203 protein-coding genes and 2 pseudogenes (2 of these 205 running past the window's edge) are annotated in these 224,033 nt (G+C 68.5%); 115 read left to right on the top strand and 90 right to left on the bottom strand.

What is annotated here, in order from left to right:
• Positions 1–41 carry the end of a M48 family metallopeptidase gene (locus D1793_RS07630; protein ID WP_119021628.1) on the top strand. It extends 1,897 nt beyond the left edge of the window, so 41 of the gene's 1,938 nt are visible here — the last part of the coding sequence; its start codon lies off the left edge, out of view; its stop codon occupies positions 39–41.
• 99 nt (positions 42–140) lie between these two features.
• Positions 141–851 (top strand): hypothetical protein, encoded by a 711-nt coding sequence (locus D1793_RS07625; RefSeq protein WP_119021627.1) that lies wholly within the window; start codon positions 141–143, stop codon positions 849–851.
• Positions 852–950: 99 nt separating this feature from the next.
• Here D1793_RS07625 and D1793_RS07620 read toward each other — a convergent pair whose 3' ends face one another.
• Positions 951–1,157: a cold-shock protein gene (locus tag D1793_RS07620; protein WP_110069349.1), complete on the bottom strand. Its 207-nt coding sequence runs from the start codon at positions 1,155–1,157 to the stop codon at positions 951–953.
• Between the two features lie 278 nt (positions 1,158–1,435).
• Between D1793_RS07620 and D1793_RS07615 the strand changes: the two genes are divergently transcribed.
• The gene (locus tag D1793_RS07615; protein ID WP_119021626.1) at positions 1,436–2,080 is read left to right on the top strand and encodes a LysE family translocator; all 645 of its coding nucleotides are present in this window, start codon (positions 1,436–1,438) and stop codon (positions 2,078–2,080) included.
• 78 nt (positions 2,081–2,158) lie between these two features.
• Here D1793_RS07615 and D1793_RS07610 read toward each other — a convergent pair whose 3' ends face one another.
• Positions 2,159–4,144 (bottom strand): transglycosylase SLT domain-containing protein, encoded by a 1,986-nt coding sequence (locus D1793_RS07610; protein ID WP_119021625.1) that lies wholly within the window; start codon positions 4,142–4,144, stop codon positions 2,159–2,161.
• A 212-nt stretch (positions 4,145–4,356) separates the two neighbouring features.
• Here D1793_RS07610 and D1793_RS07605 point away from each other — a divergent pair, with 212 nt between their 5' ends.
• The 7 genes from D1793_RS07605 (at position 4,357) to sixA (ending at position 12,210) form a co-directional block, all read left to right on the top strand.
• Positions 4,357–4,866, top strand: coding sequence for a PaaI family thioesterase (locus D1793_RS07605; RefSeq protein WP_119021624.1), 510 nt, complete (start codon positions 4,357–4,359; stop codon positions 4,864–4,866).
• Positions 4,859–5,329 carry a PaaI family thioesterase gene (locus tag D1793_RS07600; RefSeq protein ID WP_119021623.1) on the top strand — a complete coding sequence of 157 codons (471 nt, stop codon included), beginning with the start codon at positions 4,859–4,861 and terminating at the stop codon, positions 5,327–5,329. The genes D1793_RS07605 and D1793_RS07600 overlap by 8 nt, the downstream gene beginning before the upstream one ends.
• Before the next feature lie 104 nt (positions 5,330–5,433).
• On the top strand, positions 5,434–7,338 hold the full coding sequence (gene htpG / locus D1793_RS07595) for a molecular chaperone HtpG (RefSeq protein WP_119021622.1): 1,905 nt from the start codon (positions 5,434–5,436) through the stop codon (positions 7,336–7,338).
• Between the two features lie 172 nt (positions 7,339–7,510).
• Positions 7,511–9,082 (top strand): Re/Si-specific NAD(P)(+) transhydrogenase subunit alpha, encoded by a 1,572-nt coding sequence (locus tag D1793_RS07590; protein ID WP_119021621.1) that lies wholly within the window; start codon positions 7,511–7,513, stop codon positions 9,080–9,082.
• Positions 9,083–9,097: 15 nt separating this feature from the next.
• The gene (locus D1793_RS07585) at positions 9,098–10,540 is read left to right on the top strand and encodes an NAD(P)(+) transhydrogenase (Re/Si-specific) subunit beta (protein WP_119021620.1); all 1,443 of its coding nucleotides are present in this window, start codon (positions 9,098–9,100) and stop codon (positions 10,538–10,540) included.
• A gap of 133 nt (positions 10,541–10,673) precedes the next feature.
• Positions 10,674–11,741, top strand: a complete 1,068-nt coding sequence (locus D1793_RS07580; RefSeq protein WP_119021619.1) for an NAD(P)H-dependent glycerol-3-phosphate dehydrogenase — start codon at positions 10,674–10,676, stop codon at positions 11,739–11,741.
• The gene (gene sixA / locus D1793_RS07575; protein ID WP_119021618.1) at positions 11,734–12,210 is read left to right on the top strand and encodes a phosphohistidine phosphatase SixA; all 477 of its coding nucleotides are present in this window, start codon (positions 11,734–11,736) and stop codon (positions 12,208–12,210) included. Before D1793_RS07580 ends, sixA begins: the two co-directional genes overlap by 8 nt.
• On the opposite strand, the gene D1793_RS07570 is transcribed toward sixA, so the two are convergent.
• A complete protein-coding gene (locus D1793_RS07570) occupies positions 12,207–13,154 on the bottom strand; it encodes an AEC family transporter (RefSeq protein ID WP_119021617.1) in 948 nt (315 codons plus the stop codon). The two genes, sixA and D1793_RS07570, sit on opposite strands and share 4 nt — an antisense overlap.
• 225 nt (positions 13,155–13,379) lie before the next feature.
• On the opposite strand from D1793_RS07570, the gene D1793_RS07565 reads away from it, so the two are divergent.
• From D1793_RS07565 to D1793_RS07555, 3 genes are read left to right on the top strand one after another with little or no spacing between them, the layout of a single operon-like run.
• Positions 13,380–14,189: an alpha/beta hydrolase gene (locus tag D1793_RS07565; RefSeq protein ID WP_119021616.1), complete on the top strand. Its 810-nt coding sequence runs from the start codon at positions 13,380–13,382 to the stop codon at positions 14,187–14,189.
• Complete coding sequence (locus D1793_RS07560) at positions 14,186–15,040, top strand: alpha/beta hydrolase (RefSeq protein WP_119021615.1); 855 nt, start codon at positions 14,186–14,188, stop codon at positions 15,038–15,040. The genes D1793_RS07565 and D1793_RS07560 overlap by 4 nt, the downstream gene beginning before the upstream one ends.
• Positions 15,041–15,071: 31 nt before the next feature.
• On the top strand, positions 15,072–16,166 hold the full coding sequence (locus D1793_RS07555) for a patatin-like phospholipase family protein (protein WP_119021614.1): 1,095 nt from the start codon (positions 15,072–15,074) through the stop codon (positions 16,164–16,166).
• 1 nt (position 16,167) lies between these two features.
• On the opposite strand, the gene D1793_RS07550 is transcribed toward D1793_RS07555, so the two are convergent.
• Entirely contained in the window at positions 16,168–16,740 is a 573-nt protein-coding gene (locus D1793_RS07550; protein WP_119021613.1) for a Smr/MutS family protein, read from the bottom strand.
• Between the two features lie 125 nt (positions 16,741–16,865).
• Between D1793_RS07550 and prmB the strand changes: the two genes are divergently transcribed.
• The 5 genes from prmB (at position 16,866) to phaC (ending at position 21,960) form a co-directional block, all read left to right on the top strand.
• Positions 16,866–17,813, top strand: a complete 948-nt coding sequence (prmB, locus tag D1793_RS07545; protein WP_119021612.1) for a 50S ribosomal protein L3 N(5)-glutamine methyltransferase — start codon at positions 16,866–16,868, stop codon at positions 17,811–17,813.
• Between the two features lie 28 nt (positions 17,814–17,841).
• Positions 17,842–18,927: a chorismate synthase gene (gene aroC / locus D1793_RS07540; RefSeq protein ID WP_119021611.1), complete on the top strand. Its 1,086-nt coding sequence runs from the start codon at positions 17,842–17,844 to the stop codon at positions 18,925–18,927.
• A 67-nt stretch (positions 18,928–18,994) separates the two neighbouring features.
• Positions 18,995–19,435, top strand: coding sequence for a DUF6489 family protein (locus tag D1793_RS07535; RefSeq protein ID WP_119021610.1), 441 nt, complete (start codon positions 18,995–18,997; stop codon positions 19,433–19,435).
• A 120-nt stretch (positions 19,436–19,555) separates the two neighbouring features.
• The gene (locus D1793_RS07530; RefSeq protein ID WP_119021609.1) at positions 19,556–19,984 is read left to right on the top strand and encodes a phasin family protein; all 429 of its coding nucleotides are present in this window, start codon (positions 19,556–19,558) and stop codon (positions 19,982–19,984) included.
• Positions 19,985–20,121: 137 nt separating this feature from the next.
• Entirely contained in the window at positions 20,122–21,960 is a 1,839-nt protein-coding gene (phaC, locus tag D1793_RS07525; RefSeq protein WP_119021608.1) for a class I poly(R)-hydroxyalkanoic acid synthase, read from the top strand.
• Between the two features lie 122 nt (positions 21,961–22,082).
• On the opposite strand, the gene lnt is transcribed toward phaC, so the two are convergent.
• From lnt to miaB, 5 genes are all read right to left on the bottom strand, one after another.
• Positions 22,083–23,555: an apolipoprotein N-acyltransferase gene (lnt, locus tag D1793_RS07520; protein ID WP_119021607.1), complete on the bottom strand. Its 1,473-nt coding sequence runs from the start codon at positions 23,553–23,555 to the stop codon at positions 22,083–22,085.
• A 52-nt stretch (positions 23,556–23,607) separates the two neighbouring features.
• Positions 23,608–24,477: a transporter associated domain-containing protein gene (locus D1793_RS07515; protein WP_110069370.1), complete on the bottom strand. Its 870-nt coding sequence runs from the start codon at positions 24,475–24,477 to the stop codon at positions 23,608–23,610.
• Positions 24,474–24,986 (bottom strand): rRNA maturation RNase YbeY, encoded by a 513-nt coding sequence (gene ybeY, locus D1793_RS07510; RefSeq protein WP_110069371.1) that lies wholly within the window; start codon positions 24,984–24,986, stop codon positions 24,474–24,476. The genes D1793_RS07515 and ybeY overlap by 4 nt, the downstream gene beginning before the upstream one ends.
• Entirely contained in the window at positions 24,983–26,068 is a 1,086-nt protein-coding gene (locus tag D1793_RS07505; RefSeq protein WP_110069372.1) for a PhoH family protein, read from the bottom strand. Before D1793_RS07505 ends, ybeY begins: the two co-directional genes overlap by 4 nt.
• Before the next feature lie 79 nt (positions 26,069–26,147).
• Positions 26,148–27,491: a tRNA (N6-isopentenyl adenosine(37)-C2)-methylthiotransferase MiaB gene (miaB, locus tag D1793_RS07500; RefSeq protein ID WP_110069373.1), complete on the bottom strand. Its 1,344-nt coding sequence runs from the start codon at positions 27,489–27,491 to the stop codon at positions 26,148–26,150.
• Positions 27,492–27,711: 220 nt separating this feature from the next.
• On the opposite strand from miaB, the gene D1793_RS07495 reads away from it, so the two are divergent.
• The 3 genes from D1793_RS07495 (at position 27,712) to D1793_RS07485 (ending at position 29,547) form a co-directional block, all read left to right on the top strand.
• Positions 27,712–28,041 (top strand): DUF1820 family protein, encoded by a 330-nt coding sequence (locus tag D1793_RS07495; RefSeq protein WP_119021606.1) that lies wholly within the window; start codon positions 27,712–27,714, stop codon positions 28,039–28,041.
• Between the two features lie 230 nt (positions 28,042–28,271).
• On the top strand, positions 28,272–28,898 hold the full coding sequence (locus D1793_RS07490) for a TIGR04211 family SH3 domain-containing protein (protein ID WP_119021605.1): 627 nt from the start codon (positions 28,272–28,274) through the stop codon (positions 28,896–28,898).
• 10 nt (positions 28,899–28,908) lie between these two features.
• Positions 28,909–29,547, top strand: coding sequence for a thiopurine S-methyltransferase (locus D1793_RS07485; protein WP_119021604.1), 639 nt, complete (start codon positions 28,909–28,911; stop codon positions 29,545–29,547).
• Between the two features lie 67 nt (positions 29,548–29,614).
• On the opposite strand, the gene D1793_RS07480 is transcribed toward D1793_RS07485, so the two are convergent.
• A complete protein-coding gene (locus D1793_RS07480) occupies positions 29,615–30,220 on the bottom strand; it encodes a YajG family lipoprotein (protein ID WP_119021603.1) in 606 nt (201 codons plus the stop codon).
• A gap of 177 nt (positions 30,221–30,397) precedes the next feature.
• Between D1793_RS07480 and D1793_RS07475 the strand changes: the two genes are divergently transcribed.
• Positions 30,398–30,826 carry a GNAT family N-acetyltransferase gene (locus tag D1793_RS07475; RefSeq protein ID WP_119021602.1) on the top strand — a complete coding sequence of 143 codons (429 nt, stop codon included), beginning with the start codon at positions 30,398–30,400 and terminating at the stop codon, positions 30,824–30,826.
• A 22-nt stretch (positions 30,827–30,848) separates the two neighbouring features.
• Here the strand turns inward: D1793_RS07475 and msrQ are convergent, their stop codons facing one another.
• The 6 genes from msrQ to cysP all read right to left on the bottom strand — a co-directional run bounded on the left by msrQ (position 30,849) and on the right by cysP (position 36,534).
• On the bottom strand, positions 30,849–31,469 hold the full coding sequence (msrQ, locus tag D1793_RS07470) for a protein-methionine-sulfoxide reductase heme-binding subunit MsrQ (protein WP_119021601.1): 621 nt from the start codon (positions 31,467–31,469) through the stop codon (positions 30,849–30,851).
• Entirely contained in the window at positions 31,469–32,488 is a 1,020-nt protein-coding gene (gene msrP, locus D1793_RS07465; protein WP_119021600.1) for a protein-methionine-sulfoxide reductase catalytic subunit MsrP, read from the bottom strand. Before msrP ends, msrQ begins: the two co-directional genes overlap by 1 nt.
• A 206-nt stretch (positions 32,489–32,694) precedes the next feature.
• Positions 32,695–33,804, bottom strand: coding sequence for a TOBE-like domain-containing protein (locus D1793_RS07460; RefSeq protein WP_119021599.1), 1,110 nt, complete (start codon positions 33,802–33,804; stop codon positions 32,695–32,697).
• Positions 33,801–34,628 (bottom strand): sulfate ABC transporter permease subunit CysW, encoded by an 828-nt coding sequence (gene cysW, locus D1793_RS07455; RefSeq protein ID WP_119021598.1) that lies wholly within the window; start codon positions 34,626–34,628, stop codon positions 33,801–33,803. Before cysW ends, D1793_RS07460 begins: the two co-directional genes overlap by 4 nt.
• Positions 34,628–35,491: a sulfate ABC transporter permease subunit CysT gene (gene cysT / locus D1793_RS07450; protein ID WP_110069380.1), complete on the bottom strand. Its 864-nt coding sequence runs from the start codon at positions 35,489–35,491 to the stop codon at positions 34,628–34,630. Before cysT ends, cysW begins: the two co-directional genes overlap by 1 nt.
• Positions 35,492–35,523: 32 nt before the next feature.
• Entirely contained in the window at positions 35,524–36,534 is a 1,011-nt protein-coding gene (gene cysP, locus D1793_RS07445) for a thiosulfate ABC transporter substrate-binding protein CysP (protein ID WP_110069381.1), read from the bottom strand.
• Between the two features lie 183 nt (positions 36,535–36,717).
• On the opposite strand from cysP, the gene rpe reads away from it, so the two are divergent.
• The 7 genes and pseudogenes from rpe (at position 36,718) to trpC (ending at position 42,966) form a co-directional block, all read left to right on the top strand.
• Entirely contained in the window at positions 36,718–37,419 is a 702-nt protein-coding gene (rpe, locus tag D1793_RS07440) for a ribulose-phosphate 3-epimerase (protein WP_110069382.1), read from the top strand.
• Positions 37,420–37,423: 4 nt separating this feature from the next.
• A pseudogene (locus D1793_RS19830) lies at positions 37,424–37,663 on the top strand (GIY-YIG nuclease family protein); the annotation flags it as partial.
• Positions 37,664–37,735: 72 nt separating this feature from the next.
• Entirely contained in the window at positions 37,736–38,659 is a 924-nt protein-coding gene (gene gph / locus D1793_RS07435; RefSeq protein WP_240407822.1) for a phosphoglycolate phosphatase, read from the top strand.
• 272 nt (positions 38,660–38,931) lie between these two features.
• Entirely contained in the window at positions 38,932–40,428 is a 1,497-nt protein-coding gene (gene trpE, locus D1793_RS07430; RefSeq protein WP_119023617.1) for an anthranilate synthase component I, read from the top strand.
• A 16-nt stretch (positions 40,429–40,444) separates the two neighbouring features.
• On the top strand, positions 40,445–41,053 hold the full coding sequence (locus D1793_RS07425; protein ID WP_110069384.1) for an aminodeoxychorismate/anthranilate synthase component II: 609 nt from the start codon (positions 40,445–40,447) through the stop codon (positions 41,051–41,053).
• A gap of 16 nt (positions 41,054–41,069) precedes the next feature.
• Positions 41,070–42,095, top strand: a complete 1,026-nt coding sequence (gene trpD / locus D1793_RS07420) for an anthranilate phosphoribosyltransferase (RefSeq protein WP_110069411.1) — start codon at positions 41,070–41,072, stop codon at positions 42,093–42,095.
• 61 nt (positions 42,096–42,156) lie between these two features.
• On the top strand, positions 42,157–42,966 hold the full coding sequence (gene trpC / locus D1793_RS07415; RefSeq protein WP_119021596.1) for an indole-3-glycerol phosphate synthase TrpC: 810 nt from the start codon (positions 42,157–42,159) through the stop codon (positions 42,964–42,966).
• Between the two features lie 124 nt (positions 42,967–43,090).
• Here trpC and D1793_RS07410 read toward each other — a convergent pair whose 3' ends face one another.
• The 4 genes from D1793_RS07410 to D1793_RS07395 all read right to left on the bottom strand — a co-directional run bounded on the left by D1793_RS07410 (position 43,091) and on the right by D1793_RS07395 (position 49,289).
• On the bottom strand, positions 43,091–43,663 hold the full coding sequence (locus tag D1793_RS07410; protein WP_119021595.1) for a phosphoribosyl-AMP cyclohydrolase: 573 nt from the start codon (positions 43,661–43,663) through the stop codon (positions 43,091–43,093).
• A gap of 265 nt (positions 43,664–43,928) precedes the next feature.
• Positions 43,929–44,546: a c-type cytochrome gene (locus tag D1793_RS07405; RefSeq protein WP_119021594.1), complete on the bottom strand. Its 618-nt coding sequence runs from the start codon at positions 44,544–44,546 to the stop codon at positions 43,929–43,931.
• 5 nt (positions 44,547–44,551) lie between these two features.
• Complete coding sequence (locus D1793_RS07400; protein WP_119021593.1) at positions 44,552–45,805, bottom strand: PQQ-dependent sugar dehydrogenase; 1,254 nt, start codon at positions 45,803–45,805, stop codon at positions 44,552–44,554.
• A 214-nt stretch (positions 45,806–46,019) separates the two neighbouring features.
• Positions 46,020–49,289: an FAD-binding and (Fe-S)-binding domain-containing protein gene (locus tag D1793_RS07395; protein WP_119021592.1), complete on the bottom strand. Its 3,270-nt coding sequence runs from the start codon at positions 49,287–49,289 to the stop codon at positions 46,020–46,022.
• 184 nt (positions 49,290–49,473) lie between these two features.
• On the opposite strand from D1793_RS07395, the gene serS reads away from it, so the two are divergent.
• Positions 49,474–50,757 carry a serine--tRNA ligase gene (gene serS, locus D1793_RS07390; RefSeq protein WP_119021591.1) on the top strand — a complete coding sequence of 428 codons (1,284 nt, stop codon included), beginning with the start codon at positions 49,474–49,476 and terminating at the stop codon, positions 50,755–50,757.
• An 88-nt stretch (positions 50,758–50,845) separates the two neighbouring features.
• Here serS and D1793_RS07385 read toward each other — a convergent pair whose 3' ends face one another.
• Entirely contained in the window at positions 50,846–51,616 is a 771-nt protein-coding gene (locus D1793_RS07385) for an SIMPL domain-containing protein (RefSeq protein ID WP_119021590.1), read from the bottom strand.
• A 145-nt stretch (positions 51,617–51,761) separates the two neighbouring features.
• On the opposite strand from D1793_RS07385, the gene D1793_RS07380 reads away from it, so the two are divergent.
• Entirely contained in the window at positions 51,762–52,868 is a 1,107-nt protein-coding gene (locus D1793_RS07380; RefSeq protein WP_119021589.1) for an AI-2E family transporter, read from the top strand.
• Positions 52,869–52,926: 58 nt separating this feature from the next.
• Here the strand turns inward: D1793_RS07380 and trxA are convergent, their stop codons facing one another.
• Positions 52,927–53,250 carry a thioredoxin gene (gene trxA, locus D1793_RS07375; RefSeq protein ID WP_110069398.1) on the bottom strand — a complete coding sequence of 108 codons (324 nt, stop codon included), beginning with the start codon at positions 53,248–53,250 and terminating at the stop codon, positions 52,927–52,929.
• A gap of 232 nt (positions 53,251–53,482) precedes the next feature.
• Here trxA and cysB point away from each other — a divergent pair, with 232 nt between their 5' ends.
• On the top strand, positions 53,483–54,454 hold the full coding sequence (gene cysB / locus D1793_RS07370; protein WP_119021588.1) for an HTH-type transcriptional regulator CysB: 972 nt from the start codon (positions 53,483–53,485) through the stop codon (positions 54,452–54,454).
• A gap of 103 nt (positions 54,455–54,557) precedes the next feature.
• On the opposite strand, the gene D1793_RS07365 is transcribed toward cysB, so the two are convergent.
• Both D1793_RS07365 and pabB read right to left on the bottom strand, forming a co-directional pair.
• Positions 54,558–55,298, bottom strand: coding sequence for a phosphoadenylyl-sulfate reductase (locus tag D1793_RS07365; protein WP_119021587.1), 741 nt, complete (start codon positions 55,296–55,298; stop codon positions 54,558–54,560).
• A gap of 108 nt (positions 55,299–55,406) precedes the next feature.
• Entirely contained in the window at positions 55,407–56,783 is a 1,377-nt protein-coding gene (gene pabB, locus D1793_RS07360; RefSeq protein WP_119023616.1) for an aminodeoxychorismate synthase component I, read from the bottom strand.
• A gap of 226 nt (positions 56,784–57,009) precedes the next feature.
• Here pabB and D1793_RS07355 point away from each other — a divergent pair, with 226 nt between their 5' ends.
• The 5 genes from D1793_RS07355 (at position 57,010) to prpF (ending at position 63,889) form a co-directional block, all read left to right on the top strand.
• Complete coding sequence (locus tag D1793_RS07355) at positions 57,010–57,720, top strand: GntR family transcriptional regulator (protein ID WP_119021586.1); 711 nt, start codon at positions 57,010–57,012, stop codon at positions 57,718–57,720.
• Between the two features lie 59 nt (positions 57,721–57,779).
• Positions 57,780–58,670, top strand: coding sequence for a methylisocitrate lyase (prpB, locus tag D1793_RS07350; protein WP_119021585.1), 891 nt, complete (start codon positions 57,780–57,782; stop codon positions 58,668–58,670).
• A gap of 46 nt (positions 58,671–58,716) precedes the next feature.
• A complete protein-coding gene (gene prpC / locus D1793_RS07345) occupies positions 58,717–59,844 on the top strand; it encodes a 2-methylcitrate synthase (RefSeq protein ID WP_119021584.1) in 1,128 nt (375 codons plus the stop codon).
• A gap of 99 nt (positions 59,845–59,943) precedes the next feature.
• Positions 59,944–62,574, top strand: coding sequence for a Fe/S-dependent 2-methylisocitrate dehydratase AcnD (acnD, locus tag D1793_RS07340; protein ID WP_119021583.1), 2,631 nt, complete (start codon positions 59,944–59,946; stop codon positions 62,572–62,574).
• Between the two features lie 136 nt (positions 62,575–62,710).
• A complete protein-coding gene (gene prpF / locus D1793_RS07335; RefSeq protein WP_119021582.1) occupies positions 62,711–63,889 on the top strand; it encodes a 2-methylaconitate cis-trans isomerase PrpF in 1,179 nt (392 codons plus the stop codon).
• A gap of 472 nt (positions 63,890–64,361) precedes the next feature.
• Here prpF and D1793_RS07330 read toward each other — a convergent pair whose 3' ends face one another.
• Positions 64,362–64,979, bottom strand: coding sequence for a YigZ family protein (locus tag D1793_RS07330; RefSeq protein WP_119021581.1), 618 nt, complete (start codon positions 64,977–64,979; stop codon positions 64,362–64,364).
• Positions 64,979–65,464, bottom strand: a complete 486-nt coding sequence (gene lexA / locus D1793_RS07325) for a transcriptional repressor LexA (protein WP_119021580.1) — start codon at positions 65,462–65,464, stop codon at positions 64,979–64,981. The genes D1793_RS07330 and lexA overlap by 1 nt, the downstream gene beginning before the upstream one ends.
• A 216-nt stretch (positions 65,465–65,680) precedes the next feature.
• Between lexA and ccmA the strand changes: the two genes are divergently transcribed.
• From ccmA to D1793_RS07260, 13 genes are all read left to right on the top strand, one after another.
• Positions 65,681–66,328 carry a cytochrome c biogenesis heme-transporting ATPase CcmA gene (ccmA, locus tag D1793_RS07320; RefSeq protein WP_119021579.1) on the top strand — a complete coding sequence of 216 codons (648 nt, stop codon included), beginning with the start codon at positions 65,681–65,683 and terminating at the stop codon, positions 66,326–66,328.
• Positions 66,315–67,058 carry a heme exporter protein CcmB gene (gene ccmB, locus D1793_RS07315; protein ID WP_119021578.1) on the top strand — a complete coding sequence of 248 codons (744 nt, stop codon included), beginning with the start codon at positions 66,315–66,317 and terminating at the stop codon, positions 67,056–67,058. The genes ccmA and ccmB overlap by 14 nt, the downstream gene beginning before the upstream one ends.
• Before the next feature lie 14 nt (positions 67,059–67,072).
• A complete protein-coding gene (locus D1793_RS07310) occupies positions 67,073–67,813 on the top strand; it encodes a heme ABC transporter permease (RefSeq protein WP_119021577.1) in 741 nt (246 codons plus the stop codon).
• On the top strand, positions 67,813–68,052 hold the full coding sequence (gene ccmD, locus D1793_RS07305) for a heme exporter protein CcmD (protein WP_119021576.1): 240 nt from the start codon (positions 67,813–67,815) through the stop codon (positions 68,050–68,052). Before D1793_RS07310 ends, ccmD begins: the two co-directional genes overlap by 1 nt.
• A gap of 1 nt (position 68,053) precedes the next feature.
• On the top strand, positions 68,054–68,575 hold the full coding sequence (ccmE, locus tag D1793_RS07300) for a cytochrome c maturation protein CcmE (protein WP_119023615.1): 522 nt from the start codon (positions 68,054–68,056) through the stop codon (positions 68,573–68,575).
• A gap of 12 nt (positions 68,576–68,587) precedes the next feature.
• Entirely contained in the window at positions 68,588–70,606 is a 2,019-nt protein-coding gene (locus D1793_RS07295; protein ID WP_119021575.1) for a heme lyase CcmF/NrfE family subunit, read from the top strand.
• Positions 70,603–71,136 carry a DsbE family thiol:disulfide interchange protein gene (locus D1793_RS07290; protein ID WP_119021574.1) on the top strand — a complete coding sequence of 178 codons (534 nt, stop codon included), beginning with the start codon at positions 70,603–70,605 and terminating at the stop codon, positions 71,134–71,136. Before D1793_RS07295 ends, D1793_RS07290 begins: the two co-directional genes overlap by 4 nt.
• A complete protein-coding gene (locus D1793_RS07285) occupies positions 71,127–71,600 on the top strand; it encodes a cytochrome c-type biogenesis protein (RefSeq protein WP_119021573.1) in 474 nt (157 codons plus the stop codon). The genes D1793_RS07290 and D1793_RS07285 overlap by 10 nt, the downstream gene beginning before the upstream one ends.
• The gene (gene ccmI / locus D1793_RS07280) at positions 71,597–72,847 is read left to right on the top strand and encodes a c-type cytochrome biogenesis protein CcmI (protein ID WP_119021572.1); all 1,251 of its coding nucleotides are present in this window, start codon (positions 71,597–71,599) and stop codon (positions 72,845–72,847) included. The genes D1793_RS07285 and ccmI overlap by 4 nt, the downstream gene beginning before the upstream one ends.
• 19 nt (positions 72,848–72,866) lie before the next feature.
• Positions 72,867–76,352 (top strand): chromosome segregation protein SMC, encoded by a 3,486-nt coding sequence (gene smc, locus D1793_RS07275; RefSeq protein WP_119021571.1) that lies wholly within the window; start codon positions 72,867–72,869, stop codon positions 76,350–76,352.
• A gap of 226 nt (positions 76,353–76,578) precedes the next feature.
• Complete coding sequence (gene zipA, locus D1793_RS07270; RefSeq protein ID WP_119021570.1) at positions 76,579–78,288, top strand: cell division protein ZipA; 1,710 nt, start codon at positions 76,579–76,581, stop codon at positions 78,286–78,288.
• Positions 78,289–78,430: 142 nt separating this feature from the next.
• Positions 78,431–80,491 (top strand): NAD-dependent DNA ligase LigA, encoded by a 2,061-nt coding sequence (gene ligA / locus D1793_RS07265; RefSeq protein ID WP_119021569.1) that lies wholly within the window; start codon positions 78,431–78,433, stop codon positions 80,489–80,491.
• Entirely contained in the window at positions 80,488–80,757 is a 270-nt protein-coding gene (locus D1793_RS07260) for a YheU family protein (RefSeq protein WP_119021568.1), read from the top strand. The genes ligA and D1793_RS07260 overlap by 4 nt, the downstream gene beginning before the upstream one ends.
• Before the next feature lie 35 nt (positions 80,758–80,792).
• Here the strand turns inward: D1793_RS07260 and mnmC are convergent, their stop codons facing one another.
• Positions 80,793–82,808 (bottom strand): bifunctional tRNA (5-methylaminomethyl-2-thiouridine)(34)-methyltransferase MnmD/FAD-dependent 5-carboxymethylaminomethyl-2-thiouridine(34) oxidoreductase MnmC, encoded by a 2,016-nt coding sequence (gene mnmC, locus D1793_RS07255; RefSeq protein WP_119021567.1) that lies wholly within the window; start codon positions 82,806–82,808, stop codon positions 80,793–80,795.
• A 174-nt stretch (positions 82,809–82,982) separates the two neighbouring features.
• Positions 82,983–83,282 (bottom strand): YciI family protein, encoded by a 300-nt coding sequence (locus D1793_RS07250; RefSeq protein WP_110068852.1) that lies wholly within the window; start codon positions 83,280–83,282, stop codon positions 82,983–82,985.
• Positions 83,283–83,397: 115 nt separating this feature from the next.
• On the opposite strand from D1793_RS07250, the gene D1793_RS07245 reads away from it, so the two are divergent.
• Positions 83,398–84,300, top strand: coding sequence for a PHP domain-containing protein (locus D1793_RS07245; protein WP_119021566.1), 903 nt, complete (start codon positions 83,398–83,400; stop codon positions 84,298–84,300).
• A gap of 42 nt (positions 84,301–84,342) precedes the next feature.
• On the top strand, positions 84,343–84,966 hold the full coding sequence (locus tag D1793_RS07240) for an L-threonylcarbamoyladenylate synthase (RefSeq protein WP_119021565.1): 624 nt from the start codon (positions 84,343–84,345) through the stop codon (positions 84,964–84,966).
• 17 nt (positions 84,967–84,983) lie between these two features.
• On the opposite strand, the gene D1793_RS07235 is transcribed toward D1793_RS07240, so the two are convergent.
• Positions 84,984–85,913 carry an ion transporter gene (locus D1793_RS07235; protein ID WP_119021564.1) on the bottom strand — a complete coding sequence of 310 codons (930 nt, stop codon included), beginning with the start codon at positions 85,911–85,913 and terminating at the stop codon, positions 84,984–84,986.
• A gap of 37 nt (positions 85,914–85,950) precedes the next feature.
• A complete protein-coding gene (locus tag D1793_RS07230) occupies positions 85,951–86,814 on the bottom strand; it encodes a CYTH domain-containing protein (protein ID WP_119021563.1) in 864 nt (287 codons plus the stop codon).
• Between the two features lie 103 nt (positions 86,815–86,917).
• On the opposite strand from D1793_RS07230, the gene D1793_RS07225 reads away from it, so the two are divergent.
• The 6 genes from D1793_RS07225 (at position 86,918) to glrR (ending at position 94,943) form a co-directional block, all read left to right on the top strand.
• Entirely contained in the window at positions 86,918–87,598 is a 681-nt protein-coding gene (locus tag D1793_RS07225; protein ID WP_119021562.1) for a TIGR00153 family protein, read from the top strand.
• A gap of 81 nt (positions 87,599–87,679) precedes the next feature.
• Complete coding sequence (locus D1793_RS07220; protein WP_119021561.1) at positions 87,680–88,945, top strand: inorganic phosphate transporter; 1,266 nt, start codon at positions 87,680–87,682, stop codon at positions 88,943–88,945.
• 249 nt (positions 88,946–89,194) lie between these two features.
• A complete protein-coding gene (gene argA, locus D1793_RS07215) occupies positions 89,195–90,520 on the top strand; it encodes an amino-acid N-acetyltransferase (protein WP_119021560.1) in 1,326 nt (441 codons plus the stop codon).
• A 913-nt stretch (positions 90,521–91,433) separates the two neighbouring features.
• Positions 91,434–92,924: an ATP-binding protein gene (locus tag D1793_RS07210; protein WP_119021559.1), complete on the top strand. Its 1,491-nt coding sequence runs from the start codon at positions 91,434–91,436 to the stop codon at positions 92,922–92,924.
• A gap of 5 nt (positions 92,925–92,929) precedes the next feature.
• Positions 92,930–93,502: a hypothetical protein gene (locus D1793_RS07205; protein ID WP_119021558.1), complete on the top strand. Its 573-nt coding sequence runs from the start codon at positions 92,930–92,932 to the stop codon at positions 93,500–93,502.
• Positions 93,503–93,566: 64 nt separating this feature from the next.
• Positions 93,567–94,943, top strand: coding sequence for a two-component system response regulator GlrR (gene glrR, locus D1793_RS07200; RefSeq protein ID WP_119023614.1), 1,377 nt, complete (start codon positions 93,567–93,569; stop codon positions 94,941–94,943).
• A gap of 58 nt (positions 94,944–95,001) precedes the next feature.
• Here glrR and D1793_RS07195 read toward each other — a convergent pair whose 3' ends face one another.
• The 3 genes from D1793_RS07195 to D1793_RS07185 form a co-directional block, all read right to left on the bottom strand.
• Entirely contained in the window at positions 95,002–95,655 is a 654-nt protein-coding gene (locus tag D1793_RS07195; protein ID WP_119021557.1) for a peroxiredoxin, read from the bottom strand.
• A 148-nt stretch (positions 95,656–95,803) separates the two neighbouring features.
• Positions 95,804–97,186: an exodeoxyribonuclease VII large subunit gene (xseA, locus tag D1793_RS07190; protein WP_119021556.1), complete on the bottom strand. Its 1,383-nt coding sequence runs from the start codon at positions 97,184–97,186 to the stop codon at positions 95,804–95,806.
• Between the two features lie 161 nt (positions 97,187–97,347).
• On the bottom strand, positions 97,348–97,905 hold the full coding sequence (locus D1793_RS07185; protein ID WP_346426393.1) for a PRC-barrel domain-containing protein: 558 nt from the start codon (positions 97,903–97,905) through the stop codon (positions 97,348–97,350).
• Positions 97,906–98,147: 242 nt separating this feature from the next.
• Here D1793_RS07185 and guaB point away from each other — a divergent pair, with 242 nt between their 5' ends.
• The 7 genes from guaB to D1793_RS07160 all read left to right on the top strand — a co-directional run bounded on the left by guaB (position 98,148) and on the right by D1793_RS07160 (position 103,918).
• Positions 98,148–99,617 (top strand): IMP dehydrogenase, encoded by a 1,470-nt coding sequence (guaB, locus tag D1793_RS07180; protein WP_119021555.1) that lies wholly within the window; start codon positions 98,148–98,150, stop codon positions 99,615–99,617.
• A 93-nt stretch (positions 99,618–99,710) separates the two neighbouring features.
• Positions 99,711–101,288, top strand: coding sequence for a glutamine-hydrolyzing GMP synthase (gene guaA, locus D1793_RS07175; protein WP_119021554.1), 1,578 nt, complete (start codon positions 99,711–99,713; stop codon positions 101,286–101,288).
• Between the two features lie 90 nt (positions 101,289–101,378).
• Positions 101,379–101,681 (top strand): hypothetical protein, encoded by a 303-nt coding sequence (locus D1793_RS19405; protein ID WP_146209033.1) that lies wholly within the window; start codon positions 101,379–101,381, stop codon positions 101,679–101,681.
• Positions 101,681–101,959 carry a hypothetical protein gene (locus D1793_RS19400; RefSeq protein WP_162899932.1) on the top strand — a complete coding sequence of 93 codons (279 nt, stop codon included), beginning with the start codon at positions 101,681–101,683 and terminating at the stop codon, positions 101,957–101,959. The genes D1793_RS19405 and D1793_RS19400 overlap by 1 nt, the downstream gene beginning before the upstream one ends.
• Before the next feature lie 17 nt (positions 101,960–101,976).
• Positions 101,977–102,822 carry a CPBP family intramembrane glutamic endopeptidase gene (locus D1793_RS07170; protein WP_146209032.1) on the top strand — a complete coding sequence of 282 codons (846 nt, stop codon included), beginning with the start codon at positions 101,977–101,979 and terminating at the stop codon, positions 102,820–102,822.
• A gap of 107 nt (positions 102,823–102,929) precedes the next feature.
• The gene (locus D1793_RS07165) at positions 102,930–103,343 is read left to right on the top strand and encodes a VOC family protein (protein ID WP_119023612.1); all 414 of its coding nucleotides are present in this window, start codon (positions 102,930–102,932) and stop codon (positions 103,341–103,343) included.
• 98 nt (positions 103,344–103,441) lie between these two features.
• Positions 103,442–103,918, top strand: a complete 477-nt coding sequence (locus D1793_RS07160) for a phosphate-starvation-inducible PsiE family protein (RefSeq protein WP_205527641.1) — start codon at positions 103,442–103,444, stop codon at positions 103,916–103,918.
• Positions 103,919–103,941: 23 nt separating this feature from the next.
• Here the strand turns inward: D1793_RS07160 and D1793_RS07155 are convergent, their stop codons facing one another.
• The 3 genes from D1793_RS07155 to D1793_RS07145 form a co-directional block, all read right to left on the bottom strand.
• Positions 103,942–104,157, bottom strand: coding sequence for a TIGR02450 family Trp-rich protein (locus D1793_RS07155; protein WP_119021553.1), 216 nt, complete (start codon positions 104,155–104,157; stop codon positions 103,942–103,944).
• A gap of 35 nt (positions 104,158–104,192) precedes the next feature.
• Entirely contained in the window at positions 104,193–105,191 is a 999-nt protein-coding gene (locus tag D1793_RS07150) for an NADP-dependent oxidoreductase (protein WP_119021552.1), read from the bottom strand.
• Between the two features lie 92 nt (positions 105,192–105,283).
• Entirely contained in the window at positions 105,284–106,153 is an 870-nt protein-coding gene (locus D1793_RS07145; protein ID WP_119021551.1) for a LysR family transcriptional regulator ArgP, read from the bottom strand.
• A 132-nt stretch (positions 106,154–106,285) separates the two neighbouring features.
• Here D1793_RS07145 and D1793_RS07140 point away from each other — a divergent pair, with 132 nt between their 5' ends.
• Positions 106,286–106,903: a LysE family transporter gene (locus tag D1793_RS07140; protein ID WP_119021550.1), complete on the top strand. Its 618-nt coding sequence runs from the start codon at positions 106,286–106,288 to the stop codon at positions 106,901–106,903.
• A 15-nt stretch (positions 106,904–106,918) separates the two neighbouring features.
• On the opposite strand, the gene D1793_RS07135 is transcribed toward D1793_RS07140, so the two are convergent.
• The gene (locus tag D1793_RS07135) at positions 106,919–107,176 is read right to left on the bottom strand and encodes a hypothetical protein (protein WP_119021549.1); all 258 of its coding nucleotides are present in this window, start codon (positions 107,174–107,176) and stop codon (positions 106,919–106,921) included.
• 225 nt (positions 107,177–107,401) lie between these two features.
• Between D1793_RS07135 and D1793_RS19395 the strand changes: the two genes are divergently transcribed.
• The 4 genes from D1793_RS19395 to D1793_RS07120 all read left to right on the top strand — a co-directional run bounded on the left by D1793_RS19395 (position 107,402) and on the right by D1793_RS07120 (position 110,049).
• On the top strand, positions 107,402–107,566 hold the full coding sequence (locus tag D1793_RS19395) for a hypothetical protein (protein WP_162899859.1): 165 nt from the start codon (positions 107,402–107,404) through the stop codon (positions 107,564–107,566).
• A gap of 126 nt (positions 107,567–107,692) precedes the next feature.
• Positions 107,693–108,106, top strand: a complete 414-nt coding sequence (gene rnk, locus D1793_RS07130; RefSeq protein ID WP_119021548.1) for a nucleoside diphosphate kinase regulator — start codon at positions 107,693–107,695, stop codon at positions 108,104–108,106.
• A gap of 16 nt (positions 108,107–108,122) precedes the next feature.
• Positions 108,123–108,740 carry a LysE family translocator gene (locus tag D1793_RS07125; RefSeq protein ID WP_119021547.1) on the top strand — a complete coding sequence of 206 codons (618 nt, stop codon included), beginning with the start codon at positions 108,123–108,125 and terminating at the stop codon, positions 108,738–108,740.
• Positions 108,741–108,828: 88 nt separating this feature from the next.
• Positions 108,829–110,049 carry an EAL domain-containing response regulator gene (locus D1793_RS07120; protein ID WP_119021546.1) on the top strand — a complete coding sequence of 407 codons (1,221 nt, stop codon included), beginning with the start codon at positions 108,829–108,831 and terminating at the stop codon, positions 110,047–110,049.
• Here D1793_RS07120 and D1793_RS07115 read toward each other — a convergent pair.
• A complete protein-coding gene (locus D1793_RS07115) occupies positions 109,989–111,689 on the bottom strand; it encodes an acyl-CoA dehydrogenase family protein (RefSeq protein ID WP_119021545.1) in 1,701 nt (566 codons plus the stop codon). The genes D1793_RS07120 and D1793_RS07115 overlap by 61 nt on opposite strands.
• 115 nt (positions 111,690–111,804) lie before the next feature.
• On the opposite strand from D1793_RS07115, the gene D1793_RS07110 reads away from it, so the two are divergent.
• From D1793_RS07110 to D1793_RS07090, 5 genes are read left to right on the top strand one after another with little or no spacing between them, the layout of a single operon-like run.
• Entirely contained in the window at positions 111,805–112,350 is a 546-nt protein-coding gene (locus D1793_RS07110) for an NUDIX domain-containing protein (RefSeq protein ID WP_119021544.1), read from the top strand.
• Positions 112,347–113,273 (top strand): MoxR family ATPase, encoded by a 927-nt coding sequence (locus D1793_RS07105; protein ID WP_110068828.1) that lies wholly within the window; start codon positions 112,347–112,349, stop codon positions 113,271–113,273. Before D1793_RS07110 ends, D1793_RS07105 begins: the two co-directional genes overlap by 4 nt.
• A gap of 2 nt (positions 113,274–113,275) precedes the next feature.
• Entirely contained in the window at positions 113,276–114,202 is a 927-nt protein-coding gene (locus D1793_RS07100; protein ID WP_119021543.1) for a DUF58 domain-containing protein, read from the top strand.
• Positions 114,203–114,210: 8 nt separating this feature from the next.
• Positions 114,211–116,340 carry a DUF3488 and transglutaminase-like domain-containing protein gene (locus D1793_RS07095; RefSeq protein WP_162899930.1) on the top strand — a complete coding sequence of 710 codons (2,130 nt, stop codon included), beginning with the start codon at positions 114,211–114,213 and terminating at the stop codon, positions 116,338–116,340.
• A gap of 26 nt (positions 116,341–116,366) precedes the next feature.
• Positions 116,367–116,852, top strand: coding sequence for a glutathione peroxidase (locus tag D1793_RS07090; RefSeq protein WP_119023610.1), 486 nt, complete (start codon positions 116,367–116,369; stop codon positions 116,850–116,852).
• Between the two features lie 125 nt (positions 116,853–116,977).
• Here D1793_RS07090 and D1793_RS07085 read toward each other — a convergent pair whose 3' ends face one another.
• A complete protein-coding gene (locus tag D1793_RS07085) occupies positions 116,978–117,367 on the bottom strand; it encodes a hypothetical protein (RefSeq protein WP_110068824.1) in 390 nt (129 codons plus the stop codon).
• A gap of 168 nt (positions 117,368–117,535) precedes the next feature.
• On the opposite strand from D1793_RS07085, the gene fabV reads away from it, so the two are divergent.
• From fabV to D1793_RS07070, 3 genes are all read left to right on the top strand, one after another.
• Positions 117,536–118,741, top strand: coding sequence for an enoyl-ACP reductase FabV (gene fabV / locus D1793_RS07080; protein ID WP_119021541.1), 1,206 nt, complete (start codon positions 117,536–117,538; stop codon positions 118,739–118,741).
• A gap of 66 nt (positions 118,742–118,807) precedes the next feature.
• Positions 118,808–119,023, top strand: a complete 216-nt coding sequence (locus D1793_RS07075) for a hypothetical protein (RefSeq protein ID WP_119021540.1) — start codon at positions 118,808–118,810, stop codon at positions 119,021–119,023.
• A 95-nt stretch (positions 119,024–119,118) separates the two neighbouring features.
• Positions 119,119–120,123, top strand: coding sequence for a helix-turn-helix domain-containing protein (locus D1793_RS07070; protein ID WP_119021539.1), 1,005 nt, complete (start codon positions 119,119–119,121; stop codon positions 120,121–120,123).
• Between the two features lie 3 nt (positions 120,124–120,126).
• Here the strand turns inward: D1793_RS07070 and D1793_RS07065 are convergent, their stop codons facing one another.
• On the bottom strand, positions 120,127–120,753 hold the full coding sequence (locus tag D1793_RS07065) for a methyltransferase domain-containing protein (RefSeq protein WP_119021538.1): 627 nt from the start codon (positions 120,751–120,753) through the stop codon (positions 120,127–120,129).
• A 166-nt stretch (positions 120,754–120,919) separates the two neighbouring features.
• Between D1793_RS07065 and D1793_RS07060 the strand changes: the two genes are divergently transcribed.
• From D1793_RS07060 to D1793_RS07035, 6 genes are read left to right on the top strand one after another with little or no spacing between them, the layout of a single operon-like run.
• The gene (locus tag D1793_RS07060) at positions 120,920–122,134 is read left to right on the top strand and encodes an aspartate aminotransferase family protein (protein ID WP_110068819.1); all 1,215 of its coding nucleotides are present in this window, start codon (positions 120,920–120,922) and stop codon (positions 122,132–122,134) included.
• A 41-nt stretch (positions 122,135–122,175) separates the two neighbouring features.
• A complete protein-coding gene (locus D1793_RS07055) occupies positions 122,176–123,264 on the top strand; it encodes an arginine N-succinyltransferase (protein ID WP_119021537.1) in 1,089 nt (362 codons plus the stop codon).
• Complete coding sequence (gene astA / locus D1793_RS07050; protein WP_119021536.1) at positions 123,264–124,310, top strand: arginine N-succinyltransferase; 1,047 nt, start codon at positions 123,264–123,266, stop codon at positions 124,308–124,310. The genes D1793_RS07055 and astA overlap by 1 nt, the downstream gene beginning before the upstream one ends.
• Positions 124,310–125,779 (top strand): succinylglutamate-semialdehyde dehydrogenase, encoded by a 1,470-nt coding sequence (gene astD / locus D1793_RS07045; protein ID WP_119021535.1) that lies wholly within the window; start codon positions 124,310–124,312, stop codon positions 125,777–125,779. Before astA ends, astD begins: the two co-directional genes overlap by 1 nt.
• The gene (gene astB, locus D1793_RS07040; protein ID WP_119021534.1) at positions 125,776–127,149 is read left to right on the top strand and encodes an N-succinylarginine dihydrolase; all 1,374 of its coding nucleotides are present in this window, start codon (positions 125,776–125,778) and stop codon (positions 127,147–127,149) included. Before astD ends, astB begins: the two co-directional genes overlap by 4 nt.
• Before the next feature lie 4 nt (positions 127,150–127,153).
• Positions 127,154–127,645 carry a GNAT family N-acetyltransferase gene (locus D1793_RS07035; protein WP_346426392.1) on the top strand — a complete coding sequence of 164 codons (492 nt, stop codon included), beginning with the start codon at positions 127,154–127,156 and terminating at the stop codon, positions 127,643–127,645.
• A gap of 45 nt (positions 127,646–127,690) precedes the next feature.
• Here D1793_RS07035 and D1793_RS07030 read toward each other — a convergent pair whose 3' ends face one another.
• Both D1793_RS07030 and D1793_RS07025 read right to left on the bottom strand, forming a co-directional pair.
• Entirely contained in the window at positions 127,691–128,740 is a 1,050-nt protein-coding gene (locus tag D1793_RS07030; RefSeq protein ID WP_119021532.1) for an SPFH domain-containing protein, read from the bottom strand.
• A 6-nt stretch (positions 128,741–128,746) separates the two neighbouring features.
• Entirely contained in the window at positions 128,747–129,244 is a 498-nt protein-coding gene (locus D1793_RS07025; protein WP_119021531.1) for an NfeD family protein, read from the bottom strand.
• Positions 129,245–129,469: 225 nt separating this feature from the next.
• Here D1793_RS07025 and D1793_RS07020 point away from each other — a divergent pair, with 225 nt between their 5' ends.
• From D1793_RS07020 to D1793_RS07005, 4 genes are all read left to right on the top strand, one after another.
• Positions 129,470–129,973 carry a DUF305 domain-containing protein gene (locus tag D1793_RS07020; protein ID WP_119021530.1) on the top strand — a complete coding sequence of 168 codons (504 nt, stop codon included), beginning with the start codon at positions 129,470–129,472 and terminating at the stop codon, positions 129,971–129,973.
• 95 nt (positions 129,974–130,068) lie between these two features.
• Positions 130,069–131,091 carry a DUF21 domain-containing protein gene (locus D1793_RS07015; RefSeq protein ID WP_119021529.1) on the top strand — a complete coding sequence of 341 codons (1,023 nt, stop codon included), beginning with the start codon at positions 130,069–130,071 and terminating at the stop codon, positions 131,089–131,091.
• Between the two features lie 78 nt (positions 131,092–131,169).
• Complete coding sequence (locus D1793_RS07010; RefSeq protein WP_119021528.1) at positions 131,170–131,913, top strand: trimeric intracellular cation channel family protein; 744 nt, start codon at positions 131,170–131,172, stop codon at positions 131,911–131,913.
• Complete coding sequence (locus D1793_RS07005) at positions 131,910–132,965, top strand: DUF3541 domain-containing protein (protein ID WP_119021527.1); 1,056 nt, start codon at positions 131,910–131,912, stop codon at positions 132,963–132,965. Before D1793_RS07010 ends, D1793_RS07005 begins: the two co-directional genes overlap by 4 nt.
• On the opposite strand, the gene D1793_RS07000 is transcribed toward D1793_RS07005, so the two are convergent.
• The 6 genes from D1793_RS07000 to D1793_RS06975 form a co-directional block, all read right to left on the bottom strand.
• Positions 132,960–133,775 (bottom strand): PEP-CTERM/exosortase system-associated acyltransferase, encoded by an 816-nt coding sequence (locus D1793_RS07000; RefSeq protein WP_119021526.1) that lies wholly within the window; start codon positions 133,773–133,775, stop codon positions 132,960–132,962. The genes D1793_RS07005 and D1793_RS07000 overlap by 6 nt on opposite strands.
• Positions 133,776–133,833: 58 nt before the next feature.
• Complete coding sequence (locus tag D1793_RS06995; protein WP_119021525.1) at positions 133,834–136,656, bottom strand: EAL domain-containing protein; 2,823 nt, start codon at positions 136,654–136,656, stop codon at positions 133,834–133,836.
• Between the two features lie 17 nt (positions 136,657–136,673).
• Entirely contained in the window at positions 136,674–137,891 is a 1,218-nt protein-coding gene (locus D1793_RS06990) for a hypothetical protein (protein ID WP_162899929.1), read from the bottom strand.
• Positions 137,860–138,291, bottom strand: a complete 432-nt coding sequence (locus D1793_RS06985) for a hypothetical protein (protein ID WP_240407796.1) — start codon at positions 138,289–138,291, stop codon at positions 137,860–137,862. The genes D1793_RS06990 and D1793_RS06985 overlap by 32 nt, the downstream gene beginning before the upstream one ends.
• A 339-nt stretch (positions 138,292–138,630) precedes the next feature.
• Positions 138,631–140,115: a sodium:proton antiporter NhaD gene (gene nhaD, locus D1793_RS06980; protein ID WP_119021524.1), complete on the bottom strand. Its 1,485-nt coding sequence runs from the start codon at positions 140,113–140,115 to the stop codon at positions 138,631–138,633.
• Between the two features lie 191 nt (positions 140,116–140,306).
• On the bottom strand, positions 140,307–143,681 hold the full coding sequence (locus D1793_RS06975; RefSeq protein WP_119021523.1) for a hypothetical protein: 3,375 nt from the start codon (positions 143,679–143,681) through the stop codon (positions 140,307–140,309).
• Positions 143,682–143,879: 198 nt separating this feature from the next.
• On the opposite strand from D1793_RS06975, the gene D1793_RS06970 reads away from it, so the two are divergent.
• Positions 143,880–144,587, top strand: a complete 708-nt coding sequence (locus tag D1793_RS06970) for a DUF3581 family protein (protein ID WP_119021522.1) — start codon at positions 143,880–143,882, stop codon at positions 144,585–144,587.
• 45 nt (positions 144,588–144,632) lie between these two features.
• Positions 144,633–146,339 (top strand): formate--tetrahydrofolate ligase, encoded by a 1,707-nt coding sequence (locus tag D1793_RS06965; protein WP_119021521.1) that lies wholly within the window; start codon positions 144,633–144,635, stop codon positions 146,337–146,339.
• Between the two features lie 24 nt (positions 146,340–146,363).
• Here the strand turns inward: D1793_RS06965 and D1793_RS06960 are convergent, their stop codons facing one another.
• Together D1793_RS06960 and D1793_RS06955 are read right to left on the bottom strand one after the other, a co-directional pair.
• The gene (locus D1793_RS06960; RefSeq protein WP_119021520.1) at positions 146,364–147,260 is read right to left on the bottom strand and encodes a universal stress protein; all 897 of its coding nucleotides are present in this window, start codon (positions 147,258–147,260) and stop codon (positions 146,364–146,366) included.
• A gap of 98 nt (positions 147,261–147,358) precedes the next feature.
• On the bottom strand, positions 147,359–148,378 hold the full coding sequence (locus tag D1793_RS06955) for an acyltransferase family protein (RefSeq protein ID WP_119021519.1): 1,020 nt from the start codon (positions 148,376–148,378) through the stop codon (positions 147,359–147,361).
• 129 nt (positions 148,379–148,507) lie between these two features.
• Here D1793_RS06955 and D1793_RS06950 point away from each other — a divergent pair, with 129 nt between their 5' ends.
• The 3 genes from D1793_RS06950 to D1793_RS06940 all read left to right on the top strand — a co-directional run bounded on the left by D1793_RS06950 (position 148,508) and on the right by D1793_RS06940 (position 151,757).
• Positions 148,508–149,386: an alpha/beta hydrolase-fold protein gene (locus tag D1793_RS06950; RefSeq protein ID WP_119021518.1), complete on the top strand. Its 879-nt coding sequence runs from the start codon at positions 148,508–148,510 to the stop codon at positions 149,384–149,386.
• A 69-nt stretch (positions 149,387–149,455) separates the two neighbouring features.
• Positions 149,456–150,424: a magnesium transporter CorA family protein gene (locus D1793_RS06945; RefSeq protein ID WP_119021517.1), complete on the top strand. Its 969-nt coding sequence runs from the start codon at positions 149,456–149,458 to the stop codon at positions 150,422–150,424.
• A 100-nt stretch (positions 150,425–150,524) separates the two neighbouring features.
• The gene (locus tag D1793_RS06940; protein ID WP_119021516.1) at positions 150,525–151,757 is read left to right on the top strand and encodes a DUF3422 domain-containing protein; all 1,233 of its coding nucleotides are present in this window, start codon (positions 150,525–150,527) and stop codon (positions 151,755–151,757) included.
• 6 nt (positions 151,758–151,763) lie between these two features.
• Here the strand turns inward: D1793_RS06940 and D1793_RS06935 are convergent, their stop codons facing one another.
• The 5 genes from D1793_RS06935 to D1793_RS06915 form a co-directional block, all read right to left on the bottom strand.
• Entirely contained in the window at positions 151,764–152,948 is a 1,185-nt protein-coding gene (locus D1793_RS06935; RefSeq protein ID WP_119021515.1) for an MFS transporter, read from the bottom strand.
• A gap of 12 nt (positions 152,949–152,960) precedes the next feature.
• A complete protein-coding gene (locus tag D1793_RS06930) occupies positions 152,961–153,194 on the bottom strand; it encodes a DUF1289 domain-containing protein (RefSeq protein WP_119021514.1) in 234 nt (77 codons plus the stop codon).
• Positions 153,191–153,604 carry an alternative ribosome rescue aminoacyl-tRNA hydrolase ArfB gene (gene arfB, locus D1793_RS06925; protein WP_119021513.1) on the bottom strand — a complete coding sequence of 138 codons (414 nt, stop codon included), beginning with the start codon at positions 153,602–153,604 and terminating at the stop codon, positions 153,191–153,193. The genes D1793_RS06930 and arfB overlap by 4 nt, the downstream gene beginning before the upstream one ends.
• A 43-nt stretch (positions 153,605–153,647) precedes the next feature.
• Positions 153,648–153,863 carry a DUF3820 family protein gene (locus tag D1793_RS06920; RefSeq protein WP_110070228.1) on the bottom strand — a complete coding sequence of 72 codons (216 nt, stop codon included), beginning with the start codon at positions 153,861–153,863 and terminating at the stop codon, positions 153,648–153,650.
• A gap of 176 nt (positions 153,864–154,039) precedes the next feature.
• Entirely contained in the window at positions 154,040–154,246 is a 207-nt protein-coding gene (locus tag D1793_RS06915) for a cold-shock protein (protein WP_119021512.1), read from the bottom strand.
• Positions 154,247–154,614: 368 nt separating this feature from the next.
• On the opposite strand from D1793_RS06915, the gene D1793_RS06910 reads away from it, so the two are divergent.
• A complete protein-coding gene (locus tag D1793_RS06910; protein WP_119021511.1) occupies positions 154,615–155,379 on the top strand; it encodes a class I SAM-dependent methyltransferase in 765 nt (254 codons plus the stop codon).
• A gap of 115 nt (positions 155,380–155,494) precedes the next feature.
• Positions 155,495–156,226: an oxygen-insensitive NADPH nitroreductase gene (nfsA, locus tag D1793_RS06905; RefSeq protein WP_119021510.1), complete on the top strand. Its 732-nt coding sequence runs from the start codon at positions 155,495–155,497 to the stop codon at positions 156,224–156,226.
• 92 nt (positions 156,227–156,318) lie between these two features.
• Here nfsA and D1793_RS06900 read toward each other — a convergent pair whose 3' ends face one another.
• Positions 156,319–156,543 (bottom strand): hypothetical protein, encoded by a 225-nt coding sequence (locus tag D1793_RS06900; protein WP_110070703.1) that lies wholly within the window; start codon positions 156,541–156,543, stop codon positions 156,319–156,321.
• Between the two features lie 483 nt (positions 156,544–157,026).
• Between D1793_RS06900 and D1793_RS06895 the strand changes: the two genes are divergently transcribed.
• Entirely contained in the window at positions 157,027–157,602 is a 576-nt protein-coding gene (locus D1793_RS06895; RefSeq protein ID WP_119021509.1) for a nucleoside deaminase, read from the top strand.
• A gap of 20 nt (positions 157,603–157,622) precedes the next feature.
• On the opposite strand, the gene D1793_RS06890 is transcribed toward D1793_RS06895, so the two are convergent.
• The gene (locus D1793_RS06890) at positions 157,623–158,516 is read right to left on the bottom strand and encodes a dihydrodipicolinate synthase family protein (RefSeq protein WP_119021508.1); all 894 of its coding nucleotides are present in this window, start codon (positions 158,514–158,516) and stop codon (positions 157,623–157,625) included.
• 138 nt (positions 158,517–158,654) lie between these two features.
• Here D1793_RS06890 and D1793_RS06885 point away from each other — a divergent pair, with 138 nt between their 5' ends.
• Positions 158,655–159,014, top strand: coding sequence for a hypothetical protein (locus D1793_RS06885; RefSeq protein WP_119021507.1), 360 nt, complete (start codon positions 158,655–158,657; stop codon positions 159,012–159,014).
• A gap of 42 nt (positions 159,015–159,056) precedes the next feature.
• Here the strand turns inward: D1793_RS06885 and D1793_RS06880 are convergent, their stop codons facing one another.
• From D1793_RS06880 to D1793_RS06865, 4 genes are all read right to left on the bottom strand, one after another.
• Positions 159,057–160,058 carry an ion transporter gene (locus D1793_RS06880; protein WP_119021506.1) on the bottom strand — a complete coding sequence of 334 codons (1,002 nt, stop codon included), beginning with the start codon at positions 160,056–160,058 and terminating at the stop codon, positions 159,057–159,059.
• 127 nt (positions 160,059–160,185) lie between these two features.
• Positions 160,186–161,040, bottom strand: coding sequence for a CbiX/SirB N-terminal domain-containing protein (locus D1793_RS06875; protein ID WP_119021505.1), 855 nt, complete (start codon positions 161,038–161,040; stop codon positions 160,186–160,188).
• Positions 161,041–161,250: 210 nt separating this feature from the next.
• Positions 161,251–161,538: a coiled coil domain-containing protein gene (locus D1793_RS06870; RefSeq protein ID WP_110070698.1), complete on the bottom strand. Its 288-nt coding sequence runs from the start codon at positions 161,536–161,538 to the stop codon at positions 161,251–161,253.
• 147 nt (positions 161,539–161,685) lie between these two features.
• On the bottom strand, positions 161,686–162,363 hold the full coding sequence (locus tag D1793_RS06865) for a 5'-methylthioadenosine/S-adenosylhomocysteine nucleosidase (RefSeq protein ID WP_119021504.1): 678 nt from the start codon (positions 162,361–162,363) through the stop codon (positions 161,686–161,688).
• A gap of 115 nt (positions 162,364–162,478) precedes the next feature.
• On the opposite strand from D1793_RS06865, the gene D1793_RS06860 reads away from it, so the two are divergent.
• Together D1793_RS06860 and D1793_RS06855 are read left to right on the top strand one after the other, a co-directional pair.
• A complete protein-coding gene (locus D1793_RS06860; protein ID WP_119021503.1) occupies positions 162,479–162,877 on the top strand; it encodes a GFA family protein in 399 nt (132 codons plus the stop codon).
• A gap of 144 nt (positions 162,878–163,021) precedes the next feature.
• On the top strand, positions 163,022–164,233 hold the full coding sequence (locus tag D1793_RS06855; protein ID WP_205527669.1) for an MFS transporter: 1,212 nt from the start codon (positions 163,022–163,024) through the stop codon (positions 164,231–164,233).
• Here the strand turns inward: D1793_RS06855 and D1793_RS19825 are convergent.
• The 4 genes and pseudogenes from D1793_RS19825 to recC all read right to left on the bottom strand — a co-directional run.
• Positions 164,227–164,283, bottom strand: a pseudogene (locus tag D1793_RS19825) (hypothetical protein); the annotation flags it as partial. The gene D1793_RS06855 and the pseudogene D1793_RS19825 overlap by 7 nt on opposite strands.
• Before the next feature lie 86 nt (positions 164,284–164,369).
• Entirely contained in the window at positions 164,370–166,688 is a 2,319-nt protein-coding gene (recD, locus tag D1793_RS06845; protein WP_162899928.1) for an exodeoxyribonuclease V subunit alpha, read from the bottom strand.
• Between the two features lie 17 nt (positions 166,689–166,705).
• On the bottom strand, positions 166,706–170,488 hold the full coding sequence (gene recB, locus D1793_RS06840) for an exodeoxyribonuclease V subunit beta (protein WP_119021499.1): 3,783 nt from the start codon (positions 170,486–170,488) through the stop codon (positions 166,706–166,708).
• Entirely contained in the window at positions 170,485–174,141 is a 3,657-nt protein-coding gene (recC, locus tag D1793_RS06835) for an exodeoxyribonuclease V subunit gamma (RefSeq protein ID WP_119021498.1), read from the bottom strand. The genes recB and recC overlap by 4 nt, the downstream gene beginning before the upstream one ends.
• Before the next feature lie 272 nt (positions 174,142–174,413).
• On the opposite strand from recC, the gene D1793_RS06830 reads away from it, so the two are divergent.
• From D1793_RS06830 to D1793_RS06815, 4 genes are all read left to right on the top strand, one after another.
• Complete coding sequence (locus tag D1793_RS06830; protein WP_119021497.1) at positions 174,414–175,391, top strand: tripartite tricarboxylate transporter substrate binding protein; 978 nt, start codon at positions 174,414–174,416, stop codon at positions 175,389–175,391.
• Positions 175,392–175,461: 70 nt separating this feature from the next.
• The gene (locus D1793_RS06825) at positions 175,462–176,976 is read left to right on the top strand and encodes a tripartite tricarboxylate transporter permease (protein WP_119021496.1); all 1,515 of its coding nucleotides are present in this window, start codon (positions 175,462–175,464) and stop codon (positions 176,974–176,976) included.
• A complete protein-coding gene (locus D1793_RS06820) occupies positions 176,973–177,461 on the top strand; it encodes a hypothetical protein (RefSeq protein WP_119021495.1) in 489 nt (162 codons plus the stop codon). Before D1793_RS06825 ends, D1793_RS06820 begins: the two co-directional genes overlap by 4 nt.
• Before the next feature lie 159 nt (positions 177,462–177,620).
• A complete protein-coding gene (locus D1793_RS06815) occupies positions 177,621–178,274 on the top strand; it encodes a flavin reductase family protein (protein ID WP_119021494.1) in 654 nt (217 codons plus the stop codon).
• Positions 178,275–178,460: 186 nt separating this feature from the next.
• Here D1793_RS06815 and D1793_RS06810 read toward each other — a convergent pair whose 3' ends face one another.
• The 8 genes from D1793_RS06810 to D1793_RS06775 form a co-directional block, all read right to left on the bottom strand.
• Positions 178,461–179,450 carry a TAXI family TRAP transporter solute-binding subunit gene (locus D1793_RS06810; RefSeq protein WP_119021493.1) on the bottom strand — a complete coding sequence of 330 codons (990 nt, stop codon included), beginning with the start codon at positions 179,448–179,450 and terminating at the stop codon, positions 178,461–178,463.
• A 65-nt stretch (positions 179,451–179,515) separates the two neighbouring features.
• Positions 179,516–179,917 carry a carboxymuconolactone decarboxylase family protein gene (locus D1793_RS06805; RefSeq protein WP_119021492.1) on the bottom strand — a complete coding sequence of 134 codons (402 nt, stop codon included), beginning with the start codon at positions 179,915–179,917 and terminating at the stop codon, positions 179,516–179,518.
• Between the two features lie 38 nt (positions 179,918–179,955).
• The gene (locus D1793_RS06800; protein ID WP_119021491.1) at positions 179,956–180,903 is read right to left on the bottom strand and encodes a D-2-hydroxyacid dehydrogenase family protein; all 948 of its coding nucleotides are present in this window, start codon (positions 180,901–180,903) and stop codon (positions 179,956–179,958) included.
• Positions 180,903–182,864, bottom strand: a complete 1,962-nt coding sequence (locus tag D1793_RS06795) for a TRAP transporter fused permease subunit (protein ID WP_119021490.1) — start codon at positions 182,862–182,864, stop codon at positions 180,903–180,905. Before D1793_RS06795 ends, D1793_RS06800 begins: the two co-directional genes overlap by 1 nt.
• Before the next feature lie 97 nt (positions 182,865–182,961).
• Positions 182,962–183,948, bottom strand: a complete 987-nt coding sequence (locus D1793_RS06790; RefSeq protein ID WP_119021489.1) for a TAXI family TRAP transporter solute-binding subunit — start codon at positions 183,946–183,948, stop codon at positions 182,962–182,964.
• 288 nt (positions 183,949–184,236) lie between these two features.
• Positions 184,237–185,136 (bottom strand): LysR family transcriptional regulator, encoded by a 900-nt coding sequence (locus tag D1793_RS06785; RefSeq protein WP_119021488.1) that lies wholly within the window; start codon positions 185,134–185,136, stop codon positions 184,237–184,239.
• Positions 185,137–185,312: 176 nt separating this feature from the next.
• Complete coding sequence (locus D1793_RS06780; RefSeq protein ID WP_240407795.1) at positions 185,313–185,885, bottom strand: haloacid dehalogenase type II; 573 nt, start codon at positions 185,883–185,885, stop codon at positions 185,313–185,315.
• The gene (locus D1793_RS06775) at positions 185,882–186,640 is read right to left on the bottom strand and encodes an Asp/Glu racemase (protein ID WP_119021487.1); all 759 of its coding nucleotides are present in this window, start codon (positions 186,638–186,640) and stop codon (positions 185,882–185,884) included. The genes D1793_RS06780 and D1793_RS06775 overlap by 4 nt, the downstream gene beginning before the upstream one ends.
• A 207-nt stretch (positions 186,641–186,847) precedes the next feature.
• Here D1793_RS06775 and D1793_RS06770 point away from each other — a divergent pair, with 207 nt between their 5' ends.
• Positions 186,848–187,501, top strand: coding sequence for a GntR family transcriptional regulator (locus D1793_RS06770; RefSeq protein ID WP_119021486.1), 654 nt, complete (start codon positions 186,848–186,850; stop codon positions 187,499–187,501).
• A gap of 3 nt (positions 187,502–187,504) precedes the next feature.
• On the opposite strand, the gene D1793_RS06765 is transcribed toward D1793_RS06770, so the two are convergent.
• Positions 187,505–188,407, bottom strand: a complete 903-nt coding sequence (locus tag D1793_RS06765; RefSeq protein ID WP_119021485.1) for a LysR substrate-binding domain-containing protein — start codon at positions 188,405–188,407, stop codon at positions 187,505–187,507.
• A 159-nt stretch (positions 188,408–188,566) separates the two neighbouring features.
• Here D1793_RS06765 and D1793_RS06760 point away from each other — a divergent pair, with 159 nt between their 5' ends.
• From D1793_RS06760 to D1793_RS06750, 3 genes are read left to right on the top strand one after another with little or no spacing between them, the layout of a single operon-like run.
• Positions 188,567–189,772 carry a CoA transferase gene (locus D1793_RS06760; protein ID WP_119021484.1) on the top strand — a complete coding sequence of 402 codons (1,206 nt, stop codon included), beginning with the start codon at positions 188,567–188,569 and terminating at the stop codon, positions 189,770–189,772.
• Between the two features lie 27 nt (positions 189,773–189,799).
• Complete coding sequence (locus D1793_RS06755) at positions 189,800–190,726, top strand: hydroxymethylglutaryl-CoA lyase (protein ID WP_205527667.1); 927 nt, start codon at positions 189,800–189,802, stop codon at positions 190,724–190,726.
• A gap of 40 nt (positions 190,727–190,766) precedes the next feature.
• On the top strand, positions 190,767–192,743 hold the full coding sequence (locus D1793_RS06750) for an aconitate hydratase (RefSeq protein ID WP_119021482.1): 1,977 nt from the start codon (positions 190,767–190,769) through the stop codon (positions 192,741–192,743).
• Between the two features lie 6 nt (positions 192,744–192,749).
• Here D1793_RS06750 and D1793_RS06745 read toward each other — a convergent pair whose 3' ends face one another.
• From D1793_RS06745 to dctP, 6 genes are all read right to left on the bottom strand, one after another.
• Positions 192,750–193,349 carry a 2-hydroxychromene-2-carboxylate isomerase gene (locus D1793_RS06745; RefSeq protein ID WP_119021481.1) on the bottom strand — a complete coding sequence of 200 codons (600 nt, stop codon included), beginning with the start codon at positions 193,347–193,349 and terminating at the stop codon, positions 192,750–192,752.
• A 17-nt stretch (positions 193,350–193,366) separates the two neighbouring features.
• Positions 193,367–194,884 (bottom strand): malonyl-CoA synthase, encoded by a 1,518-nt coding sequence (locus D1793_RS06740; protein ID WP_119021480.1) that lies wholly within the window; start codon positions 194,882–194,884, stop codon positions 193,367–193,369.
• Positions 194,881–196,236 carry a malonyl-CoA decarboxylase gene (locus D1793_RS06735; protein ID WP_119021479.1) on the bottom strand — a complete coding sequence of 452 codons (1,356 nt, stop codon included), beginning with the start codon at positions 196,234–196,236 and terminating at the stop codon, positions 194,881–194,883. The genes D1793_RS06740 and D1793_RS06735 overlap by 4 nt, the downstream gene beginning before the upstream one ends.
• 13 nt (positions 196,237–196,249) lie before the next feature.
• Positions 196,250–197,584 (bottom strand): TRAP transporter large permease, encoded by a 1,335-nt coding sequence (locus D1793_RS06730; protein WP_119021478.1) that lies wholly within the window; start codon positions 197,582–197,584, stop codon positions 196,250–196,252.
• Positions 197,585–197,586: 2 nt separating this feature from the next.
• Positions 197,587–198,102: a TRAP transporter small permease subunit gene (locus D1793_RS06725; protein WP_119021477.1), complete on the bottom strand. Its 516-nt coding sequence runs from the start codon at positions 198,100–198,102 to the stop codon at positions 197,587–197,589.
• A 79-nt stretch (positions 198,103–198,181) separates the two neighbouring features.
• On the bottom strand, positions 198,182–199,177 hold the full coding sequence (dctP, locus tag D1793_RS06720; RefSeq protein WP_119021476.1) for a TRAP transporter substrate-binding protein DctP: 996 nt from the start codon (positions 199,175–199,177) through the stop codon (positions 198,182–198,184).
• A 202-nt stretch (positions 199,178–199,379) separates the two neighbouring features.
• On the opposite strand from dctP, the gene D1793_RS06715 reads away from it, so the two are divergent.
• From D1793_RS06715 to D1793_RS06700, 4 genes are all read left to right on the top strand, one after another.
• Positions 199,380–200,063, top strand: a complete 684-nt coding sequence (locus D1793_RS06715) for a GntR family transcriptional regulator (protein ID WP_119021475.1) — start codon at positions 199,380–199,382, stop codon at positions 200,061–200,063.
• Positions 200,064–200,181: 118 nt separating this feature from the next.
• Positions 200,182–201,165 carry a TRAP transporter substrate-binding protein gene (locus D1793_RS06710; protein ID WP_119021474.1) on the top strand — a complete coding sequence of 328 codons (984 nt, stop codon included), beginning with the start codon at positions 200,182–200,184 and terminating at the stop codon, positions 201,163–201,165.
• A gap of 15 nt (positions 201,166–201,180) precedes the next feature.
• A complete protein-coding gene (locus D1793_RS06705) occupies positions 201,181–201,741 on the top strand; it encodes a TRAP transporter small permease (protein WP_119021473.1) in 561 nt (186 codons plus the stop codon).
• Positions 201,738–203,006, top strand: a complete 1,269-nt coding sequence (locus D1793_RS06700) for a TRAP transporter large permease (RefSeq protein ID WP_119021472.1) — start codon at positions 201,738–201,740, stop codon at positions 203,004–203,006. The genes D1793_RS06705 and D1793_RS06700 overlap by 4 nt, the downstream gene beginning before the upstream one ends.
• Before the next feature lie 60 nt (positions 203,007–203,066).
• Here D1793_RS06700 and D1793_RS19820 read toward each other — a convergent pair whose 3' ends face one another.
• On the bottom strand, positions 203,067–203,195 hold the full coding sequence (locus D1793_RS19820) for a putative transporter small subunit (protein WP_240407794.1): 129 nt from the start codon (positions 203,193–203,195) through the stop codon (positions 203,067–203,069).
• A gap of 25 nt (positions 203,196–203,220) precedes the next feature.
• Entirely contained in the window at positions 203,221–204,921 is a 1,701-nt protein-coding gene (locus D1793_RS06695; protein WP_119021471.1) for a sodium:solute symporter family protein, read from the bottom strand.
• 680 nt (positions 204,922–205,601) lie between these two features.
• On the opposite strand from D1793_RS06695, the gene D1793_RS06690 reads away from it, so the two are divergent.
• Positions 205,602–207,074, top strand: a complete 1,473-nt coding sequence (locus D1793_RS06690; protein WP_119021470.1) for a protein adenylyltransferase SelO — start codon at positions 205,602–205,604, stop codon at positions 207,072–207,074.
• Between the two features lie 100 nt (positions 207,075–207,174).
• Here the strand turns inward: D1793_RS06690 and katG are convergent, their stop codons facing one another.
• Both katG and D1793_RS06680 read right to left on the bottom strand, forming a co-directional pair.
• Positions 207,175–209,343 (bottom strand): catalase/peroxidase HPI, encoded by a 2,169-nt coding sequence (katG, locus tag D1793_RS06685; RefSeq protein ID WP_119021469.1) that lies wholly within the window; start codon positions 209,341–209,343, stop codon positions 207,175–207,177.
• A 259-nt stretch (positions 209,344–209,602) separates the two neighbouring features.
• The gene (locus D1793_RS06680; protein WP_119021468.1) at positions 209,603–210,544 is read right to left on the bottom strand and encodes a LysR family transcriptional regulator; all 942 of its coding nucleotides are present in this window, start codon (positions 210,542–210,544) and stop codon (positions 209,603–209,605) included.
• A 218-nt stretch (positions 210,545–210,762) separates the two neighbouring features.
• Between D1793_RS06680 and D1793_RS06675 the strand changes: the two genes are divergently transcribed.
• Together D1793_RS06675 and D1793_RS06670 are read left to right on the top strand one after the other, a co-directional pair.
• On the top strand, positions 210,763–212,262 hold the full coding sequence (locus D1793_RS06675; protein WP_119021467.1) for a CoA-acylating methylmalonate-semialdehyde dehydrogenase: 1,500 nt from the start codon (positions 210,763–210,765) through the stop codon (positions 212,260–212,262).
• Between the two features lie 152 nt (positions 212,263–212,414).
• On the top strand, positions 212,415–213,002 hold the full coding sequence (locus tag D1793_RS06670) for a peroxidase-related enzyme (RefSeq protein ID WP_119021466.1): 588 nt from the start codon (positions 212,415–212,417) through the stop codon (positions 213,000–213,002).
• A gap of 138 nt (positions 213,003–213,140) precedes the next feature.
• Here the strand turns inward: D1793_RS06670 and vsr are convergent, their stop codons facing one another.
• The gene (vsr, locus tag D1793_RS06665; protein ID WP_119021465.1) at positions 213,141–213,602 is read right to left on the bottom strand and encodes a DNA mismatch endonuclease Vsr; all 462 of its coding nucleotides are present in this window, start codon (positions 213,600–213,602) and stop codon (positions 213,141–213,143) included.
• A 53-nt stretch (positions 213,603–213,655) separates the two neighbouring features.
• Here vsr and dcm point away from each other — a divergent pair, with 53 nt between their 5' ends.
• Complete coding sequence (gene dcm, locus D1793_RS06660; protein ID WP_205527640.1) at positions 213,656–215,326, top strand: DNA (cytosine-5-)-methyltransferase; 1,671 nt, start codon at positions 213,656–213,658, stop codon at positions 215,324–215,326.
• Positions 215,327–215,579: 253 nt separating this feature from the next.
• Here dcm and D1793_RS06655 read toward each other — a convergent pair whose 3' ends face one another.
• The 5 genes in view from D1793_RS06655 to D1793_RS06635 are tightly spaced (at most 38 nt apart) and all read right to left on the bottom strand, a layout consistent with a single transcriptional unit that may run on beyond the window.
• On the bottom strand, positions 215,580–217,364 hold the full coding sequence (locus tag D1793_RS06655; protein WP_119021463.1) for an AIPR family protein: 1,785 nt from the start codon (positions 217,362–217,364) through the stop codon (positions 215,580–215,582).
• A complete protein-coding gene (locus D1793_RS06650; protein ID WP_119021462.1) occupies positions 217,361–218,374 on the bottom strand; it encodes a PD-(D/E)XK motif protein in 1,014 nt (337 codons plus the stop codon). Before D1793_RS06650 ends, D1793_RS06655 begins: the two co-directional genes overlap by 4 nt.
• Complete coding sequence (locus D1793_RS06645) at positions 218,358–221,273, bottom strand: Z1 domain-containing protein (protein WP_119021461.1); 2,916 nt, start codon at positions 221,271–221,273, stop codon at positions 218,358–218,360. The genes D1793_RS06650 and D1793_RS06645 overlap by 17 nt, the downstream gene beginning before the upstream one ends.
• Positions 221,270–222,724, bottom strand: a complete 1,455-nt coding sequence (locus D1793_RS06640) for an ATP-binding protein (RefSeq protein ID WP_162899927.1) — start codon at positions 222,722–222,724, stop codon at positions 221,270–221,272. Before D1793_RS06640 ends, D1793_RS06645 begins: the two co-directional genes overlap by 4 nt.
• Positions 222,725–222,762: 38 nt before the next feature.
• A protein-coding gene (locus D1793_RS06635; protein ID WP_119021459.1) for a sigma-70 family RNA polymerase sigma factor crosses the window boundary here: on the bottom strand, positions 222,763–224,033 show its 3' portion. The gene runs 1,702 nt beyond the window's last position; only the last 1,271 of its 2,973 coding nucleotides appear in the window; its start codon lies beyond the right edge, outside the window — the gene reads right to left on this strand; it ends in the stop codon at positions 222,763–222,765.

The raw sequence follows: 224,033 nt of genomic DNA, 5'->3' as shown, positions 1-224,033 counted from the left end.
CCTGGACCCTGGGCTGCCCGCTCCCCCTGCGCGACGACTAGGTGGGTTTACACAACTGGGCCGGGGCGCGGCTTGCGGTAGGCCTGCCGCCTCTGGTGGAATATGTTTCTCTCAGATGTCAGACATGCAGGAGCAGGTAGATGCAGAAGAGACCCTGGAAACCCGCCCTGCTGGCGGCGCTGCTGGCGCTGGGGCTGGCCGGCTGTGGCAACGGCGACGAGACCCCGCCGGCCGCCGAGGAGCCCGCGGCCGAGCCCGCCGCCCAGGAAGAGAGCGCGGCGCCTGCCGAGGAGCCGGAGGCCCTCGAGGACGAGCTGCCCCCGGAGGAGCAGGCCGGCCTGGTGGATGACGCGGCCGAGGAGCCGGTGCCCGCCGAGGAGGCGCCGGACGAGGTGCCCGAAGAGATTCCCGAGGCCGAGACCCTGGGCGAGTCCCCGGCCAGCACCCTGGACGAGGGCGCGGCGCTGCCCGGGGAGACCACCCGGGACGAGATCGACGCCATGCTCGAGGAGACCGAGCGGCGCTTCGAGGAGGCGCAGCGGCGCATCGAGGAGCAGTTCGAGGAGGCCGAGGAGGAGGCCGCCGTGCCCGAGCCCATGGAGGGCGACGAGGGCTTCGATGCGGGAATGGACTTCGACTCGAGCCTGGACGACGAGGCGCTGGATACCGGCGGGCCGTCCCGCTCCGATATCGACGCCATCATCGAGGAGCAGGAGCGGCGCTTCGAGGAGGCCCAGCGTCGCCTCGAGGAGCAGTTCGATGCGGTGGAGCAGGAGCTTCCCGAATTCGAGCCGATGGAGGTCGAGGAGTACGAGTTCGAGCCCATGGAGTCGGAGTCGGAAGAGCGCTGAGCCGCCGTCCCCGAGCGCCGGCCACAAAAAAGGCCCACCGTGCGGTGGGCCTTCTCGTGACAGCGGCGGCGCCTTGGCGCCGCCGGCCGCGTCGCCGAATCAGTCGGCGAGGCGGATGTTGGAGGCCTGAAGGCCCTTCTTGCCCTGGGTGACCTCGAAGGTGACCTTCTGGCCGTCCTGCAGGGTCTTGAAGCCCTCAGCCTGAATCTCGGAGAAGTGAGCAAACAGGTCATCGCCGCCGTCGTCCGGGGAGATGAAGCCGTAGCCCTTGGTGTCGTTGAACCACTTGACAGTGCCAGTTGCCATTGTCGATTTCCTTAACATACTTTAATGGTCGTACCGGGCTCGCCGGAGCGAGTCCCGAGGTGCGTGGACGGGGCAAGCAAAGAAGTGCGCACTGGGTGGATCGAGGTGATCGAACGACAGCCGACGACTTGTTTCTTGCTGACCTACGCTGCGGTGCGGTGCCGAGGCTCCCTGACAGGCCGGTGTTTATCACGCCGTCCGTCAGCCGCAAATCCACTGTAGATCGAATCCCCTCGGGCAGCAAGCCCGCCACTCGACCCAAGGAAGGCCCCGCGCCCATGTTCATCGATGCCCAGTTCTGGCCCTTCCTGGTGGCCATTACCCTGCTCTCCATCAGCCCCGGGGTCGATACCCTGCTGGTGATCCGCAACACCGCCCGGGGCGGGGTGCGGGACGGCGTGCTGACCAGCCTGGCGATCTGCTGCGGGCTCTTCGTGCATGCCGCGGTCTCGGCGCTGGGGATCTCGCTGATCCTGCTGCAGTCGGCCTGGGCCTTCCAGCTGCTCAAGCTGGCCGGGGCCGCCTATCTGGTCTGGCTGGGCGTGCAGGGCCTGCTGGCGGCGCGGCGCGGCCAGGGGCTGCCGGTGGCGGGGGTCAGCGGCGAGCGCCGGCCCGTACCGATGTGGCGGCCGCTGCGCGAGGGACTGCTCTCCAACGTGCTCAACCCCAAGACGGTGGTCTTCTACATGGCCTTCCTGCCCCAGTTCATCGCCCCCGGCGACCCGGCGCTTGCCAAGTCGCTGTTCCTGGCCGGGGTGCACTTCGTGATCGCCAACCTGTGGCAGATCGGCGTGGCGGTGATGGTGGGCAGCGCCGGGCGCCTGCTGGGCAGCCGGCTCTTCTCCCGGGCCCTCAACGGGGTGACCGGGGTGGTGCTGATCGCCTTCGGCATCAAGCTGGCCCTGGAGCGCCCCCCGGCCTGAGCCATCGGGCATGACACCAACGACACCGCCCCGGCCATGGCCGGGGCGGTGTCGTTGTGGGCTCGCAGGGACGGGGGTTCAGTTCCTGGCCAGCAGCGAGCGGTCGTAGCGCACCGTCTTCTCGGTGGGGCTGAGCATGGAGACGCCCTGGCTCGAGCCGCCGTTGGCGAGGCTCTCGAAGATCGCCCGGTAGCTGAGCACCGCCTGCACGTAGAGGCGGGTCTCGCGGAAGGGGATGCTCTCCACGAAGAGGTCGAACTCCTCCGGGGCGTCGGCCAGCCAGCGGTCGACCCGGCCGGGGCCGGCGTTGTAGGCGGCCGCGGCGGCCAGGCGGTTGCCGCTGTAGCGGTTGAGCATGTCGCGGATGTAGGTGCTGCCCAGGCGGATGTTGAGCTCCGGGTCGAGCACCCCGTAGGCGCCGGGGTCGCTGATGCCGAGCTGGCGAGCCAGCTGGGTGGCGGTGCCGGGCATCACCTGCATCAGCCCGCGGGCGCCGGCCGGCGAGACCGCCTCGGGGTTGTAGGCGCTCTCGCGCCGGGCGATGCCCATCAGCAGGTAGGGGTCGACCCCCGTCATGCGGCCCCAGTGCAGGAAGTGCTCGCGGTAGGCCTCCGGGAAGCGCCAGTCCAGGGCGTCCCACATGCGTCCGGTGATGGTGGTCTGCACCAGCTTGGCATGCCAGCCACGGCGCTGGGCGTAGTCGGCCAGGGCGCGGGCCTCGCGCTCGCCGGCGCGCTCCACGGCCGCATACCATTCGCTGGCGGCCAGGCCGGGTTCGTCGATGCGCAGCAGTGCCTCGGTGCGCTGCACGGCCGGCCAGCGGGAGACCTGTTGCCGGTAGCTGTCGTCGAAGCCGTTGCGCTCCAGGTTGAGCGCATAGGGCTGGCCCAGGCGGTCGGCGGCGGCGAAACCGAAGAAGTTGCGCCCCTCGGCGGCCAGGGCATAGGCCTCCCGGGCCCGGGCGTCGTCGCCGAGCCGCTCGTGGGCGCGGGCCGCCCAGTAGTGCCAGCGGCTGTCGTCGCGGGTCTCGGGCGTCATGCGCGCCAGCCAGTCGAGCACGCCGCGCCAGTCCCGGTCGGAGAGGGCGGCGCGCACGCGCAGCTCCAGCAGGTCGGCGTCGCTGCGTCCGGCCAGCGCGCCGTCGACCCAGCCGCGATTGTGGCGGATGTCGCGCACCAGGGTGTAGAAGATCAGGTCGCGCTCGATGGCCTCATGGTGCTGGCGCTCGATGGGCAGGTGGGGGGCGATCTTGCGCCATGCCTCCAGAGCCGCCTCGGTGTCGGCGCGGGTGAAGCCGTGCATGGCGGCGGCGAACAGCGGGCCGGAGCCGCGGCACTCGGGGCCCAGGCAGGTCGGCACCCGGGTCACGGCGGCGAAGTCACCCGAGAGGCGCTCCTTGGCCTGGCGCGCCTCCTCCCAGCGGCTGCCGAGCTGGCGGCCCAGGAAGCTGGCCAGCCCCGTCTCGCCGGCCTGCCAGGCCAGCATCTTGCGCTCCCAGATCTGCTGCTCGCCGATCACGCCGCGGTCGCGCAGGGCCCTGAAGAGGTTGTTGCAGGCGTCCGGCTGGGAGCGGCCCACCATCCACAGGGAAAGCCCGCCTTCGGCGGCGGCCTGGGGGTCACTGCCGAGCAGGGCGGAATAGTAGTAGCACTGGCGGGCGGTGCCGGCCGGCTCGCCGTCGGCCACGGCCAGCAGGCTGCCGTAGCGGCCGGCATAGCCGTACTGGGCGATGGCCTGGCCGCGCAGCCACTCGCCCAGGGGAGAGTCGGCGTGGCGCTCGATGAAGTCGAGGACCTGCCCCGGCTCGGCCTGGGGCAGGCGTGTGCGCAGGCGGTGGTACTCCACGTAGCCGGCCAGCGGGTGGTCGGCAATGGCGCGCTGGTCGATGCGCTCCCACTGCTGGCTGCGCGCCGCTTCCAGGGCGTCGCGCATCGCGCGGTCATCGGCCTGTGCCAGCGGCAGCGAGAACGGCAGCGACAGTGCCAGGGCGCTCAGCAGGGTGCCGAGGCGCCGGATGCCGCTGCGCCGGGTGCCGTGTTGCGGGGCGGGGGGGCGTTGGCGCATGGCGAGGATCTCCGGGAGTTGACGTCCGATTGCTCCTATCGTGGCGCATTACGGGCCGCCTGGGTAGGGGAAAACGGTAACCGACGCGGGGGCTGCGTTGACGGGCGGCGCCTTGTGCCCAGCCGGCCCCGCGGGTAGTCTGGCATGATCGTTTCAAACGCTTGTTGGAATGTCTTGCGCCACCAACTTGTGTCACCAAGAGGAGCCCCGGTGTGACGCCCTGTGCCGACCGATCCCCCGAGGCCTGGCTTCGGGCCCTGACCCGCTTCGTGCGGGTGATTCCCCATACCCGCGAACTGGGCCTCGAGGTGCTTACGGCCGACGCCGAGGCCGTCCGCATGCGTCTGCCCTGGTGCGACGACCTGCTGGGCGATGCCTCCCGCGGGCTGGTCCATGGCGGGGTGCTGACCATGCTGCTGGACACCGCCTGCGGTAGCGCCGTGCTGCGCGGGCTGCCGGCGCCGGAGGTGTGTCCGACCCTGGACCTGCGGGTGGACCACTTCCGCCCGGCGGTGGCGGGCCTGGTGCTCCATGCCGAGGCGCGGGTGGTCGGGGTCACCGCCTCGGTGGTCTTCACCGAGGGAACCCTGTGGCAGGAGGAGGGCAAGCCGGTGACCCGGGGCATCGGCAACTTCGTGCGGCTGGGGCCGCGCAATACGCCGCCCGGCTTCGCCGAGGCGCTGTTTGCCGACGAGCATGACGAGGAGAGCCGCGATGCCTGAAGGGTTCGATGACGTGGCGTGGCTCGAGCGCACCCGCACCGAGGGCGATGTGGCGGCCTGGCTGGCGCTGATTCCCTATGCGCGCCGCATCGGGGTGTGCGCCGAGCCGGACCCCGGCGGCGAGGGGCTGCGCTTCCGGCTCGAGCCCGCTGCCGGCAACGTCGGCAACGTGCTGCTGCCGGCGCTGCATGGCGGGGTGGTGGCCGCCTTCATGGAGACCGCCGCGACCCTCGACCTGCTGCTGGCCGCCCGGGAGCCCCGCCTGCCGCGCATCGTCGACCTCTCCATCGACTACCTGCGCACCGCCCGGGTGGTGCCCACCTTCGCGCGCTGCTCGCTGCTGCGTGAGGGGCGCCGCCTGGCCAACGTCCGGGTCAGCGCCTGGCAGGAGGACGAAGCGCTGCCGGTGGCCACGGCGCGGCTGCACTTCGTGCTGGGGGAGCCGGCCAGCGGCGAGACATGAGTCGCGGCAAGGCTTGAAAAGCGCGCCTGGGGCCCCATATCGGCGACAGTGATTCACCCCGCGGCACCGCTCGCCGCAGAACCTGTCGACGAGGTCCAGGACACATGACCACTGCCACGCACGAAGAAACTCTTGGCTTCCAGACCGAGGTCAAGCAGCTGCTTCACCTGATGATCCACTCCCTCTACTCCAACCGGGAGATCTTCCTGCGCGAGCTGATCTCCAACGCCGCCGATGCCTGCGACAAGCTTCGCTACGCGGCGCTGGACAACGACGCCCTCTATGAAGGCGACAGCGAGCTGCGCATCGAGATCGAGCACGACGCCGAGGCGGGCACGGTGACCGTGCGTGACAACGGCATCGGCATGAGCCGCGAGGAGGTCATCGCGAACCTCGGCACCATCGCCCGCTCCGGCACCGCCGAGTTCCTCAAGCAGCTCTCCGGGGAGCAGCAGAAGGATGCGCGGCTGATCGGCCAGTTCGGCGTCGGCTTCTACTCCGGCTTCATCGTCGCCGACGAGGTCTCGGTGCGCACCCGCAAGGCGGGCAGCGACACGGCCGAGGGGGTCGAGTGGCGCTCGAAGGGCGAGGGCGAGTTCACCGTGGCCGACGTCGAGCGCGAGGCTCATGGCACCGAGATCGTGCTGCACCTCAAGGCCGATGCGAAGGAGTTCGCCGACGACTTCCGCCTGCAGAGCCTGGTGCGCAAGTACTCCGACCACATCGAGGTGCCGGTGCGCATGCCCAGGGTCGAGAAGGCCCAGGACGAGGAGGGCAAGGAGATCGAGGGCAGCGAGACGGTGACCTGGGAGACCGTCAACGAGGCCACCGCGCTCTGGTCGCGCCCCAAGGGGGAGATCTCCGACGAGGAGTACCAGGCCTTCTACAAGCACGTGGCCCACGACTTCAGCGATCCGCTCACCTGGAGCCACAACAAGGTGGAGGGCAAGCTGGAGTACACGAGCCTGCTCTACGTGCCCGGCCGCGCGCCCTTCGACCTCTATGAGCGCGACGGCGCCCGGGGCGTGAAGCTCTACGTCCAGCGCGTCTTCATCATGGACGACGCCGAGCAGTTCCTGCCCCTCTACCTGCGCTTCATCAAGGGGGTGCTGGACACTCGCGACCTGTCCCTGAACGTCTCGCGCGAGCTGCTGCAGCAGGACCCCAAGGTCGAGAAGATCAAGAGTGCGCTGACTAAGCGCGCCCTGGACATGCTCAAGAAGCTGGCCAAGGACGGCGAGGCCTATCAGCGCTTCTGGAACACCTTCGGCAGCGTGCTCAAGGAGGGCCCGGCGGAAGACTTCGCCAACCGCGAGAAGATCGCCGGCCTGCTGCGCTTCTCCACCACCCACACCGACAGCGCCACCCAGGACCAGTCCCTGGCCGACTACGTGTCGCGCATGCCGGAGGGGCAGCAGAAGATCTATTACATCGTCGCCGACGGCTTCAACGCGGCCAAGTCCAGCCCCCACCTGGAGATCTTCCGCAAGAAGGGCATCGAGGTGCTGCTGCTGCATGACCGCATCGACGAGTGGCTGATGAGCCATCTCCACGAGTTCGAGGGCAAGGGCTTCGTCGACGTGGCCAAGGGCGAGCTCGACCTCGGCGAGATCGAGGGTGAGGAGGAAAAGAAGGCCCAGGAGGAGACCGCCAAGGCCAAGGAGGAGCTGGTCAAGCGGGTCAAGGAGGCGCTGGGCGACCAGGTCCAGGCGGTCAAGGTGACCCACCGCCTGACCGACTCGCCGGCCTGCGTGGTGCTGCCCGAGCACGAGATGGGCTTCCAGATGCGTCGCATCATGGAGGCCGCCGGCCAGGCGCTGCCGGAGGTCAAGCCGATCCTCGAGCTCAACCCCGAGCATGCCCTGGTGGCGAAGCTGGAGGGGGGCGAGGGCGACGCCTTCACCGACCTGGCCCACGTGCTGCTGGATCAGGCGATCATCGCCGAGGGCGGGCACCTGGATGACCCGGCGGCCTACGTGAAGCGCCTCAACGCCCTGCTCACCGCCTGACCGACCCGGCCAGGCCGTGATTCGACGCCACCCTCCGGGGTGGCGTCGTCGTTTCGGGTGCGACACCTCGCCGCGCGTCGAAAGTGGCAACGGACGAGAGGGCCGCGGTGGCCTAGGCTGAGGGAGTCGGCGGCGGCCAGGGCCCCGCCAGGTCAGCGATGGAGAGAGCGACGTGAAGATAGGAGCACCCCGAGAGCGGGCCAGGGGCGAGGCGCGCGTGGCGCTGACGCCGGAGAGCGCCGCCCAGATCCGCAAACTGGGCCACGAGTGCCTGATCGAGGCCGGCGCCGGCGAGGCCGCCGGCTTCTCCGATGCCGCCTACCGCGAGGCGGGCGTCACCCTGGTCGAGGGGGCCGAGGCGCTGTGGCGCGAGGCCGAGGTGGTGATCAAGGTGCGCGAGCCGGACGAGGAGGAGGCCGGCTGGCTGAGGGAGGGGCAGACGCTGATCAGCTTCTTCTGGCCGGCCCAGAACGAGGCGCTGCTGGAGGCCTGCCGCGGCCGGGGAGCCACGGTGGTGGCCATGGACATGGTGCCGCGCATCTCCCGGGCCCAGAAGATGGATGCCCTCTCCTCCATGGCCAATATTGCCGGCTACCGGGCGGTGATCGAAGCGGGCAACCAGTTCGGGCGCTTCTTCACCGGCCAGGTGACCGCCGCCGGCAAGGTGCCTCCGGCCAGGGTGCTGGTGATCGGCGCCGGGGTGGCCGGGCTTGCCGCCATCGGCACCGCGGTCAGCCTGGGAGCGGTGGTGCGCGCCTTCGACGTGCGGCCCGAGGTGGCCGAGCAGATCGAGTCCATGGGCGCCGAGTTCCTGTTCCTCGACTTCGAGGAGAGCCAGGATGGCGCGGCCACCGGCGGCTATGCGGCGCCCTCGAGCCCGGAGTTTCGCGAGAAGCAGCTGGCGCTGTTCCGCGAGCAGGCGCCCGACATCGACATCGTCATCACCACGGCGCTGATCCCGGGCCGGCCGGCGCCCAAGCTGTGGCTCGAGGAGATGGTCGCGGCCATGAAGCCGGGCTCGGTGATCGTTGACCTGGCCGCGGAGAAGGGGGGCAACTGCGACCTGACGCGGCCCGATGAGCGCGTGGTGACCGACAACGGCGTGGTGGTGGTCGGCTACACCGACTTCCCCTCGCGGATGGCGACCCAGGCCTCGCTGCTCTTCTCCACCAATATTCGCCATATGCTCACCGACCTGACCCCCGGGAAGGAGGGGGCCATCGTCCATGACATGGAGGACGACGTGATCCGCGGCGCCACGGTGACCCACGCCGGCGAGATCACCTTCCCGCCGCCGCCGCCCAAGGTGAAGGCGATCGCCGCGGCCAAGCCCAAGCCCCGGGAGAAGGCACCCACGCCGGAGGAGAAGCGGGCCGCGGAGCTCGCCACCTTCCGTGAGCAGACCCGCCGCCAGGTGACCCTGCTGGGCGTGGGGGGCGCGCTGATGCTGCTGCTCGGCCAGATCGCCCCGGCCTCCTTCATGCAGCACTTCATCGTCTTCGTGCTGGCCTGCTTCGTCGGCTTCCAGGTGATCTGGAACGTCAGCCACTCGCTGCACACGCCGCTGATGGCGGTCACCAACGCCATCTCCGGGATCATCATCCTCGGCGCCATCCTGCAGATCGGTTCGGGCAGCGGCATCGTCATGCTGCTGGCGGCGATCTCGGTGCTGATCGCCACCATCAATATCGTCGGCGGCTTCCTGGTCACGCGCCGGATGCTGGCGATGTTCCAGAAGTCCTGATCCCGGAGAGTCGAGATGCTGAGTCAAGGATTCGTGTCCGCCGCGGCCATCGCGGCAAGCGTGCTCTTCATCCTCTCCCTGGGGGGGCTGAGCAATCAGGAGAAGGCCAAGCGGGCGGTCTGGTACGGCATCGCCGGGATGGCGGTGGCGGTGCTCTTCACCGCGCTGGGCCCCGGCATCGGTGCCCACTGGCTGATGCTGCCCCTGATCGCCATCGGTGCGGCGATCGGCTGGGTGGTGGCCAAGCGGGTCGCCATGACCGAGATGCCCCAGTTGGTGGCGGCCCTGCACAGCTTCGTCGGCCTGGCCGCGGTCTTCGTGGCCTGGAACGCCGACCTGGAGCGGCGCCGGGTGCTGGCCGCCCGCGCGCTCGATGCCACGCACCAGGAGTTCTCCGCCTTCGCCGCCCTGGTGGCCACCAAGGCTCCGGACGAACTGACCTTCCTCCAGCTGGAGGTGATCTTCGCCATCTTCATCGGGGCGGTGACCTTCACCGGCTCGGTGATCGCCTTCGGCAAGCTGGCCGGCAAGGTCGACGGCAAGGCGCGCCAGCTGCCCGGGGGGCACCTGCTCAATGCCGGGGCGGCGGTCGTCTGCCTGGTGCTGGCGATCGCCTACCTCAACGGCGCCGGCTTCTGGACCCTGCTGGCGCTGGCGGCGCTGGCGTTCTTCATCGGCTACCACCTGATCATGGGCATCGGCGGCGCCGACATGCCGGTGGTGGTGTCGATGCTCAACAGCTACTCGGGCTGGGCGGCGGCGGCGATCGGCTTCACCCTCTCCAACGACCTGCTGATCGTCACCGGGGCCCTGGTGGGCTCCAGCGGTGCCATCCTCTCCTACATCATGTGCAAGGCGATGAATCGCAACTTCATCAGCGTGATCCTGGGGGGCTTCGGCGGGGTCAAGGGCCCGGCGGCCGAGATCGAGGGCGAGCAGGTGGCCATCGACGCCGCCGGGGTGGCGGCGACCCTCAACAACGCCGACAGCGTGATCATCGTCCCGGGCTACGGCATGGCGGTGGCCCAGGCCCAGAACGCAGTGAGCGAGCTGGTGCGCAAGCTGCGCGCGGCGGGCAAGGAGGTGCGTTTCGCCATTCACCCGGTCGCCGGGCGGCTGCCGGGGCACATGAACGTGCTGCTGGCCGAGGCGCGGGTGCCCTACGATATCGTGATGGAGATGGACGAGATCAACGATGACTTCCCGCGCACCGACGTGGCGATCGTCATCGGCTCCAACGACATCGTCAACCCGGCGGCCCAGGAGGACCCCAACAGTCCGATCGCCGGCATGCCGGTGCTGGAGGTGTGGAAGGCCAAGGTGGTCTTCGTCAGCAAGCGCGGCCAGGGCACCGGCTACTCGGGCATCGAGAACCCGCTCTTCTACAAGGAGAACACCCGGATGTTCTACGGCGATGCCCGGGAGAGCATCGATTCGCTGCTCTCGCTGATCGACTAGGGGCGATGCGCGGCCACGCCGGCCGCAAGGATCGCCCGCAGGGCCCGAATCGGCTGCCGATTCGGGCCCCTTTTTCGCTACAATCCCCGTTTCATCCACCAACCCGATTTCAATCCAACAGGCGGGGCCGACCATGGCAGAGGAACAGATGAACGTGGCGGTGCTGGGGGGCGGCAGCTTCGGCACCGCCCTGGCCAGCATCGCCGCCGACAATGGCGCCAGGGTGCGCCAGTGGCTGCGTGACCCCGAGCTGGCCGAGCAGATCAACCGCGAGCATCGCAATGGCCGCTACCTGCCGGACTATGCCATCAACCCCGCGGTGGTCGCCTCCACGGACATGGCCGAGGTGCTCGACGGGGCCGGCCTGGTGCTGGTGGCGATCCCCTCCAAGGCCTTCCGGGAAGTGGTGCGCCAGGCGCGTCCCTGGCTTTCCCCGGCGCAGATCCTGGTCAGCACCACCAAGGGCATCCAGGAGGAGGGCTTCAAGCTGATGAGCCAGATCCTCGAGGAGGAGACCGGCTTCCCGCATATCGGGGTGATCTCGGGGCCCAACCTGGCCTCGGAGATCGCCCAGAAGCAGCTCACCGCCACGGTGATCGCAAGCGACGATCCCGAGACCCGCACCCGGGTGCAGACGGCACTCGGCTGCGACTACTTCCGGGTCTATGCCAGCAACGATCGCCATGGCGTCGAGCTGGGCGGGGCGTTGAAGAACATCTATGCCATCTCCGCCGGCATGGCCGCCGCGCTGGGCATGGGCGAGAACACCCGCAGTATGCTGATGACCCGGGCGCTGGCCGAGATGAGCCGCTTCGCCGTCTATCGGGGCGCCAACCCCATGACCTTCCTGGGGCTGGCCGGGGTCGGCGATCTGATCGTGACCTGCTCCTCGGCCCTGTCGCGCAACTACCGCGTCGGCTACGCGCTCGGCGAGGGCAAGACCCTGGACGAGGCGGTGAAGGCCCTGGGCCAGGTGGCCGAGGGGGTCAACACCGTGCGGCTGGTGCGCGACAAGGCGCGCCAGGACGGGGTCTACATGCCGCTCGCCGAGGGGCTCTATCAGGTGCTCTTCAAGGGGGTGCCGGCCAAGGAGATGGCGCGCATGCTGATGCTCGGCGAGCAGAGCAGCGACGTGGAGTTCATTCTCTCCCGGGAGGACGTGCAGCAGGCCCACCGGGAGACCGGAGGCCGGCATGGCTGAACGCCTGCTGATCCTGCGCCACGGCGAGGCGGGGGCGGGGTGGCCCGACGCCGAGCGTGCGCTGACCGAGCATGGACGCCGGGAGGTCGCCCGCCAGGCCGCCTGGCTGGCCGAGCGTTGCGACCTCGCCGGGCTGCACCTGCTGGCGAGCCCCTTCCTCCGCGCCCGGCAGACCGCCGCCATCATCGGCGAGGCGCTTGGCGCCGCGGTGGAGACGCTGCCGATCATCACCCCCGACGACGACCCCGCGGCGGTGGCCGACTGGCTGCTGGCCCGGCCCGCGGAGCGGCCGCGGCTGCTGGTCAGCCATATGCCGCTGGTGGGCGCGCTCACCGGGCTGCTGGTGGAGGGCCGCGCCGATCGCGGGCTCGGCTTTCCCACCGCGGCCGTCGCCGAGCTCGAGGCCGACGTCTGGGCCGCGGGCTGCGCCCGCCTGGTGGGCTTCACCACGCCCTCTGACCTGAGCTAGATCAACCCCGCTACCTTGAGCGCGAAGGCCCCGACGGTGATCGTCAGGCTGGCCATCAGGGTGGTCAGGGCGATGATGTTGGCGCTGAGCACGGCGTTGCCCCCCATCGCCTTGGCCATCACGAAGGCCGCGGCCGCCGTGGGGCTGGCGAAGAAGAGGAACATCACCCCCAGCTCGCGCCCCTCGAAGCCGGCCAGCCAGGCCGCGGTGGTGGCCAGCACCGGTACCGTCACCATCTTGAGCAGGCTGGCGCTGGTGGCCAGGCGGCCCGACTCAAGGATGGCGCCCAGCGACAGGGTGGCGCCGATGCAGATCAGCGCCAGCGGCAGGGTCAGGGAGGCGAAGTACTCCCCGGAGGTCATCAGCCAGCCCGGCAGGTGCAGCTCCAGGGCGGCCACCGGGATGGCCGCCACCACGGCCAGGATCAGCGGGTTGCGCGCGATGTGCGACAGGATGCTGCGCCAGTCCGCGCTCTGGCCTTCCTGGTAGGTGGCCAGCGCCACCACCGAGAAGGCGTTGTAGGTCAGGATCACCACCCCGAGCAGCAGGCCACCGGCGGAGAGGCCGTAGTCGCCGTACATGCCGGCGGCCAGCGCCAGCCCCACGATGCCGCAGTTGCCGCGGAAGGCGCCCTGGATGTAGACCCCGCGCTCCGCATAGGGCACCCGCAGCCGGGCCCAGCCCCAGCAGAACAGGAAGCTGCCCAGGGTGGCCAGGGCGAAGAACCCCAGCAGTGCCGGGTTGAGGGTCGCGTCCAGGTCGGCCTTGATGATGCTCAGGAAGATCAGGGCGGGCATGGTGCCGCGGAACACCAGCTGGGAGGCGGTGGAGACGAAGGCGGCATCGATCCAGCCGGCGCGCTTGAGGCCCAGGCCGATGAAGACCATGGCGAACACCGGCAGGGTGACCTCGAGGGTCTGGAGGAAGAGGGCGGAGAGCTCCATGCTGGCGGCGCCCTAGCGGGCCAGCCAGAGGCCGACGAGGATCGCGGCGATCACGGCGGTGAAGAAGATCCGGTTGCGGGTGCGGGTGTCACGAGGGGGCTTGGGGGTCGCGTTCACAGGGGCTCCAGAAAAAGGGCAGGCCGGTAGGTGACTTGGCGAATCATGGTAATCCCGTTAGCCTGCTACGGCCAGACGGGCATCGCCCGCCCGACCACGGATGCCGCCATGACCCCATCGACCGATCGTCCACGCCTGCTCTTCGCCCACGCCAACGGCTTTCCCGGCTCGAGCTATCGCAGCTTCCTCGGCCCCCTGGCCGAGCGCTTCGATGTGCACCCCCTCGACCGCCTCGGCCACCATCCCGACTTCCCGGTAGGCCACAACTGGCTGGCGCTGCGCGACGAGCTGCTGCATACCCTCGAGACGCTCGAGGGTCCGGTGATCGGGGTGGGCCACTCCATGGGCGGGGTGCTGATGGCCATGGCGGCCGAGGCCGCCCCCGAGCGCTTCCGCTGCGTGGTGATGCTCGACCCGCCGCTGATGCTGGGGCTGGATGCCTGGGCGATGAAGGTCGCCAAGCGCCTGGGCTTCGTGGAGCGGGTGACCCCGGCGCGCTACAGCCGCGGGCGGCGCACCCTGTGGCCCGACCGCGAGGCCATGCGCCATGCGCTGCGCCGTCGCCGACTGTTTCGTCGCTTCACCTCGGAGGCCCTCGACGACTACGTGGAGGGCGGTACCCGCCTGCTCGACGATGGCCGGGCGGTGCTGGTCTATGACCCCCAGGTGGAGGTGGAGATCTTCTGCCACCTGCCGGACCATCTCGGCGACCTGCCGAGGCGCCTGCGGGTGCCCTTTGCCCTGCTCGCCGGCGAGGACTCCGACCTGCTGACGCCGCGCCGCCGGCGCCGCCTCGCGCACCATGGGGTGCCGGTGACCCTGGTGCCGGGGACCCACATGTTCCCCATGGAGCATCCCGAGGAGGCCCGCCGGATCCTGCTCGAGACCCTGGACGCGCTGCTGGAGGCACGGCCATGACCGCTCCCCGTGAGCTGCGGCTGGCCGAGGGCCGCCTGGCGGCCCTGGCCTGGGGCGAGGAACACGCGCCGACCTGGCTGGCCCTGCACGGCTGGCTCGACAACGCCGCCAGCTTCTCGCGGCTGGCGCCCGAGCTGGTGGCGCGCCTCGGCATCCGGGTGGTGGCGCTGGACTTCACCGGTCACGGCCACTCGACCCACTCGCCGGGCGACTACGCCCTGTGGGACTACTGCCACGACGTGCTCGACGCCGCCGACGAACTGGGCCTTTCGCAACTCAGCCTGCTGGCCCACTCCATGGGAGCCGGCGTGGCCTGCCTGACCGCGGCGGCCCTGCCGGAGCGGCTCGAACGCCTGGTGCTGATCGATGGCCTGGGGGCGGTGACCACCGAGGCCGAGCGTGCCCCCGACCAGCTGCGCCGAGGCCTGCTGGCCCACCGTCGCGCACCCTCGCCCGCGCCGCACTATCCTGATGAAAAGACCGCGGTGGCGGCGCGGGTCGCGGGAGGCGCCACGCCCATCGATGCCGAGACCGCCGCCCCCCTGGTGGCCAGGAACCTGATGGCGCTCCCGGGAGGGCGGGTCGGGCTGCGCACCGACAGCCGCCTGGTCCGGCCGTCGCCGGTGCGCTTCTGCCCGGAACAGGTGATGGCCTGCCTGGCCGCCATCCGCTGCCCGACGCTGCTGGTCGAAGGGGAGACGGGGATCCTCGGCGAGAGCGAGCGCGCCTGCGTGGCGCGCTCCGCCCTGCCGGGGCTTGCGCGCCGGGTGTTGCCCGGCGGCCACCACCTCCACCTGGAGCCCGCCGCCGTGGGGGAGGTGGCCGAGTCGATCGCGGCGTGGCTCGCATGACGGCCATGCCCCCTGCAGAGGAGCGCCAGAGATGAGTGATCCGGAGCGTAAGGGCAAGCGGGTGGCCCTGGTGCTGGGCAGCGGTGGGGCCCGGGGCTATGCCCATATCGGCGTGATCGAGGAACTCGAGGCCCGGGGCTACCGGGTGGTGGCCATCTCCGGCTGCTCCATGGGAGCGCTGGTGGGGGGCATCTATGCGGCCGGGCAGCTCAAGGGCTACCGCGACTGGGTGTGCCGGCTCGCCTACTTCGACGTGCTCAAGCTGGTCGATGTCACCTGGAGTCCCATGGGGGCGATGCGCGCCAGCAAGGTGATGGAGAAGCTGGAGTCCCTGGTCGGCGACGTGCGGATCGAGGAGCTGCCGATTCCCGTCACCACCGTGGCCACCGACCTCACCCGCCAGCGCGAGGTGTGGTTCCAGAGCGGGCCGCTGCTGGAGGCGATCCGCGCCTCCATCGCCGTGCCCGGGGTGATCACGCCGGTGCACCGCGGCGATCAGGTGCTGGTGGATGGCGGCCTGCTCAATCCGTTGCCGATCATCCCCATCGTCTCGGCCCACGCCGACTTCGTGATGGCGGTCAACGTCACCGCCCACAGCCCGCGCCCGGTGACCCTCGAAGAGCTGCTGCCGCCGGACCAGGCGGCCAGGGAGAAGGCCCGGGAAGAGGCCCGGGATGCCGGCGGCATCGACTTCGGCGGCTGGGTCGACGAGGTGCGCAGCGCCGCCGGCCGCTGGTTCGATGGCCTGGGGGCGGGCGGCGGCAGTGCCGACGGGGAGGAGGGCGACCAGAGCGAGGCGGGGCTGCGCCGCCGCCAGTGGAGCCGGCTGGACATGGTACTGGCCTCCTTCGATATCACCCAGGCGGCGCTGGCCAAGTACAAGGTGGCAGGCTATCCGCCGGACGTGCTGATCGAGGTGCCCAAGACGGTGTGCGGCGCCTACGAGTTCCACCGCGCCGAGGCGCTGATCATGCTGGGGCGCCACCTGGCGGTGGAGGCGCTGGATCGCTACGAGGGGCACTGCCATCCGGGCTTCGGGGAAGGTGGCATCGTGGTGGACCCGGTCCAGCCCGGTCTCATCTCCCCGGAGCCCCCGGGCGCGCCCGAACCGGACGGGCGCGAATGAGTCAGGCCTCGCCGCGGCGGCGCAGCAGCACGTAGACGGCGCCGGTGCCGCCATCGGCCTCGACGGCGGAGCAGAAGGCCAGCACGGCGGGCCATTCGCGCAGCCAGGCATTCACATGGCTCTTGATCACCGGGTAGTCGCTGGTGGTTCCCCAGGCCTTGCCGTGCACCACCAGCACGCAGCGGCGTCGCTCGACGCTGGCCTCGCGCAGGAACGCTTCGAGCTCGGCACGGGCCTCCTCCAGGGTGTAGCCGTGCAGGTCGAGCCCCGCCTCCCAGGCCAGCTGGCCGCGCTTGAGCCGCTGGCGGGTGCGCCAGGGCAGGTCGGGCAGGGCGAACTCCAGGTACTCCGAGGGGCGCACGGCCTCGACCCGTCCGTCGGAGGTGCGTCCGCTGCCGCCGGCTTCGCTCGCGGCCTGGGCGGCGGCGCGGCGCTCGGCAGCCGCGGGATCCTCGCGCCGCGCCCGACCGAGGTCGGCACGGTTGGTGCGCAGGCGGCGTACCCCGGCCTCGCGCAGCGCCTGGCGGAAGGCGCTGATCTCGTCGTCGTCCGGGCGGTGGCGGTCTCGGCTCATGGCGGTGGGGGCCAGTCGGGGAAGTGAAGGGGACCCAGTATAACCAGCGTGGCGTGGCTGTGAACCGCCCCGGCGGTTACAATCGGCCTCCTTGCCCGATTCGCCCGACAACGACAGGATGCCCCGTGGCCGCCCGTAACGACTCCACCTCGACCCTGACGCTTCCCGACACCGAGCTGCGCGACGGCCTGATCACCCTGCGTGACTGCCTGCGCTGGGCGGCCAGCGAGTTCCACCTGGCCGGGCTCTTCTACGGCCACGGCACCGACTCCCCCTGGGACGAGGCGGTGGCGCTGACCCTGGGCGCCCTGCACCTGCCCTGGAGCGTCGACCCGGCGGTGCTCGACGCCCGCCTGCTGCCCATGGAGCGCGCGCGCATCGTGGCCCTGGTGCGTAGCCGCATCACCACGCGCCGTCCGCTGCCCTACCTGCTGGGCGAGGCCTTCTTCGCCGGCTACCCCTTCGACGTGGACGAGCGGGTGCTGATCCCTCGCTCGCCCATCGCCGAGCTGATCGAGCACGGCTTCGCCGCCTGGTTCCCCGACGAGCCGCCGGCCCGGGTGCTGGATCTCTGCACCGGCTCCGGCTGCATCGGCATCGCCGCCGCCCTGCACCTGCCCACCTGCGAGGTGGACCTCGGCGACATCAGCGAGGAGGCCCTGGCGGTGGCCCGCCAGAACATCACCCGCCATGACGTGGGCGAGCGGGTGCGTGCGGTGCACTCCGACCTCTTCGCGGCGCTGCCGGGCCGCTACGACCTGATCGTCTCCAACCCGCCCTACGTGGATGCGCGCGACCTGGCCACCATGCCCGCCGAGTTCCGCCACGAGCCGGCTCTGGCCCTGGGGGCCGGGGCCGACGGCCTGGAGATCGTGCGGCGTATCCTGCGCGAGGCCCGCGAGCACCTCACCGAGCGCGGCGTGCTGATCGTCGAGGTCGGCAACTCCGACCACCATCTGGAGGCCGCCTTCCCCGAGGTGCCCTTCCTGTGGCTCGAATTCGAGCGCGGCGGCCTGGGGGTCTTCGCCCTGACCGCCGATGAACTCGACGCCCATGCGGCGTCCTTCGCCTGATTCCCGATCCCTTCGAGGAGGAGCGCCCATGTCCGGCAACACCTTCGGCAAGCTGTTCACCGTCACCACCTTCGGCGAGAGCCATGGACCCGCGCTCGGCGCCATCGTCGATGGCTGCCCCCCGGGGCTGCCGCTCACCGAGGAGGACCTGCAGCGCGACCTGGACCGCCGCCGCCCCGGCACCTCGCGCCACACCACCCAGCGTCGCGAGCCCGACCGGGTGAAGATCCTCTCCGGGGTCTTCGAGGGGGTCACCACCGGCACCTCGATCGGCCTGCTGATCGAGAACACCGACCAGCGCTCCAAGGACTATGGCAACATCAAGGACCAGTTCCGGCCGGCCCACGCCGACTACAGCTATCACCACAAGTACGGCCTGCGTGACTACCGCGGCGGCGGGCGCTCCAGCGCCCGGGAGACCGCCATGCGGGTCGCCGCCGGGGCCATCGCCAAGAAGTACCTTGCCAGTCGAGGCATTACCGTTCGCGGCTACATGAGCCAGCTTGGCCCCATCGCCATCGACTTCAAGGGCTGGGAGGCGGTGGACGACAACCCCTTCTTCTGCCCCGACCCGGCACGGGTGCCCGAGCTCGAGGCCTACATGGACCAGCTGCGCCGCGATCAGGACTCGGTGGGGGCCAGGATCACCGTGGTGGCCGAGGGCGTGCCCCCCGGGCTCGGCGAGCCGGTCTTCGATCGCCTCGACGCCGAGCTCGCCCATGGGCTGATGAGCATCAACGCGGTGAAGGGGGTGGAGATCGGCGACGGCTTCGCCTCGGTGAGCCAGCGGGGCAGCGAGCACCGCGACGAGATGACCCCGGAGGGCTTTCTCTCCAACCACGCCGGCGGGGTGCTCGGCGGCATCTCCAGCGGCCAGGCCATCGTCGCCCACCTGGCGCTCAAACCGACCTCCAGCATCACCACGCCCGGCCGCAGCATCGACGTTCACGGCAACCCCGTGGAGGTGGTCACCAAGGGGCGCCACGACCCCTGCGTCGGCATCCGCGCCACCCCCATCGCCGAGGCGATGATGGCGCTGACCCTGATGGACCACCTGCTGCGCCATCGCGCCCAGAACGCCGAGGTGCGGGTAGCGACCCCGGTGCTGCGTTGAGGGGGGCTCCGCCTGGCCGGGTGTGGACTGCTACACTGCCAGGCATCACCACCGCAAGGGCAATGCCATGAAGATCAATGTCGAGTTCGACCTGACCCCCGAGGAGTTTCGCCAGTCGCTGGGCCTGCCCGACGTGGCGGTCTTCCAGCAGCAGCTGATGGAGCAGATCCAGAAGCAGATGGAGTCCGGGGTGGAGGGCTATGACCCGATGAGCCTGATGCAGCCCTTCCTGCAGCAGTCGGGCATGGGGCAGGGGCTGACCCAGGGCCTCTCCCAGGGGCTCTCCCAGGGCCTCTCGAGCTTCGGCACCTACCAGCAGATGATGCTCGACATACTAAAGCAGGCCGGCCAGAGCGCCGCCCAGGGCAAGCCCGAGGCCAGGGAATCAGCGGCGGGTAGCGCCTCGGCCGACGCCGCTGCCGGCTCGACGAGCAAGGCCACCGGCAGCCGTGGCACGGCGAAGAAGGGGGCCGCCAGCGCCCGTTCGCGGGCCAAGCGCGATAGCTGAGCACGGCCGGCATTCGCCTTTCATCGTCTTGCAACCTGGGGCGTGGCAGACTAGGCTTTGTGCAGTGCAACATGCCGGGCGCCTCGCCCGCCATCCGTCACCGTTTCGGGAGACCACCTCATGCAGGACAATAAGATGATCGACGCCTTCAACGAGCAGACCCGCCAGTTCTTCGAGCCGATGCGCAAGCTCAACTCCCTGATGCTGGACAACATGGAGAAGCTGACCCAGTACCAGATGGAGTCCATGAAGCGCTACAGCCAGCTCGGCACCGAGCGCCTGCGTGACGCCAGCGAGGTCAGCGACGCCGACTCCATGCAGGCCTTCAGCGCCCGCCAGGCCGAGGTGATGAACCAGCTCTCCCAGCAGATGCTCGAGGACGCCAAGGCGCTCTCCGAGATGAGCCTGGAGTTCAAGGCCGAGCTCGAGAAGCTCTTCGCCGAGCAGGCCAAGCTGGCCGAGCAGGTGGCCACCAAGGCCGCGGCCGGCGAGAAGGCGAAGGCCGAGCCGGCCAAGGCCGCCTCCACCCGCGGTGCCAGCAAGAGCTGAGACACCGTTGCCGGGCAGGGAACTCATGGCGCGCCCAGACGCGCCGCTGAACAACCCGCCACCCGTCCATGACGGGTGGCGGATTGAGCTATTTGCAGCCGGCACCGCGGCGGTGGCCGGCGCGTCAGGAGGGGTCAATGCAGCCAGGGGTTGAAGCACCGACACAGGCCGAGCTCGAGGCGTGGAACGTCCAGCTGAAGGAGATCGGCGAGGAGTATCGCGCCCTGATGGGCGATCTGCTGGAGCGCATGGTGCCAAGCGATGCCGCCGACTCCGTCTACGGCGACATGCGGGAGAGCTTCCAGGCGGCGGCCGAGTCGCTGATGGGCAACCCGCCCCAGCTGTGGCAGACCCAGGCCCGGCTGATGCAGGACCAGTTCCAGCTCTGGCAGAACGGCCTGCGCGCCATGGCCGGCGAGCCGGTCGAGCCGCTGGTGACGCCGCACAAGGGCGATCGTCGCTTCACTGACGAGGCCTGGACCAGCGACCCCTACTACCTGGCGCTCATGCAGCAGTACCTGCTCTTCTCGCGCATGGTCGAGGAGCTGATCGACGGCCTGGAGCTGCCGGCCGACCAGAAGCAGCGCCTGGGCTTCTATGCGCGCCAGCTGGTCAATGCCATGGCGCCCACCAACTTCGTCACCACCAACCCCGAGGTGATGCGCCGCACCATGGAAAGCCGCGGCCAGAACCTGGTGGATGGGCTGGCGCGGCTGCGCCAGGACCTGGCCAACTCCGCCGAAGGGCTCAACGTCACCATGACCGACCGCAGCGCCTTCGAGGTCGGCAGGAACATCGCCGTGACCCCAGGCTCAGTGGTCTACGAGAATGAGCTGATCCAGCTGATCCAGTACGCGCCGACCACCGAGCAGGTCTTCAAGACCCCGCTGCTGGTCATGCCGCCGTGGATCAACAAGTACTACATCCTCGACCTGCGCGAGGACAACTCCCTGGTCAAGTGGCTGGTGGGGCAGGGCCACACCGTGTTCCTGATCTCCTGGCGCAACCCGGGCCCCGAGCAGCGCGACCTGACCTGGGCCGACTACATGCAGCTCGGCCCCATCGCCTCCATGGAGGCGATCGAGCAGGCCACCGGGGAGAAGTCGGTCAACCTGCTGAGCTACTGCGTGGGCGGCACCCTGGCCGCCTCCACGGTGGCCTACCTGACCAGCACCCGTCGCGGCCGCAAGGTGAAGTCGGTCACCTACATGACCACCCTCCAGGACTTCCGCGACCCGGGCGAGATCGGCGTCTTCCTCTCCGAGCCGGTGCTCCAGGGCATCGAGGCCAAGATGGCGCAGAACGGCTACCTGGACGGCCGCGTCATGGCCTTCAGCTTCAACCTGCTGCGCGAGAACGACCTGTTCTGGTCGTTCTACATCAGCAACTACCTGAAGGGGGACGTGCCGGCGCCCTTCGACCTGCTCTACTGGAACACCGATGGCACCAACCTGCCGGCCGGTACCCATGGCTGGTACCTGCGACACTTCTACCTGGAGAATCGCCTGGTGCAGCCGGGGGGCATCGAGCTGGACGGCGTCAAGATCGACCTGCGCAAGATCTCCACGCCCAGCTACTTCCTCTCCACCCGGGAGGATCATATCGCCAAGTGGAACAGCACCTACTACGGCGCGCTGCTGCCCAAGGGGCCGGTCAAGTTCGTGCTGGGGGGCTCCGGCCATATCGCGGGGGTGGTCAATCCGCCCCACAAGAACAAGTATGGCTACTGGACCAACGATGCCCTGCCCGAGACCCACGAGGAGTGGCTGGCCGGCGCCGAGCAGCATGAAGGCTCCTGGTGGCCCCACTGGCAGGCGTGGATGACCGAGAACGGCTATGCCGATGCCGAGAAGATGGTGCCGGCCCGTCAGCCGGGCGACGGCGAGCTCGATATCCTCGAGCCGGCCCCCGGCCGCTACGTCAAGATGACCATCCCCGAGGTGCTCGGCGAAGTCCCGGCGGCGCAGACATCCTGAGCGTCACGCCCTGGGCGACAAGCGGTAAATAAGTGGTAAAGAAGAAGCGCCCGGCCGAGTCATCGGCCGGGCGCTTCTCGTTGGGGCATCGCCCAATCTCCATCGCCCAATGAATCGAGCTCCTACGGAGTGGAGCGGCGGCGCAGCCTCAGGCTCGGCAGCACCAGCAGCGCGGCCAGCAGCCAGGTGGGCCAGCTGCCGCTGCGGGTGAAGGGGGTGAGGCCCGCCATGGGCCGCACCTCGCCGCTGATGCTCGCCACCTCGAACTGGGGCGCGCGGGCGGTGATGCGGCCCATCGGGTCGACGATCACGGTCACCCCGTTGCTGGTGGCGCGCACCAGGTAGCGGCCGTTCTCCAGGGCGCGCAGGCGCGCCATCTGCAGGTGCTGCAGGGGGCCGATGGACTCGCCGAACCAGGTGTCGTTGGAGACCGTCATCAGCAGGGCGCTGTCCCGGGCGCGCTCGGCCACCAGGTCGGCATAGATGATCTCGTAGCAGATGGCGTTGCCGATGGTGGTGCCGGCGGCGACCATCGGCGCCTGGCCCGAGGGTCCAGGGGTCATGGCGGGCATCGGCAGGTCGAAGAAGGCGATGGTGCCACGCAGCAGGCTCTCCAGGGGGAGGTACTCGCCGAAGGGCACCAGATGCTCCTTGCGGTACTCTCCCTCGGCGTTGCCGAGGCCGATCACGCTGTTGAAGTAGCGCCCTTCGGCGTCGCGCTGCAGGATGCCGGTGAGCAGGGCGGTGTCGGGGGAGAGGTTGGACTGTACCCGCTCGAGAATCGGCCGCGCCTGGTCCTCGAACATCGGCAGCGCCGCCTCAGGCCAGACGATCAGGTCGAGGTCGTCGGGCTGGGTGCGGGTCAGCTCGGCGTAGATGTTGGCCGCCTCGCGCTGGCCCTCCGGTGTCCACTTGATCAGCTGGTCCAGGTTGCCCTGCAGCAGGGCGACCCGCAGCGGCTCGCCGGCGGGCTGGGTCCACTGGGTCGGCAGCGCCAGGGGGATGAGCCACAGGGCGGCCACCGGGGCCGCGGCCCACCAGCGCCGCGCCAGGAACTCCACCAGCAGGGTGCCGGTGAGGGCGGTGATCAGCGACAGCAGGTAGACGCCGCCGACGGGCGCCCAGGGGGCCAGCGGCGAGTCCACGTGGGCGGAGCCCAGCAGCAGCCAGGGAAAGCCGGTGAAGAGCCATGTCCTGAGCCACTCGCCCAGCACCCAGGCGCCGGCAAACGCCAGGAAGGCCAGCCGCGGCCCGGTGAGGCGCCGGTAGAGCCACAGGGTCACCGCCAGGAACAGCGCCATGCTGGCCACGAACAGCGCGGTGAGAAACACCGCCAGGGGCACGCCGGTGTAGCCGTAGTCGTGGATCGAGACATAGACCCAGGAGGCGCCGGAGCCGAACAGGCCGAGGCCATAGCACCAGCCGCGCAGGGCGGCTTGGCCGGGGGTGAGCGCCTGGATGCCCAGGTAGACCAGGCCCACCGCGACCGGGCCGAGCCACCACAGCTCGAAGGGCGAGGCGGTGAGGGTGGTGAGGACCCCGGCGGCCAGTGCCAGCAGGCAGCCGAGAAGCGGAGAGAGGCGAAGCTCAGACATGGTGACCGTCCGTGTTGGGGGCTGAATCAAGGGGGTGACGGGCAGCGGGGCCTCAGGCGTCGTCCTGCCCGCTGCAGGGCTCCGCCTCCAGCAGGCGGATGCGGCGGTTGTCGGCGTTGAGCACGGTGAAGCGCCAGCCGCCGATCTCGGTGTGCTCGCCGCGCCCGGGCAGGTGGCCGAAGCGCTGCATCACGAGCCCCCCGAGGGTGTCGAACTCCTCGTCGGAGAAGCGGGTGGCGAAGCGCTCGTTGAAGTCCTCGATGGGGGTCAGGGCGCGGATGGCGTAGCGCCCCTCTCCCAGTGCGCGGATATCCTCCTCCTCGTCGGCGTCGTGCTCGTCCTCGATCTCGCCGACGATCTCCTCGAGGATATCCTCGATGGTGACGATGCCCGCGGTGCCGCCGTACTCGTCCACCACGATGGCCATGTGGTTGTGGGTGTCCTGGAACTCCTTGAGCAGGCTGTTGAGGCGCTTGGACTCCGGCACGAAGAGCGCCGTGCGCACCACCTCCTCGAGCCGGAAGGGGCGGCCATTCTGCTGGCCGCCCTGGAGCAGCGGGAGCAGGTCCTTGGCCAGCAGGATGCCCTTGACCTCGTCGAGGTTCTCGCCGATCACCGGGTAGCGGGAGTGGCCGGCCTCGAGGATGATCGGCAGGTACTCCTCCAGGGGCTGGTCGAGGCCGATGGCGGTTACCTGGGAGCGGGGGATCAGCACCTCGCGCACCTGCTGGTCGCTGATCTTCAGGGCGCCCTCGATGATCATCATGGCGTCCTGCTCGAGCTTCAGGCGGCTGGCGGCCTGGCGCAGGAAGGCGAGCAACTCGTCACGGGAACTGGGCTCGTCGCTGTCGCTGGAAAGCGCGCTGAAGAGCTTTTCCAGCCAGGATCGGCTGCCCTGGCCGCTCGTTCGGTCTTCGCTCATGGGTCGGGTCTCTCGTCCTCGGTCGCTGCGTCGTCGCGGGCGCTACCGCCCGCGTCTCGGTAGGGGTCGTCGATGCCCAGCTCGGCGAGGATCTCGCGCTCGAGCTGCTCCATCGCTTCGGCCTCGTCATCCTCGAGGTGGTCATAGCCGAGCAGATGGAGGGTGCCATGCACCACCATATGAGCGTAGTGATCGCGCAGGGCCTTGTCCTGCTCGCTGGCCTCGGCGGCCACCACCGGGTGGCAGATCACCAGGTCGCCCAGCAGCGGCAGCGCCACGCCCGGCGGGCACTCGAAGGGGAAGGAGAGCACGTTGGTGGGGCGATCCTTCCCGCGGTAGTCGCGGTTGAGCGCGCGGCTCTCCTCGGCGTCCACCAGGCGCAACGTCAGCTCGCTGTCGGCGTCGACCTCATGGCGAGCGAGCACCGCCGCCACCCAGGCCTCGAGCTCGGCCTGGCCGGGGAGCCCCTCGGCCGCGACGGCCTGCTGGCGGTCGACCCGCAGGCTCATGGCTCGCCACGCTCGCGGTCGAGGCGCTCCTGTCGCTCGAGACGCAGCGCCTCGCGCTCCTGCTCCCGGGCCTGCTTGCGGGCGCGCTCGGCGACCTCCTGCTCGGCCTCGTAGTGGTCGTAGGCCTCGATGATGCGCTGCACCAGGGGGTGGCGCACCACGTCCTTGGCGGCGAAGTGGGTGGTGCCGATCCCCGGCGTGCCCTTGAGCACCTCCAGCACCTGGATCAGCCCCGAGGTCTGGCCGCGGGGCAGGTCGACCTGGGTCACGTCGCCGGTGATCACCGCGGTGGAGCCGAAGCCGATGCGGGTCAGGAACATCTTCATCTGCTCGCGGGTGGTGTTCTGGCTCTCGTCGAGGATGATGAAGGCGTTGTTGAGGGTGCGCCCGCGCATGTAGGCCAGCGGCGCGATCTCGATCACCTGGCGCTCGATCAGCTTGGCCACCTGCTCGAAGCCGATCATCTCGTAGAGGGCGTCGTAGAGGGGGCGCAGGTAGGGATCGATCTTCTGGGCCAGATCGCCGGGCAGGAAGCCGAGCTTCTCGCCGGCCTCCACCGCCGGGCGCACCAGCAGGATGCGACGTACCTCCTGCTGGTTGAGCGCCTCCACCGCGGCGGCCACGGCCAGGTAGGTCTTGCCGGTGCCGGCCGGCCCGATGCCGAAGTTGATGTCGTGGGCGCGAATGCTCTGCACGTAGGCCTGCTGGTTGAGGCCTCGCGGCTTGATCAGGGTGCGCGGGGTGCGCAGCAGCACCTCGCCGTCGGCCGCGCCACCTTCCTCCTCCTCCAGCGCCTCGAGGCCGGACTCCTGCAGGAAGAGATGCACGGTGTCGGGCTCCAGGTCGCTGGCCTCGGTCTCGCGGTAGAGGTGTTCGAGCAGGTTGGCGGCGGCCTTGACCCGGTGGATTGGGCCCGCCAGCTGGAAGATGTTGCCGCGGTTGCGCAGGGTGATGCCGAGGCGCGCCTCCACCAGCTTGAGGTGCTCGTCGCGCTGGCCGCACAGGTTGGCCAGGCGGCGGGGGTCATTGGGCTCGAGATTGAGGGTGATGATGCGATTGGCCGGGGAGGATGGCTGGCTCAAGACTGGCGGATCCCGTGGAAGTTGGATTTAGGGCAGCTTACTGCCCCGGCGCATGCCGGGGCAATAAAGGGGCGGGGCGTCAGTAGATCTCGGGCGAGGCGAGTTCGCCACGCAGCGAGTTGGGCAGCGCCTCGGTGATCTCCACGTCGACGAAGAAGCCGATCAGCTCCATGGGGTTGGCGGCACGGAAGTTGACCACCCGGTTGTTCTCGGTGCGCCCGGAGAGCTGGCCCGGGTCGCGGGGCGCGAAGCCGGTGACCAGGATGCGCTGGGTGGTGCCCACCATGCGCCGGCTGATCTGCATCGCCTGCTGGTTGATGCGCTCCTGGAGGATCGCCAGGCGCTGCTTCTTGGTGGCCTCCGGGGTGTCGTCCTCGAGGGCGGCCGCCGGGGTGCCGGGGCGCGCCGAGTAGACGAAGCTGAAGGAGTGGTCGAAGCCGATGCGATGGATCAGGTCCATGGTGGCCGCGAAGTCCTCGTCGCTCTCGCCGGGGAAGCCGACGATGAAGTCCGACGAGAAGCTGATGTCCGGGCGCAGCGCGCGGATGCGCTCCATCTTCTCGATGTACTCCGCCGCGGTATGGCCGCGCTTCATGGCGGCCAGTATCCGGTCGGAGCCGGACTGCACCGGCAGGTGCAGGTGGCTGACCAGCTCCGGGATCTCGCCGAAGGCCTCGATCAGGCTGTCGGAGAACTCCACCGGGTGGGAGGTGGTGAAGCGGATGCGGTCGATCCCCTCGACGGCCGCCACGCAGCTGATCAGCTCGGCCAGGTCGATCTCGTCGCCCAGTTGGTTGAGTCCGCGGTAGGCGTTGACGTTCTGGCCCAGCAGGTTGATCTCGCGCACGCCCTGGTCGGCCAGGTGGATCACCTCGTCCATCACCGCCTCGAAGGGGCGCGAGACCTCCTCGCCGCGGGTATAGGGCACCACGCAGAAGGTGCAGTACTTCGAGCACCCCTCCATCACCGAGACGAAGGCGGTGGCGCCATCGGAGCTCGGCTTGGGCAGGTGGTCGAACTTCTCGATCTCGGGGAAGGTGACGTCCACCACCGAGATCTGGTCCTGCTGACGGGCGTCGAGCATCGCGGGCACCCGGTGCAGGGTCTGGGGGCCGAACACCATGTCGACGTGGGGCGCGCGCTTGCGCAGCGCCTCGCCCTCCTGGCTGGCCACGCAGCCGCCGACGCCGATCACGAGATCGGGGTTGGCCTCCTTGAGCTTCTTCCAGCGCCCCAGCTGGTGGAACACCTTCTCCTGGGCCTTCTCGCGGATCGAGCAGGTATTGAGCAGGATGACGTCGGCCTCGCGCTCGTCGTCGGTGAGCTCGAGCCGGTGGGATTCGCCGAGCAGATCCGCCATGCGTGCGGAGTCGTACTCGTTCATCTGGCAGCCGTGCGTCTTGATGAAGAGTTTCTTCGCCATAAGAATTGGGTCGTGGCGCCAGGCGCCCGACGTCTGTCACCAGTGGATGAAGGGGGAGTGTCGTGAACGTGCGGCCGCGGCGGGCCTGACCGGTCGGGTCGAAAAGTAACCCGGCATTATACGCATGGCCCGGCAACGGGGCCAGCATGGGCCGTCGACCGCGGGAGTGTGCTACGCTTGCGCCTCTTGTCGGAACACGGTTCGAGGGACACTCAGCACCATGGCGGCGAAGCCTATCTATCGGGTGGTTTTTCACCAGCAGGGAGAAGTGTGGGAGCTCTACGCGCGCGAGATCTTCCAGAGTGACCTGTGGGGCTTCATCGAGGTCGAGGAGTTCGTCTTCGAGGATGCCTCCCGGCTGGTGGTGGACCCCTCCGCGGACAAGCTGCGGCTCACCTTCGAGGGGGTCATCCGCAGCTATCTTCCGCTCAATGCCATCGTGCGCATCGACGAGGTGGAGCGGGAGGGGCCGCCTCGGGCGGTGAAGAGCGACGGGCGGGTCGCCGAGTTTCCGCGGCCCTTCTCGCCGCCCTCTCCCCCGAAGCGCTGAGGGCGGTTGGTCACGAAGTGATCAGAATGGGCGCAGGGCAGGCGCCACGCCGCCGGGCGACCCCTTTCCAGCGGTTGTCCCGAACCTTGTCCACAGGAGCTGTGGAAAAGCTCCTGCGGAAAACGGCCCGAGTGGCCGGAGATCTCATCGCAGCGGCGTCGGCAGGAAGCCGGCGTCGGACACAGGTCGCGCCAGAGTGGAAATCCGCCAGCTTTAGCCAGGACAGTGGCATGACACGACACGACATCACACGACTCAGCCTGGGCCTTGCCCTGGGGTTTCTGGCCCTGCCCCTGCAGGCCCAGCAGAACGACGCGACCCACTGGGTCAGCGATTCCCTGACCACCTACGTGCGCAGCGGTCCCACCGACGGCTATCGCATCATCGGTACCCTCACCGCCGGCGAGCCGGTGACGCAGCTCGAGACCAGCGGCAACTACACCCGGGTGCAGAATGCCGACGGCAACAGCGTCTGGATTCTCACCAGCGAGCTGCAGGAGACCCCCAGCGCCCAGGTCCGCGTGCCGGCGCTGGAGCAGCAGGTGGCCGAGCTCTCTGCCGAGCTCGACGGCATCAACGAGGAGTGGGAGAGCCGCACCGCCAACCAGCGCGAGGCCCTGGAGACCCGCGAGGCGCGGATCGCCGACCTCGAGGCGCGCAACGAGGCGCTGGACGCCGAGACCGAGCAGTCCCGCCAGACCATCCGCCAGCTGCAGGCGCGCCTGGACACCCAGGAGGAGGACCTGCTGATGCGCTACTTCATGTACGGTGGCGGCGTGGCCGGGGCCGGCCTGCTGGTCGGCCTGATCGTGCCCCACCTGCCGCGTCGCAAGCGCAAGCGCGACCGCTGGTTCTGAGGAGGGCGCCATGGCGAACGAATGGCTCGACCGCTGGCGTGAAGGGCGCATCGGGTTCCACCTCGAGCGTCCCCACCCCATGCTGGTGGCCCACTGGCCCGGCCTGGAGGTCAGGCCGGGAACCAAGGTGCTGGTGCCGCTATGCGGCAAGAGCCTGGACATGCGCTGGCTGGCCGGCCATGACCATCCGGTGCTGGGCATCGAGCTGGCGCCGGAGGCGATCGAGCAGTTCGTGGCCGAGGGGCAGGGGGTGGTCACCCGCTATCATCAGGCGGGGTTCCAGATCTGCCGCCAGGCTAACGTGGAGCTGTGGCAGGGCGACTTCTTCCACTTTCACATCGAGCAGGCGGCGGAGATCGGGGCCTTCTACGACCGTGCCTCGCTGATCGCGCTGCCGCCGGCCACGCGCCAGCGCTATGCCTTCCACCTGGCCCAGCTGGTCCCGCCGGGCAGCCGCGGCCTGCTGATCAGCCTCGAGCGAGAGCCGGGCGATGAAGGCGGCCCGCCGTTCAGTGTGCCCCCCGATGAGGTGCGCGAGCTGTTCGCGCCCAACTTCCGGGTCACCCTGCTGGCGCAGGGCGAGCCGGAGGCCGGCAGCGGCTTCCGCGAGAGCGTCTGGGCGCTGGTGCGCCGCGGGCCGCTGGAGTAGCCGCGGACACCCGAACGCAGCGAGGGCGCCCGGTGGGCGCCCTCGCTGAGTTGGCGTATCCGATCGCTTATCGCGCCAGCAGCTGCCCCAGCTCCGGGTCCCGGAAGGCCCGGTTCAGGCCGTCGGAGAGCAGGTCGTTGACCATGCGGGTGTTGGTGTCGCGATCCGGGCGCACGGCGTAGCTCTGGGTGCGGCGCGAGGTGTAGGTGCCGGTGTAGGTGTTGCCGCCGTTGCGCGCCTCGGCGATGAACACCGCCTCCAGGCGTGCCTCGTCGATCACCGGCCGGCTCTGGCCGCGCTCGTAGCCCAGGTGGTCCAGGGTCAGGGTCAGGCTGGGGCGGTTCGGGGCGCTTTCGGTGGTGGGGCTGAAGCCCATGTCGCGCACCGCGCGCTCGGCCTCGCGCTGCAGGCGCGGCACCAGCTCGTGGGCGTTGGCGGTGATGGTGGCGGTGGACATGGCGCTGCCGGTGCGGGTGCCGATCACTTCGCTGTCGCGGCCGTCCACGGCGATCACCGTCACTGACTGACCGCTGCCGGTGACCGGCACCTCGGCGCTGCGCTGGGGGTTGAGCTGCAGGTAGTGGGGGCTGGCGCAGGCGCTGAGCAGGCCAGCCGCCAGCAGGCCGGCAGACAGGCGAAACAGACGGGTACGAAGACGGCGACGCTGCAGCATGGGGTAACTCCCTGGGGCGACGGGGGATAAGGGTTGGGGCCGCCAGTATATCGCCTCGCCCCGGGCCCCGGAATTCCTCGGGCAGGGGGCCTGCCTCAACGGTACACTTCAGTCAGGGCGCTTCAGGCAGGCGCCCCGGAGACGTTGCCCGTCGGTATCGCCCACTGGAGAAGCGCAATGATTCGTCCTGCCGTCCCGCACGAGATTCCGCGGCTGGCCGATATCTGGCTCAGGGCCTCCCTGCGCGCCCACGACTTCATCCCGGCGGCGTTCTGGGGGTCCCATCGCGACGCCATGGCCAGTGACCACCTGCCCGGCGCCGAGGAGCTGCTGGTGCTCGAGGTGGAGGGGCGGGTGATCGGCTTTGCCGCGCTCAACGGCGAGCGCCTCGAGGCCCTCTTCATCGACCCCGAGGTGCAGAGCTACGGCCACGGTTCGCGGCTGATGGCGCATGCCATGGCCCACCACGCCCGGCTGTCGCTGTGCGTCTTCTCGCGCAACGTGCGCGCGGTCTCCTTCTATCGTCGCCTGGGCTTCCAGGTGGTCGAGGAGCGTATCGAGCCGCTCACCGGCGAGCCCGAGACCCTGATGGCCTGGCAGCGCTGAGAGATAGCCTGGCCGACCGCGTTCAGGCGCGGCTGAACGCCCGGCGCACCCTGGGCAGGGCGCGGGCGACCGGGGGCAGGCGAGTCGCCATGATCAGCGCCGCGGCGACGGCATACATCACCCACTCCTTCAGGTCGGCGCGCACGACCCAGAAGAAGTGCAGCAGGACCAGGCCGAGAATGGGGTAGGCGAGCCGGTGCAGCGGCTTCCAGCGCTTCCCCAGGCGGCGCATGGCCCAGTGGCTGGAGGTGGCGCCCAGCGCCATGAGGCCCAGCAGCGCCAGCATGCCGACGATGATGTAGGGCCGCTTGACCAGCTCGCTGCCGAGCAGCGCCCAGTCGAGCCCGAGAATGAACAGCGCATAGCTGAGCACGTGCAGGCAGGCGTAGGCGAGGGTCCAGAGCCCGAGCTGCCTGCGGATCAGGGTGAACCCCTTCCAGCGGGTCAGGCGGGTCAGCGGCGTGAGGCTCAGGGTGAGCAGCAGCATCCAGAGCGCGCCGAGGCCGGTATTGAGCAGCAGAAAGCGCCCCGGCTCGGGGCCGGCGGCGTGGGTGGCCACCTGCCACGCCCAGATTCCCAGCGGCGCCAGCGCCGCCAGGAAGACTCCGCCGCGCCACAGCCACCAGCCATGGCTGGCCGTCATCAGTAATGGGTCCTCAGGTCCAGCCCGGCATAGAGGCTCGCCACCTCGTCGGCATAGCCGTTGAACAGCTGAGTCTCGATGATGTTGGGCCGGAAGAGGGTGTTGGGCAGCCGACGCTCGGTGGCCTGGCTCCAGCGGGGGTGGTCCACCTCGGGGTTCACGTTGGCGTAGAAGCCGTACTCGACGGGGGCGATCTGCTGCCAGGTGTTCATCGGCTGCTCCTCGACCAGCGAGATGCGCACGATCGACTTGATGCTCTTGAAGCCGTACTTCCAGGGCACCACCAGCCGCAGGGGGGCGCCGTTCTGGTTGGGCAGCTCGCGACCGTACATGCCCATGGCCAGCAGCGTCAGCGGGTGCATGGCCTCATCCAGGCGCAGCCCCTCGACGTAGGGCCAGTCGATCGCCGAGAAGACGGAGCGCTGCCCCGGCATCTGCTCGGGGTCCACCAGGGTCTCGAAGCGTACGTAGCGCGCCCGGCTGGTGGGGTCGGCGCGCCTGATCACCTCGGCCAGCGGAATACCCAGCCAGGGAATGACCATCGACCACCCCTCCACGCAGCGCAGGCGATAGATGCGCTCCTCGAACTGCGAGGGGCGGGCGATCTCCTCCAGATCCAGGCGCCCGCCGTTGTTCACCTCGCCGTCGATCACCACGCTCCAGGGGGCGGTCTGCAGCCGGTGGGCCAGGCGGGCGGGGTCGGACTTGTCGGGACCGAACTCGTAGAAGTTGTTGTAGGTGCTGGCATCCCGGAAGGGGGTGAGGCGGTCCTGTGCCGGGTCGTCGGGCGTGACGACGCCGAGCCGGGCTTCGCGCAGCTTGTCGGCCAGCCATTCGGGCGCGTCGTCGCCGATTGTCTCGCCGCTGCCGTCGGCGCTGGCAAGCCCGGGGCCGAGCAGGGCAAGGCCGGCGCCGAGTCCCGCCATGCCACCCATGAAACGTCGGCGGGAGAGGTAGACAGACTCCGGCGTCACCGCCGACTCGCGTAGATCACCTGGCTTGACCGTCTTGATCAGCATGCAGCACCTCTCTCCTCTGTGGCCAGGACGACGGCGTCGCGGCCGGGAGCGTGCAGGCGCTGCATCGCGGCAGGTGACGGATCGTCTCGGGTATCGGTCACAAGGCCGTGGCGGGAAGGGGGCCGCCAGGCCCGGGAGGCGGCGCCTGGGGCGCCGCTAACCCTAAGAGAGACCTGGGGAGAGATGGAAGGTTCTGTGCGAAGGCCTCAGGCGGCGCTGGCCAGGGGGCTCAACGCCCGGGCTCGGGTGGCGTCGGGAAATCGGTGCCAGCGCCTCGGGATGGCATAGAGCCGCTGGCCGCGGGCCAGGTCGAGTCGCTCGTAGTCGGCGTGACGTACGGTGGCAAGCCACGGCTCACCGAGCCAGTCCGCGGCCAGCTCCACGCGCACCTCGGCCCCCACCGGGGAGATGGCGGTGACCGTGACCGGAAGTCTGGCCTCGGGTGTCGGCGACGACGCCAGTTGCACCTCGTGGGGGCGCAGCAGCAGCTCCTCGGGGCCGTCGGGCAGCGACACCGAGAGGCGTGCTTCACCGCAGGTGAGCACCCCGTCGCGCACCTCGCCCTCCAGGTGGTTCACGTCGCCCAGGAACTCGAAGACGAAGCGGTTGGCCGGTGCCTTGTAGACCGCGTCCGGGGTGTCGATCTGCTCGATGCGGCCGTTGCTCATCACCGCGACGCGGTCGGAGAGCTCCAGGGCCTCCTCCTGGTCGTGGGTCACGAAGATGCTGGTGAAGCCCAGCTCGTCGTGCAGGTGGCGCAGCCAGCGGCGCAGGTCCTGGCGCACCTTGGCGTCCAGCGCCCCGAAGGGCTCGTCGAGCAGCAGCACGTCGGGGCGCAGGGCCAGCGCCCGGGCCAGGGAGACCCGCTGCTGCTGGCCGCCGGAGAGCTGGGCCGGATAGCGGTGGGCCAGCTGTTCGAGCTGCACCATCTCCAGCAGGCGGTGAACCCGGGCGCGGATCTCGCCCGCGGTGGGGCGGTTCCTGCGCGGCATCACCGTGAGGCCGAAGGCGACGTTGTCGAATACCGTCATGTGGCGAAACAGCGCGTAGTGCTGGAAGACGAAGCCGATGCGCCGATCGCGCACGTGCACCTGGGTGACGTCGCGGTCGCCAAAGAGGATACGGGCGCCGCTGTCCCGGTCGGCGTGTTCGAGACCGGCGATGATGCGCAGCAGGGTGGTCTTGCCCGAGCCCGAGGGGCCGAGCAGGCCGATCAGCTCGCCGTCATGGATGTCGAGGTTCACCGGCTCCAGCGCCTGGGTGCGCTGGCGGCCGCTGCCGAAGTGCTTGCCGATGTTCTGCAGACGAATGCTCATGCGAGGGCCTCCTGGCGCGCGGCGCGCCATTCCAGCGTGGCCTTGGCGGCCAGGGTGAGCAGGGCGATCAGCGCCAGCAGCGAGGCGCTGGCGAAGGCGCCGACCGTGTTGTAGTCCTGATAGAGCTGCTCCAGGTGGAGCGGCAGGGTCATGGTCTGGCCGCGGATGGCCCCGGAGACCACCGAGACGGCACCGAACTCGCCCACCGCCCGGGCGTTGGTGAGGATCACCCCGTAGAGCAGCGCCCAGCGGATATTGGGCAGGGTGACCCGGCGAAAGATCGTCCAGCCCGGCGCGCCGAGGGTCACGGCGGCCTCCTCCTCGCGAGAGCCCTGGGCCTGCATCAGCGGGATCAGCTCCCGGGCCACGAAGGGGCAGGTGACGAAGATGGTCACCATCAGGATGCCCGGCCAGGCGAACATCAGCTGGATGTCGTGGCCGTCGAGCCAGCCGCCCAGCCAGCCGTTGCGCCCGTAGAGCAGCAGGTAGACCAGGCCCGCCACCACCGGCGAGACCGCGAAGGGGATATCGATCAGGGTCTGCAGCAGGCGTCGCCCCGGGAAGCTGAAGCGGGTCACCAGCCAGGCCAGGGCCACGCCGAACACCAGGCAGACCGGAATGGTCAGCAGTGTGATGAACAGCGTCAGGCCGATGGCGCGCAGGGTGTAGTGGTTGCTGACGTTGGCCCAGAACACGCCCACGCCCTGGGCGAAGGCCTGGGCGAAGATCGCCACCAGCGGCAGCAGCAGGAAGAGCGCGGCCAGCAGCAGGGCTGCGGCAACCAGGGTGCGGCGCACCGCCGGGGCATCACCGATCCGTTGCATCAGCCGCGTCCTCCATGCAGGCGCTTGATGAAGCGCCCCTGCCAGATGTTGATGGCCAGCAGCAGCGCCAGCGACACGAAGAGCACCACCGAGGCGATGGCCGAGGCGCCGGCGTAGTCGTACTCCTGAAGGCGCACGAAGATCATCAGCGCGGTGATCTCGGTCTCGTAGGGCATGTTGCCGGCGATGAAGATGATGGCGCCGAACTCGCCCAGCGAGCGCACGAAGGCCAGTCCCGTGCCGGTGACCAGTGCCGGCCACAGGTGAGGCAGGATCACCCGCCGAAACGCCGTGGCGTCACTGGCGCCCAGCGTCAGCGCCGCCTCGTCCACTTCATGGGGCAGGTCCTCCAGCACCGGCTGCACGGTACGCACCACGAAGGGGATGCTGGTGAAGGCCATGGCGAGCGCGATGCCCACCCAGGTGTAGGCCACCTGCAGCCCCAGCGGCTCGAGCAGTCGGCCCATCCAGCCGTTGCTCGAGTAGAGGGTGGCCAGGGTGATGCCGGCCACCGCCGTGGGCAGGGCGAAGGGGAGGTCCATCAGGGCGTCGAGCAGGCGCTTGCCGGGAAACTCGTAGCGCACCAGCACCCAGGCCAGCAGCAGGCCGAAGGCGGCGTTCACCAGCGCCGCCACGAAGGCGGCGCCGATGGTGACCGTGTAGCTGGCCACCACCCGGCCGTCGCTGATGATCGCCCAGTACTCGGCGAGGCTCAGTCCGGCCAGCTGGCCGAACAGGCCGGTCATCGGCAGCAGCAGCACCAGCGACACGAACAGCAGGCTCACGCCCAGCGACAGGCCGAACCCCGGCAGCACCCGCTTGGGGGCGCGGCCGATGGCGAAGGGAAGGGCGCGGGTGCTCATGGGCGTGGCTCGTCTCCGAAGGCGCGGGTGGCTCAGCGGCGCTGCAGCTGGTCGAGCAGGGCGCCGCCGGCGAAGTGCTCTTCCATGGCCTGATCCCAGCTGCCGAAGATCTCCTCGACGCGCAGAAGCTCGGTCTCCGGGAACTGGTCGGCGAACTCCTCGACCACCGCCTCGTGATGCACGCGGTAGTTGAAGCCGGCCAGGGTGCGCTGGGCCTCCTCGCCGTAGAGGTACTCCACGTAGGCCTGGGCCAGGTCGGTGGTGCCGTTGCGCTCGGCGTTGGGGGCGACCACCGCTACCGGGAACTCCGCCAGGATGCTCACCGGCGGCACGATCACTTCATAGTCATCCTCGCCGTACTCGCCGCGGATGTTGTTGACCTCGGACTCGAAGCTGATCAGCACGTCGCCAAGGCCCCGCTCGATGAAGCTGGTGGTGGCGCCGCGGCCGCCGGTGTCGAACACCGCCACGTTGCGCAGGAAGGTGCGCATGAAGTCGTGGATCTGTTCCTCGTCGCCGTCGAAGTGCTGGTCGGCGAAGCCCCAGGCGGCCAGGTAGGTGTAGCGGCCGTTGCCGGAGGTCTTGGGATTGGGGAAGACCATGCGGACATCGTCGCGTACCAGGTCATCCCAGCTCTCGATGCCCTTGGGGTTGTCCTTGCGCACCAGGAAGGCGGTGGTGGAGTAGTAGGGCGAGGCGTTGTTGGGCAGGGCCTCCTGCCACGCCTCGTCCACCAGGCCGCCGTCGGCCAGGGCCTGGACGTCGGTGACCTGGTTGTAGGTCACCACGTCGGCGCGCAGCCCCTGCAGGATGGCGCGGGCCTGGGCGGAGGAGCCGCCGTGGGACTGGCTGACCGCCACCGTCTCGCCCTGGGTCTCCTGCCAGTGGGCCACGAAGTCGGGGTTGATGGCCGAGAAGAGCTCGCGGGCGATGTCGTAGGAGGAGTTGAGCAGCTCGCGCTCTGCCGCCGCGGCCGGGCCGGCGAGGCCTACGCCGAGGGCGATGGCAAGCAGCGAGCGCTGAAAGAGGGGGCGCAGGGTCATGGAAGGCACTCCGGAACTGGGTGAGATTGCCGGAAGGGTAAATCTCGACAATGGTAATTACAATGGTTTTTTTTATTCGATTAAAGAATATATCCCTGCGGGGAGCGTCTCGCCCCTGCGCTGCCGGGCCGCCTGAGCCTCTGGTAGAATATGCCCTCTCGCAAGCGACCCCTGGACACCGTCATGACCGATGCGCCCCGCGACTTCCTGATCGCCCCCTCGATCCTCTCCGCCAATTTCGCCCGCCTGGGTGAGGAGGTGGATGACGTGCTGGCCTCCGGCGCGGATATCGTCCACTTCGACGTGATGGACAACCACTATGTGCCCAACCTGACCATCGGGCCCATGGTCTGCGAGGCGCTCCGCAAGCACGGTGTCACCGCGCCCATCGACGTGCATCTGATGGTGCGCCCGGTGGATCGGCTGATCGGCGACTTCATCGACGCCGGCGCCAGCATCATCACCTTCCACCCCGAGGCCTCGGACCACATCGACCGCTCGCTGCAGCTGATCCGCGACGGCGGCTGCCAGGCGGGCCTGGTGTTCAATCCGGCCACGCCGCTCTCCTATCTCGACTACGTGATGGACAAGGTGGACATGGTGCTGCTGATGAGCGTCAACCCCGGCTTCGGCGGCCAGGCCTTCATCCCCGGCACCCTGGACAAGCTGCGCGAGGCGCGGAGCCGCATCGACGCCTCCGGCCGCGATATTCGCCTCGAGATCGACGGTGGGGTGAAGGTGGAGAACATTGCCGAGATCGCCCGGGCCGGCGCCGACACCTTCGTGGCGGGCTCGGCGGTGTTCAAGGCCAGAAACGAGGCCGACCCGCACCGCTACGACTCCGTGCTGCGCGACTTCCGAGAGCAGCTGGCCGGCGCGCGCTGAGGCCGTGAGCGAGCAGCCCCCCGCCGCCGAGGCGCCGGTCTGGCACCTCTACCTGCTGGAGACGGCGGGCGGGGCGCTCTATACCGGCATCACCACCGACGTCGACCGGCGCCTGGCGGAGCATGCCGCCGGCCGCGGCGCCAAGGCACTGCGCGGCCGCGGCCCCCTGACCCTGCGTCACCGCGAGCCGGTGGGCAGCCACGGCGAGGCGCTGCGCCTCGAGGCCGAGATCAAGCGGCTCTCGGCGACCCGCAAGCGCGCCTGGCTGGCGGCACGCCAGCCAGTGCAGGACGATCAGCAACGCAGAGGAGCAAGCATGCACCCCATTCTCGACGGCATCGAGCTGGTGGCCTTCGACCTGGACGGCACCCTGATCGACTCGGTGCCCGATCTGGCGCTGGCCGTGGACGCGGCCCTGGCAGACCTCGGCCTGCCCGCCGCCGGCGAGGCGAGGGTGCGCGACTGGGTCGGCAACGGCTCGCTAGTGTTGATGGAGCGCGCGCTGCGGTTCGCAACGTCTGCCAGCGAGGCGCCGGGGACTGATCGTAGAGGGGGTCCTATGCCAGGGGTGAGGAGCACTGCTCCGAACGGGCTGGCCATGGATGGCCAGCACCGGACCTGCGAGCGAGCTCCGAACGGGCTGGCCATGGATGGCCAGCACCGGACCTGCGAGCGAAGCGGGACGCGAGAGCGAAGCAGGGCATCGGTAGCGCCCAGGGAGGGGTTCACAGCGCCCCCTCGTAGATCAGTCGCCGGGAAAGCCTCGCTTGCCACTGCTGCTGAGGTCGACAAGCCCCTTCTGGAGCGCGCCCATGCGGCATTCCTTACGCACTACGGTCGTGACCCCGGCGCCCATACTCGGCTCTACCCCGGCGTGCGCGAGTGCCTGGATGCCCTGCGTGAGCGCGGCCTGCCGCTGGCGCTGGTGACCAACAAGCCCTATGCCTTTATTGCCCCGCTGCTGGAGGGGCTGGCGCTTGCCGAGCACTTCGCCCTCTGCCTGGGTGGCGACAGCCTGCCCGAGAAGAAGCCTCATCCGGCGCCGCTGCTGCACGTGGCCAGCCACTTCGGCCTGGCCCCACGGGCCTGCCTGATGGTGGGGGACTCCCGTCACGATATCGCCGCCGGTCAGGCCGCCGGCTTTCGTACCCTGGCGGTGCCCTACGGCTACAACCACGGCGAGCCGGTGCGCGAGAGCGGCCCGGATGGCGTGGTTGAATCGCTGGTGGAACTCGTTTAACGTGAATTCGGCTAATGCTATAAGCGCGGCCTAATCAATATGTTATTGCTATAAGAAGCGGAAGCCTCTCGATGAACAGCCGCACCCTGTCGGACACCTGCCCTGCCTTCGGTGGCTCCCCGGCCGCCGAGCCCCGCCTGCGCCGCTCGCCGCTCCGCGGCGGCTGGCGATGGTGACGCTCCTTCCATGTTGAGCCGCGGCGCTGGCTACCTTCAGGTCGCGCCGCCCTGCGCCCCATCGCCAACCCGTTACACCGAGGATTCCCGGGCATGATGACTCCCGAACGCTTCCGCGAGCTGGCCGACGCCGGCTACAACCGTATTCCGGTCACCCGCGAGGTGCTGGCCGATCTCGACACCCCGCTCTCCACCTATCTCAAGCTGGCCAATGCCCCCTGGTCCTTCCTGCTGGAGTCCGTACAGGGCGGCGAGAAGTGGGGGCGCTACTCCATCATCGGCCTGCCCAGCCGCGAGCGCGTCGAGGTGCGCGGCTTCGCGGTGAGCCATATCGTCGACGGCGAGCAGCAGGGTGTGGCCGAGGTGGAGGACCCGCTGGCGTGGATCGAGCAGTTCCAGGCCCGCTTCAGGGTGCCGCGCCTGGACGACCAGCCGCGCTTCGACGGTGGCCTGGTGGGCTACTTCGGCTACGACACCATCCGCTATATCGAGCCGCGGCTTCGCAGTGAGGCCGCCGCCGCCAAGCCCGACCCGCTGGGCGTGCCCGATATCCTGCTGATGGTGTGCGACGAGCTGGTGGTCTTCGACAACCTCTCCGGGCGCCTGGCGCTCTGGACCCATGCCGACCCCGCCGAGCCAAAGGCCTACCCCCGCGCGGTGCAGCGCCTGGAAGAGCTGGAGATCCGCCTGCGCAGTGCCACCCTCAACACCATCAGCCCTGGCACCGGCGGCGCCGCGGTGGAGGAGGGCGACTTCACCTCCGGCTTCACCGAGGCGGGCTTCAAGGCCGCGGTGGAGACCATCAAGGAGTACGTGCTGGCCGGTGACGTCATGCAGTGCGTGCCCTCCCAGCGCATGTCGATTCCCTACCGCGCCGCGCCGCTCGACCTTTACCGGGCACTGCGCAGCCTCAACCCCTCGCCCTACATGTTCTTCCTCGACCTCGGCGATCATCAGGTGGCCGGCTCCTCGCCGGAAATTCTGACCCGCCTGGAGGAGGGCGAGGTGACGGTGCGCCCCATCGCCGGGACCCGCAAGCGCGGCCGCAGCGAGGAGGAGGACCAGGCGCTGGAGGCGGAGCTGCTGGCCGATCCCAAGGAGCGCGCCGAGCACCTGATGCTGATCGATCTCGGCCGCAACGATGTGGGGCGCATCAGCGAGACCGGCTCGGTGAAGGTCACCGAGGAGATGGTGGTGGAGCGCTACTCCCACGTCATGCATATCGTCTCCAACGTCACCGGCAAGCTGAAACCGGGGCTGACCGCCATGGACGCCCTGCGCGCCACCTTCCCGGCGGGCACCGTCTCCGGCGCCCCCAAGATCCGGGCGCTGGAGATCATCGACGAGCTGGAGCCGGTCAAGCGCGGCATCTACTCCGGGGCGGTGGGCTATCTCTCCTGGCACGGCAACATGGACACCGCCATCGCCATCCGCACCGCGGTGATCAAGGATGGCCAGCTGCATGTCCAGGCGGGTGCCGGCATCGTCGCCGACTCCGTGCCCGAGATGGAGTGGCAGGAGACCCTCAACAAGGGGCGCGCCCTGTTCCGCGCCGTGGCCATGGCCGAGCGCGGCCTGGACAACCTCGAATAAGGCGCCGGAGAGACCCATGAAAGTCTGCATGATCGACAATTACGACAGCTTCACCTTCAACGTGGTGCAGTACCTGGGGGAGCTGGGCGCCGAGGTGGCGACCCACCGCAACGACGCCATCACCCTCGAGCAGATCGAGGCCATGGCCCCCACCCATCTGGTGATCTCGCCGGGGCCCTGCACGCCCAACGAGGCGGGCATCTCCCTGGCGGCCATCCGCCACTTCGCCGGCCGGCTGCCGATCCTCGGCATCTGCCTGGGCCACCAGGCCATCGGGCAGGTCTACGGCGGCCAGGTGGTGCGCGCCCCCCAGGTGATGCACGGCAAGACCTCGGCCATTCGCCACTCGGGCCTGGGGGTCTTCGCAGGCCTCGATGACCCCCTGGAGGTGACCCGCTACCACTCGCTGGTGGTGGAGCGCGCCTCGCTGCCCGACTGCCTGGAGATCACCGCCTGGACCGCTGACGATGACGTCACCCCGGGGCTGATCATGGGGCTTCGCCACCGCGAGCTCGACGTCGAAGGGGTGCAGTTCCACCCCGAGTCGATCCTCACCCGCCAGGGCCATGAGCTGCTGGCCAACTTCCTACAACGTCGTCCTCAAGCGCCGCTGGGCCGTGCCTGAGTCGAGGAGAGCCATGATGCAGATGCGAGATGCCCTCGGCGCCCTGATGCGCCGCGACAACCTCACCTTCGACGAGACCCATGAGGTGATGCGCCAGATCATGACCGGTGAGGCCGGCGACGCTCAGATCGCCGCCTTCCTGATGGGCATGGCCATGAAGGGCGAGACCGCCGAGGAGATCAGCGCCGCCGCCCAGGTGATGCGCGAGCTGATGAAGCCGGTGCGGCTGCCGGCCGCGCTCGAGAACGTGGTGGACATCGTCGGCACCGGCGGCGACGGCGCCAACCTCTTCAACGTCTCCACCGCGGCCAGCTTCGTGGTGGCCGCCGCCGGCGGCCACGTGGCCAAGCACGGCAACCGCGGCGTCTCCTCCTCGTCGGGGAGCGCCGACCTCTTCGCCGTGGCCGGCATCCACCTGGACATCGACGCCGAGCAGGTGGCGCGCTGCATCGCCGAGGTGGGCGTGGGCTTCATGTTCGCCCCCAACCACCACCCGGCCATGCGCCATGCGGTGGGGCCGCGCCGGGAGATGGGCGTGCGCACCCTGTTCAATATCCTCGGCCCCCTGACCAACCCCGCCGGCGCCCCCAACCAGGTGCTGGGTGTCTACTCCCCGGAGCTGGTGCCGCTGATGGCCGAGGTGCTGCGCCGCCTGGGCAGCCGCCACGTGCTGGTGGTGCATGCAGAAGACGGTCTGGATGAGATCTCCCTGGCTGCGCCAACCCGGGTGGCCGAGCTGAAGGAAGGCGAGATCACCGAGTACGTGATCACCCCCGAGGAGCTCGGCATCCCGCGTCAGTCCCTGGACCCGCTGCGGGTGCAGTCCGCCGAGGACAGCCTGCGGCTGGTGGAGCAGGCGCTGGTGGGGGATGGCCCGGCAGCCGATATCGTCGCCCTCAACGCCGGCGCGGCGCTCTACGCCTCGGGCATCGCCGACAGCCTCAAGGAGGGCGTGGCCCTGGCCCAGGACGCCCAGGCCTCCAAACTGCCCCTGGAGAAGCTCCGGGAGCTGGCCAACTTCACCCGCGTGTTCCTGCAGTGAGCGCGCCCCGTTCTCTTGGCGCACCCCCTGTCTCAGCGCACCGCCTACAAGGAGTCACATCATGAGCGCATCCCCGGGGGCGACCCCCACCATCCTGACCCGCATCCTGGCGCGCAAGGACGAGGAGGTGGCCGAGCGCTCCCGCGCCGTCCCCGAGGCCGAGCTGCTGCGCCTGGCCGCCGAGCAGAGCGCACCGCGCGGCTTCGTGGCGGCCATGCAGCGCATGATCGCCGCCGGCGACCCGGCGGTGATCGCCGAGGTCAAGAAGGCCTCCCCCTCCAGGGGGGTGATCCGCGAGGACTTTCACCCCGCCGAGATCGCCGCGAGCTACGCCAAGGGGGGAGCCGCCTGCCTCTCGGTGCTCACCGATGCCGACTTCTTCCAGGGCCACGAGGACTACCTGATCGAGGCCCGTGACGCCTGTGAGCTTCCGGTGATCCGCAAGGACTTCATCACCCACGGCTACCAGGTGAGCGAGGCCCGGGCCATCGGCGCCGACTGCATCCTCCTGATCGTCGCCGCCCTGGAGGACGCCCAGATGGCGGACCTCAACCGCCAGGCCATCGAGCTCGGCATGGACGTGCTGGTGGAGGTCCACGACGCCCATGAGCTCGAGCGCGCGCTCGCCCTCGACCTCTCCCTGGTGGGCATCAACAACCGCGACCTGCACACCTTCGACACTACCCTGGACACCACCCTGAACCTGCTGTCGCGGATTCCGGAAGGCGTCACCGTGGTCACCGAGTCCGGCATCCACACCCGCGACGACGTGCTGCGCATGCGCGAGCACGACGTCAACGCCTTCCTGGTGGGGGAGGCCTTCATGCGCGAGTCCGATCCCGGCGAGGCGCTGCGGCGGCTGTTCTTCTGATGCCGACCGGCCGGCGCCGCCAGGGGCAGGCCGTCACACCAGAAAGACGCGAGTACCGGACGTAAAAAGGCCGGCGGGAAAACCGCCGGCTTTTTTACGTCCTGGCTTTAGACGTCCTTGCCGTTTACTCGTCCCCGGTGAAGGGAAGCGATGAGTGGTGCAGCACGATGCGCAGGTCGCCGTCGTCGTCCAGATGGTAGCCCCAGCTCTTGTCCACCACGGTGGTGTTGCCGTCGGCATCCAGGATCGAGACGTTGCCCATGGTCAGCGCCATGTCGCCGCTGATGAAGATGGCGGCGTTGTCGATGGTGACCTCCTGCCAGCCCTTCAAGGCGAAGCCGCTGTCCGCGCTGTACTCGTCGCTGTGGCCGACGAAGTAGGCCAGGGCCCCCTCGGGGGTGGTGCGGAAGGTCTGCGGTGCCTCGGCCAGGGTCGGCTTGAAGAGCACCGCGCCCATGTCGTGGCCATAGGCGCCGGCGATGATCTCCTCGGCCAGGGCGCTGGCGGCGTCGATGCCCTCTTCCTCGTAGGTCTGGGAGATGGCGACCAGCGCCTCGCCCCAGGCCTGCTGGGCCTCCAGCACCTGCTCCTCGGTGATGTCGCCGCCCATGTGGGTCACTTCGGTGGCGTTGGCCAGGCCGGCGGCGCCGAGGCCAAGGCCGAGTGCCGTTGCGGTAATCAACGTCCTGAATGTCATGTTGCGTCTCCTGTCGGTGAAGTCACGGCAAGGGAGCCTTTGCGTCCCATCAGTCCAGCGTGGACTGCACGACATTGAGAAGGAGCAGGCGGATCAGTGCAACCCCTTGTCGGTATTGCAACCAGGACCAGGCGAGGTGCGGAGGGTGGCTGGCCGTCGGTCTGCAAGGGAAACGAAGCGGGCAGCCCCGGGGCTGCCCGCGTTGGTTGTCGGGGTCGCTCAGGGTTGCCCGACGACGAAGGGTCCGCAGATCGACGTCGAGCGGTCAGCGAGCGAAATGGGTCAGATAGTGGGCCAGCGCCTCGATCTGCTCATCGTCGATGCCTCGCATGGTGTCGATCATCGTCGTGTCCGGGCCGCCCCGGGTGCGATCGCGGTAGGCCTGCATGGCGTGAACGAGGTAGTCCTCGCGCTGTCCTGCCAGCCGTGGCATCTGATCCCGGCCGCGATACTCCGAGCCGTGGCAGCTGGCGCAGCGCTGCTGCCGGGAGAGTTCACGCCCCTTCTCGGACAGCGCCTCGTCTCGCTCTCCTTCCGGTTCGGCGACCGGCTGATCGGCATAGTAGGTCGCCAGCGCCTGGATCTCGGCGTCGGAGAGGCCGCGTGCCTGGGGCGTCATCTCCTCCGCCTGGCGCAGACGTTCCCGGAAGTAGATCATCTGGTTGGTGATGGTGAGGGCGGGCTGGCCCGCCAGGGACGGGATACCGGGCAGGGTCGAGTTGCCGTCGTCGCCATGGCAGGCGCCGCAGATCAGCACCTGCTCCTCGAGAGGCAGGCCGGCCGCCGGCGAGACATCGGCCTGCACCGGCGACATCCACAGGGCGGCGATGCAACCCGATGCCAGCAGGGCGCGCCGCAGCGGCGCGCACGGGATGACTGGCATCGGGATCACTCCATGTAGCTCGGGGTCTCGTAGGTGATGCGGTAGACGGCCCCGTTCTGCTCGTCGGCGACCAGCAGCGAGCCATCGGGCATCTGCAGCACGTCCACGGGACGGCCCCGGAAGCTGTTCTCGTGAGGATCATGCAGGCCCACCATGAAGGGCGAGATGGCGGCACGGGTACCGTCGTCGGAGAGGTGGGCCACCTGAACGTCATAGCCGAGGCTCAGGGTCCGGTTCCAGGAGCCGCGGCGAGCGATGAAGATGGCATGGTGATACTCCTCGGGGAACATGTCGCCGGTGTAGAAGCGCATGCCGAGGGCTGCAGAATGGCCACCCATCAGGGCCGCCGGCAGGGTAATGCCGTCACAGCTGCCTTCGGCGCCGAGGTCGGGGTCAATCAGGCCGTGGGCATGGCAGTAGGGAAAGCCGAAGTGCTCGCCGCTCTCGGAGAGGCGGTTCAGTTCATCCTGCGGGCCATGCTCCCCCAGCCAGTCTTGGCCATTGTCGGTGAACCACAGCTCGCCGGTCTCGGGGTGGAAGTCGAAGCCGACGCTGTTGCGCACGCCGCGGGCTTCGATGCGCATGTCGGAGCCATCCGGTTCGAAGCTGTGGATGGTGGCGTGGGTGTCCTCGTCCACCTCGCAGCCGTTGCAGGGGGCGCCGACCGGGATGTAGAGCCGCCCGTCCGGGCCGAAAGCCAGGAATTTCCAGCCGTGGTGCTGGTCGTCGGGCAGGCCGAAGGCCTCGGTCAGCTCCTCGGGCTCCGGCACGTCGCCGTTGGCCAGGTGCGCCTCGATGTCGTCATAGCGGAAGATGCGGTTGATCGCCGCCACGTAGAGGCTGCCGTCCTTGAAGGCAACGCCGTTGGGCTGGGTCAGGCCCTCGGCGATGATCCGGTGTTCGCGTTCGTCGCTACCGTTGTCGAGCACCGCATAGACGCGGCCGATGCCGCGTGTGCCGAGGAAGAGGGTGCCCTCGTCGCCGCGGGCCATCATCCTGGCGCCGGGCATGCCATGGGCCCAGAGCTCGGCGCTGAACCCGTCGGGCAGGCGCAGATCGTCAAGGGGGATGTCCTCGGGGGCGGTGACGGTCAGTGGTGTGGCGTGCGGGGCCAGCGGGGAGTCGGCCATCTCGGCCGAGCGGCCCTGGGCCCAGGCCGGCTGGTGGTCATCGGCGAGGGCCGATGTCAAACAGCCACCGGCGATCAGGCTGGCGGTGGTAACGGCGAGGGTGAGGCGTGTGAGGGATGCAGGGGGCATGGCAGGGATCCTTTTCGTGATCTTGTTATAGTGGGATGCCAGGTACCAGCCTAGGAGCTTGTCGGAAGCCCCATCGATAGATTTTCGCTATTGTCCTGGTTGGCGAGGAGGCGCCGACGGCGCTGGGAGGCGCCGGCCCATCGCTGAATACGACGGCGCCCGCCGGGGATATCCCGGCGGGCGCCGTGCGCTGGAGGCCTGGCCCCGAGGGGGCTTAGCTGGCCCGGCGCAGCACCTCGAGAAGGGCCTGCAGCGGGTGGGGCAGGGCGGCATCGGAGAAGCGCTTGACCTGGCTGCGGCAGGAGTAACCGGTGGCCAGCAGGCGGCCCTGGTGGGCGTTTTCCTCCACCACCGGCTGCCAGGACTGGGCGTAGATGGTCCTTGAGGTCTCGCGGTTGCGCGCCTCGTGGCCGTAGGTGCCGGACATGCCGCAGCAGCCGGTGGCCACCAGCTCGAGCTCGAGGCCGAAGGCGGCGAACAGCTGCTGCCACGCCTTGGGGCTGCCCGGGGCGTTGGTTTTCTCGGTGCAGTGGGAGAGTAGCCGGTAGCCTGGGTCCTTGATGCCGGCGCCCTCCAGGGTCAGGCCGCCGGGCACCAGACTGCTTGCGCGGGTCACCAGCCACTCCTGCAGCATCAGCACCTCGGGTACGGCCTCCGGCCCCAGCGCCTTCACGTACTCCTGGCGGTAGGTGAGGGTCATGGCCGGGTCGATGCCGACCAGCGGCACGCCGAACTCCGCCAGGGTGCGCAGGCGCCTGGCCTGCTTCTCGGCGGTGCGCGCGAAGGCACCCAGAAAGCCCTGCACGTGCAGCGGCTTGCCGTTGGGGGAGAAGGGCGCCACGAAGACCCGGACATCCAGCCGGCCGAGCAGCTCGACGATATCCAGCACCAGATTGGCCTCGAAGTGGCTGGTGAAGGCGTCCTGCACGATCACCACGCTCTTGGCCTTCTGAGCCTCGGTGAGTCGGCCGAGCGACGTGGGCGTGGCTTCCGCCACGCCCCAGGCAGCCAGGGTCTTCCTCAGGCTGGCCCGGGAGAGTTGCGGGCTGTCCACCAGGCCCACGGGGCCGGAGAGCAGCCGATCCACCAGGCGGTTGCCGATCAGCGCATTGTAGGCGGGCGCGATGCGTGAGAGGGTCGGCAGCAGGAACTCGGTGGTGCCGACCAGGTAGTCGCGCAGCGGGCGCAGGTAGCGGCCGTGGTAGACCTCCAGGAACTGCGCGCGGGAGTCGGGCACGTTGACCTTGATCGGGCACTGGCCGGCGCAGGACTTGCAGGCCAGGCATCCGGCCATGGCGTCATACACCTGGTGGGAGAAGTCCGCCTCGCGCTTGCGGCGCAGGGTGTTGAGGGTGCGTTTCGGGAAGCTTTTCACGAAGCCCCAGGCGCCCTCCGCCTTCTTCCTGCGCGACTCCTCGACCAGGTCGACGCCGGCGTCGCCCTGCAGGCGCAGCCACTCGCGCACCAGGCTGGCGCGCCCCTTGGGGGAGTGCACCCGATCCCGGGTCGCCTTCCAGGAGGGGCACATGGCGTCATTGGGGTCGTAGTTGTAGCAGGCGCCGTTGCCGTTGCAGTAGACGGTGGCGGCGTGGGCCTGCCAGACCCGCTCGTCGATGGTGCGGTCGAGCTGGCCGCGGGTGGTCACGCCGTCGATGGTCAAGAGACCCGGGTCGACGAGTTTCACTGTCTCCGCCTGCGTGGTGTCAGGCGCCTTCCCCGCGGTTTCGGGCGGGCTCCCCGCGGCGTCGGGCGGGATAGAAGCAGTACCCGCGGTTTCGGGCGGGCTCCCCACGGGGGCGGGTGGGGTAGAAGAGGAGAGCGGCGTCGCGATCTTGCCGGGGTTGAGCTGGTTGTAGGGGTCGAAGGCCGCCTTGACCCGCTGCAGGCTGGGGTAGAGCTCGCCGAAGAAGCTCGGCGCATACTCCGAGCGCACTCCCTTGCCGTGCTCGCCCCACAGCAGGCCGCCATACTTCTTGGTCAGCTCGGCCACCTCGTCGGAGACCTCGCGGATCAGCCGCTCCTGCGCGGGGTCCTTCATGTCGATGGCAGGGCGTACGTGCAGCACCCCGGCATCCACGTGGCCGAACATCCCGTAGGCGAGGCCGCGGGCATCCAGGGCGGCGCGGAACTCACTGATGAAGTCGGCCAGGTGCTCCGGCGGCACCGCGGTGTCCTCCACAAAGGGGATGGGGCGCTTCTCGCCCTTGGCATCGACCCGGGCGTTGCCCAGCAGGCCCACGGCGCGCTTGCGCATGGCGTAGACCTTCTGGATCTGCGGCCGGCCCTCGGCGAGGGTAAAGCCCAGGCGCTGAACGCTGGCGTCGCTCTCCAGGTGGCGGCAGAAGGCGGCGACCCGCTCGGCCAGGCGCTCGGGATCGTCGTCGTTGAACTCCACCAGGTTGATGCCGCGCACCGGGGTGTCGCCGGCGGGGAAAAACGCCGCCACGCTGTCCCAGACGAAGTCCTCCATGGCCAGCATCAGCACCTTGTCGTCCACCGTCTCGATGGAGGTGGGGGACGCCTGTGGCCGACCTTGAGAAGAGCTGCCGCTTGACATTAGGGCCCGAGCGTCGCGCAGGGCATCCATGAAGCCGGCGTAGCGCACGTTGACCAGGGTGGAGTGCTTGGGGATCGGCAGCACGTTGAGCACCGCCTCGTCGAGAAAGCCCAGGGAGCCCTCCGAGCCGCACAGCAGGCTGTTCATGTCCAGCCGGCCCTGGTCGTCTCTTAGGTGCGCCAGGTCGTAGCCGGTCAGGCAGCGATTGAGGGGCGGGAACTTCTCGGCGATCAGCTCGCCCTGGGTGTCGATGATCTCCCGGGCGGTGCGAAAGGCGCGGCCGGTGGCGTCCTGGCGTTCGCAGAGGGCTTCGAGTTCGGCCTCCTCCAGCGGGCGGCTCACCAGACGCTCGCCGCCCAGCAGCAGCACCTCGAGCTCCAGCACGTGGTTGCGGGTCTTGCCGTACTCGCAGCTGCCCTGGCCGCTGGCGTCGGTGGAAATCATGCCGCCGATGGTGGCGCGGTTGGAGGTGGAGAGCTCCGGCGCGAAGAAGAGGCCATGGGGCCTGAGCGCGGCGTTGAGCTGGTCCTTGACCACCCCGGCCTGGACCCGCACCCGGCGGTTCTCGACGTCGATATCGAGGATCCGGTTCATATGGCGGGAGACGTCCACCACCAGGCCGTCGGTGAGGGACTGGCCGTTGGTGCCGGTGCCGCCGCCCCTGGGGGTGAGCGCCACCTGGCGGTGCTCCACCTGGCCGGCCAGGTGGGCGATGCGCGCCAAGTCCTCGCCGTGGCGGGGGTAGAGCGCCGCCTGGGGCAGGCGCTGGTAGATCGAGTTGTCGGTGGCCAGTACCGTGCGGTCGGCGTAGTCCGGGGCGATCTCGCCCTCGAAGCCGGCGTCGCGCAGGGCCTCCAGGAAACGCAGGTAGGGGGCGGCCAGCCCCGGCATGGTGCTGGCGTCGGCGGTGTCCAGTCGTGCGATCATGGCACTCTTTCATGGGGAAGCGGGGAATCCCTCTACTTTACCGCGAGAGGGCGGTGGGGCGCACCCCGCGGGCGGGGTCGGCGGCGGGCGCGTGGCGCCCCTGATGCCTTTTGCCTACAATGGGCGGCCTGTTTCACTCCCGTCTTCTTTCTTCTTCATCACCGACTGCAACGGACCGGATTCCATGCTCGATCCCAAACTGCTGCGCAGCGACCTCGATTTGGTCGCTCAACGACTGGCCAAGCGAGGCTTCGCTCTCGATACCGACCGTCTCGAGGCGCTGGAGTCCCGGCGTCGCGAGCTGCAGGCCGAGACCGAGTCCCTGCAGAACGAGCGCAACACCCGCTCCAAGGCGATCGGCAAGGCCAAGGCGTCCGGCGAGGACATCCAGCCGCTGCTCGACGAGGTCTCGGACCTGGGGGATCGCCTGGATGCGGCCAAGGCGCGCCTGGCCGAGGTGCAGGCCGAGTGGGATGACGCGGTCAGCGGCATTCCCAACCTGCCCCACGAGAGCGTGCCCGAGGGCAAGGATGAGGCCGACAACGTCGAGCTGCATCGCTGGGGTACCCCCCGGGCGTTCGACTTCGAGGTGCGCGATCACGTCGACCTCGGCGCCCTGCAGGGCAAGCTGGACTTCGAGCTGGCGGCCAAGCTGACCGGCGCGCGCTTTGCGGTGATGCGAGGCCCCATCGCGCGGCTGCACCGGGCCCTGGCCCAGTTCATGCTGGACAAGCAGACCCTCGAGCACGGCTACGAGGAGTGCTACGTGCCCTACATGGTCAACGAGGCCTCCCTGCGCGGCACCGGCCAGCTGCCCAAGTTCGGCGAGGACCTGTTCCGCCTCGACGACGAGCGCGGCTACCACCTGATCCCCACCTCCGAGGTGCCGCTGACCAACTTCGCCCGGGACGAGATCCTGGAGCACAGGGCGCTGCCTCTGAAGCTCACCGCCCATACGCCCTGTTTCCGCAGCGAGGCGGGCTCCCACGGTCGTGATACCCGCGGCATGATCCGCCAGCACCAGTTCGACAAGGTGGAGATGGTGCAGCTGGTGGACCCGGCCACCAGCTATGCGGCCCTGGAGGAGATGCGCGGCCACGCCGAGGCGATCCTGCAGGCGCTCGAGCTGCCCTACCGGGTGGTGACCCTCTGCACCGGCGACATGGGCTTCGGCGCCGCCAAGACCTATGACCTGGAGGTGTGGATCCCCAGCCAGAACGCCTACCGCGAGATCTCCTCGGTCTCCAACTGCGAGGAGTTCCAGGCGCGGCGCATGCAGGCGCGCTTCCGCCACCCCGAGCAGAAGAAGCCGCAGCTGCTGCACACCCTCAACGGCTCCGGCCTGGCGGTGGGGCGCTGCCTGGTGGCGGTGCTGGAGAACTATCAGAACGCCGACGGCTCGATCACGGTCCCCGAGGCGCTACGCGCCTACATGGGCGGCGTCGAGGTGATCAACCTCCCGGGCTGATGCCGCCAGGCCAGGGCCCCCGCCCTTGACGCGAACCCCCGCTGGCGCCAGCCACCGGGGGTTCGGTGCTTTCGGGAAGGCTGCCGGCTCAGTCGATCTCCCAGCTGACGCTGACCCCGGCCTCGATCTCGAGGGTGCCGGGGCGGTACTCCGCCTGGGGAGCGCCTTCCCGGGCATCGGCGGCCATGGCCAGCATGCGCGGCTGGAAGACCGGCGAGCGGGTCTCGCTGACGCTGGCCACCGGGCCCAGGGTGATGCCCAGGGTGTCGGCCATCAGCTCGGCCTTGTGGCGCGCCTTCTCCAGCGCCTTGACCAGCGCCTCGTCGGTGGCGGCGTCGCGGTCGACGAGGTCATAGCTGACGCCGTCCAGGGCATTGACGCCGGCCTCGGTGAGGGCGTCGAGCAGCCCCGGCAGCCGCTCCAGGTCGTCGAGCTGGATCCGGAAGGCGCGCTCGAGGCGGGTCCGGACCAGCGTCTGACGCTCGCCGTCCTCGTGACGGCTACCGGCGAGGTGTTCCGGCTGCACGGCCAGCGAGCCGGCGCTGATGGCGTCGCGCTCGAACCCGGCGGCCTCTAGGGTGCGAATCAGCTCGCCGGCACGGCCTTCCAGCCGCTCGCGGGCCTCGCGCAGCGCGTCAGGGTCTCCTCCCCGGTCCTCCTCCTGGGACACGGCCGGTGTGCGCTCCCAGAGGCGGGCCGTGAGGGTGGCGCGGTCAGGCACCACCGCCAGGGTGGCCTCGGCCTGGACGTGGAGCTGGCGGGGCGGGGTGGCCTCGGCCAGCGCCTGCCCGGCCAGCAGCGGGGTGGCGACGAGCAGTGTGCCCAGCAGCAGCTGCCGGGCGGGACGAAACAGCCTCATGGTGGCCTCCTTGCAATGATGGCGTGGCCGTCTGCCACCCCGCTTCGAGGGGGGGCGGGTGCAAAGGTTCCCGCGGCGGCCATCATTGTTGCTGGCCCGGCGCGAAGGCATGATGGGGGCTGGCCAGGGAGGACAGGAACGCACGATGTCGGCTCATGAACCGGATGCCCCGAGCATCATTCCGCTCAACCTCATGCTCGGCCTGGCCGCGCTGGTGGTGATCGTGGCCGGCATGAAGGCCGGTGCGAGCCTGCTGGTACCGATGCTGCTGGCCATCTTTATCGCGGTGGTCTGCACCGCGCCGATCCAGTGGCTCAACCGGCTGGGGCTTGGCCTGCGGGCGGCCGTGTGGCTGACCCTGGTAGTGATCGGGGTGCTCTTCTCGCTGGTGGGACTGCTGCTGGTCAACAGCTTCGGCACCTTCACGGAGGCGCTGCCGGGCATCGAGGAGAAGCTGCAGGCCTACTATGTCGGGCTGCTGGATGGCCTGGCGAGCCTGGGGCTAGCCATCGACCCGGACCGGCTGGCCGGTCTGCTGGACGTCGAGGAGCTGGGCGGCTGGATCCCCACCCTGCTCGGCGAGATCGGCAACCTGCTGGTGCAGAGCACCATCGTGGGCCTGCTGGTGCTGTTCATGCTGTTCGAGATGCTGCACTTCCGCGACAAGGTCTCCCGCGCCCTGGCCAACCCGGCGCCGAGCCTTCAGCGCTTCAGCGAGTTCAGCCAGACCCTCAAGCGCTACCTGGCCGTCAAGACTCTGATCAGCCTGGTCACAGGCGCCCTGGTGTGGGTGGCCTGCCTGCTGGTCGGGGTCGATTTTCCCTTCCTGTGGGCGGTGCTGGCCTTCGCGCTCAACTACATTCCCAACATCGGCTCGGCCATCGCTGCGGTGCCCCCGGTGCTGCTGCTGCTGGTCTCGCCGGAGGGCGGGCTGGTCGATGCCCTGCTGCTCTCCGCGGCCTACCTGGGGATCAACTTCCTGCTGGGCAACATCGTCGAGCCAAGGGTGATGGGGCGCGCGCTGGGACTGTCGACCCTGGTGGCCTTCCTGTCGCTGGTGGTGTGGGGCTGGATCTTCGGCACGGTGGGCATGCTGCTCTCGGTGGTGCTGACCATGACTCTGAAGATTGCCCTGGACAGCCATCCCCAGACCCGCTGGATCGCCCACCTGCTGGGGCCGGGGGAGGAGGCCCCCGAGGCAAGTCCCGAGCGTCCGATCGCGGAGCGCGACGCCGAGGATGAGGAGGCCTGAACGACAACGCCCCGGCCAGGGCCGGGGCGTCATGCTTGCGCTGAAGTGAGCGCCGCGATCAGGCGTTCTGGTCGATGAACTGCGTCAGCTGCGACTTGGACTGGGCGCCCACCAGGGAGGCGACCTTGGCACCGGACTTGAACAGCATGACGGTGGGCACACCGCGCACACCCTGCTCGGCGGCGATTTCCGGGGCATCGTCCACGTTGATGCTGACGACCTTGAGGTTGCCTTGGCGCTCCTCGGCGACCTCGTCGACCACCGGTGACATCACCTTGCAAGGACCGCACCAGGGGGCCCAGAACTTCAGCAGCACCAGGGTGTCGGCCTTGAGGACTTCCTGCTCGAAGTTGGCATTGGTGACATCGACGTTATTGGCCATGGGGTTCTCCAGTTTCGTTGCGCTGCATCGAGCGTATTCACGGCACGCCTGGGGCGTGCCCGGCCGGCTGATGTTAGCGGTCGGCCGCTGCGCTGGCAAATGGCGCCATGATACGGCTAGGCGGGACACCGCCTCCTTGTATATACTTCAAAGTGATTAGAGATTTTTTGCTTATCGCGATTTGGCATTGCCAGCGCCTGTGACCGGGGCGGCGGCCAGGGAGTTTGTCATCATGAAGCTGCAGCAGCTGCGCTATATCTGGGAAGTCACCCGCCACAACCTCAACGTCTCGGCCACCGCCCAGAGCCTGTTCACCTCCCAGCCGGGGATCTCCAAGCAGATCCGCCTGCTGGAGGACGAGCTGGGGGTGGAGATCTTCGCCCGCAGCGGCAAGCACCTGACCCGGGTGACCCCGGCCGGGCAGGCCATCGTCGAACTGGCCGGCGAGGTCCTGCGCCTGACCGAGAACATCAAGGAGGTGGCCCAGGAGTTCAGCGACGAGCGGCGCGGCAGCCTGGCCATTGCCACCACCCATACCCAGGCGCGTTACGCGCTGCCGCCGGTGATCAGCGAGTTCACCCGCAAGTATCCCGATGTGGCCCTGCACATGCAGCAGGGCACCCCCAAGCAGATCGCCCAGATGGTCAGCGACGGCCAGGCGGATTTCGCCATCGCCACCGAGTCCCTGGAACTCTTCAATGACCTGGTGCTGCTGCCCTGCTACCGCTGGAACCGCTGTCTGCTGGTCCCCCGCGGGCACCCCCTGGCCGACGAGCCCGAGCTCACCCTGGAGGCCCTGGCCCGCTATCCGCTGGTCACCTACGTGTTCGGCTTCACCGGCCGTTCCCAGCTGGACGACGCCTTCCGGGCCCGGGGGCTGACGCCCAACGTGGTGCTGACCGCCGCCGACGCCGACGTGATCAAGACCTACGTGCGCCTCGGTATGGGGGTGGGCATCGTCGCCCATATGGCGGTGGACCCGGAGCACGACACCGACCTGGTGGCGCTGGATGCCGGCCACCTCTTCGAGAGCTCCACCACCAAGATCGGCATCCGCCGCGGCACCTTCATGCGCGGCTACATGTACGACTTCCTGCAGGGCTTCGCCCCGCACCTGGAGCGTGACCTGGTCGATGCCGCCCTGGCGGCGGGGCCACGGCACGAGGCGCCGCTCTTCGAGGGGCTCACGCTGCCGGTGCGCTAGCCTCGCAGGGCCCCCATCCCCCGGAAGGGGCGGTGGGGCCTTGAGCGACGAAGGGCGCCCCGCGGGGCGCCCTTCGTCTCTCTGCTCCCTGCTCCGCTTCCGCTCAGCGGGGGGCGGAGGAGGGGAGGTTGGTGGCGTGCAGGCCGCACTCCTTGCCGCCCTGCTCCTCCCACCACCAGCGCCCCTCGCGCTCGTGCTGGCCGGGCAGGGTGGGGCGGGTGCAGGGCTCGCAGCCGATGCTGACGAAGCCGCGTTCATGCAGGGGGTTGTAGGGGACGTCGAACATGCGGATGTAGGTCCACACTTCCTCGCTCGACCAGTGGGTCAGCGGATTGATCTTGTAAAGCGGGCTCGCTTCGCTGCCGAAGCCGTGGTCGTGCTCGGCGATCTGCAGGCTCGAGCGGGTGCCGGGGCTCTGATCGCGGCGCTGGCCGGTGACCCACATCGGCAGGCCGGCGAGGCGGGCGCGCAGCGGCGCCACCTTGCGGATGCCGCAGCACTCCTGATGGCCATCGCGATAGAAGCTGAAGAGTCCCTTCTCGCCCACCAGTGCCTGAACCGCCTCGGGGTCGGGGAAGCGCACGTCGATGGCGATGCCGTAATGCTCGCGGACCCGCTCGATGAAGGCGTAGGTCTCCGGATGCAGCCGGCCGGTATCCAGGGCGAAGACATGGACGGCCTCCTTCGGCGCGACCTTCAGGGCCAGGTCGATCAGCACCACGTCCTCGGCGCCGGAAAAGGAGAGCGTCAGCTCGCCGAAGGCCTGGTAGGCGGCGCGGAGGATCTCCTTGGGGGTCGCCTGGTCGTGCTCCAGGACGAAACGGTTGGGGTCGAAGCTTGCCATGCTGGCCTCCTTGGGCTCGATGGCCGTTACCCTAACAAGGCCGAGCCCGCCGCCCCCAATACCGATTTCTTGGATATCTATTCCTTTGGGGAGCAAGAGGCAAGGTTCTTATGCATTTTCTGCCAATTCATTGTCCGCGAGGGCGGCCATCAGGTGGCCGATCTTGTCGAGGGTCTCCTGATACTCCGCCTCGCCCTCGGAGTCGGCCACCAGGCCGCCGCCGCCCCACAGGTGGAGTTGGCCGTCGTCGGCCACGGCGGTGCGAATGGCAATGGAGGTGTCCATGCCCCCGCGCACGTCCACATAGCCGAGGCTGCCGCAGTAGGCGCTGCGCCGGCTCGGCTCCAGCTCCTCGATGATCTGCATGGCGCGCACCTTGGGGGCGCCGGTGATGGAGCCGCCGGGGAAGGCGGCGGCCAGCAGCTCGAGGGGCGTGCGCCCTGGGGCCAGCTCACCGGTGACCACGCTGACCAGATGGTGCACGTTGGCGTAGCTCTCCAGGCCGCACAGCTGGGGCACCCGCACGCTGCCGGGGCGGCAGACGCGGCCCAGGTCGTTGCGCAGCAGGTCGACGATCATCACGTTCTCGGCGCGGTCCTTGAGGCTGGCGGCGAGCGCGTTGGCCAGCCGCCGGTCGTCGGCGGGCGTCGCCCCCCGGGGGCGGGTGCCCTTGATGGGGCGGGTCTCCACCTTACCGTCGCGGCACTCCAGGAAGCGCTCCGGCGAGAGCGAGAGGAGCGCCTGCTCGCCGTGGGCGGTGGGCCATGCCATATAGCCGGCATAGGGGGTCGGGGTGGCCTGGCGCAGGCGGCAATAGGCTGCCCACAGGTCGCCCGCGTAGGGGGCGCTGAAGCGCTGGGCCAGGTTGATCTGGTAGCAGTCACCGGCGCGGATATAGCGCTGCACGGCGGCGAAGCGCGCGAGGTAGTCGGCGCGGGAGAGCTCCCCGGTGAAGGGGGCGGTGAGCCGAAACCCGCCGGCCTCTGCGGCGGCTGCCGCCAGCCAGCCCTCCACCTGCCGGCGGCGCTCGGCAGTGGCCACCAGCCAGCTCTCGCGCCGCTCATGGTCCTGGATCAGCGCCCAGTCGTAGAGGCCGACCCGGCTCGCCGGCAGGTCGACCACCGGCCGGGCGCACTCGCCCACCGGCTCCAGCAGCCGCCCCAGGTCATAGCTCCAGTAGCCGATCAGACCCCCCAGGAAAGGCAGCTCGCTTGCCGCGTCGGGCACCGGAAGGCGCTCCAGCAGCGCCTGCTGGGCGGCGAAGGGCGAGAGCCCGGCAAGCTCGGGAACGCCGCTGACGCGGCCCCGGGCATCGACGGCAAGCGTCGCCAGCGGATCGCTGGAGAGGATGTCGAAGCGCCCTGCGGGGGCAGAGGGGCGCCCGCTGTCGAGCAGCACCGCGCCGGGGCGCCTGCGCAGGCGGGCGAAGTGCTCGAGCGGCGTCTCCTGATAGGGCAGGGGAGTGATCTGAAGGGATGCGTTCATGACCGGGCCTTGCGAAAACAGGCGGCCCATTCTAGGCGTCTCGACGGGTCTTGTCCCTGTTCTTGCCCGCCGCGGGGGCCAGCGCTGTGCTGACATTGTCGACAGCCCCTTCGATGGCAGGGGGGTTGTCTACAACCAAAGGTGAAGCTTTCCGGGGTTTCTGCGTATTGACCCCATTCTGGGGAGTGGCTACTCTCTCTTCACCGAATAATTGTCGACAATTGCCATGACCTCAGTCGAAACCGAAACCACCCCCCCGGAAGTGCGCACCCTGGCGGAGCGCGTCTTCCAGCAGCTCCAGGACGCCATCGTGCGCGGCGAGCTGGCGCCGGGCAGCAAGATCACCGAGCCGGGCCTCTCCAGGGCCTACGGCATCTCGCGCGGCCCGCTGCGCGAGGCGATGCGTCGCCTCGAGGCGCACCGCCTGATCGAGCGGGTGCCTCATGTGGGTGCCCGGGTGGTGAAGCTCTCCATGAAGGAGCTGCTGGAGCTGTTCGACGTGCGCGAGGCGCTGGAGAGCATGGCGGCCCGGCTGGCGGCCGAGCACATGACCGCCGAGGAGATCGCTGGGCTGCGCGAGCTCCTGGCGATGCATGAGCGTCAGGCCGACCTCAAGAAGGGCGAGGCCTACTTCCAGCGCGAGGGCGATCTGGACTTCCACTACCGGATCGTCCAGGGCAGCCACAATCGCATGCTGGTGACCCTGCTGTGCGACGACCTCTACTACCTGGTGCGGCTCTATCGCACCCAGTTCAGCGCCAGCGGCTCGCGGCCTCAGCGCGCCTTCGTCGAGCACCATCGCATCGTCGATGCCATCGAGGCCGGCGATACCGAGCTTGCCGAACTGCTGATGCGGCGTCACGTCAGCGCCTCACGGGCCAATGTGGTCGACCGCTATGCGGCCACCCTGCGTCAGGCGGCCGAGACCACATCCTGATTCGAACCGAACCCCCGCGGCCCGGACCTTCCAGGCCAGCCCCCTACAGGAGAGAGACCATGACCCAGCAGACCCCCGGCGCCCGCTTCCGTGCCGCCCTCGAGGCCAATCGCCCGCTGCCCATCGTCGGTACCATCAACGCCTACACCGCCATGATGGCCAAGCGCGTCGGCCACCAGGCCATCTATCTCTCCGGCGGCGGCGTGGCCAATGCCTCCTTCGGCCTGCCGGATCTCGGCATGACCACCATGAACGACGTGGTCGAGGATGCCCACCGCATCTGCGGCGCCACCGACCTGCCGCTGCTGGTGGATATCGATACCGGCTGGGGCGGCGCCTTCAACATCGCCCGCACCGTCAAGGAGATGCAGCGCGCGGGCGTTGCCGCCGTGCACATCGAGGACCAGGTCGCCCAGAAGCGCTGCGGCCACCGCCCCAACAAGGCCATCGTCTCCCAGCAGGAGATGGTCGACCGCGTCAAGGCCGCCGCCGATGCGCGCATCGACCCGGACTTCTACCTGATCGCCCGCACCGACGCCTTCCAGAAGGATGGGCTGGATGCCGCCATCGAACGTGCCCAGGCCTGCATCGAGGCCGGCGCCGACGCCATCTTCGCCGAGGCGGTGCACACCCTGGACGACTACAAGGCCTTCTGCGAGCGCGTCGACGCGCCGATCCTGGCCAACATCACCGAGTTCGGCGCCACGCCGCTGTTCTCCCAGCAGGAACTGGGCGAGGTGGGCTGCCGCATGGTGCTCTATCCGCTGTCCGCCTTCCGCGCCATGAACGCCGCGGCGCTCAAGGTCTATCAGAGCATCCATGCCAACGGCCACCAGCGCGACGTGGTGGAGCTGATGCAGACTCGCGACGAGCTCTACGACTTCCTGAACTACCACAGCTTCGAGCAGAAGCTCGATGCGCTCTTTGCCGAGAAGGGCAGCGACGCCTGAGTCGCGCCCGCCAGTCACTTCGGATACCTACAAGAGGAGAGAGATCATGGTTGATAAACCCATCGGCGGCGCCGGCCTGCGTGGCCAGAGTGCAGGTACCACCGCCCTGTGTACCGTGGGCAAGACCGGTTCCGGCCTGACCTATCGCGGCTTCGACATCAAGGAGCTGGCGGAAAAGGCGAAGTTCGAGGAAGTGGCCTACCTGCTGCTCAAGGGCAAGCTGCCCAACCAGGCCGAGCTCGACGCCTACATTTCCAAGCTCAAGGGCCTGCGTGGCCTGCCGCAGCCGCTCAAGACCGTGCTGGAGCAGATCCCCAAGGACGCCCACCCCATGGACGTGATGCGCACCGGCGCCTCCATGCTGGGCAACCTGGAGACCGAGCAGAGCTTCGACGAGCAGCAGGATGTCTCCGACCGCCTGCTGGCCGTGCTGCCCTCGATCATCTGCTACTGGTACCGCTTCAGCCACGACGGCGTGCGCATCGAGACCGAGACCGACGATGACTCCGTGGGTGCCCACTTCCTGCACCTGCTGCGCGGCGAGGCCCCCTCCGAGCTGCATGCTCGCGTCATGAACGTCTCGCTGATCCTCTACGCCGAGCACGAGTTCAACGCCTCGACCTTCACCGCGCGCGTCTGCGCCTCGACTCTCTCCGACATGCACTCCTGCGTGACCGGCGCCATCGGCTCGCTGCGCGGTCCGCTCCACGGCGGCGCCAACGAGGCGGCCATGGACATGATCGAGAACTGGGCCTCCGCCGACGAGGCCGAGCGCGAGATCATGGGCATGCTCGAGCGCAAGGAGAAGATCATGGGCTTCGGCCATGCGATCTATCGCGAGTCCGACCCGCGCAACGCCATCATCAAGGAGTGGTCCAAGAAGCTGGCCGAGGACGTGGGCGACACCGTTCTCTATCCAGTCTCCGAGCGCGTCGAGGCGGTGATGTGGCGCGAGAAGAAGCTGTTCTGCAACGCCGACTTCTTCCATGCCAGTGCCTACCACTTCATGGACATCCCCACCAAGCTGTTCACGCCGATCTTCGTCTGCTCGCGCGTTACCGGCTGGGCGGCTCATGTCTTCGAGCAGCGCGCCAACAACCGTATCATTCGCCCGAGCGCCGATTACGTCGGCCCGGAGAAGAGCGAGTGGGTGCCCATCGAGCAGCGCGACTGAGTCGCCACGCCGCGGAGGTGGCCTAGGGCCGCCTCCGCCCCGCTTGCCCAAGCACCTCCTCATCCCGCCCTTCAACGACCACGCGAAGACTTCGACGCCATGAATACCGAATATCGTAAACCGCTTCCCGGCACCGAGCTGGACTACTTCGACGTGCGTGCGGCCGTCGAGGAGATCCAGCCCGGTGCCTATGACACCCTTCCCTACACCTCCCGGGTGCTCGCCGAGCAGCTGGTGCGTCGCTGCGAGCCGGAATTGCTCAACGATGCCCTCAAGCAGCTGATCGAGCGCCGCCGTGACCTGGACTTCCCCTGGTACCCGGCCCGGGTGGTGTGCCACGACATCCTCGGCCAGACGGCGCTTGTCGACCTGGCCGGCCTGCGCGACGCCATCGCCGAGCAGGGCGGTGACCCCGCCAAGGTCAACCCGGTGGTGCCGACCCAGCTGATCGTCGACCACTCGCTCGCTGTGGAGCACGCCGGCTTCGAGCCGGACGCCTTCGAGAAGAACCGCGCCATCGAGGATCGTCGCAACGAGGACCGTTTCCACTTCATCGAGTGGACCAAGACCGCCTTCGAGAACGTCGACGTGATCCCCGCCGGCAACGGCATCATGCACCAGATCAACCTGGAGAAGATGTCGCCGGTGGTCCAGGCGCGCCCGGATGAGAATGGAAAGCGCGTGGCCTATCCCGACACCTGCGTGGGCACCGACAGCCACACGCCGCACATCGACTGCCTGGGCGTCATCGCCATCGGCGTCGGTGGCCTCGAAGCCGAGACCGTGATGCTGGGCCGTCCCTCCATGATGCGGCTGCCCGACATTGTCGGCGTGGAGCTGACCGGCAGGCCCAAGCCCGGCATCACCGCCACCGATATCGTGCTGGCGATCACCGAGTTCCTGCGCAAGGAGCGCGTGGTCGGCGCCTATCTCGAGTTCTACGGCGAGGGGGCCAAGAGCCTCACCATCGGCGACCGCGCCACCATCTCCAACATGACCCCGGAGTACGGTGCGACCGCGGCGATGTTCTACATCGACGAGCAGACCATCGACTACCTGACGCTCACCGGCCGCGAGTCGGAGCAGGTCGAGCTGGTGGAAAAGTACGCCAAGCAGACCGGCCTGTGGGCCGACAGCCTGGCCAACGCCCAGTACGAGCGGGTGCTGACCTTCGACCTTTCCAGCGTCGAGCGCAACCTGGCCGGCCCCTCCAACCCGCACCGCCGCCTGCCCACCAGTGCGCTGCACGAGCGCGGCATCGCCGTGGACTACGACAAGGCCCAGGCGGAGGAGAAGGAAGGCCGGATGCCCGATGGCGCGGTGATCATCGCCGCCATCACCAGCTGCACCAATACCTCGAACCCGCGCAACGTGGTGGGAGCGGGCCTGCTCGCCAAGAAGGCCAACGAGCTCGGCCTGATTCGCAAGCCCTGGGTGAAGTCGTCCTTTGCCCCGGGGTCCAAGGTCGCGCGGCTCTATCTCGAGGAGTCAGGCCTGCTGCCGGAGCTGGAGAAGCTCGGCTTCGGCATCGTCGCCTACGCCTGCACCACCTGTAACGGCATGTCCGGGGCGCTGGATCCCAAGATCCAGCAGGAGATCATCGACCGCGATCTCTACGCCACCGCCGTGCTCTCCGGCAACCGCAACTTCGACGGCCGCATCCACCCCTACGCCAAGCAGGCCTTCCTGGCCTCGCCGGCGCTGGTGGTGGCCTACGCCATCGCCGGGACCGTGCGCTTCGACATCGAGAAGGACGTGCTGGGCACCGACAAGGACGGCAACCCGGTCACCCTCAAGGACCTGTGGCCCTCCGACGAGGAGATCGACGCTATCGTCGGCGAGTTCGTCAAGCCGGAGCAGTTCAAGCAGGTCTACATCCCGATGTTCGACCTGGACGCCTTCGAGAAGGCCGAGAGCCCGCTCTACGACTGGCGCCCGCAGAGCACCTACATCCGCCGCCCGCCCTACTGGGAAGGCACCATGGCGGCCGAGCGCGAGCTCAAGGGCATGCGGCCCCTGGCGATCCTGCCGGACAACATCACCACCGACCATCTGTCGCCGTCGAATGCCATCATGATGGACAGCGCGGCGGGCGAGTACCTGCACAAGATGGGCCTGCCGGAGGAGGACTTCAACTCCTACGCCACCCACCGCGGCGACCATCTCACCGCCCAGCGGGCGACGCTAGCCAACCCCAAGCTCTTCAACGAGATGGTGCGGGACGACGCAGGCGAGGTGGTGCAGGGGTCGCTGGCGCGGGTCGAGCCGGAAGGCCAGGTGATGCGCATGTGGGAGGCCATCGAGACCTACATGAACCGCAAGCAGCCGCTGATCATCATCGCCGGCGCCGACTACGGTCAGGGCTCGTCCCGTGACTGGGCGGCCAAGGGCGTGGCGCTGGCCGGGGTCGAGGCGATCGTGGCCGAGGGCTTCGAGCGCATCCACCGCACCAACCTGATCGGCATGGGCGTGATGCCACTGCAGTTCCAGGAGGGCACCACTCGCCACACCCTGCAGCTCGACGGCACCGAGACCTACGACGTAGAAGGCAAGGCGGCGCCGGGCGCGACCCTGGAACTGGTTATCCATCGCAAGACCGGCGAAGTCGACCGGGTGCCGGTGACCTGCCGCCTGGATACCGCGGAAGAGGTCACCGTCTACTCCGCCGGTGGCGTGCTGCAGCGCTTCGCCAAGGACTTCCTGGAGTCCACGGCCGAGGCGACAAGCTGAAGCCAGGCGGCGGGGTCATGGGCCTCGCCGTCTTGTCGGCAGCTCGAAGCTTCCCCGGCGCTTCTCGCTTTAGGCGGCTTCATCGTTTTCCTGCCGCGTCCTCGGGCGCGGCAGCCTTCCCTCCGGAGCTTCTTTCATGGCACACGTTCACCAGATTCGTATTCCCGCCACCTACATGCGCGGCGGCACCAGCAAGGGCGTCTTCTTCCGGCTCGACGACCTGCCCGAGGCGGCGCGCCAGCCCGGTGAGGCCCGCGACCGCCTGCTGATGCGGGTGATCGGCAGCCCCGACCCCTACCAGAAGCAGATCGACGGCATGGGCGGGGCCACCTCCAGCACCAGCAAGACGGTGATCCTCTCGAAGAGCGAGAGCCCCGACCACGACGTGGACTACCTCTTCGGCCAGGTCGCCATCGACAAGGCCTTCGTCGACTGGAGCGGCAACTGCGGCAACCTCTCCGCCGCCGTGGGCCCCTTCGCGGTGGCCAACGGCCTGGTGGACCCGGCGCGCATTCCGGAGAACGGCGTGGTGGAGGTGCGCATCTGGCAGGCCAATATCGGCAAGACCATCGTCTGCCAGGTGCCCATCACCGACGGCGAGGTGCAGGAGACCGGCGACTTCGAGCTGGACGGCGTGACCTTCCCGGCGGCCGAGGTGCCGGTGGCCTTCAAGGACCCCGCCGACGGCGAGGGGGCGATCTTCCCCACCGGCAATCTGGTCGATGATCTCGAGGTGCCGGGGGTGGGTACGCTCAAGGCGACCCTGATCAACGCCGGCATTCCCACCGTCTTCATCAATGCCGCCGAACTCGGCTATACCGGTACCGAGCTGCAGGAGGCGATCAACGGCGACGCCGAGGCGCTGGCGCGCTTCGAGACCATTCGCGCCCACGGGGCGGTGAAGATGGGGCTGATCCAGGACGTGGCCGAGGCGGCCTCTCGCCAGCACACCCCCAAGGTCGCCTTCGTGGCGCCTCCGGCGAGCTATAGCGCCTCCAGCGGCAAGGCGGTCGAAGCCGCGGAGATCGATCTCCTGGTGCGGGCGCTCTCCATGGGCAAGCTGCATCACGCCATGATGGGGACCGCCGCGGTGGCGATCGCCTCCGCCGCGGCCATCGAGGGCACCCTGGTCAACCTGGCCGCTGGCGGCGGCAAGCGCAACGCCGTCACCTTCGGCCACCCCTCCGGCACCCTGCGGGTGGGCGCCGAGGCAAGCCTGGTGGATGGTCGCTGGGTGATCGACGAGGCGGTGATGAGCCGCAGCGCCCGGGTGCTGATGGAGGGCTTCGTACGCATTCCCGGCGACAGCTTCTGATCGATCTGCCTGTGGGTGCCAGGGGCCCGGAACCTCGTTGAGCTCCGGGTCCCTGGCCTCGCCGAGCGATATCTTGATATGGGTCATGGCCCTTTGCGTGTCGTTGAGCTACATTTTTCTAGCGGAAGGGGTTGCACCCCTCGGGGGAAAACCGTAAAGTACGCATCCGCTGCCGGTGACCAGCAAGGTTGCAGGCGGTAAAAAGTGGTAGAAGTGGTTGTTCTGCTTGGGATTTTTGAAAGTTTCGAAAATCTTCTCGCTTGACACTCATCGCGGATTCGCTAGAATGCGCACCACTTGTTCTGCAGGGCTCGCTGAGGGCTCTATTCGCAGCGTGGCCGGGGTGATCGGCTCGGCGGTGGCCGCGGGGGTGATGATCAAGTACCTGGGCTGAGGCTCGCCGGTACCGTCACGCAAGCGGCGCCCCTCGGGGCGCCGTTTGCGTGGTGGGCACAGGAGGAGGGGCGGGGCGTCACCTCTCGAGCAGCGCCAGCCGCCCGCGCAGCCTCGATTCGAGCTCGCTGAGGTCGATGGGGGTGTCGCTGGGCCAGCCCACGGTCAGCACCACGCCGTCGGCGGCGTAGTCGGCGGCTTCCACGGGGATCTCCCGGCTGGCCAGCCAGCCGCGGGCCTCGGCCTCGCCGGCGAAGGCCACCTGCAGCCGGCGTGGCGTGCGCTCCACCACCTGGCGGTGAGGCAGACTCTCCAGGCCCTGGGCCACGGCCTGGGCATAGGCGCGGGCCAGGCCGCCGGTGCCCAGCTTGGTGCCCCCGAAGTAGCGGGTCACCACGCAGCCCACCTGCCCGAGCCCCGAGCCCTGCAGTACCTGATACATGGGGCGTCCGGCGGTGCCGCCGGGTTCGCCGTCGTCGGAGAAGCCGATGGCGGCCTGCTCGCCGGGCTGGCCGGCGATGAAGGCGCTGCAGTGGTGGCTCGCCGCGGGGTGGCGCCGCCGGGCCTCGGCCAGCAGCGCCTCGAAGGCGGCAGCGTCGGGGGCGTGGCACAGCCAGGTGATGAAGCGGCTCCTCTCCACCTCGAGCTCGCTCTCCTGCCAGGTGCCGGCGGACAGGTCGGGGACGGGGTAGCGCATCAGGCGGCCAGTTCCTCCTGGCGCACGACGCCCATCACCAGCCCCAGCACCTGGATGTCGCTGTTCTTCAGGAAGATCGGCGCCATGCGCTCGTTGGCCGGCTGCAGGCGCACGCCGGCGCGGTCGATATAGAGCTTCTTCAGGGTGACCTCCTGGTTGTTGATCATCACGACGGCGGTCTCGCCGTTCTCGGCGCTCTCCTGGCGCTCGATGATGATCACATCCCCGTCGAAGATGTTGCAATCGATCATGGAGTCGCCGCGCACCCGCAGCGCATAGGTGTTACGTCGCACCATGCGTCGGGGGACCCGGATGCTGGCGCTGTCCAGGCAGGCCTCGATGGGCAGACCCGCCGAGACATTGCCGAGCAGCGGCACCTCGACCAGGTGTTCGTCGGCGGCGTCCGTACCGTCGAGCAGGGCCCAGGCCTCGGCCAGGGGCAGGTTGGGGCGGCGAAGAAGGAACTGGGCGTTGACCTCGGGCATGGCGTGGGTCTCCTGTCGTCAGCCTTGTCGGCCGGATACTGTTGGCATATACAGTATCTGGCAAGCATAGCAGGGCCGCCCGATCACGCAAGGGGAGAGCATCGGCAGGAGGCTTGACCCCGGTCAACCGCGACCGGCTGACGCAGCCGGGAATCTGGCAGCAAAACCGCTTTCCGTGTAGAGTCTCGAGCCAAATTACCCATCCCGGAGTGTGCCTTGACCCTGAGCCTGCAAGCCCGAAAGCTGGCCTGTGAGCGGGATGATCGCTGGCTCTTCGAGGATCTCGATCTGGATATCCACGCGGGCGAGATCGTTCGCATCGAAGGCCCCAACGGCAGCGGCAAGACCACGCTGCTCAAGATCCTCTCCGGCCAGCTCGCCGACTATCAGGGCGAGCTGTTCTGGAACGGCGCGCCGATGCGTGAATCGCGCCAGGCCTTCCTCGAGAGCCTGCTCTACCTGGGCCATGCCCCGGGGGTAAAGGCGGCCCTGACGCCGCTGGAGAACCTGACCTGGTACCAGGCCCTGGCCGGCGAGCGCGGCAACGAGGCGGCGCGCCTGGCCGCCCTGGAGTCGGTGGGGCTGGTGGGCTTCGAGGACGTCCCCGCCGGGCAGCTTTCCGCCGGGCAGCAGCGTCGGGTGGCGCTGGCGCGCCTGGAGCTGACGCCGCGCCCGCTGTGGGTACTGGACGAGCCCTTCACCGCCATCGACCGCGACGGCGTGGCGGCGCTGGAGGAGCGGCTGATCGTGCATGCCCGCGCCGGCGGCTGCGTGCTGGTCACCACCCACCATGAGCTCAGGCAGACCGCCGAGCTGCGCCGCGTGCACCTGGGTAGAGGAGGGCAGCCGCATGGTGGGCTCTGAGACCCGGCTGGCGGCCGCCGAGAGCCGCGAGTCACGGCATGGGGAACCTGGCGGCGGCCTGGGGGTCGCACTCTGGGCGACCCTCCGGCGCGACCTGGTCCTGCTGATGCGCCGGCGCAGCGAGGTGCTCAACCCGCTGGTGTTCTTCGCGCTGGTGATCACCCTGTTTCCGATCGGCATCTCGCCGGATCCGCAGCTGCTGGCCACCATCGCCCCGGGCCTGCTGTGGGTGGCGGCGCTGCTGGCGGCGCTGCTCTCCCTGGACAGCCTGTTCCGCGGTGACTACGACGACGGTTCTCTCGAACAGCTGCTGCTGACGCCGCAGCCGCTGCCGATGCTGGCGCTGGCCAAGGTGGCGGTGCACTGGCTGCTGACCGGGCTGCCCCTGGCGCTGATGGCACCGGTGCTGGGGATCATGCTGTCGCTGCCGGCCGGCAGCTACCTGACGCTGGCGTTCTCGCTGGCGCTGGGCACGGCCAGCCTGAGCCTGATCGGCGCCATCGGCGCGGCGCTGACCGTGGGACTCTCCCGCGGCGGCGTGCTGCTGTCGCTGCTGGTGCTGCCGCTCTATATTCCGGTGCTGATCTTCGGCGCTGGTGCGGTGCAGGCGGCAATCCTCGGCGACGGAGCCGTCGCCCATCTGGCTATCCTGGGCGCCCTGCTGGCCCTGGCGCTGATGCTGGCCCCCTGGGCCATCGCAGCGTCACTGCGTATCAGCATCAACGGTTGAGAGGTGGAAGAAGCATGTGGGCCTTTATTAACAAGTTGCGTTCCCCCAAGTGGTTCTACGCCATCGGGGCCAGGCTGCAGCCGTTCTTCTGGCTCGCCGCGGCCGCGCTGATCCTTACCGGCACCGTCTGGGGCCTGGCCTTTGCCCCCGCCGACTACCAGCAGGGCAACAGCTTCCGCATCATCTACGTCCATGTGCCCTCGGCCTTCCTGGCCCAGTCGATCTTCGTCAGCATGGCGGTGTGTGGCCTGGTCTACATGGTCTGGAAGATCAAGGTGGCCGACATGGCCGCCGCCATGATGGCACCGCTGGGCGCGGCCATGACCTTCGTGTCGCTCTTCTCCGGTGCGGTGTGGGGCGTGCCCACCTGGGGCACCTGGTGGATGTGGGACGCCCGCCTGACCTCGATGCTGATCCTGCTCTTCCTCTACCTGGGGGTGATCGCCCTGCGCGGCGCCTTCACGAGCCGCGACAGCGCCTCCCGGGCCGCCTCGGTGCTGGCCATGGTGGGGGTGATCAACATCCCGATCATCAAGTACTCGGTGGACTGGTGGTACACCCTGCACCAGCCGGCCACCTTCACCATCACCGGGCGCGTCGGCATGCCCATGGAGATGTGGGCGCCGCTGCTGATCATGGTGCTGGGCTTCTACAGCTTCTTCATTGCCCTGACCCTGATGCGCACCCGCAGCGAGATCCTGCGCCGCGAGTCCAACAAGCGCTGGGTGCGTGACCTGGCCGGGGAGGAGCGCTGATGGCCTTCGAGTCCTTCAACGAATTCATTGCCATGGGGGGCCATGCCCCCTACGTCTGGGCCGCCTGGGGAGTGACCGGCGCACTGCTGGTGGCGATCGTCCTGCACGCCCGCGCCGAGCGTCGCCAGCTGCTGCGCAACCTGCAGCGTCGGGTGCGGCGCGAGGAGCGCCTGGGCGCCAACCAGAGCGAGATGGCTGGAGTTTCACATCAAACGGGTGGTAATCGTCATGACACTTAGCCTGACACCGAAGCGCAAGCAGAAGCTCTACGTCATCCTGGGGCTGATCGCGCTGGCGGCCGTGGCCGTGGGCCTGACCCTCTATGCCCTGCGCGCCAACATCAACCTCTTCTTCAGCCCGGTGCAGATCGCCGCCGGCGAGGCGCCCTTCGAGCGCCAGATCCGTGCCGGCGGCATGGTCCGGGAGGGCACCGTGGTGCGCAACCCCGACAGCCTCGACGTGGAGTTCACCGTGACCGACTACGTGGACGACCTGCGCGTCCACTACAGCGGCATCCTGCCCGACCTGTTCCGCGAGGGGCAGGGCGTGGTGGTGGTCGGCCAGCTGCAGCATGACGGCTACCTCAAGGCGGACCAGGTGCTGGCCCGCCACGACGAGAACTACATGCCGCCCGAGGTGGCCCAGGCCCTGGAGGACGCCGGCTACAAGCCCGAGGACTTCCAGCAGAAGGCCGCCAAGGTGGCCAAGCGCCTGGAGGCCGAGGAAGCCAACGGCGACGGCGCCACCAGCAGCTCGTACTGATCAGGAGTGCCCATGCTGACCAAGATGATTCCCGAGATCGGCCACTACGCCCTGGTCATCGCCCTGCTGCTGGCGACGGTGCAGGCGGTGATGCCCCTGGCCGGTGCGGCGACCCGTCGCCCGCTGTGGATGGCCTATGCCCGGCCCATGGCGGCCGGTCAATTCCTGTTCGTGGCCATCGCCTATGCCTGCCTGACCGCGAGCTACATGCTGGACGACTTCAGCGTGATGAACGTGGCCAACAACTCCAACTCCATGCTGCCCTGGTACTACAAGTTCAGCGCGGTATGGGGCAACCACGAGGGGTCGGTGCTGCTGTGGAGCCTGATGCTGGCCGGCTGGGGCTACTTCGCGGCGCGCTTCTCCCGGGAGCTGCCCCGCGACATGGTCGCCCGGGTGATGGGCGTGATGGGCCTGGTCTGCGTGGGCTTCCTGCTCTTCATCCTGGTCACCTCCAACCCCTTCGAGCGGATCCTGCCGCACATGCCGGCGGACGGAGCGGACCTCAACCCGCTGCTCCAGGACATCGGCCTGATCCTGCACCCGCCGATGCTCTACATGGGCTACGTGGGCTTCTCGGTGGTCTTCGCCTTCGCCATCGCCGCCCTGCTGGGCGGGCGCCTGGATGCCGCCTGGGCGCGCTGGGCGCGCCCCTGGACCAACCTGGCCTGGGCCTTCCTCACCGTGGGCATCGCGCTGGGCAGCTGGTGGGCCTACTACGAGCTGGGCTGGGGCGGCTGGTGGTTCTGGGATCCGGTGGAGAACGCCTCCCTGCTGCCCTGGCTGACCGGCACCGCCCTGATGCACTCCCTGGCGGTCACCGAGAAGCGCGGCGCCTTCAAGAGCTGGACCCTGCTGCTGGCGATCTCCACCTTCTCGCTGTCGCTGCTGGGCACCTTCCTGGTGCGCTCCGGGGTGCTCACCTCGGTGCACGCCTTCGCCAACGATCCCTCCCGCGGCTTCTTCATCCTGATGCTGCTGGGGATCACCGTGGGCCTGTCGCTGCTGATCTTCGCCCTGCGCGCCCCGCGGGTCAGCCACAAGGTGGGCTTCGGCTGGCTCTCCCGGGATGCCCTGCTGCTGATCAACAACCTGATGCTGGTGATCATGACGGTCACCGTGCTGATGGGCACCGTCTATCCGCTGATCCTGGATGCCCTGGACCTGGGCAAGATCAGCGTGGGGCCTCCCTACTTCAATGCGCTGTTCGTGCCGCTGACCCTGATCATGTGCGTGTTCATGGGGCTCGGACCGATCGCCCGCTGGAAGGACACCGCGCCGAGCCTGCTGATCCAGCGGCTGTGGCTCTCCGCCGCGGTGGCCGTGGTGCTGGGCGCGGCGCTGCCGCTGATCTTCGCCGAGCGCTGGAGCGCGCCGGTGGCCATCGGCCTGATCGCCGCGCTTTGGATCGTGCTGCCCATGCTTCGCGACCTCTATGACAAGACCCGTCACGCCAGCTCCCTCGGCGCGGGACTCAAGAAGCTGTCGCTGGCCTACTGGGGCATGCAGCTCGGCCACCTGGGCGTGGCGGTGACCATCGTCGGCGTGGCGATCGTCTCCAACTACAACATCGAGCGCAATGTGCGCATGGGGCCGGGCGATAGCGTCCAGGTCGCCGGCTACACCTTCACCATGACCGAGCTCACCGATCGCCGCGGCCCCAACTTCCTGGCCGACCGCGCGGTGATCGAGGTGCAGCGTGGCGACCGTGAGCGCAGCTTCACCATGAACCCCGAGAAGCGCCTCTACATCGCCACCGGCATGCCGATGACCCAGGTGGCACTGCGCCCCGGCCTGTTCCGCGACCTCTACGTCGCCATGGGCGAGGACCTGGGCGACGGCAGCTGGGCCATGCGGGTGCAGTACAAGCCCTTCGTGCGCTGGCTGTGGCTGGGCGGCCTGCTGATGTCCATCGGCGGCGTGCTGGCCGTGGCCGACAAGCGCTACCGCCGCCTGGCCACCGCGCCGGATCCCGAGGAGGCCGCGCTCAAGGCCGCCTCGGGAGCTCCCGGCAAGGAGGCGGCCGCATGAACCGTCGCCTGCTGCTGCTGCTGCCGCTGGCCGGCTTCCTGGCGCTGTCGCTGTTCCTCTACCAGGGGCTCTCGCTGAACCCTTTCCACCGGGAGTCGGCGCTGATGGCCCGGGACTTCCCGGAGTTCGACCTCTCCACCCTGGAGGATCCCGAACGCCGGGTGGACCGCTCGCTGCTGACCACCGGCGAGCTCACCCTGGTCAACGTCTGGGGGGAGTGGTGTCCGGAGTGCAAGCGCGAGATGCCGCAGCTGCTCGACCTCTCCCATCGCCACGATGTCCGCATGGTCGGCATCAGTTGGAAGGATACCCGCGAGAAGGGCCTCGGCTTCCTCGAGGAGTTCGGCAATCCCTTCGAGATCAATATCTTCGACCCGGACAACGAGCTGGGCTTCGAGCTGGGCGTGTTCGGCGCGCCCGAGTCCTTCCTGGTGGATGCCGACGGGGTGATCCGCTATCACCACGTGGGCTACATCTCGCCGGGCGAGGTGCGCGAAAAGATCCTGCCGGAGGTGGAAAGATGGCGCTGATGCGAAACCTGATCACGACGCTCGCCCTGCTGCTGGTGAGCGGCCTGGCCCAGGCCGCGGCCATCGAGGTGCGCGAGTTCGACGACCCGGTGCTGGAGCAGCGCTACCGAAGCCTGACGGCCTCGCTGCGCTGCCCCACCTGCGAGAACCAGGCGATCAACGACTCCGATGCGCCGGTCTCCGGCGACATGCGTGACCGCGTCTACCTGCTGCTGCACGAGGGCATTTCCGACATCGAAATCCGCGACCACATGGTGCAGCGCTTCGGCGACTACGTGCTCTACAACCCCCGCCTGGAGGGCCGCACCTTCCTGCTGTGGGGGCTGCCGGCCGGCCTGGTGCTGCTCGCTGCCCTGCTGGTGGTGCTGATCGTGCGGTCCCGCCAGAACGCCTCCGCCAAGGCGCTCTCTGCCGAGGAGCGCGCCCGTCTGCAAGCCCTGATCAACCGCGAGAGAACCGAATGACCCTGTTATGGATTGCCTTCGCCGTCCTGCTGCTGCCGGCACTCTGGTTGCTGGTCGCCCCGCTGCGCCGGGCGCGTGCCGTGCATGACGCTCAGCGCGACCACGAGATCAACGACCGCACCGCGGAGCAGAACGTGGCGATCTTCCAGCGGCGCCTGGCGTCGCTGGAGGCAGCCCTCGAGCGTGGCGATATCGACCAGGCCCGCTTCGAGGAGGATCGCCTGGAGCTCGAGCGCGGCCTGCTCGAGGACACCGAGGGCCTCAAGCGGGCGCCGCTCAAGGCCTCCGCCTCCGGCCGCCTGGCCGTGCCGATCGTGATGGTGCTGGTGGTGGCGGCCAGCGTGCTCTGGTACCAGCGCGAGGGGGCCGAGGGCGACCTCACCCTGCTCGCGCTGCAGGAGGAGGTGCAGAACCACCCCGATGGCTCCATCGAGATGCTGATCGAGCGCCTCGAGGAGCAGGCCGTGCGCCAGCCCGGCAATCCCAACGTCTGGTCCTCGCTGTTCCCGCTCTATCGGGACATGGGCCAGGGCCGCGAGGCGATCCACGCCCTGGAGCGGCTGATCGAGCTCGAGGGGCGCCACCCCTCGCTGCTTGGCCAGCTGGCCCAGGTCGAGTTCTTCGTCGCCGACCGCCAGCTGACCCCCCGGGTGCAGGCGCTGGTGGACGAGACCCTGGAGCGCGACTCCAGCCAGCCCACGGTGCTCGGGGTGCTGGGCATCGAGGCCTTCGACCGCAGCGACTATGAGGGCGCCATCGACTACTGGCGGCGCGCCATCGCGGGCATGTCGGATGCCTCCTCCGGCCAGGCGCTGCGGGAAGGCATCCGCGTCGCCCAGGAGCGGCTGGGCGTCGAGCCTGAGGCCCGGGAGCCGACCATGGGCGAGGCCCAGGGGAACGGCATCCGCGTCCGGGTGAGCCTGGATCAGGCGCTCAATGGTCGCCTGGGCGAGGAGGCCACGGTATTCGTGGTGGCGCGCGACATGGAGGGCGAGCTGCCCCCCCTGGCCGTGGCCCGCTTCCCGGTCGGCGAGCTGCCCACCGAGGTGGTCCTCGACGAGCGCCATGCCATGTCCCCGGAGGCGAGCCTCGCCCAGGTGCGCGAGGCGCGGCTGATGGTGCGCGTCTCGGCCAGCGGCGACGCGGCCCCCCAGGCCGGCGACCTGTTCGGCGATCGCGAGGGGGTGCCGGTGGGCGCCACCGACGGCGAGCCCGTCGAGGTGGTGGTCGACCGTGTCTTCGACTAGCCTCGGCGGATAGTCGCCGATGCGCCTCAAGTCGATCCGCCTGGTAGGCTTCAAGTCCTTCGTCGACCCGGTCACGGTGCCCTTCGACGGCAACATGACCGCCATCGTCGGGCCCAACGGCTGTGGCAAGTCCAACATCATCGACGCGGTGCGCTGGGTCATGGGGGAGTCCTCCGCCAAGACCCTGCGCGGCGAGTCGATGACCGACGTCATCTTCAACGGCTCCACCGGCCGCAAGCCGGTGGGGCAGGCTGCCATCGAGCTGCTCTTCGACAACCGTGACGGCGCCATGGGCGGTATCTACGCCCAGTACGCCGAGATCGCCGTCAAGCGGGTGGTGACCCGCGACGCCCAGTCCGCCTACTTCTTCAACGGCCAGAAGTGTCGCCGCCGCGACATCGCCGACCTCTTCCTGGGTACCGGCCTCGGCCCGCGCTCCTACGCCATCATCGGCCAGGGCATGATCTCGCGCCTGATCGAGGCACGTCCCGAGGAGCTGCGCGCCACCCTGGAGGAGGCCGCCGGCATCTCCAAGTACAAGGAGCGCCGCCGCGAGACCGAGAGCCGCATGCGCCGCACCCAGGAGAACCTGGATCGCCTGGAGGATATCCGCGAGGAGCTCGACAAGCAGCTCGAGCGCCTCCGGCGCCAGGCCGAGGCCGCGCGCCGCTACCAGCAGCTCAAGAACGAGGAGCACCGGGTCAAGGGCGAGCTGGCACTGCTGCGCGCCCGGGCCCTGCGCGTCCGCCAGGGCGAGGAGGAGAGCCGCGTCGGTGAGCTCGAGACCGCGGTGGAGCGCGAGGTGCTGGGGCTGCGGCAGTGCGAGACCCGCCTCGAGGAGGCCCGGGTCGACCACGACCGCCTGGCCGCCGAGCTCGACGCCGAGCAGTCACGCTTCTTCGAGACCACCACCGCCATCGCCAGGCTGGAGCAGGATCTCGAGCATGCCCGCGCCCGCGACGCCCAGCTGGCCCGCGACCTGGAGGCCGCCCACCGCGACCTCCAGGAACTGGCGCGCCTGGGCGAGGACGACGGCGAGCGGCTGGCGCGGCTGGAGGAGCGCCTGGAGACCCTCACGCCGGAGCGGGAGGCCCTGGCCGAGCAGCTCGAGGAGCTGGAGGCGGCTCTCGAGGAGGCCGAGCCCGAGGCGGAGGAGGCCGACGCCGCCTGGGAGGCCTTCAGCGAGCAGTGGCGCGAGGCGAGTCGCGAGGCCGAACGCGGCCAGGATCGCCTGCGCGAGCAGGAGTCACGCCTGGAGCGCCTCGGCGCCGATGAACAGCGCCGCCGCCAGCAGCTGGCGGAGCTGCCCGACATCGCGGCGCTGACCGAACAGCGGGCCGAGCTCGCCGAGCGGCTGGCCGAGCTGGAGCTCAGGCGCGAGTCTCTGGAGGCGCGCCGCGAGAGCCTGCAGCAGGCCCGCGACGCGGCCCGGGAGGCGGCCCGCGACAGCGAGGCCGCCCGCGAGGAGCAGCGTCAGCGACGCAGCGAACTGCAGGGGGAGCTCGCCTCCCTGGAGGCGCTGATCCAGGCCGGGCTGGCCGATCACGACGAGGCGCTGGATGCCTACCTGGCCGGGCTGGGCCTCGCCGAGGCCCCGCGCCTCGGCGAGTGCCTCTCGGTCGATGACGGCTGGGAGGCCGCGGTGTCCTGGGTGCTGGCGCCCTGGCTGCGGGCCCGACTGGCCTCCCTGGACCCCTCCGCCCTGGCGGCGCCTCCGGCGGAGCTGGGGCTGATCGAGGCGCGCGAGAGCGAGGCGCCCGCCGGCACCCTGGCGAGCCGCGTCCGGGGCGCGGGCGCCGCCGCCCGCTGGCTGGCGACCATCCGCTGCGTCGAGAGCCGAGAGGCCGCCTGGGCCGAGCGCGAGACCCTCGCCCCCGGCGAGAGCCTGATCACCCCCGACGGCCTCTGGCTGGGCGCAGACTGGATGCGCCATCGCGGGCTGGGCGATGGCCCCGATGCCCTGCTGGTGAGCCGTCGCCGCCAGGCCGAGGCCGAGGCCGCTTTCGCGGCCGTCGAGTCTCGCCTGGAGGAGCAGGAGCTGCGGCTGGCCGAGCAGCTGGAGCGTGCCGAGCAGGCCGAGCGGGACCTGGAGGCGTGCCGCCTCGAGGAGCGCGACCTGGATCAGCAGCGCCAGCAGCTGGCGGTGCAGCAGAGCGGGCTGGCCAGCCGCCTGGAGCACCTGGAGGGCCGCGCCGCCGAACTGGCCGAGGAGCTGGCCGGCCTCGGCGAGGCGCGCGAAGAGGCGCGGCTCGCCATCGAGGAGGCCCGCGATCGCTGGCAGCAGGCCATGACGCGGCTCGAGGAGGGCGCGGAGCGCCGCGAGCGGCTCGAGCGCGAGCGGCAGGCCGCCCGAGAGCGGCTCGCCTCGCTTCGCGCCCGCCAGCGCCCCCTGGCCGAACAGCTGCAGCGCCTGGCCCTCGAGCAGGAGCGCCTGGCCGCCGAGCGCACCGGCCTCGCCGAACAGCAGGGGCGCGCCGCCGAGGCCCGTGAACGCCTGCAGGGGCGACGGGAGGAGCTCGAGGAGGAGCGCGAGCTGCTGCGCGAGCCGGAGGAGGAGCGCCGCGAACGCCTCGACGAGCTGCTCGACCGCCGCGAGCGCGAGGAGCGGGCCCTCAACGCGGTGCGTGCCCGCTCCGCCGAGCTGGTGGAGCGCCTGCGCGAGGACGAGCAGGCGCGCCAGGGCCATGAGCGCCGCCTGGAGGGCATTCGCGAACGCCTCCAGGAGGCGCGGATGCAGGTTCAGGCCCTGCAGCTCAAGGCCGAGACCCAGGATGAGCAGCTGCGCGAACTGGGCCTCGAGGAGCGCGAGCTGGCCGAGGGGCTCGACCCCAACGCCACCGAGTCCGCCTGGCAGACCCGCCTGGAGGAGCTCGGCGAGCGCATCCGCCGCCTCGGCGCCATCAACCTCGCGGCCATCGAGGAGTATGACCAGCAGGCCGAACGCCGCGACTACCTGGAGGCCCAGCATGCCGAGCTCAGCGAGGCGCTGGAGACCCTCGACCGGGCGATCCGGCGCATCGACCAGGAAACCCGGGCCCGTTTCCGCGACACCTTCGAGCGGGTCAACGCCGGCCTGCAGTCGCTTTTCCCCCGGGTCTTCGGCGGCGGAACCGCATGGTTGACCCTGACCGGGGAGGATTTGCTGGAGACCGGGGTCGCCATCATGGCGCGCCCGCCTGGCAAGAAGAACAGCACCATTCACCTGCTCTCCGGTGGCGAAAAGGCGCTGACCGCCCTGTCGCTGGTCTTCGCCATCTTCCAGCTCAACCCGGCCCCCTTCTGCATGCTGGACGAAGTGGATGCGCCGCTGGATGACGCCAACGTGGGTCGCTACGCGAAGCTGGTGAAGGAGATGTCGGAGAGCGTCCAGTTCATCTATATCACCCACAACAAGATCGCCATGGAAGCCGGCGATCGACTGATGGGTGTCACCATGCAGGAACCGGGGGTATCGCGGCTGGTATCGGTGGATGTCGAGGAAGCCGCCGCCCTGGCCGAAGCCTGACGGGCTTGATGCCGAGTAATAAAAGGGGTAACAAGGAGAGTGGTAATGCTGCATTGCATGGATGCGAGGGGATCATCGAAGGGCGATTGCGTGGGGCATCGTCGACTCAGGGCAGGAAAACCCGGAGGGTTGACAAATAAAAAAAGTGGCCCCTTTTTTGGCGATCGCGCTATGCTATGGACGGACAACCATCAGGCATGGCGCCTAAGCGAAAGGCTGACGACCCATGGAACTTAGAGAGTGGCTGATCATCCTGGGGTTGGCGCTGGTGACCCTCATCGTGGTGGATGGGGTGCGTCGCCTTCAGCGCCAGCGGCGAGTTCCCCGCCTCGATGAGGTAGCGGAAGAGACTCGCGGCACCGACCCCGACGAGCAGGCCCGCGAGGCCGAGATCAACTGGGAATTGCCCAATGGAGGGGCGCGAGTCGTCAGGCCCGCGGACTACAGCCAGGTGCAGCCCAAGCCCAAGCTGGAGCGCCAGGAACATCCTGGCCCCTCCCGCGTGCTGGCCAGTTTCCGCCGCAAGGCCGAGGCCTTCCGTAGCGATGGCGAGGCGCCGGTCGCGAAGCGCGAGCCCGGGCTCGGCGTCGGCGAAGGGGTTGCCGGCACGCCTGCCGATGCCAAGGCCGCCAAGGTCAAGGTCACCAAGGCCAGGAAGGACGAGCCGGTTTCCGGGGCCGCGGCCTCGGTCGCATCGGCCGAGCCAGCCGCGGCGGCACCGGTTGAACCCGTTCAGGCCGAATCCGCACCGCCGGATGCCGTTCAGCCCGAGCCCGCCAAGGCCGAATCCGTTCAGGCCGAGCCCGCTCAGGCTGAGACCGTCAAGGCAGAGCCCGCTCAGGCCGAGTCCGTTGAAGCAGAGCCCGTTCAGGCCGAGCGCCGCGAGCCGGGCCTCTCTGCCCTGGACGATGACGCCGTCCTGGCGGTCGACACCGACGAGCCCCTGGCCGCCGATCCCGACGATCATGACGGCCATCCGCAGGATGACGAACGCTACCGGCTGGTGGACCTGGAAGGCATGGGGGACTCCCTGAAGAGCGGCTCCAGACGCGTGGGGGCATCCGTCCAGCGCTTCGGGGCCTCCCTGCAGAAGACCCTGGCCGAGCGCCGGGAGCAGAAGCGCCTGGAGAAGGCGCGTCGCGAGAAGGAGAAGGCCGAGAAGGCCGCCCTCGACGCCGAGCGTCAGCGCCTGGCCCGGGAGCAGGCCGAGGCGGAGAGTGCGGCCCGGGAGGCCGAGCGCCGTCGTCTCGAGGCCCAGGCCATCGCCGCGGCCGACGACAACGACCCGCTCTTCGCGCCGCCCCGCGCCCGCCGCAGCGAGCCCGCCGACGTCGAGTACGAGTACGATACTGCCCGGGCGGATGACCTCCGTGACCCCGAGCCCGACCTGGCGCCTGCGCTCAACAGCGACAAGGTGCGCGTGCACCCGGTGCTGGAGAAGGCGCTGCGCCACGATGTCAGCGCCGAGCATGCCCGGGAGACCCTGAGCGCCGCCAGCGAGCTGATCGTCATCAGCGTGATGTCGCGTGATGAGGAGGGCTTCTCCGGCGCCGCCCTGCTGGATCTGATGCTGGCCTGTGGCCTGCGCTACGATCGCGACATGGGGGTCTTCCACCGCTTCGAGACCGAGGACCCGGAGAGCCGCCTGCAGTTCTCCATGGTCAATGTGGTCAAGCCGGGCAGCTTCCCCATCAAGGCCATGGACGAGTTTCGCACCCCGGGCATCACCCTGCTGATGCCGCTGCCCGGTGCCGACGATCCCTCGGCTGCCTTCGAGGCCATGGTGGAGACTGCCATGGTGATCGTGCGCCATCTGGGCGGCGAGCTGAAGGACGAGAATCACAGCGTGATGACCGCCCAGACCATCGGCTTCTCCCGCCAACGCGTTCAGGAGTTCGTGCGCCGCCATCGCCTGCACCGCTATCAGGTGAACTGACCAGCGGCACCGGCCAGGCCCCATCGACACCCCCCGGCATCCCACCGGGGGGTGTTGCTTTGGTAAGCTTGCAGGCCTTGATCGCTTCCCGCTGCGGGCCATCCGCCTCGACGCCCTGCCAACCATCGAGACACCGCTTTCCATGACCAACGCCGATCAGTCGCTTCTCGACGAGGTGGCGCGCCTGCGCGCCGAACTCGATGACGCCAACCATCGCTACTACGTGCTCGATGACCCGAGCCTCACCGACGCCGACTATGACCGCCGGCTGCGGCGCCTGCAGGAGATCGAGGCGGCTCATCCGGCGCTGGTGACCCCGGACTCGCCCACCCAGCGGGTCGGAGCGCCGCCGGACGCGGGGTTTCCCGAGATCGAGCACGCGGTGCCGATGCTGTCGCTGGACAACGCCTTCAGCGAGGAGGAGCTGGCCGCCTTCGTCGCCCGGGTGGCGGAGCGGCTGGAGGTGGAGGGCGACGAGATCGCCTTCTGCTGCGAGCCGAAGCTCGACGGTGCCGCCGTCTCCCTGGTCTACGAGGAGGGCGTGCTGATCACCGGGGCCACCCGCGGCGATGGCCGCACCGGCGAGGGCATCACCTCCAACCTGCGCACCCTGCGTTCGGTACCGCTGCGGCTGCGCGGCGACTCTCCCCCGGCCCTGCTCGAGGTGCGCGGCGAGGTGACCATCGATCACGCCAGCTTCGAGGCGATGAATGCCCGGGCTCGGGCCGAGGAGGCCAAGGTCTTTGCCAACCCCCGCAACGCCGCCGCCGGCAGCCTGCGCCAGCTCGACCCCAGGGTCACCGCCACCCGCCCGCTGACCTTCAGCGCCTACCAGGTGGCACGCATCGAGCCGCCCCAGGGGGATGCCACCCATAGCGCGCTGATGGCCCACCTCGGCGACTTCGGCTTTCGCACCAGCCGGGAGCTTGAGGTGGTCAGGGGCGCGGGCGGGATCATCGACTACTGTCGGCGCCTCGGCGAGAAGCGCGACGGGCTGGGCTACGACATCGACGGCGTGGTGATCAAGGTCGACGACCTGCGCCTGCAGCGCGAACTGGGCTTCGTAGCCCGGGCGCCGCGCTGGGCCATCGCCTTCAAGTTTCCCGCCCAGGAGCAGACCACCCGGCTCAACGACGTGGAGTTCCAGGTCGGACGCACCGGCGCCATCACCCCGGTGGCTCGTCTCGAGCCGGTCTCGGTGGCCGGGGTCACCGTCTCCAACGCCACCCTGCACAATGCCGACGAGATTGCGCGGCTCGGCGTCATGATCGGCGACACCGTGGCCATTCGCCGCGCCGGCGACGTGATTCCCCAGGTGGTGCGGGTGATGAAGGAGCTGCGGCCCGCCGATGCCCGGGAGATCGTCTTCCCCGAGCGCTGCCCGGTGTGCGATGCCGAGATCGAGCGCCTCGAGGGCGAGGTGGTGGCACGCTGCTCCGGCGGGCTCTACTGTGCCGCCCAGCGCAAGGAGGCGCTCAAGCATTTCGCCTCGCGCCGGGCGCTGGATATCGACGGGCTCGGGGAGAAGCTGATCGAGGCGCTGGTCGAACGCGACTGGGTCACCACCCCGGCGGATCTCTTCCGCCTGGAGGCCGAGCGCCTGGCGGAGCTGCCGCGCATGGGGACGAAGTCCTCCGAGAACCTGGTGGCGGCCCTGGACAAGGCCCGCGCCACCACCCTGGCGCGTTTCATCTATGCCCTGGGGATCCGCGAGGTGGGCGAGGCGACGGCCGCCAACCTGGCGCGCCACTTCGGCACCCTGGAGGCGCTGATGAGCGCCCAGCAGGCCGATCTCGAGGCGGTGGAGGACGTGGGCCCCATCGTCGCCGCCCACGTGCACACCTTCTTCCGTCAGCCCCACAACCGCGAGACCGTCGACGACCTGATCGCCTGCGGCCTGCGCTGGGAGGAGGAGGCGGTAGGCGAACGGCCGCAGCCGCTGGCCGGCCAGACCTGGGTGCTGACCGGCACCCTGGCGAGCATGACCCGCGACGAGGGCAAGGCGCGGCTGCAGGCGCTGGGCGCCAAGGTGGCCGGCAGCGTCTCGAAGAAGACCGCGGGCCTGGTGGCCGGGGAGGCCGCCGGCAGCAAGCTGGAGAAGGCCATGCAGCTCGGCGTGCCGGTGCTCGACGAGGCGGCCTTCCTCGAGCGACTGGCCGCCTGGGAGTCGGGCGAGGGCGCCGACGGGGAGGACGAAGCATGAGCGGACGCTTTATCGAGGTGCCTTATCGCATGCTGCCCGCCGAGACCCTGGAGGCGCTGCTGGAAGTCTTCGTCACCCGCCAGGGCTATGACACCAGCGATACCGGCGAGGGCATGCGCGGCTGGGTGGGGGAGCTCCGGCGCCAGCTCGAGCGCGACGAGCTGATCATCGCCCACGACCTGCAGACCGAGACCACCGAGGTGATGACCCTGGCCCAGTGGCGGGCCTTCGGGAGAGACCTGGCCGACGACGAGGAGGAGGGGTAGGCCCCCCTCCACGAGCCGTTCCCGACGCCTCTCGCTTACTTCCCTTGGATGATGTCGCGGATCAGTCGCCGGCCGGGGTGCAGGTGGTCGGCGAGCGGCTGCTCCAGGGGCAGCGGCTCGTCGCAGATCCGCGAGGCGATGAGCTCCGCGCAGAGCGGGGCGCTGGCCAGGCCGCGGGAGCCGTGGGCGCTGCTGATCCACAGGCCGGCATGGTGGCGCCCGTGGACATCGGGGACGCGAGTGGCGTCCTTGGCCAGCACGGCGTAGTCCTCTCGCCACGCCTCGGCGTCGGGCACCGGGCCGGCGTAGGGTGACTTGTCCGGGCTCGCCGCCCGCACGCCCACCCGGCCGGTGAGGCGCTCGGGCGCGAGGTCGGCGCCGGCGGCGCGCAGGCCCGCCACGAAATCGGGCAGGCCGCGGGCGAGCTCGGCCAGGTTGGCCGCATGGTCAGCCTGGCGCTCGGCCATGTCGGTCTCGCCGGGGCCGAAGGTGGCGCCGAAATTGAGCACCCCGTCCGCCGCGGGCGGCACATAGCCACCGGCGCACACCACCCGCCCCAGGGCAGGAGCACCCTCGGGAAGGGCGAGCTGGCTGACCTGCCCGCGTACCGGCTGCAGCGGCAGGCCGGCGGTCTGGGCGAAGGCGGCGGCCTCGCTCGCCCCGGCGACCACCACCTGGTCGGCCGCGAGGCGCTCGCCGTCGGCCAGGGTCAGCGCCCAGCCGTCCTCCTCCGCCTGCAGGGCCCTGACCTCGCCCTGGCGGAAGTGCACCCCCGGGCTTGCCGCGAGGCGAACGCAGAGCTCCAGGGGGCGGACCCAGGCAGCATTCGGGTAGTCCAGCGCGGGGGCGGTGACCCTGACGCCGGCGACGACGCTGGCCGCCTCGACGTCGAGGCCGCGCACCACGCTCTCCGGCAGGGGGTGTCCCGTCAGGAAGCGCGCCTGGCGCGCCTGCTCCTTCTCGCTCAGCGCCAGCTGCAGCACGCCGCTGGGGCGCCACAGGCGCTGGTCCGGGTCGAGCCACGCCAGCCAGCGGCGGCTGTGGAGCAGCCCGGCCAGGTAGACCCGGCTCTGGAGGTTGGTCTCCACGGCCAGCTTGACGTAGAGCGCCCCCTGCAGGTGGGTCTCGCCCAGGGCCGCCCGGTCGAAGCGGTCGATGAGGGTGACCTCGATACCGCGCCGCGACAGGGCGGCGGCCACGCTGGCGCCGGCGATGCCGGCGCCGATCACCGCCACATGGCGCGGCGGCCGTGCCGCAGGCGGCGTGAACCAGGGGGCGCGGGCGCGGCGGGTATCCTCGGGGGGACTTGCGATCTCGCCGGCCAGCATCTCGCGCTTGCGGCCGAACCCCGGCACCTTGCGCCAGGCGAAGCCGGCCGCCGCCAGGCCACGCTTGACCACCCCGGCGCAGGTGAAGGTGGCGAAGGTGGCGCCGGGGCGCGAGCGGTCGGCCATGGCCGCGAACAGCTCGGGCTGCCACATCTGGGGATTCTTCGCGGGCGCGAAGCCGTCCAGGAACCAGGCGTCGACCCGGCCATCGAGCAGGGCGAGGCGCTCGGCGGCATCGCCGAAGTGCAGGTCCAGGGTGACCCGCGGGTCGAGCCACAGCCGGTGGACGCCCGCCACCGGCTCGGGCCACTGGGCCAGCAGCGCCTCGGCGCGTTGGGCCAGGTCGGGCCAATTGGCCAGCGCCCGGGCCAGGTCCTCGCGGGTGAGCGGAAACTTCTCGGTGGAGACCAGGTGCAGCCGTGCCTGCGCCGGGGCATGGGCGTCGAAGCAGGCCCAGGCGACCAGCATGTTGAGCCCGGTGCCGAAGCCGGTCTCGCCGATCACGAAGGGGCGGCGCGCCGGCCAGTCGGCGAAGCGCTGCGGCAGCCGGTTGCCGCCAAGGAAGACGTGCTCGGTCTCGGCGCGGCCGTCGTGGCGCGAGAAGTAGACGTCGTCGAAGGCGGCGGAGCGGGGAGCCTCCTCGCCGGTGTCATCGCGCTGCCAGTCGAGGCGAGCGGTCTCCAGGGCGGCGAGCGGGGGCAGGCCATCGGGGGCGGCGGTCACGGGAGCTCCATGGCGGGATGGTCTCAGGGGAGAGGGCTGGTCACTATCTGATCAATGGCGCCGCGGCGGCGCCCCATGCCGGCTGGGGAAAAGCGTCCGCGGCGTTTCAACAGTCTTATCCACAGCCTCTGTGCAAAACTCGGCTGTGGACAAGGTGCCGTGAGGGGCAGGGGGTCAGGGCATCACCTTCTTGAACGGCTTCACGGTGACCCTGGCGTAGACCCCGGCGATCATGTAGGGGTCGGCGTCGGCCCAGGCCTGGGCCTCCTTGAGGCTCTCGAACTCGGCGACCACCAGGCTGCCGGTGAAGCCCGCCTCGCCCGGGTCCTCGCTGTCGATGGCCGGGTGGGGGCCGACCAGCACCAGGCGGCCCTCGTCACGCAGGAGCTCGAGGCGCGCCAGGTGATCCGGGCGGGCGGCCAGGCGCCGTTCCAGGCTGTTGTTCACGTCTTCACTGATGATGGCATAGAGCATGGCAGTGGTTTCCTCGGGTTGGACGGCGGGCGCCGCAGGATGCGCCTGCGATTGACCGCGCAGGGCCTGGCGCGCACCATGGAAAGCCATTCTGACAAAGTCCCCAGCCGGCGTCATGCCAATGTCCCCACTTCCCGCCCGTTTCGAGGGCGACCCCGAACCGCTCACCATCGACCTGCACATGCACTCCACCGCCTCGGATGGCGCCCTCTCGCCCGAGGCGCTGCTGGCGCTGTGCAAGGCGCGGGGGCTCACCCACGTCGCGCTGACCGACCACGACACCCTGGCCGGGGTGCCCGAGGCGGCGGCGGCGGCGGCGCGGGAGGGGCTCACCCTGATCCCCGGCACCGAGCTCTCCACCCAGTGGCGCGGCCACAATATCCACGTGGTGGGGCTGCTGCCCGAGGGCGTACGCGGCCCCCTGGCCGAGGGGCTGGCGGCCCAGGCCGAGGCGCGCGAGCGGCGGGCGCTCAAGATCGCCGAGCGTCTGGAGAAGCTCGGCCTCGAGAATGCCCTGGCCAGGGCCCGGGAGCAGGCCGGCAGCGAGCGCCCCCTGGGCAGGCCCGACTTCGCCCGGGCACTGGTGGCGGCGGGCCTGGTGCCCGACGTCGCCACCGCCTTCAGGAAGCACCTGGGCGATGGCAAGGCCGGAGACGTCAAGTCCCACTGGCCGGGGCTCAGCGAGGCGGTGGCCTGGATCGTCGCCGCGGGCGGCGTGGCGGTGCTGGCCCATCCGCTGCGCCACGGCCTGACCCGGCGCAAGCGCGGCCTGCTGCTGGATGCCTTTCGCGAGGCGGGCGGGCAGGCTGCCGAGCTGGTCAGCGGCTTCCAGAACCCCGATGCCACCCGCGACCTGGCCCGCCAGCTCCAGGAGCGCGAGCTCTACGCCTCGCTGGGCAGCGACTTCCACTTTCCCGGCGGTCACCTGGCGCCGGGCAGCATGAGCCCGGTGCCGCGCACGGCCACGCCGCCGGTGTGGACCCACCCCAGGCTCGTCGCCTGCGTCGGCGCGCTATAGTCACACCATCATCCGCATGGCCTTTGCACAGGGAGCGACACCATGAGCCAGTTCTTCCAGCTTCACCCCCAGAATCCCCAGAAGCGCCTGATCGACCAGGCCATCCAGATCATCCGCGCCGGCGGGGTGGTGGCCTATCCCACCGACTCGGGCTACGCCCTGGGCTGCCACCTCGGCGACAAGAAGGCCGTCGAGAAGATCAAGCGGCTGCGCTCCCTGGATGACAAGCACAACTTCACCCTGGTCTGCTCGGATCTCTCGGAGATCGGCACCTACGCCAAGGTGGACAACGCCGTCTTCCGGCTGCTCAAGGCCCACACGCCGGGGGCCTACACCTTCATCCTGCATGCCACCACCGAGGTGCCGCGACTGCTGCTGCACCCCAAGCGGCGCTCCATCGGGGTGCGGGTGCCGGACCACGCCATCACCCATGCCCTGCTCGAGGCGCTGGGCGAGCCGCTGATGAGCGTGACGCTGATCCCGCCGGGCGATGAGCTGCCGATGACCGATGCCGAGGAGATCCGCGACCGCTTCGGCACCCAGCTCGACCTGATCATCGACGGCGGCGCCTGCCACCTGGAGCCCACCAGCGTGGTGGACCTGCGCGACCTGCCGCCGACGATCCTGCGCGAGGGACGCGGCGACGTCGCCCCCTTCCGCGAGTAATGGCGGCCGCCGCCGGGTCAGCCCGGCGGCGTCTCGCCCTTCGCTTCCTCGTCGTCTCCCCGAGCCTCCCACCAGGCCGCCTGCTCCTCCTCGGAGAGGTGCGGGTCCGGCGTCTGTTCGTCGAGCCAGGTGCCGCATTTCATGCAGTACCTTGCCCTGCGCTCGTGCTGGTCATGGCCGCAGCCTGGGCACGCCTCGTCGGAGTAGCGCTCCTGGCGGATCGAGCGGATCACCTCGGCCGAGAAGACCCCGGTGGGCACCACGATGATCGAGTAGCCGGTGAGCATGACCATCACCGAGAGCCCCTGGCCCAGCGGGGTGACCGGCACGATATCGCCGTAGCCCACGGTGGTGAGGGTCACGATCGACCAGTAGATGGCCTGGGGGATGCTGGTGAAGCCGGCCTCGGCGGGCTCGATCAGGTAGATCAGCGAGGCGAAGATGGTCACCAGGAAGAGCACGGTGAGCAGGAACAGGAAGATGGGGTGCAGGGCGCGGCGCAGCGACGCCACCAGCAGCCGCCCCTCGCCGACGAACTGCATCAGCCGCAGGATGCGGAAGATGCGCAGCACCCGCAGGACCCTCACGATCAGCAGGGCCTGGGCGCCCGGGATGATCAGCGCCAGCCAGGTGGGCAGCACGGCGATGACGTCGACCACCCCGTAGAAGCTCCTCAGGTACTGCATCGGCCGATCCAGGCAGTAGAGCCGCACCGCCAGCTCGATGGTGAAGGCGAGGGTGAAGCCCCACTCCAGCCAGAAGAAGAGCTCCCCCCAGCGCGCCGCATAGGCCTCGACGCTGTCGAGCATCACCACCAGCACGCTGGCGAGTATCACCACGATCAGGGCGATATCGAAGCCCTTGGCCGCCGGGGTGTCCGACTCGAAGATGATCTGGAAGGCGCGGGTGCGCAGGCCTTCCCCGCCGGGCTTGAACTCGAGATTCATGGCGCTTTTCCTTGAGCCGGTTCGCGAAGGGACAGGGTCAGGCGAGGGCGTTGTCGGTGGGCAGGCGCCGGGCCAGGCGCACCATGGCCAGGCCGAACGCCGGGGTCAGCCAGGCCGGATCGCCAAGCGCCTCGGCCAGCCCTCGCGCCGCGTCACCGCGGTCGCTGCTCGCCTCGGCCAGCCGCGCGAGGGCCTCCCTGGCCGCCTGGCGCCAGGTGTCATCGTCGCTGTCGGCCAGGGCATCCAGGGCCACCACGGCGCGATGCAGCCAGGCACTGGGCGTGCCCCCCTCGGGCAGCCGCCAGGCGCCGGCCAGCAGGGCGCCACCCCGGGCGGCCTTGCTGGTGTCCGCGGGGCGCAGTGGCACCGCGCCGGCCAGCGCCTCGGCCAGCGACCAGAGGGCCTCGGGTTCGCCCTCCTTGAGCTCGAGTTCCAGTTCGCGGATGGCCACCCGCCGGCCGGCGGCCGCGATCTCCCCCTCGTCCAGGGCCACCTCGATGCGCGCCCCGGCGTGATCGATGAGGCGGGTCTCGCGGCGGAAGTCGGTGGTGAAGCGAGGCTCGAGCCGGGCGAGTACCTCGTCGCCCAGCGGGGCCGGCGGCAGCCCGGCCAGGCCCGCCAGGTCGAGCCCCGGCCCGGGGACCTCCCACTCCCACTCGCCGCGGCGCGACAGCCCGCCGCCGCCCGCGCCGCGGGTCTTCACCGTCTGCAGCACCCGACCGTTCAGACGCCGCAGGCGCAGTGCCATGCGCGCCCCTTCCAAGTCGCCCTGGGGGGTGTCGAAGTAGGTGTTGCCGAGGTGCTGCACCTCGCAGGCGAGGCCCGCCAGCAGGGGGTGGCGGCGCAGCGCCGCGGGGCCCTCCTGGCCCAGGGCGAGCTTCAGCTCTATCTCATGACTCATGGCGGTGCCACCTCGTGTCGATGAATTCTGGATGATTTTTCCATGACGCTGGGAGGGGTGCCCTCTATACTGTCGCCGCCATTTGCCAAGCCGACAGAATCCTATGGTTACCCCCAACCCCTTCTCGGCCATGTTCGGTCGTTCGCCATTCCAGCCGTTGCTGGCGCATATCGTCAAGGCGCAGGAGTGTGCCGACCAGCTGCTGCCCTTCTTCGAGGCCTCCCTGGCCGGTGACTGGGAAGAGGCCGCGAGGGTCCGCGAGACCATCACGCGCCTGGAGCACGAGGCCGACGAGCTCAAGACCGAGCTGCGCCTCAACCTGCCCAACACCCTCTTTCTGCCGGTCTCACGCACCGACCTGCTGGAGCTGATCAGCGTCCAGGACAAGATGGCCAACAAGGTGCGCGACATCACCGGCATCATGCTCGGCCGCACCATGCAGATCCCCGAGCCCCTGGCCGGCGCCATGCGCGACTACATGCGCACCGCGGTGGCCTGCGTGGCCCAGGCCCGGGAGGCCATGGAGGAGCTCGAGGCGCTGCTGGAGTCCGGCTTCGGTCGCAATGTCTCCGACGTGATGCAGCGCCTGATCCGCCAGCTGCACGTGCTCGAGCAGCAGGCCGACGGCCAGCAGGTGGCCATTCGCCGCCAGCTCTTCGAGCTGGAGAGCGAGCTGCCGCCGGTGGACGTGATCTTCCTCTACAAGATCATCGACTGGGTCGGCGAACTCTCCGACCGCGCCGAGCGCGTGGGCAGCCGCCTGCAGATCCTGACGGCCCGCTGAGCCCTCCTACCCCCCCGGCCCGCCGATCCCGGGCCTGCCACCCACGCCACTCACGACAAGCCACATAGGAAACCACTCCCTATGTCGATCATCGCGCAGCACGGCGAAATCTTCATCATCCTGGCCTGCCTCTTCGGCTTCTTCATGGCCTGGGGTGTCGGTGCCAACGACGTGGCCAATGCCATGGGCACCTCGGTGGGCTCCAAGGCCATCACCATCAAGCAGGCGATCATCATCGCCGTGATCTTCGAGTTCCTCGGCGCCTGGCTGGCCGGCGGCGAGGTGACGGCCACCATCCGCGGCGGCATCGTCGACCCGGCGCTGCTGGAGGCCAACCCACAGCTGCTGGTCTACGGCATGCTCTCCGCGCTGCTGGCCGCCGCCATCTGGCTGCTGGTGGCCTCCGCCAAGGGCTGGCCGGTCTCCACCACCCACTCCATCGTCGGCGCCATCGTCGGCTTCGGCGCCGTGGGGCTCGGCATGGAGGCGGTCGCCTGGAACCGGGTAGGCACCATCGCCTCCAGCTGGGTGGTCTCGCCGCTGCTGGCCGGCACCATCGCCTTCGTGCTCTTCAAGTCGGTACAGCACCTGATCTTCGAGTCCCACGACCCCTTCGCCGCCGCCAAGCGCTATGTGCCGGTCTACACCTTCCTGGTCGGCTTCATCGTCGCCATGGTGACCCTGACCAAGGGCCTGACCCATGTCGGCCTCGACCTCAGCTTCGGCCAGAGCTTCCTCTTCTCGTTGCTGATCGGTGCCGTCATCATGGGGATCGGCATCTCCCTGCAGCGGCGCATCAAGTACGAGCGGCGCGCCGATGACCACTTCGGCTTCAGCAACGTGGAGCGGGTGTTCGGCGTGCTGATGATCTTCACCGCCTGTGCCATGGCCTTCGCCCACGGCTCCAACGACGTGGCCAACGCCGTCGGTCCGCTGGCCGCGGTGATCAGCGTGGTGCGCAGCGACGGCGTGATCGACAGCGCGGCCCTGGTGCCCTGGTGGGTGCTGGTGCTGGGCGGTGGCGGCATCGTCTTCGGCCTGGTCACCTATGGCCACAAGGTGATCGCCACCGTGGGCACCGGCATCACCGAGCTGACCCCCAGCCGCGGCTTCGCTGCTACCCTGGCCGCCGCCACCACCGTGGTGCTGGCCTCGGGCACCGGCCTGCCGATCTCCACGACCCATACCCTGGTGGGGGCGGTGCTGGGGGTGGGCCTGGCCCGCGGCATGGCGGCGCTCAACCTGGGCGTGATCGGCACCATCGTGATGTCCTGGCTGATCACCCTGCCGGCCGGCGCGGGCCTGTCGATCCTGTTCTTTTTCACCTTCAAGGGGATCTTCGGCTGAAGAAAACTGATTTGCTACTGCGCTCGACATCCTGGTCGCCGGCGGTGCTCGCCGTCCTCATGTAGCGAGCTACACTCCGGCGTCTGCGCGCCGGCGGCGGCCAGCCTGTCATCGCTCGAGACGCAAATCCGAATTCCTTCAGTACCAGATCCAGCATTCGGCGGTGTCTCGTCGCTGGTGCCGCGGCTTTCGCGGCTCTGCTATTCTCGATTCTCGCTTCCCCGCATTCATCGCCCCGGAGAGAGGTTCTTGGACACACGCTTCCCCTTCGTCGACTGGTTCCGCAACTCGTCGCCCTACATCAACGCCCACCGCGGGCGCACCTTCGTCATCCTGATCGAGGGCGAGGCCATGGCGCGCGGGCGAGGGGAGCAGCTGATCCAGGACCTGGCGCTGCTGCACACCCTGGGCGTGCGCCTGGTGGTGGTGTTCGGCATCCGCCCCCAGGTGCAGCAGGCCCTGGACGAGGCCGGCATCTCGCCCGGCCTGCATCAGGGACGCTGGATCGCCGACGAGGCGGTGATGGCCTGCATCGAGCGGGTCGCCGCCGAGCAGCGCCTGTGGCTCGAGGCGCGGCTGTCGCTGGGGCTGCCCAACACCCCCATGCACGGCGTCGAGCTCACCGCGGTCTCCGGCAACCTAGTGATGGCCAAGCCGCTGGGGGTGCGCGAGGGGGTCGACTTCGACCGCAGCGGCGAGGTGCGCCGGGTGCGCGCCGCGGCCATTCAGGGGCTGCTGGAGCGGGGCTCGCTGGTGGTGCTGCCGCCGCTGGGCTTCTCCAGCACCGGCGAGGTGTTCGACTTGAACGCCTCCGACGTGGCCCAGCACGCCGCCATGGCGCTCGGCGCCGACAAGCTGATCCTGCTCGGCGAGGCCAGCGGCCTGTTCGACCAGAGCGGCCAGATGCAGCGTCAGCTCACCCCGGGCGAGGCCGAGCCGCTGCTCGGGCAGGCGCTGGCCGGCAGCGAGCTGGCCCGCCACCTGGAGGCGGCCTGCCAGGCCGCCCGCCACGGGGTGGCGCGCACCCATCTGCTCTCCTGGCACGACCATGACGCCCTGCTCGGTGAGCTGTTCACCCGCGACGGGGTGGGCACCATGATCACCCAGCATCGCTACGAGCAGCTGCGCCCGGCGGAGCTGGCCGACATCGGCGGCCTGCTCGAGCTGCTCGAGCCCCTCGAGCACCGCGGCATGCTGGTGCCGCGCTCCCGGGAGCGCCTCGAGCACGAGATCGACGACTACCTGGTGATCGAGCGCGACGGCATGATCATCGCCTGTGCCGCCCTGCACACCTTCGACGCCGCCGACATGGGCGAGCTGGCCTGCGTGGCGGTGCATGGCGACTATCGTGGCGGCAGCCGCGGCGAGCTGCTGCTCGCCGAGGTCGAGCGGCGTGCCCGGCGCCTCGGCCTGGCCTCGCTGTTCGCGCTCACCACCCACACCACCCACTGGTTCTTCGAGCACGGCTTCCGCCTGGCCGATATCGACGCGCTGCCGCCGCTCAAGCGCGACACCTACAACCACGCGCGCAAGTCCAAGATCCTGGTCAAGCCGCTCCCCCCCGGGCGCGGCTGAGACGCCATCTCCCCCTGCCAAACCGCTGCCCGAAACCCGGGGCGTCGCCTTTCTGCGTCGCCCCGGGTTTCGATGTCGCCAGAGGGTGACATCAAAAGCACTTGATTATAAAGGGGTATTTTTCTTCGCGAATAAAGCCGTCGCCAACTGGCAACAGAAAAGCGCCCTCCAGGGCCCCCTGAGGGCCCTGTTTCCCTCTCCTGGCCGCTTTCCCTCGGTCGTGCTGTTTTTAACTAGCTGATTTTTAATAGTTGTTGCCATTTTTGGCACGTGGATCGCAATAGTCTAGGTGAGCAACGGAAGCGGTTCACTACGGCTCGAACCGCTTTCGATCGCCAGGGAGTTCGGGCAATCACTGCCCTGTGCGCCCGGCCCCCAGGGCGATCAGCGTCTGCTCCTAGCGATGTGTGACTCAAGGTTGCGATGAGACGGGTACCGACGTAGTCAAGGACGTGTACCACTTTGGGCAAGGATGCCCTGGCATGGATGCCTCTCCCCCTTCGGGGGGATCGAATCGCGCAGCATCGCCATCGGTCCGGCCGAGGCGGTGGTGCCAGGAACGAAGCAGGGCGGTGGGCCATTCCATGGTACGCCACCCGCATGTGGAACCAGCCCCTGGCGGCGAAGGGGTCCACATGGCTTCGGGGCCTCAGGGCCCACGGAAAGCGTGTCGACTGTACCGGTCAGGCGGTCCTTTGGCCCACTTTCCAGACCCTTCAGTTCCCTGCGTACTTGGGCCGGCTCCGCCGGCCCTTTTTTTTCCGCCTCGTGCTCGCCGAATCGGCAGCTGGCGGGATGCGAGCAGGAAGTTTGGTGCCGCGTCGGCTGGCAGAACTCTGGTATCCTACAGGTCAAGAAGATGGCGGTATCTCCTGCTTTTCTGCCCCGATTCATCCTGCAAAGAACGCTGGACATGACTACTCGTGTGACGCGTCGCTGGCGCCCCCGTTCACTGTTTCAGCTCGTGCTGCTCGCCTTTCTCGTGGTGATGCTGCCGCTTGGCGTGCTGATGTTCCAGGCCGGCCAGGCACTCTCGGAGCTGTCGCGCCTGGCCGATGTCAGTGCCCGCCAGGCGGTGGAGGAGACCCGTCGTGCGCGCACCCTGGGAGCCCTGGCGCTGGAGATGGAACGCAGCGCCCGCCAGTATGCGGTGGTGGAGCAGGAGAGCCTGCTCGAGATCTATGCCGAGCGCCTCGAGGAGTATCGGGCGATTCTCGCCCACCAGCGCCTGCTGCTCGGCGAGGAGCCCGATGTGGCGGTGCTGGAGCGCCAGCTGGAGGTGCTGGAGCGCCTGCCCGAGCTGCCCCTGGAGGCGTTTCGCGAGCAGCTGGTGCTGTTTCCCCCCTTCGCCGAACGCACCGAGGCGATTCGGCGCGCCACCAACCGCCATATCGACATCCGCATCGAGAGCATCCGCGAGCGCGCCGAGGGGGTGCAGACCCGGCTGTGGCTGCAGACCGCGGCGCTGGTCTCGGCCAGCCTGGTGCTGATGCTGCTCTTCACCTGGCTGATCATCCGCCCGGTGCGCCAGCTCGAGCGGCGCATCCTGGGCATCGGCAGCGGGGTGCCGCGGGATGTGGCCAGGCCCGTGCAGGGGCCGGCCGAGCTGGTCCAGCTCGACGAGCGCCTCGACTGGCTCGCCTCGCGGCTGGACGAGCTCGAGGCCGAGAAGCAGCAGTTCCTGCGCCACATGTCCCACGAGCTCAAGACGCCGCTGGCCAGCGTGCGCGAGGGAACGGCGCTGCTCGCCGATGGCGTGGCCGGCGAGCTGACCCCGCGCCAGCTCGAGGTGCTCGGGCTGATCGACGCCAGCGGTGCCGAACTGCAGCGGCTGATCGAGCAGCTGCTCGACTACAACCTGCTCCAGCACAACCGCCAGATTGCCCCGGAGCGACTGGACATCACCGTGGTGATCCGGGAGGTGCTGGCCAAGCATCGCCTGGCCCTCTCCAGCAAGGGCATGCGGGTGACCTGCTTCGACGCCCCCCTGGAGTGGTCGCTGGATCGCACCATTACCGCCCGCATCCTCGACAACCTGATCTCCAACGCCATCGCCTACGGAGCGGATGGCGGCGAGCTGGAGATTCGCGCCAAGCGCCTGCGCGACCGGCTGGAGGTGGATGTGGCCAACAGCGGTGACGCCATCGCCGAGGAGGACCGCCACCGGCTGTTCGAGGCCTTCTATCAGGGCCGCGCCCGACGCAAGGGGCCGCTCAAGGGGTCCGGCATCGGCCTCTCCGTGGCCGCCGACTGCGCCCGGCTCCAGCACGGCCGGCTCGAGCTGGTCGAGGATGACCGCCTGGCGGTCTGCTTCCGGTTGACCCTGCCGCTCGGGATACCGATCGAGGCGCTACCCCATTCCCGGATGCCCGCCCTGGAGGCGGGCCACCATGCAAGGAACTGACCCTCATGCGACTACGCCCCCTGCTGGCCTGTGCGAGTGTGCTCTGGCTTGCCGGCTGCGAACTGCTTCCGGAATCGCCCTTTGCCCAGCCGTCCCGGCCCGCGCTCAGCGCGGCGGCGTCGGCGGTCAGCGGCTGCCATGCCGAGGTGCCCGGCTTCGACGACAAGGCGTGCCTGCTGCATGACTGGGTGGCCTTCGGGCTGGTCTCCCAGCGTGGCGACCGTGCCTGGCGCGACGGCATGCTCACCCGGCTCCAGGGGAGCGCCAACGAGCGCCGCCTGGCCCGCGCCGTGGCGCTTGCCTGGGGCAACGAGCGCGAGTGGGACCAGGCCGCCGAGCTCTTCAAGGCCGACCTCGCCGCGGCACCGGTGGAGCTGCAGCCGCTGCTGCGCTACTGGCTGAACGAGCTGGAGGGGCGCCGCGCCATGGTCGGCCGCCTGGAGCGTACGCGGGGCGAGCTGGCCGATGCCGAAAAGCGCCGCGCGGCGCTGGAGGAGGAGAACGCCGACCTGGCCGAGAAGCTCGAGGCGCTCACTGCCATCGAGCAGAGCATCAACCTGCGACAGCAGACCGAATGACAGGAGAACGACCGTGAAACACGCGACCTCCCTGCACCAGCAGGCCCACACCCAGGGCGTCCGGATGGCGGGCGGCGTGGCGCCGGGCCCGCGCGGTTCCACCGGCCCGCATATCCTGCTGGTCGATGACGATGTGAGCCTGCTCAAGCTGCTGGGCATGCGCCTGGAGAGCCGCGGCTTCCGGGTCACCACCGCCGAGAGCGGCCGCGAGGCGCTCAAGGTGCTGGAGCTCGATCGCCCGGAGCTGGTCCTCACCGACCTGCGCATGGACGAGATGGACGGCCTGGCGCTGTTCCAGGAGGTGCAGCGCCAGGCACCCGGGCTGCCGGTGATCCTGCTCACCGCCCACGGCTCGATTCCCGATGCGGTCAGCGCCACCCGCCAGGGGGTCTTCAGCTTCCTCACCAAGCCGGTGGACCGCGACGAGCTGTTCGCGGCCATCGACCAGGCCCTGGCCCAGGCGCCCGGCCCTGCCCTCGAGGGTGACGACGCCTGGCGGGCCGAGATCATCACCCGAAGCCCGGTGATGGAGCGCATCCTCGAGCAGGCCCGGATGGTGGCCGGCTCCGACGTCAGCGTGCTGATCACCGGCCCCTCCGGCTCGGGCAAGGAGCTGCTGGCCAATGCCATCCATCGGGTGAGCCGCCGCGCCGGCAAGCCCTTCGTGGCGATCAACTGCGGGGCCCTGCCGGAGCAGCTGCTGGAGAGCGAGCTGTTCGGTCACGCCAAGGGGGCCTTCACCGGGGCGGTCAGCGAGCACAACGGCCTGTTCCAGGCCGCCGACGGGGGCACCCTGTTCCTCGACGAGATCGGCGACATGCCGCTGCCGCTGCAGGTGAAGCTGCTGCGCGCCCTCCAGGAGCGCCAGATCCGCCCGCTGGGCTCGACCCAGTCGATCCCCATCGACGTGCGCATCATCTCCGCCACCCACCGCGATCTGGATCGTGCCATGCGCGAGGGGGAGTTCCGCGAGGATCTCTACTACCGCCTCAACGTGGTCAACCTGCGCCTGCCGGCCCTCAAGGAGCGCGCCGAGGACGTACCGCTGCTGGCCAAGCATCTGGTGGCCAAGGCGGCCGAGCGCCACAAGCCCTTCGTCAAGGGCTTCTCGCCGGAGGCGCTCAACCTGCTGGCCGCCAGTGCCTGGCCGGGCAACGTGCGTCAGCTGGTCAACGTGGTGGAGCAGTGCGTGGCGCTGACCAGCACGGCGATCATCCCGGAGGCCCTGGTCTCCCAGGCGCTGATCGCCGAGGACAGCGCCCTGCCTACCTTCAACGACGCCCGGGCCGCCTTCGAGCGCAGCTACCTGATCAAGGTGCTCAAGATCACCGAAGGCAACGTGACCCAGGCGGCCCGCATCGCCGGGCGCAACCGGACCGACTTCTACAAGCTGCTGGGGCGTCATGAGCTGGAGCCCGGGGCCTTCAAGCCGGATCGCTGAGCTCCCAACGCAAGACCCCCGCCTCGGCGGGGGTCTTGCGTTGCGGGGAGGGGCAGAATCAGCCGGGCAGCTTGGCCTTGCGCAGGTAGGGGAAGACCTTCTCGATCTTGCCGAACTTCGCCTCGGCCGCCTCGTCGGAGAGCGACAGCGGCACGATCACGTCCTGGCCGATGGTCCAGTCGGCGGGGGTGGCGACACCCTGGCCGTTGGCGGTCTGCAGGGCGTCGAGGGCGCGCACGACCTCGGCGAAGTTACGGCCCACGTTCATCGGGTAGATCATGGCGAGCTTGAGCTTCTTGTCCGGGCCGATGATGAAGACGGCGCGCACGGTGGCGCTGTCATCGGGGGTGCGGCCGTCCGGCAGGTAGGCGTCGGCGGGCAGCATGTCGAACAGCTTGGCGACCTTGAGGTCCTCGTCGGCGATGATCGGGAAGCCCACGTCGCAGCCGGCGTAGCTGGCGATGTCGCCGATCCACTGCTTGTGCTCCTCCACGCCGTCGACGGAGATGCCGATCACCTTGGTGCCGCGCTTCTGCCACTCCTCATTGAGGCGAGCGACCGCGCCGAACTCGGTGGTGCAGACAGGGGTGAAGTCCTTGGGGTGAGAGAACAGGATGGCCCAGCTGTCGCCGATCCACTCGTGGAAACGGATCGGTCCCTGGCTGGTATCGGCTTCGAAATCCGGGACAACGTCGTTGATGCGCAGTGACATGGTGTGACTCCTCTCTACTGAGCGAATCGTGTGACCAGGGGGCACACGGCGGAACTCGGGTGCCTGGCGGTGGAGACCGGCGTCTCGTCTCAGGCGTCGAATGTCATCTTGGATATTATTTTAATGAATATCTATATTCCAAAATCTATCAACCCGATCGAGTCCTCTCCTGCGGTGTGGTGTCGCAGGCGTCGGTGCGGACCACCCTGAGGTCGAGGATCCCCTCGCCGAGCCTCGCGGTGAGCGACTGACCCGGCGCGGTGTCGGCGGCGCGGCGCACCACCAAACCCCGCTCATCCTCGAGAATCGCATAGCCGCGCCCCAGCACGGCCAGGGGGCTCACCGCCTGCAGCTCGCGAGCCACCGCCCCCAGCTGCTGGCGGTGGCTTGCCAGCTGTCGGGGCATGGCGGCGTGCAGTCGCGCCTGGGCCCGCGCGAGGCGCTCCCTGGCCTCCGTCAGGCGCCGTGCCGGCGCATGGGCGGCCAGGCGGGTCGCCAGCTGCTGCTGGTGACGACGCTCGGCCTCGAGGCGTCCGGCCAGGGCGCGGGCCAGCCGACCCTGCAGCCGCGTCAGGGCCTCGCGGCGGCCGCTCAGCACCTCGCCGGGGTGGCGCAGACGGGCACGCAGGTGGTCGAGCCGCTGCCCCTCGCGCTCCAGGCGCCCCTCGGTGGCCCGGGCCAGGCGAGTCGACAGCGCGTCCAGTCGGCGGGCCAGCTCGCGCCGGTCCGGCACCAGCTGCTCGGCGGCGGCGGAGGGGGTCGGCGCCCGGGCATCGGCGGCGAAGTCGGCCAGGGTCACATCCACCTCGTGGCCCACCGCCGACATCACCGGCAGTCGCGAGTGGAAGATCGCCCGGGCCAGGTGCTCGTCGTTGAAGGCCCACAGGTCCTCCAGGCTGCCGCCGCCGCGGGTGATCAGGATCGCGTCCCTGGCCGGGTCCAGCGCCGCCTGGCGATTGAGCAGCCCCAGCGCCGCGATCATCGCCGGGGCCGCCTCGCGCCCCTGGACCGGCACCGGAATCAGGGTGATCTGGGCCAGGGGCCAGCGCGCCGCCAGCACCGCCAGCACGTCGCGGATCGCCGCCCCGGTGGGGGAGGTGAGCACCAGCAGGTGGCGGGGCGGGCAGGGCAGCGGTCGGGCGTTGGCGAACACCCCTTCGGCGGCGAGCCTGGCCTTGAGCGCCTCGAAGGCGGCCAGCAGCTCGCCGACCCCGGCCGCCTGCACGGCCTCGGCGATCAGCTGGTAGTCGCCGCGGGGCTCGAAGATCGACAGCCGGCCGCGCACCCGCACGCGATCACCGTCGCGCATGGGCGCGGCCACGAAGCGGGCGCGGGTGCGGAACAGCGCACAGCGCAGCTGGGCCTGGTCGTCCTTGAGGGTGAAGTAGAGGTGGCCGGAGCTCGGCCGCGACACCCCGGAGAGCTCCCCCTCGACCCACAGCTCGCCGAGGTCCCGCTCCAGGGTCTGGCGGGCGCGGCGGTTCACCTCGCTGACGGAGAGGGCATCGGGGGCGTCGGGAGTGGCGGACATGGATTGGGCTCCTGGGGCGGCGTCATCAGCCTACCACGCCGCCGGTGGCGCGAGCCCCTCCCGGAGACGGCGCCGCCGGGCACGGGGCCCGGCGGCAAACCTGGCGGCGGCGAGCGCCGCGGCGGGTTGAGGGGAGGGGGCGCCTCAGTCGTCGGCGCGCCTCAGTCGTCGGCGCCCACCGCATCACGGGCGGCTTCCCAGGCCCGCTGAGCATTCTCGCGGGTGGTGTCCCAGGCGCGCTCGGCGCCCTCCTGGGTGGTTTGCCAGGCGCTCTCGGCGCCATCCTGGGTCTGCAGCCAGGCCTCACGGGAGCGCTCCCGGGCCCTGTCCCACCAGTCGTCGCTGTAGACCGGGTAGCCCTCGATCGCCTCGGCGCTGGCCTCGAGCATCACGCGGTGCTCGGTCTCGCCGTCGTCATCGTAATGGGTGATCAGGGTGAACTGGCCCGACTCGACGATGAAGTCGCGCCCGCCGAGTCCCAGAACGCTGCCGCTCTCGATTACCAGGGCGGTTACCTGCATCGCCTCGTCGAAGAGGATGTCCTCGACCTCGCCGACGCGCTCGTCGGGGTCGCTGGTCAGGTAGACATCGGCGTCGAGGATGTCCTCGGCGGAGTAGAGGCCCTGGGGCTCGTAGGCCGGCTGGGCCTGGGCGCCCAGGGTGAGGCCGCCGGCCAGGGCGGCGATGGCGAGGGTCAGGGTGGACTTCTTCATGCTCATGGTTCGCTCCTTGATCGTGCCATTTCCTTTGATCGATTCCCGATTCATGGCGTTACGCCCCCGCAGGGGATGACTCTCACCCTAGCGCAGCCACCGTAATCATGGGTAATGAATGGTTTTCTAGTGTTATGTGACCCTCTCGACAGGGCCCCACCCCCCGTGACGTTGCCCGCCTCGGGGCGTTATAATGGTTGATTAACTTCACGACCCCCTTCCCACCAGCTCACTGGGTGTTGCCGATTATGTTACGTATGGCCCAAGAAGCTCTTACGTTCGATGACGTCTTGCTCGTTCCCGGCTATTCCGAGGTCCTGCCCAAGGACGTCAGCCTGCGGACCCGCCTGACCCGCGATCTCTTCCTCAACATTCCCCTGGTCTCCGCGGCCATGGACACCGTGACCGAGGCCCGCCTGGCCATCGCCATGGCCCAGGAAGGCGGCATCGGCATCATCCACAAGAACATGACGATCCCCCACCAGGCCGCCGAGGTGCGCAAGGTCAAGAAGCACGAGAGCGTGATCGTCAAGGACCCGGTGACCGTGGGGCCCAAGGCCAAGCTGGCCGACCTGCTGGCCATGGCCAAGGAGCACGGCTTCTCCGGCTTCCCGGTGGTGGAGGGCGAGAGCCTGGTGGGCCTGGTCACCGAGCGCGACATGCGCTTCCAGCCCAACCACGGCGACAGCGTCTCCGACATCATGACCCCCCGCGAGCGCCTGGTCACCGTGCCCGAGGGCACCGGCCTCGACATCATCAAGGCCAAGATGCAGGAGCACCGCGTCGAGAAGATGCTGGTGGTGGATGACCGCTTCCACCTGCGCGGCCTGGTCACCTTCAAGGACATCGAGAAGGCGCGCACCTTCCCCCTCGCCGCCAAGGACGCCGATGGCCGCCTGCTGGTCGGTGCCGCGGTGGGTACCGGCCCCGAGACGCCGGATCGCGTCGCCGCCCTGGCCGAGGCCGGCGTCGACGTGATCATCGTCGATACCGCCCACGGCCACTCCAAGGGGGTGATCGACCGGGTGCGCTGGGTGAAGGAGCACTTCCCGCAGATCCAGGTGGTGGGCGGCAACATCGCCACCGCCGAGGCGGCGAAGGACCTGGCCGAAGCGGGTGCCGACGCCGTCAAGGTGGGCATCGGCCCCGGCTCCATCTGCACCACTCGCGTGGTCGCCGGTGTGGGCGTGCCGCAGATCACCGCGGTGGCCAACGTGGCCGAGGCGCTCGCGCCCTACGATATTCCGCTGATCGCCGATGGCGGCGTGCGCTTCTCCGGCGACCTGGCCAAGGCGATCGCCGCCGGCGCCAGCGCGGTAATGGTGGGCGGCCTGCTGGCCGGCACCGAGGAGGCCCCGGGCGAGGTCGAGCTGTTCCAGGGCCGTACCTACAAGGCCTACCGCGGCATGGGCTCCATGGGCGCCATGGCCCAGAGCCAGGGCAGCGCCGACCGCTACTTCCAGGACAAGGACGCCGGCGCCGAGAAGCTGGTGCCGGAGGGCATCGAGGGCCGGGTGCCCTACAAGGGCATGATGAGCGCCATCGTCCACCAGATGATGGGCGGCCTGCGCGCCTCCATGGGCTACACCGGCTGCCGCGACATCCAGGAGATGCGCACCAAGCCGCAGTTCGTGCAGATCACCGGGGCCGGCTTCGCCGAATCCCACGTGCACGATGTGCAGATCACCAAGGAAGCCCCCAACTACCGCGCGGGCTAGGTGCTGGCCAGCTAAAATCGCGGCGGGGCTGACCCCCGCCGCTCGTGTTTTTGGATTCGCTCGCTGCCTGTGGCGGCCACAGAGACCCTCTCAATGACCGACATTCACGCCTACAAGATCCTGATCCTCGACTTCGGCTCCCAGTACACCCAGCTGATCGCCCGCCGGGTGCGCGAGATCGGCGTCTACTCCGAGATCCGCGCCTTCGACATCACCGAGGCCGAGATCCGCGAGTATAACCCCAACGGCATCATCCTCGCCGGCGGCCCGGAGTCGGTCACCGAGCTGGGCTCGCCCCGCGCTCCCCAGTGCGTGTTCGAGATGGGCCTGCCGGTGCTGGGCATCTGCTACGGCATGCAGACCATGGCCGAGCAGCTCGGCGGCGCCGTGGAAGGTTCCAATATCCGCGAGTTCGGCTACGCCCAGATCCGCATCGACGAGCCCACCGCGCTGTTCCGCGACATCGCCGACCACATCGACCACGACACCGGCAAGAGCCTGCTCGACGTCTGGATGAGCCACGGCGACAAGGTGGCCCGGGTGCCGGCCGAGTTCACCGTGACCGCCTCCACGCCGAGCTGCCCCATCGCCGCCATGGCCTGGGAGGCGAAGCGCTTCTATGGCGTGCAGTTCCACCCCGAGGTGACCCACACCCTGCAGGGCCAGCGCATCCTCGAGCACTTCGTGGTCGAGATCTGCCAGGCCGAGTGCAACTGGACCCCGGCCCAGATCATCGAGGACCAGATCGAGCGCGTGCGCGCCCAGGTGGGCGACCGCCACGTGCTGCTCGGCCTCTCCGGCGGCGTCGATTCCTCGGTGGTGGCGGCCCTGCTGCACAAGGCGATCGGCGACCAGCTCACCTGCGTCTTCGTCGACAACGGCCTCTTGCGCAAGGCCGAGGGCGACCAGGTGATGGAGACCTTCGCCCGCCACATGGGCGTGAAGGTGATCCGCGTCGACGCCGAGGAGCAGTTCCTCTCGCGGCTCGAGGGCGTGGCCGACCCCGAGGCCAAGCGCAAGATCATCGGCAACACCTTCATCGACGTCTTCGACGCCGAGGCGGCGAAGATCGAGGGTGTGGACTTCCTGGCCCAGGGCACCATCTATCCGGACGTGATCGAGTCCGCCGCCGCCAAGACCGGCAAGGCGCACGTGATCAAGTCGCACCACAACGTGGGCGGCCTGCCGGAGACCATGAAGCTCAAGCTGGTGGAGCCGCTGCGCGAGCTGTTCAAGGACGAGGTGCGCAAGATGGGCCTCGAGCTCGGCCTGCCCTACGACATGGTCTACCGCCACCCCTTCCCGGGGCCGGGCCTGGGCGTGCGCATCCTCGGCGAGGTCAAGAAGGAGTACGCCGACATCCTGCGCGAGGCCGATGCCATCTTCATCGAGGAGCTGCACAAGGCGGACTGGTACCACAAGACCAGCCAGGCCTTCGCCGTCTTCCTGCCGGTGAAGTCCGTCGGCGTGGTGGGCGACGCCCGCCGCTACGAGTGGGTCATCGCCCTGCGCGCCGTGGAGACCATCGACTTCATGACCGCCCGCTGGGCCCACCTGCCCTACGAGCTGCTGGAAACGGTCTCCAACCGCATCATCAACGAGATCAGCGGCGTCTCCCGCGTCACCTACGACGTCTCGAGCAAGCCGCCCGCCACCATCGAGTGGGAGTGATCGCGCCCGCGAACCGGTAGGCTATGAAGGGCCCGCCATCGGCGGGCCCTTCGTGTATCTAGACTAGTCCTAAGCTGAATGAGCCATAAGATGAAACTCGAGGAAGCCAGAGAACAGCTCCAGTTTGCGAGAGAGCATCTGGAGAGCGTTCGCAATATCAAGAGTCATTCAGAGTTTAGAAAATGGTGGCAAGCTTTCAGAACCTGTATCAATACAGCGTGTAACTCTGCTGATAATATTCTCGATACCCTGGTTATGAAAAGGGAAGTCGTGTTCGCCAGCCAATCAATTTGCTACGCAGTAGGCGTCAGCCGGAAACTCGATATCTTATACAAGCTAGGAATGCATCTTTCCATAAAGTTGATCCGGTCTCTGAGGTTGAGCCAGGGCTGATGGAAATGTCGCCAAGAGATCCTGTTGAAGGTATCGAGATGCCATGTGGTGCAATTAAATACCCAGCTAGAACGCTGCTGAAAATTAAGGTAAAAAGCCCAGCGGTCAAGCTGTTGCCAGTCACTAATTGGAAAGTCACTTATCCGGTTCCACTGCGTGACCCTGAGCTTGGTGGTGAGGTTCATTCTGCCTTGTCACTCGGGGAGGTCTCTATCAATCAAGTTCAAGACGCACTAGATCGTGTGGAAGCGCTGATAGCCAAGCGGCCGAAGAGTTGATTTTCACGATTTAAGTAGTGAGAGGTCGCCTTTTGCTCGCCTTCGGCATCACCTATTCCCTCCTTCTGATACTCTTCGGCCTGTGCGCCGAGGCGCGCTGGCGTGTCGGCGGGGCGGTGGCCGTGCTGCTGATGGCGGGGCTGGTCGGGTATGCCAGCTGGCTCTTCGTATGGCTGGCGCTGGGCTATGTGGCACTGACCGCCTGGATGCAGACGCAGCGGTTGCCGCCCTGGCCGCAGGCGGCAAGGCTCGCCGTCTGGCTGGTGGCCAGCACGACCCTGGTGCTCCACGCCTTCCCCGGCTATTCCGGACTGATGCTGGACGAGGCGATGGTGTGGAAGGAGGGCAGCCTGCCCACCGGCTTCTACTTCAACCACGACAAGGTGCTGGTGGCATGGGCGCTGCTTGGCTGGGTGCCGCTGTTTGGGTGCAGCCTGGTACCGCACGGGCAGGTGCCCTGGGTGCTGTCGCTCATGGTAGCGGGTGGGGTGGGGCTCTTGATGGGGCTTGCCAGCCTGCTGGGGCTTGTCGACTGGCGGCCGGGCCTGCCCACCGGCTTCTGGGTGTTCGCTGTCGCCAACCTGCTCAACACCTGCGTGGCCGAGGAGCTGTTGTTCCGCGGCGTGCTGCAGCGCTGGCTCGCGGCCCGTTGGGGCGCCGCCCTGGCCCTCCTGGTGGCCAGCGCCCTGTTCGGCATCGCTCACCTGGCAGGCGGTGCCGCCTTCGTGCTGGTGGCCTTTGGTGCCGGGCTGCTCTACGGGCTTGTCTACCTCTGGACGGGGCGGTTGGTGTGGGCGGTGCTGGTGCACTGGGGACTTAACCTCACTCACCTGCTGCTGTTTACCTACCCCATGAGTGCCTGAGAGCCCCCGCGCCGACCATCTTCGATCCCGCCAAGCACCGCCCGGCCGCCTGCTATGGTGAGTTTGGGGCCGTGAACACGAGAGAGGAGTCGGCGATGGAACAGCGCATGAGTCTGATCACCCTGGGCGTCGGCGACCTGGCACGGGCGCGGCGCTTCTACGAGGAGGGCCTCGGCTGGCGGGTGGGCCTGGCGGTGGAGGGTGAGGTGGCCTTCTTCCAGCTCAATGGCCTGATCCTGTCGCTCTATTCCCGCGCTGCCCTGGCGCAGGATGCCGGCGTGGCGGAGTCAGGAAGCGGCTTCGCCGGCATCACCCTGGCCCACAACGTGCGCTCGGAGGAGGAGGTGGACGCCCTGCTGAGCGAGGCGCAGCGCGTCGGCGGGCGAGTGGTCAAGCCAGCCCACCGGGCGGAGTGGGGCGGCTACTCCGGCTACTTCGCCGACCCCGACGGCCACCTCTGGGAGGTGGCCTTCAATCCCGGGTTTCCCATCGATGCCGAGGGCAATACCCGGCTCGGCTGAGCTTGCCGCCAGGCTGATGCGCGGCATGGATTGACAGCGCCGCGCGGTCGGGCATCAATGGAGCCGACCCCGCTGGGGAGCTACCGGGAGAGGCGGCGATGGAACAGCATGACCACGACAGGCACCGCGGCCCTCAGCTGCTGCACGACGAGCTGCCCGAGGAGCACGAGGACCCGCTGATCCGGCGGCTCCACGTAATCATCCGCTACGCCATCAAGCTGCTGGCGGTGCTGATGGTGCTGGTGATCATCTGGGGCGTCCTGGATGTCATCTACGTGCTCTACACCAAGTTCATCTCCCCGCCGGTGCTGCTGTTCGAGGTCAGCGACATCTTCGTGATCTTCGGCGCCTTCATGGTGGTGCTGATCGCCGTCGAGATCTTCGTCAATATCCGCCTTTACCTGGGCACCAATATCCTGCCGATTCGCCTGGTGGTGGCCACGGCGCTGATGGCGATCGCCCGGAAAGTGATCATCCTGGATATCGCCACCGTCACCGCCATGGAGATGCTGGCGATCGCCGCCGTGGTGCTGGCGCTGGGGGTGACCCACTGGCTGGTGGGCAAGCAGGACTAGGCTTTGAAGCCTGGGGTGGGCGATCAGCGCCAGCCCATCCGCCAGGTGTCGTCATCCTTGAGCGCCTGCCAGGGCAGGGTGGTCTCGCGACGGGTGTAGACGGCCTCGAGGACCACCGCGACCACGTTATCCTCCTCGTCGCGCTCCAGCGCCGTCACCAGGAAGTGCTTCTCCTTGTTCCGGGGCTTCGCCGCGGTCCACTTGCTGTGGTGCAGCTTCTCGGGGTTGATGGCGTTCATGGCGTCGCTCCTTGGTTGCCGCCGTGGGACGCGGGTCAGAGCCGCACCAGCATCTTGCCGGTGTTGGCCCCCTCGAACAGCGCCAGGAACGCCTCCGGCGTGCGCTCGAGGCCCTCCTCGATGGTCTCGGCGTAGTCGATCTCGCCACTGGCGACCCGCGGGCCGACCTCCTCGAGGAAGCGCGGGTAGTCGGCCCAGTGGTCGAAGACGATGAAGCCCTGCATGCGCAGGCGCCGGATCAGCACCATGGCCAGGTTGCTCGGCCCCGGCGTCGGCCCCTCGGCGTTGTAGCGGGTGATCATCCCGCACACGGCGATACGCCCGCCGGTGCGCAGGGTGTTGAGCGCCGCTTCCAGGCAGATGCCCCCCACGTTCTCGTAGTAGATATCGAAGCCCTCGGGGCAGGCCGCCTGGAGCGCCTCGGTGAGCTGCCCCGCGTCGCGGCCGCGGTAGCTCACCGCCTTGATGCCGTGGGATTCCAGCCAGGCGAGCTTCTCGGGTGAGCCGGCGATGCCGACCACGGTGCCACCGCGGGCCTTGGCCAGCTGCACGGCCAGCGAGCCCACCGCGCCGCTGGCGGCGCTGACCAGCACGTTGTCGCCCGCCTGCATCTCGGCGATTCGGTTCAGACCCGTCCAGGCGGTCATGCCGGGCATGCCCAGCACGCCGAGGTAGGCCTGCTCGGGCACACCGATGCCCGGCAGCGGCTCCGCCTGGTCGCCCGGCAGCTGGGCGATGTCCCGCCAGCCGGCCATGTGGCGGACCCGGTCGCCCACGTTCAGGCGTGCATCCCGGGATTCGATCACCTCACCCACCGCGGCGCCCTCCAGCGGCTCGCCGAGTACGAAGGGGTCGATATAGGTCGTCACGCCGCTCATGCGGCCGCGCATGTAGGGGTCCACCGACAGCCAGGTGTTGCGAATCCGCACCTCGCCCTCGGCCAGGGCGGGCAGCTCGGTCTCGCGCAGCTCGAACAGCTCGCGCCCCGGCGTGCCCTGGGGGAAGTCGTTGATGGTGAAGTAGCGTGACTGCATGGTGCCCTTCCTTTGCGTGACGGGGAGTGGGCCAGTCTAGGCCAGGGGGAGGTGCCCGGGTCAATCTCGAGGGGCCACCCGATGGCTCGGCCTCAATGCAGCCGTACCTTGTCGAGGGCCGCGGTCAGGCGCTCGATCAGCTCGCCGCTGTGGCGCCAGAAGTGCCAGTAGAGCGGCACCTCCAGCACCCGGCCGGGGGCGATGCTGACCAGTTCGCCCCGGGCCACCCACTCCTCGGCCTGCATCAGCGGCATCATGCCGTAGCCCATGCCGGCACGGGCCAGGCGCACGAAGCCCTCCGAGGAGGGGCAGAGGTGGAAGGGGAAGGCGCCGCGGTAGCCGCATTGGGCCAGGAAGCGGTGCTGCAGCCGGTCGTGGGGGCCATAGACGATGGCCGGCGCGTGGCGAAACGCCTCGGGCGTGGGCCCCGCCGGCAGGTACTGCTCGCGGTAGGCGGGCGTGGCCAGCGGGTGGTAGGTCATGGTGCCCAGCGCCACGCAGCGGGCCCCGGCGATCGGCTGGGGGCTGGCGCACAGGCAGGCGGCCACGTCGCCGTCGCGCAGGCGCTTCAGCCCCACGTCCTGGTCCTCCACCACCAGGTCGATCAGCAGGCCCTCCTCCCAGCAGAGCGGCCCCACCGCCTCGGCCCACCAGGTGGCCAGGCTGTCGGCATTCACCGCGATGCGCAGCCGTGGCGAGGCGCTCTCCAGGGTGGGCAGCGCCCGGCGCAGGTCGCGCTCCAGCAGCTGCACCTGCTGGAAGTGGTTGAGCAGCCGCCGGCCGGCCGGGGTCGGGGCCAGGGCGGGGGCGCGGACCAGCACCGGCTGGCCCAGGCGCACCTCCAGCGCCTTGATGCGCTGGGAGACGGCCGACTGCGAGAGCCCGAGGGCGATGCCGGCGCGCTCGAAGCCGCCGCACTCCACCACCGCCGCCAGCGCCTCGAGCAGCTTGTAGTCCAGCATGGTGGCTCGGGCCTCGAAGGGGGGTGTCCTCATCATAAGCAGAACTGATGAGCCATTAACAGGATGATTTTTGCGTATCTCGGGCGCGGGATAGTCTGGCCGCCATTCGACACCGATGGCGGAGGAGAGACGATGCTGGAGAGCTACCTGACGGGCCTGCTGGTCTGTGGCGGGATCATCATGGCGATCGGGGCGCAGAATGCCTATGTGCTGGGACTGGCCACGCGGCGCCACTACCACTGGTGGTCGGCAGGGCTGTGCATGGCCGCCGACCTGGCCCTGCTGACGCTGGGCGTGTTCGGGGTGGGGGCGCTGCTGCTGGCCATGCCGGCCACGCTGGAGACGATGCGCTGGGCGGGGGTGGCCTTCCTGGGCTGGCTGGCGTTCCATGCGCTGCGCCGGGCGCTGACCGGGCGCCAGGGGCTGGGCCTGGCCGGCGGCGAGGTGCGCGGCCTGCGTCAGGTGGTGCTGGTGACCCTGGCGGTGACCCTGCTCAACCCCCAGGTCTATCTCGACACGCTGCTGCTGATTCCGGCGGTGGGGGCGCAGCAGTCCAGTGCGGCCACCTTCCTGGCCGGGGCGGGTACGGCATCGGTGCTGTGGTTCAGCCTGCTGGCCTGGGGTGGGGCGGCGCTGTCGACCTGGCTGTCGCGGCCGCTGGCCTGGCGGCTGATCGATGGGGCCATCGGCCTGATGATGGCCGCCATCGCCCTGCGGCTCGCCCTGGGCCAGGGGTTTCCGGCGGCCTGACGGTGAGAGAGAGGGCTACCCGAGGCCGCGGCTCAGCAGGTCGTCGGCCACGGCGCGGGAGGCCTGGGCAAACTCGATGCGTGCCGCGCCCAGCGCGCTGAGGTCGCGGGAGTCGCTGTCGCGCTCCAGGCGGTCGAGCAGCGCCTTGGCCTGGGCCAGGCGGCGGGCGAGGGCGGTATCGAAGACCAGGCAGGCGTCGGGAACCTCGGGGTCGGCGAGCGGCTGGTCGATCAGTTCGGAGGACAGTGACGGGGGACAGGGTATGGCGTCCATGGACAGCATCCTGAGAGCACGGTAGACCCGGGGGGGCCGGGGAAAGGCGAATGCCTTTGATCATATCCATAGTGCCGAATGGCCGGCGCTGTCAATCCTTGCCGAGAGGCCGGCGTCGTCGAGTGGCGCTGCTGTCCGGAGACGCCGGGGTGGGAGGCGGTTGCAGGGCTCGCGCGCTGGGCCCATGCTGGGGGGATGGCAGTCGGGCCAGTCAGGGAGCGTGTCATGGGTGTGAAGGGATTTGCCGGGGGCTTGATCGCGCTGGGCGTGGTGCTGGGGCTATACGGCTGGCGGGCCTGGAACCCGGTCGCCTTCGTGGGGCTGGCCCTGGCCGTGGTGGGGGCGGTGGTGCTGGCCACCGGGCGTCGCGGCCCGGGCGAGGGGACCTGACAAGCCGCCTCATTGGGCTTATGATGGTCCGAGTCGACAGTCCTTCCCCCCTTCGGGGGTGGAGGGCTGTTTTTATTGGATGGCCCAAGGCTTTCTCTCTGCGTTGACGGGTTATCAGGAGGTCGTATGTCACCCCGCCCCCCCATCATCATCAATCGCCTCGATGCCGAGCGCCTGCAGCGCCTGATCGACGAGGCCAGCGACAAGGATCTGTTCGTTGCCGAGGCCCTCGAGGAGGAGCTCGAGCGCGGTGAGGTCGTCGATCCCGAGGAGATCCCCGAGGACGTGGTCAGCATGAACAGTCGGATCCAGTTCACCGACCTGACCCGCAACCGCCAGATGATCCGCACCCTGGTCTACCCGCACGCCCTGGCCACCACCGAGGATGGCATCTCGGTCATGGCGCCGGTGGGTGCCGGGCTGATCGGGCTGCGCATCGGCGATGTGATCGACTGGCCGCTGCCGGATGGTCACGAGGTACAGCTGCGCGTCGATGCCATCTTCTGGCAGCCGGAGCGCGAGAAGCAGTTCCACCGCTGAGAGGCCGCCTTCCACCATGCCGTTTTCCCTGTGGCTCTCCCTGGCGGCGGTGTGTGCCATGGGCGCCATGTCGCCGGGCCCCAGCCTGGCTCTGGTGCTGCGCCATACGCTGGGCGGCGGTCGCGCCCCGGGGGTGGTGGCCGGGCTCTCCCATGCGCTGGGCGTGGGCCTCTATGCACTGCTGACGGTGTGGGGCCTCGGCGCGCTGATCGTGCGTCAGCCGACGCTGTTCCAGGCGATCACCTGGGCCGGCGCGGCCTACCTGGCCTGGCTCGGCCTCAAGGCCCTGCGTGCCGGCCGCACCGGCCCGCTGGAAGCCGGGGCGGTGCCCACCACCCGGCGCCAGGCGGCCCGGGAGGGCATGCTGGTCGCGCTCGGCAATCCCAAGCTGATCCTCTTCTTCATCGCCCTGCTCAGCCAGTTCGTCACCCCGGACATGAGCCTGGCCGCCAAGGCAGTGATCGTGCTCACCGCGATGATCATCGACGGCGCCTGGTACGTGATGGTGGCGGTGGGGCTCTCCCACTCGCGGGTGCTGCCCTGGCTGCAGGCGCGCTCCCACTGGGTCAATCGCATCACCGGGGTGCTGCTGTTGGCCCTGGCGCTGCGCGTGGTGGCCGGGCCGCTGGCGTAGGCAACGTTGATGCCGGTCATCATACCTGTCGTGTGACTTTCATCAGGCGGTGTTACGCTCTGGTTACTTGTTGACCGGAATCCCGCCGATGTACGACTCCTCGCCTGCACCACTCGCGCTGGTCCTGGAGGCCGACCCGGACGTCGCCGCCGTGCTTTCTCTGCAGTTCGAGGTACTGGGTCTGGAGACCCGCTACTTCCAGCAGTCGACCGCGCTGCTTGCGGCGGTGGCCGCGCGGCCGCCGCGCCTGGTGGTGCTGGGGCTGGAGTTCGGCAGCGAGGACGGTTTCGCCCTGCTGCGCCACCTGGCGGCGACCGGCTACCGCGACTGGGTGCTGCTGCTCTCCGGGGTCGAGCGCAAGATCGCGCGGATCGCCGAGCGGGTGGGACATACCCTCGGCCTGCAGATGCTGGGCTGCCTCGACAAGCCGATGCGGCTCTCCGAGCTGCGCCGCTGCCTGGACAACCTGAGGGTGGGCTGCCGGGCGCCGCTTGAGGCGCGAGGCGAGCCGCTGTTCAGCGCCGACGATCTCGAGCAGGCCTTCATCCGGGACGAGCTCACCCTTCACTACCAGCCCCAGTTCGAGCTCGCCACCGGCCGGCTCAGCGGGGTCGAGGCGCTGGTGCGCTGGGCCCATCCCGCCCTTGGCCTGATCGGCCCGGCCAGCTTCCTGCCCCTGCTCTCCCTGGACCAGGGCAAGCGCCTGACGCGCCACGTGCTGGCGCGGGCCCAGGCCGATGCGTCCGCCTGGCTGCGCGAGGGGGTCTCGGCATCGGTCTCGGTCAACGTGACCGCCGATGACCTGATGTGCCCGGACCTGTTGGAACTGGCCTGCCTGCGCTCCCCCGAGGACCCGCCCCTGGTACTGGAGATCACCGAGACCGCCGCCATGCAGGATGAGCTGCTGGGCAGCGAGGTGGCGGCGCGGCTCTGCCTGGGGGGGCTCGAGGTGTCGGTGGATGACTTCGGCATCGGCTTCTCGTCACTGGCGCGGCTGCAGATGCTGCCGATCAGTGAGCTCAAGGTGGATCGCAGCTTCGTGCAGCATCTCCAGGAGGAGTCCCAGGACGCGGCCATCGTCGAGGCGGTGGCCCTGCTGGGTCGACGCCTGGGCATCCGGGTGGTGGCCGAGGGGGTCGAGGATCCGGCCAGCCTGACGCTCCTCGACCGCTTCGGCTGCACCCACGTGCAGGGCTACGGGCTGGCTCGGCCGATGCCGGCCGAGGCAATCCTCGAGGTGGGGTCGACTCAGGACTCGATGCGTGCCAGCAGCGCCTTGCAGGGCGAGCCGCTGGGCAGCACGCCGTAGGCGGGACTGGCCTCGTCGCCCAGTCGGGTGGCGCAGAAGGTATCGGCCACCTCGCTCGGCGCGTGCTGCACCAGCAGCGCTGCCTGCAGGCACTGAGCCAGGCGCTGGGTGAGCCAGCGGGCGCGGGGTTCCAGCCCCTCGGCGGGCCCGGCCAGCAGTCGCTCCAGCTCGGTCAGGGCGGCGTCCAGTCGGCGATCCTCGCCCCGGGCGGGCGCCATCGCCTGCCAGCAGGCGGCCAGCGCCTCGGGGTGGCGGCCCAGCACCCGCAGCACGTCCAGGCAGATCACGTTCCCCGAGCCCTCCCAGATCGAGTTGACAGGCGCCTCGCGGTAGAGCCGCGCCAGCGGCGACTCCTCCACGTAGCCGATGCCGCCCAGGCACTCCATGGCCTCGGCCATGAAGCCGGGGCCGCGCTTGTTGTGCCAGTACTTGGCCAGTGCCGGCAGCAGCCGGGCCAGGGCGCGTTCGTTCTCGTCGCCGCGGGCGGCGCCGTCGAAGGCCCGGGCGGCACGCATCACCAGGGCGAGGCCCGCCTCCACCTCCAGGGCCAGGTCGGCAACCACCGCCTGCATCAGCGGCTGCTCGGCCAGCGCCCGGCCGAAGGCGTGGCGCTCACGCACGTGGTGCCAGGCCACCCGCAGCGCCTGGCGCATCATGCCGACCGGCGCGGTGGCGGCGTCGAGGCGGGTCTGCTGGACCATCTCGAGGAGGGTGGCAATGCCGCGCCCCGGCGCGCCGATGGGCTCGGCCCAGGCGCCGCGGTACTCGATCTCCGCCGAGGCGTTGGCGCGGTTGCCGCACTTCTCCTTGAGCCGCTGCAGCTCGATGGCATTGCGCTCCCCGTCGGGGGTGAAGCGCGGCACCAGGAAGCAGCCGAGCCCGTCGTCGGTCCGGGCCAGGGTCAGGAAGGCGTCGGACATCGGCGCGCTGCAGAACCACTTGTGGCCGGTGAGCCGCCAGCCGTCGTTGCTGGGCTCGGCGTGCGTGGCGGCGAGGGATTCGGCTCGCGTGGCCGCGAGGGGGGCGGCTCGCGTGGATGTGGCGCGCAGATCGCTGCCGCCCTGCTTCTCGGTCATCGCCATGCCGAAGGTGAGCCCGCTCTTCTCGGTGGCGGGCAGGGCGCGCGGGTCGTAGTCCCAGGCCAGCAGCCCCGGCGCCCAGCGCGCCTGCGCCCGGCGGGAGTGGCGCAGCACCGGCATGGCCGCGTGGGTCATGGTCACCGGGCAGCAGAACCCCGGCTCGGCCTGGGTCAGCAGGTAGAGGGCCGCCACGTGGGCCTGGTGGCCGCCGCGGCCCTCCTCCTGCCAGGCCACGGCGTGCCAGCCGCGGTCGATGGCCAGGTGCATCAGCTCGTGGTAGGCGGGGTGGTAGCTGACCTCGTCGAGGCGCCTCCCGTGGCGGTCGAAGAGCCGCAGCGTCGGCGGGTGTCGGTCGGCGGCCTCGCCGAGCGCCTGGATGCGCTCGCTGCCGGCCTCACGGCCCAGCGGGGCCAGCCGGCGGGCGACCCAGTCCGGCGCCTCCCGGGCCAGGGCCTCGCGCAGCGGCGGGTCGTCGCCCAGCAGGTCGTGGTCGCCGCCTGGCGCGGGCTGGTTGGTCACCCGATGGGTGGCCAGCCGGGTGCGGGGAGCGTGGTCGGACATGGCACACCTCCAGCATCGCAGGGGTGTCCTGAGCATGGTGGGCCCGCGGGGTCCGGTCAACGTGACGCCGCGGCGCCGACTGGGTAGGCTTGGGGCATTTCCCCGGGAGATGCCCATGACCGACGCCCTTCGCGACGAGCCGCTGCCGACGCCGCACGTCGCCCGCGAGCGCATCCAGCTGGTGGATGCCCGCAATCGCCCCTGCGGCAGCGCCTGGCGCGCCCAGATGCGGCGCTTCCGCTTCTGGCACCGGGCCACCTACATCGTGGTGCGCAACGCCCGCGGCGAGATCTGCGTGCAGCGCCGGACTCTCACCAAGGAGGTCTTCCCCGGTGGACTCGATCTGGCCGCCGGCGGCGTGGTGGGCGCCGGCGAGGCCGAGCACCTGGCGGCACGCCGTGAGCTGGCCGAGGAGCTGGGCATCCGCGGCGTGCCGCTGCGCCCGGCCGGCGGCTTCATCCACGCCGAGGGAGGCCACCATATCTTCGGCAGCCTGTTCCTGGTCGACCACGACGGCCCCCTGGCGCTGCAGGCGGAGGAGGTGGCCGAGGTCTTCTGGCGGCCGCCCGCCGAGGCCCTCGCGCTGCCCGGGGTCACCCCGGACACCCGCCAGGCGCTGCAGGTGCTGATCGAGACCGGCCTGCTGGAGGCCGCACCATGAACCGCCCGGCCCGGCTGGGCGAGCTGGAGGCCGTGGTAGCGGCCCTGGAAGGGGTGGTGCTCGGCAAGTCCCGGGAGGTGCGCCTGGCGCTGTGCTGCCTGCTGTGCCGCGGCCACCTGCTGATCGAGGACCTGCCGGGGCTCGGCAAGACCACCCTGGCCCAGTCCCTGGCGCGGGTCACCGGGCTCGACATGCAGCGCCTGCAGTTCACCAGCGATCTGCTGCCTGCCGACGTGCTGGGGGTCTCGGTGTTTGACCCCCGTGAGGCGCGCTTCACCTTCCACCCCGGGCCGATCTTCCACGGCCTGGTGCTGGCCGACGAGATCAACCGCGCCACCCCCAAGACCCAGAGCGCCCTGCTCGAGGCCATGGAGGAGGGGCGGGTGACCGTGGAGGGGGAGACCCGGGCGCTGCCCGATCCCTTCTTCGTGATCGCCACCCAGAACCCCCAGGAGCAGGCGGGCACCTTCGCCCTGCCGGAATCCCAGCTCGACCGCTTCCTGATGCGCCTCTCCCTGGGCTATCCGGACCGCGGCGCCGAGCGCGAGATCCTGCGCGGCCGCGCCGGGCGCGTGCGCCTCGACCGCCTGCCGGTGCTGCTGGACGCCGAGCGCCTGCGCGCCTGGCAGGCGCGCCTGGACGACATCCACGTCGCGGATGCGCTGCTCGACTATGTCCAGGCGCTGGTGGCCGCCAGCCGTGACCACCCAGAGCTGGCCTGGGGGCTCTCCACCCGTGGCGCCCTGGCGCTGCTGCAGGCGGCCCGCGGCTGGGCGCTGCTCGAGGGGCGCGACCACGTGCTGCCCGAGGACGTCCAGGCGGTATGGGGGCCGGTGGCGGGCCACCGCCTCAGCAGCGGCCGGCGCGAGGAGGGCGAGGCCCTGGCGCGCCATCTGCTGGCGCGCGTGCCGGTGGCGGGCTGAGCATGGCGCGGCTGACGCTGGGCGAGCGCTGGTGGCGGCGCCTGGCGATGGCGCCGGGCACGCCGCTGCCCCAGCGCCGGCTCTTCCTGCTGCCGACCCGCTTCGGGCTGGGTTGGGCAGTGCTGGTCCTGCTGCTGCTGCTGTTCGGCATCAACTACCAGAACACCCTCGCCTACGTGCTGGCCTTCTGGCTGTTCGGCCTGGGGGTGGTGGCCCTGCTGCGCGCTTGGCGCAACCTGCTGGGCGTCACCCCCACCCTGCGTCTGCCCCAGGAGGTGTTCGCCGGCGGCGAGGCGCGTCTCGGCGTGGTGCTCGCCGGGGGGCGCCCGCGCACGGCGCTGGAGCTGCATGGCGGGGGCGTCTCGGCACGCCTCGACCTGCCGGAGGGACAGGGCGAGGCCGTCCTGGCCCTGCCGGCTCCCCGGCGCGGCGAGCAGCCGCTGCCGCGGCTGCGCCTGGAGACCCGCTGGCCGCTGGGGCTGGTGCGCGCCCTGGCCTGGCTGCAGAGCGACGAGCGGCTGCTGGTCTATCCCCGCCCGCTGGAGGAGGACGAGCCCGAGCACCGTCACGCCGGCGCGGGGCTGGAGGCCACTGACTTCGCCGGGCTGCGCCGCGCCGAGCCCGGCGACAGCCCGGCCCGGCTGGCCTGGAAGCAGTGGAGCCGCACCGGGGTGCTGGCCGCCAAGGCCTTCAGCCTGCCGCCCCGCCAGCAGCTGTGGCTCGACTATGACGCCTGCCGCGGCGACCCCGAACGGCGGCTCTCCCTGCTCTGCGCCCGGGTGCTGGCCCACCACCGGGCCGGCGATCGCTACGGCCTGCGCCTGCCCGGGGTGACCCTGCCCCAGGGGGAGGGGCCCCACCAGCGCCGTGTGGCCCTGGAGGCGCTGGCGCGCTTCTCCCCCTCTGGCGACCGGGGGGCGGAGTCATGAGGCCCGGCATGGCCGGCCGCGGCGGCGAGGCGGTGCTGGCCGATGGCCAGGCGCTGAGCGGTGCCATGCTGCGCCAGCTCTTCCTCGGCCAGTGCCTGGTGCTGGCCCTGCACCTGGCCTGGATGCCGGCCTGGCTCGCGGCCCTTGCCGCCCTGGTGGCCGGCTATCGCCATCTTCAGCTGCGCCGCCGCCTGCCCCGCGCCGGCATCGTGCTGCGCCTGGCCGGCGTCGGCGCGCTCACCGGCGGCCTGTGGCTACACTACGGCACCCTCGGGCAGATGGAGGCGATGATCGGCCTGCTGCTCGGGGTCTACCTGCTCAAGCTGCTCGAGACCCATGACCGGCGCGATGGCCGGGTGGTGGTGGCCATCGGCTTCGTGGCCACCACCGTGGCCTTCCTGCACGACCAGGGCATCCCCATGGCCGCCGGCGGGCTGCTGGTGCTGGCCTGGCTGGTGCACTCGCTGGTGTGGCTCTCCGGGGGCGATGCCCGCCGTGCCTGGCGCGAGAGCGCCTGGCTGCTGCTGCTCTCGGCGCCGCTGATGGTGCTGCTGTTCGCGGCCTTTCCGCGCCTGGGGCCGCTGTGGAACCTGCCCCAGGCCGATCGCGCCTCCACCGGGCTCACCGACGAGATCGCCCCCGGCGACATCGCCCAGCTCTCGCGCAGCGACGCCCGCGCCTTCCGGGCGCGCTTCGAGGGCGCCGAGCCCACCCCCGCCGAGCGCTACTGGCGGGTCTACACGCTTTCCGACTTCGATGGCGAGCGCTGGCGGCGGACCACCCCCGAGCGCCTGGCCGCCACCCTGGGCCGCCCCCTGGACGACTTCGTTGCCGAGGGGCGCCGCTCGCCCTGGCTCGACGGGGCGCCGCGCTTCGAGGTGGAACTGCTGCTGGAGCCGGACAGCCGCCCCTGGCGGCCGTCGCTGGGCGCGCCGCTGGCCGCCGAGGAGCCGGTGCGCTTCCTGGCCGATGGCACCCTGGAGGGCACCTCGCCGCTCGCCTCCCGCAGCCTGCTGCGCATGAGCAGCACCGGTCAGGCGCCGGCCAATCCCGACCCCGCGGGGCCCGCCTGGCACGCCATGCTGCCGGCCGAGGGCAACCCCCGCACCCGCGAGCTGGCCGAGCGGCTGTGGCGGGAGAGCGGCGCCGAGCCACGGGCCTTCCTGGCCGCCATCATGGCGCGCTTCGGCGAGGCGCCGTTTCGCTACACCCTGTCGCCGCCGCGGCTGACCTCCGCCGACCGGGTCGACGAGTTCCTGTTCGAGAGCCGCGCCGGCTACTGCACCCACTACGCCTCGGCCATGGCGGTGCTGGCTCGCTCGGTGGGCCTGCCGGCCAGGGTGGTGGCGGGCTTCCTGGGCGGCGAGCGTCATCCCGACGGCCACTTCACCATCCGCGACTACGACGCCCACGCCTGGGTCGAGGTGTGGCTCGATGGCGCCTGGCAGCGCCTCGACCCCACCGCGGCGATCGCGCCGGAACGCATCGAGGAGGGGCCCCAGGCCGTCGACGACGGCCGCGAGGCCTTCCTGGCCGATGCCGCCTTCTCGCCGCTGCGCATGCGCGAGGTGGGCTGGGTCAATCGGCTGCGCCTGGACTGGGAGCGCCTGGAATACCGCTGGCAGCGAGGCGTGATCGGCTACCAGCGCGAGGCGCGCAATGCCCTGATGGCCCGGGTGACCGTGCGGCTGCACGCCCTCTGGGACCGCCTGGTGGCGCTGGCCCCCGGCCGCGGCTGGCTGGGGGGGCTGCTGGGGCTGCTGATGGCGGCGGCCGCCGCCGCCGGGCTCGCCGCGCTGCTGCGTCTGGCCTGGCGACGCCAGCGGGAGGCGCACGACGAGGCGCTGCGCATCGCTCGCCTCCAGGCCTGGCTCGGTCGCTGCGGCCTGGGCGCTCGGCCCGGGGAGTCGCCCTCGGCCCATCTGCGGCGGGTGGCCGAGGCGGCGGGCGATGCGGGGCCCGCGCTGCGCGACTGCGCCCACCACCTGGAGCGGCTGCGCTACGCCCCCCTGGGGCGGGCCGAGCGTCGCGAACGCCGCCGCCAGCTTGCCCGGCGGGAGCGGGAGGTGCGCCGCCGGCTGCGGCGCCTGCCGCGCCGCCGGAGGGGTGGCGCGCAGGCGAGGGGCGTGGCATCGTGAAGGTCATCGACCATGAAGGCGCGCGCATGTCCCTCCACGATTACCAGTGCCGTACCGCCCAGGGCGAGCCCTTCAATTTCGCCGCGCTGCGCGGCCAGGTGCTGCTCATCGTCAACGTCGCCAGCCGCTGTGGCTACACCCCCCAGCTGCGCGAGCTGGAGCGTCTCTACCGCCGCTATCGCGAGCGGGGCTTCACGGTGATCGGCTTTCCCTGCAACCAGTTCGGTCGCCAGTCGCCGGAGTCGGCGCTGGATTTCTGTACCCTGAGCGCCCGGGAGTATCAGGTCAGCTTCCCGCTGATGGAGAAGGTGAAGGTCAACGGCGCCGGGGCCCATCCGCTGTTCGTGGAGCTCAGGAAGGCCGCCCCCGGCGTGCTGGGCACCACGGCGATCAAGTGGAACTTCACCAAGTTCCTGGTGGGCCGGGATGGCCGGGTGATCCGCCGCTTCGCACCGCGCGACGGCGAAGCGGTGCTCCGCGAGGCGCTGGAGCTGGCCCTCGACGAAGGGTAGGGCCTGGCGGTCAGCTCGTTCCAGCAGGGTGTGTGGCGAGCCGAGTCATCATGGGGGGCTCGCCCCTTTCCACCATCAAGCGTGCGATCAGCTCGTTCCAGCAGGGTGTGTGGAGAGCCGAGTCATCATGGGGGTGTCTCGCCCCTTTCCACCATCAAGCGTGCGATCAGCTCGTTCCAGCGATGCCGCGTCATCATGGTGGTCAGCCCCGAGAACAGCATCCAGCTGGTGCGGCGCCAGCCGGTGAGCCGGAGGTTGTGGGCCACCAGCTGCTTCATCAGCTTGTAGTCGTCGAAGCGGCGCCACTCGCCCACCATCGACATCTGCTGGCGCCCCAGCACCGGGGCGAGCTCCAGGCGGAAGATCCACTCCAGCTCCTTCAGCGTCAGATCGTGGCGCTCGATGACCTCGATCATGTGCGCATAGTCGCGCTCGCCTGGCTCGCGCTCCAGCCACAGCGGGGCCAGCGCCAGCCACAGCTCGCCGCGTTCATCGACCAGGGCCTGTGCATTCATCGGGATCCTCCTCGTGGCATTGCGCCCGGAGGTGCATCCTGCCCCAGGCGCGTGGCGGGCTCAAGGGCGGACAGCGCCCGGCGTGGCCGCTAGAATAGGGCGATTGCCACTCCATGACAGCGGGACGGCGGTATGCCGGCCCGACAACGACCAACAGCGAGGTCTGACGTGATCATCAAGCCCAAGGTTCGCGGTTTCATCTGCACCACCACCCACCCCGTCGGCTGCGAGAAGAACGTGCTCGAGCAGATCGAGGCGACCCGCGCTCGCGGCCTGGACAAGGCCCGCGGCCCGAAGAAGGTGCTGGTGATCGGGGCCTCCAGCGGCTACGGCCTGGCGGCCCGCATCACCGCCGCCTTCGGCTACGGTGCCGACACCCTGGGCGTGTTCTTCGAGAAGCCCGGCAGCGAGAAGAAGCCGGGCACCGCCGGCTGGTACAACAGCGCCGCCTTCGACAAGTTCGCCAAGGCCGAGGGGCTCTACAGCAAGTCGATCAACGGCGATGCCTTCTCCCACGAGGCCCGCGAGACCGCCATCGAGCTGATCAAGCAGGACCTGGGCCAGGTCGACCTGGTGGTCTACTCGCTGGCCTCGCCGGTGCGCAAGCTGCCGGACTCCGGCGAGCTCAAGCGCTCGAGCCTCAAGCCGATCGGCGAGACCTACCGTGCCACCGCCATCGACACCAACAAGGACACCATCATCGAGGCCGAGGTGGAGCCCGCCACCGAGCAGGAGATCGAGGACACCAGGGCGGTGATGGGCGGCGAGGACTGGGAGCTGTGGATCGACGCCCTGGACCGCGCCGGCGTGCTGGCACCGGGCGCGCGCAGCGTCGCCTTCAGCTACATCGGCACCGAGATCACCTGGCCCATCTACTGGCATGGCGCCCTGGGCAAGGCCAAGGAGGACCTGGACCGCGCCGCCGGCGAGATCGACAAGCGCCTGGCGGCCACCGGCGGCGGCGCCAACGTGGCGGTGCTCAAGTCGGTGGTGACCCAGGCCAGCGCGGCCATCCCGGTGATGCCGCTCTACATCGCCATGGTCTACAAGGTGATGAAGGAGAAGGGCCTGCACGAGGGCACCATCGAGCAGCTCAACCGCCTGTTCGGCGAGCGGCTGTATGGCGCCGACAGTGGCGAGATGGCCACCGACGACGCCGGCCGCCTGCGCCTGGACGACTGGGAGCTGCGCGACGACGTGCAGCAGGCCTGCAAGGACCTCTGGCCCCAGGTGACCACCGAGAACCTCTTCGCGATCACCGACTATGCTGGTTACAAGCACGAGTTCCTGAAGCTGTTCGGTTTCGAGCGCGATGACGTCGACTACGAGGCCGATGTGAACCCGGACGTGGAATTCGATGTCGTGACTCTGTAAGGACGCGCGAGTCCGGGCAGCTTGACGGTCTCGCGGCGTGGTGGCTTACCGACCCTGGAGGATCTCATGGACACCAGAGAGAGCAAGACACCGGAAGAGGAGCTCGAGCATCTCAAGGAGGTGCTGGAACCCGAGGACTTCGACGACCCCGAGCCGGATGCCAAGCAGCCCGAGGCCAAGCAACCGCCGCCCAGGACGATGCAGCGCCTGCTGCCCATCATCATCGTGGTGCTGGGCCTGCTGGTGGCGGCCATGCTGATCTACAGCGGCAGCGCCCAGTAGCCGCTCCTGGTCTCGAGACTCCCTGCCGGCCGGGCCTTAGCGCCCGGCCTTCTGCTTGGGTAAGATGAGGGCCCCGTTCCCTGCCGGCCCCGCCCATGCATGAGCCTCCGCCACCCCCGCCTGCGTCGTCGCCCTCCCGGCGAGTCGGCGTGCTGGTGCTACCCGGCTTCTCGCTGCTGGCCCAGGCCTGCGCCACCGAACCGCTGACGGTGGCCGGCCAGCTCGCCGGCGCGCCCCTCTATCGCCTCGTCACCCTGGGGCCGGCGGTACAGTCGGTCGCCAGCGCCTCCGGCCAGCGGCTGCTGGCCGAGCTGAGTCTGGCCGAGCTGAGTCTGGCTCAGCCCGGTCATGCTGAGCCTGGACTGGCCCCGGCCGCCGCCGACCTGGACATGCTGCTGGTGTGCGCTCCCGGTGCCCAGGCGGCCGACGAGGCCCTGCGGCGGCGGCTGGTCGAGCTGGCGATACCGGGACGGCTGGTCGCGGGGATCGGCGGAGGGGCGGAGCTGCTGGCCCGCGCCGGGCTGCTGGACGGCTACCGGGCCACGGTGCCCTGGCAGCACCTCGAGGCGGTGCGTCGCGCCCATCCGCGCATCCGGCTCTCCCGGCAGCCGTTCGAGATCGACCGCGAACGGCTGACCTGCGGCGGCGGCACCGCAGCCCTGGACATGATGATGACCCTCATCGGGCGCCAGCATGGCAGCCAGCTCGCCGAGCGGGTTTCGGCCCACTTCGTGCTGGAGCGGGTACGCATGGGCGAGGAGCCGTCCGGCCCGCCCTCGGGCGGCGTCCCCGAGAGCCTGGCGGAGGCGCTGGCGCTGATGGAGGCCAACGTGGAGGAGCCGCTGACCACCGCCGAGCTGGCCGAGCACCTGGGGATCTCGCGGCGCCAGCTGGAGCGGCTGTTCAAGAAGCACCTGCAGGCGGTGCCGAGCCGCTACTACCTGGACCTGCGCCTGCAGCGGGCGCGGCGGCTGCTGCGCGAGAGCGAGCACCCGGCGGGGGAGGTGGCGATGCTGACCGGCTTCTCCTCGGCGGCGCACTTCTCCACCGCCTACCGCAACCACTTCGGCCTGACCCCGAGGGAGGAGCGGCTGGGCTGAGCCTCAGCGTGGCCTGGTCGGGCGTGCCAGCAGGGCCCGGAACAGCGTGCCCATCATCACCGGGGTGTCCTGCTCGATGGTGAAGCCGGCCCCTTCCAGCAGCGGCCGGGCCTGGCGGGTGATGTCGGTGGCGAGGGCGCTGGTCAGGGCGTTGAGGGCGCGCCGGGCGGCGCTCGCGGGGCGGTCATCGGCCTGGAACTTGTCCATCACGCAGAGCTGGCCGTCGCCCCGGAGCACCCGGCGAGCCTCGGCCAGTCCCCGCGCCGGGTCCGGCATCACCGCCACGATCAGGTGCATCACCACCACGTCGAAGTGCTCGTCGGGGAAGGCGAGCGCCTCGCCGTCCATCTCCGCGGCCTGGACGTCCATGCCCAGCGCCTCGGCGCGACGGTCGATGCGCCGCACCATGGCCGGGCTGAGGTCGGTGGCGTGAATCTCCACATCCCGCGGCAGCCAGGGCAGGTCGAGCCCGGTGCCGGCGCCCACCAGCAGCACCCGCATCCCCGGCTGCCAGGTCACCTGGTCGAGCGACCGGTGCCGCGCCCGGCGAAAGGCGCGTTCGGCCACGGCGTCATAGAGCGGCGCGTAGAGGCTGTAGCGCAGGCGGTTCCAGGCGGTGGTATTGAACATGGGCAGATCCTTCGAGGCATCGACCTCAGCCTAGCCTTTTTCACAACTCCCTGTCCCATCGATGAAAGCATCCGGTAGGGCGACTCCCTATACTCGGTGGGGTATCTGCCACGAATCCCCCTTTCTGCAAAGCATTCCGCAAAGCACTTCGTAAAGGACAAGCGACATGACCCAGACCCCGACCCGTGCCGACTTCGACCGCTACATGGTGCCCAACTACGCCCCCCAGCAGGCGATCCCGGTACGCGGCGAGGGCAGCCGCCTGTGGGACCAGGCCGGGCGCGAGTACATCGATTTCGCCGGCGGCATCGCGGTCAACGGCCTGGGCCACTGCCATCCGGTGCTGGTGAAGGCGCTCACCGAGCAGGCCGGCAAGCTCTGGCATGTCTCCAACGTCTACACCAACGAGCCGGCACTCAAGCTGGCCCGCAGCCTGGTGGAGCGCACCTTCGCCGACAAGGTGTTCCTCTGCTCCTCGGGCGCCGAGGCCAACGAGGCGGCCCTCAAGCTGGCCCGCCGCTGGGCCCATGACCACTTCGGCGAGCACAAGAACCGCATCGTCTCCTTCACCCAGTCGTTCCACGGCCGCACCTTCTTCACCGTCAGCGTGGGCGGCCAGCCCAAGTATGCCCAGGGCTTCGGCCCGGTGCCGGGGGGGATCGTCCACGGCGAGTACAACAATCTCGACAGCGTGCGCGACCTGATCGACGACGACACCTGCGCGGTGATGGTGGAGCCGATGCAGGGCGAGGGAGGCGTGCTGCCGGGCGATCCCGAGTTCCTGGCCGGCCTGCGGGCGCTGTGCGACGCCCACGATGCCCTGCTGATCTTCGACGAGGTGCAGACCGGCGTGGGCCGCAGCGGCACCCTCTACGCCTACCAGCAGCTCGGCGTGACCCCGGATATCCTGACCAGCGCCAAGTCGCTCGGCGGCGGCTTCCCGGTGGGCGCCATGCTCGCCAGCGACCGGGTGGCGTCGGCCTTCGCCTTCGGCACCCACGGCTCCACCTACGGCGGCAACCCGCTGGCCTCGGCGGTGGCCCTGGCAGCGGTGGAGTTCATCGACACCCCCGAGGTGCTGGAGGGCGTGAAGCGCCGCCATGCGCTGTTCCGCGAGCACCTCGAGGCGATCAACGACAGGCACGGGGTGTTCGGCGAGATCCGCGGCATGGGCCTGCTGATCGGCGCGGTGATGTCCGCCGACTACGAGGGGCGCGCCGCCGAGATCCTGCCGCTGGCGGTGGAGGAGGGGCTGATGGCCCTGGTCGCCGGGCCCAACGTGCTGCGCATGGCGCCCTCGCTGGTGATCCCCGAGGCGGACATCGCCGAGGGCATGGCGCGCCTGGAGCGAGCCATCGCACGGCTCGTGGCCGGTCAGTGAGCCGGCCTGCCGGCCCCCTGTCATCCGAGGGAGACCCCGCCATGCTGGTCGTTCGCCCCGTTGTGCCCGCCGACCTGCCCGCCCTGGAGCGGCTGGCCGGCATGGCCGTGCCGCAGCTGACCAACCTGCCGGCCCATCGCGATCGCCTGGAGGAGCGCATCGCCCGCTCCCGCCAGGCCTTCACCGCCGAGGTGGCCTTCCCCGGCGATGAGCACTACACCTTCGTGCTCGAGGACCGGGAGCGCGGCGAGGCGGTGGGCACCGCTACCATCCGCGCTCAGGCCGGCGCCCGGGACGCCTACTACACCTACCGGCAGGAGACCCTGATCCACGCCTCCCAGCAGCTCAACGTGCGCCGGGAGGTGCAGACCCTGGCGCTCTCCCACGAGGTCTCCGAGGCGAGCCTGCTCTGTGCCTACTCGCTGGAGCCCCGCTACCGGGGCACCAGCGCCGAGAGCCTGCTGCGCCGCGCGCGGCTGATGTTCATCGCCCAGTACCCGGAGCGCTTCGCCGGCCTGCTGGCCATGGCCTTCCCCGGCTTCCTGGACGGCGCCGGCGAGTCGCCGTTCTGGAACAGCGTGGGGCGCCACTTCTTCATGCGCGACTACCACGAGATCAACACCCTGGCCGGCATCCGCTCCAAGAGCTTCATCGCCGAGGTGATGCCGCAGTTCCCGCTCTACCTGCCGCTGCTCACCCCCCAGGCGCGGGCCGCCATCGGCCGCGAGCATCCCGACCACGAGGGGGCGCTGGCCGAGATGCTGGCCGAGGGCTTCCTGCGCTCGCGTCACGTGGACATCTTCGATGCCGGGCCGGTGATCAAGGCCGAGCGCGAGCGGCTGCAGACCTTCCGCCGCGCCGCCTGGCATCCGGTGCGCATCCGCCCGGCCCATGCCCTGCCGGATGCGGAGCCGGCCATGGTGGCCAACCAGCGTCTCGATGACTTCTGCTGCGTGGTGGCGCGCTATGCCCTGTCGCCCACCGGCCAGCTGATGCTCTCGCCGGAGCACGCCGAGCGCCTCGGCGTGGAGGAGGGGCGCGCGGTGCTGGCTGCGCCGCTCGCGCTGCCCGGCATGGGCGACGACGGCGTCGAGGAGCGCGACCCGGGCTACGACGAGGGAGAGCTGTGATGCGTATTCGACCGATCGCCGAGAGTGACCTGGACGAGCTGCAGGCGCTCTCCCGGGAGACCGGCGTGGGCTTCACCTCGCTGCCCGACAACCGCGAGTTCCTGGCCGCCAAGATCGCCGCCACGATCAGCGCCTTCGAGGAGCGTGTACCGCCGGACCAGCGCAACTACTTCTTCGTGCTGGAGGACGAGGCCACCGGCCACCTGGCCGGCTGCTGCGCCATCGAGGGCGAGGTGGGGCGCGAGGTGCCCTTCTACCACTACCGGGTGGGCACCCTGGCCCACTCCTCGGTGCAGCTCGACCTGCATCGCACCATCGACAGCCTCTTCCTGTGCTCCGACCACACCGGCGATGCCGAGGTGGCCTCGCTCTTCCTGCGCCCCGAGTACCGCGGCGGCGACCGCCGCCACCAGCGCAACGGCGCGCTGCTCTCCATGGTGCGCTGGCTGTTCATGGCGGAGTTCCGCGACCGCTTTCCCGCCAAGGTGCTGGCGGAGATGCGCGGGGTCTTCGACGAGCGGGGCAGGAGCCCCTTCTGGCACTGCCTGGGCAGCCACTTCTTCCCGCTGGACTTCGACGAGGCCGACCGGCTCACCGGGCTGGGACAGAAGAGCTTCATCGGCGAGCTGATGCCCAAGTACCCGATCTATACCCCCTTCCTCTCCGAGGAGGCGCGGGCCTGCATCGGTCGGGTCCACGAGCAGACCCGCCCGGCCCTGGCCATGCTCAAGAAGGAGGGGCTGCGCTGGGAGGGCTATATCGACATCTTCGACGGCGGCCCCACCGTCGAGGCCTATATCGACGATGTGCGCGGTGTGCGCCTCTCCCGGCACTGTCGGGCCGAGATCGACCCGACGCTGAGCGATGAGGGCGCGCGGCCGCGCTGGCTGGCCGCCACCACCGGCATGGCCGACTTCCGCGCCGCCTGGGTGGGGCGCGGCCCCGACGCGGCGGGCGTGCTCAGGCTCGCGCCCGGCGAGGCGGCGCGGCTCGAGGTGGACGCCGGCGCCACCCTGCGGATTCTGGATAGCGAGGAGGAAGGCTGATGAAGGCGAGACGAGAGCTGCTGGTGGGCGGTATCTGGCAGGCCGGGGAGGGCCGGATCTTCACCAAGCACGACCCGGTCTCCCGGGAGCGACTCTGGGAGGGGCGTGCCGCCAGCCCGGCCCAGGTGGCGGCCGCCGTGGCGGCCGCCGTGGCGGCCTTCCCCGGCTGGGCGCGCACGCCCTTCGCCGAGCGCCAGGCACTGGTGGAACGCTTCCGGGAGGTGCTGGAGCGCCATCGCGAGGACCTGGCCGCGGCCATCGCCCACGAGACCGGCAAGCCGCTGTGGGAGTCGCGCACCGAGGTGGGCGCCATGATCGGCAAGGTGGCGCTCTCCCTGCGCGCCTACCAGGAGCGCACCGGCGAGCGGGAGCGCGACCTGGGCGATGCCCGGGCGGTGCTGCGCCATCGTCCCCACGGGGTGATGGCGGTGTTCGGCCCCTACAACTTCCCCGGCCACCTGCCCAACGGCCATATGGTGCCGGCGCTGCTGGCCGGCAACTGCGTGGTCTTCAAGCCCAGCGAGCAGGCCCCGCTGACCGCCGACCTCACCCTCCAGTGCTGGCTGGAGGCGGGGCTGCCCGCCGGCGTGATCAACTTGGTGCAGGGTGCCGTGGAGACCGGGCAGGCGCTTGCCGCCGATCCGGGCATCGATGGCCTGCTGTTCACCGGCAGCGCCGGGGTAGGCGGCATGCTGCACCGTCAGTTCGCCGGCCAGCTGGACAAGATCCTCGCCCTGGAGCTGGGCGGCAACAACCCGCTGGTGGTGAAGGACGTGCCCGACCAGGACGCCGCGGTGCTCACCATCCTGCAGTCGGCCTACCTCTCCGGCGGCCAGCGCTGCACCTGTGCTCGGCGGCTGATCGTGCCCGAGGGGCCGGTGGGTGACCACCTGCTCGACGCGCTCAGCGACGCCGTCTCGCGGCTGCGGGTGGCCGGCCCGTTCAGCGAGCCCGCCCCCTTCTACGGGGGCCTCGTCAGCGTGGCGGCGGCCGATGGGCTGCTCGCGGCCCAGGCGTCGCTGGAGGAGCTCGGCGGCACGGTGCTGGCGCGCATGGAGCGCCTGGAGGAGGACACCAGCCTGCTCTCGCCGGGGCTGATCGACGTGACCGGCCTCGAGGTGCCCGATGAGGAGCACTTCGGCCCGCTGCTCAAGGTGCAGCGCTACCGCGACTGGGACGAGGCGATTGCCCTGGCCAACGCCACTCGCTACGGCCTGGCCGCCGGCCTGATCGGAGGCGAGCGCGCCGACTGGGACGACTTCCTGCTGCGCATCCGCGCCGGCATCGTCAACTGGAACCGCCAGACCACCGGCGCCTCCGGCGATGCGCCCTTCGGCGGGGTAGGCGATAGCGGCAACCATCGCCCCAGCGCCTTCTATGCGGCCGACTACTGCGCCTATCCGGTGGCCTCCATGGAGAGCGAGGACCTGCACCTGCCCGATCAGCTGCCGCCGGGGGTGAGCCTGTGAGCGACCAGCAGAGACCGGATCGCGACTACCGCGAGGTCAACTTCGACGGCCTGGTGGGGCCGACCCACAACTACGCGGGCCTGGCGCTGGGCAATGTCGCCTCGATGAGCCACGGCGGCCTGGTGGCCAACCCCCGGGAGGCCGCCCTCCAGGGGCTGGCCAAGATGAAGGCGCTGATGGACGCCGGCTATCTCCAGGGAGTGCTGCCGCCCCAGCAGCGCCCCGACCTCGGCGCCTTGCGGGCGCTGGGCTTCTCCGGCAGCGACGAGCGGGTGCTGGCCCGGGCCGCCGGCGACGCCCCGCAGATTCTGCGGGCGGTCTGCTCCGCCTCGAGCATGTGGACCGCCAATGCCGCCACGGTGACGCCCAGCCCGGACGCGCCGGATGGCCGGGTGCACTTCACCCCGGCCAACCTGCAGTCGAGCTTCCATCGCTTCCTGGAGCCGGCCACCACCGGCCGGGTGCTGGCGGCGATCTTCCGCGACGAGGCCCGCTTCGCCCACCACCCGGCACTGCCGGCGACGCCGGCCTTCTCCGACGAGGGAGCGGCGAACCATACGCGCCTGGCCGGTGGCCACGGTGACGCCGGCGTGCACCTCTTCGTCTACGGCCGCGAGGCCTTTGGCTGGGGCAGCGAGACCCTGCCGGCCCCGAAGCGCTTCCCGGCGCGCCAGACCCTGGAGGCGAGCCAGGCGGTGGCCCGCCAGCACGGCCTGGCCGAGTCACAGGCGGTCTTCGCCCAGCAGCATCCCGAGGCCATCGACGCCGGGGTGTTCCACAATGACGTCATCGCGGTGGGCAACGGCCCGGTGCTGCTCTATCACGAGATGGCCTTCCTCGACGAGGCGGGCACCCTCGAGGCGCTGCGCGAGCGCATGCGCACGCCACTGATCCCGGTGCGCATCCCCCTCGAGGCGGTGAGCCTCGAGGATGCCGTCGGGTCGTATCTCTTCAACTCCCAGCTGCTCTCCAACCCCGACGGCTCCATGACCCTGGTGGTGCCCGGGGAGTGCCAGGAGAACGCGAGCGTGTGGCGGACGGTCCAGGACCACCTGCTGGCCGGGGCCAACCCCATCGGCGAGGTGGTGGTGAAGGACGTCAAGCAGAGCATGCGCAACGGCGGCGGGCCCGCCTGCCTGCGCCTGCGGGTGGTGCTCGGCGCCGAGGAGCGCGGGGCGCTGGCCGGCCGGGTGCTGCTCGACGACGCCCTGCACGGCGAGCTTACCGCCTGGGTCGAGCGCCACTACCGCGATCGTCTCGCCCCCGAGGACCTCGCCGACCCGGCCCTGGCCCGGGAGACCCTCGTCGCCCTGGACGAGCTGAGCGGGATCCTCGAGATCGGCAGCGTCTACCCCTTCCAGCTGGGGTGAGGGCATGAGCATGAGCGATGATGCGGCGGTGCGGATCGAGCGGCTGCTGCCCGACTCGCCCCACCTGGCCCGGGTGGCCGGCTGGCAGCACGATCAGTGGGGGCAGCTCTCCCCCGGGGAGACCCTGGCCACCCGGCGGGCGTCACTGGCGGCAGAGTGCGGGCCATCGGGGGTGCCTTCGGTCTTCGTGGCGCTGCAGGGCGAGCGGTCGGTGGGCACGGCGAGCCTGGTGGCCGATGACATGAGTGGCCGCGACGACCTCGGCCCCTGGCTGGCCTCGGTCTATGTGCTGCCCGAGTGGCGAGGGCAGGGGATCGCCTCGCGGCTGGTGAGGCGGGTAGAGGACGAGGCCCGCGCGGCCGGCATCGAACGACTGTGGCTGTTTACCTCTGACCAGCAGGCGCTCTATGCGCGCCTCGGCTGGCAGGAGCAGGCCTGGGTGCCCTACCGCGGCGACAGGGTGATCATCATGGAGCGCCGCCTGGCGGGGGAATGACCCTGCGCCCGCCGCGAGGCACGCCTCGGCGGCGGGCGCCGCGACTCAGCCGCCGCTGGCCACTCCGCCCACCACGCCGCCGCGCAGGCCGCTGCGGTTGCCGCTGGCCTGAAGGTGGCTGGCCACGGCGTCCTCCGGGGAGCCGGCCATCTCGCGGAACATGCCCATGGAGCCGAGCAGCGCCGAGGACTCGTAGGGCACGAAGACGCGCTCACCCTCCTTGGCCATGGTCGGCAGCGCCTTGATGTAGCTCTGGCCGAGCAGATAGCCCACCACGGTGCGCTTGTTCTCCTCGCTGTCGCCGATCGCGCCCAGCACCAGCTTGATCGACTCCTGCTCGCCCTGGGCACGCAGGATGGCGGACTCCTTGTCGCCCTGGGCGTTGAGGATCGCCGACTCGCGCTGGCCCTGGGCCATGGCGATGGCGGCCGCCTTCTCGCCTTCCGCCTCGGTGACAGTGGCCCGGCGCTTGCGCTCGGCGGCCATCTGCAGGCGCATGGCGGACTCCACCTCCTCGGGCATGGCGATGTCCTGCACCTCGACCCGGGAGATCTTCACCCCCCACTTGGAGGCGGCCTCCTCCATGGCGGCCTGGATCTCGTTGTTGACCTCGGCGCGGGACTCGAACAGCTTGTCGAGCTCCATCTTGCCGACCACCGAGCGCAGGGTGGTCTTGGCCAGCACCTCCACCGCCTGGCTCATGTTCTCCACCTCGTAGACGGCGCGCTTGGGGTCGATGATCTGGTAGTAGAGGGCGCCGTTGATATTCACCGTGACGTTGTCGGTGGTCACCACCGGCTGGCCGGGGAAGTCCATCACCGTCTCGCGGCGGTCGATGCGCGCCTCGTTGCTGGTGACGGCGTGGTACTCCTCGCCCATCTTGCGATAGCGGATCATGGTGATGGCGCGGGGCTGGTCGATGAAGGGCACGATGATGTTGATGCCGCTCTCCAGCACCCGGTTGAACGACCCCAGGCGCTCGATCACCATCACCTCCGACTGGCGCACGATCACCAGCCCCTTGGCGATGATCAGGATGCCGATGACGACGACGATCAGGGCGATGATCAGCCCCGGGCTGACGGGAAGATCCATTGGGTATTACTCCTTGTCGTGGGTGGCGCCGGAGACCGGCGCTGGAGAGGCCAGCGTCACGATGGCGGTGGTGCCATCGAAGGCCTGGAAGATGACCCGAGTGCCGGGAGGCAGGTCGGTCTCGCCGCTCTCCTCGTCGGCGTCAGCGGCGACCCGCAGGCGATAGAAGTCGCCGTTGATCTTGATGCCGCTGGCACCGTCGAAGTCGCGCCTGAGGGTGGTATAGGTGTGGCCCTTCTCCACCCCGGTACCGGTGGTGCCGTAGGCCACGCCGCGGGGCGAGAAGCGGGGACGGATCACCCACACCGCCAGCGGCACCAGCACCCCGGAGAAGAGGCCCATGCCCAGCAGCTGCCAGGGAAGCGACAGCCCCAGGCCGGCCAGGGCGGCGGTCAGGACGGCGGCGATGCCGAGCGCCAGCAGCACCAGGCCTCCGGTGGTGAGCTCGGCTAGGCCCAGCAGCAGGGCGACGATCAGCCAGATGACGGCGGGGTTCCAGTCCATGGGGCGTTCCGTTGGCTCGGGGCAGAATAGGGTTCGGGGCAGGGAGGATCGGCAGCAATCAGGCAGAGCTCGTGGATGAGGATCACCTCGAGGGTACGCGGTTAGCGGGCCACCGGCTACGCCTGGCGACTTCATGATAAGGGGGAACCGGTTGACCGTCGGGTAGTCCACAGAGGGCAGAATGCAGGAATGCAGGTATCCAGACCCAGGCAAGAGGAGCCATCCATGACCCATCGACAGACGCGCCAGCCGAACCGCAAGGAGGAGATCCACGCCATTGCCGCCGGCCGCCCCCAGGCCGGACTCGGCTGGTGGGCCGCAGCGCTGGGTGCTGCCGCCCTGGCCGGTGCCGTGCTGCTGGCCCAGCCGGCCACTGCCGGCAGCCACGGCGACGCCCATGCCCATGGTGATCACGCTAACGGCGATGCCCACCACGGCGAAGGGCAGGCCGAGGAGCATGCCGACAACCCGGCGGTGCAGGCCTACCGGGAGGCCAATGACCGCATGCACGAGGGCATGATGGTCGGCTTCACCGGCGATGCCGATGTGGACTTCGCCCGCGGCATGATCCCCCACCACCAAGGGGCCATCGACATGGCCAACATTGTGCTGGAACACGGCGATAATGAGGAGATCCGCCAGCTGGCCGAGGAGATCATCGCCGCCCAGGAGGAGGAGATCGCCTTCCTGCGCGATTGGCTCGAGTCGCAGGGCCACAGCGTCGACTGACCTCCCTCGGCGGCTGATGCTACGCTTCGCAGGCGGCCTAAGGGCCGCCTGCTCGCGTTGACCCTCGGCACTCGGCAATCGACAAGGAGGCCTCGATGACCCTGCTGACCTGGATCGGCATCCTGCTTTGCCTCAGCCAGTCGGCGATGTTCTCGGGGCTCAACCTGGCCTTCTTCTCCCTCAACAAGCTGGAACTGGAGATCGAGGCGCGCCGCGGCAACCCTCGGGCTTGCCGGGTCCGGGCGCTGCGTGGCGATGCCAACTTCCTGCTGGTTACCATCCTGTGGGGCAACGTGGCCGTCAACGTGCTGCTGGCGCTGCTCTCGGGCTCGGTGATGGGGGCCGTCGCGGCCTTCCTGTTCTCCACCGTGGTGATCACCCTGCTCGCCGAGATCCTGCCCCAGGCCTTCTTCTCGCGGCATGCCCTGCGCATGGCATCGCTGATGGCGCCGGTGATCCGCGCCTACCAGCTGCTGCTTTGGCCGGTGGCCAGGCCCACCGCCTGGGTGCTGGACCGCTGGCTCGGGCCGGAGGCGATTCCCTTCCTGCGCGAGCGCGACCTGCATCAGCTGATCCGGCTGCACATGGAGTCCACCGAGACCGAGATCGACCGGGTCGAGGGGCGCGGCGCCATGAACTTCCTCTCGCTCGACGATGTGCCGCTCGGCCGCGAGGGCGAGCCGCTGGCGCCGGAGAGCCTGCTGACGCTGCCCTTCGACGGCGCGCGGCCACGCTTCCCGGCGATATCGCGCGATCGCCACGACCCCTTCCTGCGCCGGCTTCAGCGCGCCGGCACCAGCCGCGCCGTGCTGCTGGATGAGGCCGGCACGCCCAGGCTGGTGGTGGACGTCAACGCCTTCCTGCGCGCCGCCCTGTTCGACAGCGGCGAGTTCTTCCCGCTGGCCTACTGCCATCGGCCGATCCTGGTGCGCGACCCGCGCACCCCGCTCGGCGAGGTGATCGGCCGCTTCCGGGTACGCCCGGCGCACTGCGGGGACGATGTGCTCGACGAGGACGTCATCCTGCTGTGGAACGAGGCGCCGCGCATCCTGACCGGCTCCGATGTGCTTGGGCGGCTGCTGCGGGGCATTGTCCGCCAGGGGGCGGGAACCGACTGAAACGTCGCTCTCACGGGGCCGAATTTGGGCTATGCTGTGCGCCCAATTTCCCATTGAACCGGCGGGAGGCAAGCAACGGTGAGCGGTCTGATCTACTGGCTGGACATGGCGGGAGTGATCGTCTTTGCGCTGTCGGGCGTGATCCTGGCCTGTCGCTCCCGCATGGACCCCTTCGGCATGCTGGTGCTGGCGGCGGTGACGGGCATCGGCGGTGGCACCCTGCGCGACCTGGTGCTGGGCGTGCGGCCGGTCTTCTGGGTCACCGACCCTACCTACCTGTGGGTCATCATGGCCACCGTGGGGCTCTCGATCCTCTGCTTCCACTATATCCACCGGCTCAACCGGGGCTTCCTGCCGGTGGCCGATGCCTTCGGGCTGGCGTTGTTCACGGTCATCGGCACCCACAAGGCGCTGCTGCTCGAGGCGCCGGGGGTGGTCGCGGTGCTGATGGGAATGCTGACCGGGGTGGCAGGCGGCATGGTGCGGGATGTGCTGGCACGGCGGGTGCCCATGGTGCTGCGTCAGGAGGTCTACGCCACGGCGGCCATCGCCGGCGGCATCACCTACGTGGTGCTGGATGCCCTCTCCGCACCGGGCACCCTGACCATTGCCCTGGCGCTGCTGGTGACCCTGGGGCTGCGCCTCGCCGCCATCTACTGGCAGCTGGCGCTGCCCACCTTCGCCTGGGTGACCATCACGCCTCCGCCGCCTTCCGGCGAGGCGGCCGGTGAAGGCGCGGCGCCACCCGCCGCGCCGCGCCCCAAGGTGCGGGTCAGGATGATCCGGCCGGAGCAGTCGAGGCGGCGGCTGAACAAGCCATGAGGCGGGCAGCACACCTTCGCTGGAGCTGGCTATTCCTGCTGGTCCTGCTGACGGGCTGTGCTGCCCTGGCAACGGAGAGTGCCGAGCAGCGGCATGAACGTGCGGGCCTGGCCATTCAGGCGGTCTATGAAGACGCCCTGCCGACGCTGCCCGCCGACAAGCAGCGACATTATGCCCAGCGCCTCTATCGGTTGACCGGGGACCCCCGCTACCTGCCTCTCAACCAGGCCTATGGCCAGCGCCTGCTCGGCCGGCTCGAGGGCAACATTGCCGGCCTGGCAACGCCGGGCTTTGCCGAGAGGCGCAGCCGGGAGATCATTGCCGCCTATCCCCGCGGCACCAGCAAGCAGCGAGCTCGCCAGCGGATGCTGGCCGAGTGGGGCGATATCGCCTTCGCCCGGCGGCTGCTGTTCCAGCTGGTGCAGGCGGAGTATCACGGCCTGCTATCCGACCTGGAGGGGCGCGAGCGGGCCCTGGCCTACCTGGCAGGCATCGAGTGGGAGCCCTTTCTCACCGATCCGGACGTGCTGGGGATCTATGCGGCCCAGGTGGCCAACCAGGTTCACTTCCTCCACCAGCTGGGGGTGGTCGACCTGAGGGATCGGGTCGTCGCGGCCTTTCACCAGCGCTATCCGCCGGGCATCGCCGCCTCGCTCGGCAGGGCCGAGTTCCACAACTGGCTCTACGGCCTTACCCACTTCGTGATCGCCGCCAGTCGCTATTACCAGCAGGAGGTGAGTGCCGAGGAGTTTGCCTGGGTGCTGGCTGCCTTCGAGGAGGAGCAGGAGAGAATCCTGGGCGTGGCCACCGAGGATATCCTGGCGGAAGTGGCGCTTGGCTTCCTGCTGGCCCGGCAGGAAGACCATCCGCTGGTGTCGCGGATTCGCGATGCTCTGGTCGAGGCGGTGGACCCGGATGCCGGCATCATCCCGTCGGCCGAGGGGAGCACCGACCTGGCCCGCGGGGAGCACCGCAATGTACTGGCCATCATGGTGCTGCGCTGGACGGGAACGCTGACTCCTGGGCCTTGCCTTTCCGTAGATAGCTCATGAAGCGGCCATTTTCTGTTTGGTTCTTTCAGCTTGGTGATCAAATTGTGATCCAAGTTCTTTCTTTATGTGTAAATAAAGGGGTATTAGGTTTTCGTGTATCTCTTCTTCGGCTTTTCTGTGGTCAATGTAGAAGGCATTTCTTTTTCCATGCATTTCGATGGGCTCGCCTATTTTTGTGAAGTTAAAACCTGACATGGAGAGCAGTCGTGGCAGCCTCGGCTCCATCATTGCAAAGACATGACGTTTGTTGCTTAATCCCACTAAGGAATATGTTGAAAGAAAGAGCGCGACTATGATGGCAGGGAACGTCTTTCTCTCTTCTTCAGTGAAAAGGTTGGAGCTTTTTTCGTTCGTTAAAGTCTCGTTGTTTATGGCTTTGTGTCGAAATGGCCGTGCAATGGCGAATCTTGATATTTCACATATTTGAGATACGGGAAGCCTTGCTGGATTCAATATTGGGTGGGTAAGGCTAGTTCCGCCATATTCCTGGAGGGGGAGTCGCTCGTTTTCGCTTTTTGCTGCTGGGTTGGGGAGTACCAGTCTTAAACATCCAGCTGCGAGCCCCGAGCTTTTATGCTCGATCAAACAGTGGATAGAGTGAGCGTCATGAGAGTCAAGTTCAATATTGGTGCTTGTTCCCTCAGGAGGCTCATAACCAATTTCTTGGCAGTAGACCTCATGCCTGAGCTTGAAGACCCTTGCTTTTTCTTCAGTCGTGTTGGCCACCTTGAAGGAAAAGTGCTTGCTGAATCTTTCAAGGGACGTGTTCTCCCTTTTGTTTGGCAACCTGAGCGCTTCTGGGTTCTTCATTTTCTAAGGCTTCCTTGTGCTCCGGGAGACTTTAATAAATTAAAGTTGGCGTGGCGATTTAGCCTGGTATTGGAAGAGCGTCTCCTATTGGAGTTGGTTTTCCCAGAAAAAATCCTTGTGCGTAGGAGATTCCGTACGATTTTAAGATTGGAATTAGTGACTCTTGATCAACAAACTCGGCAATCGCTTGCTTGCCGAACCCTGTCGCGATATCGGCGATGGCCTTGACGATCACGCGGCTTTCGGCACTGACCGTCAAGTTGCGGATAAAGCTGCCATCGATCTTGATGTAGTCCACCGGAAGCTGGCCCAGGTAGTGGAAGCTGCTGAAGCCCACGCCGAAGTCATCCAGGGCCGTGCGGCAGCCGAGGTCCCGGATGGCCTGCAGTACCCCTCGGGCCGTGGAGAAGTCGGTCACGGCGGCGGTCTCAGTGACCTCCAGGATCAGGTACTCGGGATCGGCGCCGCTGGCGGCAATCTCGTCCGCCAGGTACTGGTTAAGCCCGTCGTCATGCAGGGACTGCCCGGAGAGGTTTACCGCCAGGCTTACCCCCTGCTCCTGTAACCGGCTCAGGGCGCGAAGGCTGTGACGCAGCACCCAGCGGTCCAGGGTGATGATCTGCCCGCTGCGCTCGGCCACCGGGATAAAGGCCGCCGGCGAGATCAGGCCACCCTGGTCGTCGCGCATGCGCAGCAGCACCTCGTAGTGGCGAACGTCACGATCCTCCAGACGCACGATGGGCTGCACCATCAGCTCGAAGGCATCTTCCTCAAGAGCACGATGGACGCGCTCCTCCCAGTAGACCCTCTCCTGAAGTTCCTCCCGCGCCCCCTGCGCCGTGGCCAGCAGGTGCCAGCGCTGGGTACTGGAGGCCTTGGCCTTGTACATGGCCATGTCGGCGCTGGCCATCAGGTCGATGGGGTTGTCGGCATGTTCCGGGAAGAGCGCGATACCGGTGCTGGCCGAGACACGATGGCGCCTCTCTGCGACGGCGAACCCGGTGCCCTCGAGGATCTGACTGATCTGCTGGGCGACCCGCAAGGCGAGATCGGCATCCGCTTCCCTGAGCAGCAGGGCGAACTCGTCACCCCCCAGCCGGGCGATGACGCCCCGGTGGCCTAGCTCCTCGGTGAGCACCCGAGCCACCTTGCGCAGCAGCTGGTCGCCGGCCTGATGGCCGCAGAGCTCGTTGACATCCTTGAACTGGTCCAGGTCCATCAGCAGCATGGCCCCGCTCATGCCATGCTTGAGCGCTGCGCCGATTGCCTCCTGGAAGTAACGGCGGTTGTAGAGGCCGGTCAGGGGGTCGCGCTCGGCCAGCCAGGTCAGGCGTGCCTCGGCGGCCTTGCGCTCGGTGATATCCAGGCCGACCGAGATCCTCCCGGGCGCGGCCCCGTTACTCCCGGGGAGCGGGGCGTGGTACCAGGCGATGGTATGCTGCTGGCCATCCGCGGTGACCAGCGGGCGCTCCTCCAGGTGCGGGGCGGCAAGGGGCGGACCGGCGGGCGGCTGGCCCGGCGCGAAGACATCCTCGAACAGTCGATTCAGCAGTCTCTCTTCCTCGCTGCCCATGACCGTCAGCGCATAGTCGTTGACCAGGCCGATGCGCCCGCTGGCATCCTGGGTCACGATGAAGACCCGGGCGGTATCCAGCAGGCTGCCGATGAAGTCGCGCTCACGGGCCAGCTCCTCGACCCGCTCGGCGAGCTGCTCGCCTCGGGCCGAGACCTCCCGTTCCAGGGTCTCGAGCTGGTCGGCCAGTGCCAGGGTGGTGCCTTGCAGCACGTCGATCTCGTCGGCCAGGAGGCGCCTGGGGCGAGGAATGGCGGCCCTGGCCTCGGCGAAGCCCCCGCGGGCCAGGGTAGGCAGCACGCTGGCGATCCGCCGCAGCCGGGCCATGGGGCTGAGCAGGATGGCGAGCAGCAGCAGCTCCGCCACCAGCCAGCCGGCAAGGCCCACGGCGACCAGCACCCGGGTGTCATGGGCGATGGCCTTGATCTGGGGGGTGATGTCCGAGGCGAGCAGGAAGTAGCCGACACTGCGGCGGTCCTCGTCCTCGTCCATGCGCACCGCGCTGAGCTCGATGGTCTGGCCCGAGTGCTCCAGGCGCAGCGGCTGGCGCTCCAGCCCGCGCACCGAGACCCGGGACGCGGCACTGCGCAGGATCGGCAGGTAGGCCTCCTGGCGCGTCAGGGCGATGAGCTGCCCGCGCCAGGCGGGAATCGCCCGCTCCTCGGGCAGTTCCGGGTCGGCCGGGCTTCCCACCACCAGCAGGGCCACATCGCTCTCGGAGACCTGCTGGGCCTGGCGAGTGACGTCGGCCAGGGAGCGAGCGAGGATCACGGCGCCGGCGCTCTCTCCCTCGACCAGCACCGGTACCGCCGCATACTGTCGGCAGTCGCTGGCGCAGCGCAGGGCGGAGTGGGGCATCTCGTCGCGCAGCACGCGGCGCACCCACTCCTGGACGGGGCGCTCGTTGTGCAACTGACCCTCGCCCCAGGCGGCCTGCTGGTTCGCGTCGATGTCGAAGACGAGGATCTCGTCGATACCTGCCTCCAGCTGTAGCGTGGGCCACTGAGTCTCCAGCGAGTCGATCAGCAGTGCCGGCTGGCCGGCCTGGAGCGCCTCACCCAGCCCCTGGCCCGAGGCCACCAGCGAGGCCAGCTGGCGCAACCCTTCCTCGGAGCGCTCCAGGGCCAGGCGGATCTCGCGGACCTGGCGCTCGCCATGCTCGGCGCGGCTGGTCTCGAACTGGCGAGTCAGGTTGGTATGCACCAGCCAGGCGAACAGCGCCACCAGCAGCACCAGAAGCAGGCTGCTCAGGGCGATCACTCGCCAGGTGAGGCTGAGGCGGCAGGGCCGGCGGTCGATGGAGGGCATGGGAGGCCTCGGGCCGGTCAGAAGCGCAGCGAGAGCTGGAACAGCAGCATGTTCCAGCGACGGCTGGTCTCGGCCGGGTTCGGATTATCCTGCACGGGCAGCCAGCCGGTGCCATCGATATGGTGGTACTCGGCAGCGAGCAGGACGCGCGGATTGACGGTCCACTGAAGGCCCAGGGTGTAGTCCTCCGCGAACTGGCTGTGGGCGGGGCCGGCGCCGCTGGCCTCATAGGCAGAGCCTGAGCGATCGTCGCGGTTGCTGATCAGGCTGTCGTAGCGGACCAGCCACTGCCAGTTCTCGTGGAAGCGCCGGGTGTACTGGACGTACCAGCTTTCACCGGTCACGTCGAAGTTAAGGAATGGATTGGCAAACCCCTCGAGAGTCGAGTTGCGAATAGCGTATTCACTGGTAAGGCTCCAATACTCGGCATTATATTGCAGCGATAACACCCACGGCTGGAAGTGAAAGTCACCGTTGCTCATTTCCGGGCTGTGTGACTCGAATCTGGCTTTAGCACTCGCAGTGCTAAGTGCTGCGACCCATCTCCCTCCATCGTGCTCATACTTTATCTGGGCAATCGCGGAATCACGCGGCTCCAAGGAGCCAGGAGCATTCTCTAGGCGCATTGTGCGTCGAAGGTCATCACCAGCCTGTGCCTTGCCGATTCCAATCTGGGTTCGAAGGGCCCCCTGGCTGAATCTTTCCTCGTGATAGATAGAGATCCCATCCCCTGACAAGCCTAGAGATCTTGTCCTGTCAAAATAGATTGATTGAGGCAGCAGTATGCTGGGACGGGTAAAGGCCACATCCCGGGTCTGGTTGTAGAACCCGAAGGGGTTCTTGAAACGGCCGACTTGAGCGCCCAGGGTGCGCCGCTGGTTGGAGACCATCTGGTAGTCGACGACGCCATAGTCCAGCACCGGCTTGGCGTCGCTGCCATCCCCGCCGGCGCGTCGGCTGAGCACCTGGGCGGCGATCAGCACGTCCTGGTGGGGGCGGATCGAGGCGTTGGCGCCGATCTCGGTGTACTTCAGGCTGCCGCCTCCGCTGCTGCTCGGGCCGAAGAAGTCATTGCGATCGGTGATCACCAGCGCCTGGCTGAGGAAACCGTGCAGCTGCAGGGTATCCAGCATGCTGCTGTCTGCCGCGGCCGGAGCGGTGCCGCCCAGCAGCAGGGCGGCCAGCGCCAGTCGGGCACGGCGTTCACTCCACCGAAATGACTTGGACACGATCATCCAGATACTCCCTTTCCAGATAGCCCAGGGCGCCGGGGGTGTTGGCGATGCGTTCGAGCATCTCGGCCTGGGAGAAGACTCGCGTGGGGGCCTGCCCGGTGCCGGAGAACACCATGCGGTCCCAGGCCAGCTGAAGCTGGTGCGGATAGACGGCCAGGCGCTCCTTCACGAAGCGCCCATGCACCGGATCATCGTTGCTGAGCACATGGACCCTCACCGCCTGGCCATCCGGCCAGGTGCGTTGCCGCATGGCGAAGATGGCGCGGGTGGTATCGCGGGTCAGGTGGACGGTCCGCACATCCGGGTGGGCCACCAGGACCGGGCTCTCTTCGGCAGCCGCCAGTGAGGGCCAGCACAGCGCGAGCAGGGCCGCCAGCAGGGCATGCCTCAGCCACGCCACCGGGAGTCCCCGAGACGGCTGGACAGGGGCTCTGACGCCACCGCTGGAGGTGACAGGATGGAGGTAAGCATCTGCGTATCGGTTCCCCGTGAATGATTCGCTGCAGCCGCGGGCTTCGTCTTGCGCGTCGCTCCGGGCGAGGACCTTCTCTCCTGCATACGATGTGGCCATCTGGTTATGGTGTCGGCAGCCGCCGCCCCTTGTCCTGGCGACTGTGCCGATACGGCCATCTCTGGATACGCTACATCATTGGAAGGCAATGTAAAGCGAGGATCTCAACGCGTAACGAATTCCGGCGGCAATCGCCGCCGGAGAATGGGTGAAATTACAGGGAGTCGATCAGTTGAAAACGGTAAAGCTGTGGGCGTTGAGCCAGAGGTGGGTGGCCACGCTGGCGGCGTAGCCGACGGCGATGACCGGTGCCCAGCGCAGGTGGCCCATGAAGGTGTAGTTGCCTCGGGCCTGACCCATCAGGGCCACGCCGGCGGCGGAGCCAATGGAGAGCAGGCTGCCGCCGACGCCGGCGGTCAGGGTGATCAGCAGCCAGTGGCCGTGAGACATCTCGGGCTGCATGGTCAGCACCGCGAACATTACCGGGATGTTGTCCACCACCGCCGAGATCACGCCCAGGGAGATATTGGCCCAGGTGGCGCCCAGGCCGGTGTAGAGCGCTTCGGAGAGCAGTCCCAGGTAGCCCATGAAGCCGAGCCCGCCGACGCACATCACCACGCCGTAGAAGAACAGCAGGGTGTCCCACTCGGCGCGGGCCACGCGGTTGAAGACATCGAAGGGCACCACGCTGCCGAGCTGGGCCAGCTTCTTGTCATCGCCGCGCTGGGTGTACCGGGTGCGCTTCTTCTCCAGCGAGCGCGGCAGGGTACGGCGCAGGTAGTAGCCGAAGAACTGCAGGTAGCCAAGCCCCGTCATCATGCCCAGCACCGGCGGCAGGTGCAGCAGGGTATGGCAGGCCACGGCAGTGGCCACGGTGAGCAGGAACAGCGCGATGATGCGCCGCGCACCGCGCTTCAGCCAGACATCCTCCTGGACGCTGTCGGGCTTGCGATTCTTGATGAAGGCGCTCATCACCACTGCCGGGATCAGGTAGTTGACCAGCGACGGCACCAGCAGCTCGAAGAACTCGTAGAATTTCACCATGCCGGCCTGCCACACCATCAGGGTAGTGATGTCGCCGAAGGGGCTGAAGGCGCCGCCGGCGTTGGCCGCCACCACGATGTTGACGCAGCAGAGGTTGATGAAGCGCTTGTCGCCCTCGGCGACCTTGGTCACCACGGCGCACATCAGCAGCGCCGTGGTCAGGTTGTCGGCGATGGGGGAGATCAGGAAGGCCAGGCAGCCGGTGATCCAGAACAGCTGGCGATAGCTGAAGCCCTTGCGCACCATCCAGGAGCGAAGCGCATCGAAGACACGGCGCTCCTCCATGGCGTTGATATAGGTCATCGCCACCAGCAGGAAGAGCATCAGCTCGGTGAACTCGAGCAGGGTCTCGCGGAAGGCGTGCTCGGCCTCGGCCGGCATGCCCGACTGGACATAGACCCAGCCGATCAGCGACCAGATGAGGCCGGCGGCGACCAGTACCGGCTTGGACTTGCGCATGTGCAGCTTCTCCTCGCCCATAACGAGGGCATAGGCGAGGACGAAGATACTCACGGCCAGCACGCCGACCAGGGAGCCGGTCATGTCCAGCTCGCCGGTCACAGCATGGGCGGCGGGGCTGAACAGCAGGGCGAAACAAGCGAATACGAGAAGGCTCGACCACCAGGCGGGGCGCCGGGGCCGTGAGGCGATGCCATCGATTGTGTGCATGGTTGCAGTGTCCCGAGGAAGGGGTTGCGGGGAGGGGGTAATAAGCGCGCCGATTCTAGCATGTGATGATGCGGTGCAATACGGCGGAAGGCCCCGCCACAGAGGCGTTTCGCATGCTTTTTTTGCATGCTAACGACCTTCATCGGGACCTTTGTTCATGCAGCCCGTGACGGCGCGAGAAGACCGTCGCATCAGCGCGGCGTCAGGGCCTCCCGGAACGCCTCAGGGGAGGTCTCCTCCAGCGCCTCTCTACCCTGCTCCCCGAACCAGCGGCGTGGCTGCCAGAAGCGCAGCGTTCGCTCGCCCTCCTGCAGGGCAACGCCAACGGCGAGTCGTCCCAGCCTGGCGTAGAGCTGGCCGTCCAGGCGCTCGTCGCGAAAGGCGAGCGCGGCCAGCAGGGCCAGCGGCCCGCCCTCCAGCCGTGCCCCATCCAGATAGAGGCCGTCGGCGGCCATGGTCAGCCGCGCCTCGCCCTGGATATCGCGCACGGTCAGCAGGCGCCCCAGCCAGTCGCGCTCCCGGGCGCCCGCCAGGAACAGCCGCGCCAGCAGGCCGCTGTCGCGCATGGCGAGGCCCAGCCGGGCGTTGACCTCCAGCGGTTCCGCCCAGGTGAGACGACCCTCCTCGAGGGAGAGCCGGGTCCACCAGCCGGCCTCGCCCTGGCCGTCGGCATCCCGGCGGGTGACGTTGTCCAGGCGCAGCAGGGAGCCCGAGGCATCGAACCGCCGCTCGGCCAGGTTGCCCTCGCGCAGGCGTGCCTCGAGGCGCAGGTCGCCCGTCAACCGCTGGCTGGCCAGGCGCAGCTCGGTGTCGAAGGCCTGCAGCACCAGGTCGCCGCGGGCGCCCAGTCCCTCCATCGCAAGCGTCGCCTCCAGGCTGGCGCGCCCGCCCAGCAGCTCGACGCCGGCTTCCTCCGGCAGGTAGACGTTGTAGAGGGCGATATCCGGCACCTCGACGATGGGCAGTGCCACCCGGGTGGTGAAGGCGCCGATATCGAGCCGCTCGGGGTCCGTGGAGAAGCGGGGTGTGGCGGTCTCCAGGGTCAGGTGGCGCCCGGCCAGCCAGGTGTGCTCCTGCTCGGCCTCGCGGCGCAGGGCGAAGCGCGGCAGCGAGAGCGTCAGCCGGGCGCCGGGGCTTTCTGCCTCGCCCTCCAGGCGGGCGTCGAGCTCGCCGCGCCCCACCGCTTGATAGTCGAGGAAACCCACTGCCAGGTCATCGGCATCCACCCTCAGCTGGCTCGGTGCCAGCAGCTGCTCGCCTGCCAGGCGCAGGTCGGCCGCCAGCCGGCCGCTGCCGCGCAGGGTGAGACCGTGCTCCCGGGGCAGGAAGGCGTCCAGGAACCCCAGGCGGTCGACCATGCCCTCCAGCACCAGCCGCCCGTGCCGCGCGCTGGGCTCATCCAGCCGGGTGAAGCGTGCCTCCCGGGCCACCAGCACGCTGCCCAGTCGCTGTTGCTCGTCGGCATTGGCGGCCGCGGCGGAGAGCGTCAGACGGCTGCCGGAGAGGTCGAGCTCGCTGCCGTCCAGGCTGGCCTGGCCCAGGGCCAGCTCGAGGGCCATCTCCCCGGAGAATGCCTCGCCGAGCAGCCGGCCGCTGATCCGGCGACCGCCGAGCCATGCCTCGCCGCGGAGGCGCTCCTCCTCGAGCGTCAGGCGGCCCCGGCTGTCGGCCCGGCCGCCGCTGAGCGCGAAGGGGGCGCCTTCGGGCAGATAGGGCGAGAGCACGGCCACGTCCGCCAGGCGGGCGCCCTCCCAGGCGAACGTGGCCCGCTCGGGCAGCGGCGGGCTGCCTGCCACCGGCGGGTGGCCCACGGCCGCCAGGGTCAGGCGGGCGCCTTCCAGCAGGCGCGCGCCATCAGCGTGGCGGGTCATCCCGGCCTCCTCCAGGCGCAGGTCCAGGCGCAGCGGCAGGGTGTCGGCGTCGCGCCACTCGGCGACGAGGCGGCCGCTGCCCTCGACGCGGGCGTGGGGCAGGCTCACCCCGAGCGCCTCGCTGGCCACCTCCAGCCGGCTGCCGGCATCGATCCGGCCATCCACCAGCCGCGTCCTGGCGCGCAGCTCGCCGCCCCCGCTCAGGGCGATGCCGCGGCCGTCGAACAGCCCCGCCAGGAAGGGGTCGAGAAACCCCAGCCGGTCCAGGCGACCGGACAGGGCCAGCTCGCCGTCCAGCGGCGGCCGCGGCTGGTCGCGCAGGGTATCCAGCGGCACCCGGGAGGAGAGCCGGGCGGTCTCCAGGGTCAGGTCCAGGCCCAGGGCGTCGGCGCGCTCGTCGCCGGCGACGTCGAGCCGCAGGCGGGTGCCGGAGAGGTCCAGTCGTCGTGCCTCCGGGTCGATGCCTGGCAGCGCCAGGTCGAGGCGCAGGTCGCCGCGCAGCGGCTGCCCCTGAAGGGTCAGGGCGACCCGTTCGCCGGCCAGGGTGAAGGCGCCGGAGAGCTCCCCCGCCCGGTAGTCCAGCCGGCCGTCGAGGGCGGCGCGCCCGCTCTGCAGGGCCACCGGAGCATGCGCCGGCAGGAAGCGCGCCAGGGCGCGAACATCGGGCACCGTAGCCGCCTGCCAGCTCAGCCGCGCCTCGTCGGGCGGTGCCGGCGAGGCGGCCAGGTCCGTGGGCAGCGACGCCTCGAGCGCGAAGTGCTGGCCCGTCAGCAGCGGCGCCGGCTCCTCCCCCTGGTGCATCGCCAGCTGCTCCAGGGTCACCGCCAGCCGGCCGGCCGGTGCATCCCCCGAAGCCGTGGCCTCCTCGCCGACGCTGGCCGTCACGCGGCCGGCCCCGCTCAGGCGATAGGCCTCGCCGGGGACCACCCAGGCCGGGGCGGCGTCATCCTGGCGGCGGCCCGCCAGCAGGGCGGTCTCGTCCAGGCTGACGCCGAGTTCGGCGGCGTCGAGCACCAGGCGGCTGCCGGGGGCGAGCACGCCCTGCTCCAGGGAGAGCGCGCCCTCGAGACTGCCGCGTCCGGCCAGGCCCAGCCAGCCCAGCTCCGCCAGGTAGGGATTGAAGAGGTCCCAGGCGTCGGCGCGGGCCGCCAGGGTGAGGTCGCCGGAGAGGAAGCGCAGCGCGGCCTGGCCGGGATGGGCCGCGGGATCGAAGGACGTTGCGCTCAGGTCGGCGGCCAGGGCAATCTCCTCGGCCAGGGGCATCCCGCCCCGGGCCAGGGTGGCCTGCTTGAGCGCCAGGGTGAGTCGCCCCACGCCCAGCTCGTCCCGGGCCAGTGCCAGGTCTGTCAGCGCGAGCCGGCCCTCGCCGCTCAACCGGTGACCGTCGACCTCCAGGCGGCGCAGGCCGCTGGCCGCCAGCTCGTGAACCGCCAGGCGTCGGGTCACCAGGGATGCCAGCATGGCCGGCAGGGCGAGCTCAAGGCGGGCGGCATCGACTTCCAGCGCCAGCGGGAGCGCCTCGTCATCGCGTTCGATCACGAGCAGCTCCACGGTGAGATGCCCCCAGCCGGGGCGCGAGTCCTCCCAGCGGATCGACAGCCCCTCCTGGCCGGAGAGCCTGGCCTGCAGCCAGGCGCTGTCCAGCAGAGCGGGCAGGGCCTGGAGTACGGCAGCCAGGGCCAGCGCGACGACCACGGCCGACCCGCCCAGCCACCGCCAAGGGCCGCTCCGCGGGGGTCGCTCCTGCTGTCTCTTGTCGTCGCCTGGTCTGCCCATTGGCCCATGGTAGCGCCTAACGAGGCTTCGTTGGCGAGGGTTTTATGGCATCATCTGCGCTCCGGCAGCCGCCGGCAGGATCTGGATCGCCAACGACGCAGGGCAGGCACAGCACGCATGTTTCTCGATGAATTTCATTCGCCGGCAGGAGAGCGCGTCTGCATCTCCGCCGAGCAGGCCAGTCGTTTCGCCAAGGGAGTCGCCGGCGACTACAACCCCATCCACAACCCGGATGCTCGCCGTTTCTGCGTGCCGGGTGACCTGCTGTTCGCCCTGGTGCTGGCCCGCTTCGGGCTCTCCCAGCGGATGGATTTTCGCTTCCTGAACATGGTGGGTGATGGCACCCCGCTCTGTTTCCAGGAGGGTGAGGATGGCCTGATCCGCGTCTGCGACGAGAACGGCAAGTGTTACCTCGAGGTGACGCGCAGCGGCGAGACGACCTGCGACGAGGCGGTGGTGGAGGCCTTCACCCGCTGCTACGTGGCCTTCTCCGGCAAGAACTTCCCCCACTACCTCAAGCCGCTGATGGAGGAGAAGGGGGTGATGTTCAACCCGCGCCGGCCGCTGGTGATCTACGACAGCATGGGCTTCTCCCTCGAGCGCCTCGACGCCCTGGCACCGGAGCTGGCGCTGGACCGTTCGTCCCTGGAGGTCAACGGCAAGCGCGGCGACTGCCTGCTGGAGTTCCACATCCAGTCCGGCGGTGTCTCCATCGGCACCGGTTCCAAGAAGCTGGTGGTCAGCGGCCTGTGCGACTACGACCCGACCTCCATGGACGAGATCGTCACCGAGTTCTATCGCCTCAAGGCCGCCTACGAGGCCTGACGCACCCGCGAGCGCTGCCGGCTGCGCCGGCCCGGAGGAGTCCCCATGGCTCGACAGCTGGATGACGGCGAGGGCATTTCCGGGCATGCGCCCGAAAGCGATCTGGTCATCGCCCGCCGGGCGCGGCTCGAACCGATCCTGCCGCTGGCCGAGGCCCGCCTGGGCCTCGCCGCCGAGGACCTGGTGCCCTTCGGCCACCATCGCGCCAAGCTCTCCCTCGCGCTGCTGCAGCGTCTGAAGGACCGCCCCCGCGGGCACCTGGTGCTGGTCTCCGCCATCACCCCGACTCCCACCGGCGAGGGCAAGACCACCGCCTGCGTCGGGCTGGTGGACGCCCTCTCACGCCTCGGAATCTCGGCCCTGGCCTGCCTGCGCGAGCCGTCCCTCGGGCCGGTGTTCGGCATGAAGGGCGGTGCCGCCGGCGGCGGGCGTGCCCAGGTGGTGCCCATGGAAGCCATCAACCTGCACTTCAACGGCGACTTCCACGCCGTGACCGCGGCCCACAACCTGCTGGCCGCGCTGCTCGACAATCACCTCTACTGGGGCAATGCCCTGGGCATCGACCCGGCTCGGGTGGTGTGGTCCCGGGTGCTCGATCTCAACGATCGCAGTCTGCGCCGGGTGCGCATCGGCCTGGGCGAGGTGGAGCGCGAGAGCTCCTTCGAGATCACCGCCGCCTCCGAGATCATGGCGATCCTCTGCCTGGCCGAAGACCTTGTCGATCTCGAGCGCCGTCTGGGGCGCATCGTGGTGGCCTGGCGGCACGACGACACCCCGGTGACCGCGGCGGACCTGGGCGCGGTCGGTGCCCTGGCCGCACTGCTGCGCGATGCCCTGGCCCCCAACCTGGTGCAGACCCTGGAGCACACCCCGGTGCTGATCCACGGCGGCCCCTTCGCCAACATCGCCCACGGCTGCAGCTCGCTGGCGGCCACCCGGGCGGCCCTGGCGCTGGGTGAGGTGGTGGTCACCGAGGCAGGCTTCGGTGCCGACCAGGGGCTGGAGAAGTTCATCGACATCAAGTCGCGCCAGTCCGGCCTCTTCCCCGATGCTGCGGTGATCGTGGTGACCCTGCGTGCCTTGCGCTTCCATGGCGGAGCGAGCCGCGAGGCGATGCATCGTCCCGACCTCGCGGCGCTCACCGCCGGCCTCGACAACCTGGTCCGCCAGGTGGCCGTGGCCCGCGCCTTCGGCCTGGAGCCGGTGGTGGCCCTCAACGCCTTCCCGGACGACAGCGAGGCCGAGCGGGAGAGGCTGGCGACCTGCTGCGTCGAGCTCGGTGTGGCCCTGGCGCACTGCGACCACTGGGCCCGGGGCGGAGAAGGCGCCCTGGCCCTGGCGCGGCGGGTGCTGGAACGGCTGGAGGAGGGCGGCGGCGAGGCGGCAGCGCTGTATGCCGACGGCACGCCCGTGGAGACGGCCCTGCAGGTCGTGGCCACCCGGCTCTACGGGGCCAGCGGGGTCGAACTCTCGCCCGAGGCCCGGGCGACGCTGCGGCGCCTGGAAGGGGCCGGCTACGGGCAGCTGCCGGTGTGCATCGCCCGTACCCAGTACAGCTTCTCGGATGACCCGGCCGATGGCGGCCTGGTCAAGGGGCACCGGCTGCGGGTCCGCGAGCTCAGGCTCTCGGCCGGCGCCGGCTTCGTGGTGGCGGTGTGCGGCAGGCTGATGACCCTGCCGGGCCTGCCCCGGGAGCCGGCGGCCCTGGGCATCGGCCTGGACGCCGAAGGCAACATCACCGGCCTCGCCTGAGGCGTGGCCGGGCAATAGGCGGAATCAGACCACCACGGTGACCGGGCAGGGCGCCAGGTCGATGACCCGATGGCTCACGCTGCCGAGCAGCGACTCGCGCCACTTGCCCAGCCCGCGCCGGCCCATCACGATCATCGGCCGCTCCGCCAGGTGGTGGCGTGCCCGGGAGACGATCGCCTCGGCGAAGCGCTCCTCGTGGAGCAGCACCTCCTCGATGCCTCCGGGGATCTCCCCCAGCGCCTCCCGCGCCAGGCGAAAGACACGCCCGGCCTGGCTCTCCTCGTCCTCCTCGAGCCCCCCGACCTGGCCGCCGGGCTGGCAGAACACCAGCTCCACCGGCACCTCGGCGCTGCGCGCCAGGTCGCCGGCCAGTCCCGCCGCCTGGTTGGCATGGCGCGAGCCATCCACCGGCAGCAGCACCCGGCCGATACCCGAGGCCTCCTGCATGCTGGCGTCGTCGTGGACGATGGTCACCGGGCAGCGGGCGCGGTGCACCACCTCGTTGCTGACGCTGCCCTGCACGAACTTGCCCACCTCGCTCAGGTGGCGCGCCCCCAGCACCAGCAGGCAGTCGGGCTGGCTGCGCGCATGGGCCACGATGGCCCGGTCCGGGTGGCGGATGAAGGTGCTGTCCTCCAGCACCACCTCCTCCGGCGCCGGTGTCAGGTCGGGTTCGATGGCCGCGCGGGCCTTGGCGAAGGCCTCCTCGGCGATCTCGAGGCGTACCGCCCGGTCATGGTCGGCCTCGGCCTGGCGGTTGGCGGGGATATCGCACAGCTCCGCCGGGTTGAGGGGCATCACATGCAGCAGCTGCAGCGGGGCGTCCAGCAGCCGGGCCAGCAGGCTGGCATGGCGGGCCGCCGCGGCGGCCGTGGGTGAACCGTCCACCGGGACGATGATCCGAGAGACCTGCTCACTCATCGACACACTCTCCCTTGATGACTGTCGTCGCCCCCTGAGGCGAGGGGCGGGGCTGGGACTAGATTAGCAGCCTCCGGTGGCCGCCGTCGCCCCTGCCCTCAGGCCACCCGCAGCCGCTTGCCGAACAGCAGCCCGCCCCACTGCACGCGGTTGGCGGTCAGGTTCCAGGCGATGGAGCCGGCCATGCCGATCACCGCCAGGGCCAGCACGTAGAGCGCAAGCGGCAGTCGCTGGCCGGGGTCCAGCACGTCCACCAGGTTGAAGAACATCGGGTGGGCCAGGTAGATGCCGAAGGAGAACTCGTTGAGGCGCCGCACCAGCGGGGGGGCCGGGCGACCGCGCAGCCGCCCCATGATCCACAGGGTGAAGAGCAGGAACAGCGGCACCACCCAGGTCTCCTTGGAGGAGTACTCGAGCCAGCCGGGCAGCGAGAGCAGCACCACCAGGCCGATCAGGGCGACCAGCCAGCGCGGGCGGGCCAGCGCCACCAGCCAGGCGGGGCGCGACTCGGGGGCGTCGTGATAGTGGCGCACCAGCACCAGCGCCAGGAAGAAGAGGTAGAGCCACCCCAGCGGGGCGATCCAGTGCAGGTAGCCCGGCGGCAGGGTGCTGCGCCACTGCCAGTAGCCCCACCAGGCCATGCTGATCAGGCTGCCGATCAGCAGCCACGGCGTGGCGGGCAGCCAGCGGGCGAGGTCGAGGCGCCCATGCAGCCAGTAGAAGGCGTAGAACTGGGCGGCGATGATCAGGAAGTAGCCGTGCCAGCCGGCATAGACCAGGTACTCGCGCAGCGTCTCGACGAGGCCCGTCTCGACCCCGTTGGCCCGCAGGCGCAGGAACTCCGCCAGCGAGTAGGCCAGGCCGTAGATCAGGTAGGGCACCATCACGTACTTGATGCGACTGCCCAGGAAGCCCCGGGGAATATCGCGCCCGTAGCGCATCGAGAAGAGGAAGATCGAGATGAAGATGAAGATCGGGGTGCCGAGCACCGTGGGAATGCGGGCAAGGTCGGTGGCCAGGGTGTCGACGCGCTGGTTCAGGTGATCGAGGAGGTGGAAGCTGAAGACCGCCAGGCAGCCATAGGCACGCAGCCAGTAGATTTCCTCGATCCGTTGCATGTCCCGGTTTCCTGTGGTCCTCGAATGGGTTGAACGCTGTTGGTGCACCTGCTGTCGGACCGCGACAGGCACCATGAATTCCCTTCCATCCGGGAATTCGCATGCAACCCGAGGAAAGGGAGGCCTGACATGACTGCAGCCAGACGCTGCGTATTCACCATCCTGATGTTCCTGCTGCTGGCCGGCCAGGCGCTGGCCAGCCAGGTGACTCACCACCGCTTCCACTCCGAGGCGCTGGGGCGCGACTACCCCTACACCCTCTACCTGCCCGACGGCTACCACGACTCCGGTCTCGACTACCCGGTGATCTACCTGCTGCACGGCTCCTTCGGCAGCGACCGCGACTGGGTGACCCGCGGCGCCCTCAAGGAGATCGCCGATCGCATGATCCGCCAGGGGCGCATCCCACCGGCGGTGATTGTGATGCCCGGCAGCCAGAGCTGGTGGGTCGACGGCCACAACGAGCCGGCGCGTACCGCCTTCCTGGAGGACCTGCTGCCCCACGTGGAGGAGGTCTGGCGGGTGGTGCCGAAGCGTGAATGGCGCGGCATCGCCGGGCTCTCCGCGGGGGGCTACGGCACCATCAACTTCGTCCTGGAGCGGCCCGAGCTGTTCGTTGCCGCCGCGGCCCTGAGCCCGGCCAGCTACTATCCGCTGCCGCCGGCCAATTCCACGGCTCGGGAGCATGCCGCCTTCCTGACCCCGGACAACCGCTTCGATGCCGACCTCTGGCAGCGGCTCAACTATCCCGCCCACCTGGATAGCTACCTGGCCCAGGACTACGTGGTACCGCTCTACCTGAGCGCCGGCAACCGCGATGTCTTCGATGCCGTGGGCCACGCCCGCCGCCTGCAGGCGGCGCTGGAGGTCCACCAGCCGGGCCAGGTGCCGCTGGAAGTGCTCGCCGGCGGCCATACCTGGCGCGTGTGGCGGGCCAGCATCGGGCCGGCGCTGGCCTTCATGTCCCGCTACCTGCAGCCACCGCTGTCTGGCGAGGCGGCGCGCTGACGCGCCGGCGTAATGCTAGAGTGGGGAGCATCTGGGCGCCTCGCCCGTCGCTGCCAGGGATGACACGCCATGATACGCACGCTGATGGTGGACGCCGAGGGCCGGGCCATGGCCGGGGGCGAGGAGCTGATCGCCCGCTGGCGCGACTCCCCCGATGCTCGCCTGTGGATCGACATGCAGGGCGAGCCGGTGGCCCGGGAGCGGGAGATGCTCGAGGCCTTCGACTGCCACCCCATGGCCATCGACGATGCCCACCGTGAGCGCCACCCGCCCAAGATCGAGGAGTTCGAGGGCCATACCCTGATCCTCTACCGCGGCATCTCCTCCTTCGATGCCGACCTCAACTACGTGCCTCAGCAGATGGCGCTGTTTCTCGGCGAGCGCTTCCTGCTCACCCTGCATCCCGGCCGGGCGCAGAGCATCGACCGCCTCTTCGACCAGGAGGGAGCCGTCCTGCTGCAGCGCTCCCCGGAGCACGTGGCGCTCAAGATCATGTACCACTCCGCCGGCTACTACCTGGACAGCCTGCTGGAGTTCGAGAATGCGCTCAGCGACCTGGAAGACGCGCTGACGCTCAACGGCAGCGACGCCCTGATGCGCCAGGTGATCGGCTACCGCTCGCGGCTGGTGAAGATGCGGCGGGTGTTCAACTACCACCTGGGCATCACCCAGGAGCTGACCGCCTACGACTACTCCCACCTGCCCCGCAACGTCAGCGAGACGCTGCATGCCATCAACGACGTCCACGAGCGCTTCGAGCGGCTGCTCTCCCTGACCCAGATGTACTACGACATCTGCGGCGACCTGGTGGATGGCCATATCTCGCTCTCCTCGCATCAGCTCAACATCACCATGCGCATTCTCACGGTGATCACCGCCGTCTTCGTGCCGCTGACCTTCATCGCCGGCATCTATGGCATGAACTTCGTGCACATGCCCGAGCTCGAGCACCCCTATGGCTATTTCATGGTGCTGGGCCTGATGATGAGCATCGGCGTGGGGCTGGTGTGGCTGTTCCGCCGCAAGGGATGGTTCTAGCCGCCTTCGACATCCTGGGGGCGAGGCGCCTTGCCGCAGGCGCTTGGCTCCCGCGGCGTGAGGCTCTAGTCTCGGGGGTTCCCCCTTTCGAGCCCCGACCATGCACCCACTTCGCGAAGCGCTGCACGACGAGCTGCACGCCCGACCCTCGATCCATTTCGCCGGACCGGCACACCTGCACCACTACGCCATGCTCGACCAGGCGGGCCAGGCCGAGGCGCTGCTGGCCCGGATCGATTCACTTACTCACCGTGAGCGCGACCCGGAGGCGGTGCAGGAGATCCTCGAGATCGACGGCATGACCCTCAAGTGGGAGCGCCATACCGAGTTCTTCACCCTCACGCTGATGGTGCCGCGGCAGCCCGACCAGGCGCTGTGGCCGGAGCCGCCGCCGCAGCTGGAGGCGCTGCTGGCGCCCCACCGCGAGCAGGTGATCAGCGCCACCCTGATCCTGGTGGAGGCCGCCCACCGCTGGTCCGGCAGCCCCGAGGCCTACGGCTTCCGGGATCCGGCCGGTTCCCGGGTCGCCGACGGCGAGGCCACGGTGTGGAGCGACTTTCGCCTCACGCCGGACGGGGTCAATCGCCTGTTGCTGGTCAACCAGGCCCTCGACGGCTTCCGCCTGGGGCGCATGGCCCGCCGCCTGCTGGAGATCGAGACCTACCGCATGATGGCGTCCCTGGCGCTCCCCCTGGCCCGCGAGATGCGCCTGGAGCTGGATGCCAACGAGCGCGAACTGGATACGCTCTCGGTGCGCAACGCCGAACGGCAGAGCGAGAGCTCGCGACCGCTGCTCGCGGCCATCTCCGAGCTCTCCGCCCGCCTGGAACACACCAGCGCCCGCTCACGGCTGCGCTTCAGTGCCACCGAGGCCTATGCGCGCATCGTCGATGCCCGCATCGAGGAGCTGCGCGAGAGGAAGGTGGGCGAGCACCCTCGCCTGGGCATCTTCATCCAGCGCCGCTTCCGCCCCCTGGTGCGCTTCTGCGCGGCAATCCACGCCCGCCAGGAGGCTCTGGCCGAGAGCGTGGCGCGCCTCAACGACCTGCTGCGGACCCGCGCCCAGGTGGAGATCGAGGAGCAGAACGCCGAGATGCTCAAGAGCCTCAACGAGCGCACCAGCAGCCAGCTCAAGATCCAGAAGGCGGTGGAGGGGCTGTCGATCATCGTGATCAGCTACTACTTGTTCAGCCTTTTCAAGCTGGGCCTGCAGAGCCTCGGCGCCCTGGGCGTGGCCATCGTGCCGGCGGTGGCCGCCGCCATCATCGGCCCGCTGGGCCTTGGCATCCTGGCGGTGCTGGCGTGGCGCATCTGGCGCGTCAAGCAGCACTGAGGTGCCTCACCCGGCCCCACGATCCTGGTCGTCCCGGGGGGTGTGCCGTATCCGGCGGTGCAGCAGCACCAGCCCCGCGGCCTGCAGGCACACCAGGCCCACCAGCAGCGGAGCGAAGGCGCCGGTGCCGGCCCGTTCCAGCAGCGGGCCGGTCAGCGACGGCACCGCCATGGCCCCGCTGCCGGCCGCCAGGAAGACCAGCCCGGTGGTGCGCCCGCTCATGGTCATCAGCTGGTTGGCCAGTCCGAACAGGGTCGGGAAGATGGCCGAACTGGCGAGCCCGAAGAGCAGCGCCACGCCCGACAGCGGCAGCCAGCCGAACTGCAGGGCCAGGCCGGCCAGCAGCGCGAGCCCCAGGCAGAACCACAGGACCCGCCACGGGGTGGTGCGGCGTAACAGCGGGATGGCCAGCAGGCGCCCGGCAGAGAGGGTGACCCAGAACAGCGTCACCAGCAGCGCCGCGCGGCCGGGGGGCGTCCCAACCAGGGTGGCATAGGAGGTGATCCAGCCGGCGAAGGTCACCTCCATGCCCACATAGAGCGCGAACAGCAGCAGGAAGAGGGCGAGCCGCCAGGGGTCCGGTGCGGGCCGGTGGGCACCCGTGCCGGGCCGTGGCGCCGGTGCCGCGGGGCTTTGCTGCCTGGCCAGTGGGGCGATCAGCAGCAGGGCATAGAGCCCTACCGCCCAGAAGGCCAGATGGAAGAGGCCGGTCACGGCCAGCGCCGCCACCAGCAGCAGCGGCACCAGCATGTTGCCTAGCGCGAAGCAGAAGTGCAGGGCGCTGATCCAGGGCGGCGAGGCCGGGCCATGGCTCCACAGCAGCAGGGTGTTGGCCCCGGCGTTGATCGAGACCTCGCTGAAACCGAGCAGGAAGACCACCGCCGTGAGCGGCGCCAGCGCCTGGCTGAACGGCACGGCGACCAGGCCCAGCGCCATCAGCCCGAGCATGACGATGAGCACGCGATGACCGGGGAAGCGGTCCACCAGGGCGCCCGAGACCACCGAGCCGAGCATGTTGCCCAGGGCCCGGGCCGTGAACAGGATGGCGATCTGGCCCATGGTGGCGCCGGTCATCTCGGCCAGATGGGGCAGCGCCGGCCCCAGCAGGCCGCCGCTCATGCCGATGGCCACGAAGGCCGCAAAGTAGCTGTAGCTGGTTCGGCGTGCGCCCTCGGCGGCAGGTGCCGTCATCTCCGCTCCCCCTCAGCCGCGCTGAGCCTCGGCCTGTCGTTCGGCCTCCTCCGCGTCGGCGGCCCGCCGGGCCTGGGCATCCAGCCGCTGCCAGACGGCCTCGCGCTGGGCCGCATCCATTCTCGACCAGCGGGCGATCTCGTCCAGGGTGCGGTGGCAGCCCAGGCAGAGGTCGCCCACCGGCCGACAGACCTTGATGCACGGGGACTCGGGGCGTGTCGGGAGCCCTGCTTCGCGCGCGCTCATTCGCTCACCTTCCCGCGCAGCGCCTTGGTCCTGCCCTTGCGGGTCTTGGCGTCGACCCGCTTGCGCTTGGCGGCGCGGGTCGGCTTGGTGGGCTTGCGCACCCGGCGCTGCTTCTCCGCCTCGCGGATCAGCTCGCGCAGGCGCTCGAGGGCATCTTCGCGGTTCTGCTCCTGGGTGCGGAAACGCTGGGCCTTGATCACCACCACGCCCTCCTGGGTGATGCGCTGATCGCCCAGCGCCAGCAGCCGCTCCTTGTAGAAGGGCGGCAGGCTGGAGCGATGGATGTCGAAGCGCAGGTGGATGGCGGAGGCCACCTTGTTGACGTTCTGGCCACCGGCACCCTGGGCGCGGATCGCGTTGAGCTCGATCTCCCAGTCGGCCAGTTCCACGGAGTTGGAGATGCGCAGCATGGGGCTCCTGCTGGTGTTGGCAATCGGCGAGGGGTGGGGCGGGTCAGCGCGGCGGGCGCAGCGGCTCGAGCAGCTCGCCCAGCCCGTTGTGGTCGATCTCGTGCATCAGCGCCAGCAGGGCGCCGAGCCGGCCAGGCGGGAAGCCTTCCCGGGCGAACCAGGCCAGGTAGGGCCCTGGCAGGTCGGCGATCACCCGGCCAGCGTACTTGCCGTAGGGCATGCGCAGGGTGACCAGCGTCTTCAGGTCCTCGGGTCTCATTCGCCTACCTCCATGCCTCTCTTTCGCCGTCGTCCTGTGACCCGACGGCTCTGGCGCAACACTCTAGGGGGATTCGGCCCGTTCCGCCAGGGTCGGCACGCAACGCAGCAGGGCCCGCCTAGGCGGGCCCTGCTGTCGAACCGCGGAGGGTTCGAGGCATCACATGACCGTGAAGATCAGGCGATGGCTTTGATGTTCGACGCCTGAAGGCCTTTCTTGCCCTGGGTCACGTCAAAGGAGACGCTCTGACCTTCCTGCAGGGACTTGAAACCATCGGACTGAATTTCGGAGAAATGAGCAAAGACATCATCGCTGCCGTCGGACGGAGAGATAAAGCCAAAACCCTTGGAATCGTTGAACCACTTGACTGTGCCGGTAGTCATAATAAAAATCCTTTCGCGCTTAGCGCCTTGCGATATTCCTGGTGTTACCCAGATGAAGTAGCGGGTAGAACAAGGGAGACAATATCAGGCTGCCGAAAGAATTCGAATGCTGCTGAAACCATGCTGCTTGCCGACCAACTGACGCCACAGTGTCATGTATCCCGGTACGGGTCAAAGCCTTTCACCTTTTATTTTCAAGAACCGACGCCTGTTAATAGGTGGCGATTTATCCGGCGAGCGATAAAAGTGATGCGATTCAACCGACAGGGATAGATTGCCATCGTGGAAACGCCGCTGGCGCCCGTGACGGGATTGGACCAGCTTTAGGGCAAGGGCGGAGAGTGCCGGCAAACGATGGGGGAGCGATCATGTGGAAAGCCTATGACGAACTGGCCTGGACCGAGGCATGGCTCGAGGATCCCAGGGGCGTCGAGGAGGAGGTCGCCACCTACCGCCGTCTGCTCGAGGAGCACGCCCGCCGCCCGGTGCGCGAGGTGCTGCACCTGGGCTGCGGCGCCGGTGCCCACGACCGCGCCCTGAAGCGCCACTTTCGGATGACCGGGGTGGATCTCAACGACGCCATGCTGCGGCTGGCCCGGCGCACCAACCCCGAGGTGGAGTACCACCAGGGCGACATGCGCAGCGTGCGGCTGGGGCGCCAGTTCGATGCCGTGGTGATTCCCGACAGCATCGACTACATGGCCAGCCGCGAGGAGCTCGCCCTCGCCTTCACCACCGCCCGGGAGCACCTCCTCCCCGGCGGCGCGCTGCTGGTGGTGGCCAAGCCCAGAGAGCTCTTCCATGACAATAACTTCGCCTATACCGGCGAGCGCGACGGCATTCATATCACGGTGCTGGAGAACAACTACGTGCGCCCCCCGGGCGACGAGCAGTACGAGGCCACCCTGGTCTACCTGATTCGCCAGGGTGGCGAGCTCGACGTCCAGGTGGACCACCACCGGCTGGGGCTCTTTACCCAGGCGACCTGGGAGCACGCCTTCCGCGAGCAGGAGCTCGACCTGCACCAGCAGGACCTGGAGGGCATCTACGAGCCCTTCATGATCGCCGAGGGAGAGTACCCCATGCGGATCTTCATCGGTGTCGCGCCCGGCGGCGGGCAGGCCGAGGCCTGAGCCGACGGCTGGCGTCCCCTCGAGCGAGTCTCGGCGTCACCGGCCCCGGTTGCGCCACCTCGCGCCAGCTGGGTTATGCTGGGCAACATCCTTAGCCGACTAGCGAACGAGACCCATGAACCCCACCATCGAACTGCTGAAGTCCCATCGCTCCATTCGCAAGTTCACCGACCAGCCGGTCTCCCGGGAGCTGCTGGAAGAGCTGATCCGTGCCGGCCAGGGGGCGGCCACCTCCAGCCACGTGCAGGCCTACACGGTCATCCACGTGAAGAACCCCAAGAACCGCGAGCTGATCGCCGAGCTGGCCGGCGGCCAGTCCTACGTGGCCAGCTGCGGCGCCTTCCTGGTCTTCTGCGCCGACATGAAACGGCCCACCGACGCCGCCGAGCGCACCGGCGCCCGGGTGATCCGCGGCATGACCGAGCAGCTGCTGGTGGCCAGCGTGGACACCGCCCTGATGGCCCAGAACGTGGCCATCGCCGCGGAATCCGAGGGGCTCGGCATCTGCTATATCGGCGGGGTGCGCAACAATCCCCAGGAAATCAGCGACCTGCTGGGCCTGCCCGACCACGTCTACCCGGTATTCGGCATGTGCCTCGGCTACCCGGCCCACCAGCCGGACATCAAGCCGCGCCTGCCGGTGGAGGCGATCCTCAAGGAGGACACCTACGGCGACGACCGCGAGCTGGTGGCGGCCTTCGACGAGACCATGCACGCCTACTACCAGTCGCGGAAGGGCGGCAACAAGCAGAGCAACTGGTCGCAGAACCTCACCCCGCTGTTCGACACCAAGCTGCGCCCCCATATGCGCGATTTCCTGGTCAAGCGTGGGTTCGAGATGAAGTGATGACGCCTCGGCCATGAACTCGAATGGCGCCCAAAGAAAACCCCCTCCCGGAGGGGAGGGGGGTCGTTACACAAGCGGTTTGCAGGGGATAATCAGTCGTCGTTGGCGGCCAGGGGGCGGTTCTCGCCGGTGCGAACTTCGTCCCAGGCCTGTTCGAGGGTGTAACCCTGGCGGGCATCGACCGTGTCGATAACCTCAACCGCGTTCTGCAGGGACTCACCACTGCCCTTGAGGGCGACCACCAGCTTGGCAAGATCGAGCTTGCTGAAGGTGTTGGCGATAAGGTCGGCTTGCTGGCTAAGTTGGATGCAGTTCATTTTTCAATCCTCATCAAGGTCATCATTACCCCAGGGGAAATCCCATCTTGGGGTTGCCATCTCCGATGGCGTTCTGGTGCCTTGGCTACTCATGCCGGGCCGGGTAAGTGCCCCATGCTGCAACCGCGACAGGTCTGCAAGCTTTCCAAGACCTTTGCTTCTGGCGCCTGGATCAGAAATTACTTGGCGCTCAGGTTGTAGCCGGGATCAGGTCAGTGAATCGGGGTAGCGACCCTCTGTCCTGATCCATGACTCCACTATGGGTCAGGGCAACCACTCCCACAACGCGCCATTAGCCGCACAGAGGGTTGTAGTATGACTACACGGAGAGCCAGGGAGCTCGAGGAAGGTAACGAGACTACGAGGAGGGGAAGGAATGCCGCCAGGTTGGAGAGAAAAAGGGCGGATGAAGCGGCTTCCAGCGGGCGTCAAATTACAGCCTAATGGTGGCCTGCGCCACTCGACTTTCGGTGAGGAGGAGATATGGAAACGCTGTTGAATGCCGGTTCGGAGGTGACCGCGGCGGCACTGGCCGCCATCGCCCATATGCCCACCGCCAGCCTGCCGGTGCTGATGGATGACGATTTCGCCCGGCGGCTCTCCGATGCCGACCTGATGCGCATCGCGGTGCTGCTGGCGCAGAAGAGCCATGACGAGGGCGGCTGCCCGATCGGGGCGGTGATCATCGACAACGCCACCCGGCGCATCGTCGGCAAGGGGCACAACACCCTGGTGCAGGAGAATCACCCCTATAACCACGGCGAGACCTCGGCGATGCGCGATGCCGGCCGCCTCGACTTCGGCCGGACGACGCTCTTCACCTCGCTGAGCCCCTGCCAGGTCTGCGCCACGCTGCTCTACATGCGCGGCGTCTCGCGGGTGGTGGTGGGCGATGTCACCAACGCCTCGGGCACCGAGGCCCTGCTGCAGGAGAAGGGCGTACAGGTGGAGATCCTCGAGGACCCCCGCGGCATCCAGCTCTACGCCCGCTTCCGCGCCGGCAACCCCGAGCTCGACCTCGAGGACTGGAAGGGGCTGAGTGCCACCCAGCGGCCGTGACCTCGCTCCGGCCCCAGGGGTCAGCGTAGCGCCAGCGTCTCCAGCACGGCGGCAAGCGCCTGGCGCTCCTCTCCCTCCAGAGTCCTCAGGGGCAGCGGCAGGCAGGGCGGCTCGGTAAGCCCCAGCAGCTCCGCCGCGGTGGCCACCACGCGCAGGCTGCCCCCGTGTTGGCGGAACAGCGCCCACAGGGGCTCGAGCCGCTGGCCGAGGCGCGTGGCCTCGTCCTCCCGCCCGGTCTGGGCCGCGCGGGTAATGGCCAGGGCGGCCTCGGGGAAGAGGCCGCCGATAACCGAGTACCAGACGTCGCAGCCGGCATTGAGCCCCGTGGCGGCGAAGGCATCGCCGCTGACCCCGATCGTCACCTTTGGCGGGATCAGGGCGCGCAGCCGCGCGACACGCTCCCGGGCGGCCGCCGGCTCGGCGGGCACCCCGGGGATCTTGATGGAGGCCACGCCGGGCAGCGCCGCGATGCGCCCATGCAGCTCGTCGCTGAACTGGAAGCGAGTGGTGCCGGGGTTGTCGTAGACGCACAGCGGCACCGAGAGCCGGGCGCTGACCGCCTCAAAGAGGCCGAAGACCTCCTCGTCGGCGAGCGGCTGGTAGGACATGGGGGCGAGCAGCACCGCGCTGGTCCCCGCGGCCTGGGCGTCCTCGGCCAGGGTGAGCACATCGCGGGTGCGCAGGGCGCTGATGCCGACGATCACCGGCACGTCGCCGGCGTGGGCCACGGCCAGCCGGGCGACGCGAGCGCGCTCCTCCAGGCTCAGGTAGGCGTAGTTGCCCGTCGAGCCGAGGGCGCCGATGGAGTCGACGCCCGCGGCGACCAGCCGCTCGACCAGCCGGACGAAGGCTGCCTCGTCGATGGCGCTCTCGTTCATGGGGGTCAGCGGAAAGGCGCTGAGGCCGGTCAGCATGGCGGGTCTCCTGTCTGGGCAGCCGGTTGCGGCACTGGCTCGAGAATAGGCCACGGCGATGGCTCGGCATAGTATCGCCTGGCCGAGTGCGGGAGGATGACCGACGACCTGGGGTTCAACTGACGGGAGAAAGAGAGAATGGTGAATTCGGTTGCTACTGACCTGGTCCCGCGGCTGCGCACGCTGCTCGAGCAGCTGCCCGATAACGCCGTGCCCATCACCTACCAGCAGGCCGCCGAGGCGCTGGGCCTCACCCCGCCGCGCACCATCCAGCGCGTCGCCCTGGCGCTGGAGACGCTGATGCGTGAGGACGTCGCCGCCGGCCGCCCGCTGATCGCCGCCCTGGTGGTCAGCCGCCGGGGCGACCTGCCCCGGCCGGGATTCTTCGAACTGGCGGTGGCCCTCGGGCGCTTTCCCGCCGAGCCGGCCCACCACGAGTCGGCCTATCGCCAGGAGCTGGCGCGGGTCATGGCATTGCGCCCCCGAACGGCAGGGTAGGGTGACGGCCCCCGGCCCATCCTGACTCCGCTGCCGGCGACATCACTGGTAGCGCTGCTGCCAGCCCTTGACCGCGATCTGCTCCTTGAGCAGCTCCAGCATGTCCACCAGCACCTGCTCGGTGACCTGTTCGGTGTGGGGGTCGGTACGCAGCCAGGCATCGAAGCCGCTTTCGGCCAGGTGCTCCACCAGGGCGGAGAACTCCGCCGACTGCAGCCCCTCCAGGGCCTCGTTGACCAGGCGGCAGGCCAGGTCGGAGAGCGAGGCCTCGAGCCCCCGGCTCAGCTGGCTGCCCAGCGGCAGCCGCGCCAGCCGCTGCAGTTCCGGGCTCTCCGCCAGGGTGCGGCCGACCAGGCCGCGCACGTAGCGCAGGGTGTCGTCGCGGTTGTGGGCGTAGGCGCTGCCGGCCATGACCTCCAGCCGCTGGCTGATCTCGTGGATCAGCGCCTTCTGGCGGGGCCGCACCACCCGTTCCACCACCCGGGTGGAGAGCGAATCGCCGGAGCGCAGCTGGGCCTGGACGTTGTCGAGCATGCGGATGGCGATGCGGTCGGTGAGCTCCTCCAGCAGGATGTCGTAGTACTTGGCGACCACCCCGTAGAGATACCAGCGACGCACGTCGATCAGCCCCAGCCGGTGCAGCCGATGCACGAGCGAGACGACGCGCAGGATGCGCAGCAGCCGGAAGCCGCCCACCGGGATGCAGCCGAGCACGTCGTACCAATGCACGAAGGGGTAGAAGAACCAGCGGTGATAGCGCCGCTCGGCGATGGCCACCGCCCAGCCCAGCAGCACGTCGAGCACGAACACCGCCACGAAGGCCAGATCAATGGCGATGAAGCGGGCGTGGACATGCTGGTCGTAGGCGGCGTGCAGCCCGGGCGCGGCGGCCTCGAAGGCGGCGTTCAGCGGCGCGAGCAGGAAGAGGCTGTCGAACAGCAGCAGGGTCAGGTTGGCGATCACCAGCAGGATGATCAGCAGGTCCCATACCAGGTGGAACCGCTCCAGGGCGGGGCTGAGGGGTCGTTCGCGGGTGGCAGGCATGGCACCTCCTTGAGCACTGTGCCGCTATCTCCCCTCCCAGCCTAGACGCTGGGCCCGCGAGCCACCGCCCCCTCGGATCACCCCGAGCCCCCGGGTCACCCCTTCAGCCGCCCCCTCAGCGGCTGGTTCAGTGACCGGCCGGCAGTGACAGCAGCAGCGGCGTGCCGGCCAGGCCCTGCGCCAGGCGGGAGGCGAGAATCTCCAGGATGCCGTCATGTTCCCCCGCCAGCCGGGTGGGGGTGACGCGCAGCCCCGGGGAGTGCGCCATGGCCTGTTCGCAGATCTCCGCGATGTCGCCGCCCTCGCCGGCGTGGCGCCCCGGGGAGAGGAACAGCATGGCCAGGATCACCTCGCTGCCGGCCATCGCCTCGGAGGCCAGCAGGTCCTCCAGCAGCGGCTCGTTGAAGCGATAGGCGTCGCCGTCGCGCCGCTCCATGGAGGCGAAGGTGACGCACTCGGCCTCCTCGCTGAGCAGCACGCTGAGCTGGCCGGCCAGGTAGTTGCGCACCGCCGTGACCTCGGGGATCGGGCTGCCGTGGTCGACCAGCACCACCCTGGGCCGCGACGTGCCGTTCATCTGCTCGCGCACGTTGTCGGCCAGCAGCCGCGCCAGGCGCAGGTCCAGCGGAGCCTGGCTCTCCACCAGCGGCAGCGCCACCTTCACGGAGAGCCGCGGATGGCGCGCCTGCACCTCGGCCAGGCGCTCCGGCAGGTACCGGGTCAGCGCCTGGCTGGGCCCGAAGAAGAAGGGCAGGATCACAAGCTCGGTTACGCCCTGCTCCGCCAGCTGCTCGGCCCGCGGCCCCAGCGACACCGCCTTCTCACCGTCGAGCTCCTCGGCCGGGATCTTGTAGGAGTGCAGCAGGGAGGCGGCCTCGATCTCCTGGCCGGTGGCCTCGCCGAGGGCCCGGGCCAGGCGGCGCAGGTTGAGGGTGGCCTGGGCCCGCAGGGAGCCGTTGTCGACGAGCAGGATCTTTCGCATGGAGGCCTCTGGCTGGCTTGGATGGGTTGGCACGGATTGACTGGCACGGATCAGCTGGCACGGATCAGCTGGCACGGATCACGAAACGCACGGCGGCGCCCACGGCGCCAGGGGCCATGACACTACCGGGCGGAGGGGTGGTCAAGCGGCATGACGAACGGGCGCCCGCCATGGGCGCCCGCAGGAAGGGGAGGGCAAGGCAACCGCTGGCTACTTGAAGCGGTCGCGGGCCTTCTCGAAGGAGTCGCTGAAGGATTTCCAGGCGCGCTCGGCGCCGTCCCGCAGGTCGTCCCAGGCGTCGTCGCCGGCCTCGCGCAGCTCCTTGAGCTTGTGGCGCATCTCCTCGCGCTTGGCCTCGAGGCGTTCGGCCTCCTTCTCCCGCTCGATGCGTGCATCGGCCTCGGCGCCCCTGGCCTTGGCCCGCAGCTTGTCGATCTCGGCCTGCCACTCGTCCAGCTTCGCGCGCAGCTTCTGCTCGTAGGCTTCCCTGTTGCTCATATGGACGCTCCTTTCCTGATGGGGGTGAAACCTCGAAGACCCGCCGCCTGGCGGCAGGGCCTCCCCTTCAGGGTGGCAAGCCCGGCGGGCGGCCGCAAGGGCGCATGCCACCGGCACGCGGCGCGTGGTGCCCGCTCCTCGATGGCCTCAGGGCGTCAGCAGGCCCGCGGCGAGCGCCTCGCCGAGGCGGTCGACGGCGGCGGCCAGCTTCTCGTCGATGACGTGCAGGTACTCCGTCCAGTCGTTAACGTGGTGCAGCTCCGCCTTGCCGTCCGAGATGCCGCGCAGCGCCACCAGCGGCACCTGAAAGCGTGTGCAGGCGCGCAGGCAGGCGTAGCTCTCCATGTCGACCATCTCGGCGGCGATGGCGTCATAGGCCGCGCCGGAGACGATATTGGCGCCGGTGGAGAGCGTGGCCTCGCGAATGCCGGGAATCCGCAGCGGCAGCGGCAGGGTTGCCGGCAGGTCGAGGAAGGGGGTGACGCCCTGGTCGAAGCCCAGCGCGGTGGCGTCCATGTCGCGATAGGCGACGGAGCTCGCCTGATAGACCTCGGTCTGCTCGAGCATCCGGCTGCCGGCGGAGCCCAGCGACACCACCAGCGCCGGCAGGCGGCCCTGACCGGCGAGGGCGGCCAGGGCCGCGGTGAGCTCCACCGCCGCCTCCACCGGGCCGACGCCGGTCATCAGCGGGGTGAAGCGCTGCCGCAGGTGCGGGCCGTACTCGGCCTCGGCGGCCATCACGAAGAGCACGTCGTGGCCGCCCAGCCGCACCGGCTGGGGCAGGTTGCCGTCGTGTGGGCGGGGGGAAGAGGGGGAAGGTGTCATGGGGTGGGTATGCCTCATGTGGAATGCCTGGGCCCAGTGTACTGCGCCGAAGGGAGCAGTGTGCCTCTGGCTCGATACGGCCAAGATGGCGGAAAACCAGCGGGGAGGAACGCCGATGCATACCGGAAGCTGTCTGTGCGGGAAGGTGGGGTACGAGTACCACGGCGAGATCGACGCGATCTCCATGTGCCACTGCAAGCAGTGCCAGAAGGCCCAGGGCACGGCCTTCGTTGCCGTGGCGCCGATCCGCTCGGCGGACTTTCAACTCACCCGGGGCGAGGCGCACCTGAAGGAGTACCGCGCCACGCCGGGCAAGGTGCGGGTGTTCTGCGCCGAGTGTGGAAGCCCCCTCTACAGCGCCCGCGACGACCTGCCCGAAGCCAAGCGGCTGCGGCTGGGCACTCTGGACACGCCGATCGCGCCCGGCAGGCGCGTCCACGCCTGGGTCTCCTCCCGGGCCGAGTGGTTCGAGCTCGCCGACGATCTGCCGAAGTTTCCCGAATTCGCCCGCTGACGCCACCCTCTGACGGTTGCCGAGGCCGCCCGGCTGCTTCACGCTGGGCCGAGGTGCCGACACGCGATGGCCCCCCACTGGTGGCCATCGGGCGTCCGGCAGCGCTGACGACCTCGACCACCGAGCGGGACCGGCGGAGGCAGGATCATGAGACTTTCGAGCACGGGGTTTGCGGTCCTGGGGGCCGCGCTGATTGCCATCAGCTTCGGCCTCGCCCGTTTCGCCTTCGGGCTCTTCGTCCCCCCGATCCGCGAGGAGCTGGGCCTCGGCTCCTCCGTGATCGGCATCATCGGCGCACTGCCGCTGATCAGCTTCCTGCTGGCCACCGCGGTTGCCCCCCTCGTCACCCGTCGCCTCGGTTCCCGCTATACGGCGGTGCTCTCCGGGGGCTTCGGCGTCGCCGGGCTTTCGCTGATCAGCCGGGCCGCCGACCCGCTGATGCTGGGTGCGGGGGTGTTCGCCTGCGGGATCTGCACCGGACTGATGATGCCCGCGCTGACGGCGGCCATGCAGGCCGTCGTCAAGCGCTCGCTGCACGGGCGCGTCAGCTCGGTGATGAACGCCGGCACCAGCATCGGCGTGATCGTGGCCGTGCCCACGGTGCTGTTCCTGGCCGGCGCCTGGCGCCACGCCTATCTATCCTTCGCTATCCTCGCCGGCCTCGGGGTGATCGCCGCCTGGCTCCTGCTGCCCTCGGTCTCGCGGATCGTGCCGGCAAACGCGGCGGACCCGCCGCCCCTCAACGAGCTGCCCTGGTCGCGCCTGGTCCGGCTCACGCTCTTCGCCTTCCTGATGGGCTTCGTCTCCGCCGCCTACTGGATCTTCGCGCCCGACCTGGTGGTGACCCTCGGCGGCCTGCCATCGAGCGCCACGGCCTGGCTGTGGCTCGCGGTGGGGGTTGCCGGCCTCGGCGGCGCCGTGGTGGCCGACCTGGCCGATCGCAACAACCCGCCCATCACCCAGGCCCTGATGCTGATGATGCTCTCGGCGAGCCTCGCCCTGCTGGCGGCCAGCCCCGACCAGCCGCTGCTCACCGCCTTCTCCGCGCTGGTCTTCGGCCTGGCCTACATGAGCCTGACGGGGCTCTACCTGATGACCGGCATCCGCCTGCTGCCCGGCCGCCTTGGCGTGGGGCCGGTGCTGCCCTTCATGGCGGTATCGCTCGGCCAGGCGGCCGGCTCGCCGGTGGTCGGTGCACTGGTGGACGGCTTCGGCTATGCCGATGCCTTCGCCATGTTCGCCGCGCTGGGCATCCTGGTGGCCATCCTCTCACCCTTCTACCCGGGCGCCATCACCGCAAGTTCGCTGACCTTCTGCTGCAGCCGTTCGGCCACCATCCGGGCGTCCTTCGGGTGAGTGTCCGGCAGTGCGACGATGAACTCCTCGCCGCCGAAGCGCCCGATCACATCCTGGGGCCGGAGGCAGCACTTACCGTTCTGCTGCCTGCCTTATGCGGTATCAAGATGGCGGTAACACAGGCGGATTCCACGTTTCATCCGGCTCCCAATCCACTCACCCGCATCACCCGACGCTCCACCGCATCCAGCAGCTGGCCGCGCCCGGTCTCGACCAGGGTGAGCCAGTGTCTGGCGCGAGTGATGCCGGTGTAGACCAGCTCCCGGGTGAGGATCGGGTTGGGGGCGTCGGGGAGCAGCAGGGCGGTGTGGGTGAACTCCGAGCCTTGGGACTTGTGCACCGTCATGGCAAACACCGTCTCCACCGCCTGCAGGCGGCTGGGGAGCACCCACTTGATGCGCCCGCTGCCGTCGCCTGCCGGGAAGGTGACGCGCAGCGCCGGGCCGCGCCCCTCGCCCGAGGGCTGGGGCAGCGCCAGGGTGATGCCGATATCGCCGTTCATCAGCCCCAGGCCGTAGTCGTTGCGGGTGACCAGCACCGGGCGGCCGGGGTACCAGAGCCGGCGGCCGTCGCCGCTGTCGATAAGCCCCTCCTTCTCCAGCGCGGCGCGGATGCGCTCGTTCAGCCCTTCCACGCCCCAGGGACCGCGGCGCAGGGCGCAGAGCAGCTGGAACTGGCCGTGGGCGGCCAGCACCTGTCGGGCCCAGTCGTCCAGCGCCTCGCGGGCGATCTCGCCGTCCGGGCCTGGCTCCGGCGCCGCGCTTCGCATCACTTCCAGATAGTGGCGATAGCCCACCGGGGGCGGCAGGACCTTGCCGTTTACCACGCGGTCCTCGCCGGCGCTCTTTCCTCGATCAGAAAAGCCCGCGGCGTGGCCCGAGACCACCAGCCGCTCCAGGCCGCGATCCCTGTCCGTTTCCAGCTTGAGGTGTGAGAGGTCGGCGTAGCCATGACCAAGCACCTCGCGGATGGCGGCGCGCTTCTCGCGGCCCGCCGCGTCGCGGTTCACCGCCTCGGCCAGCCGGCCGATGCCGCTGGCCGCGTCGAAGCGGTGGCTTACCCGCAGCATGGCGATGGCCTGGTCCAGCGGGGCGCCCGCGGGGTCGATCATCTCGGCGGGCAGCGCCTGGCCGGTGGCCTCGGCGAGCCAGTCGGCGGTTTCGGGCGTGTAGTGGCCGCCCTCGGCCCGGGCGCAGAGGTCGCCGAGTACCGAGCCCGCCTCCACGGAGGTGAGCTGGTCCTTGTCGCCCAGCAGCACCAGGCGGGCGCGGCGCGGCAGGGCGTCGAGCAGCGCGGCCATCATCTCCACGTCGACCATGGAGGCCTCGTCCACCACCAGCACGTCCAGCGGCAGCGGGTGTCGGGCGTTATGGCGGAAGTGGCGGGTGTCGGGGCGCGAGCCCAGCAGGCGGTGGAGGGTGGTGACCTCGGTGGGGATAGCTTGGCGGAGTCGCTCGGTATCGCCGTCGCCACTCTCGAGTAGTGGAGCAAGCGCCGTCAGGTCGAGCCCCGAGACCTGCCCGGCGATGGATTCGTTGAGGCGCGCGGCGGCCTTGCCGGTGGGGGCGGCCAGGCGGATGCGCAGCGCTCGGCGGCCTTCGCCCAGTGCCAGAGTCTGCAGCAGGGCGAGCAGCTTGACCACCGTGGTGGTCTTGCCGGTGCCGGGGCCGCCGGTGATCACCGCGAAGGGCGAGCGGGCGGCCAGGGCGCAGGCGGCCTTCTGCCAGTCCAGAGTGGGGCTTGCGGGGAAGAGGGCGTTGAGGGCCTGGCCGAGGGTAGTGGGGTCTGCCGGGCGCCTGTCGGCGCCTTCGTCGATGCGTCGAACCGCCGGGGAACCCGAGCTCCCACCAGACTCCGCAGGGCTCCCGTTTGAGTAGCCTCTGCTGGCGCCATCCTCTTCGCCCGGCAGAGCCGAGCTCCCACCCGTTTCCGTAGGGCTCCCGGTGCTCTCGCCAAGGCGGGCGGCGATATGCTGCCGGATCGAGCGCTCATGGTGCCAGTAGCGGCGCAGGTAGAGCCGGGGGGCGTCGAGCACCAGCGGGGTGCTGCCGGGCCCGTGCCCGACGATCAGCGGGTGAGTGAGCGCTTCCTGCCAGTCGGCGAGGGTGAGCTCACCGAGCAATGCGCTGGGCAGCGGCGGCGGGTCCTCCAGGCTGTCGCCCTCCGGAGGCAGCGAGAGGGCGAGGTCCGGCTCGGCGAGGGTGCGCTCCAGGTCCAGGCAGACGTGGCCGCGGCCGAGCTGGTGGCTGGCCAGTGCCGCGGCCAGCAGCAGCGGGGCAGGGGCGTCGGGCACCTCGCGGGCCAGGAAGGCGGCGAAGGCGCGATCCAGGGCGCGCAGCCAGCCGCGGGCCACCCAGCGGTCGAGCAGCACGAAGAGCGCCTGGGTATACCGCAGGGCCTCGGCGCTGGCGGCCTCGTTGGGGGTGGTCTCGGCGGTGGGTGAGTGGTCACTCATGGCTTTGTCTCCAGCGCTCATGGCTGCTCCTCCGGTGTGGCATCGGCATCGCGGAACAGGGCGTCGAGCGCCTCGATCAGCGCCCGGGGCGGGCGCTCGCGGTGCACGCCGCGGGAGGGGGCGTGCTGGCCACGCAGGAAGACGTAGAGCGCGCCGCCCAGGTGGCGGTCGATGTCGTAGCCGGGCAACCGCGCCTTCAGCAGGCGGTGCAGGGCCAGCAGGTAGAGGCAGTACTGCAGGTCGTAGCGCTTCTCGCGTACCGCCTCCGCCATGGCCGCCTCTGAGTAGGCCTCGTCGTCACGGCCCAGGTGGTTGGACTTCCAGTCCAGCACGTAGAAGCGCCCCTCGTGCTCCACCACCAGGTCGATGAAGCCCTTGAGCATGCCGTTGAGCCGGTCGCGCTCCAGCGCCGGGCGCTCGGCGCCACCCAGTGTGTGAGCGCTTACGAGGGCGTCCAGGCGGGTGGTGTCGACCCGGTGGGCAGCGAACCAGAACTCCAGCTCCACCTGATAGTGAGCGCTCTCCAACCGGTCCAGCCGCAGCGGCGACACCGGCCCCTCGGGGGCGTTCGGCACTGGCAGCTCGCAGGCCAGCAGCCCCCGCAGCCAGGCCTGCAGCGCCGGGATGCGCTCGCGCCAGCCGCGCAGGTTGGCGCGCCGCGCCAGGGTGTCGTTCAGCCGCTCGGGCTCCGCGACCAGCCGGGCGAAGCCCTCGGCGCCGGCCCACTCCAGCAGGCCGTGCAGGAAGGTGCCCGCCGCCGGGCCGCGGGGGAAGCGGTGAAGCGAGGCATCACTCACCGGCAGCGGCGCGCTGGGCGGGTCGCTGGGCTCGTCGCGCATCTCCCGGGCGGTGGCTTCCAGAGCGGTCTCAGGTTCTTCCAGAAGGGTGGGCGCTTCCTCACCACCAATTCTCTCGCCGCCCAGGCGCAGCGCCGAGTAGCTGGCGATCCACCAGTGCTCCCGGGCGCGGCGGGCCGGGGTGAGCGCCTCGCGCAGCGCCTCGTCGTTCGCCTCGCTGGGCACCACCTGGTCATTCGGCGCCGGCGCCGGTTCCACCCTGAGCTCCGTCTCCGCCGCCCCCTGGGCGAGGGGGAAGAGGGCCTCGAGCAGGCCGTCCGCCGAGGGGGACGAGAGCGGTGCTCCGGCGGTGAGCACCTGGCCGATGGCGCTGCGCTCGAACCCCTCGAGCGGTGCGATGCCCAGCCAGGTGGCGTGGCGGGCGCGGGTCAGGGCCACGTAGAGCTTGCGCAGGTCCTCCCCCAGGCGCTCGTCGTCGGCGCGGGCTAGCACGGTCTCGTCGGGTTCCAGCGAGAGGTGGCGTCGGCCCGCCGCGTCGTGCCAGGTGAGCGGCAGGTCGGTGGCCTTCTTCTCGCGGAAGGCGCAGATGAAGGGCAGGAAGACCAGCGGGTACTCCAGCCCCTTGGACTTGTGGATGGTGATCACCTGTACCAGGTCGGCATCGCTCTCCAGGCGCAGGCGGTGGGTATCGGCCTGCTGGGGTGGATGGGCGCGGGCCTCGCTCAAGTGGCGCAGCAGGGCGTGCTCGCCGTCGAGCTCGGCGCTGGCCTGCTGGAGCAGCTCGCCGAGATGCAGCAGATCGGTGAGATGCCGCTCGCCACTCGGGCTCCTGAGCAGCCGGGTGGGCACGGCGAAGTCGGCCAGCAGCCGGTGCAGCATGGGCAGCACGCCCTGGCGCTGCCACTGCCGGTGGTAGCCCCGGAACTGCAGCACGCGCACTTCCCAGGCCAGCTCGTCGTGCTGCAGGGCATCGAGGTCGTGATTGCCCATGCCCAGGCTAGGCATGGCCAGGGCGGCGTGCAGGCGCCGCTCGCTGTCGGGCTCGGCGCAGGCGGCCAGCCACACCTCGAGCTCCAGGGCGGCCGGGGTCTCGAAGACCCCCTCCTTGTCGGAGAGGTAGACGCTCTTGATGCCGCGTTCGAGCAGCGCACCGCGGATTGCCTTCGCCTCGTTGCCGTTGTTGACCAGCACGGCGAGATCCGACGGCTTCAGAGGCCGGAAGGGCTCGCCGGGCGCGCCGAAGCCGGTGCGCCCGGCCTGGCCCTCGCGTAGGAGCTCGGCCATCCGGGTGGCGCAGCGCGCGGCCATCTCCTTGAAGTAGGCGCCCTTGCTCATGCCCTCGTCGTCGCTCGTCAGATGCCCGCCCGTCAAATGCCAAAGCGTCATGGCCGGCAGCGGCTCGCCGTCGCGGGTCAGGGCATCGTTCCTGCCTTTAGCTGCCACCGGTAAAAAAGGCACAGGGTTGTCCCCCTCGGGGGAGCGGAACAGGAAGGCGCCGCGGCCGGCGGGATGGGTCTCGGCGAAGCGGAACACCCGGTTGACCGCCTCCACCATGGCGGTGGAGGAGCGGAAGTTGGTGCCGAGCGTCACGTGGCGCCCGGCGGTGTCGCGGCGCGCCTGCAGGTAGGTGTGGATATCCGCGCCGCGGAAGGCGTAGATCGCCTGCTTGGGGTCGCCGATCAGCAGGACGGCGCCGGGGTTGTCGGGGTAGTGGGCCTCGGCCAGGCGGTAGACGTGGTCGAAGAGCCGGTACTGCACCGGGTCGGTGTCCTGGAACTCGTCCACCAGGGCCACCGGGAACTGGCGGCGCACGTGCTCGGCCAGCGCCCCGCCGGCGGGGCCGGCGAAGGCGCGGTCGAGGCGCTCGAGCAGGTCGTCGGGGCCGAGCTCGGCGCGACGCTGCTGCACCCGGCTGCGCCGCTCGCTCATCCAGCGCACGGCGTGGGCCAGCAGGTCGGCGTGGGCGCTGGGCAGGGCCTCGAGTTGTTCGGGCAGCGCGACCAGGGCGTGCAGGGCGGGGTGGTCGAGGGGCTCGCCCTGCTTCCAGATCTCGGCCATCCCCTCGGGCGTCAGGCGCTTCCAGGCGGCGTCGGTGAGCGCGGGGGTGGCGAGCTCCGGGTCCTGGGCCCAGTCGCGCAGGGCGCCCAGCCAGCTCGCACGGCTGCGGCTGTTGAGGCTGCGCTGGTCATAGGCCTTGGCGGCGGCGGCGCTCTCCAGGGCGTCCGAGAGCTCCTCTAGCCAGGCGAGCCAGGGCGCCTTGAGCTCGGCGAGCACCCGCGTGCGCTCGGCCTGCATGGTGGCCAGGGCACCGGCGGGGGGCGGGGCGTCGGGCAGCAGCTCGGCGTCGCCCTGCAGCCGGCGCACGTCCTCGGCCAGGGCGTCGGGGGTCTCCCAGTAGCGGGTGACCACCGCCAGGGCCTCGGCGTCCAGGGCGTAGTAGAAGCTGCGCCAGTAGTCCCGGGCCACCTCCAGCTCGAGCTCCGACTGGTCGAGGTTCATCTCGAGCGAGAAGAGGCTGCCGCTCTCGAAGGCGTGCTCGCGCAGCATGCGGTGGCACCAGGAGTGGATGGTGGAGACCGCGGCCTCGTCCATCCACTCGGCGGCGAGCTGCAGGCGGCGGGCGCAGGCGGGCCAGCGCGCCTCGGGGTAGCTGTCGCGCAGGGCCAGCAGGGGGTCAGACCCCTCAGCGGATTTTGGGGTCTGACCCCCAAGGGGACTTTGGAACGCCTCGGCGGCCTCCACCAGGCGGGCGCGGATGCGGTCGCGCAGCTCCCGGGTGGCGGCGTTGGTGAAGGTCACCACCAGGATCTCCGGCGGGGTGAGGGCGCGGGGGAAGCTCTCGGCGTCGGCCTCGTCACGGGGGCCCAGCACCAGGCGAACGTAGAGCAGGGCGATGGTGAAGGTCTTGCCGGTGCCGGCGCTGGCCTCGATCAGCCGGCTGCCGGTGAGCGGCAGCCGGATCGGGTCCAGGGTGGGGGGCGTCGTCTGGTCCTGCGTGCTCATGCCTTGCCTCCCTTGCCCTTGCCGCCGTTGCCCTTCTTCTCCTTGGGCTTGCGTACCGCGTGCAATAGCGGGGCGTAGAGCCGCTCGGCCAGCTCGGCGAAGCCGCCGCCCTCCGCCGAGCGGACCATCTCCTCCAGCTCCGGCCACTGGCGCAACAGGTAGGGGTCGCGGCCGCGCTCGCCGTGGTCGTTGTTGAAGCCGCTGCCGTAGAAGACGGTGCTGGCGGCCTTCCAGGCCTTGTCGTCCTCTTCGCTGGGCGTGCCGGCGAGGCAGCGGGCCATGGCCGCCGGGCTTCCGCCCTTCTCCAGCCAGGCGAAGGCGGTGTCCCGGGGCAGGGGCAGGGGGGTGGCCATGCCGTGCTGCCAGGCCGCGGCGATATCGGCCAGCCGCGCGCGGGCCTCCTCGGCGGGCAGCGGGGCCAGGGTGCCGCCGCCGGCGCGGGAGAGCAGCCGGGTGGTCATGGGGCCCTCCAGCTGGCCGGCCAGGTGGGCCACCCAGGGGCCGAGCCAGTGCTTCCAGTGGTACTTGCCCTTGTTGACCAGGCTGCTGGTGGTGAGCAGCACCCGGCAGCGCTCGCCGGCGTCGCTTTCGCGCAGCTCGCCCAGCCAGTCCTCCAGGGCCATGCCATCGCCCGGACTCTCATCCCACCCTTCGCCCAGCGCTTCGCGAAGGTCCAGCGAGACGGTGAGGGGCTCCTCCACGGCGTGGGGCCACTCGTCGAGCACCTGGCGGTAGTCGGCGAAGAGGCTCTCCATGGGCTCGACGAGGGAGTCGCGCATGCGTTCGGCGAAGCCGCCCATGGCCAGGCGCCCCTGGCGCTCGAGACGCTCGAGGGTGGCCAGCATGGCGGGCTCATGGGGCTCGCCGGCCTCCACCGCGGCGCGGCTCGCCTCGATCAGCGCATGCTGCAGCTGCCAGTGGTCGAGACCGCCGAGGGTGAAGGGCTCGTGGTCGAGGCGCTCCGTGGCCTCGAGCTCCAGGAAGACCTTGAGCCGGTTCGTGGTGAAGGCCTGCACCGGCGCCTTGAGGAAGGCGCCCAGCTGGGCCAGGGTCAGCGGGGCCTCCTGGTGGAAGGGGGCCAGGGGCGCGGGTTCCGGCGGTGCGCCCTCGTCGCCGGGCAGGTGCAACTCGCGCCACTCGTGAGCGTAGGTGGTCAATGAAGAACCTTCGCGGAAGTACTCGATGCTGAAGGGCTGCAGCGGGTGATCGGTGGTCAGGGCAGCGAGCAGCGCCTTGCCGGCGTCGTCGGCAGCGTGTCCGGCCCGCCCTTCATCGGAGAGGGTCCAGCCCCGGGCCAGGTGGTCGCGCAGCTGGCCCAGCAGCACCGAGGGGGGCTGCTCGGTGTTGTCGACGATGCTGCGGCCCACCCAGCTGATGCTCAGCCGGTCCCGGGCCGAGAGCAGCGCCTCCAGGAAGAGGTAGCGGTCGTCCTCGCGGCGGGAGCGGTCGCCGGGGCGGTAGTCCTGAGCCATCAGGTCGATGTCCAGCGGGCGCTGGACCCGCGGGTAGTCGGCGTCGTTCATGCCCAGCAGGCAGACATGGCGGAAGGGGATGGCGCGCATCGGCATCAGGGTGGCGATGTTCACTGCCCCGGCCAGGAAGCGCTGGGAGAGGCTCGCCTCGTCCACCTGGGCGAGCCAGTGCTCGCGCACCACCGAGAGCGGCAGGGGCTCGCTGAGCCCGGCCTCCTCGGCGCTCTCCTGCCAGGCGTCCAGCGCCTGCTCCAGCCGGGTCAGCGCCATCAGGTCCTGGTCGGAGTCGGCCAGGAAGCAGGCCGCCAGCAGCTCGCGCAGGCGCTCGCCCCAGGTGGCCACGTCGCAGGGCTCGGCGAGGGTCTGCCACTGGGCCTCCAGGGTGTCGATCAGGCTGACCAGGGGGCCGGCCAGCGCCGCCTCCAGCCCGCCGATGTCGTCATAGGGCTCCACCCCCTGCCAGGGGCCGTCGGCGGCATCACCCACCGCATAGCCCAGCAGCAGCCGGCGCAGACCGAAGGCCCAGGTGTTGGCGGCCATGCCGCCCGGCAGGTCGAGGCTCTGGCGCTGGCGGGCGTCGAGCCCCCAGCGGATGCCGGCGCCCTCGATCCAGCGGCGCAGGGTGGGCAGGCCGCTCTCGGGGACGGCGAAGCGGGCGCGCACCGCCGGCACCTCCAGCAGGTCGAGCAGGTCGCTCACCGAGAGGCGCAGTTCCGGCAGGCGCAGCAGCGACTCCAGCGCGATCAGCAGCGGCAGGCGGTGGCGACTGGCCTGGTCGGAGAGGGTGAAGGGGATATGGCGCGGGTCGTCGGGGTCGAGGCGGCCGAACACCGCCTGCACCGCGGCGGCGTACTGGTCCACGTCGGGCACCATCACCAGGATGTCGCGGGGCCGGAGGGTCGGGTCCTCGCTGAAGGCGGCGAGCAGCTGGTCGTGGAGGATCTCCACCTCGCGCAGGGCGCTGTGGGCCACCTGGAAGCGCAGCGAGCGGTCGCGGGCCGGGTCCACGGCGGGCCAGGTGGCGCGGCTCTCGGCCAGCGGGCGCAGCTCGAGGATATCGTCCTGCAGCTGGCGCAGCAGGCTGGGTTCGGGGTCCTCCTCATCTCCCAGCGGCGAGTCGAAGAGGTCGATGCGCAGCGCCTCCCCCTCGAAGAGGCCGCGGTAGGCCTGCTGCTCGTCGAACTCGTCCAGCAGGCGCAGGTAGTCGCGGCCTTGCTTGCCCCAGGCGGCCAGCAGCGGCTGGGCGTGGAGGTGCAGCTCGGTCTCGGCGAGGTCCGCCGGCATGCCGGGGCGGTGCCGCTGGCGCTTCCTTTCGGCGCGGAGCAGCTCCTTGTGCTCGATGATGTCCGCCCAGTAGTGGCGGCAGGGGTTGTGCACGCAGAGCAACACCTGGCTGACCCGCGCCACGGCGGCCAGCGCCTCCAGGGTCTGGGCGGGCAGCGAGGAGATGCCGAAGACGATCACCCGGCGGGGCAGGCCTGGCGGGCGCTCGCCCAGCTCCCGGCAGGCTTCGAGGAAGCGCTCGTGTACCGCCGCGCGGCTGGAGGCCAGCCCCGCCTCGCCATGGGCCCGGGTGATGTCGTCGCGCAGGGCGCGCCACAGCTCGGCCTGCCAGCGCTGCTCCTCGGCGAGCGGGCGCGCCTCGCCGCGGGCGGTGATCAGCACATCCTCGTCCGCGGCCCAGGCGGTGAGCCAGTCGGCGCGGTAGACCTGGTACTGGTCGAAGAGGTCGGCCAGGCGCTCGGCCAGCTGGTGGCGCTTGCGCAGGTCGTCGTCACCCTCCAGGAAGCGTGCCAGGGGGGCGAAGACGGGGGCGTCCAGCAGGGCAGGCAGCAGGCGCATCAGCCGCCACACCAGGCGCGGCTTGTCGAAGGGCGAGACCGGCGGCACCTGCTCCTCTCCCAGCACGCTGCGGTAGGCCTGCCACAGGAAGCGCGCCGGCAGGGTGACGTCGAGCGCCGCGGCGATGCCGGCGCCGCCCCGGGATTCGTCGGCGGCCAGGGCGAGCTTCAGCCACTGGCTGATGCCGTTGCTCTGCACCAGGATCGTCTCGTTCTCCAGCGGCCCCAGCGGATGGCGGCGCATCCACTCCACCGCCAGCCCGCGCAGGGCCTCAAGGCGGTTGCCGTGGATCACCATGAAACCGGGGTCGAGTTCGGGGCCCTGAAGAGTGAGTGGCATCGCGCGGCTCCTTCGCTGGCCCTGGTGTGGCGGGGGTGGTGTGACGGCCATCATGCCCCATTGTCGGCAGGGTTCAAGCACTGGCCGGCCACCGAACGGCAGCGCCGGCACTCGATGACTAAGTAAGGTTGGCGCGCAATTGGCACGATAATCCGCGGAATCCACAAGTGGCGCGCCGCTTGAGCCCCTAGGGTTAATAGACGGAACGGCTGTCGCCATTGGCGGACAGCTTTTCCGACGACACAACAGTAACAACAACCCTGGAGTCTCCCATGACCTTTCCCCTCTCGAAGACCGCCATTGCCGTCGGTGGCGCCATGCTGACCCTGACCGCCGGTGCGGCGCTGGCCTCCAATGGCCAGGGCCTGGGCAGCGATCCGATCCGCATCGTCATGCCCTACGGCGCCGGTGGCAGCACCGACATCACCGCACGGATCATCGCCGCCAATGCCGCCGAGCACTGCGGCACGCGGATCGACGTGGTCAGCATGCCGGGCGCAGGCGGCATGGAAGGGCTGCAGTTCGTCGCCGATGCCGAACCCAACGGCCACACCATCCTGATGGCGGACTACTCCGCCACCATCACCCAGACCCTGACCGAGGACACCCCCTGGGAGGTCGAGGACTGGGCGCCCATCGTCCACCTCACCGACTGGAAGCCGACCGTCTACGTCAAGGCCGACCATGACATCCAGAGCATCGATGACTGGATCGAGATGGCCGAGGCCAACCCCGGCAGCCTGGTCTTCGGCCACGCCGACCCGCTGAGCCTGGTACACCTGCCGCTGGTGCTGCTCGAGCAGGAGACCGGCATCGAGAACGTCCACCTGCCCACCACCGGCGGCGGCGAGACCCGCACCATGATCCTCGGCGGCCACATCGACCTGGGGATGACCCTGCCGCCCTCCATCGTCGCCAACGTCAACAACGGCGAGGTCACCGCCATCGGCGTCTTCGCCGACGAGCGCTCCGACGTGCTGCCGGACGTGCCCACCTTCCAGGAGGCCGGCTATGACGTCTCCTTCGAGGCCCCGCTGCTGGTCTACACCTTCGGCACCGTGCCCGAGGAGATCCAGGAGCAGCTCGCCGAGTGCATCATGACCGGGCTCGAGAGCGACACCGCCCAGGCCATGGGCCAGCAGGCCTCCGCCGGGCTGGAGAACGTCCAGGGCCGCGACAGCGCCCGCGAGGTCTATGCCCAGACCACCGAGCGGGTCCGCGACGTGATCGCCTCGCTCGACCTGGACTGAGACGACGTCCCCCGCGCAGCGGTGCCGCTGCGTGTGGTGGTGAACGTGGCAGCCTCGCGGGAGAGCGCTGATGGCAGACCTTCTTATCGAGGCCAGTGCGCTGGCCTTCCATCCCTATGTCTTGATGTACGTGTGCCTCGGGGTGCTGTTGGGCATCACCCTGGGGGCGATCCCCGGCCTCTCCGGGGACATGGCGATTGCCCTGCTGCTGCCCTTCGTCTTCTTCCTGGAGCCCGCCCTGGCCATGGGCCTGCTGGTGGGGATCTACAAGGGGGGGCTGTTCGGCGGCTCCATCGCGGCGATCTCCTTCGGCGTGCCCGGCACGCCAGGGGCGGCGGCCACCAGCATCGACGGCTATCAGGCCAAGCTGAAGGGCCAGCCCAGCAAGGCGCTCCACACTGCCCTCTATTCCTCGGTGATCGGCGACACCACCAGCGACCTGGTACTGATCTTCATTGCCGTGCCGCTGGCGGCGGTGGCGCTGACCTTCGGGCCGATCGAGTTCTTTGCCCTCTACGCCTTCTCGCTGATCCTGATCGCCGCGCTCAGCCAGGGCATGGTGGCCAAGGGGCTGGCGGTGGCGGCCATCGGTATCCTGTTGGCGATGATCGGGCGCGACCCGATCACCGGCGCCTCGCGCCTCACCTTCGGCATGCCGGGGCTCTCCGGCGGGCTCAGCCTGATTCCGGTGCTGATCGGGGTGTTCGCCATCTCCGAGGTGGTGATCCAGGGGGCCAAGCTGTGGCGGCGCAAGGTCGACAACCTGATGGACAGCGTGGCCGAGCAGGCGAGCCTGCTGCAGGGCTATGACATCCGCAAGGACAAGCTGACCTGGCCCGAATTCAAGTCGACCCTCAAGGCGACCTACATCGGTGCGGCGGTGGGTACCTTCATCGGCGCCCTGCCGGGGGCGGGGCAGTCGCTGGCGGCCTTCATGAGCTACGGCCTGGCCCAGCGCTTCTCGCGCAAGCCGGAGGAGTTCGGCAAGGGCTCGCTCGAGGGGATCGCCAGCGCCGAATCCGGCAACAGCGCCACCTGCGGCTCCACCTTCATCCCGCTGTTCGCCTTCGGGATTCCCGGCAGCGCCACGGCGGCCCTGTTCGGCGCGGCCTTCATCCTGATGGGCATGACGCCGGGGCCGAGCCTGCTGAGCGACAACACCGCGATCATCTACGCGCTGTTCCTGACGCTGATCTTCGCTAACCTGGTCAACCTGGTGCTGGGCAAGGTGCTGCTGCCCTACTACTCGCGGATTGCCATGATCCAGCCGGGCTACATGATCCCGGCGGTGTTCATCCTGGCCATTGTGGGCACCTTCGCCGCCAACAACTCGGTGGTGGATGTCTGGGTGCTGCTCTTCGCCGGGGCGCTGGGCGTGACGCTGCGCCTCATGCGCTTCCCGCTGGCGCCGCTGGTGCTGGGCTTCATCATCGGGCCGGGGGCCGAGCGGGCCCTGCGTCAGTCGATGATCATGGGGCGCGGTGACTGGTCGGTGCTGGTGACCAGCCCCATCGCGATCGGCTTCTATGTGGCCGCCTTCGCGCTGATCCTGCTGTTCACCTTTGCCTTGAGGACCCGCACATGAACCGCACGGTGACACGAGAGCTGCTCTCGGCGACGGCCATGCTGGGGCTGGGCATCGCCGGGCTGCTGCACATCCAGTACGGCGCCTGGCGCCCGGCACCGCTGGTGCCCTCCTACATCATGCCCCAGACGGCCTACTACTTCCTGATCGGGGCGGCGGCCTGGCTGCTGGCCGTGATGGCCTTCTTCGCCCTGCGAGGCAGGCTCTCGGCCCTGGAGCGCCCCGGCAGCGAGGCCCAGGACCTCGTGGCCGTGATGGTCTCCATCGCCGTGATGCTGGGCGGCGGACTGGTCTACTTCTGGCTGGTGCTCAACCTTGGCCTGGTGGTCTCGACGATCCTCTTCAACGGGGCGCTGATCGCGCTGCTGGCGCCCAATGCGAGCCTCAAGGGGGTGATGATCGTGCCGCCGGTGATGGGCTTCGCGGTGTGGCTGCTGTTCCAGTACATGATCGGGATCACCCTGCCGAGGCCCCTGCTGTTCTGAGGGTCGGGATGGCCGGCCAGCCGGGCAGACGAGAGGGCGGCCGCTCCTGCGAGCGGCCGCCCGTTTCGTCGAGCATGGTCGTCACTCGCGCGCCGGGGCTTCGGCCCCGGCGTGCTTCGACGTACCATGACGCTGATGCCCAACCGAGGAGACCCCACCATGAGCGACTACCTGCTGGAAGAACACGCCCTGAGCCCGGGCAAGATCTATCGCCTGCTCTCGGGCAGCATCTGCCCGCGGCCCATCGCCTGGGTGTCGACCCTGGACGGTGCCGGCAACGCCAACCTGGCGCCCTTTTCCTTCTTCAACGTGGTCAGCGTCAACCCGCCGGTGCTGGGCTTCTCGCCGCTGCTCGACGGTGACGCCAACCCCAAGGACACCATCCGCAACCTCGGCGAGGTGGGCGAGTGCGTGGTGCATATCAGCGGCGAGGGGCTGGTGACGGAGATGAACGCCACCAGCGCGGGGCTCGAGCACGGCGACGACGAGTTCATCCACGCGGGGCTCGAGAAGGTGGCCATGGCCGGCGTCTCGGTGCCGCGGGTGGCGGGGGCGCCGGTGGCCTTCGGCTGCCGGCTGCGCGAGATCATCCGCTTCGGCGACCAGCCCCTGGCCGGCAACCTGGTGCTGGCCGAGGTGGTGTCGATCCACATTGATGACGCCCTGTGGGACGGCCGCCACGTGGATGCCGAAGGGCTCAGGCCCATCGGGCGCATGGCGGGCAACGACTACGCCCGCTGCACCGACCTCTTCGAGGTGGAGCGCCCGGCCTCGGGCAGCGCCATGAGCGCACAGCAGCGCGGCGGCCGATAGGGCTTGGTGAAGGGGATGAAGCGAGGGGCGCTGGGGGCAAGCCGAAGAGGAGGTCCTATGCCAGGGATGGCATCGGTAGCGTACAGGGAGGTATTCACAGCGCCTCCTCGCAGGCTTGCCGCCAGACCAGCCCCGAGCGGCGGAAGCTATCTGCAATAGCCTCGGACCCGTCGGGGCGTTTTTGGCTTATTCGGCTTCCGGCGGCACCAGTGCTTCCGGCACCTCAATGCCGATCTCGCGGTAGTAGCGCAGCGAGCCGGCGTGCAGTGGGGTGGTGGTGTTCTCCACCGAGATCTCCGGCGTCATGCCGCGGGCGGGGGCGAAGGTCTCACCCAGGCGCTCGATGTTCTCCCAGTAGGCGCGGGTGAACTCGTAGCCGGCCTCCTCGGAGAGGTCGCTGGTGGCGGCGATGCCGATGTAGGTGCCGAGCGTGGTGGCCGCCGGCATGTCGCGGTAGGTGCCCGCCGGGATCTCGGTGGGCGAGAGGAAGGGCAGCGCCTCGGTGGCGGTGGCCACCTGCTCCTCGGTCATCGAGAGCACCCGCAGCGGCCGCGAGGAGTGCACCTCGGTGAAAGCCGGGATCGGTGGGATGCCGTTGTAGCTGAAGCCGACGATGCGCCCGTCCACCACGGCGTCTGCCGCGTCCGACATGCTCATGCGCTGGAAGTCCGGCGCGATGCCCAGGGCATCGAACACCAGCTCGGTGATGTACTCGCCACCGCCGCCGATGCTGCTGGGGTTGAAGCGCGCGCCCTCCAGATCCTCGAAGGTCTCGATGCCGCTGTCCTGGCGTACCGCCCAGTGCATGGTGGAGGGGGCGACCCAGAGCACCATGCGCATCTGCTCGATGGCGTCGTTCTCGTAGCGCCCCTCTCCGTTATAGGCCTCGTAGGCGCCGGGGGCGTCGATCAGCCCCAGGTCGATCTCGCCGCGCCCCAGGCGGATGGCGTTCTCGCGGGAGCCGCCGGTCTCGCGCACCGAGACCTCCAGCGGCGAGTCGCCGCTCACCAGCCGCGACAGCTCCGAGAAGCCGAAGTACCAGCCCGAGGCGGCCGGCGCCACGCCGATGCCGATGGCCTCGTTGGCCGCGGCCTGGGTGGCTGCTCCGGCGCCGAGCCCGGCGGTCAGCACCGCGGCGGCCAGCGGGGTGAGCAGGCGTTTAGGGGATAGCGTCATGGCAGTTCTCCTTGCACGGTTGTTGTTGTCGCTCGCCCGGTGATCACCCGGGTCGGTACGCGGCCTCAGCGGCCGCCCTGCTCCTCCCGCCAGGCGGCCAGCACCTCGCGGGCGGTGCGCAGCCCGTCGATGGCCGCCGGGAAGCCGCAGTAGGGCACGCACTGCAGCAGCACCTCGCGGATCTCCTCCTCGCTGCAGCCGTTGTTCAGGGCACCGCGCAGGTGCACCTTGAGCTCGTGGGGGCGGTTGAGCGCCACCAGCATGCCGATGTTGATCAGGCTGCGGGTGGGGCGCGAGAGCCCCGGGCGGTTCCAGATGTCGTTCCAGCAGTTGCGGGTCACCAGCTCCTGCATCGGCCAGCTGAACTCATCCACCTGGGAGAGGGCGGCGTCCACGTAGGCATCGCCCAGCACCTCGCGGCGGGTGGCGAGGCCGTTGGGGTCCAGCTCGTCCTGTCGGTCGCTCATCTCTTGGCTCCTCACATCATGGCTTTTCACTCGGCAAGTTACTCGGCCAGGTTCCTGACGGGTTCGCCGGCGGCGAAGGCCAGCAGGTTGTCGAAGGCGTCGCCGAAGTAGAGCTCGTAGCTGTCCTTCTCCACGTAGCCCAGGTGGGGCACGCCGAGGAAGTTGGGCAGCTCCAGCAGCGGATGGCTGACCACCGGCTCTTCATCATAGACGTCCGCGGCGGCCATGCCCGGGCGGCCCTCCCGCAGGGCGGCCTCCAGGGCGCCGGGGGCGATCAGCTGGGAGCGGGCGGTGTTCACCAGCAGCGCGGTGGGCTTCATGCGGGCCAGGTCCTCGGCGGTGACGATGCCGCGGGTCTCCTCGTTCAGCCGCAGGTGCAGGCTCAGCACGTCGCTGCGCGCGAAGAACTCCGCCTGGCTGGCGGCCACCGCAAGGCCCGCCTCGATGGCCCGCTGGCGCGTGCCCTCGCGGCCCCACACCAGCACCTCCATCTCGAAGGCCAGGGCGTAGCGGGCCATCAGCTGGCCGATCTTGCCGTAGCCGAAGATGCCCAGGGTGCGCCCCTTGAGGCCGGTGCCCAGGGTGCGCTGCCAGCGGCCGGCCTTGAGGTTGGCGGCCTCCTCGGGAATATGGCGCATGGCGGCGAGCACCAGCCCCCAGGTGAGTTCGGCGGCGGCGTAGGGCGAGCCGGTACCGGCCATCACCGTGATCCCCCGCGCCTTGCAGGCGCCCATGTCCACGTGGGCGGCCCCGCCGCCGGTCTGGCTGATCGCCCTGAGGTTGGGCAGCCGCTCCAGGAGCTCGGAGGTGATCGGGGTACGCTCGCGGATCAGCACCAGCGCCTCGGCGTCGCGGAAGCGTTCCACCAGGGTGTCCAGATCGGTGACGGTGTCGTGGTAGACCGTGACGTCGTGGCCCTCCAGCCTGGCGAAGGCGTCCAGGTGGCGGACGCAGTCCTGGTAGTCGTCGGGAATCACGATCTTCATCATGCAGGCTCCTTCTTCTCGTGGACCGGGGGGAGGTCATGGACAGGACCCGCCTGGCGGTTCTTCAGGTACTGCCAGGCGAACAGGGCGCCGATCAGGGCGATGCCGCCGACATCGGTGATCAGCTGGCCGCTGATCAGCATCAGCGCCGCGGCGAGCAGCAGGCCACGCTCCAGCCAGGAGCAGGGGCGCAGGAAGTAGCCGATGGTGGAGGCCGCCAGCGCCGTGATACCGAGCACCCCGGAGCCCACCGCCAGGGCGATCTGCAGTGCGGTGCCGTCGCCCAGCAGCGGCGGGTGGTAGATGAACATGTAGGGGATCAGGAAGCCGCCCAGCGAGATCTTGGTCGCCGTCAGCGCGGTGCGGAACCAGTGGGAACCGGCGATGGCCCCGCCGATGTAGGCCGCCAGCGCCACCGGCGGGGTGACCCCGGAGAGGATGGCGAAGTAGAGGATGAAGAGGTGCGCCGAGAGGCTCGGCAGGCCGGCCTCGATGAAGGCGCCTGCCACCACCGAGGCGGCCAGCATGTAGGCGGCCACCGTGGGGAGGCCCATGCCGAGGATGATCGCCACCACCATGGCCAGCACCAGGGTCACCAGCACGTCGCCGCCGCTGACCACCAGGATCACCGAGGAGACCTTGAGGCCGAGGCCGGTGAGGCTGATCACCGAGGCGATGATCGCCACGCTGCCGATGATCACCGCGATCATGGCGGCGGTCATGGCGCCGGCCTCCAGCGCCGCGGGCAGCGACTTGAGCCGCTCCACGAAGGTGCCCGGGCTGCGCCAGGAGAACAGGTAGAGCCCCATGGCGGTGAAGTAGGCGGCTACCGCGGCGGTGGTGGGGGTGTAGCGCATGACCAGCAGGGTGATCAGCACGATCAGCGGGATCACCAGGGTCTCGATGTTGAAGAGGCCCTCGCGCAGGCTGGGGCGCTGGGACTTGGGAATCGGCGCCAGGCCCAGGCGCTTGGCCTCGAAGTGCACGCTCATCCAGATGGCGAGGTAGAAGAGCAGGGCCGGGATCAGCGCGGCGCTGATGATGGCGAGATAGCTCGTCGAGATGACGTCGGCCATGACGAAGGCGGCCGCGCCCATGATCGGCGGCAGGATCTGGCCGCCGGTAGAGGCGGAGGCCTCGGTGGCGGCGGCGAAGCGCGGGCTGTAGCCGTTCTTCTTCATCATCGGGATGGTGAAGACCCCGGTGGTGGCGACGTTGGCGGCGGTACTGCCACTGATGCTGCCGAACATGGCGCTGCACAGGGTGGCGGCCTTGGCCGGGCCGCCGGAGAGGCGGCCGGTGGCGGCGTTGGCCAGGCGCATGAAGCTGTCGCCGCCGCCGGTGGTCACCAGCAGGGCGCCGAACATGATGAAGATGACGATCACCGTGGACGAGGTGCGCATCAGGCTGCCGTAGATGCCGGTGGGGCTCATGTAGAAGGTGGCCGCCAGGTCGTCCCAGCGGTAGCCGCCGTGGCCCCAGACGCCCGGCAGGTGGTGGCCGAAGGCGGCATAGGCCAGGGCGATCAGCACCAGGATCGGGAAGGCCAGGCCGATGGCGCGGCGGCAAGCCTCCAGCAGCAGCAGGATGGCGGCCACGCCGAAGAACAGGTCCAGGGTGGTGGGCATCAGGTAGCCCAGCTGGTAGATGATGCGGTCGAAGTGCATCACATAGTAGGCGCTGACCGCCACGCCCAGGGCGATGGGCACGAGATCATACCAGGGAATGCGGTTGGCATCGCGCATCCGGCAGCTGTAGGCCAGGAAGATCAGCGGCAGGGCGAACAGCAGGTGGACGGCGTTCTGGGTGTTCACCGGGCCGGTGACGGCGGTGTAGAGGTGGAACAGCGCCATGGCCACGGCGGCCAGGCGCGTCACCGCGAACCAGAAGCCGGCCAGCTGGCGCTTGCCCGAGTCCTCCGAGTATTTCTCGACGACTTTGGAATTTTCAGGGGTGTCCATCGGGTGACTCCCGCACCGCGGCGTCAGTACAGAGGCGGTGCGTCAGGCTAGGGGCATCGGGAACCCCCGCGGGCGGCTGGCCCGCGGGGAGAGGGGGTTACTGCGCTTCCGGGGGAATCAGCTCCTCGGGGATTTCGAGCTCGAGGTCGTCGCGGTAGTAGCGCAGGGCGCCGGCGTGCAGCGGGAAGGTGGCGTTGTCGATCACGGTCTGCGGGGTCACGCCCTGGGCCGGCTGGAAGGAGTTGGCCACCTGCTCGTGGTTTTCCCAGTAGGCCTTGGTGATCGCGTAGACGGTGTCGTCGCTGAGGTCGGCGTTGGCGGCCACGCCCATGTAGATGCCGAGCGAGGTGGTGTCGGGCATGCCGCGGTAGGTGTCCGCGGGGATCACGGTGCCGGCCAGGAAGGGCAGCTCCTCGGTGACTGCCTCGACCTGGTCGTCGGTCAGCGACAGCAGGCGCAGGGTGCGGGAGGAGTGCACCTCGGTGAAGGCCGGAATGGGCGGCACGCCGTTGTAGCTGAAGCCCACCAGGCGGCCGTCGATCACGCCTTCGGCGGCATCATCGATGCGCATGCGCTGGAAGTCGGGCTCCACCCCCAGGATGCCGAAGACCAGCTCGGTGATGTACTCGCCGCCGCCCCCGATGCTGCTGGGGTTGAAGCGCGCCCCGTTGAGCCCTTCGAAGTCCTCGATGCCGGAGTCCTCACGCACCGCCCAGTGCATGGTGGAGGGGGCGATCCAGTAGATCAGGCGGGCGTCGGGGTTGGGGGTATCCTCGAAGCGGCCGATGCCGTTGTACATCTCGTAGCCCACCAGCGCCTCGGTGAAGGCCAGGTCGAGCTCGCCGCGACCGAGGCGGATGGCGTTCTCGCGGGTGCCGCCGGTCTCGCGCACGGTGATCTCGTAGTCGGTGTTGGCGCTGATCACCCGGGCACCCTCGGAGATGCCGAAGAACCAGCCGGTGCCGGTGGGCACGGCGCCGATGTTGAGCGAGGTGCTGGCCTGGGCGGTCATGGCGCCGAGGCTGCCGATGGCGATGATAGAGGCGGGGAGCAGCAGGCGTGCCTTGCGGGAAAGCGTTTTCATTGTGGTGTTCTCCTGGTTTTCGGGAAACCGATGGCTGTTGTTATATCGCAGGATGCGGTTATTGCTCGGGCCGCTGGCGGCGTCGGTAGCCGCACTCGCCCGACGGCTGGCCGTTGCTCACGGGACGGGAGACAGCGAGCCACGCTCTATTGATACCTCCAGGATGTCAGGGTGTACATTGGTGATTGATGAAGCTGCCTTCTCCAAACAAGAAGGCTGGAAAGCGACCCTTTTTATGCCGCATTGCAGCGATAAAAGACCATCTGAACAGGGGAGTGGCGGCCGGCCTCAGCTGCTTGTGGCGGCAGACTCCACCAGATGATCGACGAACATTCTTGCGGCCATGGAGAGCCTGTCGAGGTCATGGACGTAGATGCTCAACTTTCGCCTGGCCCAGTCGTCTCGAATGGACAGAACCCTGACATTCAGCCCCCCGACGTACTGGCGAATCGCCCCGCGTGGCACCACTCCGACCCCGAGCCCGGCCTGCACCATCATGCATAGAGCATCGTAGCTGGTGACCTGGATGCGCAGCCTGAGGGGGCGGTTGGCGAGGCTGGCAGCGCGCAGCAGCTCGAGGTTGATGGCGCTGGAGGTGTGCAGCCCGACGTGGGGGAAATCGAGGCATTCGCGGAACTCGACCGCCTCGCGCTCGGCCAGCGGATGCTCCAGGGGAGTGACCAGCACCAGATCGTCGACGTGGTAGGGAAATTCCACCAGGTCGTAGCCGTGGGGGAGGCGAGCACAGACGCCGATATCGGCATTGTTGCTCACCACCTCCCGGGTGATGATCGGGCTGACCTTCTCCTCGAGATGAACGCCGATATCGGGGTGTCTTTCGAAGAAGAGCTGGGTCTCGGTGGGCAGGTACTGGGTGATGGCCGACATGTTGGCAAAGACCCTGACGATCCCCCGGTTGCCGCTGGAGTATTCGCGCATCTGGAGCTCGAGATCCTCCAGGTTGTGCAGTACTCCACGCGACAGGTTGAGCAGGGCATTGCCGGCCGGGGTGAGTTCTACCCCGCGGTTGTTGCGCTTGAGCAGCGGGCTGTTGAAGTGGGCTTCCAGCTCGCTCAGCCGCTTGCTGACCGCCGAGGTGGCAATGAACTCCGCCTCGGCGGCGCCGGTGATGGTGCCCATCTCCGCCACGCGCACGAAGAGCCGAAGCGAGGTGGGGTCGAGTCTCATGCGGCCCTCCCGGGTCAGGGGTCGAGTAGCTGGTCGGCCAGGTCGTGGAAGTCGTCGGCCACCAGGTCGAAAACCGGGTCCACCGTGAGGTCGGGGATGGCATCCGGCCCGTGCTCCAGGGGGCGCTTGACGAAGGCGGTGCGCAGCCCCTCGCGGTGGGCCGCCTGGAGGTCGTCCTAGTGGGCCGCCACCATCATCACCTGGTGGGGCGCGAGATCGAGCAGCTCGCAGGCCTTGTGGTAGACCTCCGGGTCGCGCTTGTAGTGCCCGGCGAGCTCCGCCGAGAGCACGCAGTCCCAGGGCAGGCCGGCGTGCCTTGCCATGTTGACCAGCAGCGAGACGTTGCCGTTGGAGAGAGTGGCGAGGATGAACCGCGACTTGAGGCGGCGCAGGCCCGTGACGCTGTCCGGCCAGGGGTCGAGGCGGTGCCAGGCGCGGTTGAGGTGCGCGCGGTCCGCCTCGTCCAGGGCCTCGCCGAGGCCGAACTCGTCGATCAGGCGATCCAGGGTCATGCGGTGCAGGTCGTCGAGGCGCGTCCAGGGCAGCTCGCCCTGACGCACCCGGTTCATGGCCGGCGCATAGCCGCCGCGCCAGGCGTCGGCGAAGGCGGCCCAGTCGACGTCGAGGCCGCGGGCACGACCGAGGGCCTCGCCCTCGCGAATCACGCTGCTGCGCCAGTCGACCACGGTGCCGAAGACATCGAAGGTCAGCGCCTTCACCTCGGTCAGATCAGCGGGGCCTACCGTCATGCGAACTCTCCGGAGAGCAGTCGACCGGCGTTGGGCACGATGGGCGCAAGGCCCAGCTCCTTGAGCATGCGGTAGGTGGTGCAGGTGGCGGCGGATACCACCGGCAGGCCGATGGCATCCTCCACCACCTGGATAGCGGCCAGGGAGGGCATCTGCACGCAGGCGGAGAGCACCACGGCGTCCACTCCTTCTATGTCCAGGTCCTTGACGATCTCGACCAGGGCCAGGGGATCGCGGGCGCCGACCTCGAGGTTGTCGGGGATCTCCAGCGCGATGCTGTGCTTGACGGTGATGCCCTCGGACTCGATGTAGTCCACCACCAGGTCGGTGAGGGGACGCATGTAGGGCGTGATGATGGAGACCCGCCGGGCGCCCAGCACCGCGAGGCCCTCGGCCAGGGCGCCGGCGCTTGAGACGACCGGGGTGGGGTAGCCGTTGTCCACGGTGACCTGGTGCAGGCGGCGCTGTGACTCGCGGTGGTAGCCCTGGCCCTGGCTCATGATGGCAACAAGGCAGGCGTAGCCCATCACGTCCACGTGGGCATCCGAGAGCTCCAGCGCGCAGCGGTCGGACTCCACGTCCATGGCGGCGAGCTCCTCCTTGGTGACCTTCTTCATGCGCATGCGGCTGGAGTGGAAGGTGAAGCGCTCCGGCGCGATGGTCTCCCGGGCCTGCAGCATGGCCGGAATCTCGGTTTCCATGGTGGTGTTGGAGCTGGGCACGATCTGGCCGATGCGGTAGGGGCGCTGGGTCATCGAGGGGGCCTCTGTTGTTGTTGGCATGTGTTGCTGGAACAGGCTCAGACGCTTCTGACTCGACCGGCGAGCGCCTGACAGTAAAGTTGTATGCAATATCGGTCGAACGAAGCCAAATGTAGGCCTATAGTTGCTCGATAATCAATCAATCGTACACAACTTGGCGTTCGACCATGGCCGCATGCGCCAGGAGGCAAGGAGCGCTTCATGACCGCCGCCGACCGCGTCTACGGGATCATCAAGCACCGTATCCTCGATGGGCACTACCCCGCCGGGAGCTACGTGCGCGAGGCTGCCATCGGCCAGGAGCTGGCATTGAGCCGCACGCCGATCCGCGAGGCGCTGCGGCGCCTGGTCTCGGACGGCTGGGTGGAGGCGATTCCCCACCACGGGGCTCGGGTCGTGGCCTGGACCTCCCGCGACGTGGAGGAGGTGTTCGAGCTGCGGGTGCTGCTGGAGCCCCAGGTGGTACGCCGTGCCGCCACTCGGATCACGCCGGAGCGGCTGGCTGCGCTGGAGGCCCTGGCGGAGCAGATGGAATCGTTCTGCGCCAGCGGCGGGGAGGAGGCGGTGGACGAGATCGCCGTGCTCAACAACCGCTTCCATGCCGAGCTGGTGGCCGCGGCCGACAGCCCGCGGCTGCAGCGGCTGCTGGAGACCATCGTGCAGGTGCCGGTGTCGCGACGCAGCTTCCACCACTACACCGCCGAGGAGATGGAGGCGAGCATGCGCCACCACCGCGAGCTGATCCGCGCCCTCGAGGCGGGGGACGGCGAGTGGGGGGCGTCGGTGATGCGCGCCCATATCCTGGCCGCGCGGGCGGCGCAGATCCGACCGGTGCGCGAGCAGCGGCGAGCCTGAGGGTCAGGCCGGTTCGTCGCGGGTGGCCAGCAGGTGATCGACCAGGTGGCGAGCCACCACCGGCAGGGTCTCGTAGTGGCGCATGCCGATGACGATCTCCCGGCTCGCCCAGTCATCGGCCAGCGGTATCAGCCGCAGGTTGAGGTCGCGCAGATCGCGGTAGAGGGTGCGCTGGGGCAGCACGCCGATCCCCATGCCGTGGTGGATCATGCGGCAGATGGCATCGAAGCTGCGCACCTGGATGCGCATGCGCAGGGCGCGCCCGGCGAGGCTCGCCTGCTCGTGGAGCAGCGATTGCAGCGAGGCATCCTGCTGCAGGCCCACGAAGTCGTACTCGGTGGCCTCGTGCAGGCAGAGCCGCTCGCGGCCCGAGAGGGGGTGGTCCGCGGGCGTCACCAGCACTAGCTGGTCGCGGCGGTAGGGCACCACCTCCAGGCCCTCGGCGGCGACGTGGCCGGCGAAGATGCCCACATCGGCCACGCCGTCGCGCACCGCGGCGATGGCCTCGGCGCTGGTGCGTTCCTGGAGGTCGAGCTTGATCTGCGGGTACTCCCGGGAGAAGACGCTGAGGTCCTCGGGGAGGAAGGCGATGATCGCCGAGGTGTTGGAGTGGATGCGCACATGGCCGCGCACCCCCTCGCCGTACTCGCTGAGCTCCGCCTCGAGGCGGGCGACATCCTCGAGGATGCGCCGGGCGTGGTGCAGGAAGGCCTGGCCGGCGGGGGTCAGCTCGACCCCGCGGGAGCGGCGGTAGAGCAGCTCTGTGCCGATCAGCGATTCCAGGTCGCTGACCCGCTTGCTGACGGCGGCGAGGGCCAGGTGCTCGCGCTCCGCGGCGGCGGTCAGGCGCCCCTCATCGGCGATGGTGACGAAGAGCTTCAGGGTCACGAAGTCGAAGCGGCGCATGGCATCCGGGCTCCAGGGCGGGGGCGGTCGATCGATCCATGCTAGCCCAAGACTTCGTCGGCAGCGAAGCCTGGGTTCCCGATTGCCTGATTGTGATCGGCGGTCGGGGTGGCACATCCTCAAGGGCAATCATGCCACGCTCACACTCAGGAGATCCCCATGACCTCCCCCGATTCACGCCAGCTGCCGCTGGCCGGCCTGAAGGTCCTCGAGCTGGGCCAGCTGATCGCCGGGCCCTTTGCCACCAAGCTGCTGGGCGAGTTCGGCGCCGACGTGATCAAGGTCGAGCCCCCCGGCACCGGCGATCCCCTTCGCAAGTGGCGAATCATCGAGGACGGCACCTCACTCTGGTGGCACGTGCAGAGCCGCACCAAGCGCTCCATGACCCTGGACCTGCGCAGCGAGGAGGGGCAGGCGATGGTCCGGCGGCTGGCCGCCGAGGCCGACGTGCTGGTGGAAAACTTCCGCCCCGGCACCCTGGAGGGCTGGGGGCTGGGCTACGAGGCGCTGGCGGAGCACAACCCGGGCCTGATCATGGTGCGGGTCTCCGGCTTCGGCCAGACCGGTCCCTACCGCGACAAGCCCGGCTTCGGGGTGATCGGCGAGGCCATGGGCGGGCTGCGCTACCTCACCGGCCAGCCCGGCGAGCCCTCGGTGCGGGTCGGGGTCAGCATCGGCGACTCCCTCTCCGCCCTCTACGCGGTGATCGGCACCCTGCTGGCGCTGCAGGAGCGAAGCCGCAGCGGCCTGGGGCAGCAGATCGACGTGGCGCTGTATGAATCCGTGTTCGCCATGATGGAGAGCCTGCTGCCCGAGTATGACGCCGCCGGTCAGGTGCGCGAGCCCAGCGGTAGCGCCCTGCCGGGCATCACGCCGTCGAATGCCTACCGCACCCGCAATGGCGACTACGTGCTGATCGCTGGCAACGGCGACAGCATCTTCAAGCGCCTGATGGGTGTGATCGGCCGCGCGGACCTGGCGGAGGATCCAGACCTCGCCCACAACGACGGCCGCAGCCGCCAGGCCGAGCGCATCGATGCCGCCATCGAGGCATGGACGCTGGAGCGCGACCGCGATGCCATCCTCGCCGCCCTGGATGACGCCCGGGTGCCCGCCGGCTACCCCTACACCGCCGCCGATATCGCCAATGACCCCCACTACCTGGCCCGGGAGATGATCCAGACCATCACCCGCCCCGACGGCAAGCCGCTCCGCGTGCCCGGCGTGCTGCCGCACCTGAGCGCCACGCCGGGACGGCTGGGGGAGGGCGGCCCAGCGCTGGGCCAGCACACCGATGAGGTGCTCGACGAGCTCGGCATCGACGCCGAGACCCGCGCCAAGCTACGCGATGCCGGCATCATCTGACCCACCGAGCGACTCAGGACACCCATGATGAAACCGCTTGAGATCAACGAGGTGGCGCCTCGCGACGGCTTCCAGATCGAGGCCACCTTCATTCCCACCGCGGAGAAGGTCCGCCTGATCGATGCCCTCTCCGCCACGGGCCTGGCGCGCATCGAGGCCACCTCCTTCGTGTCGCACAGGGCGATCCCCCACCTGCGCGATGCCGCCGAGGTGGTCACCGGCATCCAGCGCCGCCCGGGGGTGGCCATCACCGTGCTGGTGCCCAACGTGAAGGGCGCCGAGCGGGCGCTGGCCTGCGGGGTGGACGAGGTCAACCTGGTGATGTCGGCGAGCGACTCCCACGGCCTGGCCAACCTGCGCATGACGCCGGAGCGGTCGCTCGAACAGTTCGCCGCCATCGTCGAGGCGGTGCGGGCGCACCCAGCCGGAGGCGAGGTCTTCATCAACGCCTCGCTCTCCACCAGCTTCGGCTGCCCCTTCGAGGGCGAGGTGCCCGAGGCCCGCGTGCTCGACCTGGTGGAGCGCCAGCTGGCGCTGGGCGTGCAGGGGGTGACCCTCTGCGACACCACCGGCATGGCCAACCCGGCCCAGGTGGCGCGGCTCTGCGAGGTGGCCCAGGCACGCTTCCCCGATGTGCCCTTCACCCTGCACTTCCACAACACCCGCGGCATGGGGCTGGCCAATGCGCTGGCCGCCTGGCAGACGGGCATCACCCGCTTCGACGCCTCCCTGGGGGGCCTCGGCGGCTGCCCCTACGCCCCCGGCGCCACCGGCAACGTCTGCACCGAGGACCTGGTGCACATGTTCGAGCAGATGGGCGTGCCCACCGGCGTCGATCTCGATGCCCTGCTGGCGGCCTCGGCCATGCTGCCCGAACTGGTGGGCCACGACACCCCGGGCCAGGTGGTGAAGGCGGGCAAGGCCGACAGGCGCTATCCAATGCCGGCCCGCTGACGCCTGCCCCATCAACCTCTTGACCATGAGACCAACAACAATGACGACCTCACCCACTCCCCTTAACCTCGCCCGGCAACTGATCCGCGATCACCTGGTCGAGGGCGAGATGACCCCCGGCAGCGAGATCGCCCTGCGCATCGACCAGGCCCTGCTGCAGGACGTGCTGGGCACCCTGGTGATGCTGGAGCTGGAGGCCATGGGGCTCGACCGGGTCCACACCGAGCCCAGCGTGCAGTACATCGACCACGGCCTGGTGCAGGCCGACAACCTCAACGCCGAGACCTACCTGTTCCTGAAGAGCGCCTGCGAGCGCTTCGGGGTCTGGTACTCCGGCCCCGGCAACGGCATCAGCCATCCGGTACACATGGAGCACTTCGGCGTGCCGGGCCAGTCCATCGTCGGCTGCGACAGCCACACCACCTCTGCCGGGTCGCTCGGCATGCTGGCCATCGGCGCCGGTGGCATCGAGGTGGCCATGGCCATGGCCGGCGAACCGCTCTATCTGACCATGCCGGAGATCTGGGGCATCCGCCTGGAGGGCCGCCTGCCGGACTGGGTCTCGGCCAAGGACGCGGTACTCGAGCTGCTGCGCCGGCACGGCGTGGCGGGTGGCAAGAACACCATCATCGAGTATCACGGGCCGGGTCTCGCCAGCCTCTCCGCCATGGACCGCCACGTGCTGGCCAACATGGGCACCGAGATGGGCGCCACCGCCACGGTGTTCCCCAGCGACGAGGAGACGCGCCGCTTCATGGCCGCCCGCGGCCGCGAGGCGGACTGGCAGCCGCTGGCCGCGGAGCCGGGCTGCACCTATGACCGGGAGGAGGTCCTCGACCTCTCGAGCCTGGAGCCGATGATCGCGCTGCCGTCGAGCCCCGACAAGGTCGTGCCGGTGCGGGAGGTGGCCGGCGAGCCGCTGCACCAGGCCTATGTGGGCTCCTCGGGCAACCCGGGCTATCGCGACTTCGCGGTGGTCGCGGAGATGGTCCGCGGGCGCACCGTCGCCGACGGCGTCTCGCTGGATATCAACCCCTCGTCGCGCCAGGTGCTGACCACCCTGATCCGCGAGGGGTACCTGGGGGATCTCGTGGCCAGCGGGGCGCGGTTGCACCAGACCGGCTGCAACGGCTGCATCGGCATGGGCCAGGCGCCGGCGGTGGGCCTCAACAGCCTGCGCACCGTGCCGCGCAACTTCCCGGGGCGCTCCGGCACCCGTGAGGACAGCGTCTTCCTGTGCAGCCCCGAGACCGCCGCCGCCTCGGCGCTGACCGGCGTGATCACCGATCCGCGCACCCTCGGCATGGCCTATCCGCGGATAGACGAGCCCGCTCGGATGGTGGTCAATCGGGAGCTGTTCACCGCGCCGCTGCCGCTGGCCGAAGCGCGCTTGAAGCCCCTGCAGAAGACCGACAACACCCCGGCACTGCCGGAGCTCGCCCCGCTCCCCGATCTCATCGAGGTGCCAGTGCTGCTGGTCACCGGCGACAACATCTCCACCGACGACATCATGCCGGCGGGGCAGCGGGTGATGCCCTACTGGAGCAGCATCTACGCCTCGGCGCCCTTCACCTTCGAGGCGGTGGACCCGGACTATGCCCGCCGCGCCGAGGCGACCCGCGAACTGGGCGGCCACGCCATCGTCGGCGGCCACAACTATGGCCAGGGCTCCAGCCGCGAGAACGCCGCCCTGGTGCCGCGCTACCTCGGCCTGCAGGTGGTGGTGGCCAGGAGCTTCGCGCGCATCCACTGGCAGAACCTGGTCTGCTTCGGGGCGCTGCCGCTGACCTTCGTGGAGGAGAAGGATGCGCTCCGGCTCGAGCAGGGCGACAGCCTGGTGATCCGCGACCTGCACGCCCAGCTGGCCGCCGGGCCGGAGCTGACCGCCGAGGTGGTGGGCAAGGGTGCCTTCCGCCTGCACCACGGCCTCACCGCCCGCCAGCGGGAGCTGATCGCCCTGGGCGGGGTAATCAACCAGCTGCGGGCGCGCCAGGAAGAGGCCGCGGCGGCCCGCTGAGACCAGTCAGTCGCGTTGCAGGAGCGCCTCGACCAGATCGAGGCGGTCCTGCCCCCAGAAGGGCTCGCCGTCGACGCTGTACCAGGGAGCACCGAAGCAGCCGTCCACCAGGGCGGCCCGGCAGGCCTCGTCGAGGCGGGCCTGGGCGTCCGGGCCTTCCGCTTCGCGGAGCAGGGCCTGACCGTCGAGACCGGCGGCGTCGGCGATCTCGCGCAGGGTGCTTGCCTCGGCGATGTCCCGCTCCTCGACCCAGCAGGCCCGCATCAGCGCATACGAGAGCTCGGCGATGTCGTGTCCGCGGGCCTTGGCGGCCAGTGCCAGCCGAGCCGCCGGGCGGTCATCGGTGGGAAAGTGCTTCGGCTCCACGTTGAGCGGCAACCCCAGCCGCTGGGGCCAGCGCCTCAGCTCCGCGAGCCGATAGGCCTGGCGGGCCGGGGCGCGCTTGGCGAGCGGTAGGCCACCGGTGCGCGGAAAGATCGCGCCCAGGGAGATCGGCACGTAGTCGACCGTGGCGCCGTGGCGGGCGGCGATCTCGCCGAGCCGCGCATGGCCCAGGTAGCTCCAGGGGGAGACCAGGCTGTAGTAGTAGGTGATCTGACGGGCCATGGGCGTTCCTCTTCTCCTCAGCGATAGGTGGCGTCGTACTGCCGGCGCAGCTCGTTCTTCTGCACCTTGCCCATGGTATTGCGGGGCAGGACCTCGACGAAGAATACCCGCTTCGGTTGCTTGTACCTGGCCAGCCGACCCTCCAGGTGGGCGAGCACCCCGGCCTCGTCGATGGTGGCCCCGGGCTGGCGCACCACCACGGCGGTGACCCCCTCGCCGAAGTCGGGGTGGGGCAGGCCGATCACCGCGGACTCCAGCACCTCGTCGAGCTCGTCGATCAGCTGCTCGACCTCCTTCGGATAGACGTTGTAGCCCCCCGAGATCACCAGGTCCTTGTCGCGGCCGACGATGTGCACATAGCCCTGGTCATCCACCATGGCCAGGTCGCCGGTGATGAAGAAACCGTCCTCCAGCAGCTCCTCGCGGGTCTTCTCGGGCATCCGCCAGTAGCCGATGAAGACGTTGGGGCCGCGGATCTGCAGCATGCCGATCTCGCCTTCGGGCACCTCGGCGCCGGTCTCGCGGTCGGTGATGCGCATCTCCACCCCGGGCAGCGGCATGCCCACGGTGCCGGCACGCCGCGCGCCGTCGTAGGGGTTGGAGATGTTCATGTTGGTCTCGGTCATGCCGTAGCGCTCGAGGATGGCGTGGCCGCTCTTCGCCTCGAAGGCCTCGTGGGTCTCGGCGGTGAGCGGTGCCGAGCCGGAGACGAACAGCCGCATGCGGGCGGTCGCCTCGGGCGTCAGGCGCTCGTCGGCCGCCAGCCGCGTATAGAAGGTGGGCACGCCCATCAGCACCGTGCCAAGGGCCATCTCCTCGAAGATCACGTCGGCGTCGAACTTCGGCAGGAAGCACATGCTGGCGCCTGCCATCAGGGTGACGTTGCAGGCCACGAAGAGGCCGTGGGTGTGGAAGATCGGCAGGGCGTGGATCAGCCGGTCCTCGGCGCTGAAGCGCCAGGCTCCGACCAGGGTCTCGGCGTTGGAGCCCAGGTTGCGGTGGGTCAGCATGGCGCCCTTGGAGCGCCCGGTGGTGCCGGAGGTGTAGAGGATGGCGGCCAGGTCGCGCTCGCCGAGCGCGACGATCTCATCGCGGGGCGTGGCCGCGGCGGCCTTCTCCATCAGGCTGCCGTCGGCGGCGGTGCCGAGGGTCTCCACGGCGGGGCAGCCGGTCTCGGCGGCCAGCCGCCGCGCCTCGTCGAGCACGGCCGCCCGGCAGACGAACAGCGCCGGCTCCGCGTCGGTGAGGAAGTAGCGGATCTCCTCCCCCGTGTAGCCGGTGTTGAGCGGCAGGTAGACCGCGCCGATGCGCAGGCAGGCCAGGTAGAGCAGGATCGCCTCCGGGCTCTTGTCGACCTGGACGGCGACCCGATCCCCCTGCTGCACGCCGAGCGCGGTGAGCGCCCCGGCCAGCCGGCCGCTCTCGCCGAGGGCGTCGGCGTAGGAGTAGCGGCGTCCCTCGCGGGTGGTGATGAAGTCCGCATCGCCGCGTTCGCGCATGCGCGCGGCAAAGGTCTCGAACAGGTTGTGGCTCATCTCGTGGTCTCTCCCTTGGCCAGCTTGCGGGCCTTGCGGGCGAGGTCGCGGACCTCGCTCGAACAGGCCACCGTCGCGTTCGCGGTATAGTTTTCATGATTGCGCTCGATGTCGTCGAGCACATAGAGGTAATTGACCATCAGGCCGGCGGCCTGCTGCAGCCCCTTGGGGGAGACATCGCCCAGCCAGTTGATGCGGTGCAGCTCGGCGCCGTTGCCCAGGTGGAAGCGGGCCACGGCATTGAGGGGCAGGCCGTGACGGTTCTTCTCCTCGGTCAGGTAGCGGGCGGCCAGCGGACGCACCACCCCGCCCAGCCGCTCGGCCTGCGCCGCGTCCTCGTGCCAGTCCGGCGCCTCGAGCCTGGCCAGGGCCTCGCGCAGCTCGCTGGGCAGGCCGTCGTTCTGGCGCTGTTCGGCCAGCCACTGGGCGAAGCCGGGCACCGGCGAGAGGGTCACGAAGTGCCTGAGCTGTGGGAGCTCCTGGCTGAGCTCCTGAACCACCTGCTTGATCAGGAAGTTGCCGAAGGAGATGCCACGCAGGCCGGTCTGGCAGTTGCTGATCCCGAAGAAGGCGGCGGTGTCGGCGTCCTCGGGGTCCTCCACGCCGCCGTCCTCGCCGGCCAGGATCGGCTGGATGCGGCTCGGCAGGCCCTGGTGCAGGGCCACCTCCACGAAGATCAGCGGCTCGTCGCCGATGGCCGGATGGAAGAAGGCGAAGCAGCGGCGATTGCGGGCGTCCAGGCGGCGGCGCAGGTCGTCCCAGTCCTTGATCTCGTGGACCGCCTCGTAGCGGATGATCTTCTCCAGGATCGAGGCCGGGGTGTTCCAGTCGATGCGCCGAAGCACCAGGAAGCCCCGGTTGAACCAGGAGCCGAACAGGTGGGCGAAGTCCTGGTCGATGCCGGCGAGGTCGGGTCTCTCGCGCAGCCGGCCGAGCAGGTCCTCGCGCATCCCGACCAGCGCATGGGTGCCGTCGCTGGCCAGGTTGAGCCGGCGGAACAGCTCCTGGCGCCGCGGCTCGCAGGCGGTGAAGAGCGCCTGCAGGCTGTCGTTGTCCCGCCTCTCCCGGTAGTCGGCATAGGCGCCATCGATCGCCTCGGGCTCGGCGGCGAAGTCCGCCGCCAGGCGCTCGAAGAAGGCCACCTTCTCCTCCGGCGAGAGGCCCCGGTAGAGCGCCAGGGCGCGGCTCGCCAGGGCGATGCTCGAGGCCTCGCCGTCGCTTGCCAGCAGCGCCTGGCAGGCCTCGACCACCTGGCCGTGGTCGGGGGGAGGGGCGTTGGCGCGGTACCGCTGCGAGAGGGCGTCCCGGCGTGTGATGCTGTTGAACAGCTCCTGCAGGAAGCTCATGTTCATGATCTCGACTCCGTTAGCCCATGATCAGGTTGGGCAGCCACAGGGCGATGCCCGGGAAGAAGCACAGCAGCAGGATGCCCAGCACCATGCATAGCGCATAGGGCAGGCTGCCCATCAGGATGTTGCGCAGCGAGATGTCCGGTGCGATCCCCTTGATGATGAACAGGTTGAGGCCCACGGGTGGTGTGATCAGGCCGATCTCCAGGTTGATGGTCAGGATCACTGCGAACCAGTAGGGATCGAAGTCGGCGGCCAGGATGATCGGCAGCAGGATCGGGGCGGTCATCACGATCACCGCCACCGGCGGCAGGAAAAAGCCCGCGACCAGCAGGAAGACGTTGATGATGCCCATCAGCACCCAGCGGTTGACGTCGAGGTCGCTGATCGCGGCGGCTACGGTCTGGGTGATGAACATGGAGGAGAGGGCGTAGGCGAACACCTCCGCGGTGGCAATCACCAGCATGATCATCACGCTCTCGCGCAGCGAGTCGCGCATGATCAGCTTGACCGGCTTGACTCGCCACATGCGGTAGATCAGCACCGCCAGCGCCACGCACAGGAAGGCCCCTACGCCGGCCGCCTCGGAGGGGGTGGCCACCCCGCCGTAGAGGGCGAACAGGATGCCGGCGATCACCAGCAGGAAGGGCACCACCCGCACCAGCGCCTTGAGGTTGGTGTCGACGTTGGCCTTGATGTTCTCCTTCATGCGCTCTGCGGTCTGCGCCATGGGGTTGTTGTAGCCCCCCTCCAGGCGGCAGGCGATCATGGTCCAGACCATGAACAGGCCGGCCAGCATCAGCCCGGGCATCACCCCGGCCATGAACAGGCGGCCGATGGAGGTCTCGGTGGAGATGCCGTAGATGATCATGGTCACCGAGGGCGGGATCAGGATGCCCAGGGTGCCGCCGGCGGCGATGCAGCCCGCGGCCACGCCATCGGGGTAGCCCCGTGTGCGCATCTCGGGGATGCCCATCTTGCCGATCGCGGCACAGGTGGCGGGCGAGGAGCCGGAGAGGGCGGAGAAGATGGTGCAGGCGCCGATGTTGGAGACGGCCAGCCCGCCCGGCAACCGGCCCATCCACAGGTCCAGGGAACGGTAGAGATCACGCCCGGTGGGCGATGAGGCCACGGCCGCACCCATCAGGATGAACATCGGAATGGCCACGAAGCCGAACTCGGCGATGCGGTCGAAGAAGGTCTCGCCGAAATAGACGAGCTCCGGCAGGCCGCGGTCGTACATCAGGGCGAGCAGGGAGACGCCGCCCAGGGCGAAGGCGATGGGGGTGCCGATGGCCATCAGCACGATCAGGACGACGGCGACGATGATGCCCAGCGTAATCGGATCCATGTCTAGGCCTCCCCGCGCAGGATTTCGGCGATGTACTGCAGCGTCAGCAGGGTGGTGCCCACGGCCATGGGCAGCAGGCCCGGCCACAGCAGCGGGTTCCACACGGTGCCGGTGCGCCAGTTGAATTCGTAGGCCTCCACGACATAGACCCAGGAGGCGAAGGCGAGGGCCGCGCAGAAGGCCAGCCCGATCAGCGAGGCCGTCAGGCGCATGGCCTTCTGCGCCATGCCGCCCAGGGCGTCGGGCAGGATGGTGATGGCGACGTGGCCGCCGGTCATCAGCACGTAGGGGCTGCCCATCAGCATGGCCCCGGTCACCGAGAAGACGGTGAATTCGGTCTGCCAGCTGGTGCTCATGCCGAGCGCATAGCGGATAAAGACCATCTGGCAGATCACCAGCACGCCGGCGATGAACATCACCGCTGCCAGGTACGCGCTCGCGCGGGACAGCTCGTCCATCAACCGTATGTAGCTGCCGATGACCCCGGAGCGTTGAGCAAGGGATTGGGAATTGGCCATGGCCGTTGACTCCTCCCGTTGGGCGAAATGGGGGCCACCCCTGGCGGGTGGCCCGGTTCACGATGGGAAGGGGGAGGCGTCACTCGACCGCGAGGGCGGCGTCGATGATCGCCTGGCCGTTGGGGACGTTGTCGGCGAAGTTCTTGTAGGAGGTCTCGCGGGCGATAGCGAGCCAGGCGTTGTAGTCCTCCTCGCTCATGCGTACCACCTCGATGCCGTTCTCCTCGTAGACCTCCACCATCTTCTGGTCGATGGCGGCTGCCTCGGCGGCGAAGTACTCCTCGGCGGCCTTGCCCGCCTCCAGCAGCGCCGCCTGCTGCTCCTCGTTCAGCCGCTGCCACACCTGCTCGGAGATCAGCACCGGCTCGTACATGAACCACAGGGCGAAGTCGCCCGGCTCGGTCAGGCACTCCACCTGCTCGTAGAGACGGAAGGAGATGAACGACATGGAGGAGGTGTTGGCGGCCTCCAGCACGCCGGTCTGCATCGCGGTGTAGACCTCGGAGGAGGGCATGGAGGCGATGGAGGCCCCGGCGGCCTGCAGCATCTGCTCGAAGGCCGGGCCGGCGGCGCGGATGTTCTGGCCGCGCACGGTGTCGGGCGAGGTGATGCACTGCTCGCTGGAGGCGAAGCCGCCGGCCAGCCAGCTGTCGGCCAGTACCCGCGCTCCGTTGTCCATGATCACCTCCTTGATCATGCCCATGTACTCGGAGTCGTTGAGGCGAGCGGCGTGCTCGTGGTTGCGCACCAGGCCGGGCATCAGGGTGGCGGAAAATTCCGGATGGCGGCCGCTGGCGTAGTCCAGGGGAAGCAGCGTCATGTCGAGGCGGCCGCGAACCAGGGCGCCCCACTGTTCGCCGGCGCGAAACAGCGACTGGCCGGGGTAGACCTGGATCTTGAGGCCCACGTCGGCCTCCTCCACGTGGCGAGCCATCAGCTGGACCATCTCGTCGCGGATGTCGCCCTGGCCCCCGGGGAACTGGTGCGAGGCGCGCAGGACGGTCTCGGCTGAGGCGGAACTGGCGGCGATGGCCAGACCCAGGGCGGCAACGGCGGGCAGGGTATAGCGCTTCATGGGGCGTCTCCAAGGTTGTTCTTGTGTGCTTGGCGTTATGTGCTTGGCGTTATGTGCTTAGCTTGGAATGTAATGTTTATCAGCTGCGCTGATGTATACATCACTAGTTCTGTTATGTGCTACTGTCAAGTGAGTGACACATATTGCGGTCCGGCATATCGTGCTCAGATGCGCCAGGCGGCGTGACCAAGGGAGGTGTCGCATGACCGGTGCCAAGCGCTCCAGCGCACAACGACTCAGGGATGCGCTGGAAGATGACATCATCAACGGCCGGCGGGCGCCGGGAGAGCGTCTCGACCCCGAGGCCCTGGGGCAGGAGTTCAACGTCTCGCGCACGCCGGTGCGGGAGGCGATCCAGCAGCTGGTGGCCAGCGGCCTGGTGACGGTCTCCCCCAAGAAGGGCACCTTCGTGGCCAGGGTGGGGATCGAGGCGCTGATCGAGATGTTCGAGGTGATGGCCGAGCTGGAGGGGATGTGCGGGCGGTTGGCCGCGCGGCGCATCAGCGAGGCGGAGCTCGACGCCCTGAAGGAGGCGCATGCCCGCTGCGAGGCCGCCGCCCGGGCGGGAGACCCGGACGAGTACTACTACGAGAACGAGGCCTTCCACGCCTGTATCTATGCGGCCAGCCACAACGGCTTCCTGGCCAGCGAGGCGCGCCAGCTCAAGCAGCGCCTGAAGCCCTACCGGCGCCTGCAGCTGCAGGTGCGTCACCGGGTCAATACTTCCCTGGACGAGCACCAGGCCATCGTCGATGCCATTGCCGCCGGGGAGGCGGAGCGTGCCGAGGCGCTGCTGCGGGATCACGTGCTGATCCAGGGCGAGCGGTTCAGCGATTTCGTGGCCAGCGTGCGTCGCTTCGAGAGCCCGCTCAGCGGCACGGGGTAAGTCGCCCGGCCGCGATGGCTGCCATCAACGCCTCGTCTGCGGTAATCTCGTCAGCCTGATGATCACAAGGCACGGCCGCACGCACGGCCGGACCACGCTGGACCGACACGAGGCTCCCATGAATCGACTCAAGACGTTGACCCTGGCCGTGGCCGCCGCTGCGCTGGCCACCGCTTCCCTGACCGCCCAGGCGCGGGATTTCCGCCTGGGACTGATCACCCCGCCGCAGCACCTGTGGAGCACCGAGGCCGAGGCCTTCGCCGAGAGCCTGCACGAGCGCTCCGGCGGCGAGCACAGCGTCAGCGTCTTCCCGGCTCAGCAGCTCGGCAACGAGGCGCAGATGGTCCAGCAGCTGCAGACCGGCGCACTCGACATGGCCTTCCTGACCATCGCCGAGATCTCCAACCGCATCCCCGACTTCGGTGCCCTCTACGCGCCCTACCTGGTGGACGACGTGGACCACGCCGCGCGCCTGCTGCGCTCCGACACCGCCGCCGAGCTGCTCGAGCTGATGCCGGCCGAGGTGGGCCTCGTCGGGCTCGGCTACGGCATGGTGGGCATGCGCCAGGTGCTCTCTCGCAGCCCCATCGAGAGCATGGGCGACATGCGCGGCCAGCGTCTGCGCATCACCCCCTTCGAGCCGATCCGCGACTTCTACACCGCCACCGGCGCGGCCCCGGCGCCGCTGCCGCTGCTCGAGGTCTATGACGCCCTGGCCAACGGCCAGGTGGACGCCATCGACATGGACTTCGATTCGATCCTGATCCTCAAATTCCATGAGCAGGCACGCAACCTGCTGATCTCCAACCATATGATGTTCCCCATGGTGGGCGTGGTCTCGGGCCGGGTGTGGCGCGAGCTCTCCGCGGAGGATCGCGAGCTGATCGAGACCACCATGGCCGAGCACCTGGAGAACGTGCTGGCCGGCTTCCAGCAGATGGACGCCGACCAGGAGGCCGAGATCCGCGGCCTGGACCTCAACATCGTCGAGGCCGACGCCGAGTTCTTCAGCGAGGCCATCGCCGAGTGGGAGGCCACCTGGGCCGAGAAGGCGCCGATGCTCGAGGCGCTGCGCGAGGAAGCCGAGCGCCTGCGCCAGTAAGCGGAAGGCGAGCCGATGCTGTCACGCCTCTCCGACCGCCTGGCCTACCTGGAGGAGATCGCCGCCGCCGCCCTCGCGGCGGCGGTCACCCTGCTGATCCTCGTCAACGTGGCCTTCCGCGCCGCGGGCAGCCCCCTCTACTGGATCAGCGAGCTGGCCATCTACGCCATGATCTGGATGACCTTCCTGATCGCCAGTGCGGTGCTCAAGCGCCGCCAGAGCATCTCGGTCACCCTGCTCAGCGACCTGGTGCCTGGCTTCGGCCATCGGCTGCTGATGGCCGCGGTCGATCTCGCCGTGCTGCTCTTCGCGGTGCTGCTGCTGTGGCTCTGCTGGCGCTGGTACCAGCCGCTGGCGCTGGCCCAGGCGGGCTTCGACTTCCGCGCCTTCCAGGGCGAGACCTTCAACTTCATCTATGCCGAGAACACCTCGACGCTGGGCATCAGGAAGTTCTGGGTGTGGCTGATCGTGCCCTGGTTCGCGCTGTCGCTGACCTTTCACGGCCTGGTCAACCTGGGCGGCGCCCTGCGCGGGCTGCGTGACCCGGGGCAGGCGCCCCCGGAGGCGACGCCATGACGGTCGCGATCTTTGCGCTGCTGCTGCTGGGGGCGGTGCCCATCGCGCTCGTGCTGGCGCTGACCGCGATGTTCTACATCCAGGTCTCGGGCAACAGCGTGCTCTTCGACTCCTACCCCCAGCAGCTCTTCGGCGCTATCGAGAGCTACGGGCTGCTGGCGATCCCGCTCTTCATGCTGGCCGGGGAGCTGATGAACGAGGGCGGGGTGACCCGCCGGCTGATCGACCTGGCGCGGCTGCTGGTGGGCGGCTTCCGCGGCGGGCTCGCCTACATCAACCTGGTGGCCAACATGATGATGGCGGCCATCGTCGGCTCGGCCGCCTCGCAGATCGCCATCATGTCGCGGGCCATGGTGCCGGCCATGGAACGGGAGGGCTACAGCCGCTCCTACGGCGCGGCGATCACCGCCGCCGGGGGCCTGCTCTCGCCGATCATTCCCCCCTCCATGCTCTTCGTGCTGTTCGGTGTCATGGCCCAGGTGCCCATCGCCGAGATGTTCATCGCCGGCATCCTGCCGGGCCTGCTGCTGGGCTTCAGCTTCTTCCTGACCATCGCCGTGGTGGGGCTGGTACAGCAGTACCCCAAGGGGGCGTGGCCGAGCCGCGCCGAGGCGAAGCGGGCGCTGCTCATGGGCCTGCCGGCGCTCTCCATCCCGCTGATCATCATCGGCGGCATCCTGCTCGGGCTGGCCACGCCCACGGAGTCCGCGGCGCTGGCGTCGCTGGCGGCGCTGCTGCTGGGGCGCTTCCTCTATCGCGATCTGAAGGTCGCCATGCTGCCGACGGTGCTCCGGCGCACGGCCGTGAATGCGGGGCTCGTGATCATGCTGATCGCCGCCGCCGGGGTGTTCGGCTGGGTGATCGTCTACGAGCGGCTGCCGCAGATGGCCGCGGCCTGGATCGCCGCGCTGACCACCGACCCCTTCCTGTTCCTGCTGCTGCTGATCGGCGTGCTGCTGCTGGTGGGGATGATCATCGACGGCATCGCCGCGCTGATCCTGGTGGTGCCGATCCTGCTGCCCATCGCCACCCAGCAGTTCGGCATCAGCCCCTACCAGTTCGGCGTGGTGGTCTGCCTGACCCTGGTGCTGGGCCTGCTCACCCCGCCGGTGGGGGCGGGGCTCTATATCGCCTCCTCCATGACCGGGGCCTCGCCAATGCGCATCTTCCGCTCGCTGCTCCCCTTCCTGCTGGCGAGCCTCGCCACCCTGGTGCTGCTGGCCTGGCAGCCCTGGCTGACCACGGCGCTGATCGGGCGCGGATAAGCCTGTCCGAAACGCGAACGGGCCCCCTCGGGGCCCGTTCTGTCTGGCGTGCGCCGGCGGTTATACCAGCTCGCGATTCTCCTCGCGGGCCCGGCGGCGGTCGCGCAGCACGGCGCGGATGATCAGCGCCAGCACGCCCAGGGTGAGGGCGGGCCAGATCAGCACATAGACGGCGTAGAGTGCGGTCATCGTCGTTCTCCCTGTTGTCCTGGAATCAGCGCTGGCCGGCGAGCCGGGCGGAGGCCGGAAGCGCCTCGCCCGCCTCGGCGGCCGGCGCGTCACGGGGCGTGTCGTAGTCGCCCACCCGCTCGCGGATGGTGGCGAAGTCGAAGTCCGGCTGACGGCTCAGCAGGCTCATCACCACGCACACCACGGTGCTGGCGCCGTAGGCGGTCAGCGAGGCGAGCAGCACGGTGTAGTCGTGCAGGAAGCCGGTGGCGAAGACCAGCATGGCCACCAGCGCCAGCACGCCGGCGACGAACCCCGCGGGCCAGCCCAGGAAGCCGAACACCATCAGGCCGATGATCACGCCCCCGCCGACGCTTGCCAGCAGCTCGAAGAAGAGGCCGCTGCCGCCGGAGAGGGGCACCAGTTCGAAACGCGCCACGCAGAAGAGCACCATGGCCACCAGCACCGAGGTGGTGAAGGCCTGGTTGGTGACCCGGTTCCAGAAGCAGCTGGCGATCACCGGGAAGACGATGGCGCCCCACAGAGCCCCCACGAAGACCAGCATCACCAGGATATCGAGGGCGAAGCTGGCGAAGAGGACCCCCACCATGGTGGCGATGACCATGGTCAGGCGGCCCACCAGCAGCATGCGCCTGGGATCGGCCTTGCCGCGGGCGAGGTTCTTGCCGTAGACGTCGGCCATCATGATCGCCGACAGCGCCGAGAGGTCGGAATCGGCGGTGGAGGAGAGCGAACCGATCACCAGGATGAAGAAGAGCGCGATGAACAGCGGCGGCAGGTAGCCGGAGACCATCTGCGGGATCAGGTTGTTCATGTCACCGTTGAGCGGCTCCATGCCGATGGTCAGGGCCATCAGGCCGATCATGCCGAGGCCGATGACGATGGCGCCGTAGCCCAGGGTGGCGGTGAGGAAGGTCGGCTTGATGTGGTCCTCGTTCACCGCGAAGAGGCGCTGGGAGATCGTCTGGTTGCCGATGGCGTAGGCCAGCACGGCCACGAAGAAGGGGGCGCCCTGGTGGAGGATGGCATCCATGGAGAAGAAGTTGGCCTGCTCCGGCGTCAGGTTGCCGAGGCCGGCCACCAGCTCGGTCGGGCCGCCCATGGCGAAGAACACCGCGGGAATGATCACGATGGCAATGGCCATGAGCGCCACCAGTTGGGCGAAGTCGGTCAGAATGGAGGCGCGGAAGCCGGACCATAGCGTATAAAGCAGTACCCCGAAGCCGGCGATGATCACCCCGGCCTGGAAGGAGAGCGGCGAGAGCACCGAGACCAGCGCACCGGCGGCAGTGAAGTTCACCATCAGGCTGATCACGCTGCCGAGCACGTTGGAGAGGGCGAGGATCAGCTGGCTGGAGGAGCCGTGGCGGGCGTGGATCAGCTCGCCCAGGGTGTGGGCGTTGGGAGCCAGCCTGCGGAAGCGTCGACCGAAGGGGTAGATGAAGAGGATCATCAGCGCGCCCCACAGTCCGTAGTGGATGGGGCCCGAGACGCCGTAGGTGTAGCCGGAGGTGGCCGCGGCGTAGAAGGAGGCCGCCCAGATCCAGGTGGCGGTCATGCTGGCCGCGCCGATGCCGAAGCCCACGCGGTGGTTGGAGACCATGAAGGCGTCGGCGTCCTCGTTCTTCCTGCGGATGCCGAGCGTCATCAGGTAGGTGCCGCCGTAGAAGGCGAGCAGCAGCAGGATGACGGTCAGGGTCGAGAATTGATAGAGCTCGTTGTTCAAGAACGTTCCCTCGGTAGGTGAAACGGAGGCGTTCCGGGCATCCCGGGTGGGCCAGGATGCCGAACGCGGCGATAATGGTGGGGGCCTCGGGCCGTGACGGCGTGGGCCGCCTGGTCGAAGTGCGATCCGTCGGGCCGCAAACGGTCGTCCCGCGAACGGGCAGGCAGCGGCCTGCCGCCGGCGCATTGGCGCGGGGTCAGGAACTCGCGACCGGGCACGGCAGAGGCTGCCGTGGAGGCATTACCCCGCGAAGGGGAGGTCGGGCGGCGGGCGGCGCGGCATGCACCGGCCCTCATCGGCATAGTGGCGCGACATGGATTCCTTCTCTCTCGATGGCGTCGTCGACGGTCAGTCGAAGGGTACGGCGATCCAGTCTGCGGTAAGGCAAGACCAGGGCGGCCGGGGCGCAGAGGCCGCGGCTCGTCAGGGATCGGTTCTTGTATACGTTGACCTGATCCGGGGGACACAACCCTACCCATCCGAATCAAGAATGTCCAATCTCCACCGAAAGCGACGGGAACTGAGCGTACTTTCGCCGAATCAGTCGATCCGGCCTGGCCTGCGAGGCTCGGGTGCCGATGGCCGCAGGCTAGCCCGCTATGGCGGCGATAGCTCGAAAGCCACAATCCCGAGCGTTATACTCGGGTATTGACCTCGTTCTTCGCCCGCCCGGAGCCGCCATGTTTCCCGCCTTCACCCTGCGTTACGTTCGCCTGCCGGAACACTTCTATCTCCGCTTCCACCCGGTGCCGGTGCCCGCGCCGCGGCTGGTGGCCTTCAACCGGCCGCTGGCCGAGGAACTCGGCTTCGATCTCGGTGCCTTCGATGAGGCGCGCGCCGCCGAGTGGTTCTCCGGCAACGCCGTGCCACCCGGCGCCGAGCCCATCGCCCAGGCCTACGCCGGCCACCAGTTCGGCCACTTCAACCCGCGCCTCGGCGACGGCCGGGCGGTGCTGCTTGGCGAGGTGACCGACCGCGACGGGCGCCTGCGCGATATCCAGCTCAAGGGCGCCGGGATGACCCCCTTTTCCCGCGGCGCCGACGGTCGCGCACCCCTCGGGCCGGTGCTGCGCGAGTACCTGGTGAGCGAGGCGATGCATCGGCTGGGCGTGCCCACCACCCGGGCGCTGGCCGCGGTGACCACCGGCGAGCGGGTCTTCCGCCGAGTGCCGGAGCCCGGTGCGGTGCTGACCCGGGTGGCGTCGAGCCACCTGCGGGTGGGTACCTTCCAGTACTTCGCCGCCCGGGGCGAGCATGAGGCGGTGCGCACCCTGGCCGATCTCGCCATCGAGCGACACTATCCCCAGCTTAAGAGCCTGGAGGAGGGGGAGCGCTACGCGGCGCTGCTGGAGGCGGCGGTGGGGCGTCAGGCGGCCCTGGTGGCGAGGTGGATGGGGCTCGGCTTCATCCACGGGGTGATGAACACCGACAACTGCGCGATCTCCGGCGAGACCATCGACTACGGCCCCTGCGCTTTCATGGAGGCCTATGATCCGGCGACGGTGTTCAGCTCCATCGACGAGCAGGGGCGCTACGCCTATCGCAACCAGCCCTGGCTCGCCCAGTGGAACCTGGCGCGGCTGGCCGAGACCCTGCTGCCGCTGATCGATGCGGACCAGCAGCGCGCCATCGAGCGCGCCACGGCGCTGGTCGAGGGTTTCGAGCCGCGCTACGCGGCCGAGTGGCTGGCGGTCTTTCGCGAGAAGCTCGGGCTTGTTCAGGAAGAGGCGGGTGACCGCGAGCTGGCCGAGACCTTCCTCGAGGCGCTGCAGGCCGGCCGGGCCGACTTCACTCTGGCCTTCCGTCGCCTGAGTGAAGCGGTTGAAGACGATGCCTCGGCGCTGCTGGCGCTGTTCGAGAACGACGCGGCGCTGCGGGAGTGGCTGCCGCGCTGGCGCGAGCGTCTGGCTCGGGAAGGCGCCGGCAGTGGGGAGATCGCCGCGCGCCTGAACGCCGTCAATCCGCTCTATATTCCCCGCAACCACCTGGTGGAGCGGATGATCGCGGCCGCCGCCGAGCAGGATGACTTCGGCCCCTTCGAGGCCCTGCGCGAGGTGCTGGCCGAGCCCTTCACCGAGCAGCCGGGGCGGGAAGAGTACGCCCAGCCTGCGCCGGCTACCGAGCGGGTCTTCCGCACCTTCTGCGGTACCTGAGCCGACGCGGAAAACCGCGAACCCAAAAAGACGCCCGGGTTTTCCCGGGCGTCTCTGTGGGTGACGGCGTGGCCGGGTCTCCCCGGCCAGCGCGAGGGCGTTACGCTACGTCGAAGCGGTCGGCGTTCATCACCTTGGTCCAGGCGGCAACGAAGTCCTTCACGAACTTCTCCTGGTTGTCATCCTGGGCGTAGAGCTCGGCGTAGGCGCGCAGGATGGAGTTGGAGCCGAACACCAGGTCGACGCGGGTCGCGGTGAACTTGGTGCTGCCGCTCTTGCGATCCACGATGTTGTACGAGTTCTTGCCGGTGGGCTCCCAGCGGTTCGCCATATCGGTCAGGTTGACGAAGAAGTCATTGGTCAGCTGGCCCACGCGGTCGGTGAAGACCCCGTGCTTGGTGCCGCCGTGGTTGGTGCCCAGCACCCGCATGCCGCCCAGCAGCACGGTCATCTCCGGTGCGGTCAGGCCCATCAGCTGGGCGCGGTCGAGCAGCATCTCCTCCGGCTTGACCACATAGTCCTTCTTCTGCCAGTTGCGGAAGCCGTCGGAGAGCGGCTCCAGGGGCTCGAAGGACTCGGCGTCGGTCATCTCGTCGGTGGCATCGCCGCGGCCCTTCAGGAAGGGCACGTGGACGTCATGGCCCGCGGCCCTGGCGGCCTGCTCGATGCCCAGGTTGCCGCCCAGCACGATCACGTCGGCGATGCTGGCGCCGGTCTCGGCGGAGATCTGCTCGTAGACCTTCAGCACCTTGGCCAGGCGCGCAGGCTCGTTGCCTTCCCAGTCCTTCTGGGGCGCCAGGCGGATACGGGCACCGTTGGCGCCGCCGCGCATGTCGGAGCCGCGGAAGGTGCGGGCGCTGTCCCAGGCGGTGCAGACCAGCTCGTCGAGGGAGAGGCCGGCCTGGGCGATCTTCTCCTTGACCACCTCCTCGATGTAGTTGGTCTCGCCCTGGGGCACCGGGTCCTGCCAGATCAGGTCCTCGGCCGGGACTTCCGGACCGATGTAGCGGGACTTCGGCCCCATGTCGCGGTGGGTCAGCTTGAACCAGGCGCGGGCGAAGCAGTCCTTGAAGTACTCGGGATCTGCCATGAACTTCTCGCAGATGGCCCGGTACTTCGGATCCATCTTCATCGCCATGTCGGCGTCGGTCATCATCGGCTTGTGGCGCTTGGAGGGGTCGGTGGGATCCACCGGCATGTGCTCCTCCTTGATGTCGATCGGCTCCCACTGGTTGGCACCCGCAGGGCTCTTCGTCAGCTGCCACTCGTAGCCGAACAGCAGCTCGAAGTAGCCCATGTCGAACACGGTCGGGTTGGTGGTCCAGGCCCCCTCGATGCCGGAGGTGACGGCATTGGCCGCCTTGCCGTCCATGTGCGGGTTCATCCAGCCGAAGCCCTGGTTCTCCACATCGGCGCCTTCCGGCTCCGGGCCCAGGGCATCGGCATCGCCGTTGCCGTGGGCCTTGCCGACGGTGTGGCCGCCGGCGGTCAGCGCCGCGGTCTCCTCGTCGTTCATCGCCATGCGGGCGAAGGTGACGCGCACCTGCTCGGCGGTCTTGAGCGGGTCGGGCTGGCCGTTCACCCCTTCCGGGTTCACGTAGATCAGGCCCATCTGCACCGCGGCCAGCGGGTTCTCCATGGTGTCGGGCTTGTCGACGTTCTCGTAGCGGCTATCCGAAGGTGCCAGCCACTCCTTCTCGGCGCCCCAGTAGATGTCCTTCTCGGGGTGCCAGATGTCCTCGCGGCCGTAGGAGAAGCCGAAGGTCTTGAAGCCCATTGACTCGTAGGCCACGTTGCCGGCCAGGATGAAGAGGTCGGCCCAGCTGATCTTGTTGCCGTACTTCTTCTTGATCGGCCAGAGCAGGCGGCGTGCCTTGTCCAGGTTGCCGTTGTCGGGCCAGGAGTTGAGCGGAGCGAAACGCTGGTTGCCGGTGCCGCCGCCGCCGCGGCCGTCGGCCAGGCGATAGGTGCCCGCCGCGTGCCAGGCCATGCGGATCATCAGGCCGCCGTAGTGGCCCCAGTCGGCCGGCCACCACTCCTGGCTGTCGGTCATCAGCGCATGCATGTCCTGCTTCAGCGCCTCGAAGTCGAGGGTCTTCACCGCCTCGCGGTAGTCGAAGTCCTCGCCCATCGGATTGGTCTTGCGATCATGCTGGTGGAGGATGTCCAGGTTCAGGGATTCCGGCCACCAGGCGACAACATCCGCCTTCTCCTGCGTGTTGGACCCGTGCATCACCGGGCACTTGCCTGTGTTCTGCTGATCACCCATGTCGCACTCCATCTTGGCTGCTTTGAGCTTGGCTGTGTTTCGGGAATAGCCATCCTTGTATAGACGATGGCTTCCCGGGGGGACAATGAGCCATATCAACCATCGCCAACCTCGCTGGCATGACGGCCGCTGCTCCTGTCCGCATCACCCCTAACCTACTCCCCCGAGATCCATTAGCACAATGCGGCATTGTCCACCGCGGCGATAGGCAATCTCAATCGGCAGGCGGCGGCGGAACTGCTACGCCTGACGCGGCCCGTCAGGCCTCGGGAAGGTGCAGTTCTCGGGTCTCGCCCATCAGGAAGTCGCGGTTGGCCTCCAGCGCCTCGCGCAGGAAGTCCCACAGCAGGTGTACCCGGGCCAGGCGGCGCTGCTCCTGGCGGGCGGTGATCCAGAACTGGCGGTCGATCGCCACCTCGTCTGTCAGTACCCGGACCAGTGGCCCGCTGCTTTCCGCCATGAAGCAGGGCAGCACGGCGAGCCCCGCCCCGTGCAGGCAGGCGGCGTGCTGGGTGGTCACGCTGGTGCTGCGCATGGCGAAGTGCGGCCCGGGGTGGCCGACCACCGCGGGGTCGAGCAGCGGCTCCAGGTAGCTGAGCTGCTCGCTGAAGATCAGGTCGTCCACGTAGCCGACCAGCCGGTGTTCCCCCAGCTCGGCGAGGCGCCCGGGCCGGCCGTGGCGCTCGAGGTAGCCCTCGCTGGCGTAGAGCCGCAGCCGGTAGTCGCACAGCCGCGAGATCACCAGCCCCGGGCTCACCGGGCGCTCCACGGTGATGGCCAGGTCCGCCTCGTGGCGGCTCAGGTTGACCACCCGGGGCAGGGCGAGCAGGTCCAGGGTCACCCCGGGGTGGCGGCTGCAGAAGGCCGAGAGCAGCGGGGCGATCACCCAGGTGCCGAAGCCCTCGGTCACCCCCAGGCGGATCTGGCCGCTGATCTGGTGGTTCTTGTCGGTGAGGCTCTCGCCGGCCTCGAAGGCGTGGCGAGCCATCTCCTCGGCGTGGGCGAGCAGCTGCTGGCCCGCCTCGGTGAGGTGGTAGCCGTGGGTGCTGCGCTCGAAGAGCTGGGTGTTGAGCTTCTGCTCGAAGCGCCGGGTGCGCCGCGACAGGGTAGAGTGGTCCAGCCCCAGGCGGCGGGCCGCATCGGTGAGCCGCTGGCTGCGGGCCACCTCGAGAAAGATCTGGATATCCTGCCAGTCGAGCATGGGGGCCTTTCCGATAGTGGGAGTCGGGCTTGTTTGTGCATGGATGCACAAACAATGTGCCCGAGTGCCCGTTGTCACACCATCCGACCTCTGGATAGACTCGTTTCCATCACCTTCCGTGTTTTTATACACACAAAGTCTAATGCCAGGGCGATCCACGGCAACGTCAACAACAAGCCGATCCCCCGGGCAGCGACAGCGCAGAGAGGAGCACGCCCATGTCAGTCCGCGAAATCCCCATGATCATCGACGGCCAGCCCGTCCAGTCCCAGAGCCAGGAGTGGCGCGACGTGGTCAACCCGGCCACCCAGGAGGTGGTCGCCCGGGTGCCGTTCTGCACCGCGGAGGAGGTGGAGCGCGCCGTGGCCAGCGCCAAGGAGGCCTTCAAGGAGTGGCGCAAGGTGCCGCTGGGCAAGCGCATGCGCATCATGCTCAAGCTGCAGGCGCTGATCCGCGAGCACACCGACGAGCTGGCCGCGCTGATCACCGAGGAGCACGGCAAGACCCTGCCCGACGCCGTGGGTGAGGTGGGCCGCGGCCTGGAAGTGGTGGAGCACGCCTGCTCGATCACCAGCCTGCAGCTGGGCGAGCTGGCCGAGAACGCGGCAAGCGAGGTGGACGTCTACACCATGCACCAGCCGCTGGGCGTGGGCGCCGGCATCACCGCCTTCAACTTCCCGATCATGCTGCCCTGCTTCATGTTCCCGCTGGCCATCGCCACCGGTAACACCTTCGTGCTCAAGCCCTCCGAGCAGGACCCGAGCTCCACCATGCGCCTGGTCGAGCTGGCCCACGAGGCAGGCATCCCAGCCGGCGTGCTCAACGTGGTCCACGGCGGCCCGGACGTGGCCAACCAGATCGCCGACCATGCCGACATCAAGGCGCTCTCCTTCATCGGCTCCACCCACGTGGGCTCGCTGCTCTACAACCGCGCCGCCGCCGCCGGCAAGCGCATGCAGTCGATGATGGGCGCCAAGAACCACTGCGTCATCATGCCCGATGCCAACCGCAGCCAGGCCATCAACAATCTGCTCGGCTCCGCCTATGGCGCCGCCGGCCAGCGCTGCATGGCCAACTCCGTGGTGGTGCTGGTGGGCGAGGCCCGCGAGTGGCTGGCGGACATCGTCGAGGGCACCAAGAGCATGAAGGTGGGCCCCGGCACCCAGACCGACGCCGACCTCGGCCCGCTGGTCTCTCCCCAGGCGAAGGAGCGCGTCGAGCGGCTGATCACCGCCGGCGAGAAGGAGGGCGCCAAGCTGCTGGTGGACGGCCGCGGCTACCGGGTCGAGGGCTACCCGAACGGCAACTTCGTCGGCCCGACCCTGTTCGCCGACGTGACCCCGGAGATGAGCATCTACCGCGAGGAGATCTTCGGCCCGGTGCTCTGCGTGGTGACCGTCGACACCCTGGACGAGGCGATCGCGTTCATCAACGCCAATCCCAACGGCAACGGCACCTCCATCTTCACCAACTCCGGCTGGGTGGCGCGCCGCTTCGAGACCGACATCGACGTGGGCCAGATCGGCATCAACGTGCCGATCCCGGTGCCTGTCGCCTACTTCAGCTTCACCGGCTCCCGGGCCTCCAAGCTGGGTGACCTGGGCCCCAACGGCAAGCAGGCGATCGCCTTCTGGACCCAGACCAAGACCGTCACCGCCCGCTGGTACGAGCCGGAGAACGTCTCCAGCGGCATCAACAGCACCATCTCCCTGAGCTGATCACCTCCGCTCGGTAACGACAGGGCCCTGCCTCGAGAGAGGCGGGGCCGTTTGCTTTGATGACTCACCTGCGACCGAGATCGTATGGACAGCACCCTGACGTTAACGTTAACTGGAGGGTCTCCATAACAACCACAACGCCAGGAGCCACCATGACCGTGCCCATCAGCCGCTTTCCCATCCCCGAGTCGATCCAGGACCTCCCCGAGGACATCCGCGACGCCATGCTGGCGGTGCAGGAGAAGGCTGGGTTCATCCCCAACGTCTTCCTGATGCTGGCCCACCGCCCGGCCGAGTTCCGCGCCTTCTTTGCCTATCACGACGCCCTGATGGAGCGAGAATCCGACACCCTCACCAAGGCGGAGAAGGAGATGATCGTGGTGGCCACCAGCGCCCGCAACCAGTGCCTCTATTGCGTAGTCGCCCACGGTGCCCTGGTGCGGATCTACAGCAAGGATCCGCTGCTGGCCGACCAGGTCGCCATCAACCACCGCGTCGCTGGCCTCAGCGAGCGCCACCGGGTGATGCTCGACTTCGCCATGCACAGCGGCCTGGAGGTCGGCGAGCTCACCGACGAGTGGCAGACCCGCCTGTTGGAGGTCGGCTTCACCCAGGACGACATCTGGGACATCGGCGCCATCGCCGCCTTCTTCGGCATGTCCAACCGCTTGGTCACCCTCGCCGGCACCCCGCCCAACGAGGAGTTCTACCTGATGGGACGGGTGCCGCGGGAGAAGTAAGGCGTAAAGCAGCCACCTAGAGGCTCAGGGAAACCTGGAATGCCCCTGACAACCTGGTATGATGCCAACATGGCATGGGGGCATGCCTCATTCGAGATGCAGGTCAAGTTAACTGCAATTGCAGTTATACAGCCGGTATCAAGCAAGGCGGTCCCTAGGTGGTTTGTGAGGCCACTCCTGATATTGATTGACGGCCGTGATCAAGACAGGTACGTCGGATAGCCGATAGGTACAGTGCTTGAAACCGCATTCCCATACGATCAGGATGCGCCATCCCAGTTTGGTCAGCTCCTTTCGGTTGCTTGCATCCCTCCTGATGTTGGCGTCGAACTTGGCACTCCAGAATTCTGGTCGTGTTTGTGGTGTAGTCGCGTAGAAACAGCCGTTGTGACGGTGCCAGAAGCATCCATGAACGAAAATAGCCAGTCGGTAGCGCGGCAGGACCAAGTCAGGGGAGCCAGGGAGGTCACTCCTATGAAGGCGGAAGCGAAAACCCTGAGCGTGAAGGTGGCGGCGCAACATCAACTCGGGCTTCGTGTTCTTAGCTCTGATACTGCCCATCATTCGGGAACGCGTAGGCCTGTCAAAAATATCTGGCATTTTTCTTTGGCCTCTATTTTTTACTCTTTCAGTATAGTCAGGTTATTCAAAAAATGAGCAAGCCGATACAGATAGTCGACCTTTTCGCCGGACCTGGTGGTCTTGGTGAAGGGTTTAATTCTCTCAGAGATACCAAGGGCAGGCGTGTCTTTAAGACTCTTGTTTCGGTAGAAAAAGAGGCGTCTGCTCATAGAACCTTAACGCTCAGGGCGTTCTATCGGTTGCTTCAGGATAGTAACTTTGGAATGGAGCCATACTTCGAATACTTGAGGGGCGGAGAGCACCCCTCGGAAGTCAGTGAATTGAAACAGCTATGGGAAGAGGCGGTGAAGGAAGCGCTTCGGCTAGAGCTGGGTGGTGAAGCAGGGCACAAAGAGCTAGATAAAAGACTAGACAGACATCTTGATATAAGAAGTGACTGGGTGCTGATTGGTGGGCCTCCCTGCCAAGCCTACTCTGTCGTCGGTCGTGTACGGAATCGGGGTAACAAGGATTATGTTCCTGAGGAGGACAAAAGACACTTTCTTTATCGTGAATATCTTGATGTGATTGCGCGATATCGCCCCAGTGTCTTTATTATGGAAAATGTCAAGGGCATTCTTACGTCTAAGGTTGGGAAAGAAAGAATATTCAGAAAGATCCTTGAGGATCTCGAGGACCCTACAGCCGCGACTAACATGAAAGGTAAAGGGGTTGGAGAAAATCAGAAATATACCATTTTTTCGCTGAGTGAGCCATGTGTTTATTATACTAAGCAAGCAGGCGGGAGAATTATTGAAGAGTTAAGCGATGAAGAGCTCTCAGGGTTTGTGGTAAAGTCCGAGCAGCATGGTATTCCCCAAGCTAGGCACCGAGTGATATTGGTGGGTGTTAGAAACGATATTGTTGATGGGCAAAGAATAAGCAACCTCGCAAGATCATTGTGCCTTGAAAAAGAAGATGGAGTAAGTTCCGGCTCGGCTTTATTTGGCATTCCTCAGTTGAGAAGCGGTCTCAGCAGGAATGATAGTGATGAGGCATGGTATGAAGCCATTAAAAGACTGTCGGCGAAAGTTGCAAACGAATTGATTGCTACAAAAAGTGAAAGTATCACTGATGAGGAGCGGAGAGAAATTGCCCACAAGCTAATGTTGATTTCTAGAAATCCCAAGAAAGGTTTGAAGAGAGGTGGGAGGTATGACTCTGCGTATGTAACTATAAAGCCTAGTACGGAGCTAGAGGAGTGGTATGCGGGAGAGCAGAAAGGTATTGTTAGGCACTGGTTGAACCATGAAACCAAGGGGCACATGGAGGAAGATTTAGCCAGGTATCTTTACTGTTCAGTTTTTGCGGAGGTTGTCCAAAGATCTCCAATTGGCATCAAAGATATATATTTGGACTCGCTTGCGCCTATGCATGCAAATTGGAAGTCTGGTAAGTTTGCAGACCGATTTAAGGTTGTGCTTGATGGCGCACCATCAAAAACAATAACCAGTCATATCTCCAAGGATGGGCATTACTATATACACCCCGACCCCTATCAGTGCCGTAGCTTGACTGTTAGGGAGGCGGCAAGGATACAGACATTTCCTGATGACTATTATTTCGAGGGAAATAGAACTGAGCAATATGTTCAGGTTGGAAATGCAGTTCCTCCACTCTTGGCAGCAAAGATAGCCGATAAGGTCGGCAGTCTTTTAAATAGGCTCGGTAGTATTTATGAGGAAAAATCGAAGAGAGCTTGAGCTCTCTCAGTCAGCCGATATAAAGCGCTGAATTGATAGGCCTGAATTCAAGCGTTAAGCGAAGCGCGCGCTGTCTTTAGGGTTGCTGAGTGTGAGAAAGTGATGGTTTCATTTGCACTGGGGGCCTTGGAAGTCCTGGCCGTGTCACCGGCAACCCGTCTCGAAGAGTGTCTTGGAGACGGGGTTTTCCACCGCAGGGCCGTTGGTCAGAATCTTGGTAGTATCTGGCTCTTGGGCGCTGACATCTCGTAAGTTAAGCCGTGCCCCTGCGGGTTTCGAGAATATCAACTGAGGGTGGGGAGAATGGGCGAGCGAACATCATGGTCTTGCACTCAGGGCGCTTGGCCCACTCCGAGATCATCCTGCCGTTTGCAGTCTCGTGCAGCCGGTCATTGACCTCATAAGCCCAAATCTCTACTTGCTTGAGGAACTGTGGGGAAACACCTTGTTGTGTCCAGACTCTTTCCAAGTTGAAAGACTCTCCATAAGAATCGGAAATTACCGCGACAGTGTAGGCAGTGACGTTAGCGAGGAACGCCGAGACTAGCGGGCGGACCGTCTTATGTACAGCCTTGTACACTATAGCTTTGGCCACTAAAAGCTTGAAGAAGGTCGGAGATGCAGGCGCGGATGAGCCGACTTTTTCGGCTTCTGCCACTCCTGCCATAAAGCGGCTGAAGCACTTCTGTGCCCCAAGGCTAACAATATCAGGATGGCCATCCCAAGCCATGAGATATTTTGCTAGATCAGTCTTTGTGATCTTTCGTGAGGGGGGTACTGACGATTTTAACGCCCGCCGCTTCGCCGGAGTCGTGCCCTCCCGGGCGAGAAGAGTATTATAGCTGCCAGCAGCGCGCTCGTAGAACCAGCGGCCCATTCCGTCGGGACAGTAAACTGTCAGGGACAGACGCTCGATATCAATATGGAAGGGTTTGTTCGCCGAAAGGTCGGATTGTCGGACCGCATTCTGACTGTTCGCGTAGCGTGAGATATCCGAGACCAAAGCCTCTTCCTTTGTCGGGTCCTCCTCCCGCATAACGATGATTTTAGCTGGTACGCGGACCTTGCTCAGATCAGTTGTGCTATATTTCTTTTTCGTAAAGTAGATGGACGCGGTTGTTTGTCCGCCGTTTACCACCTGCATGCCTCGTAGCCAAATAATTCCCGGAGAACCGTCAGCAGCACGGTCAAGTCTCATCTCGTCGGCCACGACCACTATCCCATTATTATAGGCCATGAACCTCTCTGGGGCAGTTTTGAGAGTATTCTGAATTCCTGCATTCACACCCTTTGCTCTTACACTCAAGAAGGAGCGGACGTTGGCTTCTAGTAGGCGGGGGCCAAACTTTTCATAGACGAATCTCAGGGCTTCACCTGGAATTGCAGTCAGAGCGTAGTCATAGTCGCCAGTCTCTCCAGGAACAAAGACGCAGGGTAAGGCGGAGCCTGACAGCTCCTCGAAGTTAACTATCAATTCATCGCGAGGCTTTCCTTCGGATCGATGGCGAAATAGGCGTTCAATGTCCATTACCTCAAGTCTTACAGACTTATTGCCTACATTGCGTGATTTGAAGCTTTTAGACTTTACGACTCCGTCGGTAAGCACGTAAATACGAATCTGTTCTAGGTCGTCGTAAATTTCTCGGATGGTTAGTGCAAGAGAATACACGTCGGTCGATGGATCAAGTTTATCCGCGAGTCGCCCCGTTGCACAAAGTTCTAGGAAGCGAACGCACTGAGCGGCAGCCGTCTTGGCTGCTTGGTCGGGAATTGGTGTTAGGCTGTCAAAGCCCTCGTAAAGGCTGACAAAAAGATCGATTTGATCGGCATCCTCCGACATGGCGTAGCCACTCAGTCGAAAGTTAGCTCTACCCAACCGCCCTTCGAAATGGCAGCTATTCGGCTCGAAAGTCATGCCTGCTTCAGCCAAGTGCTCCATTACTACATCAGAGAATACAAGTTCGGAAAAAGTGGACCCTTCACTCATTTGGGCGGCCACTTCTGCTCGTGTCTCTTCAAAAAACTCTTCAAGGGTCATTTCAATACTCCCAAAGATTTAAGTGCAGCGTCAAAAGGAAAAATATATTCGCCCGCGCTGTGTAGCTCTATCTCATAAACAGCACGGAACACACCATCTGGCATCATGCTGCGCGTAAGTCTTGGAAAGCCATCAATGATTCTGTGGAAAAGGAGTTCCCTCATCTGGAAACGACGTGTATAGGCTGTTTCATGTGTTTTAACATAGCCTGCGGTAAGGAGCTTCTCATGAAAGAATGAAACTGCGCCGGGTACTTCGGCTAGTCTATGCTCTAGATCAGAGACGAGCTCTGGGAGGGATAGGCCTGTCTCCTCACGGGAGAAGCGGAGGGCTGCTAGGAAGAGTGGCGAGTACGTAGAATCATCCAATTGTTCGAGAGAGCTGATTTTTGCTACAAAACCAGCCGTTGAGAGAGTTGTCTTCACCTCGATTGATCCAAGCCCTATAACAAAATCTTGCGGAGCATCTTCTGGACCGACCCAGCCCTCAAGAACGGTTTCCGTTGGGACACCAGCTTGGAGCAGGTAGACAATAAATGTCAGCTCGCCAACTAGACCCAGCTCAGCCTCGGCACCGAGCGGGGTCGCACCACGAGACATGAACTGCTGCCATGCAATGACACGCCTAATGAAAGCCTGTGGCAATTTGCTTTCGGCAACGCCAGTAGCAGCGGCATTATCAATAGCACCGACTGCATCACATGCCATAGCAGCGAAAAGTTCTGGGCTTCCGGCTGCTTTACGTGTTAGTGCGAGCCAGAGACCCGTAGCATTTATCGACTCTATTCTCTCGACCAAGAAACCTTTACCCTCTGGTAATTTCTCGGAACGAGGAATCTTAGCAGATGGAAAAAAGAGCAGAACCGTCTCTAAGTTGGTGGGCGTACGCCGTCCTGCCTTCACCTTGACGGGGCCTGCAGATGGCAAAGAGATAGCCTGCCAGCCTGGTGCGGGATCATGGCCTGTCAGTGACGACCATGCAATCAAGAACTCTTCACTCGGACGGGCCATATTCCTGCATCCAGTAGAGAAGGTTGACTTCATATTCCACGCTTATCGACTTGTGGCTTGCGGGGAACGCGATGGCGAATGCCATGATTGGCTTGCTCCATCCAGGAACGATGAGCCGTTCAGGAGCCTTGTCCTTATCTTTGTAGTAGTAAGGCGTGAGGGGGTAGAGCAGTAATAATCCACTGTTCGCGTCTCCACCCATCCTTCTTCGGGCTTCGCGGATGCCCTTGCCGCTAGGGGAGGTTGGCGGCTCAATGCGTCCACGCGCAGGATCGCGCTTCCAAGCCGCGCGGGTAAGAGCCAAGGCTTCACGCCAAGCGTCATCGCCAAGATCGATACTCTCGTCCTTGGGGTCGGTCAGTACGCCGATGGCAAAATTCTTCGCATCTAGCTTTTCACGGTCAACAGGATCCTCGGTCTTACGGATAGAGTATTTAGTCGAAGGAATGCCGCCGGGAAAGGTATGTTCGTCTCCCTCACCGTTGCCACCGCCAAGCAATGCGATACTCCATTTCGTCAACTGTCCGGTGTCGAGCATCTTGGAAATGTACTCAGAAAGCAGGGCTGCTTTGGCACTTGTGGCGTTTGGATGGGTCACATATGAGTCAAGGAATGTAATTACGTTATGGACATCCACATTTCTCCAAAGCCGGGCACTTGGCCATGAGTCTGGCTCGCCATCGCGAGTGTATTTTGGTGATTCCTCCCATGAGCCGCCAAGAGACGCAATCAAGGAATCTGTCGCATCGAGATTCTGTTGCTGAATTCGTGCATCGCGATGGAAGAGGATGGTTTGCGGACGTGTACCACTGTAACTCAACGACAGAGTCTGGGAATTTCGCATCTTCAAGGGCGACGTGACGGTGAGGATCTCATGGGACATCACCTTGAGGCCGTATTGCTCCGGTGTCAACTTGGCCTCGGCCATGAAATCGAATTCCTCTCGCAGTTCCTCAGAAGCGTCAGCGATATGGCTGAACCACTTCACCAAGTCCGGAGAAGTGTAGAGACGGCACAGGTCTAGGTATCCCGGACGATAGCCGAACCAGCGGCCCATCTGCATGAGCGTGTCATACATCTTGGTGGTCCGCACGAAGTAACTCACGCATAGGCCTTCCAGAGTTAGTCCTCGTGCAAGCTTGTCACCGCCGATTGCTATTACTTTGAGAGCCGCACCTGGCGTTGCGTAGTCGAGCGCGTCTTTGGCCGTACCATTGATTGAGCGAACCTCAATGTCAGTCAGAATATCGGGCAGAATGGCGAGGATCTCGTTCCAGCTCTGCATCGCTGTAGGACGCTCCTCAACCGGTGAGAGTTCCGCGACTTGATGATGAGTGGGGAGGAAATCTTTTTCCCAGAGACTGCGCAACTGAACCAACAGCTCCTCTGCACCGATGCCACGCGTGATCCTTTGGCACATGCGGCGTATGGCTTCTTCGACCTGCTCGCGTACATGTTTCTGCACATCAACGTAGCGGGTAACATGGATCAGCATTGAGCTGTGCTGGTCGCCTTGGCCACGCAACTCTCGAGCTGCGCATGCGAGAATGAAGGCGTAGATGGCTTCTCGCAGTGATGGTGGAATGGTTTCCTGTCCATCATGAGTGGGGGCATGTGTCTTCTTATGCTTGGCCGGCATCCAGCCCGAATCCAAATCTGGATCGTAATGGTCTGTTATGATCCTAGAAAGCGGCAACGCCCCTTCTCGTCCCTCCTTGGTCTGTCTGCCGAATACGCGTGTGGGCCCCACATAGTTGGATGGCGCGGCTAAGTTAATGATAAAGGATCGAGGAAAAAGGTCGGGACCTTCCTTTGAGGTGGCTCCCTTATGGTGGATGAAGATGTTGGCGAAAGGTGTTGCTGTATATCCTACGTAGGCCTTGCGCGTGAAGGCATGTAGCACTTGTCGGATTAGGCTGTTAATAGTTTTGGGCTGATGCTCGACGTCTGGCGTACCATCATCGTTGAACATCTGCTCACCCGTATCGACTGAGGCGTTGTCCGCCTCGTCGTCGATCATTAGAAGTGGGAGCTTTGTCACGAGCTTTCGCCCATCGCTCGCGTCAGTACTATCGGCTACACGGTTTTGTATCCAATGCAGTAGGGCTGTTAGAACTGTCTTCTGTTTCTTGACGACAAAAAGCCATGGCCGCTCCTCGGGGGAAATGCCGTGAAAGTGCTTGGCAATAGCCTTATTGAAGTCACCATTATCCGCACGCGTGGTCGCAGAGTTGGTCTTTAGGTCCTCGCCGAATTCGGCTACGCCGATGGGCATTCCCGGGTCGCGGTCAACGGTCGTCTCGTAGCCCAAGAAGCTTTCCTCGAGTCGCATTTGGGTCTGTGAGCGAAGGTTGTTGTGCATGCCTGCTAATACAATGATAATCTTGTAGCCGGCGTCGGCTGCTTTACAGATAAGTCCGGAGTAGTTGCTAGTCTTGCCGGATTGGACGTGGCCCACGACAAGGCCTCGCCGATCCCAAGGGTCGGATCGTTCAGGATCCTCCAGAAGACCGAGGATGTCTTCGGTAGTTTCGTCGAGACCTTCGATCACCGTGTCCGATAGTTTGGATTCCAAATAGTCTCGGTAACGCCGCCAGTAGTGCCAATCACGCTTGCGAGCTGCAGTGAGCCAATCGAAATGGTCCGTATCGTCTTTGAGGGTTGTGGACTTGCCAATCCAGTGGCTAAAACGTTGGATCAATACGGTTACTGCCTTATCATGATCCACAGGGTGAGTCGACTCGCCAGCGAATACAGCCGCAGCAAGATGGACCTTTTCGGTGATAAAGGCTGGTGTGATCTTTGATTTGTCCTTCTCGGCCTTTACCAGTCGCTGCGCGGTAGCAATAACGTTTTCTAGCAGTTCCGCTTGTGCGGCAGCCTCTTCTGCTACTGTCATTGGTTCTCTCCTAATTTGGCGATCAGCGCTGGATATTTTTGGAATGGCTCGGTCCGTAGCATTGCTTTCCGAGCCTCTTCGAGGCTTAGTCCCTGGCGCTCGACCAAGTCATTGAAAAGCACCTTTGCAACTTCGATCACGGTATCGTTGGGTTCGCCTTCAAAACTGGTTAGCGGCGTTTCCTTGTTCTCAGCAGTGTCCAGCCATATCCGTTGGACTGGGACTGTCTCCTCGATGACTCTAAGCATCGCCCGGGCGAGGTTGGCACGCTTGCCAAGCGCATCGAGAACCGCGGCTACGGCCGGATGCCCATCATCGATGCGGTAACGCACGCCCCCCCTTAGCCTCTCGACACGCCAGGCCTGTTCAACTTGGACTCCGCCAAGACTTGGCATCGGAGCACCACGGAAGGCGAAAACCTTTCTGGCTCTTTCCCTTGTGTCCTCAGCAAGCTTCGTGAGCCACTGACGTACCATTACCGGAGGCCGAGCAGTCGACTTCTTTACATCGATCTTCCAGTCAGCATCGGCAGTATTAGGAAGGTCTAGCCGGATCCGTGCGAGCTTGTGGGTCTCTTCCCGGTTCCACGCGCGCCCTTGTCCCAGGCCGAGCCATCCGCCGGCGAGCAGCAAGCGATGGTTCCGATAAACGTAGAACCCTTGCTGGGATGTCCAGCCCTCGGGGCCTCCTGCCCTGCGGAAGTCGTTGTCGGACAGCCGGTCTTTGTGTGGTAAGACATGGCACTGAGCCTCTACTTCCCCGAAGGATGTAATAGTACGGGCAACAGGTGACTGCCATGGCTTGGCAGGGTGATCCATCATGAAAGGATCCCAAGGACTCACCGGCTTGTTGTTGATGAAGAGAGAGAAGGCCGGGGCAGGACCTTCAAGCAGACGGTGGAAGACCATCGCTAGCCTTTGCTCGACATCGTCCACAAGATCGGCGAAATGGTCCAGCTCATAGCCGGGTGTGACGATTCGGTCGAGATTTTCCCAGAGAACCAGAGTTCCGGAGTCGAGTTCGTTGATCGGCTCGACGAAGTTCTCCGACCCACGAGCCGGCCCCTCGAACATCGTCCAGCCGTCGCCTGGTGAGGCGGCGATAGCGTCTAGGTCCCAGCGCAGGCAAGCAATGGGGCCGTCCTTTCTTTTGGATGCAACAGTAAGGCAGCGGCACTGAGAGAAGGAAGCAGTCTTCAAACCCATCCCAAAGCGACCAAGGTCGGTTAGCTCACGTTCTTCGAGAGGGCTCTTTGCTCCAAGTGTCATTGCCATCTCGAGTTCTGTGTCATCCATTCCTCGGCCATCGTCCAAGATTGTGATTCGACTATTCACGCCGCACCAGTCGAACCTGATTCTAACTTCGGAAGCCCCGGCGGAAACACTATTATCGATCACGTCCGCTAAGGCTGCTGCAGTCGAGTACCCGAGGCCACGGAGGGCCTCCAGCATCGCACTGGCTCGTGGTGGTGCGTGTCGGGTTCTCTCGTTCATTTTACGTAGGTAGTTCCGAAAAGAAGTGTGAAACCAGCGGCCCTCAACCTACGGGCGATTTTGCGAATTTGGGCATCTGGCTGTGCCGGCAATGAAATGAGGACTTGCCCATCTTCGGAACGGGTGTCTTCCACATAAAGGCCTAGCGCCCGAGCATCTTCAATGAGTTCTACTAGCATCCCACTATTTTCAATGGTGGTAATAATCTTGGTTGAGGGGCGTAGTGAGGCTGGTTTCTTGGGCAACTTCGGGATGGCCTCGAGCGAGCTGGAGAGTGGAGCGGGCGGCTCAATTTCCCGAGATTTTTTTTTCGAGCCTAGTGGTGATGGGGCTTCGAATAGGGCGTGTGTAGCAGGAGAGGGTAATTCAAACTGATCGCCCATGTATGCGGCCAATTTCTCTTTCCTTGCTGGACTGGATAGTTTTTTCAGCGCTTTCGATTCTATTTGTCGAATTCGCTCACGGGTGACATCGAATCTACGTCCGACCTCCTCCAAAGTCATAGCTTCTTCCCCTCCAAGCCCGAAGCGAAGGGTGATGACCTTTGCGGAACGCTCATCGAGCTCGCTGAGCATGCTTAGTAGAGTCATCCTCAGGGATGACTCTTCAACGGCAAGAGCCGGGTCTGAAGCCTTGGAATTGGGCAGGGTCTCAAGAGTCGGGAGCTCTGGATCATGGTTTGGATCGTCCAAGGAGATTATATCCAAAAAGGCACTCAGGATAAGCTTTACCTTATCGAGCGGAATTCCTGCTCTTTGGGATGTTTCCTGCTCAGTCTCCGGACGTCCAACCCTACCTTCAAACTCCTTGCGATCGTGTAGAATTTTTCGAGCGTCAGCATGCATATGCACGGGTACACGGACGACCCGCTCCTTATCGGCGACCGCACGTGTGACCTGTTGGCGAATCCACCAGGTTGCATATGTAGAGAAGCGGAAGCCCCTGCGCCAGTCAAAGCGCTCGACCGCCTTCATCAATCCAATATTGCCTTCTTGAACAAGATCGTCGAACGGCAATTTTGACCATCTATATTTCTTGGCAATTGAGAAGGCTAGGCGCAGGTTTGAGAGGATCATCCGCTGCCGGGCGGCAGACTGGCGTTTAAGCGCAAAGGCAAAGTCGGTGCCGGCTATATCTTCTTCAGCCTTTTCCGCAAGCTCGATCAAGAAGTCTTGGGAAAGAGCGGCAGTTGCTAGGGACGAGCGGATTTTTTCCAAATCACCACTCGCGGACTTTGCTTTAGAGATGGCGGAAACGAAGTTCGCCG

This window comes from Halomonas sp. JS92-SW72, assembly GCF_003547075.1.
Classification (GTDB): domain Bacteria; phylum Pseudomonadota; class Gammaproteobacteria; order Pseudomonadales; family Halomonadaceae; genus Halomonas; species Halomonas alkalicola.
Note: the sequence above shows the minus strand (reverse complement) of the source record. Positions and strands in the feature narration are given on the sequence as shown.

What these genes read in the sequence shown, in the direction of transcription:
- D1793_RS07625 (WP_119021627.1), top strand. Translation starts at nt 141, where the DNA reads ATGCAGAAGAGACCCTGGAAACCCGCCCTGCTGGCGGCGCTGCTGGCG.
- D1793_RS07620 (WP_110069349.1), bottom strand. Translation starts at nt 1,157, where the DNA reads ATGGCAACTGGCACTGTCAAGTGGTTCAACGACACCAAGGGCTACGGC.
- D1793_RS07615 (WP_119021626.1), top strand. Translation starts at nt 1,436, where the DNA reads ATGTTCATCGATGCCCAGTTCTGGCCCTTCCTGGTGGCCATTACCCTG.
- D1793_RS07610 (WP_119021625.1), bottom strand. Translation starts at nt 4,144, where the DNA reads ATGCGCCAACGCCCCCCCGCCCCGCAACACGGCACCCGGCGCAGCGGC.
- D1793_RS07600 (WP_119021623.1), top strand. Translation starts at nt 4,859, where the DNA reads ATGCCTGAAGGGTTCGATGACGTGGCGTGGCTCGAGCGCACCCGCACC.
- htpG (WP_119021622.1), top strand. Translation starts at nt 5,434, where the DNA reads ATGACCACTGCCACGCACGAAGAAACTCTTGGCTTCCAGACCGAGGTC.
- D1793_RS07585 (WP_119021620.1), top strand. Translation starts at nt 9,098, where the DNA reads ATGCTGAGTCAAGGATTCGTGTCCGCCGCGGCCATCGCGGCAAGCGTG.
- D1793_RS07580 (WP_119021619.1), top strand. Translation starts at nt 10,674, where the DNA reads ATGGCAGAGGAACAGATGAACGTGGCGGTGCTGGGGGGCGGCAGCTTC.
- sixA (WP_119021618.1), top strand. Translation starts at nt 11,734, where the DNA reads ATGGCTGAACGCCTGCTGATCCTGCGCCACGGCGAGGCGGGGGCGGGG.
- D1793_RS07570 (WP_119021617.1), bottom strand. Translation starts at nt 13,154, where the DNA reads ATGGAGCTCTCCGCCCTCTTCCTCCAGACCCTCGAGGTCACCCTGCCG.
- D1793_RS07565 (WP_119021616.1), top strand. Translation starts at nt 13,380, where the DNA reads ATGACCCCATCGACCGATCGTCCACGCCTGCTCTTCGCCCACGCCAAC.
- D1793_RS07560 (WP_119021615.1), top strand. Translation starts at nt 14,186, where the DNA reads ATGACCGCTCCCCGTGAGCTGCGGCTGGCCGAGGGCCGCCTGGCGGCC.
- D1793_RS07555 (WP_119021614.1), top strand. Translation starts at nt 15,072, where the DNA reads ATGAGTGATCCGGAGCGTAAGGGCAAGCGGGTGGCCCTGGTGCTGGGC.
- D1793_RS07550 (WP_119021613.1), bottom strand. Translation starts at nt 16,740, where the DNA reads ATGAGCCGAGACCGCCACCGCCCGGACGACGACGAGATCAGCGCCTTC.
- aroC (WP_119021611.1), top strand. Translation starts at nt 17,842, where the DNA reads ATGTCCGGCAACACCTTCGGCAAGCTGTTCACCGTCACCACCTTCGGC.
- D1793_RS07535 (WP_119021610.1), top strand. Translation starts at nt 18,995, where the DNA reads ATGAAGATCAATGTCGAGTTCGACCTGACCCCCGAGGAGTTTCGCCAG.
- D1793_RS07530 (WP_119021609.1), top strand. Translation starts at nt 19,556, where the DNA reads ATGCAGGACAATAAGATGATCGACGCCTTCAACGAGCAGACCCGCCAG.
- phaC (WP_119021608.1), top strand. Translation starts at nt 20,122, where the DNA reads ATGCAGCCAGGGGTTGAAGCACCGACACAGGCCGAGCTCGAGGCGTGG.
- lnt (WP_119021607.1), bottom strand. Translation starts at nt 23,555, where the DNA reads ATGTCTGAGCTTCGCCTCTCTCCGCTTCTCGGCTGCCTGCTGGCACTG.
- D1793_RS07515 (WP_110069370.1), bottom strand. Translation starts at nt 24,477, where the DNA reads ATGAGCGAAGACCGAACGAGCGGCCAGGGCAGCCGATCCTGGCTGGAA.
- ybeY (WP_110069371.1), bottom strand. Translation starts at nt 24,986, where the DNA reads ATGAGCCTGCGGGTCGACCGCCAGCAGGCCGTCGCGGCCGAGGGGCTC.
- miaB (WP_110069373.1), bottom strand. Translation starts at nt 27,491, where the DNA reads ATGGCGAAGAAACTCTTCATCAAGACGCACGGCTGCCAGATGAACGAG.
- D1793_RS07495 (WP_119021606.1), top strand. Translation starts at nt 27,712, where the DNA reads ATGGCGGCGAAGCCTATCTATCGGGTGGTTTTTCACCAGCAGGGAGAA.
- D1793_RS07490 (WP_119021605.1), top strand. Translation starts at nt 28,272, where the DNA reads ATGACACGACACGACATCACACGACTCAGCCTGGGCCTTGCCCTGGGG.
- D1793_RS07485 (WP_119021604.1), top strand. Translation starts at nt 28,909, where the DNA reads ATGGCGAACGAATGGCTCGACCGCTGGCGTGAAGGGCGCATCGGGTTC.
- D1793_RS07480 (WP_119021603.1), bottom strand. Translation starts at nt 30,220, where the DNA reads ATGCTGCAGCGTCGCCGTCTTCGTACCCGTCTGTTTCGCCTGTCTGCC.
- D1793_RS07475 (WP_119021602.1), top strand. Translation starts at nt 30,398, where the DNA reads ATGATTCGTCCTGCCGTCCCGCACGAGATTCCGCGGCTGGCCGATATC.
- msrQ (WP_119021601.1), bottom strand. Translation starts at nt 31,469, where the DNA reads ATGACGGCCAGCCATGGCTGGTGGCTGTGGCGCGGCGGAGTCTTCCTG.
- msrP (WP_119021600.1), bottom strand. Translation starts at nt 32,488, where the DNA reads ATGCTGATCAAGACGGTCAAGCCAGGTGATCTACGCGAGTCGGCGGTG.
- D1793_RS07460 (WP_119021599.1), bottom strand. Translation starts at nt 33,804, where the DNA reads ATGAGCATTCGTCTGCAGAACATCGGCAAGCACTTCGGCAGCGGCCGC.
- cysW (WP_119021598.1), bottom strand. Translation starts at nt 34,628, where the DNA reads ATGCAACGGATCGGTGATGCCCCGGCGGTGCGCCGCACCCTGGTTGCC.
- cysT (WP_110069380.1), bottom strand. Translation starts at nt 35,491, where the DNA reads ATGAGCACCCGCGCCCTTCCCTTCGCCATCGGCCGCGCCCCCAAGCGG.
- cysP (WP_110069381.1), bottom strand. Translation starts at nt 36,534, where the DNA reads ATGACCCTGCGCCCCCTCTTTCAGCGCTCGCTGCTTGCCATCGCCCTC.
- rpe (WP_110069382.1), top strand. Translation starts at nt 36,718, where the DNA reads ATGACCGATGCGCCCCGCGACTTCCTGATCGCCCCCTCGATCCTCTCC.
- gph (WP_240407822.1), top strand. Translation starts at nt 37,736, where the DNA reads ATGCACCCCATTCTCGACGGCATCGAGCTGGTGGCCTTCGACCTGGAC.
- trpE (WP_119023617.1), top strand. Translation starts at nt 38,932, where the DNA reads ATGACTCCCGAACGCTTCCGCGAGCTGGCCGACGCCGGCTACAACCGT.
- D1793_RS07425 (WP_110069384.1), top strand. Translation starts at nt 40,445, where the DNA reads ATGAAAGTCTGCATGATCGACAATTACGACAGCTTCACCTTCAACGTG.
- trpD (WP_110069411.1), top strand. Translation starts at nt 41,070, where the DNA reads ATGCAGATGCGAGATGCCCTCGGCGCCCTGATGCGCCGCGACAACCTC.
- trpC (WP_119021596.1), top strand. Translation starts at nt 42,157, where the DNA reads ATGAGCGCATCCCCGGGGGCGACCCCCACCATCCTGACCCGCATCCTG.
- D1793_RS07410 (WP_119021595.1), bottom strand. Translation starts at nt 43,663, where the DNA reads ATGACATTCAGGACGTTGATTACCGCAACGGCACTCGGCCTTGGCCTC.
- D1793_RS07405 (WP_119021594.1), bottom strand. Translation starts at nt 44,546, where the DNA reads ATGCCAGTCATCCCGTGCGCGCCGCTGCGGCGCGCCCTGCTGGCATCG.
- D1793_RS07400 (WP_119021593.1), bottom strand. Translation starts at nt 45,805, where the DNA reads ATGCCCCCTGCATCCCTCACACGCCTCACCCTCGCCGTTACCACCGCC.
- D1793_RS07395 (WP_119021592.1), bottom strand. Translation starts at nt 49,289, where the DNA reads ATGATCGCACGACTGGACACCGCCGACGCCAGCACCATGCCGGGGCTG.
- serS (WP_119021591.1), top strand. Translation starts at nt 49,474, where the DNA reads ATGCTCGATCCCAAACTGCTGCGCAGCGACCTCGATTTGGTCGCTCAA.
- D1793_RS07385 (WP_119021590.1), bottom strand. Translation starts at nt 51,616, where the DNA reads ATGAGGCTGTTTCGTCCCGCCCGGCAGCTGCTGCTGGGCACACTGCTC.
- D1793_RS07380 (WP_119021589.1), top strand. Translation starts at nt 51,762, where the DNA reads ATGTCGGCTCATGAACCGGATGCCCCGAGCATCATTCCGCTCAACCTC.
- trxA (WP_110069398.1), bottom strand. Translation starts at nt 53,250, where the DNA reads ATGGCCAATAACGTCGATGTCACCAATGCCAACTTCGAGCAGGAAGTC.
- cysB (WP_119021588.1), top strand. Translation starts at nt 53,483, where the DNA reads ATGAAGCTGCAGCAGCTGCGCTATATCTGGGAAGTCACCCGCCACAAC.
- D1793_RS07365 (WP_119021587.1), bottom strand. Translation starts at nt 55,298, where the DNA reads ATGGCAAGCTTCGACCCCAACCGTTTCGTCCTGGAGCACGACCAGGCG.
- pabB (WP_119023616.1), bottom strand. Translation starts at nt 56,783, where the DNA reads ATGAACGCATCCCTTCAGATCACTCCCCTGCCCTATCAGGAGACGCCG.
- D1793_RS07355 (WP_119021586.1), top strand. Translation starts at nt 57,010, where the DNA reads ATGACCTCAGTCGAAACCGAAACCACCCCCCCGGAAGTGCGCACCCTG.
- prpB (WP_119021585.1), top strand. Translation starts at nt 57,780, where the DNA reads ATGACCCAGCAGACCCCCGGCGCCCGCTTCCGTGCCGCCCTCGAGGCC.
- prpC (WP_119021584.1), top strand. Translation starts at nt 58,717, where the DNA reads ATGGTTGATAAACCCATCGGCGGCGCCGGCCTGCGTGGCCAGAGTGCA.
- acnD (WP_119021583.1), top strand. Translation starts at nt 59,944, where the DNA reads ATGAATACCGAATATCGTAAACCGCTTCCCGGCACCGAGCTGGACTAC.
- prpF (WP_119021582.1), top strand. Translation starts at nt 62,711, where the DNA reads ATGGCACACGTTCACCAGATTCGTATTCCCGCCACCTACATGCGCGGC.
- D1793_RS07330 (WP_119021581.1), bottom strand. Translation starts at nt 64,979, where the DNA reads ATGCGCTACCCCGTCCCCGACCTGTCCGCCGGCACCTGGCAGGAGAGC.
- lexA (WP_119021580.1), bottom strand. Translation starts at nt 65,464, where the DNA reads ATGCCCGAGGTCAACGCCCAGTTCCTTCTTCGCCGCCCCAACCTGCCC.
- ccmB (WP_119021578.1), top strand. Translation starts at nt 66,315, where the DNA reads ATGGTGGGCTCTGAGACCCGGCTGGCGGCCGCCGAGAGCCGCGAGTCA.
- D1793_RS07310 (WP_119021577.1), top strand. Translation starts at nt 67,073, where the DNA reads ATGTGGGCCTTTATTAACAAGTTGCGTTCCCCCAAGTGGTTCTACGCC.
- ccmD (WP_119021576.1), top strand. Translation starts at nt 67,813, where the DNA reads ATGGCCTTCGAGTCCTTCAACGAATTCATTGCCATGGGGGGCCATGCC.
- D1793_RS07295 (WP_119021575.1), top strand. Translation starts at nt 68,588, where the DNA reads ATGCTGACCAAGATGATTCCCGAGATCGGCCACTACGCCCTGGTCATC.
- D1793_RS07290 (WP_119021574.1), top strand. Translation starts at nt 70,603, where the DNA reads ATGAACCGTCGCCTGCTGCTGCTGCTGCCGCTGGCCGGCTTCCTGGCG.
- D1793_RS07285 (WP_119021573.1), top strand. Translation starts at nt 71,127, where the DNA reads ATGGCGCTGATGCGAAACCTGATCACGACGCTCGCCCTGCTGCTGGTG.
- ccmI (WP_119021572.1), top strand. Translation starts at nt 71,597, where the DNA reads ATGACCCTGTTATGGATTGCCTTCGCCGTCCTGCTGCTGCCGGCACTC.
- smc (WP_119021571.1), top strand. Translation starts at nt 72,867, where the DNA reads ATGCGCCTCAAGTCGATCCGCCTGGTAGGCTTCAAGTCCTTCGTCGAC.
- zipA (WP_119021570.1), top strand. Translation starts at nt 76,579, where the DNA reads ATGGAACTTAGAGAGTGGCTGATCATCCTGGGGTTGGCGCTGGTGACC.
- ligA (WP_119021569.1), top strand. Translation starts at nt 78,431, where the DNA reads ATGACCAACGCCGATCAGTCGCTTCTCGACGAGGTGGCGCGCCTGCGC.
- D1793_RS07260 (WP_119021568.1), top strand. Translation starts at nt 80,488, where the DNA reads ATGAGCGGACGCTTTATCGAGGTGCCTTATCGCATGCTGCCCGCCGAG.
- D1793_RS07250 (WP_110068852.1), bottom strand. Translation starts at nt 83,282, where the DNA reads ATGCTCTATGCCATCATCAGTGAAGACGTGAACAACAGCCTGGAACGG.
- D1793_RS07245 (WP_119021566.1), top strand. Translation starts at nt 83,398, where the DNA reads ATGCCAATGTCCCCACTTCCCGCCCGTTTCGAGGGCGACCCCGAACCG.
- D1793_RS07240 (WP_119021565.1), top strand. Translation starts at nt 84,343, where the DNA reads ATGAGCCAGTTCTTCCAGCTTCACCCCCAGAATCCCCAGAAGCGCCTG.
- D1793_RS07235 (WP_119021564.1), bottom strand. Translation starts at nt 85,913, where the DNA reads ATGAATCTCGAGTTCAAGCCCGGCGGGGAAGGCCTGCGCACCCGCGCC.
- D1793_RS07230 (WP_119021563.1), bottom strand. Translation starts at nt 86,814, where the DNA reads ATGAGTCATGAGATAGAGCTGAAGCTCGCCCTGGGCCAGGAGGGCCCC.
- D1793_RS07225 (WP_119021562.1), top strand. Translation starts at nt 86,918, where the DNA reads ATGGTTACCCCCAACCCCTTCTCGGCCATGTTCGGTCGTTCGCCATTC.
- D1793_RS07220 (WP_119021561.1), top strand. Translation starts at nt 87,680, where the DNA reads ATGTCGATCATCGCGCAGCACGGCGAAATCTTCATCATCCTGGCCTGC.
- D1793_RS07210 (WP_119021559.1), top strand. Translation starts at nt 91,434, where the DNA reads ATGACTACTCGTGTGACGCGTCGCTGGCGCCCCCGTTCACTGTTTCAG.
- D1793_RS07205 (WP_119021558.1), top strand. Translation starts at nt 92,930, where the DNA reads ATGCGACTACGCCCCCTGCTGGCCTGTGCGAGTGTGCTCTGGCTTGCC.
- glrR (WP_119023614.1), top strand. Translation starts at nt 93,567, where the DNA reads ATGGCGGGCGGCGTGGCGCCGGGCCCGCGCGGTTCCACCGGCCCGCAT.
- D1793_RS07195 (WP_119021557.1), bottom strand. Translation starts at nt 95,655, where the DNA reads ATGTCACTGCGCATCAACGACGTTGTCCCGGATTTCGAAGCCGATACC.
- xseA (WP_119021556.1), bottom strand. Translation starts at nt 97,186, where the DNA reads ATGTCCGCCACTCCCGACGCCCCCGATGCCCTCTCCGTCAGCGAGGTG.
- D1793_RS07185 (WP_346426393.1), bottom strand. Translation starts at nt 97,905, where the DNA reads ATGAGCATGAAGAAGTCCACCCTGACCCTCGCCATCGCCGCCCTGGCC.
- guaB (WP_119021555.1), top strand. Translation starts at nt 98,148, where the DNA reads ATGTTACGTATGGCCCAAGAAGCTCTTACGTTCGATGACGTCTTGCTC.
- guaA (WP_119021554.1), top strand. Translation starts at nt 99,711, where the DNA reads ATGACCGACATTCACGCCTACAAGATCCTGATCCTCGACTTCGGCTCC.
- D1793_RS19405 (WP_146209033.1), top strand. Translation starts at nt 101,379, where the DNA reads ATGAAACTCGAGGAAGCCAGAGAACAGCTCCAGTTTGCGAGAGAGCAT.
- D1793_RS19400 (WP_162899932.1), top strand. Translation starts at nt 101,681, where the DNA reads ATGGAAATGTCGCCAAGAGATCCTGTTGAAGGTATCGAGATGCCATGT.
- D1793_RS07165 (WP_119023612.1), top strand. Translation starts at nt 102,930, where the DNA reads ATGAGTCTGATCACCCTGGGCGTCGGCGACCTGGCACGGGCGCGGCGC.
- D1793_RS07160 (WP_205527641.1), top strand. Translation starts at nt 103,442, where the DNA reads ATGGAACAGCATGACCACGACAGGCACCGCGGCCCTCAGCTGCTGCAC.
- D1793_RS07155 (WP_119021553.1), bottom strand. Translation starts at nt 104,157, where the DNA reads ATGAACGCCATCAACCCCGAGAAGCTGCACCACAGCAAGTGGACCGCG.
- D1793_RS07150 (WP_119021552.1), bottom strand. Translation starts at nt 105,191, where the DNA reads ATGCAGTCACGCTACTTCACCATCAACGACTTCCCCCAGGGCACGCCG.
- D1793_RS07145 (WP_119021551.1), bottom strand. Translation starts at nt 106,153, where the DNA reads ATGCTGGACTACAAGCTGCTCGAGGCGCTGGCGGCGGTGGTGGAGTGC.
- D1793_RS07140 (WP_119021550.1), top strand. Translation starts at nt 106,286, where the DNA reads ATGCTGGAGAGCTACCTGACGGGCCTGCTGGTCTGTGGCGGGATCATC.
- D1793_RS07135 (WP_119021549.1), bottom strand. Translation starts at nt 107,176, where the DNA reads ATGGACGCCATACCCTGTCCCCCGTCACTGTCCTCCGAACTGATCGAC.
- D1793_RS19395 (WP_162899859.1), top strand. Translation starts at nt 107,402, where the DNA reads ATGGGTGTGAAGGGATTTGCCGGGGGCTTGATCGCGCTGGGCGTGGTG.
- rnk (WP_119021548.1), top strand. Translation starts at nt 107,693, where the DNA reads ATGTCACCCCGCCCCCCCATCATCATCAATCGCCTCGATGCCGAGCGC.
- D1793_RS07125 (WP_119021547.1), top strand. Translation starts at nt 108,123, where the DNA reads ATGCCGTTTTCCCTGTGGCTCTCCCTGGCGGCGGTGTGTGCCATGGGC.
- D1793_RS07120 (WP_119021546.1), top strand. Translation starts at nt 108,829, where the DNA reads ATGTACGACTCCTCGCCTGCACCACTCGCGCTGGTCCTGGAGGCCGAC.
- D1793_RS07115 (WP_119021545.1), bottom strand. Translation starts at nt 111,689, where the DNA reads ATGTCCGACCACGCTCCCCGCACCCGGCTGGCCACCCATCGGGTGACC.
- D1793_RS07110 (WP_119021544.1), top strand. Translation starts at nt 111,805, where the DNA reads ATGACCGACGCCCTTCGCGACGAGCCGCTGCCGACGCCGCACGTCGCC.
- D1793_RS07105 (WP_110068828.1), top strand. Translation starts at nt 112,347, where the DNA reads ATGAACCGCCCGGCCCGGCTGGGCGAGCTGGAGGCCGTGGTAGCGGCC.
- D1793_RS07100 (WP_119021543.1), top strand. Translation starts at nt 113,276, where the DNA reads ATGGCGCGGCTGACGCTGGGCGAGCGCTGGTGGCGGCGCCTGGCGATG.
- D1793_RS07095 (WP_162899930.1), top strand. Translation starts at nt 114,211, where the DNA reads ATGGCCGGCCGCGGCGGCGAGGCGGTGCTGGCCGATGGCCAGGCGCTG.
- D1793_RS07090 (WP_119023610.1), top strand. Translation starts at nt 116,367, where the DNA reads ATGTCCCTCCACGATTACCAGTGCCGTACCGCCCAGGGCGAGCCCTTC.
- D1793_RS07085 (WP_110068824.1), bottom strand. Translation starts at nt 117,367, where the DNA reads ATGAATGCACAGGCCCTGGTCGATGAACGCGGCGAGCTGTGGCTGGCG.
- D1793_RS07075 (WP_119021540.1), top strand. Translation starts at nt 118,808, where the DNA reads ATGGACACCAGAGAGAGCAAGACACCGGAAGAGGAGCTCGAGCATCTC.
- D1793_RS07070 (WP_119021539.1), top strand. Translation starts at nt 119,119, where the DNA reads ATGCATGAGCCTCCGCCACCCCCGCCTGCGTCGTCGCCCTCCCGGCGA.
- D1793_RS07065 (WP_119021538.1), bottom strand. Translation starts at nt 120,753, where the DNA reads ATGTTCAATACCACCGCCTGGAACCGCCTGCGCTACAGCCTCTACGCG.
- D1793_RS07060 (WP_110068819.1), top strand. Translation starts at nt 120,920, where the DNA reads ATGACCCAGACCCCGACCCGTGCCGACTTCGACCGCTACATGGTGCCC.
- D1793_RS07055 (WP_119021537.1), top strand. Translation starts at nt 122,176, where the DNA reads ATGCTGGTCGTTCGCCCCGTTGTGCCCGCCGACCTGCCCGCCCTGGAG.
- astA (WP_119021536.1), top strand. Translation starts at nt 123,264, where the DNA reads ATGCGTATTCGACCGATCGCCGAGAGTGACCTGGACGAGCTGCAGGCG.
- astD (WP_119021535.1), top strand. Translation starts at nt 124,310, where the DNA reads ATGAAGGCGAGACGAGAGCTGCTGGTGGGCGGTATCTGGCAGGCCGGG.
- D1793_RS07035 (WP_346426392.1), top strand. Translation starts at nt 127,154, where the DNA reads ATGAGCATGAGCGATGATGCGGCGGTGCGGATCGAGCGGCTGCTGCCC.
- D1793_RS07030 (WP_119021532.1), bottom strand. Translation starts at nt 128,740, where the DNA reads ATGGATCTTCCCGTCAGCCCGGGGCTGATCATCGCCCTGATCGTCGTC.
- D1793_RS07025 (WP_119021531.1), bottom strand. Translation starts at nt 129,244, where the DNA reads ATGGACTGGAACCCCGCCGTCATCTGGCTGATCGTCGCCCTGCTGCTG.
- D1793_RS07020 (WP_119021530.1), top strand. Translation starts at nt 129,470, where the DNA reads ATGACCCATCGACAGACGCGCCAGCCGAACCGCAAGGAGGAGATCCAC.
- D1793_RS07015 (WP_119021529.1), top strand. Translation starts at nt 130,069, where the DNA reads ATGACCCTGCTGACCTGGATCGGCATCCTGCTTTGCCTCAGCCAGTCG.
- D1793_RS07005 (WP_119021527.1), top strand. Translation starts at nt 131,910, where the DNA reads ATGAGGCGGGCAGCACACCTTCGCTGGAGCTGGCTATTCCTGCTGGTC.
- D1793_RS07000 (WP_119021526.1), bottom strand. Translation starts at nt 133,775, where the DNA reads ATGAAGAACCCAGAAGCGCTCAGGTTGCCAAACAAAAGGGAGAACACG.
- D1793_RS06995 (WP_119021525.1), bottom strand. Translation starts at nt 136,656, where the DNA reads ATGCCCTCCATCGACCGCCGGCCCTGCCGCCTCAGCCTCACCTGGCGA.
- D1793_RS06990 (WP_162899929.1), bottom strand. Translation starts at nt 137,891, where the DNA reads ATGATCGTGTCCAAGTCATTTCGGTGGAGTGAACGCCGTGCCCGACTG.
- nhaD (WP_119021524.1), bottom strand. Translation starts at nt 140,115, where the DNA reads ATGCACACAATCGATGGCATCGCCTCACGGCCCCGGCGCCCCGCCTGG.
- D1793_RS06970 (WP_119021522.1), top strand. Translation starts at nt 143,880, where the DNA reads ATGTTTCTCGATGAATTTCATTCGCCGGCAGGAGAGCGCGTCTGCATC.
- D1793_RS06965 (WP_119021521.1), top strand. Translation starts at nt 144,633, where the DNA reads ATGGCTCGACAGCTGGATGACGGCGAGGGCATTTCCGGGCATGCGCCC.
- D1793_RS06960 (WP_119021520.1), bottom strand. Translation starts at nt 147,260, where the DNA reads ATGAGTGAGCAGGTCTCTCGGATCATCGTCCCGGTGGACGGTTCACCC.
- D1793_RS06955 (WP_119021519.1), bottom strand. Translation starts at nt 148,378, where the DNA reads ATGCAACGGATCGAGGAAATCTACTGGCTGCGTGCCTATGGCTGCCTG.
- D1793_RS06950 (WP_119021518.1), top strand. Translation starts at nt 148,508, where the DNA reads ATGACTGCAGCCAGACGCTGCGTATTCACCATCCTGATGTTCCTGCTG.
- D1793_RS06945 (WP_119021517.1), top strand. Translation starts at nt 149,456, where the DNA reads ATGATACGCACGCTGATGGTGGACGCCGAGGGCCGGGCCATGGCCGGG.
- D1793_RS06940 (WP_119021516.1), top strand. Translation starts at nt 150,525, where the DNA reads ATGCACCCACTTCGCGAAGCGCTGCACGACGAGCTGCACGCCCGACCC.
- D1793_RS06935 (WP_119021515.1), bottom strand. Translation starts at nt 152,948, where the DNA reads ATGACGGCACCTGCCGCCGAGGGCGCACGCCGAACCAGCTACAGCTAC.
- D1793_RS06930 (WP_119021514.1), bottom strand. Translation starts at nt 153,194, where the DNA reads ATGAGCGCGCGCGAAGCAGGGCTCCCGACACGCCCCGAGTCCCCGTGC.
- arfB (WP_119021513.1), bottom strand. Translation starts at nt 153,604, where the DNA reads ATGCTGCGCATCTCCAACTCCGTGGAACTGGCCGACTGGGAGATCGAG.
- D1793_RS06920 (WP_110070228.1), bottom strand. Translation starts at nt 153,863, where the DNA reads ATGAGACCCGAGGACCTGAAGACGCTGGTCACCCTGCGCATGCCCTAC.
- D1793_RS06915 (WP_119021512.1), bottom strand. Translation starts at nt 154,246, where the DNA reads ATGACTACCGGCACAGTCAAGTGGTTCAACGATTCCAAGGGTTTTGGC.
- D1793_RS06910 (WP_119021511.1), top strand. Translation starts at nt 154,615, where the DNA reads ATGTGGAAAGCCTATGACGAACTGGCCTGGACCGAGGCATGGCTCGAG.
- nfsA (WP_119021510.1), top strand. Translation starts at nt 155,495, where the DNA reads ATGAACCCCACCATCGAACTGCTGAAGTCCCATCGCTCCATTCGCAAG.
- D1793_RS06900 (WP_110070703.1), bottom strand. Translation starts at nt 156,543, where the DNA reads ATGAACTGCATCCAACTTAGCCAGCAAGCCGACCTTATCGCCAACACC.
- D1793_RS06895 (WP_119021509.1), top strand. Translation starts at nt 157,027, where the DNA reads ATGGAAACGCTGTTGAATGCCGGTTCGGAGGTGACCGCGGCGGCACTG.
- D1793_RS06890 (WP_119021508.1), bottom strand. Translation starts at nt 158,516, where the DNA reads ATGCTGACCGGCCTCAGCGCCTTTCCGCTGACCCCCATGAACGAGAGC.
- D1793_RS06885 (WP_119021507.1), top strand. Translation starts at nt 158,655, where the DNA reads ATGGTGAATTCGGTTGCTACTGACCTGGTCCCGCGGCTGCGCACGCTG.
- D1793_RS06880 (WP_119021506.1), bottom strand. Translation starts at nt 160,058, where the DNA reads ATGCCTGCCACCCGCGAACGACCCCTCAGCCCCGCCCTGGAGCGGTTC.
- D1793_RS06875 (WP_119021505.1), bottom strand. Translation starts at nt 161,040, where the DNA reads ATGCGAAAGATCCTGCTCGTCGACAACGGCTCCCTGCGGGCCCAGGCC.
- D1793_RS06870 (WP_110070698.1), bottom strand. Translation starts at nt 161,538, where the DNA reads ATGAGCAACAGGGAAGCCTACGAGCAGAAGCTGCGCGCGAAGCTGGAC.
- D1793_RS06865 (WP_119021504.1), bottom strand. Translation starts at nt 162,363, where the DNA reads ATGACACCTTCCCCCTCTTCCCCCCGCCCACACGACGGCAACCTGCCC.
- D1793_RS06860 (WP_119021503.1), top strand. Translation starts at nt 162,479, where the DNA reads ATGCATACCGGAAGCTGTCTGTGCGGGAAGGTGGGGTACGAGTACCAC.
- recD (WP_162899928.1), bottom strand. Translation starts at nt 166,688, where the DNA reads ATGAGTGACCACTCACCCACCGCCGAGACCACCCCCAACGAGGCCGCC.
- recB (WP_119021499.1), bottom strand. Translation starts at nt 170,488, where the DNA reads ATGAGCACGCAGGACCAGACGACGCCCCCCACCCTGGACCCGATCCGG.
- recC (WP_119021498.1), bottom strand. Translation starts at nt 174,141, where the DNA reads ATGCCACTCACTCTTCAGGGCCCCGAACTCGACCCCGGTTTCATGGTG.
- D1793_RS06830 (WP_119021497.1), top strand. Translation starts at nt 174,414, where the DNA reads ATGACCTTTCCCCTCTCGAAGACCGCCATTGCCGTCGGTGGCGCCATG.
- D1793_RS06825 (WP_119021496.1), top strand. Translation starts at nt 175,462, where the DNA reads ATGGCAGACCTTCTTATCGAGGCCAGTGCGCTGGCCTTCCATCCCTAT.
- D1793_RS06820 (WP_119021495.1), top strand. Translation starts at nt 176,973, where the DNA reads ATGAACCGCACGGTGACACGAGAGCTGCTCTCGGCGACGGCCATGCTG.
- D1793_RS06815 (WP_119021494.1), top strand. Translation starts at nt 177,621, where the DNA reads ATGAGCGACTACCTGCTGGAAGAACACGCCCTGAGCCCGGGCAAGATC.
- D1793_RS06810 (WP_119021493.1), bottom strand. Translation starts at nt 179,450, where the DNA reads ATGACGCTATCCCCTAAACGCCTGCTCACCCCGCTGGCCGCCGCGGTG.
- D1793_RS06805 (WP_119021492.1), bottom strand. Translation starts at nt 179,917, where the DNA reads ATGAGCGACCGACAGGACGAGCTGGACCCCAACGGCCTCGCCACCCGC.
- D1793_RS06800 (WP_119021491.1), bottom strand. Translation starts at nt 180,903, where the DNA reads ATGAAGATCGTGATTCCCGACGACTACCAGGACTGCGTCCGCCACCTG.
- D1793_RS06795 (WP_119021490.1), bottom strand. Translation starts at nt 182,864, where the DNA reads ATGGACACCCCTGAAAATTCCAAAGTCGTCGAGAAATACTCGGAGGAC.
- D1793_RS06790 (WP_119021489.1), bottom strand. Translation starts at nt 183,948, where the DNA reads ATGAAAACGCTTTCCCGCAAGGCACGCCTGCTGCTCCCCGCCTCTATC.
- D1793_RS06785 (WP_119021488.1), bottom strand. Translation starts at nt 185,136, where the DNA reads ATGAGACTCGACCCCACCTCGCTTCGGCTCTTCGTGCGCGTGGCGGAG.
- D1793_RS06780 (WP_240407795.1), bottom strand. Translation starts at nt 185,885, where the DNA reads ATGACGGTAGGCCCCGCTGATCTGACCGAGGTGAAGGCGCTGACCTTC.
- D1793_RS06775 (WP_119021487.1), bottom strand. Translation starts at nt 186,640, where the DNA reads ATGACCCAGCGCCCCTACCGCATCGGCCAGATCGTGCCCAGCTCCAAC.
- D1793_RS06770 (WP_119021486.1), top strand. Translation starts at nt 186,848, where the DNA reads ATGACCGCCGCCGACCGCGTCTACGGGATCATCAAGCACCGTATCCTC.
- D1793_RS06765 (WP_119021485.1), bottom strand. Translation starts at nt 188,407, where the DNA reads ATGCGCCGCTTCGACTTCGTGACCCTGAAGCTCTTCGTCACCATCGCC.
- D1793_RS06760 (WP_119021484.1), top strand. Translation starts at nt 188,567, where the DNA reads ATGACCTCCCCCGATTCACGCCAGCTGCCGCTGGCCGGCCTGAAGGTC.
- D1793_RS06755 (WP_205527667.1), top strand. Translation starts at nt 189,800, where the DNA reads ATGAAACCGCTTGAGATCAACGAGGTGGCGCCTCGCGACGGCTTCCAG.
- D1793_RS06750 (WP_119021482.1), top strand. Translation starts at nt 190,767, where the DNA reads ATGACGACCTCACCCACTCCCCTTAACCTCGCCCGGCAACTGATCCGC.
- D1793_RS06745 (WP_119021481.1), bottom strand. Translation starts at nt 193,349, where the DNA reads ATGGCCCGTCAGATCACCTACTACTACAGCCTGGTCTCCCCCTGGAGC.
- D1793_RS06740 (WP_119021480.1), bottom strand. Translation starts at nt 194,884, where the DNA reads ATGAGCCACAACCTGTTCGAGACCTTTGCCGCGCGCATGCGCGAACGC.
- D1793_RS06735 (WP_119021479.1), bottom strand. Translation starts at nt 196,236, where the DNA reads ATGAACATGAGCTTCCTGCAGGAGCTGTTCAACAGCATCACACGCCGG.
- D1793_RS06730 (WP_119021478.1), bottom strand. Translation starts at nt 197,584, where the DNA reads ATGGATCCGATTACGCTGGGCATCATCGTCGCCGTCGTCCTGATCGTG.
- D1793_RS06725 (WP_119021477.1), bottom strand. Translation starts at nt 198,102, where the DNA reads ATGGCCAATTCCCAATCCCTTGCTCAACGCTCCGGGGTCATCGGCAGC.
- dctP (WP_119021476.1), bottom strand. Translation starts at nt 199,177, where the DNA reads ATGAAGCGCTATACCCTGCCCGCCGTTGCCGCCCTGGGTCTGGCCATC.
- D1793_RS06715 (WP_119021475.1), top strand. Translation starts at nt 199,380, where the DNA reads ATGACCGGTGCCAAGCGCTCCAGCGCACAACGACTCAGGGATGCGCTG.
- D1793_RS06710 (WP_119021474.1), top strand. Translation starts at nt 200,182, where the DNA reads ATGAATCGACTCAAGACGTTGACCCTGGCCGTGGCCGCCGCTGCGCTG.
- D1793_RS06705 (WP_119021473.1), top strand. Translation starts at nt 201,181, where the DNA reads ATGCTGTCACGCCTCTCCGACCGCCTGGCCTACCTGGAGGAGATCGCC.
- D1793_RS06700 (WP_119021472.1), top strand. Translation starts at nt 201,738, where the DNA reads ATGACGGTCGCGATCTTTGCGCTGCTGCTGCTGGGGGCGGTGCCCATC.
- D1793_RS19820 (WP_240407794.1), bottom strand. Translation starts at nt 203,195, where the DNA reads ATGACCGCACTCTACGCCGTCTATGTGCTGATCTGGCCCGCCCTCACC.
- D1793_RS06690 (WP_119021470.1), top strand. Translation starts at nt 205,602, where the DNA reads ATGTTTCCCGCCTTCACCCTGCGTTACGTTCGCCTGCCGGAACACTTC.
- katG (WP_119021469.1), bottom strand. Translation starts at nt 209,343, where the DNA reads ATGGGTGATCAGCAGAACACAGGCAAGTGCCCGGTGATGCACGGGTCC.
- D1793_RS06680 (WP_119021468.1), bottom strand. Translation starts at nt 210,544, where the DNA reads ATGCTCGACTGGCAGGATATCCAGATCTTTCTCGAGGTGGCCCGCAGC.
- D1793_RS06675 (WP_119021467.1), top strand. Translation starts at nt 210,763, where the DNA reads ATGTCAGTCCGCGAAATCCCCATGATCATCGACGGCCAGCCCGTCCAG.
- D1793_RS06670 (WP_119021466.1), top strand. Translation starts at nt 212,415, where the DNA reads ATGACCGTGCCCATCAGCCGCTTTCCCATCCCCGAGTCGATCCAGGAC.
- vsr (WP_119021465.1), bottom strand. Translation starts at nt 213,602, where the DNA reads ATGCCAGATATTTTTGACAGGCCTACGCGTTCCCGAATGATGGGCAGT.
- dcm (WP_205527640.1), top strand. Translation starts at nt 213,656, where the DNA reads ATGAGCAAGCCGATACAGATAGTCGACCTTTTCGCCGGACCTGGTGGT.
- D1793_RS06655 (WP_119021463.1), bottom strand. Translation starts at nt 217,364, where the DNA reads ATGACCCTTGAAGAGTTTTTTGAAGAGACACGAGCAGAAGTGGCCGCC.
- D1793_RS06650 (WP_119021462.1), bottom strand. Translation starts at nt 218,374, where the DNA reads ATGGCCCGTCCGAGTGAAGAGTTCTTGATTGCATGGTCGTCACTGACA.
- D1793_RS06645 (WP_119021461.1), bottom strand. Translation starts at nt 221,273, where the DNA reads ATGACAGTAGCAGAAGAGGCTGCCGCACAAGCGGAACTGCTAGAAAAC.
- D1793_RS06640 (WP_162899927.1), bottom strand. Translation starts at nt 222,724, where the DNA reads ATGCTGGAGGCCCTCCGTGGCCTCGGGTACTCGACTGCAGCAGCCTTA.